The following is a 230,686-nucleotide window of genomic DNA, read 5'->3' as shown; positions in this document are numbered from 1 at the left end:
TCACGCGGGCCATCGAGGACCTCCAGAAAGCTGCGCCGAACCCATGACGACCCGGCGCCGATCTCGGGTCGGTGCGCTGACGACGGGCGTCCGTGTGCGCGCCGAGACTTGGCACTGTCCTTTGTGTGGACTACGCAGCACTGGTTGGTACTAACCGGCGCCTATTAGCACGGGCGATATATCGCGTCAACCTCTGATATCTGGTCGTGACCTAATTTTCTCTTGACTGGGACGGTCGGCTACCGCTTACTGGAGGCAAGTTCCCCGCGCGGCAGGTTAACTCTCGCCGGGCCCATAGTGAGGCTGGGGCGCTCGAAGGAGCGCCTCGTTTCGGTTCGCGGCCCGGTTCAAGGCCCGCCGACCGGGTTGGCCCACATGGACAGGAGGACGCTGATGAAGGACCCCTCCCCGGCGAGCTGAGCCCGGGCCGAGCGTGCGCCACACGCGCGCTGCGGCGACTTTCTCGCGTCGGGCGGACGGCACCTGCCAGTGCCGGACGCCTTAACCGATAACGCTCCGGCTCCTCCGCCGCGCATCCAAACCACCTCGTCGATGACCGTGCTCGTTGCGGTCGCGTCTATGGACCCTGCCCGCCCTACCCAGCTCCAGCGCCCCGGACTGCAATGTTCCTTGAGAACTCCACAGTGGACCACCTGACCGCCCACCTGCGGTCCGCCCTGCCGGGCGTCACCCGGCAGGGCGGACCCTGCCCACTCACGGGCGTCGACTCCAACCCCACACCTCGGCAGATCCAGATCTACTCAACTGATTCAGGAGTTCCTTTGTCTACCGCTTGTTCACGATGGTGGCCGTCAACGACGGCTACCACCCGAGCGTCAGCGCCGGCCGGCGCTGACAGATCCCATGTCCGTCTCCATGCGGGCGTCCTGCTTGCCGCCCGCGTTGACCTCCTGCTTGAACCGGACCCCCACCCGGAGGGCTCCTTCCTCTGTCACTGCAGGCCAACGCCGACATCGGCGGTGAATCGGCTGGTGCCACAGACCCTTCGTCTTCGGGGTCTCCCCGGGGGAGGTGCGCATGGGGCTGCCGATGAGTGATCCCGTCCTGCGGGTGCAGTCCCAGCTCACCGACCGAGACCACATCCTGCTCGGCTGGTTGGCCGACCACGGTGTGCTGACCTCGTTCCAGATCGCCCACGCCCTGTTCCCGTCGACCGACTACGCGCAGGACCGACTGCGCAAGCTCATCACCCTCGGGGTGCTAGACCGGTTCCGGCCCCAGAAACCCGACGGCGGCTCCTACCCATACCACTACGTGCTGGCGCAACTCGGCGTCGAGGTCGTCGCCGCGCAGCGCGGCGAGGAACTGCCGCGCAAGGACGCGGCCCGGCGCCGTCGCTGGCATCTGACCAACCGCGCGAACCTGCCTCACAAGTTGGGCACCAACCAGTTCTTCATCGACCTGGCTGGCTACGCCCGCACCCACACCGACGCCGAGCTGCGCCTTTGGTGGCCGGAGTCGGCGTGCCGGACCGTCGGCCCTTTCATGCGAGCCGACGCCTCCAAGTTGACCCACTTCTTCCAGCCCCGCATCCGCCCCGACGGGTACGCCATCTGGGTCGAACACGGCGTCACCGTCTCGATCTTCGTCGAGTACGACACCGGCACCGAACAACTCGGCGTGCTGGTCGACAAGCTCCACAGCTACCACGACCTGTTCAACGCCATCGGCCAGGTGTGGCCGGTCCTGTTCTGGCTGCACAGCGCCGACCGTGAACGCAACCTGCGAGCCTGGCTGGCCGACACTCGCCTCGGCGCGATCGCCGTGACCGGCGCCCGCGACCACGCCGCCCTTACTGGCCGGTCCCCTGCCGAGGCGGTATGGACCGCCGTCCACAGTGACGGAGAGCGGCTACGGCTGGCCGACCTGGCCCGCCTAGTCGTGGACCGAGCCCCAGGCGGCGCGACATGACCCGACCACCACCGCGCCACACGCCCGCACGTGCGCCGACGTCCCGGCCGAACACCCGGCCAGCCACCACGCTGCCGGCACGGGGACCGCGCGGCGCACAGCGGCGGACGGCGGCGGACAGCGCCGCTACGGGCCGCCACCAAAGACCAGGCGGCGGACGATACCTCGCCGACTGGCGACGAGCCAAGCACGTCGATCTGTCAGGGGTCTGTCACCGAAGCCGGCCACTGCCGTGACAGATCCGAACGGGCACTGACAGAGCGACAGGCCCTCCCCTGACAGATCACCGGAGGTATCGTCCCCCGCCTCAAGAAAGGAGACCGCTATCAACCGCCTTATTCGACCTCTCAGCCACGACAGCACGAGAAAGGAAACCGCATGGACCGACGACTCCGAACCCAGACGGCATCACGCATGCATTTCGGAGGACCGTGGCTCACAAGCCGGACCACGAAACCCCGGTCGGGAGCTATCCTGACCATCCGCGACCCGGTACCACCAAACGAAAGAAACCCGGTGGTGCGAAAAACACCTGCGGCAGCCGCAGCACAAAGTCGTTATCCGCCGCTCCGATCAAAGTCGTACGCATCGACACCATCCCCATGACCGCCGAACAATTCGACAACGCGATCGAAGCCTGGGCCGTGCTCCTCAACCGCTACTGGCAAGACCACCCCGAGGACGCCACATGACCCCCGAGCCTCGCAGCATCTGGTGGCGGGCCGACCGCGCCCGCCACCACCCGGCCACCCCTCACCCTCACGGAGGAACCGCCTGATGGCAGGCACCCCAACCACACCACCGAAGCGGCGCGGCCGACCCGCCCGCACGCCACAGCCTGACCCCGACCAGGGACACCGGCGAGTGGCGATCTACGTCCGCCGCTCCACCGACGACGAACACCAACCCTTCTCCCTCGACGCCCAACGCGCCGCCCTCACCAAGTACGTGAACGCCCAACCCAACTGGGTCATCGTCGCCGACTTCGAAGACGACGCCTCCGGCGCCACCGCCGACCGGCCCGGCCTTCAGAAAGCGCTCCGCGCCGCCAAGGCCGGACGATTCGACCTACTCATCGTCTATCGAACCGACCGATTCACCCGCCGCCTGTTCGACCTACTCGACCTCGTCGCCCAACTCGACAACGCCGGCGTCGCATTCGCCTCATCCACCGAACAATTCGACACCGGCACCCCAATCGGCCGACTCTTCCTCCACCTCCTCGGCATGTTCGCCGAATTCGAACGCAGCGTCATCATCGACAGGGTGAAACACGGCATGACCACAAAAGCCAGCAAAGGCAAATGGGCCGGCGGCACCCGCCCCTACGGCTACCTCGTCAACCCCGAAACCCAGAGACTCGTCCCCAACCCCACCGAGGTACCCATCCTGCGCGACATCTTCCGCCTCTACACCCACGACCGGCTCGGCACCCGCGCCATCGCCGACGAACTCAACCGCCGAGGCATCCCCAACCGCACCGGCAGCCCCTGGGCGGGCTACACCATCAACCGCATCCTCGACAACCCCGCCTACGTCGGCGACATCGCCTACCGCGACGTCTACGTCCCCGACGCCCACGAGCCCCTGATCGACCGGGACACCTTCGCCCGGGCACAACAGATCGCCACCGCCCGCGGCGACGCCCAGACCCAACGGGCGATGAGCGACTCCGACTACTACCTCACCGGACTACTCACCTGCCCACACTGCGGCCACAAGTACATCGGCACCTCCGCCAACGGCCGCACCCGCCGATACCGCTACTACACCTGCTTCTCCCGCACCCGCTACGGCAAAGCCGGCTGCCCAGCCCCGCGCATCCCCGCCGACGAGATCGACCAAGCCGTACTCCAAGCCCTCCACGCCTTCTACACCACCGCCGAACCCGTCCTCGCCGCCATCATCGAACGCGCCCGCGCCCAACACAGCGACACCCACACCGACCGGCACGCCGAACTCGACGCCATCACCGCCCAGATCAAGACCGCCGAGACGTCGATCGACCGGTACCACGCCGCGTTCGAGAACGGCACCATGGACGACGCCACCGCCGGCCCGCGCATCAAGGAACTCCGCGCCCGCATCGAGCAACTCCGCGCCCGCCAAGCCGAGGTCACCGACCAGCTCGACACCCAGCCGGCGCCGCCGCCACCCGGCACCATCGAACGGCTACGCGCCTACCTGGATCGAGTCACGACCGTCGGCACCCACGGCGAACGCAAGGCAGCCATCGAGAGCCTCATCGCCGACATCAAGATCACCGACCAAGGAGTCATACCCGTGTTCAGAATCCCCACGCAGGAGCACCCGCTGCCCCCAGACGAGGGCAACGAAGGAGAGTCCCCGGTTCGCACAATGGTGCGGTTGGTGGGGCGGGCGGGACTCGAACCCGCGACCGAGGGATTATGAGACCATTTAAGATCATCAATCTTAAGTCGGCCTGATCCCGGAAAAGGGCCGTGACGTGCGGTTTCATTGATCGCCGTCCGGCCCCATCCGGGGTCGTCCGGACGGCAACGGCGCCGTTCCCTAGCAAGATCCCTAGCATTTGCTCGGGCCTCCAGAACGACGGAGGTCCATATTATGAAGGCACACGAGTACCTCGCGATCGGCGGACACGTCGGCCCGCGACTCCGGGAGATGGCTCTACGCGACGCGCTCCGCGGTGTTGAGTTGGGTGGCCAAGATGTACGGATTGTCGCCTGGATGGTCCGGTTTCTCGACGACTCCACCCTGCGTACGGTCGTCAGTCTCATCGAGCGAGCCCGGCTCGCGGAGGTGTCGCGGTGACCGCTCTCGGCTCGCGACCTGCGTACGGTGAGCGCCTCGAAGGCGTGGTGCAGGTCGCCATCATGCTCGTCATCGGGACCGCGGCGGGAGCGGCGAGCTTCACCCACGTTCACGACGTGGCGGCGGGGCACGGCCAGCCGGGGTGGCTGGCCTGGGCCGACGCGGTGACCTTGGAGTTGATGTCCATCGCGTCGGGCCTGGAGATCCGCCGCCGTCATCGGATGGGGCGGCCGGTGTGGTTCGCCTCGACGGTGCTGGTCTGCGCGGTCGCCCTGTCACTGGCTGCTCAGGTCGTCGAGGCGGAGCCCTCGGTGATCGGCTGGCTCGCCGCAGCATTGCCGGCGCTCGGGTTCCTGGCGATGGTGAAGCTGGCGCTCGCCCGGACCGTCGCGGTGGCCGAGTCCGCCGAGTCCATAGCCGTCCAGGACGAGCCGGAGACCAAGGTCGAGGCTATGCGGCGGGCATTTGCCGCCGCCGTCGAAGAAGGCCGGACGCCCGATCATCGCGAGCTGGCCCTGGCCGCCGGGGCCGACATCTCGCATGCCCGACGCGTGCACCGGCGGTTGGCGGCCGCGCAGTCCGGCTGAGTCCGGACCGGTCCAGCTCCCCGAGACCACGTCTTGGGGAACTGGACCGGCTCCCGGATCACTGGGCCGCCACTGACGGGTCCGCGCCTGGGCCCGCACCATCGGCCTGGACATCAGCTCAGATGGACGCATCCCCGCCGAAATCCGCGAGGCGTACCGTCACGCACACAGCGGACCGCCTGCGAGGGCTTCGCAGGCTGACTACTGGCCAGGAGGAGGCTGCGACGAGGTCAGGTCCTCACGCCAGGCATCCACGCGGGCACGCAGCAATGCCACCTCGGCTGGCGTGAGGCCGTACTCAGCGAATTCTTCATCGTCGAAGCGCTCGATGTAGCGCAGCATGCCGGCGAACATCGCGCGGTCGAAGCCGGCATCGACGGTCTCCGCGAGCACGCACAACCGATCGAGGGTGAAGCGGCCGGACGTGATCGCCGCGTCGATGTCGAGGAAGTCGCGCGCGGCGGCGCGGTTGTACAGGGCGTCCATCTTGCCGGCCAAGACGTCGTCGGCGTGCAGCACCGGGCCGATATCCATCTGTACCGGCGGCTGCATCCGCCAGTTCGCCACCAACTCCACCCGGTACTGGGTGCTCGGCTCGGCCGGGTCGGCGAGGTACAAGCGGACGAAGGTGTCCGTCCGGTGGTCGACCTCAACCTGGTAGCCCGCGCCACGGTACGCGGCGATCACCTCGTCGACGGCGGCCGGGAAGTCCGCTCGGCGTTGCCAGTCGGCGAACAGGTCAACGTCCTCGCTCGGGCGTTGCAAGATGCCATGCGCGGCGACGGCGTGGCCACCGGCCAACGCGAACCCGTACGGCCCACCCGCGCTGAGCCCGATCTCCGCCAGCCGCCGATGGACCGCCGCGTCTTCCGCTCCCACTACGCGGCTGGCCGACGCGCAGCAGCCAGCTCAGGAAACCGCGCTTCCCACAGCCGCCGAACCTCGGGCGGGACTACCAGGCCCGGCCACAGGCGCACCAACGTCGGCCCGTCCAGCCACGCGGCCAACTCCTCCGGATGGGCAGCCTCGCGAAGGACCGTCTCGTACATGCTGGCCAGCCGGCGCGGGTTAGCCAAGTCGTAGCTGGCCTGCCCGGACCAGTTCAGCCGCCGCTCCAGCCGCACCACTCCGCCCGTGGGGCCATGCAGGTCGGCCAGGCGTGAAGCCACGGCGTAGGGGCGCTGGTCGGCGTAGCGCGAACCGACCGGCGCCCTGGCTGCTTCCGCACCCACTGCCAACCCCCTTCGCCCGACGTCATCGTCTCATCCACGGTAAACGACCACGCGCCGACGGTGCCGCACCAAACCCGGGCCGACCTCCAAGAGCGGAGCCACGATACTTGAATTCGGTAGGTGGGCCGTGGGTTAGGCATACAAACCGGCACGTAACGGCACTGAGCAGCACCTTCCTGCTCCCGCTGGTCCGCGAGCGGTCCCGGCGGAAGCAGCATAGGCGGGAGTCGCTGGGCTACGCCGGTCGCCTTCGCATCTTCCAGGTGCCTCATGACGCTGTTCGATAATAGCGGTCCGACTTGATGAGTCCGCACTTCGGCGACGCTCCAGCCAGTTCACGATCATGGCCGAGAGGGCGCTCACGGCTTGGTCATGCTGCTTCGTCATGGATGCGGTCTCGGATGGCAAGAGCTTGATCTTGGTGGCGCCTCTCCTTCGCGGCGCGGCGCGGTCCGACGGTTGCATTTGCAACGGCGTGTCGACAATCGCGGGCCGGATCGTTCATAGGTTGACGATTCAGCCGACCGCGTGAGTCGAGCAGCAGATCCGCTCCGGGCCTGTTAGACCGGGCCTACACGGTTGAGGTGTGGGCGGATACACCCGTCGTCGAATCGGGGCTCTTTCTGGCCGTACCGAGGAGATGACGTCTTCGCGCCTAATGTCGGCAGCGACCTCGCCGCAGGTTTGCGGCGACTCCTGCGCTTGTAGGTTGAACATGAGCGTAGGCGCGACGCTAATCAAGACTCCGTTTGGTCGCCCGAGTCGAGGTGAACTTGAGCCGAAACAAGACCACGCGCACGCAGAGGTACGAGCATGAGCGCCAGCATCGTTACCATCCCCGACACTAAAGAAATCCCATGCAGATCACCGACGGCAGCCATGCCCGCCGCGCACGTCACCACAGCTACACAACCGAGTCGCGCCACATCGAGACCGGTTAGACGCCACAACGTGGCTTCCAAGACGTATGCGCTCAAGCACGCGGCCGCGGCAGTGATGGCGCCGCCGACACCCCAGCCGGCGAGTGCGGCAACGTAGTACCCGACTACACGGGCGGCAGCCCCTGGCACAGGAGAGGGAGTCGCCAGCAAAGCGACGGTCACGCCGCCGGTGAGCTTCCCCCCGTAGGCCGGACACCCGAGGTGTGGGGTCAACGGTCGTGATCAGACGGGGTGTGGAGTTTCTCGAACTCGATGGGACTGCGCATTCCGAGGCTGGAATGGCGTCTTACCGGGTTGTACCAGCATTCTATCCATTCGAAGATAGCGTTGGCAAGCTCGTCGCGGGTCTTCCATTTCTTGCGGTCGAGTACCTCTAGTTGTAGAGTTCCCCAGAAGGATTCCATCATGGCGTTGTCGTAGCAGTCGCCGACGGTACCCATCGAGCCGAGCAGACCGGTTTTCCGCAGACGCTGACCGAAGTCCCATGATGTGTATTGGGTGCCGTGATCGGAATGCAGAATCGTTTCCTGCCGGGCTGGTGGGCGGCGGACGATCGCCATCGACAACGCGTCCAGGACCAGCTCGGTACGAAGATGATCGGCCATGGAGTAGCCGATGATCCGCCGACTGTAGGCGTCCATGACCGCGGCGCAGTACAGCTTGCCCTCCTCGGTAGGGTGTTCGGTGATGTCGGTCAGCCACAACCGGTTCGGCGCGTCCACATCGAACTGTCGGTTGACCAGGTCCGCCGACGGCGTGGCCTGCGGGTCACGGACGGTGCACCAGGACCGGCGCCGGTAGTACAGGCCCTGGATGCCCGCCGACCGCATCAGCCGGGCCACCCGTTTCTCATTCACGTGCAGGCCCACGCCGAGGGTCAACTCAGCGTGTACCCGGGGCGACCCGTACGTTTTCTTCCGCGGATCAGCGTGGATTTTCTCGATGTACCGCAGCAGCATCTCGTTCTCCTGCTCCCGCGCCGATACCGGCCGATCCTTCCATTCGTAAAATCCGGAGCGGGACACACCCAGCACTCGGCAGGCCACCGCGACGTCGATGCCGTCATCGGCGAGTTCTCGGACCAACCCGAACGCTACTTTGGGAGCACATTCTCCCGGGCGAAGTAAGCAGCCGCCCGCTTGAGAATCTCATTCTCCACCTCAAGCTGCCGGTTACGGCGGCGCAGCTCGGCCAACTCCTTCTTCTCCGCACTGCTCAACCGACCCGCACCGCCGCCGCCGGCGTCGTCGACGTCGGCCTGGGCCATCCAGTTACGCAGACACGACTCGCTGATACCCAAATCCTTCGCCAACATCGCGACCGGTTTGTCGCCGGTCCGGGCCAACTGCACGGCTCGCTGGCGGAACTCTGCAGGGTGTGGGGCAGGCATGAGACGACATCCTTCCTGGAAGCCGCCGTCCACCTCACCTCAGGTGTCCGGAGAACCGGGGGAAGCTCACGGCCAGTCCGCAGATCGCGATGGAGTCGCCACCGCCCGGCTCGCCCGACGCGTAGGCCGCTACCTGTCCGCTAGCCGTGCCTGCGGCGAACAGCACCCCCCACCGCCAGCGACCAAGCAGCCGCTCTGCCGCCACACCCACGGTGGCTAGGGTGACGAGATTCGCGACAACCTGGTACCAGCCGAGCGTCTGCACCAACAGGGGCGTCAGCAGCCGCCATACCTGCCCGTCCGCCAGCCCTTCGGGATCTCGTTGCAGAAGTGGGACGACGGCCGGCGCGGCGTACTGAACCACAGCCGCCAGGATCGCTGCCGACGAGGCGACGACGGTTACGTAAGGCAACCGCACCGTGGGGGCGAGTTTCCCGGCGCTCACTGCGCCCTTCCGGTCAGCCCACAAAACTGCCCGGCATGCGAGCTTTGCTCGTCGCAAGGGCCGATTCATGGCAAGCGAGACGCCGCACTAACGCATAACCGTGTTCGTATCTGTTCCAATCTGGCAGCTCAAATACTAAAGGATTCCAGCCCGCAAGTAGAGTTCAACCTCGGCATCCGCCAGGTCTAGCGCAATGTCGACTGCGACAAGCGAGGAGCTGTCAGGAGGATCTAGGGTGTGATGGAGAGCCGTGTACTGCTTGGCCCCAGCCTGCGGCCAGCCTTCGATGCCTGCATCAAAAGGAAGCCCAGTGGTTTGGAACGTTTCCTCGTCCGCCATACTATTGACGTCCAGAAACTCGTCGACACACTGTCTTTCGCCCTGAAAATACAGGTAGAATGAATCTGTTGTTCCCTGCACGTACTGCAGATATCTCACCGTGTCGGTTGCACACCTCGGTAAGATCAACTGATACGTCTGCAACATTTCGTCAAGAGATTGGCTCTGGCTGCCGGTGTATGCGCGTGGATCGTGAGGGCGGTCCCTAACCGCGTTCCACGCTACAAGCGACAGAATGCCGGCTAGCAACACGCCAGCGATCAGTATTATCACGCCGCGACGACGACCATGCCTCGGGTCGGCGACAGGCGGCAACAAATTAGCACTCATGAGGCTCAGGACGTCCTGGCGTCGCTCGCGCAACAACGCATGAAGTCCTGACTTCACCCGTATCGAGGGAGCTCGGCGAACCGGTGCCTGATCTCACTCCCGCGCGGTGTTGGGTACTCGCCTGGGCCACAGTTCCAGTCCTCATAGATGGAGATGTAGTACGAGCCGGACGCGCTTACAGTACCATCCCTTCCGCTCGCGATACATGTCGACCCTCGGCTAAGTTCACCTAGACCTGCCCGCCAGTCTTTCTTTTGCCGGTTCGTCAGGCTTGTCCAGGCTGTTGACTTCCACCCGTTGTCGCCTCACATACGACCAGGTAGACGGGTCGCACCTTTCAGAAGTCATCGCCTTTTACTTCTCGATGACCTATGGAACGTCATGGAACATTCTTTTCAAACCCGTCACCGGAAGGGCCATTCGATGCTTTTGGCACAAGCATTTCCTCGGTAGCCCGAGGCGAGCTACGGCTCGACGGGCTCAGAATCTCCTGACGCCGCTCGTGCCACGGAGCACGAAGTCTTTTGCGTATCCGTACTGATGAAGTTCGCTGAAGCGGTGCCTGACCTTAGTATCGCCCCTGGAGGGGTACTCGCCTGGGTCAAAATTCCAGTCCTTACGGATTGAGATGCCATACGATCCGGAGACGCTAACCGCACCATCCTTTCCTCTGGAGACGTTTACCGACCCGGTCACGTTGACTTGAACCTGCCCCATTCCGGCATAGTCCTCTTTTACCGGGTTTGCCGGGCTTGTCCCCAGTGTAGGTTTCCATCCGCTGTCAAAGGTATACGAACAGCTTGAGGCGGCACACTGGGCGGATGCCATCGCCTTGTACTGCTCGATGGCCCCGAGGACATCCACGGAGAAGTTGTCTTCGTCCATGAATATTGATGGATCGACGATCATGTCTTCGCCGCTGCCGCCAAGCCAGTGACCCCACTGAGCGCAGGCATTCGGACCTTTCGTGCAGAAGAAAGCCTGGAACACGCGCGCTGCAGCATATTCTTCCATCATGATCGTGTCATGCCAGAAGCGGTCCCAGTAGCCGGCGGAGTTCCATTCAGGATGCTCTCCTTGATCCGATCTCGGAGTAGGGTCCCAGTCGGGGAGATTTGGAAGCTTAGATGCCTTCGGTAGCTTTTGAGGGCTTCTTTGCTTGGTGGACCTCTTCTTATGCTTCTTGCCCCATTTAACGTTCTTGGTTGAACCGCAACCGTATGGGCAGCCTCCGTTCCAGGTGGGAACGTAGCCGTAGCAGTCGTGGTCCATGCAATCTGATTCGATAAGGCCGTCTGGGTCGGACCACGTGAGGGGGTTGTTACTGGCGTAGGTGAAGCCATGCATCTGCTGCGGGTCAGTGAGGTCCATGATGGGGTCGAGGGAGATGAAGCGTCCGGTGGTGGGGTCGTATTCGCGGGCGCCGAGGTGGGTCAGGTCTGTGCTGGCGTCTTGGGTGCCGCCGACGAATCGTTTGTCACCGACCCAGCCAGCGGGTTGTGTGCCGCGGGGCTCGCCGAAGGGGAGGCTGCGGCGGCGGGTGACGCCTGCATCGGTGATGGCGAGCTCGGCGGTGCCGTGATGATCGGCGACCAGCCGGGTCAGCCCAGTGACGGTGCGAACCCCGACGGTGGCGCCGTTGTGGTCGTAGTAGCGGGTGCCGTCCGGCTGGTTGGTGCCGGTGGCGAGGCGTAGTTCGGTGCCGTCGGGCAGGTAGAGGGTGGTGGCGGCGGGCTCTTTACGAAGGACGCGGTTACCGGCGGCATCGTAGATGTAGGTGGTGTTCTGCCCGGCCTTGGTGGCCTGGGCGAGTTTGCCTTCGGGGTCCCAGGTGAGGGTTTGGCCAACTCCGGTGATGGTGCGGGTGGCGGTATTCCCGGCCTGGTCGTAGGTGTAGCTGTCAGTGGTGCTACCGGCGGGTCCGCTGTGAGCGACACTGGTGAGGGTGTGCGGTTGCGCGGTGCCGGCGGTGGGGTAGGTGTAAGTGGAGGTGGTGTCGCCGCTGGCGCCGTGGACGACTTGGGTTTTCCGGTTGCCGACGACGTCGTAGGTCCAGGCCCGCCAGTAGGGGTCGGCGCCGGTGCGTTGCGGTGTTAGGCAGGACGGGGTGGCTTCGGTCCATGCCTCGGTGAGCCTGCGGAGGTGGTCGTATCGGAAGCATTCGGCCTGGTCCTGGACTCCGTCGGTCTTGCCTGCGACGACGGTGATGTTGCCGGCGGGGTCGTACGTGTAGCCGGTTGTGGAGCGGTCGTCCCAGTTGTTTGCGGTGATGGCGTTCTCGGTGTCGACCTGGACGGTCTTGAGCCGCCGGGTGGCGTCGTCGAGCGTGTTGGTGATGCGGATGCGTTTGTTGGCGGTGATGCCGAGGATGCGCTGGTTGATAGCGCCGTCCCAGTGGTAGCTGGTGGAGGCGACGTAGGTGCCCGAGCCGGAGGCCATCGTGGTGGGCAGTCCGGCGTCGCTGTAGGAGTAGGTGAGCGTCTCCGCAGGCAGCCCACCGACCCCGGGCAGGACTGTGGTGGCGAGTGAGCCGTCGACCTTGTACGTATCGGCAGTGGTGTAGTCGCCGGCCAGGGCACCCTCCACAGCAGGGATGGTGACGGTGGCGCCGGTCGGCTTGTACAGGTCGGTGTAGCCGGTGACGGCGCTGGTGTAGGCGTCCGACCCGATCCATCGTGTAGACGAGGCGAGGTGCCCCTTGGCGATCGTGTCGAACAGCCAAGAGGCGCGTTTGGTTCCGGTGGCGTTATCGTCGCGTAGCTCGGTCTGCCGGCCCAGGTTGTCGTAGACGTGGTAAATGACCTCGCCGCGGCCATCGGTGCTGGTGAGCAGTTGGCCGGCGTCGTCGTAGCTGAAGCTGCTCGTACCGGCGTCGGGGTCGGTCTTAGACGTGAGTTGGCCGCGGCGGTCGTAGGAGTTGGTCCATGTGTTGCCGGCCGAATCGATAACGGATGTGAGCCGGTCGAGACGGTCGTGACCGTAGCTGGTCTCGTCGTAGGTGCCAGTTGGTGCGGCGCCGTGGTATTGGCGCAGGGCAGTGGTGCGACCGGTGCCGTCTGTGATCGTGGTGGTGGCGGTCGCGCCTGAGGGCGGGTCGATGCTGGTGCGGTCGCCGTCGTAGGTCGTGGTCGTGCGCTGCAGTTCCACGTTCAGCGACCATAGTGCTTCCTCGGTTTTCCGTCCGAGTGTGTCGTGGGTGTAGCGCCTCTGGGTGGCCACGTCGACATCGGCGAAGGTGACCAGCATGCCGGTGGGTGCGGAGGCATTGTTGTAGACCGCCGACGTCTTCACGGTCAGGCCCCGTGAGTCGTAGTGGGTATCCGCGATGGCGCGCTTGCCGTCCGGCGCCGTGGTCTGGACCTGCCGCGACCGCATCCGTCCGTCATAGATTTGGAATGAGCTGATCTGGTTACCGTTCGGTCCGAGCACCTTGGTTTGCACGTGGTTTGCCGTCGTGTTGCTCAGCGTGTAGACGTACTCGGTGTTCGGCGTCTGCGCTGTGGTCCGACCGGGTAGCCACACTTTGATCAGCCGACCAAGTGGGTCATATGCGGTGTTGGTCGTCCTGCCATTCGCGTCGACAGTGGACAGCGATTGCCCTCGCACGCCAAGGGTCGTGGTGGCCTCGTGGTCGGCTGGGTTTGTGGCCGTCACCGATGTAACAGGGCCCCCAGTGGCCGGCGTGTAAGCCGTCTCAGTCGTGCGGTTGAGCGCGTCTGTGGCCGTCAGGGGCCGGCCGTGTTGGTCGTAGGTGTTGGTGGTTGCGGTGATCCAGTTGGCGGTGGCGCCGGTGTAGGAGGCCAGTTTGCTGGTTTGGGTGGCCAGGCCGCGGGTGGGTGCAGTGCCGAGGGTGGTGGAGTCGTCGTAGTACGTGCGGGTGCCACCCAGCGTGTTGGCGGGGCCGGGGCTGGCGGTGCAGTCCGTGACCGTTACCTGCGACGGGAAGTTGATCATCCATGTGGTGGTATTGCGGGCGTAGTCGGTGTGGGTGCAGGTGTTGTCGGCGCCTGTGGTTGTGTTGCCGGCGTCGGTGACGTCAACGGGCAGGCCGTAGCTGTCGTAGATGTACCCGGCCTCGGTCCACCGCCAGGTGCTGTTATGCGCCAGCCAGGTTCGGGTCCGGGTCACGCTTTCGCGCACCCGGCGGGCGATCAGGTTCTGCCCACCGACGGCAGGCGTGGAACGCACCGCTGTCTGGGTGATCCCGTATTGGTGGAAGGTCGAGCCGAGCAAGGTGGTCCCGTCGAGGGTGTACTCCTCGCGGGCAATGCCCTCCAAGCCTCCGAAGTCGGGGATACGGTGGGCCCATTGTTGGTGCAGGTCGCCGTTGCAGTCCCAGATCCGTAGCTGGGTGCCGACCGGGACCCAGATCGGGGTTTCCAGGCAGCGCCCAGATTGCGGGTTGCGTAGGGTGCCGTTGGCTTGCGGTACCCAGATCTGACCGGCGCTGCCGTTGCAGGTGTACAGCTGGATCAGGGTGCCGTTGGCGGTGCCGCCGCCGGTGATGTCGGCGCACTTGTTCGACTGCGGGTTCCGCAGTGCTCCGCTGCCCTCGAGCCGCCAGACCTGGTTCTCGGTGCCGTTACAGGTGTAGGACTGGATCGCGGTGCCGTCCGCAGTGCCACCGCCGGTGACGTCCATGCACCGATCGGCGAACGGCAGCGCGAGGGTACCGTCGGCGGCTGGCTGCCAGTTCTGGTTCCAGTGCCCGCCGCAGTCGTAGATCTGGATGTTCGTGTCGTTGCCGGTGCCCCAGGAGGCCGGCTGCAGACACCGGCCCGAGTTCGGATTACGCAGGCTGCCGTTCGGTTGCCGCTGCCACCACTGCTGGACCTGCCCGTTGCAGGCGTACAACTGGGTGTCCGCGCCGTTGGCAGTGGCGGCGCCGGTGATATCCAGGCAGCGGCCGGAGGTCGGGTTCCGCAGCGCGAACCGGCCATCGCTCTGCGGATCGTGCACCCGCCAGACCTGCCCGGCCGTCCCGTTGCAGTCATACAGGCGCACGTTCGACCCGTCGGCGGTACCGGCTGCGTCCAGGCACCGCCGGCTCTGCCCGGTGACCGGCGCGTTCAAGCCGACCATGCCCATCGGGATGGTGATCGTCGCCCGCCGCGACCCCCAGGAGATCCCGGAGTTGTCAGTGGTGGCCATACCATCACCGTCCATCCCCCGGTGATAGAGCGTTTTCGAGACCGTTTGGGTGTCGCCAGCGGCGCCTTTGGTCGTGGTGACGGTGGTGTAGCCACGCCACAGCGACCACGACCGATACTGCAGCTGACTGGTTTCGGCGAAGTCGTGATGCCACAACGATCGATCGGTCGAGTTGTCCACGGAATAGGCGTACGAGGTCACCTCGTCCGGCGACCCACCTGTCAAGTCCTTGTCCACAACTTGGGTAACTACGTATTTGTGGAACCACCCCCACCCGGGCGCGGCCTGCTGCGGGGTGAAGTACTGCGGAAAACACCGGTACGGATTCGCCTGCGGGTTCGGCTTGAAATCTCGCACACATTCAGTCCCCGAGTAGGAGACCACGGTCTGGGCACCGGAGCCGGTCAGGATCGACGTCAGCCGGTAGTGCGTGTACGGGGCGACACCGATGTCGTCGCCCCAATCCACCCGGTTGGTGAGTCTGGCCCCGCCAAACGACATGGTGGGCTCGGCCAGGCTCGTCGTGCCGTCCGCCGCGTAGCCGGTGTGCGTGATGCTCTGCAGCCACAGGTTCGGCGACGTGTCGTCACCCGACGGGGCGATGAAGTCGCCGGTCGCCGGAAACACGTGAGTCAGATCCCACTTATCCACCTGCCGGTACGCCGAGCCGTCCCACACCTTTGCGGTCACCGTCGACAACTTCCACGGTGTCCAAAACGCGGGGCTCAGCAGCGACGGGCAAGAGGTGGAAGAGGTGCACCGCAGGTCCCATGGCGAGTCCGGATACTCCGCTGTCGTACACCCACCCACACACCGCTCCGTCTTGGCGAACGTCACCGTCATCGGCGCCGTCGACGCCCCTTCCGTACCGGCCAGGGTGCCGTAATCGATGTGGTCCAACCTGCCGGTCAGCTCGTAGAGTGCAACTCCGTTGTTGTTGTTATGCCCGTAGTAGCCCGACCAGCGGCTATAAAAGTAGGTCATCGAGTTGCCGTGCGGATCCACCACATAATCCAGCTGCCACCGGTACGCCTGATCACACGACGACGCCGCAAACCCCGACGCCGAATAACACGGCTCACCCGAGTTGTTGCCATACACCGGCACCCGCAACACCGAGTTTGTGACCACCGGATCAGTCGCGTACCTCTTGTGCTTGCCGAAGAAATACTGGACGCCGTCCTGAGCGGTCACCTTCCAGTACTCGCCGTCGTTATCCCCGTTCCCTAACGAGGTGTCGTTCAGCTTCTCGATCCGCAACGCGTCATCGTCTGCGGCCTTCCACTGCCCGGTGGTGTTGTCCCGCACCAGATGCGTCGACAGGCCGTTGAACACCATCGTCGCGTTATACGTCGAGAACCAGCACAAATCCCCGGTCGTCCCACCATCCTGGGTACAAGAACGGTAGTCCCGCTCGATATAACCGGTCTGCAGATCCCAACCCTCACCAATCCACGACGTCTGCCCATTCCGCGCCAGCGTCTGCCCATCCACCGCACCAGACGAGTACCCCAACGCCAACTCCGGCACCAGACCCCCGGCGCCGGCGGCACCGACAGCGGATACGAGAAGCCGAACTCGCCGCCCTGCCCACCCGCCGACCACGCATACGCCGGCGACAACGACGTCGCCGTGAACGTGCCCGCCTCCGACGTCGACGTCGCGTCCAACGCCACCACGGTGTCCGCCGACACCGTCACATCCGCAGTCACCGCGCCGGCCTTGTTCACCGACCCCAGTGGGGTTCGCACCTGGCACCGCGGGTCGGCGGGCGTGGTCAACACACACGATGGCAACCTCACCAACCGCAACCGCTGCCCGAAGTTCGCGCCATACGTATCTGTGAACGACGTGTAGTCCAACCGAATCTGTACCCATGCCGCGTCGGTCGTACCGTCCGAACGCGACAATGCCAGGACCGTGCCGGCAACACCCGCCGCCCGCGCAACCGCCGGCCCCACCACCCGCACAAGCACCGACCCTGGAGGTGCCGCCGCCCGGCCACCGGCGCGCCGCCGTTCATCCAAGGCAGACACAGGAACCGGCGACAGCCGCACCGGCAACCCACCCACCGATGCGGCCTTACCCACGGCCACGTCAGCCGTAGCCGCCCTGGGCAACGCTTTGCGACTCACCGACCGGATCCCCGGCCCGTCCGTCTGCGACCCCGATGCCTTCCGGGCTTTGGCCGGCTTGACACCCACCGACCGGTCCGTCACCAAGCCCGAGCCCTTGCCCGCAGGCCCTGCCCATGCCGGCACGAACGGCAACGTCGCCGTCGCCGTCGCCAAGACAAATGCCAGCACCAGACAGGCGCGGCGCGTAAAACCCGAGTGAACAGAAGAAAGACGCGAAGAACCGGACCTGTCAGCCACGCTGTTTCCCTCCCCAGAGAAAACGCGTCGACAAAGCAGAGGAAACCTACAAGACGGCACTGACAGCCGGCAATATCAACCACAACCCGCAAGGACGCACCACATCACAACCGGACACAACCGCCCGCCGACCATCACGCAAAGTCGCAACACCGAAACTGGCCAACCGGCCGACCAGCCACCGATCACGTCGGAATACCTCGAAATATCTAGAAACACTGGCGAACCCACGACTCACCGCCACAAACAACGTAACCGGCAAAACGCACGATCTCGTGCGGGTACGTTCGACCAAATGAGCTAAGGGTCACCAATGGCGATGCAGCCCGCCAGCGGCGGCGTGCCAGCAGTGGTGCCCTTGGTCGGCGAGGGTCCGGGGCGGGAGGCGCTCGCCGAGCCGGCTGCCGCAGGGCGTTGGGGTTGCCGTAGGAGCGGATGGGGTTGACGACGGTAGCCGCTACTCTCACAGCCGCGACGAAAGCGTGGCGCAACCCCCGGGGTGGCTCGCCTGGGCCGACGCGGTCACCCTGGAGTTGATGTCCATCGCGTCCGGCCTGGAGATCCGCCGCCGTCATCGGATGGGGCGGCCGGTGTGGTTCGCCTCCACGGTGCTGATCTGCGCGGTCGCCCTGTCACTGGCCGCCCAGGTCGTCGAGGCGGAGCCGTCGGTGATCGGCTGGCTCGCGGCCGCGTTGCCGGCGCTCGGGTTCCTGGCGATGGTGAAGCTGGCCCTCGCCCGGACCGCGGCGCAGGCAGAGTCCGCCGAGTTTCACATCCGTCCAGGACGAGCCGGAGACCAAGGTCCGTCGGCGCCGGCCGTGCCGCTGGCCGTGCCATGGACCCCCAGGAAGACCAGGACGAGCCGGAAGACCAAGGTCCGTCGGCGCCGGGCTTCGTGAGCTGCCGAAAGGCGTAGCGACGCTGTCGGCACAGGTACTCACGTCGAATATTTGTCCGATTCGACAGCGTTTCTGCCTGGGAACCTCAGGCTCGTCGACGTCGCGCTTGAGGTTCCTTGATCGCTGATGCTAGGCCGTTGGCTGGAGACCGTCGAGCAGGCCGCCGGCCCTGCCGCCGCGCCAAGAACGACGAGGGACCGGCTCCGCTGCTCCGCCGAATCAGTCGGTTGGCGCGACGTACTCCGCTCCGTGCTGTTGACCAGCGAAGAACGCCTGATAGACGTGCACCAGACTTTCGGCCATATCCTCGCACTGAACGGGCTCGATTGGGATGGCGTGCTTGTCCGCGTACGCGGCGATCCGCTGCGCCGCCACTGTGACCACCGCGCGCGCCGCGTCTGAGTTCAGGTGCATCATGCCGCCGCCCCCTGCCCAGCCGGCGCAGGCGCAGACTCGCCGGGTCGGGCGGCGCCCGACCCGGCGGCCTTACCAATCAGATCGGCCGACCGCATCGGATCCAGCGCCAGCTCGGTGAGCTTGTCGAACGCGGCCGCGTACCGGTCCGCGGCGGCAGCCTCCAGGATCAACCGACCGCCGAGGTGCTCTGCCACCGCGACCGGCGGGTAGGGCCGGGCCATCCGGCACAGCGTGAACGTCCCGTGGATGCCGGGGTGCCAGCCCACCTGTGTGGGCAGCACCCGGATGTTCACGTGCGGCCGCTCGACCAGCCGGGCCAGGTGCTCCAGTTGCTGCTGCAACACCGCCCGCCCACCCACCGGTCGGGCCAATACCGGTTCCTCCATCACGATGGTCAGCCGGGTCGAGGGCTTCTTGTCTTCCAACACCTGCTGCCGGGCGATCACCTGCCGCACCACGTTGTCCGCCCGTAACACCGCCTTCTCCACGTGGCGCACCACCGCGTCGGCGTACTCGCGGGTCTGCACCAGATCCGGCACCAAGGTGGCGGCGTAGATGCACAACTCCTCGGCCCGGCATTGCAACCACCACGGGTCGATCACGGTCCCGTCGGCCGAGTCATACGCGCTGTACGCCTGGTGCCACTGGTCAATCCGCCAGGCATCCTGCGCCAGCTCTACCAGCTCTACCAGCTGGGCCCGCTTGGCCTCGTCGTGGACGCCGTAGACATCCAGGAGTGCGGAGACGTGGTCGCGGCGGAATGGCCACTCGGCCCGTTCGTACCGCGCCAGCGTGGAGAACTCGACCCCTAGATACTCGGCTACGTACTTGAGGGTCAGCCCGCGTTCCTCCCGCAGCGCTCGCATGCGTTCGCCCAGAAACTGGGCGCGCATAGTCTGCACAAACTGTTCTCGCTTCGTCGGCACTTCAGTGCCCTCCCTCACTCAACTCGTTGACTGGTAGAAGATCAGCGGCATCCGCGATCAGCGTCGCGGCGTCCTGCGGCGGCAGGGCAACGCGCCAGAGCCGGTCGAACACGTCCGCGTACCACTTGGTGGCCCGCTCCTGATGGATCGCCACTCCACCGAGGTGGGGAGTGCAGGCCACGGCATTCGGGTACGGCTTGGGCAGCTCGAACACAGTGAATGAGCCGTCCATGCCGGGTAGATAGGTGGCCGTCGCCGGCAACACCCTTGCCTGGACCGACCCGCCGTCGGCAGTCTTGGCAAGCTGGACCTGCAAGGTGTTAGCCGCGCCACCGACTGGGCGGCGCAACGCAGCCTCGGCGATCACCGCCTGCACCTCGGTTGACGTCGCTGCATTCAAGATCTGCTGCCGGTCGCAGAACGCACGGACCCACCAGCGCACCTGTTCATCCGCGATCATCGGCGGAGACTCACGCCGCACAACCGCCTCCACATAGCTCGGTGTGCGCAGCAGGTCGGGTACCAGCGTCGTGCTGTAACAGCGGATCCGGTCCGCAACCGACTCCAGCCAGAGAAAGTCCAACCTAGACACATCAAGCGCCGGAGCATGGAAGTCGTCCTCCCACCGCGGCAGCCGAAATGCATCCCGCGCCAACCTCAGCAAATGGTCGCGCTCGACATCGTCATACACGCGATAGAGGTCCAGCAGCGCGGCCACCTTGCCGTGGTGGAACATGTGTCTGCCGTGCTCGTGAGCCGCAACCTCCGCGTACTCGACGCCGAGTCCGTCGGCGACAAACCGCAGGGTCAAGCCGCGGTCTTCACGCAGCTGCCGCAGTTGCTGGCCAAGCCACCGAGACCGCAGCGACACGGATGGACTGTTACCTTCGATCCGCAGCGGCATCGCCTGGCTCACCCTCCTCGCGGTCCTAGGTGGACGCCCAGCCGGACGGCGGCACAGCTACGTCCGGCCAGGGCCTTCTCCAAGGGCATCAAGGCGGAGCGGGACACGGCGAGAGGTACGGCCGACTGCCGTATTACCGTCGTGGATCTGCTCTTGTCGCCCCGGTGCCATCGCAAACGCTATGGCGGGCCAAGAAAAGGCGAGTTCACGCCAAGTGGGGGACACACCTGGTGTACCCAGGCGGGTGTCGAACCTCGTTATCCTGGCAAGCCCGCGGCTTCAAGGAGTGGCCGAAGATCCGCTTCGATGGCGGGCTTGGCCCGGCCCTTGAGCTGGGTAAGCGTCCCGCGGACCAAGGAGCTGTAGCTCAACTCCTCGGGCGATTCGCGATAGATCCGCTGGATCATGTGGACGGCGGCAACATCGTTCCGCCTATGGAGATAGCAGCGGGCAGCATCAAGATGAAAGGTAAGCCGCCGTTCTACAGCCGGCGCTTCGTGGACAGCGACCCGCTCCACCAGGTCGAGCGCCTCGCCGGTTCGCCCCAGCTCGGCGGCCGTGGAAACCCGGTGCAGGGAAACGTTCATTGGCCCGAAGACCATACGAAAGTAATTGGTCTCGCCGGTTCTCGCTGCCACCTTGTCCGCCACGCCCAGAAGCTTCTCCGCGTCCCCCGTCTTGTCCTCGCGGGCTGCCTCTGTGGCTCCAAGCAGGTGCAGCCCTCCGAAAACAGCCAACCGCTTCGGGGAAGGAGTGTCCAGTCGCGGCTGCAGCTCCGCGATGGCCTGGCGCACCACGGATCGGGCATGTTCGGTCTTGCCCTGAGCCGAAAGGATCATCGCGAGATTCCAGGCTGCTGCGCCAGCGAGGTCCGGATCGTCGGCCTCGATCGCACACCAGACGGCACGATCGGCCGAGACCATGGACAGCTCGTACTCACCCACTCGCTTGGTCCAGGTCCGGGCGAGTTGGTACAGCTTGGTGGCCAACCGCAGGGCTTGGCGCCGTTCCTGTCCCTCAAGCCGGCTGATCGCGTTCTGAACACGCGCGAGCAATTCAGGAAGCTGCTGCCCAAGGGCGTCATACCGAAATGCCGACGGCGCCTGCCACGTCTGCCAAGCCTGTTCAATCTGACGCGCCAGGTCCGTAAGATCGGGCGCCTCGTCCGTCTCCCGGCCCGCGCCACGACGCATGAGGGCGGCGCACACGGTGTCGGCTGACGGATGGCCGCGGCGCCCGTCTGGCATGAGCGGCAGTGGGACGCCGGTCAGCTCACGTAGGTCCTTGATGCGCAACGCCTGGGCGAAGAGCACAAGCTGCGAGAAGCGGGTGACGAGTCGATCTCCAGACTCGATCTTCTTCATCATGGATAGGGATATACCTACCAAGCCGGCGAGCTCCTCTTGCGTCAGCCCACGACGATTCCGGTAGCTCGCGATCCGCTGCCCGATGGCCCACTCTTGGAACTCCACCGCTTACCACCTAGCGTCGTCGACACTGGACAGGCGTCAAGCCCCACTCTCTTGGTCAGAGGCTACGCCCGCCGTGGAAGACTCAGGCAATGGCTATTCACCCTGCCGAGCGTCGCCTAGTCCTGTGGGACATCGACCACACCTTGATCGAGACGCGCGGAATGGGCACCCAACTGTACCGGGAAGCGTTCGAGACGGTCACGGGACGATCGATCGAGCACGTGGTAGAGCCAACCGGACGGACTGAGCTAGCGATCTTCAGCGAAACCTTGGAGCGACACGGCATCACATCAAGCACCGACCTGGAGAAGCAGTACTCAGCCGAACTTGTCAGGCAGTACGAGACGCACGGCCAGCAGCTGCGCAGCCACGGCCGGAGGCTGCCCGGCGCAGCCGCTGCCCTGGCCGCTGCGGCGGAGCTGCCCGCCCTGGTCTCGACGGTGCTAACCGGCAACCTCCGCGGCGTGGCCGTCGTAAAGCTGCGATCGTTCGGACTGGACGGGCATGTTGACTTCGAGGCGGGAGCCTACGGCGACGACGACCCAGAGCGAGCCAGGCTGGTACCCATCGCTCAAGAACGGGCCGGCACGCGATACGGCACTACCTTCACACGCAGCAACACGATCATCGTGGGCGACACTGCCAACGACGTGCGAGCAGCACATGCGGGCGGGGGGACAATCGTGGCCGTCGCAACGGGCCGCGACACCGAGGAACAGCTTCGTAGTGCCGGAGCAGAAGTTGTGTTGCCGGACCTCACCGATACGGACCGGCTGATGGCTGTGCTAACCGGCAGGCTTGGCCGCCGATCATGATCCGCATCGCGGGCCGATGGTTCGCCGGATCCCACCTGGGGGTACCACGCCGACGAGGGTCAGATCCTCGGCGACGCCGGGCACGTGATGTTCGACCTGGCTATGGCGACGGGTGACGAGACACAGGCCGCCGCTACGATCGGCCGGCTTGAGACGACGTACGCGACGCATCCGCCAGAGGCCGTCCGGTCGAAGGCCATCACCATGATCCGCATCGCCTGCCTCAAAAGCCCTTCATCACGACCTACGACGTGCGATGGATGATGCCGAGAACACCATTATGGACGCTCGGAAGGTGGCTCACATCGCGCTATCGATGACATCCGCCTCCTCGGCACCACACTCGGGCGCCATGTCTGTACCCCAAGCCTCGGGGACCGGGTTCAGTCAGTGCGAACGGAGATCGCTGCTGCGATCGGTGTCGGCGGTTAGAAGCCGGTCCAGCCCTCGGGAGCTGTGCCGTCGCGAAGCGTGGCAATCCGATGTCGTAGCTGGACCTCCCGCTCCGGATGGTCGGCAGCCGACTGCGCCAACCAAGTCGTCATCCGCAGCATCCGGATGCCCCTCAGGACGGACCAAGCGCCACTGGTCCGCACGTCGTAGCCGTAGGCGTCCACGAAGCCGCCGTACTCATCCGCGGAGAACCACCCGCACTCGTGGTACAGCGCCGTGAGGGTCAGATCCCACTCTGGCGGCCCGATCGCCACCGTCTCTAGGTCGACGAAGACCAACCGGCCATCCGCGGTCCGTAGCAGATTGTCCATGTGCGCGTCGCCATGCAGCACAGCCTCACCCAACTCGAACCTGGCCCGGTCCCATTGGGTCGCCAAGTGCTCCCGGTAGGCGGTCAGGAAGGTCCGATCCGTTGCTGACAACGTCACGCCGCCTGCAAGCCGTGCATCGAATCGGGTCATGGCGCACGAGTTCGAGTTGCCCCTGGTCATGGACCACGCGGGCGAGCGCTCCTGCTGCCGGCAGGACAACCACGCCGTTCTCACCAACGCGGAGCACCCACGCTCGATCGGCTGCAAGGCCGCCGTCGCGTGCGGCGTCGATGGCAGCAGTGATCGCCTCGCCCGACCTCACACGATCATCTTGCCGCACGATTGAGAACGACTGCCGGGCGAGCGGATCTGGAATGCGCGGTAGTTGGGGCGGGGCTGTTCGGTTGGGGTCTTGTGTGTGCCGCCGTGGGGATAGAGCGCGCCGGGTACGTGGCGCGGTGATCAGGAAGGCGACCGGGGTCGATGGTGTCGTTACGCCTTGAGTTGATCGTTGTCGCGGTGATGTTGGTCGGAGGGCTGGGTCGGCAGGCAGCTAGCGCTGACACCGCGCGTCCCACACCATCGCGTACGTGGGCGGGGGTGAGTGTACGGACCGCAGCCGATTCGATCTTGGCCGGGTGGCGCGGCCTTTCATATGCAGAATATAGCCACGCCGCCATCACCAACGCCAAAACATGCCGATGAGCGGATACCGCCATGGCCGTTCAGGCATGCCACTCCGACACCGTTGCTGTTTTGATAGACGCCACCGTAGCGTAAGGGCGCACGATTGGAGTCCTGAAGTTCGATGTCTAGGTTCAGGCGGCTCTTCGGCTCCGGAAGTGAGCGCGAGGACAAATCGGTGGTTCCGACAGGCACCGAACACGACTATCGGCCGCACCACTGTAGTCGCAGCCATGATTGGGCAGTGCAAGGCACCGGGGTCGCCAGCGGCACGCGAGTCACGATGCGGATTGAGGCGTGGGGCGCCCGGTTTCGCGTGGGCGACAGGATCGTCATCGGCTCTCCCGCTGAGACATGGTGGATCGTCGGGGTCACCAAGGATGGGAATACATGGTTCCCCGACCGAGCACTCCTCGAGCTGGCCGACACCCTCGAACAAAGCTAAGCTACGAAAGCTCCGCGTAGTTCGTGCTGATGTTGGCATACGACCGACCGGATCTGCCGAAGACAGCGTATCTAGGGCGCCCTGTTATCGCAGGTCAAGAAGGTTTGAGAGTTCCGTGGGAGAGGTGGTGTAGGCGACATTCGGAATGTTCGCAAGGTGACCGTCCACCGTGGTGAGGCTTCGTTGAGAGCTGTAGAAGACTACCCGCGTCTGGTCGCCGTCGTCTCTGAGCTGTCTCACTAGGTCAAGTCCCGCTTTAGGGTTGTAGGCGCCGTTCTCGATTCGCCCCATGTCCGAGACGATCACAGCAACCGGTCCCTCGAGGCCGAGCATCTGCCGGGCCTTTGCCGTGGATTCAGCCTGTATGACGGCGTAGCCGGTTTCGCTAACACGAGCTCTTTCGAAAAGGTTGGCATCTGGTCGATCATCCACCCATAGGACCTTTCTCGGGGCCCGGGTCTGCGGTGTTTGCGTTCTTTCTTGGGCGCTTGGGGTATCCGCCGCGCTTTCGAGTTGGTTGACCCGGTCCTGGAGGTCCTCTATAAGCTTCCGAACCTCATCCGAAACCCGCTGCACACTGATCCTACTGCCAGATACCTCGATTTCTACCGTATGACTGTCCTTGATCATCCGGCGTGCCACCGGCAGAAGGGCAAATACAACGACGGCGACGACGATCGGCCACAGCAGCGTTGCAACGGCCTTGATCACCTCAACGGCTTGCACGAGTACCCCTGAGCGATTGGGAGTCGGCCTGAATAGAGACGGGAGCGTAACCCACGCGCGCGACGTTGTCGACGATCGGGTTTTCGTCTATAGCCGCCACTCGGCGGTGGTCCCGTCGTAGCCTGTTGGAGCCGGTGGTGGCTGATCGGGTGGGGTAAAGGGTCCATCGACCCGGGGGCTTGACCCTGATCTTGGACACGGGGTTATGCGGCTGATGCCAGGGTAGTTGATGTTGGTCGGAGTGTCTTCTCGTAGGCGATCGGGGATCGTTGTCCGAGCCGGGAGTGGCGGCGGACGGTGTTGTAGCGGTGCAGCCAGCGGAATGCGGTCAGGCGTCCCTCTCGTTCGTCGGTGAAGGCGCGGCGGCCTTGCAGGGTCTCGCGTTTGAAGGTGGCGTTGAAGGATTCGGCGGCGGCGTTGTCCGCGGAGCTGCCGACCGCGCTCATCGACTGGCGAACGCCGGCGGCACGGCAGGCGGCGGCGAACGCTCGGGAGGTGTACTGGGCGCCGTGGTCGGTGTGCAGGATCGCCCCGGCCAGGCTGCCCCGGGTGCGCTGTGCGGCGGCCAGGGCGTCCAGGACGAGGTCGGTGCGCATGTGGTCGGCGATCGCCCAGCCGGCCAGCCGGCGCGAGTGCAGGTCCAGCACGGTGGCCAGGTAAAGAAATCCGCGCTCGCCGACGGGCAGGTACGTGATGTCACCGACATAGCGCAGGTTCGGCGCTGGTGCGGTGAAGTCCCGGCCGATCAGGTCCGGCGCCTTCGCCGCGGCCGGGTCCGGGATCGTGGTGCGCTGCCGGCGACGCAGTCGCAGTCCTTGCAGGCCGATCCCGCGCATCACCCGGGCGATGCGCTTGTGGTTGACCCGCTCGCCGCGGTCGCGTAGCTCGGCGGTGATCCGCGGCACGCCGTAGGTGCCGTCGAAGTCGGCGTGCACGGTCCGGATCCGGGCCGCCAGGGCGGCGTCGTCGGCCTTACGGGCCGCCCGAGCCGCCGCGGTGGCCTTCCAGTGGTAGAAGCTGGACCGGGCCACGCCCAGGACCCGGCACAACCGCTTCACGCCGAAGCGCTGCTGGTGGTCCTCGACGAACTGGAAGCGGTTCACCAGCGCGTCTCCCCGGCGAAATACCGGGCCGCCTTACGCAGGATGTCGCGTTCCTCCTCCAGTTCCCGCACACGGCGACGCAACTGCGCGTTCTCCGCCTCCACCGACCCAGCCGGCGCCGGCGCGGCTTCCGGCCGGATCACCGCCGGGCCGCTGCGCCGCCCATCCGCTAGCCGAATCCAGTTACGGAGCGTCTCCGGGTTCACGCCCAGGTCGTCGGCGACCGACTTGATCGTCGCGTCCGGCCGGGACCGGTACAACGCCACCGCGTCGGCCTTGAACTCGGGCGGGTAGTGCTTCATCACCATCTGTCAGGGACTCCTGTCCACCTGGACCATCAAGATCCAAGTCTCAGGTGTCCAAGATCAGGGGGCAACTCCCCTGAGCTTCCCCGGTTCTCCGGACACCTGAGGTGAGGTGGACGGCGGCTTCCAGGAAGGATGTCGTCTCATGCCTGCCCCACACCCTGCAGAGTTCCGCCAGCGAGCCGTGCAGTTGGCCCGGACCGGCGACAAACCGGTCGCGATGTTGGCGAAGGATTTGGGTATCAGCGAGTCGTGTCTGCGTAACTGGATGGCCCAGGCCGACGTCGACGACGCCGGCGGCGGCGGTGCGGGTCGGTTGAGCAGTGCGGAGAAGAAGGAGTTGGCCGAGCTGCGCCGCCGTAACCGGCAGCTTGAGGTGGAGAATGAGATTCTCAAGCGGGCGGCTGCTTACTTCGCCCGGGAGAATGTGCTCCCAAAGTAGCGTTCGGGTTGGTCCGAGAACTCGCCGATGACGGCATCGACGTCGCGGTGGCCTGCCGAGTGCTGGGTGTGTCCCGCTCCGGATTTTACGAATGGAAGGATCGGCCGGTATCGGCGCGGGAGCAGGAGAACGAGATGCTGCTGCGGTACATCGAGAAAATCCACGCTGATCCGCGGAAGAAAACGTACGGGTCGCCCCGGGTACACGCTGAGTTGACCCTCGGCGTGGGCCTGCACGTGAATGAGAAACGGGTGGCCCGGCTGATGCGGTCGGCGGGCATCCAGGGCCTGTACTACCGGCGCCGGTCCTGGTGCACCGTCCGTGACCCGCAGGCCACGCCGTCGGCGGACCTGGTCAACCGACAGTTCGATGTGGACGCGCCGAACCGGTTGTGGCTGACCGACATCACCGAACACCCTACCGAGGAGGGCAAGCTGTACTGCGCCGCGGTCATGGACGCCTACAGTCGGCGGATCATCGGCTACTCCATGGCCGATCATCTTCGTACCGAGCTGGTCCTGGACGCGTTGTCGATGGCGATCGTCCGCCGCCCACCAGCCCGGCAGGAAACGATTCTGCATTCCGATCACGGCACCCAATACACATCATGGGACTTCGGTCAGCGTCTGCGGAAAACCGGTCTGCTCGGCTCGATGGGTACCGTCGGCGACTGCTACGACAACGCCATGATGGAATCCTTCTGGGGAACTCTACAACTAGAGGTACTCGACCGCAAGAAATGGAAGACCCGCGACGAGCTTGCCAACGCTATCTTCGAATGGATAGAATGCTGGTACAACCCGGTAAGACGCCATTCCAGCCTCGGAATGCGCAGTCCCATCGAGTTCGAGAAACTCCACACCCCGTCTGATCACGACCGTTGACCCCACACCTCGGGTGTCCGGCCTACGGGGGGAAGCTCACCCGGTCCTTTGTGGCGCATAGGCCCTGTCGGATGGCCGAACGAGGTGGTTGCCTCATTTGACGTTTGGTGGATAGGCCTGGACAGGGAGCGGTGATGGTGGCGGCCGGGCCGGGGCGGTCAGGGTGGCGGCAGCGTTGGGCTGACCGGCAGAACGAGCAGCGTCGGCGGGCTTTCGAGGCCGCCTTCGGGGCATGGCAGCGAGACGGCGACGAGGCCCGACGGATGCTGACCGCGGCGCAGACGTTCGCGGGTCTGCCCGCAGATGCGGTGCCACCGTATGTCGATCTTGGCCGTGCTGAGGTCGCGTTCCTTGTCCTGCCCGGTGCGGCCATTGTGGAGTTGCCGGACCAGCCAGCGTTGCCGGCGCCGGGGTATACAGGCTTCTCGGCGTACCCGCAGCCGGCCGGCCCACCATTCGCCGGCCCGCGCATCGACGCGGGGACGGCGGTGGTGACCAATCGGCGAGTCGTGCTGTACGGCAACCGGCGGCGGGAGTGGCTGTACGCCAAGCTCGTCGGGTTCGCCCACCTGCCCGACAACCGGACCACGTTGATGCGAGTATCCAACCGCGTACGGGCCTCGGGCCTGTGCGTAGAGCCTGCGACGGCGGCCAGCTTCCGGTTCAACCTCTCGCTCGCCCTGGCCGAGTCCACCAACGACCGGGCGGGTTTCGTTGCCCATCTTGAGCAGCAGATCAGCGAACATCAGCGGTACCGCCCGCAACCGCCGCCGGTCGCCATGGAGCAGCAGGCCCCGATGACTGCCCGTTTGGGCCCCGGCGTCCTCGTCGCCGCCGCGGTCACCGCGATCTTGCTGCTGTGCGGCATCGCAGTAGCCCTCGCACCGCCGTCGCCGCAGACATCCGACACGCCCCAAGCCGATAGCACCACCACAACTGGACGGGTGAGTTCCGCGCTGCCCACCTCCACGCCGGCTGCCCCACCGACGAGTCCGCCGCCGGTCACTGCGCCAACCACGCCGCCCCGACAGCCACCCCGCCTGTGCCGTCCCGCACGCCCACAGCCAAGCCGGCCCGAAGCGCACCCGTTCCTCCCCTACGCCCAAGGCTGTCAGCCTGTGCGGGCTCCCAGCAACCCGTACGGCTACAACTACTGCAGCCGAGGATCACGGATCACCGACCCCAAGCCAGACATCTGTTCCTACTTCGACTGCATCGACAACTTCTGGAACGGCAAGGGATACATGATCGAATGCGACGACGGCATGGTCAGCATGTCCGGGGGCCGGCAGGGATCATGCTCCTACCACGGCGGCAACAACCGCACCGTCTACGACGGATAACGCAGTCAACCCGGACATGTTCGTGACACCAGAAACAACCTCCGCCGGACCGCAGACTCGCCGCCCCAACGGCCCCGGACCCGGATGGCCAACGTGACTGAGATCCCCGTTCCCCACGACGCGGCGGCCGGTATCCGGGACCGAACTTGCCTCATCCACCAGAAGATCACGATCGAGCCCAGCTGGTGGGCCGCGAAACTGGCCCAGTACAACGCGCCAGGTGGCCCACTGCAGCACACCGACAGGCACCTCACACGCGCAAACGTCTGGACCCACACGCGCGGCGCGGCAAACGACGAGCTCGTCGCGGCGCGGCTCTTGTGGCACGCCCTGGCCTGGGGCACCGGGACCAGACCGCGGCACTGCAGGCGGCGAATCCGCTCGGTAGCCGCGGACCCCGCAGCGACCCTCGCCACCCTGCAAAGAGCAGCCGCGCTGGCAGCAACCGACCCCGAAGCCGCCTACGCCCAACTCCACCCACACCGCCACCGCTCAAGAATCCGCGGCCTAGGACCGGCGTTCGGCACCAAGTTCCTCTACTTCGCCGGCGGCGGCAACCCCGACCACCCCTGCCTCATCCTGGACGCGCGGGTCGCCACCGCACTGCGCCGCCGCGGCTGGAAGACCATCCCGAACGGCGGCTGGGGCCCAGACACGTACGCCCGCTATTGCAACCTCGCCGCGAACTGGGCCACCGAGCTAACCACGACAGCACAAACGACGACCCCGACCAGGTCGAGTACTGGCTATTCAACACGGACCGAGGTTCGGCGCAGTTACCACAGACCCCTGGACAGGTCCGATAGAAAACGCGAACACGTACGTAAGTCCACCAGGCCGCCGCCTGGCGGGTTCGCGGATCTGCCGAGATGAGTACGTCCAATCCTGCTGTGTAAGTATCGCGGCATCAGATGGGTGGCGGTTCCTGGACCGGGTTATCGGTGACCGCAGCCGCGGTCCGAATGCCGCGGGAACTGGCGGTGGCGTCGAGCACGGTCATAAAGAACAATGCTGCACTCATGTGCGGGAGCATTCTAATTATCTGCAGTCCCGCGTTTGCAGCCAAGCGCTTAGTGAACGGCCTGGTATGCCCGGGTCAACCGGCACCTCCACAGCGAGCGGCGCACGTCTGCGCTACGACGGACCTGGTAGGAAAGCTCGACCGTCATCCAGACTAGTCTCGCCGCCTATGCGGCATCGCGGTCTAGCAGCGAATCACGACTCCGTCGATAACACTCCGGTGCCAGGCTGGCGAACTGCCATGATCAGAGGCGGGGCGTTGAGACCAAATCGTGGCGAACCCGGTTGGATCAGGCCAACGGTCGTGAATGAGGTCTCACAGAGAGCTAGAGGTCCGATCCCCTGAGTTAGCTCAAGTATCTGGGTCAGTAACGCCGTCAAGAGGCCACCAACGAGGTCGTGACGTCTTTTCCGTCTGGAATTGGATCAACGCGGCATGGGCTAGGCGGGCCTTGGCATCTCCGCCTACGCTGCATGTCGGCTGTCGAACTCCCGGGATGGCCATGTAGTGCAAGATCATGAGTGTATCGGGATGAAGACGTCTGAGGGATGCCGCTTTGGAGAAGTTGACCAACCTACTTAAAGGCACGAACCTTGACCTGGCAGAACTACTGGTGGCCTTGGCGAGCTTGGTCGTCGCCGTGGGGGTTGCGGTTAAGATCAGTGCTCGGCTGCGACGGCTACTCAGCCACCTCTGGCGGTCTCTGCTTTACACGACGGGAAGCTTCGATCGTCGATACCAAAAGTGGTTTGTTCGCGAATATGCAAAAACAGAGAATATCTACCTAAATCAGGTCGAGACGCTCGATCTTGCCTCGACCTACGTTCCGCTAACGGTAACTTCCGACGAAGGCCAGAGTAACGCTGAATTATTGGGCACGGACGTCCTAGGAAGCGGCCGCAACAGGCTCATCATCCTGGGTGATCCGGGATCCGGAAAATCGACTCTACTCCGGGCATATGCTGTTGGCATTACGAAGAGGACATGGAGGACCCTGTTGCTCGGAGCCGATCGGCGGCCTAGAGGAAAAGAAGTTCCCTTTTTGATCCCGCTTCGTAGGCTGCGACCAGAAACTGGTTCAAACGCAATTGAACGACAAATGCGTCGGATTCTCGTGAATGCAGGAATAACCCGGGCGTCGGAGTGGTACCTACGGCGTCTCCTTAAAGATCGTCGGTGTCTCATTCTGCTCGATGGTTTAGATGAGATTGCGAGAGATCGATACCGATGGGTTGTTGAGAGTGTAGGGTCCTTTATCAACGGCGACGACACTGCGCTTCCGACGGCGAACGGGAGAATGGCCCTTACATGCCGGCATCAGAACTTTCTCAAGTTGCGCGACGACTGGATGCCGTGGTTTAGTGAGGAAGCCTTCACCTTGGCGCCATTTCGCGACGAGGATATGCAGCGATACGTCACCAAGCGAAGGAGTGCATTCCGAAAGCCGAAGTCTTCTGCAAAGTTTATTGCCGACCTTCGAGCCTCCGGAAACTTCGACTTGTATCGGAGCCCTCTGATTCTCGCGATGTCAGTCGGACTATATGCCCGCGAGCCCGATTTTGTGATCCCTTCATCTGTCCCGGTACTGTATGATTCGATGATATCGGAGATGCTTAGGCGTCGAGCGTCCGATAGTTCCCCTGTAAGCCAGTCGCTTAAGTTCCAGGCGAAAGATAAACGTCGCGTCCTTCGCGAGGTCGCATTCGCCTCCACCGTCAGTTCGGATCAGTTTGAATCCTTTACTCGAAGGGCCCTCGTAGATCACACGGACTTCTTAGCCCCGGAGCTAACCTCAGTTGCCAGAAATCAAGTAGATGATTTCGTTGACGAGATAGTATCCAAGGCGGGCTTGGTATTTGAAGCGTCTGAGGATGGTCTGCTGGCATTCAGCCACCGGTCAATACACGAATTCTTCGTTGCGGAGCAGCTTCTTCGCATGGAGGAGGAGTCGCTTCCTCTGATCGGAGAAAAGGCGGCACACGACGCTTGGCGTCAGTCGCTGATGTTTGTCGCCGCAGGAGCGCAGAACACAGACAAAGTACTACTCCAGATCTTCGGATCAAGCCCAGAACTTGCCGGCTACGCTCTCGCTGGAGCGCGAGCCAGCAAGCGGGTAGCGGATGAGATACTTGAGACCCTTGCCGACCAGGTTGCTTCGGCGGGGCAAGCGACCGTCCTCGTGCCCGCTCTTCTTGCGGCCACTCGATCGCCCGAGGTCGAGACCAGAGACACGGCAATACAGCTTATTAAGGGTCTCCTCGAAGTAAGTTCACAAAAGGATCTTGTCGCAATGTTCGGCGGAGACATATATGGCGTTTTGCAGGTACTAGGGGATGTTGCCAACAGCAATTCGCCCCGTGTCGTCGCGCTAGCTTCCACGCTCATGACTGCCGTACCTAACAATCGCAGGCTAGTCGGACCTCTTTGGCGTTGTCTTAATACGTACGGCATAGAGGACGAGCCTGAATGCAAATTGTTTGTCTCCAGACTGCTGAATCTAGCGATGGATTCGAGGTACTTTACCGAACTCCAGAACCAGCCGTCATTGGGAACCCTGGAGTTCGGCCGCGGAGTTCGCGAAGAAGCATATCCGTTCAAGCGTGGCGTTCCCATCACCTCAAACTTGGTTACATTACTATGCCTGGCCGACGCCCTCTCGGTAGAACCTCTCGGTTCGAATGGGTCTCCGTTCCTTATTGCCAAGAGAGCGAATCTGAAGGCATTTAAGAAGCTTGAGCGAGACAAGCGATTCTCGCTTCGGATTCCGATTACGATCCCTCAGTGGTTTCTAGTAGCTCTTGGGACCATCGCTTCGCTAGGCGCGGTCACGTGGCTTGCACTTACCTTGTATGCCAGTCCACGAACATTGTCTAAGTCGTACGAGACTTACGACTTTGGCCTTCTTGTGCTTGCCATCATCATCGGCTCCATTCCATACCAAATAGTAAAGGTCGAACAGGCTCCCCCGGAGCAAGGTACGCGACGGTACGAATTGGGCTGCTTTACTGTGATCTTTTATCCCGTGCCCCGGTGGCCATCACCATTGCTATCCAGGTCATGGTCGGATCGGTGGTGCTGGGGATTATTCTCGCAGCCGCCGCCAATTTCGTGTTCTTTTTCCTTCCGCTGGCCCGAGTTGCACCTCTGAGTCGAACGTTCTACATTCCGAGGCTTAACCCATTTCTCAATGTCTATTCGGCGTCGACGTCACGTCATTGGGTTACTAGATCGAACTGATTCTGTGATGACACTGCTTGGCGTAGGTATCTGCGGTCCAGGAATCGTCTCGACGCACTGTCATGCCGCCGATAATGCGCGACCCGGCCGCTGCCGGTCCCCTACCCGCGCCCTGGAGATAAACGTCGATGCCTCCGCAGGCTGGCGGACTACAGGCTGCTGCGGGCTGCTGGGGTCGCCTGCGGGCAGGCTCGGCAGTCCACTTAGACGTGTCACATTCGGGACTTCGGCTTACCGGTGCCGGCCGCGCTGTGCCGGCCACGGCGCGAGGGCCGGCGCGGCCTGCTGCGTCGGCTGGTGGCTCGGCGGGCGGGCGTCCAGTGGCCCGGCAGGCAACTGGTAGGCGCGTAGCCGGCCGATCGCGTGCCGGGCGGCCTGGGCCTGGTGCAGCTGTTCCTGTGCCTCGCGCAGGTCGGCCAGGGTCTCCGCGAACGCGGCGACGGCGTGGAGGAACTGGAGGGCGGCGATGGTGTCCTGGTCCCGGGACAGCGTGCCCCAGATGGCGATGAGCCGGGCCATCGCTCGCAGGTGTCCTGCCTGTGAGACCCGGCGGGCCGGAACCCGGCCGCGCAGGTCGTGGGCGGCCCGGTCGAACCACTGCGCAGCGTCGGTCAGCGGGCCACCGGTCCGGCCCTCCCACGCCCGCGCCGTCGCGTTGAGCAGGTCGGCAGCGGCGTAGCCGATAGCGGAGGCGACCCCGGGACTCGGCGCGACGCGCATCGCAGCAATCGCCTCCCGCACCATCTCGGCCGCCCGTCGGGACATCTCCGGCGGGATCATCCCGATGCCGGCCAACCGGGCCGCGTTCGTCCGGCCTGGCGGTGGTGTCCCGGTCCACCGGGACCGCAGCTGCGGCAACGTCAGATCGGGAGCGAGGCGGCCCCCGCCGTACCACACGATGTTCCCGGCCGTGGTGGTGTGCCCGTCCAAGCCGACCGCGTACCCGGTCACCTCGCCCGGGTTCCGGGCGGAGTACCGGGGCTTTACCCGCACGCCCGCATGGTTGAGTCGGGCGAAGAAGTCCGCCTCATCGGTGGCGATGGCGGCCACCTCACGGACCCGGCGGCGCAGGTCGTCACGCGGCGCCACCGTCCGCCTGCCAGCCTTCGCGCTGCCCGTCTTGGCGTGCAGGCGGGCGGCCTTGTTCAGCTCGGCCGGGGTCGGCCACCGGCGCGACCCGTGCCCGGCCGGTGCAACCCGGTACAGCCCATACCGCTCCTCCAGGTCCCGACAGGCCGCCTGGGCCTTGCGGTAGTCGTACGAGGTCCACGCGGTACGCCGGTCCTGCCGGACCCTGGTCGCCACCAGGTGGATGTGATCGGCGGCATGACGCACGGCGACCCAGCGGACCGCGCGAGCATCGCCATGCGGCGCCAACCCGACGGCGGCCATCACCTCGGCGGCGATGTGCGCCCACTGCTCGTCGCTCAGTAACCGATCGGTGGGGTGGGTGCGGATCGAACAGTGCCACACCGGCTTGGCCGGTGGCTTGCGCCCGACACTGACCGGCTGCTCCAACAGCTCCGCCAGCCGGCGCACATCCCGGCGGCCGTTGGCATCGGTGGGTGGCTCCAGTTCGGTGAGGTTGCCCGCGTCCGCCCATGCGGCGACCAGGCGGGCGTGACTGTGTTCCTCCCGCTTGCCCGGCCCGAACAAGTAGCGCAGTAGCCCGCCCACGTTGGTGCCGCGCGGGTGGACCGCGGGAATCATCGCACCCGCCGGTGCACCCGCGAGATCACCTCGTCCAACACGGCGACCGTCCGGGCGCACATCGCGACCACCGTGGATAGCCACACCGGAACCTCGCCCGTTCTGTGCAGCGCCGTGACGGCCTGGTTCAGGTTACCGCCGACCCGATTCACGGCGGAGCGGGCGTCGAACAGCTCGGATTGCAACACCGACAGCGCCTCCAACTCCAGGCTGGCCGGTGCGGTCGGGCTCGTTTCGCCGCGCGCGGCTGCGAGGGCCGCCTGGGCGCAGAAACCGGTCGGGGTAAACCCGGCCCGCTCGGCGGCTGCCACCACCTCCGCGTACTCGGCGGGAGTGAAACTCGGGTTGATCCGCCGGTTCCGGCCCGGGAACACATGCCGTCGCACACGCCCAGCGCGCGGGCGCGGGCCGCTGGCCCGCTGCTCGTGCCCCTGGCCGTCCACGACCGACCATCCCTCCCCACGACGTGCCTCGCCGTTCGGGGAAAGCGTGGCGCGGGACCGTTGCCAGGAGCGCTACGGGTCTTGGCCCCGGCCGCGTCAGCGGCCTGGTAACGCATGTGCTGACCGCGCTCGGTCAGCACATGTGTTACACACCTAGGCAGCTTGCTCACCCAAGATGATCTTCATGCGAGGCGCTACGGGCGCCACCTCTACGCGGACGGGACAACCACCGCAGATGGCCTGGCGGCGCCCAGAAGTGGTGGCGGGATGGTGAGCGTCGGAGTGGCGTGGCGGGGTGAGCGCCTTCACCCGCTCAGCCTCGCTCATCGACCCCGCCGTACCGCTCACTGAGCGCTCATCGCTCAGCGATGAGCGCCGGATGTGAGCGCGTCAGTCTGGCCCGCGCGAGCGGGGTCTGGGTTTCGGGCTACCGGCTGCGGATTCCCCTACCCGTGCGGCGTTTCCGCCGGCGGCCGGGGCGCCAGTGCGCGCGCAGGCGCCCGCAAAAGAGCGGCCATGCCAGCTTCCTCGTTCCGCTTCCGCTTCCGCCGCGCCGGCGTAGCGGAGGCGGAAGCAGCCAGATGCGAGCGGAGGTGGAAGCGGAAGGAAGCGATGCGACACAACGCTGAGTCCTGGCAGCGGCTGGCAGCGCCGTCTGGAACGGCGCGCTGCCAGCTGCGAGATTCGCAGCGGTCTTGGCAACCCCGTAACGCACTCGCCAACCCGTACGTCAACGGTCGCGCTAACGCTGGCGCTACCCGTAGCGCTGGCGCTAACCCCGTAGCGCTTGACAAAGGCCGACAGGACAGAGCCGCACGGACGTGCCAACTTTCCCGATGCCACCTGACGGCCCGTTGCTACCCATGGGAGCTGGTGCTGGCGGATCCACCGCCGGCAGCGGCTGGCAGCGGTGCCGCTAACCCCCGCGCGTCATCATCGGTCCCAAAAGCCTGTCCGGACTGCGCCTTGACCCGAGCGCAGGACCGGGGGAACGGCGACGAGCAGGAGGCAGCCGTGAGCAAGCGCGTACCGACTCCCGACGAGATCCGGGCCTGGCCAGCAACGGTGGACGTCCCAACCGCCGGTCGCGCCTTCGGCGTCGGCCGCGACGAGTCCTACCGCCTTGCTCGCGAGGGGCATTTCCCGGTACCGGTCCTGCGCCTCGGGCGATACCTGCGCGTCACGCGCGCCGCTGTGCTGGAAGCGCTCGGCATCGCCGACCCGGCGACGACGCATCATCGTCTTTCTTGAGCAACTAGTGAGTCCACAGTGGACGTCGGGAACATACGATAGGGTCATAGTGGCGAATCTATTGCGCTCCTATTCTGTCACTGCTTACGCTATATTCAGCCGTAACGATGATAGAGGACTACACATGCCCAACCCGGCCCGCCGCCTCGGCGCGATCTCCTCGACCCACACTGACCCGGACGGGCACCGATGGCACCTGACCGTGCACTGGGCGGACGTGGGCGGCACGGCAACCCCGGTTGGCCTGGACCTGCACGCGTTCACCGACGACGGGCGAGCGCGTGTACGGCCGACCGGCGGCGTGGTGACCGCTGCCGTCCTCCGCTCCCTGCGGGTCGCGGAGGTTGTCGAGGCGACCCGGCGCCAGGGCGCATGGACTGTGCCGGCCGCCAAGAGAACGACAAGGGCACCCAGAAGCACGAGCGGATACCCACCGAAGCGGCCCGGCCGCCCGGCAGAGCGGGGTGACGACTTCATCGCGACTGTCGCCACTCTCTACAAAGAAGCGAAGGCACAAGGAGGTGAGCCGGCACGTAAACCGTGGCTGTACGTCACCACGCAACTCAAGGCCCGAGGCTTCGGCGATGTCACCGACGGCCAGTTGAGGAACTGGTCGCGACGGGCCAGGAATCTCGGCCTGATACCCCTGAGGGAGAGGAAGTGAACCGGAAATCACCGAAGTACGGCAAGGGCGTCTTCCAGCGTTGTGACGCCGATTGCCCACCCCAAGGCAAGGTTTGCAAGACGCACACATGGGCGTACCTTGTGGAGCTGCCAACGGGCCCCAGCGGCAAGCGTCGGCAGTGGACCAAGGGCGGCTTCCGTAGCGCCAAGGCCGCAGCCGAGGCCCGTGCCGAAATCCTCGCCGCCGAGCAGGCAGGAACACTGCCCACCGACGGCAAGCAAACCGTCGGCGCATGGCTCACCGAGTGGCTGGACGGCAAGGTCGGCGCCGAGTCCATCCGTGCCACGACGGAGGTCGGCTACCGGGGTCATGTCGAGAACTACTTGGTGCCATACCTCGGCCACCTGCGCCTGATCGACCTCCGCCCGCACCACGTCACCAAGATGCTCATCGACATCCGGCGCGAGCACGACGAGCGCATAGCCGAAGCGAAGGAGACCAACGAGCGTCTACAGAAGGAGGCGGACGAAGTCAATGCCGAGCGCCAAGCGGCCGGCAAACGACCGATCAAGCCCAGGCGCGTCGCTGTCCCGCGCCCCTTCAGTCCCGCTACGGCACAACGGGTCAGGGCCACGCTCCGGAGTGCCATCAACGCAGCCCTCCGGTCCGGTGAGGTCTCGCGCAATGTGGCTGCTCTGGCCGAGGTCGCCTCGGCGAGCAGGCCGCGGGTGAAGGTCTGGGAGCCCGAGCAGCTCGGAGAGTTCCTCGATGCCATCGCCGGCGACGGTGAGCGGCTGTACCCGATGCTGCACCTGGCCGCGTTCGCCGGGCTGCGGCGGGGCGAGCTCTGCGGGCTGCGCTGGTGCGACGTCGATCTGGACGCCCGCACCGTCGACGTGGCCTGGCAACGCACCTCCGCCCGGCACAAGGTGGTGGAGTCCAGGCCGAAGACCGACGGGTCGGAGTCGATGGTCGACATCGACGAGGGCACGGCCGAGGTCCTCCGGGCCTGGCGCAAACAGCAGATCCAGGAACGGCTCGCCTGGGGGCCGGCATGGCAGGACACCGGACTGGTCTTCACCCGTGAGGACGGGTCCGGCGTGCATCCGGACTTCGTGACGTACCGGTTCGAGAAGCTCGTCGCCCGCCACGGGCTGCCGCGGATCTCCCTGCACAAGCTGCGTCACCTCGCGGCCAGCCTCCAGCTCGCCGCCGGCGTAGATATCGCGATCGTCAGCAAGCGCCTCCGGCACAGCTCGATCAAGATCACAAACGACACCTATGGCCACCTGATCGGGACGGTCGGGCGGGACGCTGCCGAGGCAGCCGCTGCCCTCGTGCCGCTCCGGCACAGAGCCAAGACGGCATAGCGAAGCAAGATCCCTAGCAATTCCCTAGCAAGCCAGGTCCCGAGCAGATCAACTGGATCGCCAGGCCGGACATAATCCCAGCTCAGTACGCGTGGGGCGGGCGGGACTCGAACCCGCGACCGAGGGATTATGAGTCCCCTGCTCTAACCGGCTGAGCTACCGCCCCGGCGCGGGGATCGTATCCCGCAGCCTCGCGCTCCGGCCACCAACCCGCCCGGGGCTCATGAGAAGGAGCTCCCCCATTTGGACTCGAACCAAAAACCTGCCGGTTAACAGCCGGCTGCTCTGCCAATTGAGCTATGGGGGATCGCTGGCTGGCCCCGGATCGCTCCGGTGCCGTGCGACTGCACAAGAGTACAGGACACCCCCCACGTCGGGGCCACAGGGTTACTCCAGACACGCCCTCGTGTCGATCAGGGGATTCGCCGCCGATCAAGGGCAAATGGTCGTGGTTCAGAGATCCAACCACGGCCGTTTGCCCTTGATCGACGCGGAGGTCCTTGATCGACGCGCCACCAGACGGGAGGCGGCGAGCGCGGCGGGAGGCGGCGAGCGCGGCCGGCGGGAGGCGGAGGCCGAGCGGCAGGCGCGGTGGTCAGGTGGAAAAGCGGACATTCCGCCGGTCCGGGCCCAAGCGTGCATGAGTGCGAGGCAGGATGGGTAGGTAGGCAGGCTATAGAGCACACAGGCGCGACACCGCGTCAGGTAGGAGGGAGCCGCTATGCGCGGAAAGCTGTGGTTCATCGGCGGGCTCGCTGCGGGCTTCGTCCTGGGTGCCCGCGCCGGCCGGGAGAAGTACGAAGAGCTGGTGAAGGGGGCCCGCAAGGCGTGGGACCACCCCACCGTTCAGGAGGCGGCCGGCGTCGCCCAGGCGCAGGCCAACCGCCTCTACACGGAGGGCAAGGAACGGCTGTCCCACACCAAGGTCGGTGAGAAGATCGCCGGCACGCCGTCGGACAAGGCGGTCGCGGCCTCGACCTCCTCGCCGTCCAGCAGCGCCAACAACGCCAACCTCTAGATCGACGGCAAAGGGCGTCCCCCGAGCATCGGGGGACGCCCTTTCGCGAGGTCAGGACAGACTGGAGAACGAGGTCAGGACTGGCTGGAGAACGCGGCGTCGAACGCGGCCGTCGGGGCGTCGAACGCCAGCCGGCGCACGAATTGCAACGCCTCGGGCGCGCCGACGAGCCGGTCCATGCCGGCGTCCTCCCACTCGATGGAGATCGGTCCCTCGTACCCGATGGCGTTGAGCGCCCTGAAGCAGTCCTCCCACGGCACGTCGCCGTGCCCGGTGGAGACGAAGTCCCAGCCCCGCCGCAGGTCGGCCCACGGCAGGTGGGACGAGAGCCGGCCGCGCCGGCCGTCCCCGGTGCGCACCTTGGCGTCCTTGCAGTCCACGTGGTAGATCCGGTCGGCGAAGTCGAGGATGAAGTTGACCGGGTCCAGCTCCTGCCAGACGAAGTGCGACGGGTCCCAGTTCAGCCCGAACGCCGGCCGCCGCCCGATCGCGTCCAGCGCGCGAACGGTGGTCCAGTAGTCGTACGCGATCTCGCTGGGATGGACCTCGTGCGCGAAGCGGACGCCGACCTCGTCGAAGACGTCCAGGATCGGGTTCCACCGGGCGGCGAAGTCCGCGTACCCCTTTTCGATCATGGATGGCGGCACCGGCGGGAACATGGCCAGCGTGTGCCAGATCGACGACCCGGTGAACCCCACGACGGTGCGGACGCCGAGCTTGGCCGCCGCGCGGGCGGTGTCGGCCATCTCGGCGGCGGCCCGCTGCCGTACGCCCTCCGGCGAGCCGTCCCCCCAGATCCGGGCCGGCAGGATGTCCTGGTGCCGCTCGTCGATCGGATGGTCGCAGACGGCCTGCCCGACGAGGTGGTTGGAGATCGCCCAGACGCCCAGGTTGTACTTGGCGAGGGTCTCCCGCTTGCGCTCGACGTACCCGTCGTCGGCCAGGGCCTTGTCGACCTCGAAGTGGTCGCCCCAGCAGGCGATCTCCAAACCGTCGTAGCCCCACTCGGAGGCCAGCCGGCACATCTCCTCGAACGGCAGGTCGGCCCACTGGCCGGTGAACAGCGTGATCGGTCGGGCCATGTCCCTAACTCTCCTTGGGGAGCGCGGTGGACGGCGCGAGGGAGACCGGTCCGGTACGGGTGCACGGCGCCGCCTGGACGGCGGGGCGACTGCGAACCCGGGCGGGTTGCGCCTCCCGCCCGGGCGTCCACCGCGCCCGGCCAACGCCAGGTCCAACTCTAAACCCAAAACTCACGCGTCGCGGTGCCGCAGGGCATACGCGGCGGCTCCGAGCAGTACGACCAGGTAGCCGGCGAACACGGCCAGCCCGGCCCACGGCGACAGCACGTCCGACCCGGGGGCCACGGTCATGAACGACTCACCCGCGGTCGACGGCATGTACGGCAGGATGTACTTCTCCCAGCTGTCCGGCAGGAGCAGGTTGACGATGCCCTGGGACACGAACATCACGCCCACCACGGTGGTGATCGCGGCCGCCGTGTTGCGCATGAGCGCGCCCACCGCCATGCCGAAGAGCCCGACCCCGGTCAGGTAGACGGCCGCCCCGATCACCGCGCGCAACACGCCCGGGTCGGACAGCGACACGCCCGCGTCGCCGAGCAGCGCCTGCCCGGCGAGGAAGACCACGAAGGACGCCGGCAGCATCACGGCCAGCGTCACCGCGGCGAACACGACCGCCTTGCCCCACAGCACCGGCAGCCGCGCCGGCACCGCGGCCAGCGACGACCTGATCATGCCGGTGGCGTACTCGCCGGAGATCACCAGCACGCCCAGCGACCCCACGAGCAGTTGGCCGAGCTGGACGCCGGCGAGGCTGGCGCCGGTCGAGTCCGGGCCGCCGTCCGGGCCGCCGAGGTCGGCGCCGTCGCCGATGACCGCGGACACCACCAGCCCGATCCCGATGACCGCGACGACGGCGCTGGCCAGCGTGAGCACCGTCGACCGCAGCGATCGAAACTTGATCCACTCCGAGCGGAACACCCGCGCCTGGGTCACCTGCAACGCGCTCATGGGGCCACCGCCTGGTACTCCACGGCGTCCTTGGTCAGCTCCATGAACGCCTCCTCCAGTGACGCCTCCTCGGCGGCCAACTCGTGCAGGGTCAGGCCGGCCTCGGCCGCGGCATCGCCGATCTGCTCGGCCCGCAGCCCGGCGACGTGCAGGACGCCGGGCGAGGCACTGGTGATCTCCACGTCCGGGCCCGCGAGCAGGTCGCGCAGCGCCGGCGCCTGCGGCGACCGCACGCGTACGCGGCCGCGCGCGGCCCCCCGGGTGAAGTCGGCCATCGGCACGTCGGCGATCAGCCGGCCCCGGCCGATGACCACCAGGTGCTCGGCCGTCAGCGCCATCTCGCTCATCAGGTGCGAGGAGACGAAGACGGTACGGCCCCGCGCCGCCAGCCCCTTGAGCAGGTTGCGGATCCACAGGATGCCCTCCGGGTCCAGCCCGTTGACCGGCTCGTCGAGCATCACCACCTTCGGATCGCCGAGCAGCGCCGAGGCGATGCCGAGCCGCTGTCCCATGCCCAGCGAGAAGCCGCCCGCCCGCTTGCCGGCCACGTCGCGCAGCCCGACCAGGTCGATGACCTCGTCGACCCGGCTCGCCGGGATGCCTGTGGTGGCGGCCATCGCCAGCAGGTGGTGATACGCCGACCGTCCGGTGTGGACCGCCCGCGCCTCCAGCAGCGCTCCCAGCTCGCACAGCGGCGCGGCGTGCCCGGCGTACGGGCGGCCGTTGACCGTGACCGTCCCGGACGACGGGCGGTCCAGGCCGAGGATCATCCGCATCGTGGTGGACTTGCCGGCCCCGTTTGGCCCGAGGAAGCCGGTCACCACGCCGGGCCGCACCGTGAAGGTGAGCCCGTCGACGGCGACCTTGTCGCCGTACCGCTTGGTCAGATCGATCACTTCAATCATGCTGGCCAGCCTGGCGCGACCGGAAGCAAAGGGCATCGGCCAGGCGCGGACACCTTGGCCTACCACATCCGCGGTAGGCCGGCCGCCGCGCTACTGCGGCCCCCGAGCCAGACCCGTCTGGTACGCGATGACGACGAGCTGCGCCCGGTCGCGCGCGCCGAGCTTCATCATCGCCCGGTTCACGTGGGTCTTGGCGGTGAGCGGAGACAGGACGAGCCGCTCGGCGATGTCGTCATTGGACAGTCCGGCGGCCACGAGGCCGAGCACCTCGCGCTCGCGGTCGGTCAGCGCCCGCAGCGCCTCGGGTGTCGCCTGTGGGGAGTCGTCCGGCTGGGCGAGGAAGCGCTCGATGAGGCTGCGGGTCGCCTTGGCCGACAGCAGCGCCTCGCCGCCGGCCACGACCCGGATCGCGTCCAGCAGCTCCGCCGGGTCGACGCCCTTACCGAGGAACCCGCTCGCCCCGGCGCGCAGGGCCTGGAAGACGTACTCGTCGACCTCGAATGTGGTCAGGATCAGCACGCGCACACCGGCCAGCTCCTCGTCGGCGGTGATCTCTCGGGTGGCGGCCAGCCCGTCCAGCTCCGGCATCCGGATGTCCATCAGGACGACGTCGGCACGCGTGGTGCGCAGCAGGTCGACCGCCTCCCGCCCGGTAGCGGCCTCCCCGACCACCTCCAGGTCCGGCGCGGAGTCGATGAGCACCCGAAAGCCGGCGCGGATGAGCTTCTGGTCGTCGGCCAGCAGGACCCGGATCATCGATCCTCCTGAGTAGACGGTAACGGCAGCCTGGCGTACACCCGGAATCCGCCCTCGGGCCGGGGGCCGGCGCGCAGCTCGCCCCCGGCGGCGGCCGCCCGCTCCCGCATCCCGAGGATGCCGTGTCCGGTGCCGTTGGGGACGACGGCGCCCGAACGGCCGTCGTCCCGGACGTCGATGACGAGCCCGTCCGCCGCGTAGCCGACGGTGACCCGCGCCGCCGCTCCCCCGCTGTGTTTGTGCACATTGGTCAGTGACTCCTGCACGATGCGGTACGCGGCAAGGTCGACGGCGGCGGGCAGCGGGCGGGGACGGCCGGAGAGCGTCCAGTCCACGGTGAGCCCGGCCGCGGTGAACGAGCCGACGAGCGCGTCCAGGCGGTCGAGGCTGGGCGCGGGCTCGGTCGGCGAGTCGGACTCGCCGGACTGCCGCAGCACGCTGAGCATCGCGCCCAGCTCGTCGAGGACGGCCCCGCTCGCCCGCCGTACGTGGGTGAGCGCCTCCTCGGCCTGGTCCGGCCGGTCGCGCAGCACGTGGCTGGCGACGCCCGCCTGCACGTTCACCAGCGCGATGTGGTGGGCGACGACGTCGTGCAATTCGCGGGCGATGCGCAGGCGTTCCTCGGCGACCCGGCGGCGTGCCTCCCCCTCGCGGCTCTGCTCGGCGCGGCGGGCGCGTTCTTCGAGCACGGCGACGTACGCGCGGCGGCTGCGCACCGCGTCTCCCGCCGCGACCGCCATGCCGACCCACACCACGAATATGAGGTTTCCCGGGTCGTACCAGGGTTCGTCGGAGCCGACCGCGGCCGCGACGCCGAACGCGAGCGCGCAGGCCGTGCCGGCGATCCACGCCGTGGCCCGGTCGGTCCGAGTGGCCACTGTGTACGCCGCGATGATGACGCCAGCCACGAAGGCGGCCCGCGCCTGAATGGTCATCATCATGACGACCACGGTGGTCGTGGTTACCGCGAGCACGAGCAGCGGCCAGCGCCGCCGGAAGACCAGCGCGGCGCACACCACGGTCGCCGCGACGACTAAGCCGAGACTCAGCGAGACCCGCTCGGGCCGCTCGTCGCCGCGCATCGGTGCGAGCAGGCTCAAGGCGTAGAGGACGGCCGCCAACGCACCGTCGACCGCCAGCGGGTGTGCCCGCGCGGCCTGGCGCAACCTGGCAACACCGCCCATGCGCTCACCGTACGTCGGCCACGGCCGCCGGGGCGTCATCCAGCCGCGGTACCTATTCGTACGCCCAATGCCGTAGCGGCTTGTCCAGCACCCGCTCGATGGCGGCGACCTGGGTGGCGGTCAGCTCGTAGCGGTACGCCCCGCCGCGCTCGGTGTGGAAGCGGTGCCGCGCGAAGCCCTTCTCGAACTGCGGCGTCCACTCCAGGCCGAGGAACTTGAGCATCCGCGCGACCTGCTCGTTGGGCGCGCGGACCAGTTCCTCGTAGCGGACGTCGAGCCACTGGCCGCCCGGATGCACCATCCGCGCCTGCGCGTAGGCGTCCATCAGCATCTTCCAGCACAGCGCGGCGAGCACGGCGAAGGACCGGCCGCTCTCCTCCCACTCGTGCCGCAGCGGCGGCGGCAGCGGGCCGTACCGCCAGGCGTCCGGGCCGCGCCAGCCGTCCCACCACGGCGTCTGGAGCCACGAGTTGGCCACCGCGCGCCCGTCGCGCACCACGTGGATCACCCGCAGCTCCGGGTACGCCGCGTGCAGGAACCCGGTGCGCGGCCAGCCGGTCAGGTGCTGGAACAGGACCTTGCAGTCCTGCCGGCGGGCGCGGGTGTCGAAGAACGACCGGACCCGCCGTTCCATGATCGGCGAGAGGTCGTCGGCCACGAGGTCGCGACAGGGGGCGGAGAAGCCCGCGAACACGTGCCGGTCAAGCAGCCGGTACGCCTCGGTGGGCGCGATCCACCGCTGGCCGCGCGCCCTCGATTCGCCCTGGCGAGGCGCCAGGTGCCGGTAGATCGGGCCGTTGAACCGGCCGATGCGATTGAACCGGGGCAGCCGGTCGTCCAGCCCGGAGACGAAGCCGGCCGACGGGTGGCGGGCCAGCACCTCCTGCACCAGCGTCGACCCGCACCGCCCGGTCCCCACGACGAGCGTCAGCACGCAGAGAGGCTACCGCTTCGCGAGGATAGTTCACAGTGGACGCCAGTCGGCGTTTGCGCCGCAGACCACGACGCAGGCGTGGTCACCGGAAACCCGCCCGGCCAGCCAGGCCGCGAAGGCCACGGCGCCGGCCGGCTCGACGGCCAGCCGGAACTCGTCCCACAGCCGGTCCCGGGCCGCCAGGATCTCGACGTCGTCGACGAGCGCGAGTCGCAGGGCCGGCGTCGCCCCGAGCACGTCGAACGGGATGCGCCCGACCCGGGTCGCGCCCAGCGCCGACGAGGCGACCGAGTGGACCGGGCTGTCGGTGGGCGCCCCGGCGGCGATCGCGGCGTGCAGGCTCGCGCAGCCGGTCGGCTCGACACCGACGACGGTGCGCTCCCCGACGCCGACGCTCACCCCGGCGATCAGCCCGCCGCCGCCGACCGCGACCGCGACGGCGTCACACTCCGGCACCTGCTCGGCGATCTCGATCCCCACCGTGCCCTGCCCGGCCACCACATCGGCGTCGTCGTACGCGGGCAGGTAACGCAGCGCCGCCTCTTCGGCGTACCCGCGTGCGGCGCGCTCGGCCTCGGCGTACCGGCTGCCGTGCCGGACCACGTCCGCGCCGGTCGCGGCGATCCGCCGCTCCTTGTCCGGCGGCACATTCTCGGGTACGTAGATCGTGGCGCGGACGCCGAGCAGGCGCGCGGCGGTGGCCACGCCGAGCCCGTGGTTTCCGCCGGAGGCCGTCACCACGCGGTCGGTCGGTGCCCCACTCAGCAGCGCGTTGAGCGCGCCCCGGACCTTGAAGGAGCCGGTGAGCTGCAAGTGTTCGAGCTTCAGCGTCACCGGGCGCCCATCCACCGTCGCCTCCAGCACGGGAGTCCGGCGCACGTACGGCGCGATGCGCTTGGCGGCCAGGGTGAGGTCGTCGTGTCCGATCATGAGGCTTACTCTGCTCCCTCCCGAGCCATAAGCTGAAACGGGAATTGCTAAATGGCGTTAAGGAGAGCTTATGGCTCTGGACATCGAACGGCTGCGGGTACTGGTCGAGGTCGCCCACGCCGGCTCGATCGCCGCGGCCGCCAAGAGCATGGGCTTCACCGCGTCGGCGCTGTCCCAGCAGCTCGCCAAGCTGGAGCGGGAGGTCGGCGACCGGCTCGTCGACCGCGGCCCGACCGGCGTACGGCCGACGGCCACCGGGGAGGTGCTGATCCGGCACGGCGAACGGGTGCTCGGCGCGCTGCGGGACGCCGAGGACGCCGTACGCGACGCCCGCGGGCTGCCGCGCGAGCACCTCTCGCTGGGCACGTTCGCGAGCGCCGGGGAGGCGCTGGTGCCGACCGCGCTGGCCGCCTTCCGCGGCGCTCATCCGCACGTGCGGCTGTCCCTGCTGGATATCGAACCACCGGACGGGTACGACCTGGTGACCTCCGGCGACCTCGACCTGCTCATCACGCACCGTTACCCCGACGTACCGCTGCCGCCCGTCGCCGGGCTGGTGCGCGCCCACCTGATGACCGACCCGCTACGCGTCGTCCTGCCCGCCGGCCACCGGCACGCGGGCACCCGCCGGCTGACGATCACCGCGCTCGCCGACGAAGAATGGATTTCCGGCGGACCGGGCGTACATAACCGGATTACGCTGGACTGGGCCGCCCGCGAAGCGGGATTGTCGGTGCGGGTGGCTTACGAAACCCGCGACTATGCGGTTACCCTCGCCCTCATCGGTGCCGGAATCGGCGTCGCGCTCATCCCGGACACGAGCCTGGGTGCGGTCGACCCCGCCAGCCACGCCGTACGCGACCTGACCGAGCCGATCGCGCGCGAGATCCTCCTCGTGCACCGCCCGCGGCCCCGGCCGCCGATCTCCGACATGGTCGCGCTGCTAGAGCGCACATCACAAAAAAACGTTGAACCGCCGACATCAGCCGATCGGATGAGTACACGGCGATGAATGCGCTGGCATAAATCTCTTTTAAGGAAAAGCGGGAAAGCTTAAATTATCATTTGCAGCTTGACGCCAGATCAAAGTTTGCTCTTAGGTGAGATCACTCAAACTAGAGCCGCCTTCGGCTTCGAGAAAAGGGCAAGCACCATGTACAGGTCGGCGCAGAGACGCAGGTGGAACTTGACAGGGCGGCATAAGCGCATTCTCGCGGTCGTCGGCACCCTGGTCGTGTTCGGCGGAATCATCACGGTGACCCAGGTGTCCTCGGCCGAGGGCGAGCGACGGGCATCGTCGCGGGGTTGCCAGCCCGCACCCGGGGGCCAGGCTCCCAACGGGCAGAACGTGACGACCACCCAGCAGAATGGGCGCACTGTCCGTAACTACTGGGGCGACGGGCAGGCGTGCACGACGAGCGCCCAGACCACCGCCCAGAACTCCAACTCCCAGGCGTCGCAGACGATCGTCTGCCCGAGCGTCGAGGACCGGTTGCAGAACGTCCCCGCGGCCGCACAGGCCGAGGTGGACCGCAACCTCGCTCTGCTCGAGACGCAGATCGCCGAGGCCAACCAGCGGCTGGCGACAAGCGCCGGCCAGGGCGGCCCGAACTTCGTCCAGAACGCGATCCTCGGCCCGCTGGCGAGCAAGCGCACCGCGGCCATCGACCGCATCGCCATCGCGATCGGGCGGGTCGGGCAGCGGCCGAACAACCTCAACGGGCTCGCCACGTGCACGCTCGCCGCGGGCAACAACAACGGCGGCAACAACGGTGGGGGCAACAACCAGCCCGCGACGACCGCGCCGACGACCGCACCGCCGCCCCTGGACTTCGGCCCGGACGAGTGCTCCGAAGGCAACGGCCTGCAAATCCACGACGGCTTCCAAAACGGCAACCGCTGCGTCGACACCGAAATGGGCGAAGTCGGCAACGCCGACACCAACCCCTCCCTGCTGATCACCAGCGCACCCCGCAACGTCGGCGTCAACGAACCATTCGTCATCCGGGTCAGCACCCGCAACCTGGTCCGCGACCGGTTCCTACCCGCCGGACAAGGCGGCTACTACGTCGACATGTCCATCCTCAACGCCCAGGGTCTGGTCCGCGGCCACTTCCACACCAGCTGCCGACTGCTCAACAACACCAACAACGCCCCCGACCCCGCACCCGCCCCCGCGTTCTTCGTCGCCACCGAAGACGGCGGCGGCAACGCCCAACCCGACACCATCGAAATCCGGGTACCCGGCCTCGCCCAACGCGGCACCTTCCAATGCGCCTCCTGGGCCGGCGACGCCTCACACCGCATCCCCATGATGCAACGAGCCAACCAACAACCCGCCTTCGACGCGGTCCGCGTCCAGGTGCGCTGACCCGCTAAGTCGCGAGGGCACCCCGCTGCCACGGGGTGCCCTCGCTTCATGTTCGGTAGGTAGGTTTTTACCGGGACACCTTGCACTGCCGGGTGACCGTCTTGGTCGGGTCGCTCTCCGAGGTGGCCGTGAGGGTCACGGTCGCCGTACGGGCGGCGCCGCGGGCGGACTTGACCGCCACCTTGACCCTTGTGGACTGTCCGAACTCGGCGGTCGCCAGCTGGTTCGGCAGCCACGCCTCCCAGCCCTGGCCGGACACGGTCGCCGACAGCCGGTACACGTCCGAGTCCAGGTAGGCGCTGACGTCCTCGGGGTGCGCCGCGCCACCCGGCGCCGCCGTACCGGTGTTGGCCAGCTCGAAGGCGCACGAGGCCCCGTCGGCCCGGCCCTTCGAGAGCCCGACGCCGCGCGCCTGCGGGCCGCCGTCGCCGGTCACCGCCCGCACCGCCACCGTGTACGACAGCACGCCCTTGCGGTCGCGCTTGACGTTCACGACGTAGAAGTGCAGCCCGTTCGCCGCGTCGACGTACTCGTACTCGCTGCCGGAGTCGGCGCCGGCGTGGAAGAGCGCGTCGGACAGCTGCCGGTAGTCGCCCATCGTGATCATCTGCTCGGTGCCGTCCGGCCGCTCGAAGTCGACCAGGTTGATGTCCTGCGGGTTGGCGTCGACGACCCAGACGAACGGCGCGGCGTCGGCGTTCTTGGTCTTGCTGAGCAGGACGCCGCTGTCCGGGGTGAACGAGTCCGCACCCATCCGGTCGACCACCTCGACGGTGTAGTTGTTGAAGTTGCCGCCGTCGCAGAGCGGATCGGCGCTGGTGCTGCACGCCGGCGACAGGTCCGCGTTCATCGCGATGTTCACGCCGGTCAGCTCGCTGGCGCCGGGCTTGACCGCGCGGGCGGTCACGTCGGCGACCACGATGCCGGACGAGGCGAGCGCTTCCCGGGACAGGCGCAGCACGTTGGCCTCGTCGACCATGCCGAGCTTCACCTTGTCGCGCAGCATGTGCTGGGAGCCCATCGAGCCGCCGTTGACCGGCGGGATCAGCCAGCGGGTGTGCGGCCCGCCGGGACCGTTGAACGAGCCGCGCGACATCATGCTCCAGATCCCGGTGTACGCCCGGCGCAGCGGCGTGCCGTACGGGTTGTTGTAGTTGTCGCCGATGCCCAGCAGGTGGGTCAGCTCGTGGGCGTACGTGCCCAGGCCGGAGCTCTCCGCCTGGGTGGAGGAGCCACCGCCGGCGGTCGGCCAGATGGTTGCCGCCGACTTCCACGACGTCCACTCGACGTACCGGGTACGGGCGTAGTTGTTCATCGCCGGGTCGGGCGGGCCCCACTCGTCGGGCACGTCCTCCTTGGTGTTGAAGCGCATCTGGCCGAACTCCTGCCAGGTCGACGACTCGTCCTGGCCGGCGCTGAGGATGAAGGCAAGCTCGAACGAGCCGGCCACGTCGGTGCCGACCGCGGCGCGCCACAGGCCCAGCCCATCGGTACGGATGTTGCGGTTGCAGGTCTCGCCGGTCGGGCACATGCCCGGGTTCATGTCGTTGGTGATGCCGTACTGGTACGACTTGTTCGGCAGCTGGTACGGGCCGAACGCGGTCAGCTCCACGCCGTACCGCCCGCCGGAGTCCTCCATCCAGTACTGGTGCAGCGTGTGCCCGTTGTTGAGGGTGCCGGGCTGGTTGAGAAAGTCGCGGTAGAAGGCGGGCACCTGCTCGCGGGGGATGTTCGCGGCGCTCGGCTGGGGGTTGCCGAAGATGGTCGAGTGGGCCGGCTGGGTAACGGCGAACGGCTGGTCCGGGTAGTCGAGCGTGACCAGCGCGACCTTGAAGTTGCGCACCGATCCGGTCGCGGTCGGATCGGACCAGTTGGTGCCCGGTGGGCGGCGGTAGTCGGCGGGGGTCATGTCGTCCGGGTTTTCCCAGCGCTGCCGGTCGATCGGCCGGAAGGCGTCGCCGGTCGCCGACGCCGGGACGGTGGAGACGGGAACGGCCGCGAGGCCCGCGATGAGCGCGAAGGCGGCCACGGCGGCCAGTCGTCTGGCATGGACGGTCATGCGCTTTCCCCTTTTCTATAGGAGGAACCCCTCGGGAAAGGGGTCTTCCGGGTCGAGCAGGTACTGCGCGGTGCCGGTGATCCAGGCCCGCCCGGTCACCGTCGGCACGACGGCGGGCAGGCCGGCCACGCTGGTGGTGTCGACGAGCCGCCCGGTGAAGCGGGTGCCCAACACCGACTCGTTGACGAACGGGGTGTCCAGCGCCAGCAGGCCACGCGCGTGTAGTTGGGCCATCCGGGCGGACGTACCGGTGCCACACGGGGAGCGGTCCACCCAGCCGGGGTGGATGACGACCGCGTTGCGGGCGTCCGCGCCGTCCCGGCCGGCCTCGACCACCTGCACGTGCCGGCAGTCGTCGATCGCCGCGTTGGCCGGGTGCACCGGTCGGGCGCGCTCGTTGATGGTGTCCATCACCGCCAGGCCCCGCCGGATCAGTTCCCGCACAGCGTGCGGGCGCACCGGCAGGCCCAACATGGCGGCGTCCACAATGGCGTAGAAGTTGCCGCCGAACGCCATGTCGTACCGCACCGGCCCAATGCCGGCCACCTCGACGCACTGGTCGGCGGCGAGCAGAAACGACGGCACGTTGCGGATGGTCACCGAGCGGGCCCGCCCGTCCGCGACCTCGACCTCGGCGGTGACCAGCCCGGCCGGGGTGTCCAGGCGGATCGTGGTGACCGGCTCCTCGACGGCGACCATGCCGGTCTCGACGAGCACGGTGGCCACCCCGATCGTGCCGTGCCCGCACATCGGCAGGCAGCCGGACACCTCGATGAAGAGCACGCCGAAGTCCGCGTCCGGCCGGGTCGGCGGCTGCAGGATCGCGCCGGACATCGCCGAGTGCCCGCGCGGCTCGTACATCAGAAACCGAAGCAGGCCCTCCCGGTCGCGCTCGAAGAGCTGCTTGCGCTCGAACATCGTCGCCCCCGGCAGCACGCCCACGCCGCCGGTGACCACCCGGGTCGGCATGCCCTCGGTGTGCGAGTCGACGGCGTGCAGGACCAGGCGGCTACGCATCGGCTACCACCGCGCGGGCGACGTCCTTGCGTACCTGCGCGGTCAGGTCGGGCGGCAGCGGCAAGCGGGGTAGCCGGCAGGGCCCGCCGTACCGGCCGACGATCTCCATCGCCAGCTTGATGGCCTGGATGAACTCGGACCGGGAGTCCCAGCCGAACATCGGATGCAGCTCGGCGTAGAGCGGCAGCGCGCGGGCCAGGTCGCCGGCCGCGCACAGCTCGTACAGCCGCAGCGACACCCGGGGCAGCGCGTTGGGAAAGCCGGCGATCCACCCGGTGGCGCCGCACGCCATCAGTTCCAGCAGCACGTCGTCCGCGCCGGCGAGCACGTCCACGTGCGGGCACAGGTCACGGATGCGGTGCAGGCGCCGCACGTCGCCGCTGAACTCCTTCACCGCCACGATGCCGTCGATCTCGGCGAGGGTGGCGACCAGCTCCGGGGTGAGATCCACCCGGGTGTCGTACGGGTTGTTGTACGCCACCACGGGTAGGCCGGCGCCGGCGACCGCGCGGAAGTGTTCCACCACTTCGGACGGACGGGCCCGGTAGGCGTTGGGCGGCAGGCAGAGCACCGCGTGGGCGCCCGCCTCGGCGGCCTGCTCGGCCCAGCGGCGGGACTGGTGGCCGCCGTACGCGCTGACGCCCGGCACCACCGCGAGGCCCGGCGGCGCGGCCTCGACCGCGGCCCGGACGATGTCCGCGCGCTCGCCGTCGCTGAGCGTCTGGTACTCGCCGAGCGAGCCGTTCGGCGTGACGCCGTGGCAGCCCTCGGCCGCGAGCCAGCGCACGTGCTCCTGGAGGCGGTCGATGTCGACGGACAGGTCGTCGCGGAACGGCGTGGCGATGGCCACCACGACGCCGCGCCAGGGCTTGTTCACGGTGTTTGATTCCTTTCTTCGGCCACAATGCCCAACGGCACGGGCATGGCGATGGTGCGGTTGGCGAAGCCGGCCGGATCCTGGGCCCGCCCGGTCTCCGCTTCGAGCAGGTCGAGCGCGGCGCGTCCGCACATCCGGCCCTGGCACCGGCCCATCCCGACCCGGGTCAGCAGCTTGAGGGCGCGCGCGTCGTCGATGCCGTACCGGTGGATGTCGGCGCGGGCCCGGCCAGCCGTCACCCGTTCGCAGCGGCACAGCGTGGTGGCGTCGTCCAGCGCCGCCGCCGGTGCCGGATACACCGCGTGCAGGGCGTCCGCGAAACGCCGCCGGGCCGCGCGCCTGCGCTGGTACGGCGACACCGCGCGGGCCAGGGTTGAGTCGTCGATCAGTCCGATGTGGTGTGCCGCGGCGTACCCGGCGATGGTGCCCTCGGCCACGGCGAGGGCGGCGCCACCGATCCCGGTCGCCTCCCCGGCGGCCAGCACCCCGGGACGGTGGTCCGCTGGTCGTCGTCGACGGCTACCACGAGGCTGCCGTCGCGCGGGTCGGTACGCGTCGCGCACCCGAACGCCAGGGCCAGCTCCACCGACGGGGTGAAGCCGTGCCCCACGCAGACGGCGTCCACGTCGACGGTGCCGTGACCGTCCACAGTGGCTCTGAGCGCGGCGCCGTACGGCTCGACCGCGGTGACCGCGCTGCCCTGCCAGAGCGGGATCCGCCGGCTCAGGTACCGGCCGGCCTCCAGCACGCGGCCGGGCGAGCGCAGCACCGCGCCGGGATGGCGCAGCCACCGGGACAGCCGCGCCGCCTCGACCACGGCCACCACGTCGGCACCGACCCCGGCGAGGGTGGCGGCGACCGCGAGCAGGAACGGGCCGGTGCCGGCGACGAGCACCCGCTGGCCGACCGGTACACCGCTGTTCTTGGCGTGTGCCTGGGCGCCCCCGGCCGTGACGACGCCCGGCAGGTCCCAGCCCGGAAACGGCACCACCCGGTCGTACGCGCCGGGCGCCAGCACCACCGCACCGGGGCGGAGCGTGTGCCGGCCCGCCCTGATCTCCCGCTCAGGCGTGACCCGCCACACCTCGTGCCCGGACAGGAACCGGACCCGAGCGTGGCCGGTCGCCCGGCGTACCAGTGGGGCGTCCGCCTGGCCGCGCAGGTACTGCCCGCCGGGGTGCGCCCCATGTCGACGACCGTGACGTCCGCCCCGGCGTCCGCGGCCGCCACCGCCGCGCTCAACCCCGCCGGCCCCGCCCCGACCACGGCGACGTCCGGCTCTCCTGGCGCGGCGCCGGGTTCGGCGGCCTCCGGCAGGCAGGTGCGGTCCCCCGTCTCGGAGACGCAGGCGAAGCAGACACCGATGCCGCAGAAAAGGCTCATTGCGGCACCCCGAAGCGTTCCGGCGCGAAGGGAGTCAGGTCCAGTTCGGGCGGCTCCCCCGCGACCGCCTGGGCGACCAGCCGGCCGGTGGCCGGGGCGAGCCCGATGCCGGCGCCCTCGTGGCCATGCGCGTGCACCAGGCCGGGCACCCGCGGGTCCGGCCCGATGACCGGCAGGTGGTCCGGCGAGAACGGCCGGAACCCGTGGTACAGGCGCATGGCCCGGACCCGGGCGAGGGCCGGGAAGAGATCGATGGCGCCGCGGGCGAGCGCCCGGACGGCGGCGCCGTTGACGCCGCGGTCGAACCCGACGAGCTCCCGGGTGGCGCCGATCAGGATCGTGCCGCTCGGCGTGCCCTCCACCACCGTCGACGCCTGCAGGGTCGCCTCCCCGGACGCCACGTTGTCCAGGTAGTCGGCCGCGTACACCTTGTGCCGGACCAGCGGCCCGACCGGCTCGGTGACCAGGACGAACCCGCGCCGCGGCAGGACCGGTACGAGGGCCCCGGCCGGCCCGGCGACCTCGGCCGCCCAGGCGCCGGCGGCGTTGACGACGTGCGCCGCGGCGACCGGGCCTTCCGCGGTGTCCACCCCCGCCACCCGCCCCCGCCGGTCCAGCCGCATCGCGGTCACCGGCGTGCGCAGCCGTACCCGGGCGCCATGGTCCCGGGCGGCGGCCAGCATGACCGCGGTGGCCCGGGCCGGCTGCACCTGCATGTCCTGCGGGTAGAACACGCCGCCCGCGAGGCCATCCGCGATGGCCGGCTCGCGCACGCGCACGCCGGCCGCGTCCAGCGGCTCGGCGAGCACCCCGGCGGCGGCCTGCCGCTCGGCGGTGTCCCGCAGGGCGGCCAGCCCCGGCTCCGAACGGGTGACGATCAGGCCGCCCTTGGGGTCCAACTCGATGTCGCCGTACCGTTCGGGCAGCTCGGCGCCGATCCGCCGCCACAGCCGCAGGCTGAGCAGAGCGAGGTCCAGCTCCGGGCCGGGCGGCTTGTCGGAGACCAGCAGGTTGCCCTCGCCGGACCCGGTGGTACCGGCAACCAGCCCGCCCCGCTCCAGCACCTCCACGGACAGGCCGCGCCTCGCGCACTCCAGTGCGCACGCGGCGCCCACTATCCCCGCGCCGATCACTACTACGTCGGCCACGGTCCACACGTTAAGGACTGTCTATGTGGTGGTCTTCGGACATGTGCTGGAACTTGATGGCTCGGTGGCTGGACCTTCTGTCGGGGCTGGGGTGGGGGGTTTGGGGGCCAGGGTGCCTCGCGAAGCCCGTCAGGCTTGATGTCTTCGCGAGTCACCCTGGCCCCCAAACCCTGACCTGGTCGGGCAAACACAGACGGTCACGCTTTTTAAAACACTCTGGAGTCCCCGCCGACCTTCGAGTCCCCGGGGACTCAGACCCCGGCGGGGACTCCCGAGTGGTTTAAAGCCTGCCTGCCCTCTTGTGACTGGGTGCCCCCGTCAGGTTTTGGGGGCCGGGGTGACCTGCGAAGACATCAAGCCTGACGGGCTTCGCAGGGCACCCCGGCCCCCAAAACCCCTACAGTGAGTCAGTGCGAGGTGAGCTACAGCGGATCGTAGACACGGTCGCCGCCCGCGTAGGAAAGCCGGCGCTGATCGAAGACAGGCGGCAGCGGGTCGTCGTCTACAGCGAGCACGCCGAGCCGATCGATGGCGTGCGCCGCGCCTCGATCCTGCGCCGGCACACCACGCCCGAGGTCATCGCCTGGTTCCGGGAGGCGGGCATCATGCGGGCCCGCAAGCCGGTACGGACGCCGGCCTGCCCGGATCTCGACCTGTTGCCCCGGCTGTGCCTGCCGGTCTGGCACGACGACCTGCTGCTGGGGTTCGTCTGGTTCATCGACGCCGACGGCTCGATGAGCGACGCCGACGTGGAGGCCGCGACGGGTGCGATGGAGGACCTGGAGCTCGCCCTCTACCGGGAGAACCTGCTCGGCGAGCTCAGCTCGCAGCGGGAGACCGAGGCCGCCCGCACGCTCCTCGTGGACGCCCCGGACAGCCGCGCGCACGCCGTACGGGCGCTGCTGGAGGACGGCGTCATCGGTGGTGACGGGCCCACCACCGCGCTGGTGGCGCAGCTCGTCACGCCGCCCGGCCAGGGCCCCGACGAGGTGGCCCGCATCGCGCTGGAGCAGTCCCTGGTGCTGACCCGCCGCTGGCTCGGCCCCCGGGACGCGCTGCAGCTGATGCGGCACGACCACGGCGTGGTGCTGCTGTGCGGGCCGGGGGGTGCCGGCCGGCCCACGCCCGAGACCGCCGCGGCACAGCTGGACGAGGCGCTGCGGGCGGCCACCCGCGGGCTCCCCTCGGTCAGCCGTACGGTCGTGGGCGTCGGGCAGACGTACCCGAGCCTGGCCGAGGGCGCCCGGTCGTACGACGAGGCGCTGCAGTCGGCGCGGGTCGCCGTGCAGCTGCCCGCGCTCGGCCGGGTGGTCGCCTGGTCGGGTCTCGGCATCTACCGCGTGCTGTCCCGTTTGGACGGTCGGCACCTGGACGTGGGCGGCGTGCATCCCGGGCTGGAGCGGCTGCTCCGCGACGAGGCCAACAAGCTGCTGCTGGAGACGCTGGAGACCTACCTGGATCTGGCCGGCAACGCGCACGCCACGGCCGAGCGGCTGCGCCTGCACCGCACCACGCTCTACTACCGGCTGCAGCGCGTCGAGCAACTCGCCGAGACCGACCTCAAGGACGGCAACGAGCGGCTCTGCCTGCACCTGGCGCTCAAGCTGGGCCGGCTGACCGGCGACTGGGCCTAAACCAGTCTCGGGATGGGGGCCGTATCGGCGTTCCAGGCCGGCAGCGGGCGCGGCACGGGGACCGGCCGGCGCACCGGACGGCGCACGTCCCGTGCGCGCAGCCCGGCGGCCAACGCCTCCTCGTCCAGGCTGCGCTTCGCCGCCACCGCCACCTCGGCGGCACGCCACGCGGCACGCTCCACGTCGGACAGTGTTTCGCAGGCGCGGCGCAGCCGGTCTCGCCGGGCCACGCACAGTTTGGTCTCCTGCTCGAACGGGTGCCGGCGTGGGTCCCAACCGTCGCGATTGGACAGCACGTCGCCGAACTGCTCCACCGTCAGGTCACCCCGCCGGTACGCGGCCGTGGCCGCCCGCTCAAGATAACGACGCCGGCCCGCCAGGTCGTCCACTGTGCCTGGTGTATCCGGCAGTCCGAACGCCTCCGCTCGAATAGCACGTCGCGCGGTGACTTCGGCCTCGTCGTACGCCCGCCAGGCGGCCTCCTGCGTGCGCAACACGGCCGCCCACTCGGCACGCCGCCGCTCCGCCGTCACCGCAGCCCGTCCCGCCGCAACGGCGACCTCTTCGGCGTACCGGAGAAGCTCCTCCTGCCGCACGATGGACGACTCGCGCCGCGGCCTTTCCCGGCGCGGCGGCCGCGACCGCTTTTCGCGGCGTCGTGGCGCCGCCACGACGATGAACGGTGTGACGCCGACGGCGATCAGCAGGAGCCAGATCAGGGCCGCGCCCCGCATGTCCAGCAACAGTTCGTGAACGGCGAATTCCACCAGATACACCTCACCCACGGATGGAGGGGTTGGGAAGGAAACTGACTGAGCGGTCAGCGCGACAGCGGCGGCGCGCGGCCGGCGGTCGCCGACCGCTCGGCGCTGCGCGCGGCGGCCGGTGCGGCCGGCAGTGGCACGGTGGCTCGGCTCGGCACCACGTCGACCGGCACCGGGACGGCCGGCGTATCGACCACGATCGCCGCGTCGACCTCGGCGGACACTCGGGACTCGGCGGCGGCCATCGTGGACACCGGCGCGGCGAACTCCGCCGGCGCCGACCAGCTCAAGCCGAGCAGCACAGCGAGGACGGCGACACCGATCCCCAGCCGTGCCCGCAACATTCGTTCACGTTACCCCAGCGGAACCGGATCGGCCCGGCCACCGTCAGATGGAGATGACGATCGCACGTGGTGCTCGCGCGGCCGCCGCCGCATCGATGTTTTTCCTGGTCGCGGCGTGCGCCCAGGAAACCCCCAGCACCTCCGCACCGGGTGGCGGCTCGGCAGCCGACCCCTCCACGGTGGCGTTCCGGGTGGAGTACACCGGTGGCTTTGTGACCCCCGCCATGCTCGCCGGCCGGTTCCCGGTCGTCAGCGTGTACGGCGACGGGCGGGTCATCACCGAGGGCCCGGTGGTCGCGATATACCCCGGCCCGGCCCTGCCCAACATCCAGGTCCGGCGCATCTCCTCCGCCGAGGTCGACAGCCTCGTCGAGCGCGCCACGGCCGCCGGGGTGGGCGCCGCCACCGACTTCGGCCAACCGCCGGTATCCGACGCCCCCTCGACCCGCATCACGGTGCTCACCGACGGCGGCACCAAGACCACCGAGGTGTACGCGCTCAACGAGGCCAACGCCGCCGCGTCCGGCCTGACCGAGCAGCAGAACGCCGCCCGCGCCAAGCTGCGTGACCTGATCGACTCGCTGACCGTGCCGGCGACCAACGCGGAGACGTACCCGGTGACCGCGCTGGCCGCCATCGCCTCCCCGTGGGTGGCCGCCGACGGCGCACCCGGCAAGCAGCCCGAGATCGCCTGGCCCGGCCCGCAACTGCCGGGCACCGCGGTCGGCAGCGGCCTCGACACCGGCTGCGTCACGGTGACCGGTGCGGACACCGCGAAGGTGCTGACCGCGGCCGCCAAGGCCAACGCGATCACCCCGTGGTCGTCGGGCGGGAAGCGCTGGACGGTCATGCTGCGCCCCCTCCTGCCCGACGAGTCCAGCTGCGCCGACCTCCAGGCCAGCTAGCCGACCAAGGACCTTCTCGCCGATCAAGGACAAAAGGTCGCGGTTTGGAGATCAAACCACGGCCATTCGGCCTTGATCGGCGGGGATCTCCTTGATCGGGTACGCGCCGCGGGGTCAGGCGGGCCAGGGGTTGTGCCAACCCAGGAGCTCGGCCAAGCGGGCGTTGTGGGGTACGAAGTAATCGCGGAGCGACTCGCGTACGTCTGGCGGTGGGCCGCCCTGCTCCAGTCGCCTTGTGTGCTGGGCGAACCTCGGCGGCAGGAACGGTTCTAGGTCGAGGAACGCGAGCAGGTCGGCGTACGTCGAGGCGGGGTCGGCGTAGAAGTCCTCGCTGCGCACCACGTGGATCCGCTCCCGGGGCACGTGCCGGAACCAACGCTCCAACTGCTCCGCGTACCGGCCGCGGGCGGCGTACGAGTGCCGGCGCAGGACGGTGTGCGCCGCCCGGCTGTCCGGACCGGCCCGCAGCGCCCACGCCAGCCGGTCGTGCTCGGCGGCGATCGCCTCGGCGAAGGTCAGCGGCTCCACGCCGGCCGACCGGCTCTGCAGGTAGTGCGAGTAGGCCCGCTCCACAGGGTTCCGCAGCAGCGCGATGAACCGCCCGTACGGCAGGGTGGCCGCGGCCCGCTCCGCCGCCCGCGGGTGGAAGAGGTAGTACGGGCTCGCCTCGAAGCTGAGCCGCCCGGCCATCGGCGCCGGGAAGTGGCCGCGGTACCAGCGCTCACCGCGTCCATAGTGGATGCTGAAGAACTGGACCTCCTTGCCCGTGGCGGCGCGCACCTGCGGGTGGGCCGCCAGGTAGCGGTGCATGGATGTGGTGCCGCAGCGCTGCGCACCGATGATCAGAAAGTCGGGCAAGGCGCCGGGTGCGACCGCCCGGGCCCACGCCCGGGTGCTGCGCACCACTCGGCGCACCGTGTCAACCGCGGGCCGACGGGTCACGGCTCAGAGTGTGCCACACCACACTCCGTTATCGCTGCCGGTTGACCGCTGATCCGGCGAGGGCCACCAGCGCGTCCCGGGCGGGGCCGGGGAGCGGGGCGTCGGCGAGGGCCGCGACGGCGGCGCCGGCGCGTACCCGGATCATCTGCTCGATCCGCTCCAGCGCGCCGGTGTCCACAATGATCCGGCGCAGCTCCTCGGCGCCGCCGGCGTCCAGATCGGGATTGCCGAAGAGGTCACGCAGCCGGCCCGTCTGCGCCCGGTCGGCGCCGCTGCGGGCCAGCGCCATCATCACGGTCGGCTTGCCCTCGCGCAGATCGTCCAGGATGGACTTTCCGGTGAGCGCCGGGTCGCCGAAGACGCCCAGCACGTCGTCACGCAGCTGGAACGCGTCGCCGAGCGGGTCGCCGAACGCGGCGTACGCGGCGTGCAGCTCGTCGCCGCCCCCGGCCAGCCCGGCACCGATCTGCAGCGGGCGGGTGACGGTGTAGCGGGCGGCCTTCATCCGGATCACCGTGAGGGCGCTGGCCACCGAGCCGTCGCCGACGCCGGAGACGAGGTCCAGGTACTGCCCGGCGATCACCTCGGTACGCATGTGCGCGAAGACGCCGTACCCCTGGTGGATCTGTGCGGCGGGCAGCCCGCACTCGTGAAACATCTGGTCGGCCCAGGCCGCACACAGGTCGCCGCAGAGCAGCGCGGTGTTGCGGCCGAACGAGGCGGGGTCGCCGCGCCACGCGGACCGGGCGTGCAACTCGGCGAAGACCCGGTGGACGGACGGCTCGCCCCGGCGCCGGTCGCTGCCGTCCATGATGTCGTCGTGGATGAGCGCGAACGCGTGAAAGAGCTCCAGCGCAGCCCCAGCGACGACCACCTCGGCGCAGTCCGCACCGCCGGCGCCGCGCCAGCCCCAGTAGCAGAACATGGGGCGCAGCCGCTTGCCGCCCATGAGCACGAACCGGCGGAGCGTCGCCAGGACGCCGCGGGGTGCGCCGTCCGGCCACTCCGGGTCCTGCCGGTCGATGAACGCCGCCAGCGCCGAGTCGAACCGCCTGCGCAGTTCGTCCAGTTCGGACTCTCTGGCGACCTCGATCGTCATGGTCTCAGCCCGGCCAGGCCGAGCAGGAAGCGCTTGACCTCTGTCGCGGCGATGTGCGGGCGGGCCGCCGCGCGGTCCGAGCAGAGCAGGACCGGAGCGTCGTTGGGGTGCCCCGGCAGGCGCCCGTGCGAGCCGCGTACCGCCTGCGCCCCGGCGTCCAGCCCGACGACGTTCATCAGGTAGCGCATGCCCAGCTTCTTGCGGGCCAGCGCGGTGGCCGCCCGCCGCTTGGCCGCACCCGGGCCGGCCGGGTCGAAGAACAGCTCGGCCGGGTCGTACCCCGGCTTGCGATGGATCTCGACGAGGCGGGCGAAGTCGGGGGCCCGCGCGTCGTCGAGCCAGTAGTAGTACGTGAACCAGGCGTCCGGCTCGGCCACGAGCACCAGCTCGCCGGCGCGTTCGTGGCTCAGGCCGTGGGCCGCCTTGCCACCCTCGTCGAGCACCTCCGCCACGCCGGGCAGCGCGGCGCACAGCTTGGCGACGGCGGCGACGTCGGCCGGATCCTTGACGTACACGTGGGCGATCTGGTGGTCGGCGACGGCGAACGCCCGGGACGTCCACGGGTCCAGATACTCCATACCGTCCTGTGTGTACACCCGCAGCAGCCCTTCGATGCGCAGCATGCGGTTGACGTCGACCGGGCGGCGGGCCTCGGTGATGCCGTACTCGGACAGCACGACCGTGGTCGCCCCGCGGGCGTTGGCGGCGTCCAGCAACGGGCCGAGCACGCCGTCCAGCGCCTGCGCCGCGGCCGCCGCCTCGGGCGCGGACGGCCCGAAGCGCTGCAGGTCGTAGTCGAGGTGCGGGACGTACACCAGGGTCAGGTCGGGGTCGTGGGTGGCCATGATCTGCTGGGCGGCCTGGCAGATCCAGCGCGAGGACGGCAGCCCCGCGCCCGGCCCCCAGTACGTGAAGAGCGGGAAGCCGCCCAACGTCCCGGTGAGCTCGTCGTGCAGCGACGGTGGATCCGTGTAGCAGTCGGGCTCCTTGCGGCCGTCGGCGTAGTAGATCGGGCGGGGCGTGACGGTCCAGTCCACGTCGGCGCCCATGGCGTACCACCAGCAGACGTTGGCGACCGTGTAGCCGGGACGCGCCTTGCGCGCGGCCTGCCACAGCTTTTCGCCGCCGACGAGCGCGTTGTGCTGCCGCCACAACAGCACCTCGCCGACGTCGCGGAAGTACCAGCCGTTGCCCACGATGCCGTGCTCCGCGGGCAGCGCCCCGGTCAGGAACGTGGACTGCACGGTGCACGTGACCGCCGGCAGCACGGTGCCCAGCGAGGCGTGGAAGCCGGCGTCGGCGACCGCGCGCAGCCGCGGCATGTGCGCCAGCAGCCGGGGGGTCAGCCCCACCACGTCGATGACGACCAGCTTCGTGGTCATGGCGTGACCTCCGTCAACAGCTCTGCGCGGGCGAACGCCAGCTCGGCCGCGATGCCCGCGGCCACATCGGCGTCCGTCCGCGGGCGGATCTCCTCGGGCAGCACACCCCAGGTGTACGTCTCGACGTCGAAGTGGTCGCACGCGTCCTGCCGGATCAGCTCGCGCAGCGCGGCCCGCAGCACAGGCACCGTCGACGTCAGCGGGGCGACCGGCTCGGCGTGCAGCGGCACGTGGTAGTGCACCCGCCACGGGCCGGGGATGCGCCGGTCCAGCGCCTCGTCCAGGTCGTCGGCCGCCGGCCCGGCCGCCGAGCGGGTCTGGTGCAGGAAGCGGGGCTCCACATAAGTGCGCAGCACCGAATCGGCGCCAACCGGGTCCGCGGTCTCGAGCGCGGCGGACACCTGGACCTTCACCACCGGCAGGCCGGCCGCCCGCAGCCGGGCCAGCGCCTCGGCGGGGTCCTCCCAGGCGCACGCGAGGTGGGCGAGGTCGAGGCACACGCCGAGCCGCGAGGTATCCACATCGGACAGCAGCGCGGCGGCCTGCGTGGTGTTCTCGACGACGCAGCCGGGCTCCGGCTCGAACCCGACCCTGATCGGCCGCTCAAGAAGGGCGAGCCCACGCGCGAGCTCATCGAGCAGGCGTCCGGCGGCGGACGAGCGGTCGGCGTCCCACGGCTCCCGCCACGCCAGCGGCAGCGTCGAGACCGAGCCCCGGGCGGCGGTCTCGGGCAGCAGGTCGACGAGCACCCGGGCGAGGTCCAATGTGTAGTCCAGGCGCCGCCGGTCGGTCCAGTCCGGGTGGTAGACGGCGTGCTTCACGACCGGCGCCTGGAACGCCTCGTACGGGAACCCGTTCAGCGTCACCACTTCCAGGCCCCGGGCGTCCAGCTCCCGGCGCAGTCGCCGGCGTGCCGCCGGGTCCGCGGCCAGCTCGGCGGCCACCGGCGCGGCCAGCCACAGCCCGAGGCCCAGCACGTCGGCGTCCAGGTGCCGGCGGATCGCGGTGGCGTACGTGTCGAACTGCCCGATGATGCCGTCGAGGTCTTCGGCCGGATGCACGTTGGTGCAGTAGCTCAGGTGCATCAGCTACCACCTCGCAGGATCGAGTTGCCCTCGAATGTGCCCCCGAAGAAGCGGAGGACAAGTCGAGCCGCCCGGACTGGCTGTAGAACTCGACGGGGTTGCGCCACAGCACGAGGTCGACGTCGTCCTCGGTGAACCCGGCGGCCAGCATCGCGTCGGCTGTCTCGCGGGTCAGCAGCGGGTCGGAGCGGCCCCAGTCGGCGGCGGAGTTGACCAGCATCCGCTCCAGGCCGTACTCCTGCAATATCCTCACCATCCGCGGCGGCGACATCTTCGTGTCTGGGTAGATGGAGAAGCCCAGCCAACACCCGGTGTCCCGGACCAGCTTGACGGTCACCTCGTTGAGGTGGTCGATGGCGACCCGGCCCGGTTCGAGGCCGGACTCGGCCACCACGGCGAGGCTCCGCTCGGTGCCCCGGGCCTTGTCCCGGTGCGGTGTGTGCACCAGCGCGGGCAGCTCGTGGTCGACCGCGAGGGCGAGTTGGGCGGCGAATACCTCGTCCTCCTCGGGCGTCATCGAGTCGTACCCGACCTCGCCGACCGCGACCACACCGTCCTTCTCCAGGTACCGGGGCAGCAGGCCGAGCACCTCCCGGCAGCGGGGATCGTTGGCCTCCTTCGGGTTGAGCGCGATCGTGGCGTGGTGCCGTACGCCGAACTGGCTGGCCCGGAACGGCTCCCACCCGACCAGCGAGTCGAAGTAATCGGTGAACGCGCCGGCGTTGGTGCGCGGCTGGCCCAGCCAGAACGCCGGCTCCACCACGGCCCGTACGCCGGCCGCCGCCATCCGCTCGTAGTCGTCGGTGGTGCGCGAGGTCATGTGGATGTGCGGGTCGAAGATGCGCATCACGCCCCCTGTTCTCGGCGGCTCAGTAGACGATCCAGCAGAGCCACCGCATCGGGCGGCATGTCCCGGCCGGCGGCGTACCGCTCGTCGGCGAGCCCGGCCAGCATCGTGGCGAGCTCGGCGTCGGCACGCTCGTCGAGGCGGTCCACAGTGGCCAACGGCACGCCCATGAAGACGCACTTGAGCACGGCCTGCCGCCAGGCGGCGGCGTCGAGGTGCCGGGCGTACGGGCCGAGCGCGGCGCTCACCAGCCGGGTGTCGTTGGTGCGGATGGCGTCGTGCAGCAGCAGGACGGCCGCGTCGCCGATGGGCAGGAGCGGCAACGCCTTGAGCACGGCCCGCTTCTCGGCCGCGTCGCCGTACCGGTAGGCGGCCTCGGCCTGCGCGACGGCATGGTCGGCGGGCAGCGCGGCGAGCAGCAGCGCCCGCGCCGCCTCGTCCGCCGTCCAGCCGGGCGCTTCCGGCAGCGGCGCCCGCCCGCACCGGCGCCCGGCCGCGGGAAAGAGCCGCGCGATCGCGTCCGGGTCGGCCGCGACGCGCTCCAGCGCCTCCCCCAGCCACCCATCCCGGGGTGCGGCCACTCGCAACGCCTCAACGGTCATGGTTGAGCCTTCCGCAGAAACTCAATCGACTCGGCGGCCACCGACGGGGCGGCGTGGGAGTGCCGGGGCAACTCCACGGCGACGAGCCCGCGGTAGCCGGCTTCGGTCAGCGCGCGGAGCACCGGCGGGAAGTCGATCTCGCCGGTACCGAACTCCAGGTGCTCGTGCACGCCCCGGCGCATGTCGTCGATCTGCACGTTGACCAGATGCTCGGCGACGGCCGTCACGCAGTCCGGCACCGGCAACGGCTCCAGGCACCGGCAGTGTCCGATGTCGAGGGTGATGCCGAAGCCGGGCGGGTCGCCGAGGTCGGCGCGCAGCCGCCGCCAGTCGGCGATGTCGGACACGAGCATGCCCGGTTCGGGCTCGAAGCCTAGCGTCACGCCGGCGCCGGCCGCGACGTCGACAATGGCCGCACAGCCCCGGACGAGCCGGTCCCAGGGGTCAGGGGTTCCGGCCAGCGCCACGCCGGACCAGAACGAGACCGCCTCGGCGCCCAGGTCCGCTCCTATCTGGACGGCCAGCCGCAGGAACTCCAGCCGCTTGGCCGGGTCGTCGTCGAGCAGCGTAGGTGCGTGCTTGCGCCACGGGTCGAGCAGGTAGCGGGCGCCGGTCTCGATGACGACCGCCAGCCCGAGCCGGTCCACCATGGACGCCACCTCGGCCGTACGCCGGGCCAGGTCGGGCGCGAACGGGTCGAGGTGGTCGTGGTCGAGGGTGAGCGCCACGCCCTCGTACCCGAGGTCGGCGATGACGGACAGCGCGTCGGCCAGCCGGTGGTTGGCGAAGCCGTTCGTGCCGTATCCGAAGCGCATGCTGTGGGGTGATCTCATGTCGGGGACACCTTCCGGGCGAGGACGCGCGCGAGGGGCGCGATGGCGGCGACTGCCAAGCCGGCGAGCGGCTGGCCGGCGCGGGCGGTGAGCGCGCCCTGCAACGACGGGAGCCCGGTGATGCCGGCACCGACGGCGGCACGCACCATGGCCGCGGACGGATCAGCGGCCACCCGCACCTGCGCGCCGCCGTACGCCGCGGCGTACCAGACCGCGAGCGCACCGGAGGTGACGCGCCGGCCCCCGGCGGCCACCGCCACCCCCGCCGTCCCGGCGAGCGTCGCCGCGGGCAGCGTCCGGCCGGCGCCGGACACCTCGCGGCGGGACAGCTCGGTCACGGTGTACGTGTGCGCGGCCACCGTGAGCGCCGCCGGCAGCGCCCGGGCCACCCGCCCGCCGGACGCGCCCAGCAGCACGTCGAGCCCCCGGCAGGCGGCCATCACCGCCGGGCCGGCCGGGGTGTTCTTCGCCTTCAGGTCGTACGCCCACACCGCGCCGGCCAGCGGCAGCGCGACGGCGAGGGCACGCCGGCCACCGGCGAGGGCGGCCAGCGCCACGCCCGCCGCGGTGAGCCCGGCGGCGATGCCCACCGCCTGCCCCGGCGACACCCGGCCGGACGGGATCGGCCGCTCCGGCCGCTCGACGGCGTCCAGTTCGCGGTCGGCCCAGTCGTTGGCGGCCATGCCGGACCAGTACAGGCACACCGACGCGGCGGCCAGGCCCGCCGTGCGCGGGCCCAGATCGCCGGCCGCGGCCGCACCCGCCACGACATCCCCTGGTACGGAGAGCGCGGCGGGCGCCCGGACGAGGCGTACCAGATCGGCGAGTCTCACGAGGACAGTCCACGCACGAACGCGCTCAGCGCGGCCCACTGCTCGGGCAGCGAATGCGGCACGGTCCCGAGTGGATCCTTGAAGAAAAACGCCAGCTCGGGCAGCGGGCCGGTGCGCCCGGCCCGGTGGGCGGCGGCGGTCAGCCGGGCCAGGTCCAGTACGAGCGGCGCGGCGAGGGCCGAGTCGCAGCCGTGCCAGGTGAACTCCATTCGCATCGCGGTGCCGAGGAAGCCGGAGAACGTGATCAGGTCCCAGGCGGTCTTGAAGTCGCCGATGTCGTCGACGTACTCGATCCGGGTGGTGCCCTGCGGCTCGTACCCGAGCGTCTCGCCCAGGACACGCTGCTTGCTGCTCGACTTGGCCGCGTTGGCGCCCGGCTCGGCGAGGTTGGCGCCGTCGCCGCCGCCCAGCAGGTTGGTGCCCGACCAGGTCCGCACCCGCAGGTTCCGCATCGCGAACATCGGGGCGAGCACCGACTTCACCAGCGTCTCCCCGGTCTTGCCGTCGTGCCCGGCGTACGGCACGGCGTGCCGGTGCGCGAGCGCGTCCAACGCCGGCAGGCGGGCGCCGGTCGACGGGGTGAAGTCCACGTAGGAGCAGCCGGTGGTGAAGGCGGCGTACGCGTACAGGGAACTGGACGGTAGCACCGGGTCGGGCCCCGCGAGGGCGCGCTCGAGCGCGTCGGGGTCGGCGTGGGCCGGATGCGGGGGCGCGGCCGGCTCGGTCGAGGACACGTTCACTACAACGACGCGCTCCAGCCCATGGCGCTGCCGGAAGGCCGCGATGTCGCTGGCGATGATGGCCGCGGTCTCCCGCTGGCTCGGGGCGGCCGGCACCGGGCGTACCTCCGGCTCCATGGCCGCCAGCTCGTCGGACAGCGCGGCGACCAGCCGCGCCGGGACCACGCCGGCGGCGGCGAGCGCGTCGGCCTTCTTGGCCAGCGGCGTGGCGACCGGGTCGTGGCCGCCGAAGACCAGGTCGCCGAGGGCGGGCAGCGCGGGGCTGCGCAGTTGGGACAGCTCCGTCACGCAGCCGGTCGGCTCGGCGAGCCCCGCCCGCAGTGCCGTCGCGCCCACCATGCTCGTCACGGCGACCGAGCCGCGCGCGCCCACGAGCCAAATGCCAGTCGCCATGTTGACCTCCCCCTTGATTGATACCAGCGTCTGGTGCGAATCGGGCACACCGCGCCAATTTCACAACCATTGGGCCCCGTCCACCCGCCGAGCGAGATGGCACCACCGCGACAGCGCCGAAGTTCGGCGGCAACGACGCCGTCCCGGGCTCGACCGGCGAGGCGGACGGGGCTGTGGCGGGTAGGGCCGGTCGGCGTCCGCCCCTACCCGCCACGTCTGTGCGTTACGGCGCGGCCGCGCCGAACTCAACCCAGTTCAGGTTGACCAGGTTGGTGGTCGGGCCGCCCGACACCGCGGTGAACACCAGGTAGAGCTGCTGCGTGCCGGCCGGGTAGCTGACCGGGATGCTCTGGCTGGCCCAGGAGTTCGTGCCGCTGGTGGCGTTGAGCGTCGCCGTGGCCACCACCGGGCCGGTCGGCGAGCCGGACCGCAGCTCGACCGTGGCCCGCGGGGTGCCCGCGGTGGCGGTCGCGCCGCTGGCGTACCGGAGCGTGACCGCGCCGATCCCGCCGAGGTTGACCGGGTCGAACGCGACGTACTCCCCGGTGTCCACGCCGGTCACGTGCTGCCCGCCGCCGGTGTCGCCGGTGTTGGCCACCGTGACGCCCTGCCTCACCTGGGCGAACTCGGCCTGCTGCCGGCGGACCTGGATGGTGGCCTGGCCGACCGTGGTCAGCACCGGCTGCCCGTTGCCGCCCAGGTCGGTGTACGACGCGCTGATCCCGCCGTACAGGTAGCCGCCGGCGTGGTCGGCGCCGTCGGCCGGCGACGGCAGCACGCCGGTGCACCCGGTGGTGGAGGTGTCGCCGTGGCCGTGGGTGTCGTGGCCGAGCACGAACGTCACGGTCACCCGGCTGCAGTCGATGGCGCCGTCCTCCGGGTCGGTCACCGTCACCGTGAACGGGATCTGGTCGCCCCACTCGAAGAACGTGCCGGACAGCGGCGACGAGACCGCCACGGTCGGCGCGGTGTTGCCCACCACGATCTCCCGGGTCAGCACCGCCGTCTTGCCGGTCGAGTCGGTCACCGTCAGCTTGGCGGTGAAGACCCCGTTGGCCGTGTACGTGTGCGACGGGTTCGGGTCGGCGGAGTCGACGGTGCCGTCGCTGGTGAAGTCCCAGGCGTACGAGATGGACTCGCCCGGGTCCGGGTCGAACGTGCCGGCGCTGGAGAACTGCACCGTCAGCGGCGCCTGGCCGGACGTCGGGGTCGCCGCCAGCTTCGCCACCGGCGCCCGGGTCCCCTTGACGTACCGGATGACCGCGAGCTGGGCGTCCGGGTTGGCCCGGAAGAAGCCGTCGCCGTACTCCAGGAAGTAGATGTTGCCTTCCGGCCCGATCTCCATCTCCATCAGGTTGTCGAAGACGAACCCGGGCAGGAACTGCTCGACGCCGACGAGGTTGCCCTTGCCGTCCGTGCGCATCACGAACATCTTGTCCCGGGTGAACTCACCGAAGAACACCGCGTTGTTGTAGTACTCCGGCAGCTTCGTCTCGGAGGCCAGGTCCTTGTCGTACTTGTAGATGGGGCCGCCGTGCGGGCCGACGCCGCCCGTGCCGATCACCGGCCACTTGAAGTCGCACGTGGTCGGCGGGGTCGACAGGTACGCCCCGGGGCACGGGGTGAGGGCGTTGTACGTGTACCAGAACTGCGGCTGCTGCACCGCCGGCAGCGTCGTCAGGCCGGTGTTGCGCGGCGAGTTGTTGACCGGTGCGCCGCAGTTGAACGGCTGGCCGGACGTCCGGGTGACGAAGTCGAAGTCGATGTACGGCAGGGACGGCGAGTAGCAGTACGGCCAGCCGTAGTTGCCGGCCTTGTTGGTGGCGAACCACCGGCCGGTGCCCTCCGGCCCGCGGGCGGCGTTGGGCACCCGGGAGTCCGGCGAGTAGTCGCCGATGTAGAGCATGCCCTTGGCGTCCACGTCGAAGCGGAACGGGTTCCGCAGGCCCATCAGGAAGATCTCCGGACGGGTCTTGTTGTCGCGGTCCTTCCACTCCGGGAAGAGGTTGCCGTCCGGGACGGTGTACGTCCCGTTCGCCTTCACCTTGATCCGGAGCACCTTGCCGCGCAGGTCGTTGGTGTTGGCCGCGGAGCGCTGCGCGTCGTAGCCGGGGCCCTGGGTGGGCGACTCGTTGATCGGCACGAACCCGTCCGAGCCGCCGGCGTTGGTGTCGTCACCGGTGATCAGGTAGGTGTTGCCCTTGCCGTCGAACTTCACCTTGCCGGCGACGTGGCAGCAGATGCCGCGGTCCACGTCGACCCGGATGATCTGCTGCTCGCTGGCCAGATCCAGGTGCGGGGTGGGCGTCTCCACGAACTTGAACCGGGAAAGCTGGTTGTAGCCCTTGAACTTGTCCCACACGGTGGGGTCGGTGCTGGTCGCCGGCGCGTCGCCCTCGTTGACGCCGGGCGTGGCCGGGTCGTCGACCGGGGTGGTGAGCTTCGGCGAGTAGTAGACGTACACCCACTTGTTGGTGGCGAAGTTCGGGTCGATCGCCAGGGTCTGCAGGCCGTCCTCGTCGTGGGTGTAGACCGGGACCGTGGTGATGACCGGGCTGGCGCCGGTCGCCGGGTCGTACATCCGGATCTCGCCGCCGCGGGTGTTGTGCAGCACCCGGCCGTCGGGCAGGACGGACAGCGACATCGGCTCGCCCGGCTCGTCGTTGAGGGTCACCTTCTCGTAGTTGGCGAGCACGGTGGCGCCGCAGTCGCCCTCGACCACGCCGGCCGACCACTGGATGCCGCCCAGCAGGTGCTTCTTGAAGTTCCCGCTGCGGTACGACTCGATGGAGTGGCCGAGCCCGGTGTACCACGAGCGGCCGCCCTGGTAGTCCTTGCACCAGGCCACCGGGTGGTCGAAGCCCATGGTGCCGCCGGTATAGCCGGACTCCTCCACGGTGGCGAGCACGTGCGAGGTGCCCCGGACGTTGGTGGCGTAGTTGTACCACTCCTCGGTCAGCGTCACCTCCCGCGGCACCGTCTCGGTGGACGGGTGCGCCCGGTCGGCGACCTTCACGGCGGACTGGGCCACCGGGGACGCCGAGGCCACGCCGGTGCCGACCACGTTGCGGTAGAAGGTCCAGTCGGCCTCCGTCTCGGCGGCCGCGTGTACGCCGACGTAGCCGCCGCCGGCCCGGAAGTACGCCTCGAACGCGCCCTCCTGGGCGGCGTTGAGCACGTCGCCGGTGGTGTTGAGGAAGACCACCGCGCGGTAGCGGGCGAGGTTGGCGGCGGTGAACGCGCCGGCGTCCTGCGTCACGGTCACGGTGAAGCCGTTGGCCTTGCCGAGGTCCTTGATGGTGTTCACGCCGTCCTGGATGGACGGACGGCGGGCGCCGGCGGTCTTGGTGAACACGAGCACCTTGTACGAGTGCGGCTTGCGGGCGTCGGAGTGCAGGGCCGCCGGCCCGTTCTCCTGAGCCGCCAGGGACTCATCGGTAGCGGGCGAGGGGGCGGGTGCGGCGCTTGCCGGCACGGTGGCGGCCAGCGGGATGGACAACGCTGATGCGGCGATGAGCGCGAGCCAGCGTCTAGCGGATCGAGCCATGAAGGTCCTCCGGGGTCTGGAGCGTGGGTCCCTACCCCTGGCGCGGTGCCATGCCCGCCAAGGTCGTGCGAGCGCGCCTGTGCTGGTGCTGGTGCTGGTGCTGGTGCTGGTGCTGGTGCTGGTGCTGGTCGTCCGGCGCGGCCTGAAGACTTGTTCGAGACCGCACCGGACGGCCGCCCCGGGACCGTCCATTCCGGACGCGGGGCGCAACCGCGTCCGGACCCTCGCGGGCGGGCCCGAGGAGTGAGAAGTGGGCGCGCGCCACCGCGCCCACCGGGGGTTGGGTTAGACGGCGACCTCGGCGAGCACCGGAGCCACCTCGGTCCAGGCCGAGTCGCGCTCCGCCGAGCGGGTCACGGCGTCCATGACGAGCTGCACCTGGAGCGCGTCGACGAACGACGGCGTGGGGTCCGCGCCGGTGCCGACCGCCTCCAGGAAGTCACGCATCTCGTGGGTGAACGTGTGCTCGTACCCGATGATGTGGCCGGGGGGCCACCACGCCGACAGGTACGGGTGGTCCGCCTCGGTGACCAGGATCCGGGTGAAGCCCTGCTCCGATCCCGGCGCCGTGGCGTCGTAGAACTCCAGTTCGTTCATCCGCTCGAAGTCGAACGCCACCGAGCCGAGCGAGCCGTTGAGCTCGACCCGTACGCCGTTCTTGCGCCCGGTGGCGAAGCGGGTGGCCTCGTACGTGGCCACCGCCCCGCCGTCGAGCCGGGCCAGGAAGAGCGCGGCGTCGTCCACTGTGACCGGTCCGGTAGCGGTGCCGTCCGCCGAGGCGGCCAACCCGGAGGCCGCCGACGGCAGCGGGCGTTGCTTGATGAACGTCTCGGTCAGCCCGCTGACGCCGGTGATGCGCTGCCCGGTGACCCACTGGGTCAGGTCGATGATGTGCGCGCCGATGTCGCCGAGCGCACCGGAGCCCGCCTTGTCCTTCTGTAGCCGCCAGACCAGCGGAAACTGCGGATCCACTATCCAGTCCTGCAGGTACGCCGCCCGGACGTGCCGGAGCACGCCGAGGCGTCCACTGTCGACCAGGTGGCGCATCAGGGCAACGGCGGGCACCCGGCGGTAGTTGAACCCGCACATGGACCGCACGCCGGCCGCCTGGGCCTTGGTCGCCGCGGCGACCATGGCACGCGCTTCGTCGACCGTGTTGGCGAGTGGCTTCTCGCACAGGACGTGCTTGCCCGCCGCCAGTGCCGCGATCGCGATCTCGGCGTGGCTGTCGCCCGGCGTACAGACGTCGATGACGTCGATGTCGTCCCGGTCGATCAGCGTGCGCCAGTCGGTCGTGTACGCGTCCCAGCCGAGCCGGGTGGCGGCCTCGGCCACCTTCGCTTCGTCCCGACCGCAGATGACGGACATGCGGGCGCGTGCCGGCAGATCGTACACGCGGTTCACGGTGCGCCACGCCTGCGAGTGCGCGGCCCCCATGAACGCGTAGCCGATCATGCCGACCCGCAGCTCATTTTCCACAGTGGACAAGGTGGGTCTCCCCCCGTACGTCAGAACCCGAGCTTGAGGTAGTTGCTCGCGTTCTCCTTGGTGATGGTCTCCGAGGCGAGGGTGATCTCCTTGGGGACCTGCAGCTCGACCAGATCGGACATGCCCTTGTTCTGGCCGATCAGCCGGGCCAGCGAGATCGCCGACGAGGCCATCGAGGGGCTGTACGTGACCGTAGCCTTCAGCACGCCGCTGTCGGCCTGGATGGCCTCGATCGCGGCCTTCGAGCCGGCGCCGCCGACCATGAAGAACTCTTTCCGGTTGGCCTGGGTGATCGCGGCGAGCACGCCGATGCCCTGGTCATCGTCGTGGTTCCACAGCGCGTCCATCTTCGGCAGCGCCTGCAACAGGCTGGCGGCCTCCTGCTGGCCGGTGTCCGCGGTGAACCGGGCGGCACGCCGGTTGGCCACCCGGAAGCCAGCTTGGGCGAGGGTGTCGGAGAAGCCCTTCGACCGCTCCTGGGTCAGCTCCAACTCGTCCATCCCGGCGATTTCACCGATCACCGGAGCACTGACACCCTTGGCCTTCATCTGGGCGATGACGTAGTTCGCCGCGGACACCCCCATGCCGTAATTGTCCCCCTTGATCTGCAGGCGGTACGCCTTGGCGTCGGGGAACGCCCGGTCCAGGTTGACCACCGGGATGCCGGCCTGCATCGCCGACAGGCCGAACGAGTTCAGCTCCTTGCCGTCGTGCGGCAGCAGCACGATCACATTGGGCTTCTCGGCGATGAGGGTCTGCAGCGCGGCGCGCTGGGCGGCGGCGTCGGCGCCGGCCTCGACCGTCTTGAACTCCACGTCGGAGTACGAGGCGGCCTGCGCCTTGGCGTTGTTGGTGATCGCCGCGATCCAGCCGTGGTCGGCGGCCGGCGCGGAGAAGCCGATGGTGACCTTCGTGCCCGGCGCCGCGTTGGCGTTGCCGCCCGCCGCGACGGTCTGGGCGCCGGTCGGCTCGTCCTCCTCGTTGCTGGTGCAGGCGGTGAGCAGGGCTCCCGCGCCGAGGGCAGCCCCGCCGAGCAGCAGCCGGCGGCGGGACAGGTCGGACGCATTCTTCATGACGACCTCCGGTCATTGGGGGGTGCAAGGGATCCGGCGGCCGTCCCGTATGGACGGTCACCAATGTGTGTATGGAGCGCTAGTTGCTCGTGGTGAGCTTGTTGCGGGAGATGAACAGGCTCAGCGACTTGAACTGCACCTGCTGTACCAGGACGGCGGCGACGATGATGCCGCCCTTGACCATGTTCTGGACCTCGGTGGAGAGGTTGTTGATGGCGAACAGGTTGGTGATGGTGGAGAACACGATCACGCCCAGGAGCGAGCCGATGATCGTGCCGCGGCCGCCACTGAGCAGCGTGCCACCGATGATCGCCGCGGCGATCGCGTCGAGTTCGTAGAGGTTGGCCATGGCCGCCTGGGCGGAGTTCGCCTGCGAGGTGAGCATGATGGCGGCGATGCCGCAGCACAGGCCGGACAGCGCGTAGAGCAGCAGGGTGTGCCGCTTGACGTTGATGCCGGCCAGCCGGGCCGCCTCGACGTTGCCGCCGACCGCGACCGTGCGCCGACCGAACGTGGTGCGGTTGAGCAGCACCCAGCCGCCCGCGACGACCGCGGCGAGGATGTAGACCAGCAGCGGCACACCGAGGAAGTCGTTCGCCGCGATGTCGTTGATGAACGTGTTGCCGGAGACCTGGGTCTGCTTGCCGGAGATCTGTGCCGCCAGGCCGCGGGCCGCCACGAGCATGGCGAGCGTCGCGATGAAGGCGACCAGCCGGCCGTACGAGATGAGGATGCCGTTGACGACGCCTACCCCGATGCCGACCGCGAGCGCGCAGAAGATCATGCCGCCGGCACCGTAGTCCTGGGTGGCGAGCGTGGTGCTCCACACGCCGGCGAGCGCGATGATCGCGCCGACCGAGAGGTCGATGCCGCCACCGATGATCACAAAGGTCATGCCGACCGTGACCACGCCGATGACGGACGCCAGCTCCAGGATCGTGAAGATGTTGTTGCGCACCCAGGTGCCGTCGCTGTAGAGGTCCGGCCTGGTGATGATCCCGATGATGATCAACGCGATCAGCACCGCGACGAGACCCAGATTCCGCCGCAGGGGCTCGGTCGCGTCGTCGCGCCACCAGCTCCGCTTCTCCGCCGGCTTCTCCGGTTCCTTCACGGGTGCGGGCGCCGCTTGGGCCGTCATAGGGTTACCTCCTCAGCCTGCAACGAACCCGCCATCACGAGGTCGAGCACGGTGTCTTCGTCGAGTTCTCCGGCCGGCGCCTCGCGGACGACCCGCCCCTCCCGCATGACCAGGACCCGGTCGGCGAGGCCCAGCACCTCGGGCACCTCGCTGGAGACCAGCAGCACACCGACCCCGCGCGCGGCCAGGTCGTGGATCACCTGGTAGAGCTCCGCCCGGGCGCCGACGTCGACGCCGCGGGTGGGCTCGTCCAGCAGCAGCAGCTTGGTGCCGCCGAGCAGCCACCGCCCGACCACGACCTTCTGCTGGTTGCCGCCGGAGAGCGTGCGCACCGGCCGCCGTACGTCCCGGGGGCGCAGGTCGAGCGTGTCCGCGATCCGGTTCGCCTCGGCCACCTCCCGGCCGGCGTTGGTGAACCCGCCGCGGGCGTACCCGGTGAAGGTGGCCAGGGTGATGTTGCGGTAGATCGGCTCGCCCAGCAGCAGCGCCTGGCTCTTGCGCTCTTCCGGCGCCATGCCGAGCCCGGCCCGTACGGCGGCGCGCACGCTGCCCGGACGCAGCGCCCGGCCACCCATCCGCACCGTGCCGGATTCCGCCTGGCGCGCCCCGAAGATGGTCTCCAGCAGCTCGGACCGGCCCGAGCCGACCAAGCCGGCGATGCCCACGATCTCACCACTGTGGACGGTGAGTGACACGTCGGCGAACTCGTTGGCACGCGTCAGTCCCTCGACACGCAGGAGCTGCTCGCCCCGGTCCTTCGTGCTCGGCTCGGGGAAGACGTACTCGATGGTCCGCCCGGTCATGCGGCTGACCAGGTCGCGGGTCGGCGTGGTACGCGCCGGCAGGTTCGCCGCGGTGGTCCGGCCGTCCTTGAGCACGGTGACCCGGTCGCCGATCTCGCGGATCTCCTCCAGCCGGTGGGAGATGTAGATGACCGCGATGCCCTTGCCGGTCAGCTCCCGGATGATCCGGAAGAGGTTGCCGACCTCGTCGTGGGCGAGGACGGCGCTCGGCTCGTCCATGATGATGAGGCGGGCGTCGTGCGAGAGCGCCCGCGCCATGCTGACGACCTGCTTGCCCGCCGCCGGCAGCGAGCGCACCAGGCGGCGCGGCGGGATCTCGCCGTGCCCGAGCCCGCCGAGGATCTCCCGGGTACGCCGGGCCATGTGGCCACGCCGGATGAAGCCGAACCGGCGCGGCTCGTGGCCGAGGAAGGCGTTCTCCGCGACCGACAGGTCGTCGACGAGGTCCAGCTCCTGGTAGATGGTGGCGATGCCGGCCTTCATCGCGGCCTGCGGGTTGGCCGGCGCGAAGTCCTCGCCGAGCCACTGGATGCGGCCCTCGTCCGGGCGGTGCGCCCCGGAAAGCACCTTGATGAGGGTGGACTTGCCCGCGCCGTTCTGCCCAAGCAGGCAGTGCACCTCGCCGGCACGTACCTCGAGCTGCACGCCGTCTAGCGCCCGGACACCCGGGAACGTCTTGACGACGTCCGTCAGCTCGAGGACGACCTCCCCCATCTCGGTCATGACGCCTGCTCGAACGCCACGTCGCTGGCCAGCACAGCGGCGCCGGTGACGCCGGCACGCGGGCCCAGTTCGGAGAGCACCACCGGGAGATTGCCGGTGGCCAGCGGGAGCGAGCGCCGGTAGACCACGCTGCGGATCTCGGCGAGGAGGATGTGGCCGAGGTGGGCCAGCCCGCCGCCGATCACGATCATCGAGGGATTGGCGAAGCTGACCAGGCCGGCCAGCACGCCACCCACCCGCCTCCCCCGTCCCGGATGAGACGGATGCAGGTGACGTCCCCCTCGCTGGCCGCCTCGGCGACGTCGCGGGCCGTGACGACCCCGTTCGCCGCGAGGCGGTCGGCCAGCGCTGGCGACGTGCCGTTGCGCGCCGCGAGCGTGGCGTCCTTGGCCAGGGCTGCGCCGCTGAAGAGCGCCTCCAGGCAGCCTACGTTGCCGCACGAGCACATCGGGCCGTGCGAGTCGACCTGGATGTGGCCGATGTCCCCGGCGCACCCGTCGGTGCCCCGGTAGACGTCGCCGGTCAGGTAGATCCCGCAGCCGATGCCCGTACCGATCTTGACGAAGAGGAAGTCGTCGACCGAGTGCGCGACGCCCCCGTGCCGCTCCCCCACCGCCATGATGTTGACGTCGTTGTCGACGACCGCCGGGCAACCGTGCTCGCGGGTGAGCAGCTCGCGCACCGGAAAGCGGTCCCAGCCGGGCATGATGGGCGGCGAGACGGGCACGCCGTCGCGGAAGCTCACCGGCCCCGGCACCCCGATGCCGACCGCGTCCAGCTTCTCGTACGCACCGTCCACTTTGGCCTTGGCGAGCAGCTCGTTGACCCGGTGCAGGATCACCTTGGGGCCGGAGCGGATGTCGGCCGCCTCGGCGTACGCGGCGACCGGCTCCAGCCGCCCGTTGGTCACCTCGACGTCGACCGAGCTGGCGCCCAGGTCGACGGCCGCGAACCGGAGGTTGGGGTTGAGCTCGACCAGCGTCGAGCGGCGGCCGCCCCGCGAGGCGGCCATGCCGGCCTCGGCCACGTAGCCGAGCCCGACCAGTCGCTCCAGCTCGGCCAGCAGGCGGGGCCGCGGGATCTCCAGGCGGTCCGCCAGCTCGGCGCGGGAAACCGTGCCGTGATCGCGCAAAAGGCGGAGAAGCCGCAGATGCAGAGGTTCGGCCGTACGCACTGAACCCTCCCTCAGAAGCGGTTCACATCGACGCAACGTCGGCGTGTCGTGTCCGACACACTAGGAGCCTTCCGCTCCCGATGTCCAGACCTTTACGCGATCCGATGCACAACTTTTTTCTAACTGAGCAGAAGTGGCCTTGCGGACCACCCTGCGCGGCCCATCCGCCGCCCCGCCGATCAAGGACAACTGCGTCGATCAAGGGCAAACGGTCGTGGATCGGAGATCAAAGCACGACCATTCGCCCTTGATCGACGGGCAGGTCCTTGATCGGCGCGGCGCCGCGCGGGCGGCGGGGCCACGGGGGCGCGAACGACCGCTAGTGGCGGTAGATGACGAGGTCGCTCATGTTCTGGTAGCTGATGGCGGCGAAGTTCAACGACTGGCCGGGGTTGGCCGCGCCACCGGGGGCGGTGTCCTGCTCCCAGTTGGCGTGGTGGTAGTTCTGCTCCCCGATCTCCTCGAAGAACTGCTGGAAGTTGATGTCGCCTTCGCCCAGCGGCACCATCACGTGGCCGTTCGCCTGCTCGGGCGCCCGGTCGCCGTCCTTGGCGTGGAAGAGCGGGAACCGGTCGGTCCGCGGCGCCACGGTCAGGATCGGGTCGAAGAGGTCGGTGCGCGTCTGGCCCCACTTGTCGGTGTACGTCTTGTGCTTGAACCGCGCGACGTACGCCCAGTAGATGTCCATCTCGAAGAAGACGTACCGCGCGTCGGCCTTGGTGAAGAAGTACTCCAGCTTGCGGGTGCCGGACGAGCGGGTGGGCCGGCCCAGGTCGTCCAGCGGCCCGGTGTCCAGTAGGAACCCGTACGCGGCGTCGTGGTTGTGCGTGTAGAGCTTCATGCCCCGCTTGCGCGCCTGCCGGCCGAGCTCGTTCCACAGGTCGGCGGCCACGTCCCAGTCCGCCTTGTACGCGCTGCCGGTCGGGTCGCTGCCCGTGCCGATGTGCTTCATGCCCAGCTCCTCGGCGATGTCGAGCTGCTGGGTGAAGGTGTCCGCCCGGATCTGGGTGTGGGTGCCGTTGGCCACCAGCCCGTTGTCGTCCAGGATCTTGCGGATCTCCTTGGCCGTGATCTGCCGGCCCAGGATCGACGTGTGCTGGTTGTACCCGGCGAACTCGATCTCCTTGTAGCCGATCTCGGCCAGCCGGGCGAGCACCCGCTCGAAGCCGTACGGGATGCCGGACTCGTCGGGCGCCGCGCCGATCCGGTCGCGCACGGCGTACAGGATGATCCCGCGGTTCTTGTGCGGGATGAGCGGCTCGGCGCGGAGCTTGCCGTGGCTGATCGCGGGGGTCGCGGTCTGTAGGACCGGGAGGCCGGCGGCGGCAAGTGCGGCGGCCGCGCCGGCAGAGGCAGCGAGCACCTTGCGACGGTTGAGCGACATTTGTTCCCACCTTTCAGCAGCGGCCGGGGAGCCGCCGTCGACGAGACAGAGGGAGAAGTGAGGTGAACAAACGGTCCAGCGCCGCCGAAGCGCTGGATGTGTCGAGCGTGTTACGCCTGAAAGCAGACGCTAGACCGAGATCTCGCCGAAAGAAAGGCCCTGAAGCTACAAACTTTTGACTGTGCCGACGAAAGCTGGTCTCACTTGCACAAGAGCTTTGTCATCCGGCGAGCCGCGACGGCCAGCCCGAGGCCCATGACCACGAGCAGGTACGCGATGTCGAGCCACTGCACCGCGCCGAACGCGCCGGTGCTGATGCCGCGGATCAGGTCGACCGCGCGGTAGAGCGGGGTCACCTCGACCACCCACCGCAGCGCCGCCGGGTACGACTCGGCGGGCACGAACGTGCCGGAGAAGAGGAAGAGCGCGAACTGGACGGAGCCGACCAGGTCGAAGTCTTGCCAGCCGCGCATGAAGGTGGACAGCGCCATGCCGATCCCACCGAACGCGAAGCCGACCAGCACGGCGGCGGGGAACGCGGCCAGCGCCCGCGGCCCGGTGGTCAGGTCCAGCGCCACCATGACGACCAGGAAGGCCGCGGAGTAGAGCGAGCCGCGCACCATCGCCCACATCAGCTCGCCCAGCGCGATCTCGAAGGGCTTGACGGGCGTCGCGAGGATCCCGTCGTAGAGCTTCATGTACTTCATCTTCCCGAAGAAGTTGAAGGTCGTTTCCGACAAGGCGCCGGACATGGCGGCCGAGGCGAGCATGGCCGGGGCGACGAACGCGGCATACTCCACGACCCGGCCGCCGGGCAGGGTGAGGTCGCCGACCAGGTCGCCCACGCCGACGCCGATCGACAGCAGGTAGAGCAGCGGCTCGAAGAAGCCCGAGATCAGCACGATCCAGTACGCCGACTTGAGCGCGGCGACGTTGCGCTCGGCCACCGACGCCGACCGCCGACCCGCGCCCTCGAAGCTGATCAGCCGGGGCAGGACGAGAGCCACCATGTCTAGACCACCAACCGCTTGCGGAACCGGACGCGGGCCAGCGCGTAGCCGGCACCCGCCCAGAGGGCCAGGTAGAGCACGTGCCCGGCGGCCGACCAGTCCGGTGCGACGCCGAGCGTGGCCGCCCGGGACAGGTCGACGCCGTGCCACAGCGGCGACGCGTACGCCAGCCAGCGCAGCCCCACCGGCAGCGACTCGACCGGGAAGAACACCCCCGCGAACAGCGACATCGGGATCACCGCGAACCGGAAGAGCAGCGCCAGGTAGCTGTCGCTGCGGACCGACGAGCTGTACGCGAACGTCGGCGCCGCCACGGCGAGCGCGAGCAGGAGCGAGATCGGCAGCACGGCCAGCGCCCACGGCGAGTGCAGCGCGCCGAAGGCCAGCGCGACGATCAGGAACGCCACCGCGCCGGTCAGCGCCCGGAAGAGCACGTACAGCAGGTTGCCGCCGAGGATGTCGTCGAGGCGCACCGGCGTGGCCGCCTGCCCCTCGAACGTCCGGACCCAGTTGAAGCCGCTCAGCACCGGCCAGGTGGACTCGAAGATGGCCACCTGCATCACCGTCGAGGCGATCAGTCCGGGCACGATCCAGTCGAGGTAGGGCACGCCGCCCACGCCGTTGTCGACGTACGCCCCGACGCCCACGCCGAAGCCGAGCATGGTCAGCAGCGGCAGGATGAACGTCGACAGCGCGCTGCCGCGCCACACCCGCCGGTAGGTGACCAGGTGGTACTCGAAGACGGCGGTCATCGTCAGTCCACCAGGGTCCGGCCGGTCAGGTGCAGGAAGACGTCCTCGAGCGAGCTGCGCCGCACCAGCACGCTGGCCGGGGTCAGCGCGCGGCCGTGCACCTCGGCCACGGCCGCGTCGCCGTCGGAGACGTAGAGCAGGATGCGGTCGGGCAGCACCTCGACGCGCTCACCGAGGCCGGTCAGCTTGCCCGCGAACTCCTCCTGCGACTCGGCGGCGAAGCGCAGCTCGACCACCTCGCGGGTGGAGTGCTGCTCGATCAGCGCACGCGGGGAGCCCTCCGCCACGATCCGGCCGCCGTCCATCACCACGAGGCGGTCGCACAGCTGCTCCGCCTCGTCCATGTAGTGCGTGGTCAGCACCAGCGTCACGCCCTGCTGTTTGAGCCGGAACAGCCGCTCCCACACCAGGTGGCGGGCCTGCGGGTCGAGCCCGGTGGTGGGCTCGTCGAGCAGCACGATCTCGGGCTCGTTGACCAGCGCGCGGGCGATCGTGAGCCGCCGCTTCATGCCGCCGGACAGCGGCTCGACCTTGCTGTTGGCACGCTCGGTCAGCTGCACGAACTCGAGCAGCTCGGCGGCCCGCTCCCGGGCCACCCGGCGCGGGATGCCGAAATATCGCGCGTACGTCGTCAGGTTTTCCTTGACGGTCAGCTCGGGGTCGAGGTTGTCGAGCTGGGGGCACACGCCGAGGCGAGCGCGGATCGCCGGCCCGTCGCGCAGCGGGTCCTTCCCCAGGATGCGGAGGGTGCCGCCGGTGGGCGGGGACACGCAGCCGATCATCCGCATGGTCGAACTCTTGCCCGCGCCGTTGGGGCCCAGGAAGCCGAACGCCTCCCCCTGCTGCACGTCGACGTCGATGCCGTCGACCGCAGTGAAGTCGCCGAACCTCTTCACCAGCCCCCGTGCCTGGATGAGTGCCACCCGCGAACCGTAGCGCCGGGGTACGACAACCCCAACCGGGTTTCTCGACTTTTGCATGTCCGGGAGAAAGTTGTCTCCAACACGAGCAAACTTTGCGCTATCTTGGCCGAATGGTTGGAGTGTGGCCCGACAATCGGCACCAGGCGGCGGTGCTTCGCCTCCTGCGCGACGGCGGGCCTCGCTCGCGCGCCGAACTGGTCGACGCGGTGGGACTGTCCCGATCCAAGCTCTCGGTCGACATCGACCGCCTCATCGAACGAGGACTCGTCGACACCGTCGGACCGGCCGCCTCCCGAGGCGGCCGGCGTTCGTCGCTGGTCCAGATCGCCGAGGCCACCCGCTTCCTCGGCATCGACATCGGCGCCACCACGCTCGACCTCGCCGTCACCGACGGCGAGATGCGCGTGCTGGCCCGGGTCACCGAGCACACCGACCTGCGGCGCGGGCCGGCCGCCGTGATCAGCCAGGCCCTCGAACTGGTCAACAAGCTGCGCGCCGACACCGGCACCACCCGCTTCACCGGGGCCGGCGTGGGCGTGCCCGGCCCGGTGAGCTTTCGCGAGGGGGTGCCCGTCTCGCCGCCGTTCATGCCCGGCTGGCACCGCTTTCCGCTGCGCGAGACGCTCGCCACCGAACTGGGCTGCCCGGTGCTCGTCGACAACGACGTCAACATCATGGCGCTCGGCGAGATGCACGCCGGCATCGCGCGCACCTTCGACGACTTCCTGTTCGTCAAGATCGGCGCGGGCATCGGCTGCGGCATCGTCGCCGGCGGCCAGGTCTACCGCGGCGCCACCGGCAGCGCCGGCGACATCGGCCACACCTCCGTCGACCCGCACGGCCCGATCTGCGTCTGCGGCAACACCGGCTGCCTGGAGGCGTTCTTCGGCGGGGCCGCGCTGACCCGGGACGCCCTCGTCGCGGCCCGCTCCGGGCGGTCGCCGCACCTCGCCGACCGGCTGCGCGAGGCCGGCGCGGTCACCCCGGTCGACGTGTCCACGGCGGCGACGGACGGCGACCCGTACGCGATGGGACTGGTCCGCGACGGCGCGCGCCGCGTCGGTCAGGTCCTCGCCGGCCTGGTGAGCTTCTTCAACCCCGGCCTGGTCGTCATCGGCGGCGGCGTCGCCGGCATGGGGCACGCGCTGCTCGCCGAGATCCGCGCCGTCGTCTACCGCAAGTCGCTGCCGCTAGCCACCGGCGACATGCCGATCGCGCTGTCCGAGATGGGCGATCAGGCCGGGCTCGTCGGAGCGGCCCGCCTGATCAGCGACCACGTCTTCACGGGCTGACAACACCCGCGGTCGCCCTGGCGGCCGCGACCAACTCGTCGACCGTCTCCTCCGCCGGCGCGGCGCCCGCGTCGTACCGGGCCGTCCAGGTCAGGCCGTCCACGCCGCTCACCCGCCGCGCCACCACCCGCACTCCGCCGCCGTCGGGCAGCGGGTGGTGTTCGGTGTACGCCACCGAACGGGTCACCCTCGCGCGCACCTGGTGCGGCACGTCGCCGGGCTCCAGCAGGAGGTACGTCAGGAGCGGCTCGTCGGCGACCACGGCGTACTCGGGGCGCTCCCGCACCACGCCGGCCGGCGTGACGGTCAGCTCCCGCCCCGACCAGACCGCCTTGTGGATCTCGTGCCAGCCCAGCCGCGCCCGGCCGGGCAGCCACAGCCCGAGGTTGGTCGCGACCACGTCGCCGTCGGACGACTCCGCCCAGGAGAGGATCCGCTCGTCCGCCTCCAGAGCGGGACGCCGGTCGGCCGGCAGCTTCGCCTTGCGCCGAAACAGCTTCATAGGCCACCCACCGCCTGCTCGCGCAGCGCCCGCGCCTTCTGCTCCAAGGGCAGCAGCTCGCTAAAGAGACGCAAGTGATCATCGGCGTTCGACACGGGATTGATGCGTTGAACCTTCGACTTGATCTCGCCGATTCGCTGCATCACGCCGGGAAGTTGCAACTGGGCGAGCTGCATCGACAGATACCGCATGTCCGGCTCCATCTCGAGCTGAAGGGGCTCGACGGCCAGCTCCCCGGCGAGCGCCTTCGCGGCCAGGTCGGCGCAGGCGTCGCGTACCCCCTCGATCCAGACGGCCCCGGCCGCCGCGGACGCCGCGCCGCCCGCCGCGGCGATGGCCTCCCGGACCACCGCGTGTACGGGGTGCCGGTAGACCTCCGGGCCCAGCGCGTCGAACATCGGGCCCGCCAGGGCCGGCATCTGCAACGCCAGCTTCAGGCACTCCCGCTCGACCATCGACTGTGGACTGTCCACAGACGCCTGAACCGCGGCGGGGCCATTCGCGGCCTCGGTCCTACCGAGCGCCGCCGCCACCGCCCGCTGCACCGGCTCGATCTCCATGCCGAGGTCGCCGGCGAGCTTCCGGACGTACTCGGGGCGCTTTTCCCGGTCTTTGATCTTCGCGACCAGCGGCGCGGCCCGGCGCATCGCGTCCACCCGGCCCTCGACGGTGTCCAGGTCGTGCCGCGAAAGCACCTGGCGCAGCGCGAAGTCGACGAGTGGCTCGCGCCGCGCGACCAGGTCCCGGACCGCCATGTCCCCCTTGGCGAGCCGCAGTTCGCAGGGGTCCATGTTGTCCGGTGAGATCGCGATGAACGTGCGGCCGACGAACTTCTGGTCCTCCTCGAACGCCCGCAGCGCGGCCTTCTGGCCGGCCGCGTCCCCGTCGAAGGTGAAGATGATCTCGCCGGCGAAGCCGTCCGTGTCCATCAGCAGCCGGCGCAGCACTCCGATGTGGTCGGTGCCGAACGACGTGCCGCACGTCGCCACCGCGGTCGGCACGTCCGCGAGGTGGCAGGCCATCACGTCGGTGTAGCCCTCGACGATGACCACCCGACCCTGCTTGGCGATCTCCCGCTTGGCCTGGTCGACCCCATAGAGCACATGGGATTTCTTGTACAGAGGGGTCTCGGGGGTGTTGAGGTACTTCGGCCCGTCATCGTCGTCGAAGAGCTTGCGCGCGCCGAATCCGATCACATCACCGGTCAGGTCCTTGATGGGCCACAGCAGCCGGCGCCGGAAGCGGTCGATCAGCGAGCCGGACCGCGCCTCCCGGGCCAGTCCTGCGGTGATCATCTCCTGCGGGGTGAACCCCTTCTGCCGCAGATGCTTGGCCAGGTGGTCCCACGCGTCCGGGGCGAAGCCGCAGGCATACTGCTGAGCCGTCGCTCGGTCGAAGCCGCGCTCGGCGAGAAACTCGCGCGCCTTGTGGGCCGGCGCGGTACGAAGCTGGTCGGCGTAGAACTCGAGGGCGGCGGCGTGGGCAGCCACGAGGCGCTGCCGCTGGCCTTGATTCTGGCGCACCGGGGCGGGGCCAGCTTCGGCGTACCGCAGCTGGATGCCGGCGCGGGCGGCCAGCCGCTCGACCGACTCCACGAACGAGAGGTGGTCGATGTCCATGAGGAACTTGATGGCGTCCCCACCCTGCCCACACCCATGACAAAAGTACACATTTCGGGCCGGAGCGACCGTGAACGACGCCGTCTTCTCGTCGTGGAACGGGCACAGGCCCTTGAGGTTGCCACCGCCCGCCGACTTGAGCGTGACGTGCTCGGAGATCACGTCAGCGATCGCCGTGCGCTCCCGCACGAGCGCAATATCCTCGTCCCGGATCCGCCCAGCCATGGGTACATCCTGCCGCAAGGTCAGGCCGCGACCACCCCCGGGCGGCCGGCTTCGACCGCGAACGAGGCCGCCGTGCGCACCGGCGCCTCGCGTACGTCGATGGTGTCGACCACGCGGACGTCGGTACGCCAGGAGCCGCGCTCGACGTCGCACCGCAGGTATCCCCGCTTGAGCCCGTCGAAGTAGCGCACGTGCGGGTTCAGCAGCGGGTTGGCCTGCTTGATCGGCGCGTCGAACGCGAGCGGGAAGTCGGAGCTGATCGACGTACCCACGAATTCGGCCGCGACCACCGGCGAGGCCGGGTCGTCGAAGTTGAGCTTGAGGTCGCTGATCCAGGTGGAGTGGATGTCGCCGGCGAGGACCACCGGGTTGGCCACCTGCGCCTCGTGCAGCAGCCCGAGCAGCCGGTCGCGTTGCGGCATGTAGCCGTCCCACTGGTCCAGGTTGACGATCGTGGGCGGCACGGGTCCACCGGGATTGGGGAATCGGGTCCTGCTCATCATCACCTGCTGGGCGATCACGTTCCAGCGGGCGGGCGAGTGGGTCAGGCCGTGCGCCAGCCACTGCTCCTGGGCGTCGCCGGTGAGGGTGCCGGTGGTGTTGTTCCGCCCGAACGGTTCGGGGCCGAGGTCGACCGGGCCGGGCTGGTCGGTCCGGTACTGCCGGGTGTCGAGGACGTTCACCCGGGCCAGTAGGCCGAAGTCGAAGCGGCGGTAGATCCGCATCCCGTCGCTGCCGGGGCGCAGGTGGGCGCGGATCGGCATGTGCTCGTAGTACGCCTGGTAGGCGGCCGCCCGCTGCCGGGCGAACTCCTCGGCCGTCTGGTGCGCCGCTCCGGAGTCGAGCTCGTCGACGAAGCCGGCGTAGTTGTTTTCGGTCTCGTGGTCGTCCCACGTGACCACCCAGGCGCCGGCGGCGTGCGCGGCGCGCAGGGCCGGATCGCTCTTGTACTGCGCGTGCCGATTGCGGTAATCGTCCAATGTGCGCAGTTGGTCCAGGCCAAGCGTCGCCGGCGTGGTGTGTGACCGGTCCGGAAATCGACTGTCCGGGTCGTACTCGTAGATGTAGTCGCCGAGGTGGAAGACGACGTCGAAATCTTCATCGGCGAGCCCCCAGTACGCGGGCCAATAGCCATTTTGCATGTCCTGACAGCTCGCGACGCCGAAGCGGAGCCGGTGCGGCCGGGCGAAACGGTGCGGGGCCGTCCGGGTACGCCCCACCGGGCTGACGTGTCCGTGCGCCCGGAACCGGTAGAAGTATTCGTGTCCGGGCTCGAGCCCGCGCGCGTCCACGTGTACGGAATGCGCCAGTTCGGGCCGCGCCCAGGCGGTGCCGGAACGCACCACCCGCCGGAACCGCTCATCCCGCGCCACCTGCCAGCCCACCTGCACCGGGCGGGTGTTGCCCATCAGTCGGGTCCAGAGGACCACCGCGTCGGGAAGCGGATCACCGCTGGCCACCCCGAGGAGGAACGGCGCCGCCGTGTCGGCCGCCCGCGCCGGTCCCCCAATCGCCAGCGTCGACGCGCCCGCCACCGCGGCGGCGCCGGTCAGTATTTGACGCCTATTGATCGTGAGCCCGTTCCGGTTTGGGATCTCCATCGGGCAACTATTTCGGCAACGGCACGACCAGCACAACAGCTCTTGTCGAAATATCCGTTCACCCACTATTCACCTTCCGTGCACTGTAAGCGACCTGGACCGCACCCACCATCGGGCCGTGAGACGCCGCCCCTGGACCATCCTGGTAACCGCCGTCGTCCTGGCCGCGATCGGCGCCGGGCTCGGCTGGTACCTCGGCGCCGACCATCTGGACCCGGTCCGCGGCGTGGTCGGTTCGGAGAAGGCGCCGTTCTTCGCCGACCGCCGGGTCCAGGAGGCGTTCGCCCGGCACGGGCTCCGGGTGGAGACCGACCCGCGCGGTTCGCGGGAGATGGCCACGACCGTCCCGTTGGGACGGTACGACTTCGCGTTCCCCGGCAGCGAGCAGGCGGCCGATCGGGTACGGCAGGCGCGCCCGGCCACCGGTTCCTACGCGCCGTTCCGATCGCCGCTGGCGGTCGCGACGTTCACCCCGGTCGCCGACCTGCTGGCCGCGCAGGGGGTGGCGCGGCGGGCGCCGGAGGGCCACTGGGTGCTCGACCTGACCAAGCTCCTCGAACTGGCGCACCAGGACAAGCGCTGGGACCAACTGCCGGGCAACGTGGCCTACCCGGCCCGCCGGGACATCCTGCTGACCACCACGCATCCGGGCGACTCCAACTCCGCCGCCGTCTACGCATGGCTCGCCCTCATGCGCCTGGGCGGTGGTGCGGGCGCGGTCGAACAGGTGGTCAAGCTCTTCGCCGACCAGGGCGGCCTGGAGAGGTCCACAGAGGATCCCTTCGAGAAGTACCTCGCACAGGGCCTCAACTACGCCCCGCTGGTGCTCGCCTACGAGGCCCAGTACGTCGATGCGGCGCTGTCCGGCACGCTGCCGCTGGGCGCCACCCTGGTCTACCTCTCCCCCACCACGAGCAGCACGCACACGGTGGTCGCCTTCGACGGCCGCGGCGGCGAGGTCGGCCGGCTGCTGACCACCGACCCGGAGCTCGTCCGGCTCGCCGCCGAGCACGGCTTCCGCACAGCCGACGAGTCGGTCTTCGCACCGGTGCTGGCGCGGGTGCCGGCCGGCGGCGCGGCGCTGCCCACCCACCTGACCGACCTCGTCGATTCCCCCGACCCGGGGGTCGTCGAGTCCCTCCTCACCACCCTCAATCAACGATTGCGATCATGAAGAAGACTCTTGCTCTCGCGGTGGTGCTGGCGCTGGCGGCCGGCTGCACCGGCAAGCCCGAGCCGAACGCCTCCGAAGGCCCGTTCAAGCGGGGTTCAGGCACGCTGCGGGTGCTGGCCGGCAGCGAGCTGACCGACCTCCAGCCGATCCTGGAGGAGGCGAAGGCCGCCACCGGCGTCACCGTCAAGCTCACCGAGATCGGCACGCTGGACGGCATCGAGCGGGTGGCCGCCGGCACCGCCGGGCGCGACCAGGACGCGATCTGGTTCTCCAGCAACCGCTACCTGGAGCTGCACCCGGACGCCGCCGGGCGGATCGACGTGAGCACCAAGGTGGCGAACTCCCCCGTCGTACTCGGGCTGCGCGCCTCGGTCGCCAAGCAGCTCGGCTGGGACAAGCACCGTCCTACGTGGAGCGAGATCGCGACGGCCGCCGGCGAGGGCCGGTTCACGTACGGCATGACGAATCCCGCCGCCTCCAACTCCGGCTACTCCGCGCTGGTCAGCGTCGCCGCCGCGCTGGCCGGCACCGGCCGGGCGCTGACCACCAACGAGATCACCGCGCTGACCCCACGGCTCCAGTCCTTCTTCGCCGGGCAGTCGCTGACGGCGGGCTCGTCCGGCTGGCTCGCCGACGCGTACGTCAAGCGGCAGGCCGGCGACGCCCCGGTGGACGGCCTCATCAACTACGAGTCCGTCCTGCTGTCGGTCAACGCGGGCAAGCGCCTGCCGGAGCCGCTGACCGTGGTCTATCCGGCGGACGGCGTCGTGACCGCCGACTACCCGCTGACGCTGCTGGCCGGCGCCTCCGAACAGGCGCGCACCAACTACGCTGCGGTCGCCGACTTCCTGCGCCGGCCGTCCACCCAGCGAAAGCTCATGGAGTCGACGTTCCGCCGGCCGGCCGTACCCGGAATCACGCTCGCGAAGGCGTTCGGCCCGGCGGATGGCGGTTTGGTCGAGCTGCCGTTCCCGTCGCGGTACGAGGCGGCGACGGCGCTCGTGACCGGATTCGGCGACACGCTGCGCAAGCCGGCCCGCACCATCTACCTGCTCGACGTGTCCGGCTCGATGAAGGGCGCCCGCATCAAGGGCTTGCAGACCGCCCTACTTGGACTGTCCGGTGCGGACACGTCACTGTCCGGTTCGCTGACCCGCTTCAACGGACGGGAGCAGGTGATCATGCTGCCGTTCAGCACGACGCCGAAGGCGCCACGCCGCTTCGACCTGCCGGAGACCGGCAGGCAGGCGGTGACGGGCCAGATCCGCGGGTACGTCCGCGGGCTGGCCGCGAGCGGCGACACCGCCATCTACGAGGCGCTCGTCCGCGGCCTGGATCTGGCCCGCCAACTGGACGCCGCCGACCCGGGCCGCTTCACGTCGGTGGTGTTGCTGACCGACGGTGAGCGGACGGTCGGCCGTACCCTGGCGGGTTTCCGCTCCTGGCACGCCAAGCTGCCTGCGAAGATCAAGGCGATCCCGGTCTTCACGGTGCTCTTCGGCGAGAGCCACGTGGGCGAGATGACCCAGATCGCGACGCTGTCCGGCGGCCGGACGTTCGACGCGCGCAGCGGTTCCCTGACCGGCGTCTTCAAGGAGATTCGCGGGTACCAGTGATGTTCACGCGGCGTTCGGGCAGGCATGTTTGCATCGGGCCGTGAACCTCACGAAAGCGATGAGAGCCGCCACGGTCGCGGCCGTCACGATCTCGATCCTTCCGGCGATTCCAGCGTCCGCAGCATCGACGCCAGGGGCGTTTTGCTCCCCGGACGCGTCACTGCTCGGCTTCTCCGACGCCCTCGACAAGACCACCTTCGCGGGTACGCCGGTGGCCGGACTGTCCGCGCTGGCGCTCACCGGCCCGTCACGGGCCCTCGCGCTCGTCGACAACATCGGCACGACTCCCGCCCGGATCTACGACGTGGACCTGCGCAAGACCCAGGTCCGCGGCGTCACGCTCCTCACCCGGCCGGACGGCACCCCGTACACCGGTGCCGACTTCGACGGCGAGGGCCTGATCGCGGAGCGCGGCGGCACCGTGCTGGCCAGCTCGGAACGCGAGCCGTCGATCCGGCGCTTCCGCCTCTCCGACGGCCGCGAGATCGCCAGCCTCCCGGTGCCCGCGCGCTTCGCGGTCACCCCCGCCGGCGAGGCCGCCGTCAACCAGACCTTCGAGGCGCTCACCGCCACCCCGGACCACCGCCGGCTCTACGCCGGGATGGAGGGGCCGCTGTCCGCGGACGGCCGCGACGCCGAGGGCCGTGGCCTGCAACGCATCATCCGGTACGACGGCCGCGAGGGCTCCGGGTACGCGCCGATCGCCCAGTACGCCTACCGGACCGATCCCGCCCTGGGTCTGGTGGAGTTGGTGGCGCTCGGGGACGACCAGTTCCTCTCCGTGGAGCGCGGCTTCACCGCCGGCGTCGGCAACACGGTCCGCGTCTACCGCGTCTCGGCGACCGGCGCCCCCGACGTCTCCGGCATCGCCTCGCTGTCCACTGTGACCGATCCGCGTTCGTGGCTCGGCAAGGAACTGCTCGTCGACATCGCCAACTGCCCGCCCTCCGGGGCCACCGCCAAGCAGCCGCAGCCGAACCCGTTGCTGGACAACATCGAGGGCGCGGCGCTCGGCGGTCCGCTGCCCGGTGGGCGCCGCCTGCTCTACCTGCTGTCCGACGACAACGGCAGCGCCACCCAGATCACCCGCGTGTACCGGCTGTCCGTCAAGCTGCGCCCTGAGCCGACGCTCAAGAGCCGGGCGCTGCTGTCGGCCACCGCGTACCAGCCGGGGCCGGTGTCCGGCACGCAGCTCGCGCCAACCACCGTCAACGGGATCACGCCGCCATTCCCGGGCCAGCCGATCCCGGGCTTCTCGGCCATCATCCGGGACAAGGCCGGACGCCTGCTCGCCATGCCCGACAACGGCTTCGGCGCGAAGACCAACTCGGCCGACTTCCTGCTCCGGGCATACACCGTGGAGCCTCGGTACGACAGCCACGAGGTGGCGGTGCGCGGGTTCATCAGCTTCCGCGACCCGGACCACAAGGTGCCTTTCCCGATCGTCAACGAAAACACCACCGACCGGCTGCTGACCGGGGCCGACCTCGACATCGAGTCGCTGGCCCGGGACGCGCGCGGTGACCTGTGGATCGGCGACGAGTTCGGGCCGTACCTGATCCGCACCGACAAGACAGGCAAGGTGCTGCAGGCCCCGATCCCGTTGCCCGACGGTGGAAAGTCGCCGCAGTCGCCGGACCTCGCCCCCGGCGAGACCCCGACCGTGCCGGCCAGCCGCGGCTTCGAGGCGATGGCCACCAGCCCGGACGGGAAGACGCTCTACCCCATCCTGGAGGGCGCCCGGACCGACGACGCCGATCAGCGGCGCCGCATCGTGTACGAGTTCAGCGTGCCCGCCAACCGCTACACCGGCCGCACCTGGTCGTTCCGCGTCGACGACCCGTCCCTCGTGGTCGGTGACGCCGCGGTGCTCGACGGCCGGCGGCTGCTGCTGATCGAGCGGGACAACGCGATGGGCCCGCAGACGCGGGTGAAGAAGCTCGTGGTCACCGACCTCGACGCGGTGGGCGCGGACGGCTACCTGCCCCGGCGTACGGCCGCGGACCTGATGCGCATCGCCGACCCGGACGGCGTCTCCACCCCGGCCCGCCCCGGCGAGTACGGCGTGGGCCCGCTGTTCTCGTTCCCGCTGCAGTCGGTGGAGACGGTCCTGCCGCTCGGTGGCGACAAGGTCCTGGTGGCCAACGACAACAACTTCCCCGGCAACGACGGCCGCATCCCCGGCAAGCCCGACGACACCGAACTAATCGTCCTCCAAATCCCCACCCTGCGCTAACCCACCCCATCACCAGGCCCCGCGGGCCTCCGCGGGGCCTCCTCGGGGCCTCCTCGGGGCTTCTTCGTCGATCAAGGGCATATGGTCGTGGTTCGATCTCCAATCCACGACCAAATGCCCTTGATCGACGCGAAAGTCCTTGATCGACGGTGCCCGGGCCCGACGGCCCGCGGCCCGCGAGGGCCCGCTCCCGGTACGGCGACGAGCAGCGTGGCGCCCGCGTCGCGGTGACCCGTGAGTAGGGGACCCCTCCTGGGTCGCCGGAGCACCCAGCAGGGCCCCCTGTTGGAGCTCGCCCACCCCGCGCCCGCAGCCCTCCTGCGCCGATCAAGGGAAAGCCCGTCGATCAAGGGCAAACGGCCGTGGATCGGAGATCAAAGCACGACCATTTGCCCTTGATCGACGGGAAGAAGGGGGCGCAAGGAGCGACGGGGAAGAAGGGGGGCAAAAGGGCGACGGGTTAGGAGACGATGCGGAGGCGTTGTAGGCCCAGGTCTAGGACGTCGCCGGGGCGTAGCGGGGTCTGGACCTGGAGCCGCCAGCCGTTGACCCGGGTGCCGTTGGTCGAGCCGAGGTCGACCACCATCCATTGGCCGTCCACCGAGGTCAGCATGGCGTGCCGGCGGGACACGGAATCATCGGTCAGCCGCAGGTCACAATGGGTGTCCCGACCGATCACGTAAAAGCCCGGGGCCGGCGGCAGCCGTAGGTCGATCGGTGCCGCCGCCCGCGGGCCGACGATGCTCTCCCACCAGCGCTGGATCGCCACGTCCGCGCGTGCCCAGAACCCGCGCGGCGGCAGGTCGCCGACCACCGCGTCGAGCTCACCGCGGCGGCGGGCGTCGAGCGCCATGCGCACCCGGCTGACGAAGGTGATCTCCGACAGCCGCCCCTCGCGGGCACTGCTACGCAGGGCCCGGATGGCCCGGAGCCGGTCGCGGTGCGATGCCCGCAACTGCTCCGGGTCCGGTGTCATGTCGAACATTATCGACGCTGACGCCCGCCGCGCCTACCCCACTAACGCGCCGTGCAGGTCGGGGTGGGGTTGGTGTTGGCGCTGGTGTACGACGCGATGAAGCCGAACGTCGTCGTCGCGTTGGCCCCGAGCGAGCCGTTGTACGCGGCGTTCTGCGCGCTGACGCTGGCGCCGCTGCTGGTCAGGGTCGTCCCCCAGGACTGGGAGATGGTCTGGCCGTTGGCGTACGTCCAGGTCACCGTCCAGCCGGTGATGGCCGCGGTGCCGGCCCGCACCGTCACCTCACCCTGGAAGCCGCCCTGCCACGAGCCGACCACGGCGTACGTGGCGGTGCAGGTCCGGCCGCCGGTGCCACCGGTTGGCGACGCGGTGGGCGACACCGAGGGAGACGGTGACGTGCCCGGGGTGGGCGAGGCCGAGGGGGTCGGCGACACCGTGGGCGTCGGCGTCGGAACCACCCCGTCCAGCGCGAGTTCGGTGCTGCTGAACGTGCCGTGCGCGGGGTTCACGTCCGCCTCGGCCCCACCACCGTCACAGCCCCGGCTGGGGTTGAACAGCAGGTACGTCCCGGCGGAGCAGTTGGCGCCGGTCGGTCCGGCCGGCGGTTCGGCGTCGCCGCCGACGATGGCGCTGCCGCCGATGGTGGCTCCACCTTGGACGATCGCGTTGCCGCGGACGATCGCGTTGCCGGTGACGGTGCCGCCGTTGACCCAGGCGAGGTCCTCGATGCGGGCGTTTCCGGTGACGCTGCCGCTGTAGACGGCGGCACGCGGGCCGACGTACGCGGTGGAGGCCACGTTGGCGTTGCCGGCGACCCAGCCACCACCGTTGGCGTGCCAGCGCCCGCCGTTGGTGGCCGCCGGCTTCTGGTACCCGGCCTGGTGCCCGTCCGGGATCGCCCCGGAGACGCGGAACTCGTACGGGTAGCGGCGGTTCTTCGGCCAGCCGTCGAGGAACGCGTACTTCGGCACCGTGTTCGGCGTGCCCGTCACGACGAGGTACACCTCGTTCTCGCCGGGCTGGAGCTGGAAGCTGATCTGCCCGTCGGTGCCTTGGGACAGCGGGCTGTACCGCGGGGTGCTGCCGTTGCGCACCGCCACGAGCCCGTACGTCCAGCCGGTGGCCCCGGTCTCGGCGTGGCCCTTGAGGTGCAGCCGGACCAGCGCCCCGTCGCTGTCGGGCACCATCTTGACCTTGTTGTACCCGTAGTCCGAGGGCGCCATCGCGTCCGAGATGCGGTAGTGGCGCAGCGACGCGTTGACCGCCTCGACCGGCACCCCCTTGTACGCGTTGAGGAAGCCCGCGCCGTACACGTTGTTGATGAACGGCATGAAGTCGGCCCGGTTGCTGTAGTCCCAGGTGACGTTGTGCTGGGCGTACTCACCGATCCGCCGGTTGAGCTCGGCCTGGGTGATGCCGGTGATCCGCCGGTACACCTCGAGCGGGTGCTCGGTGTTGCGGGCCTCGTTCCAGATCCGGTTGAACATCTCGATGCCGTCGCGGTCCTTGATGTATTGCAGGAGCATCCAGGCGCCATAGTGGTGCCGCGACGAGGAGTAGTAGAGGTTCTCGGTACGCAGCCAGCGGGTCAGGTCGCCGGCGGCCGTCCGCGGGTACACCTGCATCGCCATGAACTCGGCGCTGGCCTCCCAGAACGTGCCCGCCGAGGCGTGCGTGAAACCCATCCCGGAGCGGCCGAGGAACGTGTAGTTCTGGAACACGTGGCCCAGTTCGTGTGCCAGCCCCCACGAGCCGGGCTGCGCGGCGCCGGGCGCCACGTTGATGACCCCGACCGTGCCGTCCACCGAGCCGCCGGTCGCCCAGGCGTCCAGCGCGGTCCGGTTCCACGTCCGCGTGATGATCACAACGATCTTGTACTGGGACAGCAGGCCGGTCTCCGGCGTGAACCGCATCGTGTTCACGTAGTACGAGTACAGGGTCTCCAGCTGGCTGAGGATGTTGTCCGGGTCGAAGCGGAACTCGGTCGGCGCGGTCAGCGGGTTGGTGCCGGACTTCTCCCCCCATAGCAGGATGAAGTTGGCCGACTCCTTGGTCCGGTCCTGCGCCCAGGGCACCTCGCCGGTGCTCTGCCAGCGGCTGGGGATGTAGAGGGTCTTGGCGGCGGCCTGGGCCGGCGGTACCAGCTCCGGGACCACGACGGGTGCGGCGCCCAGCCCGAGAAGGGCGAGCGCGACGACCACGCGGCGACGCCACCCTGTCCGGTGACTCATGGCACTCCTCAGATGTCGACAACAGGAGCCCCGGATCCAGGCCCGGACAGGAAGGGGCAGTGAACATGCTCGATGGGAGCGCTCCCGATGTCAAGTGAGAGCAAGGGGCCACCACACCCGGGGCCTACGTGGAGGACCAGGGCGGGGATCAGGAGGCTGCGGATCAGGAAGGTGTCCAGCAGGATGCCGGCCGCCACGATCACGCCGGTCTGCACGGACGGCACCAGCGGCAGCACGCCCAGCGCCGCGAACGTGGCCGCCAGCACCAGCCCGGCGCTGGTGATCACGCCGCCGGTGACCGTCAGCGCGCGCAGCATGCCCGGCTCGTGGCCCACCTGGCGGACCTCCTCCCGCGCCCGGGTCATCAGGAAGATCGTGTAGTCCACGCCGAGCGCGACCAGGAAGAGGAACGTCTGCAGCGGCAGGCCGTAGAAGAGCTTGGTGTAGCCCATCGCGTCCAGCACGAACCCGGCCGCTCCCATGGCCGCCGCGTACGACAGCACCACGCTCCCGATCAGCAGCAGCGGCGCGACCAGGGCCCGCAGCAGCACCACCAGGATCAGGAAGACCACGCCCAGGATCAGCGGGATCACCACCAGGTTGTCGCGATTGGCGGCGCGCTGGGTGTCCAGCTCGGTCGCCGTGTCGCCGCCGACCACGGCCTGGGCGCCGGGCACCGCGTGCACCGCGGCGCGCAGCCGGTCCACCGTGTCCTTCGCCGCGTCGCTGTCTGGCGCGTCAGTCAGGACCGCGTCGATCCGCACCCACGCTCCGTCCGCCGACAGCCGCGGCGCCGGTACGTCGGCGATGCCCGCGGCGCCCCGTGCCGCCGCGACCACCTGATCCGACGTACCGGCCGTCGCGAGGATCAGCGCCGGCGAAGCCGCGCCATCCGGGAAGTGCCGCTCGATCAGTCGCTGCCCGGTGACCGAGCCGACCTCCTTGGTGAACGTCTCCGACGCCGGCAGGCCCAGGCTCAGGTTGCCGATGCCGAGGGTCAGCGCGACCAAGGCGACCGCCGTTCCGATCCAGACCAGGCGGGGGCGCCGGCCAACGCCGCCGGCCACCTTCGCCCACACACCGTGGTCCTCCGCGACGTCGTGCCCGACCGCCGACTCCGTGTAGCGCGGCACGAACGGCCAGAAGAGCCACCGTCCACACAGGACGAGAATGGCGGGCAGCAGCGTGGTCATGGCCAGGAACGCGGCCGCGATGCCCACGGCGCCTACCGGGCCGAGGCTGCGGGTGGAGTTGAGGTCGGCGGCGAGCAGGCAGAGCAGGCCGATCGCCACGGTGGCCGCCGAGGCGAGGATCGCCGGGAACGAGCGGCGCAGCGCGACCGCCATCGCCCGGTGCCGGTCGCGGTGCCGGCGCAGTTCCTCGCGGTACCGGGCGATGAGCAGCAGCGCGTAGTCCACGCCGACCCCGAAGACGAGCACGGTGAGCACGCTCTGGCCCTGGAAGTCCACGGTGAGGCCGGCGTGCCTGGCGAGCAGGTAAACCACGGCGCTCGCCACCTGGCTGGCCACGCCCACGCAGATCAGCGGGATCAGCCACAGCACCGGGCTGCGGTAGGTGAACAGCAGCAACAGCGCCACCACCCCGGCGGTGACCAGCACCAGCGTGAGGTCCATGCCACCGAACGCGTCGAAGAGGTCGTGCTCGGCGCCCGCGGACCCGGTCAGGGCGGTGCGCAGGCCGGCGGGTGGCGCGTTCGCCAGCCGATCCTTGATATCACCGGCCGCGTCCGACTGCTGATCCTTGTCACCGGCCAGCGGGAAGGACACCAACAGGGCCTGACCGTCCGCGCTGGCAACCGGGGTTGGCACGGAACCGCCCTCGGCGTACTCGGAAAAGACCGTGCGGTCCGCCTCCACCTTGACCCGGTCGGCGGGCGTGAGCCCGCCCTCGCGGGCGTAGACCGCGACCGCGACGAGCCGGTCGGAGCCCGGGAAGGCCGCCTTGGCGCGCTCGTACGCCGCGGTGGCCTCGGCGCTCTGCGGCAGCCAGGCCACGGCGTCGTCGGTGACCACGTCGGCGAGCTTGACGGCCATCGGGCCGACGACGGACGCGAGCCCGATCCACAGTGCTAACACCAGAAACTTCAAAGCCCTCATGCCCTGGAATCCTTCGGCCGGCCGGACCGAAGAACACGGGTCGCAGACCCCCGACCGGGGTGGGCCTAGCCCTACCGGCAACGGCCACCGACCCCGACACAATGGGGAGCATGAACATCCGCCACAGACTCGTCGCCGCCGGCCAGGGGCTGCTGGTGGGCGTGCTGTTCCACGCCGGTGGCGTCGTGCTGCTGGTCCTGTCGATCGTTTCGCTCTCGCTCATCAGCGTCTTCGGCGTCGGCATCCTGCTGTTTCCGCTGGTGGTGGTCGCGGTGCGCGCGCTGGCCAACGAGCGGCGGCGGCTGGCCAAACAGTGGACGGGCGTGGAGATTCCCGTGCCGTACCGGCCGCGCCCGCCGATGGAGCCGATCGGGGTCGTGGGTGGGTGGCAGCGCTTCCGCTGGATGGTCACCGACCCGGCGACCTGGCGGGACGCGCTGTGGCTGCTCGCCGCGCCGGTCACGCTCGTGCTGGGCATCCTGCCCGCAGCCCTGGTGGCGTACGGCCTGGAGGGCATCTTCCTGATGCCGGTGCTGCTGCCGTTCGTCGACGGCTACCACTACGGCCCGGGCTGGCTGATCCGCTACCCGCTGGAGGGTCTTTTCGCGATCCCGCAAGGCGTCCTGATCCTGGTGCTCGGGCTGGCGGTCGCCCCGGCCCTGCTCCGGGCGCACAGCCTCTTCAGCCGCGCGCTGCTCGGCCCCACCCGCCAGGCGGAGCTGGACCGGCGGGTCCAGGCCCTGACCCGGAGCCGGGCCGAGACGGTCGACGCCCAGGCGGCCGAGCTGCGCCGGATCGAGCGCGACCTGCACGACGGCGCGCAGGCCCGGCTGGTCGCCCTCGGCATGAGCCTCGGGATGGCCGAGGACCTGGTCGTCCGCGACCCCGCCGCGGCGCAGAAGCTGCTCGCCGAGGCCCGGGACGCCAGCGACGTGGCGCTGTCCGAGCTGCGCGACCTGGTCCGCGGCATCCATCCGCCGGTGCTGGCCGAGCGCGGCCTCGACGGTGCCGTGCGGGCGCTCGCGCTGAGCCTGCCGATCCCGGTCGAGGTGGACATCGACCTGGCCAGGCGGCCGCAGGCGCCGGTCGAGTCGGCCGGCTACTTCGCCATCGCCGAGGCGCTGACCAACGTGGTCAAGCACAGCCACGCGACCCGGGCGTGGGTGCTGGTCCGGCACGACGGCACCGGCCTCGGCATGACGGTCAGCGACGACGGCGTCGGCGGCGCCAACCCGGGCCGCGGCACCGGGTTGCGCGGAATCGAGCGGCGCCTGGCAGCATTCGACGGGACCGTCGCCGTGAGCAGTCCGCACGGCGGACCGACCGTCGTGACCATGGAGCTGCCGTGCGAGTTGTCATCGCCGAAGACCTCGCCCTCCTCAGGGACGGGCTGATCCGGCTGCTGACGGCGTACGAATTCGAGGTCGTCGAGGCCGTCGACAATGGACCGTCGCTGCTGCCCGCGCTGCTCAAGCACCGGCCGGACGTCGCCGTCGTGGACGTCCGGCTGCCGCCGACGTTCACCGACGAAGGGCTGCAGGCGGCCATCGCCGCCCGCGCCCAGATCCCCGGCCTGCCGGTGCTCGTCCTTTCCCAGCACGTCGAGCAGTTGTACGCCCGCGAGCTGCTCTCCGACCGCACCGGCGGCGTCGGCTACCTGCTCAAGGACCGCGTCTCGCACGTGAGCCAGTTCGTCGACGCGGTGCGCCGGGTCGCGACCGGCGGCACGGCCCTCGACCCTGAGGTGGTCGCCCAGCTGCTGGCCCGGCGCTCGGCCGAGGAGCCGCTGAAGGCGCTCACGCCGCGCGAGCGCGAGGTGCTCGGCCTGATGGCCGAGGGCCGCTCCAACAACGCCATCGCGGGCCGCCTCTTCGTCACCGAAAAGGCGGTCGGAAAGCACATCAACAACATCTTCAGCAAGCTGGGTCTGTCGCAGTCCGACGACGACAACCGCCGGGTGCTCGCGGTGATCGCTTATCTCAATGCTTAACCCTTAAAAAGATCAGCGAGTACGGCTGCCGTCTGCGCCGCGTTCGTGACGACGAAGTAGTGCCCGCCGTCGACCACGTGCGTGCTGACCACCCGGTCGGTGCGCAGCCGGGCCGCGACCGACTGGAGGGTGCACAGCGAATCGTCGGCGCCCACCAGCACGTGCACGGGCGTCTCCAGCGCGCCGGCCCACTCCTCCGGCACCAGCGCCAGGTCCCGCCGGAACCGCGGCAGCAGCAGCCGGCCCACCTCGTCCGCGGTCAGCGTCGTCGGGGCATGAGGCCGCTGCGCTTCAGCTCGGCGACCAGCTCGGCGTCGTCGATCGCTCGCAGCGCACGCGCCGGCCCGGCCGACATCGGCGGCGCGGAGAGCACCACGTGCGCCGGCTCCAGCCCCGCGCCGGCCCGGTTGGCGACCTCGGCGGCCAGCACGGCGCCCAGGCTGTGTCCGAACAGGACTGTGCCGTCGGTCAGGTACGGGGTGATGGCCTTCCACCACGCGTCGGCCACGTCGGCCACGGAGACCGCGCCGCGCATGCTGGCCTCGCCGGCCACCACCCGCCAGGACGCGGGCAGCTGCCGCGCCAGCCGGGTGAACGAGCCGGCCGAGCCGCCCGCGTACGGGATGCAGACGAGGGTGCGTCCGCGCCCCTCGCGCAGCACCCGCAGTGCCACGGTGACCTCGGGCGCGCGCAGCTTGAACCGGGCCAGCTTGCCCGTCGAGGTGACCGGCAACTGGTCGACGATCTCGATGACGGAGGGCCGCTTGAAGGCCGGCAGCCGCTCCTTGAACGCCCGCCGGGTCAGCGCCCGCAGCGCGAGCGGGTCCACCCCGTTCGCGGGTACGACGTACGCGACGGCCTGCTCCAGTCCACTGTGGTCACGGGCGCCAACGACGGCACACTGCGCCAGCCCGTCGACATCGCGTGCGGCGGCCTCCACCTCGAAAGGGGAGACCTTGAAGCCGCCCACGTTGATGACGTCGTCGCGCCGGCAGACGTACTCCAGGTCACCGTCGGCGGCCCTGCGCACGATGTCCCCGGTGTACGCGCCGCCGTCCGCGAAGGTGCGCGCGGTCGCGTCGGGGCGATCGAGGTAGCCGGCCGCGACCGAGCCTCCCGCCACGTGCAGCCGGCCCTCGACCCCGTCGGGCACCGCGTCACCCGCGTCGTCCCGGACGGTGATGCGTACGCCCGGCACCGGGATGCCGGTCGACCCCGGCCGGCTGCCGTTGGTGGCCACCACGATGTGCAGCACCTCGGTCGCGCCCAGGCCGTTGACCAGCGGGGCGCTGCACACCTTGGCGAACTCCCCGCACATCGGAGCGGGCAGGTGCTCACCGGCGGACACGGCCAGCCGCAGCGAGCCGAGGCCGGGCGCCTCGCCGTCGCGGATCCGTTCGAGCAGGGCGGCGTACACGCGGGGCACCGAGAAGAGCACGGTCGGCTGGTGCGCGGAGAGTGCGGCGCCGACCCGGAAGACGTCCGGCGGGCCGGCGCTGAGCACCGTACGCGCGCCGGCGGTCAGCGGGAAGAGCAGGGAGTTGCCGAAGCCGTACCCGAAGGAGAGCTTCGCCGTGGACAGCACGGTGTCGGCCGGCGTCAGCGCGAGCACCCGGCCGAATCCCTGCAGGACGCTGTCGATCCCGGCGCGGGTGTGCAGGACGCCCTTGGGGGTACCGGTGCTGCCGGACGTGTACTGGATAAGCACCACGTCGGACGGTTCCTGGACAGCGACCTCCGGCGGCTCGCCGCCCTTGATTTCCTGCCCTTCGACGTGGCGGTACGCCGCCGAGCAGTCCTCGGCGATGAACTCGATCTCGGCCGGGGTCAGCATCGGGCTCACCGGGACGGGCACGCCGCCCACCCACCAGACGCCCAGGATGGCCACCACGGTCGCGATCGAGTCGTCCGCCACGATCAGCGCGTTCGAGCCCGGCTTGAACCCGGCGTCCACGAGGTGCCCCGCGTACGCCTGGGCCGCCTGCTTCAGGCCGGCGTACGTGATCTGCCCGTCGGCGTCCACATAGGCCGTCGACTCCGGGTCGCCGGCAGCGAGCAGGTGCTCGGCGATGTTCGTGTTCACAATGACGAAACCTCCATGGTGGCGGTGCTTCCGCACGGCTCTACCGCGACGGCGAGGATGGTGGTGGGCTCGGTGGCCCGGGCGCACAGCGCGGCGGCGCACACCACCGCGAGAAAGCCGCCCGCCGCGCCGAAGTCGCCGATCGCCTTCTCCACGTGCCACACCGGAAACGGCTGGTTGGCCGACAGGGCATCGACGACTCCGCTGTCGAGCGCGGAGACGACCAGCCCGTCCGGGCGGGTCTCCGGCCGGGCGGCGGACTGGATGATGTGGACGGTCGCGCGCACCAGGTCGGTGCGGCGGCACTCCCCGAGCGTGACGCCGTCCTGGCCGTCGGCCCGGGGGTGGAGCGTGAGGCAGGCGGCACCTTCCGCCGGCACGAGGTGGTACGGGGCCACCGTCAGGCTCCAGCGGGTCAGGCTGGACGAGGCCCCGACGAGCGCGGCACTCGCGTCCCCGCCCGCGATGAGTCGCATCGCCTCGGCGATCGCGGACATGCCGGCCGTGGCGCCTCCGGTGAGGCTCAGGTTCGGCCCGGTCAGGCCGAGCCGGATGGAAACCGTCGACGCCGGGCCGTTGTACGCCGAGGCGGGACCGAGCGCCGGACTGACCAGGCCGGGCTCCAATGTGGACGCCTCGGTGCAGACCGTGGCGTACTCGTGCAGGCCGGCGGTCGAGCTGGCCCAGACGACGGCGGTTCGGTCCGCCGCCGGCCCGTCCACGGACGGCAGCACCGGCGTGTCCGCGGCCGCCGCCAGGGCCAGCAGCGACTCGTACGGCAGGCTGCGCAGTCCCCGCTTGCCGACGCTGTCCGGCATGTCCGGCTCGACCGGGCCGTGCACCGGCCGCTCGACCGGCACCAGTGCGCTGTCGGGTGCCGCGAACCGCCGCATGGTCACCGGCGGCGGCTCGGCGCCGAGCTGCCGGGCCAGGTCGTCCAGGCCGGTCGCCCCGGACAGGCGCAGGCCCACGCCGCGTACGGCGACGCTAGGCATGGGCGCCGCTTTTGGCGAGGAGCACCGTGCACACTCCGCCGCCGAAGCCGTACGCCTGGCTCAGCACCTTGCGCACCGGCGCCGGGCGGCCGGCCGCCTCGACCAGGTCCACGCCGGCACACTCCGGATCCGGGTCCAGCAGGGTCAGGTTGCCGGGGATGAAATCGTGCGCCAACGCCCGTACCCCGATCACGGCCTCCAGCACGGCGGCCGCGCCCTCCGCGTGGCCGAGCTGACCCTTCACGGAGGAAAGGACCGGCCGGCGGCGGCCGGCGAGCGCCTTGGCGACGGCGCGCGCCTCGACGGCGTCGTTCGCCGGCGTGCCGGTGCCGTGCGCGCAGACCCAGTCGATGTCGTCGGGCTCGATGCCGGCCCGGTCGAGGCAGGTCTGGATGGTCGCGATGAGACCGGCGCCGTCCGGGTGCGGCTGGGTGAGGCTGTACGCGTCGGCCGCGGAGGCGCACGCGAGCACGTCCGCGAGCGGGCGCCGGCCCCGGGCGGCGACGCGGTCGGCGCGTTCCAGGACGAGGACGGCGGCGCCCTCGCCGGGCATCGTGCCGCGCCGGCCCACGTCGAACGGGCGGATCACGTCGGTGGCGAGCGCCCGCAGCGAGGTGAAGAACGCGAACACCTCCAGGGAGAGCTCGTCCGCCCCGCCGCAGATGGCCACGTCCACCTCGCCGGACACGACCGCCGCGCGGCCGGCGGCGATCGCCTCGTTGCCGGCCGAGCAGCCGGGCGACAGCACAATGGCCGGCCCGTCCACGTCGATAACCTGGCGGACCACCGACAGCAGCTCGTCCGGCCGGGCCCAGGCCCGATCCGGTACGCCGAGCGGCCCGTCGCCGATCACGCGGTCGAGGATCGGCCGGGTGCCCATCACGGTGCCGACGAACACGCCGATCCGCCCGCGCCGGCGGTGGGCGGGCAGCCCGGCGTCGCCGAGCGCCTCCAGCACGGCCGTGGCCAGGTAGCGCGCGGCGAGGGACTCGTGCGCCGGCACCAGCGATTCGAGCGCGGCGATCGCACCCGGGGGGACCTCGCCGGCCCGCCCCGTCGGGTACCCGGACACGTCGAACCGGGTCACCGGACCGGTGACCACCCGACGGTCCACAATGGCGCGCCAGAGGGCGTCCGCGCCGAGTCCGGCCGGCGATACCGCCCCGACGCCGGAGACCACGACGCCGTCACGGTCCAACGCTGAGCCCCCGGCTTCTGAGTACGGCGAACGCGTCGCCGATGTCCCGCATGCCGGCCGCCTCGTCGTCGGTCAGCTTCACACCGAGCTGCCGCTCGATCCGCACCACGAGTTCGACCTTCTGCAGCGAGTCGACGCCGAGGTCCTCGTAGAACGAGGCCCGGTCGGTGACCTCCTCCGGCTGTACCTCGAACACCTCGGCCGCGAGCGCACGCAGTCGGGCGGCGGACGTCTCCTGTGGCATGGGGTCATCTCCTTCGTTCCGGCCTAGATCACCGGGGGGAATGACACCGTGGGCACGCCCGTTCCAGTCGCACACCGCGTGCGTCGTTTCGCTCCTGCGCTGGTGAGCCGCGCCTATCCGGGGATGATGGACGGGAGCGGGAGGAGGGGAAGGTCGGGCAGGAGGCCGCCCTGGGACGGGGAGGGCGAGGGGAAGGCGTCGGAGCCGGGGCGGACGGCGGTTGCCCGGGAGCCGGCGTGGTCGGGGCGGTCGACGGCCGGGGAGACGATGCCTGCGGCGACGCGGGTGGTGGCGACGCCAGCGAGCTCAGGAGAGCCTGAATCTCCTTGCGTAGCCGGTCGACTACCGTGCGGTCATCGACGCGGGCGACGTGGGTCGAGGCGACGCCGAGCAGCCGGCGCGCGTCGGCGTCCCGGCCGGCGGCCACCGCGGCGCGGGCGTCCGCGATGGCCTTCTCGGCGGCCACCACCTCGGACCGCTCCGGGTAGACCACCTTCGATACCGGCCACAGTGGACTGCCCGGCTCGGCCTGGTGCGCGGAGACGCCCAGCCCGGCCACGAGGATGGCGGCCGCGGCGGCGGCGCCGAGCACCATGCGGGTGAGCCGCTTTTGCCGCCGCTTTTCGGGCGCGGGCCGGGCGGCCTCCGGGACACCTTCGGAGAGGTCCGCCCGCCAGGCGGCAAGCATCGACACCACGGAATCCCCACTTGGGGAGTCACCGCGTCCCAGGGCGTCGAGCAGCAGGTCGTCCGCCGCGATCTGGTCCAACCCGATGGGCTGCTCTGGCCCGGTCATGCCGCCGTCACCTCGTCCAGTGCGCTGCCGGCCAGGGTCCGCAGGCGGGCCAGCCCGCGGGACTGTGCGACCCGTACGGCGGCCGCCGTCATGCCCATCGCCGCGCCGACCTCCTCGGCCGACATGCCCACCGCCACCCGCAGCAGGACAATCTCCCGCTGGGCCGGCGGTAGGCGGTCGAGCAGCGCGGACAGCCGGCGGGCCAGGTCGGTGGCGACCGCCTGTTGCTCGGGACCGGGCCCGTCGTCCGGCCGGTCGACCACGGCGTCGGTGGGCGTCGCCGCGTCGCGGATCGCCGCCCGCTGCGCGTCGGCCACCTTGTTCGCGGCGATCGCGTACACGAACGCGGAGAACGGCCGGCCCTCGTCCCGGTATCGCGGTAGCGCGCGGAGCACGCCGAGGCAGACCTCCTGCGCGACGTCGTCGGCCGTCGTGTACGCCCCGCCGATGCGTCCCAGGCGAGCCCGGCAGTACCGCACCAAACCGGGTCGAAGCTGGGCGAGCAGGGCAGCCGTCGCCCGGGAGTCGCGCTGGGCGGCTCGGGCGACGAGTTCCGGCTCGATCGTTGCGGTCATCCCGGTCTTTCGTTACCGACGAGTTAACTCCAGCACCGTACCGGCGACCAGCCCAAATGGCTACCGGAGGAAAATCGGCTGTAACGCCAGCCGGCCGTCGCCCGATGTCAACGGGCGTGGGAGTCGAGGTACGGGTCGACGGGCTGACGAAGTCCTTCGGCGGGCAGCCGGTCTGGTCGGACGTCACGTTGACGCTGCCCGCGGGCGAGATCTCGGTGCTCCTCGGCCCGTCCGGGACCGGCAAGTCGGTCTTCCTCAAGACGCTCGTCGGCCTGCTGAAACCGGACCGCGGCGACATCTGGATCGCGGGCCAGAACCTGCCACGGCTGTCCGAGCGCGCGCTGTACGAGGTGCGCAAGCTCTTCGGCGTGCTCTTCCAGGACGGCGCGCTCTTCGGCTCGATGAACATCTTCGACAACGTGGCCTTCCCGCTGCGCGAGCACACCCGCCGTACTGAGTCGCAGATCAGGTCGGTGGTCTACCAGAAGCTGGAGATGGTCGGCCTGGTCGGCGCCGAGGAGAAGCTACCGGGCCAGATCTCCGGCGGCATGCGCAAGCGTGCCGGGCTGGCGCGGGCCCTCGTGCTCGACCCGGAAATCATCCTCTTCGACGAGCCGGACTCGGGTCTCGACCCGGTGCGCACGGCGTACCTGAACCAGCTCATCATCGACCTCAACCAGCAGACCGGCGCGACGTTCCTCATCGTCACGCACGACATCAACACAGCGCGCACGGTGCCGGACAACATCGGGCTCATCTACCACGGGCACCTGGCCATGTTCGGGCCGCGCGAGATGCTGCTGTCCAGTGTGGAGCCGGTGGTCCGGCAGTTCCTGAACGCCCAGCGGGTCGGCCCGATCGGCATGGCCGAGGAGAAGGACGCCGACGAGCTGCGCGCCGAGGCGGAGTCCGGTGTGGAGCTTCCGCCGCTGCCGCCGATCCCGCACCAGCTCCGGCCCTCCAACGGCCTCCGCCGCCCGGCCGAGCATCCGCCGGGTGCGTGGTGTCGCCAAAACGGCGTCATCCCGCCCGCCGGATCGTTTGCGGGAGGGTTGGTGACTCGATGATCACGCAGGCCGGCCACTTCTTCACGTTCAGCCTGGACGCCATGCGCGGCCTGGTCCGCCGGCCGTTCCAGGTGCGCGAATTCGTCCAGCAGGCGTGGTTCATCAGCTCGGTGTCGATCCTGCCGGCCGCCCTGGTCGCCATCCCGTTCGGCGCGGTCATCGCGCTGCAGCTGGGTTCGTTGGTACGCCAGCTCGGCGCCCAGTCGTTCACCGGTGCCGCCTCGGTGCTGGCCGTCGTGCGGGAGGCCGGCCCGATCGTGACCGCCCTCATCATCGCCGGTGCGGGCGGCTCGGCGATCTGCGCCGACCTGGGCGCCCGGAAGATCCGTGAAGAGCTGGACGCGATGCAGGTGCTCGGCATCGACCCGATCCAGCGCCTCGTCGTTCCTCGGGTGGTGGCCGCGATGCTCGTCGCCGTCCTGCTCAACGGACTGGTGAACGTCGTCGGCGTCGCGGGCGGCTACTTCTTCAACGTGGTGCTCCAGGGCGGCACGCCGGGCGCGTACCTGGCCAGCTTTCAGGCCCTCGGGCAGCTCCCCGACCTCGTCGTCGGCGAGATCAAGGCGCTGGTCTTCGGCGCCGTCGCCGCGCTCGTGGCCTCGTACAAGGGAATGACGGCGCGCGGTGGCCCCAAGGGCGTCGGCGACGCGGTCAACCAGAGCGTGGTCATCACGTTCATGCTCCTGTTCGCGCTGAACTTCGTGATCACCGCGATCTACTTCCAGGTCGTACCGCAGAAGGGGACGTGAGGTGCTGGACACGCTCGGCGCGCAGCTCGCCTTCTATCTCCGCGCGTTCGCTTGGACGCCGCGCGCGGCGCGGCGCTACAAGCGCGAGGTGGTACGGCTGCTGGCCGAAGTCAGCTTCGGCAAGGGCGCGGTCGCCGTCGCGGGCGGCACCGTCGGCGTCATCTGCTTCCTGACCTTCTTCACGGGTACGGAGGTAGGGCTCCAGGGCTATCAGGCGCTGAACCAGATCGGCAGTAGCGCGTTCACCGGCTTCGTGTCGGCGTACTTCAACACCCGCGAGATCGCCCCACTGGTGGCCGCGCTGGCGCTGTCCGCCACGGTCGGGTGTGGCTTCACCGCCCAGCTCGGCGCGATGCGCATCGCCGAAGAGGTGGACGCCCTGGAGGTCATGGCGGTGCCGTCGCTGCCGTTCCTGGTGACCACCCGGATGATCGCCGCGTTCGTCGCGGTCGTCCCGCTGTACGTCATCGGCCTGCTCTCCAGCTACTTCGCCACCCGTACCATCGCGGTCTTCTACTTCGGACAGTCCGCGGGCACGTACGACTACTACTTCGACCTCTTCCTGCCACCCGTCGACGTGCTGTGGTCGTTCGTGAAGGTGCTCGTCTTCAGCGTGATCGTGGTGCTCGTGCACTGCTACTACGGGTACACCGCGAGCGGCGGCCCGGCCGGCGTGGGCATCGCGGTCGGCCGCGCGGTACGCCTCTCGATCGTCTCGGTCAACATCGTGGACTTCTTCCTGTCGCTGGCCATCTGGGGTGCCACGACGACGGTACGGATCGCCGGATGAGAAACCGCTTCCTCGGCATCGCCTTCGTGGTCGTGCTCGCCGCGGCCCTGACCGCGTCGGTCCTGCAGTACCGCAAGGCGTTCACGCCGGCCACCTGGGTGACGCTGGAGACCGACCGGGCCGGCATGCAGTTGACGGCCGGCGCCGACGTCAAGCTGCGCGGGGTCATCGTCGGCGACGTCCGTTCCATCGGCAGCGACGGCTCCGGCGCCCGGCTGCGGCTGGCCCTGGACCCGAAGCTCGCCCGCCAGGTGCCGGCGGGCGTCACCGCGCGGCTGCTGCCCAAGACGCTCTTCGGCGAGCGGTACGTGGCGCTGGTGAGCCCGGACGGCGAGACCGGCGCGCCGATCCGCGACGGCGCCGTCATCACCCAGGACCGCAGCCTGGGCGGTGTCGAGCTGGAGAAGGTGCTGGACGAGGCGCTGCCGCTGCTACAGGCGATCCGGCCGGACCGGCTCGCCACCGTGCTCGGCGCGCTGGCCGCCGCGCTCGACGGTCGCGGCGAGCAGCTCGGCCGCGACCTGGTGCTGCTGGACGGCTACCTGGGCGAGCTGAACAAGCAGATGCCGACCATCGCCGAGGACGTGCGCAAGCTGTCCACCGTGGTCGACGCGTACGACGCGGCACTGCCGGACCTGCTGTCGATCCTGCGCGACGTCACCGTCACCGCCACCACGGTCGCCGACCAGCGCACAGAGCTCGCCGCGTTCCTCATGAGCGCCACCGGTGCGGCCGACTCCACCCGGCTCTTCCTGGAGGAGCACGGCGACCAGCTCATCCGGGTCGGCGACGTGAGCCGCCCGGTGCTGGAGCTGCTCGCCACGTACGCGCCGGAGTACCCGTGCCTGATGCGCGGGCTCGTGGCGTTGCAGCCGCGGGTCGAGGACTCCTTCAGCGGCGGCAAGTTCCACATCACGCTGGAAATCACCAAGGACGGCGGCAAGTACGAGCAGGGCCGTGACGATCCCGTGTACGGCGCCGGCAACGGTCCACAGTGCTACGGCCTGCCGAACCCCGCCGTTCCCGCTCCTGAGCACCCGATCAACGACGGGTACGACTACGGGGCCGACCGATCTGGTGTGACACTGCCCGTCGGGCTGCCCTCCCCCGCCGCCCCGGTGGACATGGGCACCGCGGGTACCACCGAGGAACGCGAGCTGGTCAAGCCGATCGTCGGCGCCGTCACCGGGCTGCTCCCGGTCGAAGTGCCCGACATCGCGGTCCTGCTGTGGGGCCCCCTTCTACGCGGAGCGGTGGTGAACGCGCCGTGATGCAAGGAAGGGCACCCTATTATCGCTTTTTGCATAGGAGGGGTCCCCTCCTAACACATGGGCCGCTGCTCAAGCTGATTGCTTTCGCCACGGTGACGGTGCTGTTGACCGCCATGCTCGCGCAGACGCTTGGCTCGTTCTCGGACGGCGGCACCGCGTACCGGGCCCGGTTCACCGACGTCACCGGCCTGCTGCCGGGCGACGACGTGCGCATCGCCGGCGTACGGGTCGGGCGGGTCGGTGACATCAAGGTCGTCGACAACTCGGTCGCCGAGGTGGAGTTCACGGTGGACGAGAAGGTGCCGCTGGCCACCAGCGTCCGGGCGAAGATCCGGTACCGCAACCTGGTGGGCCAGCGCTACGTCGCGCTCACCGAGGGGCCGGGCGACGGCCGCCCGCTGCGCGCCGGCGGCCTGATCCCGCTCGCCCAGACCACCCCGGCGCTGGACCTGACCACGCTGTTCAACGGGTTCCGCCCGCTCTTCACCGCGCTCACGCCGGACGACGTCAACAAGCTCGCGTACGAGATCATCCAGGTGCTGCAGGGCGAGGGCGGCACGGTGGCCAGCCTGCTGCGACGTACCGCGTCGCTGACCAATACGCTCGCCGACCGGGACGAGGTGATCGGCCGGGTCGTCACCAACCTCAACGCCGTGCTGGGCACGCTCGCCAGCCGGGACCAGAGCCTGGATGCCACCATCGGCCAACTCCAGCAGTTCGTCAGCGGGCTCGCCGCGGACCGTACGGCCATCGGGGACGCGGTGGTCAACCTCGGCGAGTTGACGGGGGCGACCGCCGACCTGCTGCACGACGCCCGCCCGGCGCTCAAGGACGACGTCGCCTCGCTCGACACGCTCGCCGGAACGCTGAACCGCAACTCCGCCGTCATCGACCGCACGCTGGGCACCCTCCCGGAGCGGTACGAGGCACTGACCCGGGTCGCCTCCTACGGCTCGTGGTTCAACTTCTTCCTCTGCGACTTCGACGGTCGGGTCGCGGTGCCCGGGGCGGGCTCGATCACCCCGGCCGGGATCAGCTCGACGGCGGCCCGCTGCGACACCTCGGGAGGCGGCCGGTGAGGATGAGACTGCGCGGCGCGATCGGTCTCGCCGTGATCGGCGTCCTCGTGCTCGGCGCGTTCCAGCTCGACACGATCGCCTCGATCGGCGACCCGGCCTACCGGGCGGCGTTCCGGGACGCGAGCGGCCTCGCACCCGGCAACGAGGTGCGCGTCGCGGGCGTACGGGTGGGCAAGGTGACCGCAGTGGGCCTCGCCCGCGGCTCCGCCGGCCCGTACGTCCGGGTGACGTTCCGCGTCGACGGGGACAGCGGCGTACGCCTGGGCGAGCGGACCGGGGCCACCATCCGCATCAAGACCGTCCTCGGCCAGAAGTACCTGGCGCTGGCGCCCGCCGGCTCCGGGCGGCTGCGCGAGGACGCCGAGATCCCGCTCGACCGCACCGCGTCCCCGTTCGACGTGATGCAGGCGGTCGCCGGGCTGGCCGACACGGTCGACCAGATCGACAGCGAGCAGCTCGCGACGGCGTTCAGCACGCTGGCGCAGGCGTTCGCCGACACCCCGGCCAGCGTGCAGTCGTCGCTGTCCGGCCTGTCCCGGCTCTCCCAGACCGTCGCCAGCCGCGACGTCGAACTGCGTGAACTCCTGGCGCACGCGCGAAGTGTCACCGCCGTGCTGGCCGAACGCGACGAGGAGTTTCGCAAGCTGGTCGCCGACGGCGACGCGCTGCTGCGTGAGGTGAGCCGGCGCCGGGACGCCATCCACGAGCTGCTCATCGGCACCAACGAGCTGGCCAAGCAGCTGTCCGGGCTGATCGCCGACAACCGCCACCAACTGGAGCCGGCGCTGCGCCAGCTCCGCGACGTGGTGGCGATCCTGCAGCGCAACCGGGACAACCTCACGAAGACCATCGAGGGGATGGGGCCGTTCGTGTCCGCGTTCGCGAACGTCGTGGGCAACGGCCGGTGGTTCGACTCGTACGTCCGCGGCCTGCTCCAGCCGTACCAGCCGACGGTGGGAGGCAAGTGATGCGGCGCCGGATTCTGCTCGCCGCTGGCGTGTCCATTGTGGTCGCCGCCGCGGTCGGTGCGGTCGTCCAGCGGGAGCCGCAGCGGCGCCTCGTCGCGCACTTCGCCCGCGTCGTCGGCGTCTACGAGGGCTCCGACGTCCGGGTGCTCGGCGTGCGGATCGGCCGCGTCGTCGCCGTCCGGCCCGAGGGCCGCACTGTACGCGTGGAGATGCGCTACGACCGGGACTGGGACGTGCCCGCGGACGCGCAGGCGGTCATCGTCCCGCCCAGCGTGGTCAGCGACCGGTACGTCCAGCTCACCCCGGCGTACGACGGCGGGCCGGCGCTGGCCGACGGCGCTGAGCTGCCGGTCAGCAGGACGGCGGCGCCCATGGAGATCGACGAGATCTACCAGGCGCTCGACGACTTCAACAAGGCGCTCGGCCCGGAGGGCGCCAACGCCGACGGGGCGCTGTCGGACCTGCTCGCCGCCGGACGGGCCAACCTGGAGGGCAACGGCACCGAGCTGCACGACACGCTCGACGGCCTGTCCCGGGCGCTGGACGCGCTCTCCGACGGCCGGCAGGACCTCTTCGGCACGGTCGGCAACCTGCAGGTCTTCACCACCGCGCTGGCGCGCAGCGACCAGCAGGTGCGCTCGTTCAACCAGCAGCTCGCCGGGGTCGCCGAGCAGCTCGCCGGCGAGCGGAACGAGCTGACCGCCGCGCTGCGCAGCCTCGCCACCGCGTTGGCGGACGTCACGACGTTCATCAAGGAGAACCGCACCGCGCTCAAGTCCAACGTGGACGCGCTGGCCGACGTCACCGGCATCCTGGTCCGCCAGCAGCAGGCGGTCATAAACATCCTCGACGTCGCGCCGCTCGCCCTGTCCAACCTGAACCTGGCGTACAACCCGCGGTCCGGCACCCTGGACACCCGGGACAACGCGATGGGCCCGTACGACCCGGCCAGCTTCGTCTGCTCCCTCATGGTCGACCTGCTGCCGGCGGCGAAGGTGCCCGACAAGTGCGCGCTCCTGAAGCTACCGCCCGGCGCCGCGCCGGCCGCGCAGGTCCCTACGCAGCCGGCGCCCTCCCCGGCGCCGGGCGGCCCCACCACCCCCAGCGACCTCACCCTCGGCGGCATCCTGCGGGGTACGTCGTGAGGCGGCTGGCGCCGGCGCTCGCCCTGCTGCTGGGCGGGTGCAGCCTGCCCAGCCTCGCGGACGTGCCGCTGCCGGGCGGCGCCCCGTCCGGGCCGAGCTACCGGATCACGGTCGAGTTCGCGGACGTGCTCGACCTCGTACCGCAGGCCGCCGTGAAGGTCGACGACGTGACCGTGGGCAGCGTCGAGGACATCTCGCTGTCCGGCTGGACCGCCCGGGTCCGGCTGCGGGTGGACAAGAAGGTCGAGCTCCCCGCGAACGCCACCGCGGCCGTACGGCAGACCAGCCTGCTCGGCGAGAAGTTCGTCGCGGTGTCGCCGCCCACCACCGAGGCCGCGCGCGGGCGACTGTCCGATGGGGACACGATCCCGCTGGCGCGTACCCGGCGCGGTGCCGAGGTCGAGGAGGTGCTGGCCGCCCTCGGGCTGCTGTTGAACGGCGGCGGGCTGGCCCAGCTCAAGACCATCAACCAGGAGCTGGGCACGGCGCTGCTCGGCCGGGAGGCCGAGGCGAAGGACGCGCTGCACCAGCTCGACACGTTCGTCGGCGGGCTGGACCGGCAGAAGGCCGACATCGTCCGGGCCATCGAGGCGCTCGACCGGCTCACCGGCCGCCTCGCCCAGCAGCGCGCGGTCATCGGCGGCGCGCTGGACGCGCTCGCGCCCGGCATCACCGTGCTGGCCCAACAGCGCGAGCAGCTCACCGCCGCGCTGACCGCGCTCGGCGAGCTGGGCCGGGTCGGCACCCGGGTGGTCAACCAGAGCAAGGACGACACCGTCGCCAGCCTGCGTGCCCTGCAGCCGATCCTCGACCAACTGGTACGCGCCGGCGACGACCTGCCCAAGTCGCTGGACTTCATGCTGTCGTACCCGTTCCCGCCGAACGTCACCGGCGCGATCGTCGGCGACTTCGTCAACCTGTCCATCACCGCGGACCTGGACGCCGCCTCGATCCTGGCGAATTTGGTGGCGGCGGCGCCTTCTGCCACGTCCCGGAGTACCCCCGGCCGTGCTGCCACGAAGCCGAAACAGGGCGGCACAACCCTCCCCTCGCTCCCCGGCCAGCTGCCCGACGTCTGCCTCCCGCTGAATGGGATCCTCCCTCCGGAGTGGACCCCGCCGGACGGCTGCGACCTGCCCGAGGGCTGCAAGCTGCTGGCCGCCGGCTCCTCGCTCCCGCTCGGCGCGCTCGTCGTGCCCGACACCGGCATCCTTCCGCAGGGCACCGTCTTCCCGGCCGGGACGAAGCTGCCGGCCGGCACGATCCTGACCGCCCCATGCCTGCTCGCGCCGGTCACCGGGGCGGTCGAGGGGATCGTCGGCGGCCTGACGGACGTGCTGACCGGAGGGCTGTCACCATGATCAAGACTGGCACGAAGCTCCAGGTGCTGGCGTTCCTCATCGTCAGCGTCGTCGGGATCGGCTACGTCGGCGTGCGGTACGTCGGCCTCGGCGACCGCCTCCTCGGCCGCGGGTACGTCGTACACGCCGACTTCCGGGACGCGGGCGGCATCTTCCCGAACGCCCCGGTCACGTACCGCGGCGCGCCGGTCGGCCGGGTCACCGCGGTCCGGCTGTACGGCGACGGCGTACGCGTGGACCTGCGGCTGGGCCGCGACGTGCGGGTGCCGGACTCCTTGCGGGCCGTGGTGTCCCAGCGTTCCGCGGTCGGCGAGCAGTACGTCGACCTCCGCCCGGAGCGCGACGCCGGCCCGTACCTGACTAACGGGTCAGTCATCCCGCGGGACCGCACGGGCACGCCCGTCGCCGCCGAGACGCTGCTGGCGAACCTCGACGCGCTCGTCCGCTCGGTGAACCCGGACGACCTGGCCGTGGTCATCGATGAGCTGGGCACGGCGTTCGAGGGCAACGAGACCGCCCTGCGCACGATCCTCGCGGCCAGCGACGCGCTGCTGTCGGACGCCACGGCCAGCCTGCCGGAGACCGTCGCCCTGATCCGCGACGGGCGCACCGTGCTGTCCACACAGGAGGCGTCGGCGACCGCCATCCGCCGCTGGGCCGCCGGGCTCGCGCAGCTGTCGGCCAGCCTGCGCGCGTCCGACGCCGACGTGCGCAAGCTGCTGGCCGTGACCCCGCCCGCCGCCACCGAACTGGTGGCGCTGCTGCGCGACCTGGACCCGACGATCGGCACGCTGCTCGGCAACCTGGTCACGGTGAACGGCATCGCGGCCCGCCGCCTGCCCGGCATCGAGCAGATCCTCGTCGTGTACCCGCTCGCGGTGACCGGTGGGTTCACCGTGACGCCCGGCGATGGCACCGCCCATCTCGGCCTCGTCGTCAACATCGACGACCCGCCGTCGTGCAAGTACGGCGCCTCGAAGGGATGCACCGCGAGCGATGAGGCGCGCGGATCGGCCGTACGCGGCACCAACAACGCCCCGCGCGCCAGCGGCGACCCGGCGACCGGCCTGGTGGTCGCGCCGGACGGCACGCCGCTCCAGTTCGGAACCACCGGCGGCCAGAGCCGGCTGGCCGGCGACCAGTCCTGGAAGCAACTGCTCCTGGCGGGCCTGGCCCCGTGACACACCCCGAGGAGGCCGACATGCCGACGCGAGAACGCCGTCTCAAGCTCGTGAAGGGTACGGGCGGCCCGGTGACCCGGCGCGCGGTGGTACGCCGCCTGCCCCGCCACGACGACGACCCGGTGGCGCTCCTGGAGCACCTCGACGAGGAGCCGGTGTCGTCGAAGCCATCCCGAAGCACCGTCCTCGTTGGACGGTGATTGCCCTCGCGGCCCTGCTCGCCCTCGCGCTCGCCGCCGCCGGCGTCGCCAGCTACCACTGGTACGGCGACCGCGCGCTGGACCAGGCGCGCCAGCAGGCCCTCGCGGCGGCCAAGCAGACGTCCGTCAACTTCGTCTCGGTCAGCGCGTCCAGTGTGGACCGCGATCTGCAGCGGATCGTCGCGGGCGCGACCGGCGAGTTCAAGGACGAGTTCGTGCGCGGGCAGGCCCAGGTACGCGCCGCCGTGGTGGAGAACAAGGTGGAGTCGACGGGGACGGTGCTGCGCGCCGGCCTGATCTCCGGGGACCGGAAGTCCGCGGTGGTGCTCGTCGCGGTCGACGCCACGGTCAAGAATGTGAAGGCGCCGGACGGGCGGGCCTCGCACTACCGCATCCAGGTCGACGTCACCCGGGACGGCGGCACGTGGCTCGTGTCCCGCCTCCAGTTCGTGGGTTAGGAGTGCCTTCGATGAAGCTCAGGCTGATCCCCGTACTCGCGGTCGCGGCCGCGCTCGCCGCGGGCGCCGCCGGCGCCGGCTGGTACGCCCACCACCGCGCCGACCAGCGCGAAACCGCCGTGCGGCAGTCCCTCGCCGCCGCCAACCCGGCCGCGAAGGCGATCTTCTCGTACGACTACCGCACCTTCGACACCAGCGTCGCGAACGGGCGGCTCTTCGTCACCGGCTCCTTCGCCGACGAGTACGCCCAGACGACCGCGGCCCTGAAGGCCACCGCCACGAAGGAGCAGGCGGTGGTGCTGGCCGAGGTCTCCGCCACCGGCGTGGTGAGCGCCAGCGGCGACCGGGTCGAACTCCTGCTCTACCTCAACCAGTACCGCCGGAACATCAACACGGCCGGCGAGAAGGTCGACCAGAACCGGGTCGTGCTCACGATGGTCCCTGTCAACGGCGAGTGGAGAGTGTCCGACGCCGCCGCCATCTGAGTGCAAGGAAGGGCACCTTGTTATGCAAAAAGCGATAACAAGGTGCCCTTCCTTGCAGCCCTACTCGGCTGGGATGTCGATCAGAGGGCGGATCTCTACGGCCCAGTAGCGGGCGTCCGGCCACCGCTTGCCGATCTCGACGGCCCGCTCGACGCTGTCGCACTCGAAGACGCACAGGCCGGCCAGTTGCTCCTTGGCCTCGATGAACGGGCCGTCGGTGACCGCTGGCACGCCACCGCGTACCCGGATTGTCTTGGCGGTCTCTGGCGCGTGTAGCGCCTGCCCGTCGACCCATTCGCCCGACTTGGTCAGCTCTGTCATGATCTCGCCGACCTCGTTCATCACGTCGTTCTTCTCGTCCTCGGACAGGGCCTGGAAGTCGGCCTGGTTCTGGTAGATCAGCAACATGTACTTCACGACTACACCCCTCATGGGTCCGGCGCCCCCGATCGGGCACCTCGCACGGGTAGGTCGGAGCGCGCTGGGCGATCTCTACATCGTCGGGGAGAGTTTATCCGTGAAGATTCGCAGCGGACGGCTCGACGACGCGGACGCGCTCCTCCGGTTCTGGGCGGCGGCCGCCCACGGCACCAGCGTCAGCGACGACATCGACGGGGTGACCCGCCTCCTGAAGCACGACCCGGAGTCCGTGCTGATCGCCGAGCGGGACGGCATCATGATCGGCACGGTGATCGCGGGCTGGGACGGCTGGCGCTGCCACATCTACCGGCTCGCCGTCGCCCCCGACCACCGCCGCCAGGGCATCGGCCGGGCCCTGCTGGACGCCGCCGCCGGCCGCTTCGCCGCGCTGGGCGGCCGGCGCGCCGACGCGATGGTCGACGACGCCAATCCGGACGCCCACCAGCTGTACCGGACGGCCGGCTACGCGCCGGACCCGACCTGGACCCGCTGGGTCCGCCCTCTCCCCCAGGAGAGGCCGACCGGGTGACGGATCGGCTGTGCTGAGGGACACTGAGAGAAACCAGAGGGGTGCTGCATGTCGATCATAGAGGCCCACCTACCCGAGCTGGTGCCGGTGCTGTCCCGGGGCAAGCATCGCAACCCGCGCAAGGGCGCCTGTTTCATGGAGATGGCGTCGTTCCTCGCCGGTGAGCGGTGGAGTGACCATCCCGCCTGCACCCACCCGCTGCTGGCCTCCCTCGCGCGGCTCGTCAACGACCACACCAGCGACGCCGGCCGCCAGCGGCTGGCTCCCATGATCCCGTCCGTCATCGGGCTGACCAGCGACGACGTGCGCGTCGACGCCCGGATCGCGCTGCGGGCGGCGGCCACCGCCCTGCCGGTGGTCTCGGCCGAGCTGCAAAACGCGATGGCGGTCTCGCTGCTGAGCTGCAACCGGGTGCTCGCCCAGCTCGACGGGCGGCCGCCGGGCAGCCTCGACGAGACCAGCCGCGAGGCGTTGCTGCGGGCACCGCTGGCGGCGCGCTGGGCATACCGGTTCACCCACGACGTGTCGGTGTCCCGCCGCATGTTCCAGCGGCACGGCGCGCCGCGGACCGTCGAGTTCGCGGTGCCGGGGATCGCCCGCGCGTGCGTCGTGGACCCGGACGAGGCGCTCCGCCAGCTGCTCGCCGGCGCCATCGCCGACGTCGAGGCGACGATCAATGCGTCCGCGGCGGAGAGCCAGCCGTCGGTAGGCGCCCGCTAGTTACTCGGTCTCGCCGACCCGGACGATGGCATCGGGGTTGGACACCACCGTCACCCGGTACGACAGGCCGACGTTGGACCAGATCTCGCCGCGCAGGCCCAGGCACACGCCGACCCCGCCGGCGTTGTCCGGGTGCTCGAAGAAGTTGACCTCGGGCTCGGCGATCGCACCCACCAGGCCCTGTGTGCCCCGCCCGGTGCCGGGCACCTGCACCAAGCCCACGGTCACCTGCACCTCGGCGTCGTCCAGCGCGTCCCCGTTGTACCAGTGGGTGTCGGGCAGGAAGAGCTGCGAGTCCACGGTGCGGTGCTGGTAGTCCTGCCCCATCATGCCGCTCTCGGCGTCGGGCTCGTCGCCGATCCAGGCAAACCCGGCGTAGTCGCTCCGCAGCCGGCGGGCCTCGGACTGGAACTCCGTCACGACGGTGTCGATACGCGGCTGGGCGACAAGGTGCACGTCTGCGTCGGTCACCTGCGGCACCCTAGCACCGTGCGATCTCGCTGTGCGCTATGGCGCTTCGCCGTCCCGCCAGTGGTCGCCGTCCCAGTACGCGCGTGTTCCGTCAGCCAAGACGACATGCTGCCCGAGCGTCCACGCCGTCGTTGGGTCGGCCGACAGGTCCGCCGACTGGAGCGCCGCCACGCCGATCCCGGGGTCGACTTCAATTAGACGATTACTGGGCGTTGGCGAGACAGACGGGTCAGGTTCGACATAGAGAGGAAGCATGGACTCCCCTGTGGCCGTAGGTAAACCCTTTCCAAGACGACGTCAATTGACATCCTACGACCAAAAGGGAGCCCGCACAGGCGTACGACAATTGCTGCTAGCGGGATAGTTCGACGGCTAATGGGGTGGCGACGAAGACGGACGAGTACGTGCCGACACCCACGCCGATGAGCAACGCGAGAGCGAAGTCGACCAGGGAGTCGGCGCCCAGCGACGCCAGCGCCACCAGGACGAAGACCGCCCCCAGGCCGGTGTTGACCGTGCGCGGAATGGTTTGCAGGCATGCCTGGTTGGCCACCGCCGCGAATGGCGTCCGTTTGCGCGCGCGGACCAGTTCGCGGATCCGGTCGAAGACCACCACGGAGTCGTTGACCGAATACCCGATGACGGTCAGCAGCGCCGCCAGAAACACGCCGTCGACCGGCCGGCCCAGCCACGCGAACGCGCCGACCAGCAGCACCACGTCGTGCCCCATCGCCACCACGGCCGACACGCCCCACCGCCAGCGAAAGCGCACCGCCAGGTACACCAGCTGCACCCCGAGCGCCACCAGCAACGCGAGCACCGCCTTGCGCCGCAGTTCCGCGCCCAGGCTCGGCCCGATCGACTCGTCGCGCTGCCGCTGCACGTCGCCGCCGCCGGCCTGCGCCAGCTCCTGGCGTACCCGGGTCTCGGTCTGGTCGTCGAAGCGGCCCGCGCGGACGCTGATGCCGTCCGACAGCGAGGTCACGACGGCGCGGGGCAGTCCGGCGTCCGCCACCGCGGCGCGCGCGGCGTCCGCCGAGAGCGGGCTGCTCGTCGAGTACGTCACGAGCCGGCCCCCGCTGAACTCCACTCCCACGTTGAGCCCGCGCACGGCGATGCCGGTCACCGCGAGCGCCACGGCGACCGCGGAGACGACCAGCCACCGGCGGCGCCGGCCCATGAGGTCCGGATTCCGGCGCGCGATGGCCCGGCGGACCCAGCCGCTGTGGGCGATGCCGCTCCACCGTGGCCTGGCCCGGCGCAGCGCGCCCTCGGCGAGCGCCCGGGTCAGCACGAGCGCGGTGAAGAGCGACACGAGCACGCCCACGGTGAGCGTGACGCCGAAGCCGCGTACGGGTCCGGAGGCGAGGAAGAACAGCAGCGCGGCCGCCAGCAGGGTGGTGACGTTGGAGTCGACGATCGCCGAGCGGGCGCGGGCGAACCCGACCCGCATGGCCGTACCCAGCGAGCGCCGCCCGGTGGCGAACTCCTCGCGGGCCCGCTCGAACGCCAGCACGTTGGCGTCCATCGCCATGCCGATCGCCAGCACGAACCCGGCGAGTCCGGGCAGTGTCAGCGTGGCACCGAGGGCGAGCAGCGTGGCGTACGAGATGAGCCCGTACGCGCCGAGCGCCGCCGCGGCCAGGGCGCCCACCAGCCGGTACACGGCGATGACGAACACCGCCGTGGCCAGCACGCCGAGGATCGCGGCCCGCGCGGACGCGTCGATCGCCGCCTGGCCCAGCGTCGGGCCGACCGTGCGCTGCTCGATGATCTCCACGGGTACGGGCAGCGCGCCGGCCTGGATCAGCAGGGCCAGCTCCTTGGCCTCCTCGCCCGTGAACTGTCCGGTGATCCGGGCGGTGCCGGCGGTGTTGCCCACCTCGCACGGCGTATCGGCGGAGACCTCCGCGGACACCAGCACCTGCTGGTCCAGCACGACGGCGACGCGTCGGGTCGGGTCGCCCTGCGGCGCGCAGGCGGCGGTGCCGGTGAGCTTCGCCCAGGCGCCGACCCCGGCGTCCCGGAACGCGAGCCGGATCTCCCAGCCGCCGACCTGGCCGGGCGCCGCCTCCGCGCCCTCCACCTGCTGGCCGGCGAGCGCGGCCGGGCCGAGCCGGAGCCGCTCCCCCCGCTCGTCCGGCAGCACCAACTCGCCAGCGTCCTGAGTGGACGCGAGGCCGAGCACCGGCCGGAACGTCAGCTGCGCGGTACGGCCGATCACCTCGGCGGCTTCCCGCGGCTCGCCGACGCCGGGCAGTTCGACGATGATCCGGCGGTCGCCGGCGCGGGTCAGGGTGGGCTCGGACAGGCCGAGCGCGTCCACCCGGCGGCGGAGCACCTCCACCGCCTGGTCCGTGGTCTGGGCGTTGGCCTTGGCCAGTTCGCCGTCCTTGGTCTGAAGCACTATCTGGGTACCGCCGCGCAGGTCCAACCCGAGCCGCACCGGCCGGACGGCGATGAGCCATCCGGACACGACAAGCACGACCAGGGCGAGAATTGCGCGCGCGGCATTGGCGCGCGACACGATGGGTTCCTCGCTTCTGTGGAAAGGGATCGGGACTTAGACGGGTACGCCGTACGACGGCGGGGCCCGACCCCGGTAAGCGAGGAGATACGTGACGGCAATCGTGTCCACTGTGGAGCGGACCGCGGTGGACCAGCCGGCCGGCGGCGGCGGCAGCGTGGCGGTGGCCGCCGCCAGGCCGAAGGTGCTCAGCTCCGGCGCGGCCACCGCGGTCGGCACGCCGGTGGCGACCGCCGCCTTGATCGCGCTGGTCGACGGGGCGACCGGCGGGAGCGCCGCCGGCTGCGGCACGCCGAAGAGCGTGACGAGCAGCGCCACCAACAGTGGCAGGCCGGCTACCCGTCGACTCATGCCGATGAAGATAGCCGGCCAACGCTCAAGAGCGCATCCCAAACAGGTACCGGGTTACCCGGGTACGGCGGACCAATAGCTCGTACGCGGCCAGCGTCAGGGTGAGCGAGACCGCGACGAGGACGGCGTACTTGGCCGGGATCGGGGCGTCCCAGCGGACCACGCCGTACGCGACCGCGACCACGATCGGCTGGTGCAGCAGGTACAGCGGGAGGGCCGCGGTGGCCACGTAGCCCGGCCGGGGCGTACCGCCGGTGCCCTCCGCACGAGGACGGTCGAGGAGGCCGAGGATCGCGACCACCACGCACCAGCCGGCCACGCCGTACAGCGCGCGGGCGCCGATCGCGAGCCCGCTCATGCCGGTGAACGGATCGTCCGCCGCCAGGAACGCGGGCATGCCCACCAGGAGCGCGGCGACGCCGACCACGGCCGCCGGGACCGCCTCGCGCCGCACCGCCGCCCGGAACCGCTCGTCGGTGGCCAGCACGAAGCCGTACAGGAAGAACAGCAGGTACGCCCAGCGGCTCCAGCCCGCGAACGCCTCCTCCAGGCCCACCACCGCACAGATCGCGGCGACCGGGACCGCCGGGAGCAGCACCGCGCCGCGCCGCCGCGCCGCCGCCCCGAGCCGGGCCCGGATCCGCTCGCCCCGGTCGCGCGGGAGCCAGGCCACGACCGGCACCAGCATCATCGAGTACGCCAGGAGCAGCACCACGAACCACAGGTGACCGGTCTCGAAGTGCTCGCCCTGCAGCACGAACGGGAAGTCGGCCAGCTCCAGCCGTACGTCGAAGAAGCGCGGCAGGAAGGCGAGGTACGAGCCCTCGGCGCCCTGCCGTATCCACTGTGGAAACGGCACGAGCGCCACCGTCACGAAGACGAGCGGCACGCCCAGCCGGCCCAGCCGTTCCCGGGCGAACCCGCCCGGGCCGCGCCGGCGCAGCGAGTGCCACGAGCCGAGGCCGGCGATCAGGAAGAGCATCGGCATCGCCCACACCACGCCGAGGCCCGCGAAGATCATCGTGACGCCGGTGGTCTCGTCGTTCTTGACGTAGAAGTCGTCGCGGGCGTCGAAGACCAGCGCCGAGTGGAAGAGCACCAGCCCAATCACCACGAACGCGCGGATCGCTTCCAGCTCCGGGCGGCGCGCCGACCTGGTCGCGACCGGCTCCTGCAGCATCGTCATCGCACTCACTCCCAACGGACCAGTTCGGACGCGGGCGTACCGGCCAGGCGCCGGGTCACCAGGGCCCCGGCGAGCGCGCCCGCCAGGACGGCCGCCGGGATGATCCCGGCCAGCACCACGACGGAGGGCAGCTCGCTCAGCCCCGGCCCGATGCCGACCGCGACGGTGGCCTGGTCGGACAGGGCCCCAGGGCGAGCAGCCCGGCGGGCAGCCCCACCACGCCGGCCACCAGGCCGAGCGCGGCCCCGCCGGTCGCGGACTGCGCGACGGTCTGCCGGACGGTGAAGCCGACCGTGCGCAGCACGCCGAGCACGCGCGAACGCTCCCGGGCGCCGCTCAGCAGCGCGGCGGCGAGGTTCGCGAGGCTGACCACGAGGATGAGCACGGCCATGGCCAGGAGCGAGTTCGTGAACGCGCCGAGCTCGTCGGGGTCGGACTCGCGGGCGCGCACGGTCACGGCCGGTCCGAGGCGGTCGCGCAGGGCCACGGCGAGCGCCTCCGGCGTGCTGCCCGGCTGGGCGACGACCAGGTACGCGTCCGGGGTCGCGCCGGGCAGCATCTCGGCCCGGTACATCAGCACCTCGCCGGTGTCCTCGGTCTCGGTGTACCAGCCGACGATCCTCAGGGTGAGCGGGGTCTCGCCAGCTCTGATGTGGACGGTGTCGCCGACGTCGAGCCCGAACCGGCGCAGGAACCCGTACCCGGCGAGCGCCTCCCCGGCCGCCCGCAGCGGCTGGCCCTCGCGGACCACGAAACCGGCGTCGTCCGGGTCACCGCCGATCGCCCGGGACAGGAACGTCTCCTCGCCCAGCGTCGTACGGCGGTCCACCTGCGAGTACCAGCCGGCCGCCGCCGGCATCGCGGACAGGATGGCGGGCAGGTCGGCCGGCGCTCCCTCGGGGGCGACGACCGCGTCGTACGGGTCGCCGGCGCGGGCCGAATCGTCGACCACCTTGCCCATAGTGGACACGAACCCGGCGGCGACCACGATCGCGGCGACGGCGACGGCGAGCGCGGCGGCGGTCAGCGCCGACCGGCCCGGCCTGGCGAGCACCGACCCGAGCCCGTAGCGGTACGCCGGACCGAGCCGGAGCCGCTCCAGGAGCCGGGCGACGCGGGCCGGCGCCGCCGCCCGCGGGGCGTGTCGCGCAGCACGTCCGAGACCGGCTGGCGGGCGGCGCGCCGGGCCGGCAGCACGGTCGCGGCGATGAGGATCAGGCCGACGAAGCCGACCGCGATCACCAGCGACACCGGGCTGAGGCTGAGCCCGGGACGGTCCAGCGCGCCGCCGATGCCGACCTGCAGGAACGGCGCGAGCAGGCTGCCGGCCAGCCAGCCGACGACCGCGCCCGCCGTGCCCAGCAGCAGCGTCTCGGCCACGAGCCCGCCGATGACCTGCCGGTTGGTGTATCCGACGGACTGCAACAGGGCGATCTCGCGGCGCCGGGACAGCAGCCGGGCGGCGGCCGTGCCGGCCACGACGAAGGCGGCCGCGAGCAGGACGAAGAGGCCGAATCCGGCGAGCGCGGCACCGAAGATGCGCTCTGCGGTGAGGATGTCGTCGCGGGTGTCCGGCCAGGGCTGGACGCCGTCGACGCCCTCGCGTGTGCCCATCCGGGCCGCCACCGCGTCGGCCGAGTCCGGGTCGGCCAGCCGGGCGATCAGCAGCGTGCCACGCTCGGCGGGGTCGGGGGCCAGCGCCGCCAATCCGGCCGGGTCGACGAAGAGCCGGATCGGGTCGCAGTCGGGGTAGAAGCAGTCGGTGAGGTCGACGGCGGTGCCGACGACGGTCAGGGTCACGACGCGGCCAGCGGTCGTCAGTCGTACCAGATCGCCGACGCGAAGCCCGGCCTCGACGGCGGCGGCCCGGTCGAACACGACCTCGGTGGTGGATCCGGCGGCCGGCCACCGGCCGGCGCGCAGCAGCGGACGCCCCACAGTGGACGGTGCGGGACCGACGCGGGCCTCGACGGAGCCGGCGCCGAGCGCGACCTCGGCCATCACGAACGGCGTCGCCGGCGTGGTCGCGGCGAACGCGGCGTCGCCGCGCAGCGCCTCCAGCGCGCCCGGCTCGCCGTAGACGACCAGGTCGGGGTGGCCGGCCTCGCGGTAGACCTCGTCGACCAGCGGGCCACCCTGGCGTTGCACGGACAGGCCGGCCACGACGGCCGCGGCGGCGAGGGCCGCCACCAGCGCGGTGGCGACCGCGGCGATCCGGCCGCGCCCGCGCAGCCCGGACAGCGCGAGGCGAAGGGTGGCGGACATGCCTCAGCCCTCCAGGTTGATCAGATTGGCGTACGTCTGCTTGGCGGTCTTGCCGGTCAGGTCACGCTCGTCGACGATCTCCCCGTCGAGCATGGTCACGACGCGGTCGGCGGCCGCCGCCACCCGGTGATCATGGGTGACCAGCACGATGCTCTGCCCGCCCTCGTGGCGGCGGCGCAGCAGGTCGAGCACGATGTCGGCGGACGCCGAGTCCAGCGCGCCCGTGGGCTCGTCGGCCAGCAGCACGTCCGGCCCGTGTACGACCGCGCGGGCCAGCGCGACCCGCTGCTGCTGGCCGCCGGACAGCTCGGCCGGCGCCGAGTCGACGGCGTCGGCGACGCCCAGCTCGTCGAGGATGGCGAGGGCCCGGGTGCGCGCATCGCGGCGCCCGACCCCCTGCAGCACCATGGGCAGCTCCACGTTGCCGAGGACGGTCATCGTGGGCACCAGGTTGAGGAACTGGAACACGAAGCCGACGTGCCGGCGCCGCAACAGCGCCCGGCCGCTCTCCGACTGGTCGTCCAGCCGGGTGCCGGCCAGCCACACCTCGCCCGCGTCGGGCCGGTCGAGCCCGCCCAACATGTGCAGCAGGGTGGACTTGCCGCAGCCGCTCGGGCCGGTGATGGCCACCCAGTCGCCGGGGGCGACGGCCAGGGAAACGCCTTTCAGGGCGGCGAACTCGCGGGTCCCGCCGCGGTAGGTGCGCTCAAGCGCGGTCGCGCGCAACAACGAGTCAGTCATGGTCCGTCTCCGTCTTCGTCGCCGGAAGGATCTGGGCGAGCTGCTGCTCACACGCCTCCAGCCAGCGCAGCTCAGCCTGGAGGTGCAGCGCGGTGGCCTGCACGAGGAGGCCGCTGACGCTGCCGGGGGTGGTCCGCCCGGCCTGGCGGTCGAGGTCGCGCAACGCCTCCAGGCAGCGCTGGCGGTGGTCGGTGATGATCGCCCGAGCGTTGATCCCGGGCAGCACCTGGGCGGCCAGCCGGGCGGTGACCAGGCGCAGCAGGACGTCGGGCTTGACGAGCGGGGTGTCGGGGGGCTCGGCGAACCACTCGCGCAGCGCCTTGACCCCCGTGTCGGTCAGCCGGTAGATCTTCCGATCCCGCCGGTCGCCTCCGCCCTCGGCGGTCTGCGTAACCAACCCGTCCCGCTCCAGCCGGCCGAGGGTCACGTAGATCTGCCCGACGTTGACCTCCACGCCCGCGCCCGCGAACAGCTCGTCGTACCGGCGCCGCACCTCGTATCCGTGGGCGGGACCGGCCGCGAGCAGGCCAAGCACGACGTGTTTCATAGCCACTCCTCTAATACCTAACCGCTAGGGTCTAACAGTTAGCTATTGGCTGTCAACCAGTAACATTCCTGCTGTGCTCCTGGCCATCAGTGACTTACACGTGGCATATGCGGAAAATCGGCAGTTTGTCCAGGATCTCTGGCCCGACTCCGCGGACGACTGGCTGCTCGTGGCCGGCGACGTCGGCGAGAAGGTGGCCGACATCGAGTGGGCGCTGCGGACGCTCGCGGACCGGTTCCGGACCGTGGTCTGGGCGCCCGGCAACCACGAGCTGTGGACGCCGAAGGAGGACCCGGTCCAGCTGCGCGGCGAGGAGCGCTACCGGTACCTGGTCGAGATATGCCGCGAGCTCGGCGTGGTGACCCCCGAGGACCCGTACCCGGTGTGGGACGGCGAGGGCGGTCCGGTCACCGTCGTGCCGCTGTTCCTGCTGTACGACTACACGTTCCGGATGCCGGGGCTGGAGACCAAGGAGGCGTCGCTGGCCAACGCGTACGACGCCGGCGTCGTGTGCACGGACGAGTTCCTGCTGCACCCCGACCCGTACCCGAGCCGGGACGCCTGGTGCGCGGCGCGGCTCGAGCTGACCCGGCGGCGCCTGGACGCCCTCGGCGACCGCCCGACGGTACTGATCAACCACTTCCCGCTCGTCCGCGAGGTGACCGACATCTTGCTCCACCCGGAGTTCGCCCAGTGGTGCGGGACCGTCCACACCGCCGACTGGCACACCCGCTACCACGCGGCGGCCGTCGTCTACGGGCACCTGCACATCCCCCGCGTGAACCGGTTCGACGGCGTCCGCTTCGAGGAGGTGTCGGTGGGCTACCCGCGCGAGTGGAAGCGCCGCGGCGCGCAGCCGAAGGGCCCCCGGCAGATCCTCCCGGTACCGGACGGCGCCCGTGCTGCGTGAGCTGCTGCCGCCGGTGGTGTCGGCGGTCGAGGCGTACGACGACGAGGCGCCCGTCGAGCTCTTCCCGGAGGAGTTGGCCGTCATCGCGCGCTCGGTCGACAAGCGCCGCCGCGAGTTCACCACCGTACGCAGGTGCGCGCGCGAGGCCCTGGCCCGGCTCGGGTACGCGCCGGCGCCGATCGTGCCCGGCGAACGCGGCGCGCCGGGGTGGCCGGCGGGCGTGGTCGGCAGCATGACGCACTGCGAGGGCTACCGCGCCTGCGCCGTGGCGCACCGGGACGACGTGCTGACCCTCGGCCTGGACGCCGAGCCGGACGCCCCGCTGCCGGAGGGGGTGCTCGGGGTCATCTCGCTGCCGGCCGAACGGGAGATGATCCAGCGGCTCGGTGGCTCCGTGCACTGGGACCGCCTGCTGTTCTGCGCCAAGGAGGCGGTCTACAAGGCGTGGTTCCCGCTCACCCGGAGCTGGCTCGACTTCAGCGAGGCCCGGGTATCCCTCGACCCAGCCGGCACCTTCCACGCCGAGTTGCTGGTCCCGGCGCCACTGCCGTCCTTCGACGGCCGCTGGCTGGCCCGGGACGGCCTGCTGCTCTCCGCGATAGCCGTCCCATCGTCGTGATCAAGGCGTCCTTCAAGTCGTTAGAACGACTTGAAGGACGCCTTGATCACGGGTTAGTTGACGGTGATGGTGAAGGTGCTGGTGGTGTTCCTGATGTTCTCGAAGTTGTTCGTCAGGCGCAGGTTGTTGAAGGTGACCGAGCCGCGGACCGGGCCCTCGCCGGGTTCGGGGAGTTCGTTGGCCCAGATGCCGAAGCCGGACTTGGCGTCGAACGCGTCACCGCTCTTCTGCGCCCCCGAGATGGAGACGTTGGTGAAGACCGTGTCGGCCACCGGGAAAAGCGGCTGACCGCCGACGTAGTCGGTCTGGAACATGATGCCGTGGTACGTCGGATCGATGATGTCCACATTGCTCACCCGGATCCCCTGGAAGATCTCGGTGGCCGAGTAGACCCACAGTCCGGGGAACGTCTGGGCGCCCCAGAAGTGGCCGCCACACCGGACGATCGACACGCCGTCGAACACCGTCGGCGGGCTGGCACCGAAGCCGTCCATCGGGATGCCGAAGTCCAGCGAGCTGATCGTGACACCGGAGTACGTCAGCGTGTCCGCGATGTACAGGTTGCGGAACGTGTTGTTGAACCCGCCGTACACCGCCACGCCGGCCGCGCGCCAGGTGAGGATCGAGGTCAGGTTCTCGAACACGTTGTCCCGCTGGTCCCCGCCGCCCTGGTCGACGGCGGCGAAGAGGGCGAAGCTGTCGTCACCAGAGGCCCGGGACTCGTTGTTGCTGACCAGGTTGCCCGTACTGCCGTTGGTCATGTTGATGGCGTCGGCGAACAGGTTGCGGGACCGGGTGTTCCGGATGGTCACATTGTCGGAGTTGGTGCCCCAGTAGAGACACATCTGGTGCTCGACCCAGACGTTCTCGATCACCATGCCGGACACGTTGTGGAAGTCGAACACCTTGCCCGGCCCGTCGTCCCGCCAGGTGTAGTTGCCGAAGTAGCTGAACCCGGAGAACGTCGAGCCGTTGGCCGACGCCTCGGCACTGAAGCCGACGTTCGTGTTCTCCTGTGTGGACGGTGAGTAGAACCGGGTGTACCAGGGACCGGCGCCGGCCACCTTGACCGCCTTGCCGTACACCTGGAACTTGCCGGCGGTCTGGTAGTCGCCCGGCGGCAGGTACACGCCGACGAGCGTGCCGGTGGTGTCCATCCGCACCCGGTCCAGGGCGTCCTGCACGCTCTGGTGGGTGAGGCCGGTCGGCGTGGTGTAGCGCGCCGGGTCCGGGTTGGACAGTGGCGAGACCTGCTCCAGGCTGATGAAGTCGATCGCGAACGTGCCCGCGTTGGCGCCGTCCTTCTGCAGCTTGATGCGGTGGCCGGCAGGCACGGTCGCGTCGAGGAAGATGTTCGCCTCGTCGTAGATGTGCCGCTGCGGGCCCGCCCCCGGCGAGTTGCTGGGGCTCGCCTCGTTGCCGTACAGCCAGGCGTACTTGGACGTCAGCGGGATCGCCTTGTGGAAGGCGCCGTCGACGTACACGTTGAGCGTCGACGTGGTCCCGTCCGGGATGGAGAAGCGGGTGACGAGCGTGTTGGTGCTCGCCCGCGTGGTGAACTCGACGTATGAGCCGGTCGAGTTCAGCGTGACGGCGCGACGGCCGGACGCCTCGCCGGCGAGGTCACCGATCGTCCGGTTTGGACCGACCACGGCCGCGCCGCCGCCGACCGTGCCGTCCTCCGCCTCGTACAGGTCGAACGGCATGTTCGCCCCGCGGCCGACGAAGAGCGGGCGCTCGCTGGTGTTGTTCGGCTGCTTGACGGCCAACTCGTTGCCGTCGGCCGCGAGCACCACGCGGACCGTGTAGCGGCCGTTGGCCGCGGCCCAGGTGCCGAGGCTCACCGGGGCCGCGGTGGCACCGGCGGCGATCGCGCCGCTGTGCGATCCGGTGAGGGTACGCACGACCGCGCCCGTCGCGTCGAGCACGGTGAGCGTGACGCCGTGCGCCCCGGCGGCCGAGGCGATGGTGCCCTGGTTCCGGATGGCCACGGAGAACGAGACCGTCGCCCCGCCGGACGGGTTGCTCGGTGTCCAGGTCACCGCGGCGGCGACCAGGTCGGAGCTGGCGACCGGCGTGACCACGAGCGCCGACGGGTGGGTGTACGCGTTGTTCGCGTCGTTCTGCTCGATGACGTCGTTGTCCTCGTCCACCTTGGCGCTCAACGGGTACGTGCCGGCGTCGCGCTGCCCGACGCCGGCGGAGACCGTGGTGGACGCCCCGGCCGCGAGCCCGCCTACCGGCGCGGTGCCGGCGAGCGCCGTACCCAGGTAGAAATTGACCTCGGTCGGGCCGGACGCCGCGGTGCCGGCGTTGCGGACCGTCGCGGACAGCGTGATCGCGTCGGTCTCCACCGGCGAAGCCGGGCTGGCCGACGTGCCGGTGACGGTCAGGTCCGGGTTCGGTGCCGGCGTGCCGAAGACCTGGAACTCGGCGACCTGGCCGCCGGGCGCCCCGGAGTTCGAGGTGATCCTGAGTTGCACGTCAGCCACGGTCGCGGTCAGCGGGATCGTGACGGTGTTGCTGGACGCCGGGTTGAAGGTGTACGTCGCGGCCGAAACCAGGCTGGCGAACGAGGATGCGCTCTGCTCCCGCCCGAGCACCTGGATGGTCTGGGTCCGGGTGCCCCAGGCCGCGTCCGGGTTGAGCCGCAGGACCACCGAGCCGACGACGGCGTTCGCTCCCAACTGGACGGTCAGCGTGTTGGGGTAGGCGTTGGAGTTCGCCTCCCAGTACGTGGTGACGTTGTCGTCGTTCGCGTTGGTCGCGACAAACGTGTGGATGGTGCCGGAGGCGGTGATGGGCTTGCCCACGGCCAGGTTGGTGCCGCCGGTCGGCGTGCCGGGCCGGGTGACGGTGTTGCTGTTGGCCGACTGGTTGCCCGCCGCGTCCCGGGCCCGCACGTGGTACGCGACGGTCGCGCCGTCCGGCTGGGTGTCCGTGTACGCCAGCACCGTGCCGGCGACGCTGGTGCGCAGCTCGTTGTTGGCGTAGACGTCGTACGCGGTCACGCCGACGTTGTCGGTGGACGCGGTCCAGGTGAGCCGGATCTGCCCGGTCGCCGGCTGGGTGTACGCCAGGCTGCCCGGCGCGGTCGGCGCCTCGGTGTCGCCGGTGGCCGGCCCGTAGACCTCCAGTTCGGACAGTTGCCCCGCCGGCCAGCCGGTGTTGGCGGTGATGTTCAGCCGCACGTACCGGGTGGTGACGGCGGTGAACGCGATGGTGACGCTGGCTGAGCCGAAGACGTACGCGGTCGAGACCACGACGGTGGTGAAGCTCCCGCCGTCCAGACTGCCCTGGACGGCAAGGGTCTGGGTCCGCGCCTCCCAGGTCGACGGCAGCTTGAGCACCAGGCGGTTGACGCTCAGCGAGGCGCCGAGGTCGACCTGGAGCCACTGCGGGAACGCGCCGTTGGTGCTCTCCCAGTAGCTGGCCTGGTTGCCGTCGTTGGCGTTGCCCGCGACGTACGGGCCGTTCGCTGAGCTGGCGGTCAGCGTCTTGCCCGCCGCCAGGTTGCCGGACGACGGGGTGGTGGCGCCGTACACCTCCAGTTCGGACAGTTGCCCCGCCGGCCAGCCGGTGTTGGCCGTGATGTGCACCCGGACGAAGCGGACCGTGGTCGCCGCGAAGTCGACGGTGACGGTGTTGGCGTTGGCCGGGCCGAAGGCATACCCGGTCGAGGCCACGATCGTGGCGAAGGCGGCGCCGTCGGCGCTGCCCTGCACGGTGAGGGTCTGGGTGCGCGCCTCCCAACTCGCCGGCAGCTTCAGCTTGACCTGGTCGACGCTCTGGGCGCTGCCGAGATCGACCTGTGCCCACTGCGGGAACGACCCGTTGGTGCTCTCCCAGTAGGTGGCCTGGTTGCCGTCGGTGAGGTTGGCGGTCGGGTACGGGCCGTTCGTGCTGCTGGCCGAGGCGGCGCGCCCGGCGGCGAGGTTGGGGCCACCGGCGGCCGCGGCGGGCGCCTGCCCGAACGCGACGACGAGACCGGCGGTGAGCAGGGCGGCGAGGAGGCGTCTGGGCATGGCATACCGGCCTTTCGTGGGAGGGCCGTGCAGCGTTCGTGCAGCTTCCGTGGCGACGACCATACAAATTCAGACCGATCAACGCAAGAAGCGAATCAGGATGCGAAAGAACTCGACTCCGCCACAGACCCCGCGTCGCCCCGCGCCACGTCGATCAAGGGCGTCCACGGCGATCAAGGGCATACGGTCGTGGATCGGAGATCAAACCACGACCGTATGCCCTTGATCGACGCGAAAGTCCTTGATCGGCGCAGGCGCGACCGTTCCGGCTAGTCCACCAGGTCGGCGAGCGGCACGTCCACATCGGACAGCTTGGTCAGGTCCACGGCCCGGCCCGCGTATCCGGCGCGTACCAGGGCCTGGATCTGCTCCTGCACGTCCCACACGTTGACGTTCATCCCGGCGAGCACCCGCCCGCCGCTGACCCAGAACGCCACGAACTCGCGCCCGGCGCGGTCGCCCCGGAACACCACCTGGTCGTACGAGCCGGGCGCCGCCCAGCCGGCGTACTCCATGCCGAGGTCGTACTGGTCGGAGAAGAAGTACGGGACGCGGTCGTACACGACCGGCTGGCCGAGCATCGATCGCGCCGCCGCGGGACCGCCGTTCAGCGCGTTCGACCAGTGCTCCACGCGCAGCCGCGCGCCGACCAGCGGGCTGTGGAAGTGTGCGACGTCGCCGCAGGCGTACACGTCGGGATCGCTGGTGCGCAACGCCGCGTCGGTGACCACACCGTCCTCGACCGCCAGCCCGGCCGCCTCGGCCAGCTCGACGGCCGGCCGGATGCCCACGCCCACCACGACGAGGTCGGCCGCCAGCTCGGTGTCGTCGTCGAGCACGACGCTGGCGACCCGGCCACCCACGTCGCCGAACTCCCGTACGCCCACCTCGAACCGGAACTCCACGCCGTGCTCCACGTGCAGGTCGCGGAAGACGGCGGCCACCTCGTCGCCGAGGACGCGATGCAACGGCAGCGACGCGGCCTCGACCACGGTGACCGCGCACCCGTGCTCGCGGGCGGCGGCCGCCACCTCCAGGCCGATCCAGCCGGCACCGACGACCACCACGGTGCCGCCCGTACGCAGCGCGCCGAGCAGGGCGTCCGCCTCGTCCATCGTGCGCAGGTAGCGGACGCCGGGCAGGTCGGCGCCCGGCACGCCAAGGGTGCGCACCCGGGAGCCGGTCGCCAGCAGCAGCTTGTCGTACGGCAGTTCCTCGGCCCCGTCCAGGGTGAGGACGTGCCGGGCGGCGTCGAGGTTGGTGGCCCGCCGGCCCAGGATCAGCTCCACGTCGTGCTCGGCGTACCAGCCCTCGTCGTGCACGAACGCCTTGTCGCGCGGGTCCTTGCCCTGCAGGTACGCCTTGGACAGCGGCGGTCGCTCGTACGGCCGCTCGATCTCCTCCCCGACCAGCACGACCCGGCCGGTGTATCCCTCCGCCCGGAGCGTCTCCGCCGCCTTCGCGCCGGCCAGCGACGCGCCCACAATCACGAACATCGCTATCACCCTCCGTTCAGTCGCTCATGCAAGGCTACGGCGGCCGGATCGGTCAGGGAGGCCACCTGGTCGATTACCACCCGCAACCGGGCCGCGTCGTCGGGCGCGGCCTTCCACAGCGGGCCGAACACCGGGTCGAGCCCGTCCGGGGCGCGCGCGGCGAGCGTGCGCACCAGGTCGGTGAGGATCTCCCGCTGCCGCACGTACCACCCCTCGGCCCCGGCGCGGCGCATGACGTACCGCAGCGCCATGCCCTTGAGCAGGGCGCACTGGGCCCGGATCTCGCGCGGCACGACCAGGTCGGCGGCGTACCGGCGCAGCGGCCCGTCGCCGTACCGCTCCTTGGTGGCCTCGACCGCGGCCGCCACGAACCGGCCGATCTGCACGCTGGTCGCGCCCTTGAGCGCGGCCTGCGCCCGGTAGCTGCCGTCGTAGTCGGCCAGCGGCGCGAGCGCCGGGTCGCCGAGCAGGTCCGCGAGCACCTCGGCCAGGTAGGGGGCGGACTCGGAGGAGTACGCGGCGGCCACGTCCGCACACAGCGCGGCCCGCTCGTCCGCGCCGGCCCGCAGCGGGGCCAGCGCGATGTAGCCGCCGTGCACGCCGTCCTCGACGTCGTGCACCGAATACGCGACGTCGTCGGCCCAGTCCATCACCTGCGCCTCCAGGCACTGCGCCGCGTCCGGCGCGCCGGCGCGTACCCAATCGAAGATCTCCGCGTCGTCGGGGTAGACGCCGAACTTGCGCCGCCCGGGGCGGCGCGGCCAGGGATATTTACAGGTCGCGTCCAGCGAGGCCCGCGTCAGATTGAGGCCAGCACCGTCGATCTTCGCTTCCAGACGCGTGAGTACGCGCAGCGTCTGCGCGTTTCCCTCGAACCCGCCACACGCCTGCGCGACGGCGTCCAACGCGTCTTCGCCGTTGTGGCCGAACGGCGGGTGGCCCAGGTCGTGGGCGAGCCCGGCGACGTCGACCAGGTCCGGGTCGCACCCCAGCCGGGCGCCCATCTCCCGGGCGATCTGCGCGACCTCCAGCGAGTGCGTGAGTCGGGTACGGAGGAAGTCGTCGGACCCGGCGGTGTGCACCTGGGTCTTCGCGGCGAGCCGCCGGAACGCCGCGGAGTGCAGCACCCGGGCCCGGTCCCGCTCGAACGGACTGCGCCCGTAGCCCGTGTCCTTCGCCGGCTCGGGCACGAACCGCTCGGCCTCGATCACGCCCTGAGCCTAGTCTTGGTCACATCCGTTGGCGCAGTACGCAGAACTCGTTGCCCTCCGGGTCGGCCAGCACCACCCAGCTCGCGTCGTTGGCCTGGCCGACGTCGACGTGCCGGGCGCCCATGTTGACCAGGCGCTCGACCTCGGCCTCCTGCTCGGCCGGGCGCAGGTCGATGTGCAGGCGGTTCTGTCCGGCCTTGGCGTCGGGCACCGGCACGAAGATCAGGCCGGGCAACTGGTCCGGCGTGCGGCGGATCTCCACCTCGTCGGGCCGCTCGTAGGTGATCTGGTAACCGAGCGCCTCGGCCCACCAGCGCGCCAGCCGCGCGGGGTCAAGGGCACTGACGACCAGGTTCTCCCACCGGCTGCCCATCGGCCACACCTCCGTTGTCACCGGACTACGTCAAAGTGACGACCAGGTTACGCCCAGGATCATTGTCGCGCGTACCGCCGCGATTCGGGCCTGCTGTCGAAGGTCCACAGCAACCACCGATCAGATGAGAGTTGGTGACCGATCGCCGGCCGTTATGATCTGGCCGCGCGGAGTAACGTGCTCGGACGTAAGTCCTGGCCGGTGGCGTGGCCGGCCCACCATCACTATGCCCGGAGTTCGACGTCTCCCTGGCCGGACAGGACGTCGATGCTTCCTCCGGGTGGAGGAGCCTACGTGTCCGGCATAGACGACTGCCTTGCGCAGGCCATGGCCATCCGCGGCGCCATGGGAGCCAGCCTCGTCGACCACACCACCGGGTTCGCGATCGGCAGCGCGGGGCGCGCGCCGACCGACGACCCGGACGCAACCTGGACCGGGACGGCGGAGATCGTCAACGCCGCCGCCACCCGAGCCCCGTTCGTATCCGCCCATCCGGGTGACCGGATCGAAGACATCATCATCACCACCCTCGGCGGCTATCACCTCATCCAGCAGGTGCACACGCGGTTCGACAGCCGTCTCGTGCTGTACCTCTGGCTCGATCGCGACCAGGGCAATCTGGCCATGGCCCGGAGACGGTTGCGGATGCTCGCCGACGACCTCGCCGGAGTGGCCGCCGCAGCCGCGCGCGCGTCATGAAGGCCAGCCGTCCAGCGAAGGCGGTCCAACCCCGGCGTACCCTCACCCAGCTCGCCGGGGCCCGAGAGACCGGCGCGCTGCATGTGGAGGGTGAGCCCGGCGGCACGGTGTACCTGACCGCTGGGTGGGTCAGCTACGTCGACTCCCCGGCGGCGCCCGGGGTCGGCGACCTGCTCACCGCCTCCGGCCGGGTGCCGGCGCCGGTCTGGCAGGCCGCGACGGCCAACGGCCGGGACGTCGGCGCCCAGCTCGTCGCGGCGGGGCACCTCACCCAGGGCGAGCTGGAGCTGTGCGTGCTCGGCGCCATCTACGACGCCGCGTTCTTCGTACTCAACCCGGCGCCGGCCAAGGTGCGCTTCGAGCCGGGCGAGACGCACTGGCTCGGCCCGGTGTGCCAGGTCGACGCCGCCGTGCTGGGCCGGGAGCTCACCCGGCGGCGCCGGCTGCTCGACGAGGCGCATCCGCAGTCCGATGTGGACGCCGATCCGGTGCGGACCATATCGCGCGCCCCGGCGCCGCGGCTGGTGCTCACCGCCCCGCAGTGGGAGCTGATCGTCCACTGTGACGGCCAGCGGACGGCCGCCGACCTGGCTCGGCTGCTCGGCCGCGCGGCCTACACCACCGTGCTGGAGCTGCGCCGCCTCGCGGCCGCCGGTTTGGTGTCCGCGAACGGGCACGCGGAGCCGCCCGCCAGCCCACCGGAACGCAAGCCGGCCGCGGCGTCGCGACGCACCGTGCCGGCCACCTCCAGCCGGCCGATGCAGGCGGAGGCGCGCCTGCCCCGCCGTACGCCAGCCGTGCCGGCCGGTCCACCACCGGTCGAGGCGGGGCTGGACGGTCCGGACGAGTCGACGCTCACCCGGATCCGATCGGGACTCGAAGCGCTGTAATCCAAAACCAATATGAGGGGGGCGATCCTTGGACGGATCCGTTGAGCTACGGGAGCTGCGGCAGCGGCTGCCCGACATCGCCGGTGCCGTACTGGCCAGCACCGACGGCATGCTCATCGCCAGCGAGATGGGCGGCGACAAGGACGGTGTCGACGCGGAGACCGTGGCCGCGCTGTCCGCCGCCAGTCTCGGCCTGGGGCAACGGTTCGCGGCGACGGTGCACCACGGGCAGATGCGCGAGGCGGTGATCCAGGCGGACGGCGGCTGCATCGTCACCTACGCGGCCGGAAGGGGCGGCCTGCTGACCGTGCTGGGCTGCCCGCACGCGAACCTGGCCCGGCTGCACATGGAAGCCCGGCGGGTGGCCGCCCGGCTCGGTCATCTCGTCGACGGTCCGCCGCCGACGCCCACGCTACGGCCGTCCGCACCCGCCTACGGCCGCCAACCGCTCACCACGCGCAAACCCATGGCAACGATCGTGTCCGACCAAACCATCTAGTAGGAGGGACCACCCATGGCAGACATGGACACCGCACTCAAGGAGATCATGCAGATCGACGGTGCCATCGGCGCGGCGCTGGCCGACTACACCAGCGGCATGGCGCTCGGCACGATCGGCGGCACCAAAGAGCTCGACCTGTCGGTCGCGGCCGCCGGCAACACCGACGTTGTCCGCGCCAAGCTCCGGGCGATGGAGATGCTCGGCATCAAGGAGACCATCGAGGACATCCTGATCACATTGGACACTCAGTACCACATGATCCGGCCGCTGACCGGGCGGGCCGGAAAGGGACTGTTCCTCTACGTCGCGCTGCTGAAGTCCCGCGCGAACCTCGCGATGGCCAGGCACCACCTCCGCACCATCGAGGAGAAACTCGACGTCTAGGGCTGCAAGGAAGGGCCCCCTGTTATCACTTTTTGCATAGCAGGGGGCCCTTCCTAACCTCTCAGCGGGTGTCGGAGGCCGCCGTGGTGGTGAAGACGGCGGCGCGGCCGGCTTCTAGGCGGGCGATCGGCACGCGGAACGGCGAGCAGGACACGTAGTCCAGGCCGACCTCGTGGAAGAAGTGCACCGACTCGGGGTCGCCGCCGTGCTCGCCGCACACGCCCAACTTCAGCTCGGGACGCGCGGCCCGACCCTCGTCCACCGCGATGCGCACCAGCCGGCCCACGCCGTCCCGGTCGATCGCCTCGAACGGCGAGATGCCGAAGATGCCGAGTTCGAGGTAGCGCCAGAAAAACGCGCCCTCCACGTCGTCGCGCGAGAAGCCCCAAGCCATCTGGGTCAGATCGTTGGTGCCGAACGAGAAGAACTCGGCCGCCTCGGCGATCTGCCCGGCGGTCAGCGCGGCCCGCGGCACCTCGATCATCGTGCCGATCGGGATGTCCACCTCGCCGACCTCCGCGACGATGCGCTCGGCCTCGACGCGTACCGTCTCCAGCTCCTGCACGGCGCCGACCAGCGGCACCATGATCTCCGGCCGGGGCGTCCCGCCCGGTGCAGGCACTCCACGGCGGCCTCGGCGATCGCGCGCACCTGCATCGCGAACAGGCCCGGGATGACCAGGCCGAGCCGCACGCCGCGCAGCCCCAGCATGGGGTTTTGCTCGTGCATCCGGCGCACGGCCACGAGCAGCGCCTCGTCCTTGCCGGCGTCCTCGCCGCGCTCGTGCGCGACCGCCACGTGCACCGCCAGCTCCTCCAGCGACGGCAGAAACTCGTGCAGCGGCGGGTCGATCAGCCGCACCGTCACCGGCAGGTCGTCCATCGCCTCGAAGATCTCGACGAAGTCGGCCTTCTGCAAGGGCAGCAGCGCGTCGAGCGCGTCCTGGCGTTCGGCGTCGGTGCGGGCGAGGATCAGCCGCTCGACCAGCTCCCGCCGGTCGCCGAGGAACATGTGCTCGGTCCGGCACAGGCCGATCCCTTCGGCGCCGAAGCGCCGGGCCCGGGCCGAGTCCTCCCCGGTGTCGGCGTTCGTCCGCACGAGCAGCCGCCGCTTGGCGTCAGCGTGCGTCAGGATCCGGTGTACGGCGGAGACGAGCGCATCCTCTGTGGACTCCAGTGTCCCCTCGAAGTACTGCACGACGGCGGACGGCCGTACCGGCACCTCGCCGAGGTAGATGCGCCCGGTGGTGCCGTCGATCGAGATGACGTCGCCCTCGCGTACCGTCTGATTGTCCACAATGAACTTGCCGCCGTGCGTGTCGACCTCAAGCGCGTCGGCGCCGCACACGCACGTCTTGCCCATCCCCCGGGCGACCACGGCGGCGTGGCTGGTCTTGCCGCCGCGCGAGGTGAGGATGCCCTGGGCCGCGATCATGCCGGGCAGGTCGTCCGGGTTGGTCTCCCGGCGGACCAGGATGACCGCCTCGCCCTCCTTCGCCAGCTCCGCCGCGCGTTCGGAGTCGAACACCGCCTTGCCCACGGCCGCGCCCGGCGACGCGCCGATGCCCCGGGCCAGCGACGCCGGCTCGTCCGACAGGTCGAAGCGGGGGAACATGAGCTGGCCGAGCTGCGCGCCGGTGACCCGGCTCAGCGCCTCGTCGAGGTCGATGATGCCCTCGTCGACGAGCTGGCCCGCGATGATGAACGCCGCCGCGGCGGTGCGCTTGCCCACCCGGGTCTGCAGCATCCACAGCTTGCCGCGCTCGATGGTGAACTCGATGTCGCAGAGGTCGCGGTAGTGCCCCTCCAGCGTGGCCATGATGCCGAGCAGTTCGTCGTACGACCGCTTGTCCAGCCGTTCCAGCTCCTGCAGCGGCACGGTGTTGCGGATGCCGGCGACGACGTCCTCGCCCTGGGCGTTCGTCAGGTAGTCGCCGTAGATGCCCTGCGCGCCGGAGGCCGGGTCGCGGGTGAAGGCGACACCGGTGCCCGAGTCGGAGCCGAGGTTGCCGAAGACCATCGCCACGACGTTGACCGCCGTGCCCAGGTCGGCCGGGATCCGCTCCTGCCGGCGGTAGAGCACCGCCCGATCGGCGTTCCACGACTCGAAGACCGCCCGGATGGCGAGGTCGAGCTGCTCGCGGGCGTCCTGCGGGAAGTCGCGGCCGGTGTGCTTGAGGAAGATCTTCTTGTACTCGCCGACCAGCATGCGCAGGTCGCCGGCGTCCAGGTCGAGGTCGTTCGTCGTACCCCTGGCGTGTTTGGCGTCGTCGAGCGCCTGCTCGAACTCCTCGCCCGGCACGTCGCAGACGGTCTTGCCGTACATCTGGATGAGCCGGCGGTAGGAGTCCCAGGCGAAGCGGTCGTTGCCGCCCGCCTGGGCGGCGAGGCCGGCGACGCTGTCGTCGTTGAGGCCGACATTGAGGACGGTCTCCATCATGCCCGGCATGGAGAACCGGGCGCCGGAGCGCACCGAGACGAGCAACGGGTCCGCCGGGTCGCCGAGGCGCTTGCCCCGGGTGTTCTCCAGCGCGGAGAGGTACTCGGCGATCTGCTCGGCCAGCCCGTCGGGCTCCCGGCCGGTCGCCAGGTAGGCGCGGCACGCCTCGGTAGTGATGGTGAAGCCGGGTGGGACCGGCAACCCGAGGTTGGTCATCTCGGCGAGGTTCGCACCCTTGCCGCCGAGCAGGTCCGCTAGATCCTTGTTTCCTTCGGCGAAGTCGTAAACGTACTTGTCCACAGCCACTAGACCCTCCCGACCAACGATCACCATTGAACGAAGGCTCAGTCACCCCAATGGTGCGCGAAGGTTAAGCGACATTCGAGGGCCCCAGGGAGAGTTCGGTGACAATAGGCACAGTCACCGGCACTATTCGTGTTCGTACCCGTTTCTGGGAACGCTTCCATGCGCACAACCGCGCAATGCAACCTGCGCGGCGGTCGCGTGCGCCTTAGTCGTGAGGAGGCGCGATGCGACACCTGAACCCAGCGGCGGAGGACGAGTTCGCCGCCTTCTTCGCCGCCCGGTTTCCCCAGGTACGCCGGCTCGCGTACCTGCTGAGCGGGGACTGGCACGGCGCGGACGACCTGGCCCAGACGGCGTTCGTCCGGGTCGCGTCGTCGTGGCACCGGATACGCCAGGGCGAGGCGCTCGACGCGTACGTCCGGACCTGCCTGATGCGCTCGTTCCTGAGCGAGCAGCGGCGGGCCTGGCGCAAGCGGGAGGCGTCCAGGGCCGACCCGCCAGACCACGCGGACGGTCTGGACAGCGCGGACGCGATCACCGACCGGGTGGTGCTGATGCGGGCGCTGGCCCAGGTGCCGGCCCGCCAGCGCGCCGTGCTGGTCTGCCGCTTCTACGACGGGCTGGACGTGGCGGGCACCGCCGACGCCCTCGGCTGCAGTCAAGGCACCGTGAAAAGTCAATCTGCCCGGGGCCTGGCCGCACTGCGGGCGGCGCTCGGCGACGCCCTACCCGAGATCACCACCGCCGTGAGCGGACCGACCAGGCGGGGACCTGACATGACCATCGACCAACTCCACCGTCACCTCAGTACGGCCGCCGAGGACGACCTCGCACCCCCGACCCGGGTGACCGCGTCCGCCGTCTACCTCGCCGGCCGACGGCGACGTACCCGGATCTGCTGGTCCGCCGGCGCGGCGGCGGTGACGACGCTTGCCCTGGCCTCGGCGGGCGTGGCCACGCTCGTCACCGGCCAGTCCGGCGGTCATCTGGCCGGCGGGTCGGAGGACTTCACGCCCGCCGACCCCAGCTGCCGGACCGTCGCCGAGACGGTACGGGACGCCGCCGCGTCCGTGCTGCCGGACGGCATCCAATGGGAGGCGCCCCGGCTGAACGAGGGCACCGCGGATCAGCCGTGCGACACCGGCGGGCTCTTCTGGCTGCCGTTCGAGTACCAGGGCCGGGACGGCGAGCTGGGCTTCGAGGGCGGCACCGGCATGACGGAGCGCGGCTGCGACCCGGAGCGCAAGCCGGCGAAGTGCCAGGAGATCGAGGGCGGCGAGATCGGCCACCTGAACAACTCCGAGGAGTACGGCGTGCTCTACAGCCGTGACGGCGTGTTCTTCTTCCTCGGCCTGTCCCGCGGGCAGGGCGAGCCGACGCTGACCACCGATCAGCTGGCGGACGCGGCCCGGGTGGTGGCGACCGTCTTCTCAACCCCCTGAGTCGGGCAGCTCGGCACCCTCGGGCACCGCGTCGTCGTCGCGGCTGGCCAGCCACCCTTCCGGCAGGAACACCTTGCCCGGCGAGTTGGTGCGGCCGCGCGGCTGACCGAGCGTGTGCGCCGGGAAGGGCTCATCCGGGTCGAGCTGGGCAAGCAGGTCGTCCAGCTCGATCTGGCTGCTGATCATGGCGAGCCGGCGGCGCAGGTCGGCACCGACCGGAAAGCCCTTCAGGTACCAGGCCACGTGCTTGCGGAAGTCGGTGCAGGCGTCCCGCTCGCTCTGGAACGCCTGGATCAGCAGCTCGGCGTGGCGGCGCATGGTCGCGGCCACCTGGCCGAGGGAGGGCATGACCCGCGTGGGGTCGTTGCGGAAGGCCGCCGCCAGGTCGGCGAACAGCCACGGTCGGCCCAGGCAGCCCCGGCCGACCACGACTCCGTCGGCGCCGGTGTGGTCGAGCATCCGGAGCGCGTCGTCGGCCTCCCAGATGTCGCCGTTGCCGAGCACCGGCACGTCGAGCCGCTGCTTCAGGTCGGCGATCGCGTCCCAGTCGGCGGTGCCGGAGTAGCGCTGCGCCGCCGTACGCCCGTGCAGAGCGACCGCCGCCACGCCGGCGTCCTGCGCGATCAGGCCGGCATCGACGTACGTCAGATGGTCGTCGTCAATGCCCTTGCGCATCTTCACGGTGACCGGCACGCCCGCCGGCGCCGCCGCCTCGACCGCGCCGCGCACGATCTTGGCGAACAGCCGGCGCCGCCAGGGCAGGGCCGAGCCGCCGCCCTTGCGGGTCACCTTGGGCACCGGGCAGCCGAAGTTGAGGTCGACGTGATCGGCCAGGTCCTCGCTGACGATGATCTCGACGGCCTTGCGGGTGATCGCCGGGTCGACGCCGTACAGCTGAAGGCTCCGCGGCCGCTCCCCCGCGGCAAAGGCGATCATGCGCCTGGTCTTCGGGTTACGCTCGACCAACGCGACGGTGGTGATCATCTCGCACACGTAGAGGCCGGCGCCGTACTCCCGGCAAAGCTGGCGAAACGCCACATTGGTGATGCCGGCCATCGGGGCCAGCACCACCGGCGGGTCGATCGGATAGCGACCCAACATCAGCGTTCCACTCACGGTCACCAGGGTAGTTTGTAGAGGTGACCAGTTCTGACCCGGCGTGCGCCACGGCACACGGCGAACTGCCCCCGACCACGGTCCGCGCACGCTCGTCGCCATCTTCGAGTCGCCGGTCGCCGACCATCTGCTGCGCTTCGCCGCCGACCTCGGCTTTCGCGCGGTGCTCGTCGAACCCAACCCGCAACTGCTCGCCGGCACACCCCGCCCGCACGGCGACCAGACGGTGTCCAGTGTGGACGCCGCCGGCCTGACCGCGCAGACCGACGTCGTCGTCACCGACCACGACCGGCCCGAGTTGGGCACCGTGCTGCGCGACGTACTGAAGGCGAAGACCCGCTGGGTCGGCGTGATGGGCAGCCCACGCCACGCCCCGCAGCACGTACCGGCCCTGCAGGCGCTGGGCGTGGATGACGGCGAGATCGCCCGCGTACACCGCCCGATCGGCCTCAACATCGGCTCGAAAACACCCGCCGAGATCGCACTGTCCACACTGGCCGGCCTAATAGCCGACCGCAACGCCCGCCCAGGCGGCTTCACCTTCTAAAGCGTGCAAGGAAGGGCACCTTGTTAACGCTTTCTGCATAGGAAGGGCCCCCTTCTAACTCCCGAGTTATCCACAGCCCACTCGGTTATCCACAGATCAACAAGGCGCACCTTTTCAAGGCTCGCGTTTGGCGCCATCCTGCCCCACGTGATTTCACCAACGGAGCAGCAGACGGCCGACAAGGATCTGGCAGCGACGGCGGAGCGGCAGCACCAGATCGTCACCAGAGCCCAACTCATCCGTGCCGGGGTTGATGACATGGCTATGTGTCGGCGCGCCAAGAAAGGGCAGTACCAGCGGGTGCTGCCAGCCGTATATTCCCTGGTCACTGGCACGCTTACTGTCGAGCAACGCCGGATCGCCGCAGCGCTCTACGCCGGTCCGGATGCACAGATCACCGGGTTGGCAGCGCTCGAGTGGTACGGCTTCAGGTACGCCCCAAGGACCGAGAAGGTACAGCTGATCGTCCCGCATCATGCTCGTCGGCGGTCAGTAGGCCACGCGGTCATCCAACGAGCGCTCACGCTCGACGAGCGGCCACGACACACCGAGGTTTACACGGTCTGCTCCCCCGCCCGTGCTGTGGTCGACGCCTGCCGTGAGCTGCGCGACCTGCGAACCGTCCGCGCGATCGTGGCGGAGTCGATCCAGCGCAACTATACGAGCTTGAAGGCTCTCGACGAGGAGGTACGGCGTGCCCGACGCAGTCGTACCGCGCTGGTTCGGCGGGCGCTGAAGGAGGTTATCGAAGGTATCCGCTCGGCTGCTGAAGCAGATCTTCGAGACTGCCTCTCGACAAGCCGGATACTGCCTGAGATCCTCTGGAACCCCTCACTCCGGACGGCCGACGGCACGGCTTTGCCAACTCCGGACGCGTGGATCGCCGAGGCGTCACTTGCGGTCGAAGTGGACTCCCGGGAGTTCCACTTCGCACCCGAGGACTGGCGGCGGTCGCTGGATCGCCACAACGTGCTAGGAAGGTACGGAATCCTCGTACTTCACTTCACACCCGCCGAAATCCGCCAAGATCCAGCACGAGTTCGACGGATTGTAGAGGACGCCTACAGAGCCCGCCGGGGAACAGCCGCCTCCTGCGAGGTGTTAGTAGGGGTCCCTTCCTAGGCAGAATGCGATAACAAGGTGCCCTTCCTTGCGGCCTGGCTAGCAGAGGGGGAGGCGGTCTAGGAGGTAGCGCTCTACCTGGTCCAGGGGGATGCGCTCCTGCTGCATGGTGTCGCGATCCCGTACCGTCACGGCGTCGTCCTGGAGCGTGTCGAAGTCGACCGTCACGCAGTACGGGGTGCCGATCTCGTCCTGCCGCCGGTAGCGCCGACCGATCGCCTGCGAGTCGTCGAACTCCACGATCCACCGCTTGCGCAGCGTCGCGGCCAGTGCGCGGGCCTTCGGCGACAGGTCCGGGTTACGCGACAGGGGCAGCACCGCCACCTTGATCGGCGCCAGCCGCGGGTCGAAACGCATCACGGTGCGCTTGTCGACACCGCCCTTGGTGTTGGGCGCCTCGTCCTCGTCGTACGCCTCGAGCAGGAACGCCAGCACCGCGCGGGTGAGGCCGGCTGCCGGCTCGATGACGTACGGCACCCAGCGCTCCTGCTTTTCCTGGTCGAAGTAGGACAGGTCGACGCCGGAGTGCTTGCTGTGCGTGGAGAGGTCGAAGTCGGTGCGGTTGGCGATGCCCTCCAACTCGGAGAAGTCGGTGCCGCCGAACTGGAAGCGGTACTCGATGTCCACCGTCCGCTTCGAGTAGTGCGACAGCTTCTCCTTCGGGTGCTCGTAGAAGCGCAGGTTTTCCGGGGACAGGCCCAGGTCGGTGTACCAGTTCCAGCGCTCCTGCAACCAGTACTCGTGCCACTGCTCGTCGGAGCCGGGCTCGACGAAGTACTCCATCTCCATCTGCTCGAACTCGCGCGTACGGAAGATGAAGTTGCCCGGCGTGATCTCGTTGCGGAAGGACTTGCCGACCTGCGCGATGCCGAACGGCGGCCGGCGGCGCGACGACGTCATCACGTTGGCGAAGTTGACGAAGATGCCCTGAGCGGTCTCCGGGCGCAGGTAGTGCAGGCCCTCGTCGCTCTCGACCGGGCCGAGGTACGTCTTCATCAGGCCGTTGAACATGCGCGGCTCGGTGAAGGTGCCCTTGTTGCCGCAGTTCGGGCAGTTGATCTCGGAGAGGCCGGCCGGCGGGCGGCCGTGCTTGTGCTCGAACGCCTCTTCCAGGTGGTCGGCACGGAAGCGCTTGTGGCACGACTGGCACTCGGTCAGCGGGTCGACGAAGGCGTCGAGGTGGCCCGAGGCGGCCCACACGTCCTTCGCGAGGATCACGGCCGAGTCCAGGCCGACGATATCGTCGCGCTGCTGGACCATCGAGCGCCACCACTGGCGGCGGACGTTCTCCTTCAGTTCCACGCCGAGTGGGCCGTAGTCCCAGGCCGACCGGGTGCCTCCGTAGATCTCGCTGGAGGGGAAGACGAAGCCTCGGCGCTTGGCGAGGCTGACAACGGCGTCGATACGGTCGGCTGGCATGTGATTTCCTCCTGCGCCGGCTGGCGGCCGGCGGGGATCAAGGGACAACTAAAGGACAACGACATAACGGCTGCCACCACCGTACGGTTACCGGTGGTGCAAACCCCAGCAGATTACTCCGCGATGCCGCAGACCTCGAACCGGCCGGTGCCGCGGTCCTGCGCGAGCGACACCTCCAGCGTCTGGCGCGAACCGCTCGCGTACGTGACGTCGGTCGGCACGGTGAGTGTGGTCAGCTTCACGTCGCCCACCTCGTACGACGTGATCTTCGGCTCGCGCGCGACCCGGGCCGCGAACTGCTGCGGCGACTCGTCCTCCTGGGCGTCTTCGCACAGCAGGTCGTAGGCGGCGTCGTACTTCTCCTCCGAGAGCGCGTCGAAGTAGTCGCCGACGATGGTCTGCGCCTGCTCGTTCAGCGACTCGGCCTGGGTCAGCACCAGCCCGACCAGGGCGGTCCCGCCGGCGCCGCAGCAAAGCACCGTGGCGAGCGCGGCGACACCGAGCCCCAGCCACATCCGCGCCGTACGCCCCTCGACCGGCGGGGCCGCGAACGGCGGCGTCACCCCCGGCCCCGGCGGCGGCGCAGGCACGTCGGGCGGCAACGTCATAGCCGCAAGAGTAGTCACCGACCTGGATCGGCGGCCCGGTCGCTGGCCGCGGTCGCCACCGGCCCGCCGGGGCCGGCCTCCGCGAGCATCTCGTACGCGGACGGCTCGTCCAGCGACTCGGCGAGCAGCGGGGTGGCGTACACCTTCACGTCGAAGTCCCCCAGCGCCCGCCGGTAGGTGCCCACCGACTCCCACTCGGTCGCCAGGCACCAGTGTCGCGGCTCGTCCAGCGATCGGGTGAGCTGCCCGCGCACGTAGCCGGGGCGGGTGGCGAGGGCGGCGAGCGCCGCGTGGGCCCGTTCGGTGAAGGTCGCCGCCGCGTCCTCCTCGACGACGAACCGGTTCATCACCAGCACAGGGCCCCCTCCTACAGTGATCCGGTGAATTCTACGCGGATCAACCCCACGACCGTGTTCCTGGTGGCGCTCGCCGCCGTTCTCGTGGGGCTCTTCGCGCCCGGCGTGATCGGCGGGATCGTGCTGCTCGCGATCGCGGCCGCCCTGATCTACCTGATGTCGCTGACCTGGTCGACGCAGCCGCCGGGCCGCCGCATCGTCCGGATAGTCATCCTCACGGTCCTCATCGCCACCGCCCTCCTCAAGATCATGAGTTAGGAGGGGACCCCTCCTATGCAAAATTCGTTAATAGGGTGCCCTTCCTTGCAGCTCCGATGCATGCGCTTTTGACAATCATTGTCATGAAGGCGGAGAGTTGGGGCATGCGTAACCGCCCCACCCCTCGGGCGCTCGTTATCGGAGCCGCCACGGCCCTCGCCATCGGCACGCTCGCCGCGTGCGGCAACGATTCGAGCGCCGGCAACGCGTCCGGCAAGGTCGACGTCGTCGCCGCCTTCTACCCGCTGCAGTTCGTCGCCGAGAAGGTCGGCGGTGACGCGGTGGACGTGACAAACCTGGCCAAACCCGGCGCCGAGCCGCACGATCTCGAGCTCAACCCCGACCAGGTGGCGCAGATCACCGACGCGAAGGTGATCGTCTACCTCAAGGGCTTCCAGCCAGCCGTCGACGAGGCCATCGAGCAGCAGGGCGGCGACCGGGCGTTCGACGTGTCCAGCGCCGTGCCGCTGCTGGACGCCACCGCCGGCCACGAGCACGAGGGCGAAGCGGCGACCGAGGAGCCGGAGTCGACCGGCGGCAAGGACCCGCACATATGGCTCGACCCCACCCGGCTGGCCACCATCGGCGACAAGGTCGCCGAGCGCCTCGGCCAGGCGGATCCGGACCGGGCCGCCGACTACACGGCCCGCGCGGCCACCTTGCGGTCCGAGTTGGAGACGCTCGACAAGGAGTACGCCGAGGGCCTGAAAACCTGTCAACGCCGGGAGATCGTGACGAGCCACTCGGCGTTCGGCTACCTCGCGGAACGGTACAACCTGGAGCAGATCGGCATCACCGGCCTCACCCCGGAGGCGGAACCGTCCCCGCAGCGGCTGGCCGAGGTCGCCGAGGAGGCCAAGGAGCACAAGGCCACCACGATCTTCTTCGAGACGCTGGTCAGCCCCAAGGTGGCCGACACCATCGCGCAGGAGGTCGGGGCCAAGACCGCGGTACTCGATCCGATCGAAGGGCTGCAGGCGGGCAGCACCGACGACTACTTTTCGGTCATGCGGAAGAACCTCGCCACGCTCCAGACGGCGCTGGGGTGCACATGACCGGCACCGTCGTTGACGTGTCGCACGGGGTGGTCGGCTACGGCGACCGCCCCGTCCTGCGTGACGTCTGCCTCACCGTCGCGCAAGGCGAGGTCGTCGCGATCCTGGGCGCGAACGGCTCGGGCAAGTCGACCCTGATCCGCGCCATCCTCGGCCTCGTCCCGCTGCGCGGGGGCGCGATCACGCTGTTCGGCACGCCGCAGCGGCGGTTCCGGCAGTGGCGCCGCATCGGGTACGTCCCGCAGCGTGTCGGGGCGGCCGGTGGGGTGCCCGCCACCGTCCGCGAGGTCGTCGCCTCCGGCCGGCTGGCCCGCCGGGGCGTACTGCGGCCACCGGGCGGCGCCGACCGGGCCGCGGTCACCGCCGCGCTCACCGCCGTCGGGCTGCTGGACCGGGCCGGCGACCCGGTCGCCACCCTGTCCGGCGGGCAGCAGCAGCGCACGCTCATCGCCCGCGCCCTCGCCGGCGAGCCGGAGCTGCTGGTCCTCGACGAGCCGACCGCCGGCGTCGACGCGACCAGCCAGGAGGCGTTCGCGGAGGCGCTGGGCGGGTTCGTCGCCGAGGGCGGGACGGTGCTCCTCGTCGCCCACGAACTCGGTCCCCTCCAGCCGCTCGTGGGGCGGGCTGTCGTCGTACACGATGGGGAGATCGCACACGACGGCGCGTGCCCGCCGCCGGCGGGCTATCACGCCGCGCCGGACCACGACCATGTCCACCCACATGCGCACGAGGAGCCGCGCGGGGTCGTCCTGTCATGAGCATGTTCCAGTACGACTTCATGATCCGTGCGCTGGTCGGCGCGCTCGTGGTGGGCCTGGCCGCGCCGGCCCTGGGCATCTACCTGGTGCAGCGGCGGATGTCGCTGATCGGCGACGGCATCGGCCACGTCGCGCTGACCGGCGTGGGTGTGGGGCTGCTGCTCGACCGCTCCCCCGTGATCACCGCGGTGATCGTGGCAGCCGCCGGCGCGGTCGCCATCGAACTGCTGCGCGAGCGCGGCCGCACCTCCGGCGACCTCGCGCTGGCGATGCTCTTCTACGGGGGCATCGCGGGCGGCGTGATGCTCGTCGGGCTCTCCAAGAACAGCAGCAACGCCAACCTCATGTCGTACCTCTTCGGATCCCTGATCACGACGTCGAGCACCGATCTCGTGGTGATCGTCGTGCTGGGGGCCGGCGTTCTCGCCGCCATGCTCCTGCTCCGCCCGGCGCTCTTCGCGATCTGCCATGACGAGGAGTACGCGAAGGTGTCCGGCCTGCCGGTGCGGACCTTGAACGTGCTGCTCGCCGTCACCACCGCGGTCACCGTGACGATCGCCATGCGCACTGTCGGCCTGCTCCTGGTGAGCGCGCTGATGGTGGTGCCGGTCGCGGCCGCCCAGCAGGTCACGCGCGGCTTCCGCGGCACGATGGCGGCCGCGATGGGCCTGGGCGTGCTGTCCGCCGGCACCGGCGTCTGGCTCGCCGGGGAGGCCAACACGGCGGCCGGGGCGACGATTGTCGTGCTGGCGATCGCCGCGTTCCTGGCCCTGTCCGTCGGCGCCGCGACCTGGCGGGTCTTGCGCCGGCAGCTGCCGGCACTGCCCCGCACGGCTGATGTGGAACCGCCAGACGTGGTACTGGAGCGCTGACGTTCGGCCAATTTGGTTTACGGTTGCGGGGTGACCACGACGACCGGCTATGAGGCGTACGAGCGCGCGGGCGAACTGCTGCGTGCCCTGTCCGCCCCGATCCGGGTGGCGATCGTCACCGAGCTCGCCGAGGGCGAGCGCTGCGTCCATGAGCTGGTCGACAAGCTCGGTGCCGCGCAGCCGCTCGTCTCCCAGCACCTGCGGGTCCTGCGCGGAGCCGGCGTGGTGCGTGGTGCCCGGCGCGGTCGCGAAATCGCCTACACGCTGGTCGATGAGCACATCGCGCATATCGTGGCCGACGCCGTCAGCCACGCCCGGGAGGCCAGATAATGACCGAGGAAGTGACCGGCACGGTCCGCAACACCCGCCAGCGCACCGCGGTCAGCGTGTTGCTGCGTGAGGTCGAGGGCTTCCACAGCGCCCAGGAACTGCACGCCATGCTGCGCGAACGCGGCGAGCGGGTGGGCCTGACCACGGTCTACCGGACGCTGCAGGGCCTCGCCGACTCCGGTGAGATCGACGTCATGCGCCCGCCCGGCGGGGAGCACCTGTACCGGCGCTGCAGCGAGGGTCACCATCACCACCTGGTGTGCCGCAGCTGTGGCCGTACCGTCGAGGTCGAGGGGCCCGCGGTGGAGAGCTGGGCCGATCGGGTCGCCGCCAAGCACGGTTACGTGGCGGTGAGCCACACCCTGGAGATCTTCGGCACCTGCCCCAACTGCACCTGCTAACCCCGCGCTGCGCCGCCCCTCTTTTTCCGCGTCGATCAAGGGCATATGGTCGTGCTTTGATCTCTAAACCACGACCGTATGCCCTTGATCGACGCACAAATCCTTGATCGTCGCGGCGCGAGCGCGGGCACGGCGTGGTCATGTACGCGCGCGCAGGCCGAGGGCGCGTAGCTCCAGTCCGGCCAGGGCGTCGACGGTGGAGTCGTCGCCGCGGCGCCATGCCTCGGCCACGTCCGGGTCGATCCGGGTCAGCTTGCGCAGCGGCTGGTTGGCGAGCGCCCGCAAGGCGAGCAGGTCCCGGCCGGCGGGCGCGGACCGCAGCGCCGCCGCGGCGCCGGCCCGCCTCATCCAGCGCACCCGCAGCGGCAGCCAGACCAGCAGCACGATGCCGAGCGGAAACACCAGCAGCCCGAGGGACAGCGCGAGTGCCAGGTTGTCCACCAGGTCCTGCTGTTGCTGCCCGGCGTCGGCGAGCGACCGGGCGGCGTCCGCGGCCTTCTCGAAGGGCGACGTGAGATCGTCGCCGACGACGGGCACACGGTCGATCGTTCCGCTGATGCTGTCCAGGTTGTCGGCCATCCCGGTGCCGGCACCTTCGAGCTTCTGCCCGGGAATAGCGAGCTTCTGGACCAGGTCATGCACCCACAAGGCCATCCGGATCGCCGCGTACACCCATGCGACGACGAGTAGGTCGGTGAGGATCTGGCGGGCGATGGTCGGCGCGCGGTCGGCGTAAATCTTCACACCGATAGCTTCCCGTAGCAGACGGGATTCCGCCGCGATCAAGGACTTCCACGCCGATCAAGGGCAAACGGTCGTGGATTGGAGATCAAACCACGACCATATGCCCTTGATCGACGCGCACAGACCGCGCGGGCCCGGGCCGCACGACGCGCACGGGCCGCGCGCGGCGCGAGGCCTGCGCGAGGCGCGCGGGGCGGTTACGAAGGGGGCGGGGGATGCGGCGGCGGACGTCTTCGGCCGTGGACTCGCCGGGCTCCCAGGTTGCTACCCAGGCGGCGTCGGTCGGTGCGGTGACCACGCCCTCCTCCAGGAACGCGTAGTGCCCCTCCAGCACCCGCTTGGCCACCTTTACGTCGAGCGTGTCGGTGTTGTCCCACAGCGCGTCGAAGAGCGCCTCGGCCCGCAGTCGCGCCTGCCGGCAGAAGAGGTCGGCCAGTTCCACGCCTTCCGGGTGCTCGCCGCGCTCAGAACGGGCCCGTACGCAGACCGCCGACATCGCGAAGAGCTCCGCGCCGATGTCCACGATCCGGCCGAGGAAGCCCTGCTTGCGCTCCAGCTTGCCCTGCCAGCGGGACATCGCGTAGAAGGTGGACCGGGCGAGCTTGCGGGAGGCGCGCTCGACGTACCGCAGATGGGTCGCGAGGGGGCCGAACTCGCCGTACCCCATGGGGACCTGGCCACGACCGACCGCGAGCGTCGGGAGCCACTTCGCGTAGAACGCGCCGGCCCGCGCCCCGGCGCGGGCCTTGCGCCCGAGCCCGGCGTCCGGGTCGATGATGTCGCCGGCGACCGACAGGTGGGCGTCGACGGCCTCGCGGGCGATGAGCAGGTGCATGATCTCGGTGGAGCCCTCGAAGATCCGGTTGATCCGCAGGTCGCGCAGGATCTGCTCGACCTCGACCGCGCGCTCGCCGCGGGCGGCCAGCGAGGCGGCGGTCTCGTAGCCGCGGCCGCCCCGGATCTGGATCAGCTCGTCGGCGACCTGCCAGGCCATCTCGCTGGCGAAGAGCTTGACGAGCGCGGCCTCGATGCGGATGTCGTTGCGGTCGTCGTCCGCGATCAGGCAGCAGAGGTCCAACATGGACTCCATCGCGTACGTCGTCGCGGCGATGAACGCGATCTTCTTGGCCACCGCCTCGTGCTGCCCGACCGGGCGGCCCCACTGCACCCGCTCCGCGGCCCACTCGCGGGCGACGTTGAGCGACCACTTGCCGGCGCCGACGCACATCGCGGGCAGCGACAGGCGCCCGGTGTTGAGCGTGGTCAGCGCGATCTTCAGGCCCTTGCCGAGGCCGCCGATGACGTTTTCGGCGGGCACGAACACGTCGTGGAACCGGGTCACGCTGTTTTCCAGCCCGCGCAGCCCGAGGAACTCGTTGCGGCGCTCGACCGTGATGCCCGGCGCGTCGCCCTCGACCACGAACGCGGTGATGCCCTTGTCCGGCACCCGAGCCATCACGACCAGGAGGGTGGCCACGGAGCCGTTGGTGGCCCACAGCTTCACGCCGTTGAGCTTGTAGCCGCCCTCGACCGGCTCGGCGATGGTGCCGAGGCGCGCCGGGTCGGAGCCGACGTCCGGCTCGGTGAGCAGGAACGCGGAGACCTCCCCGCCCGCCAGCCGGGGCAGGAACGCCTTTTTCTGCTCGGGGGTGCCGAAGATCTTCAGCGGCTGCGGCACGCCGATCGACTGGTGCGCGGACAGCAGCGCGCCGAGCGACGGGTTCACCGAGCCGATGAGCGTCAACGCCTTGGTGTAGTACAGGTTGGAGAGCCCGAGCCCGCCGTAGTCCTTGTCGATCTTCATGCCGAAGGCGCCGAGCTCCGCCAGACCTTGGAAGACCTCGTCGGGGATGCGGGCCTCGCGCTCGATCCGCGCACCGTCCACTTCGGAACGCGCGTACGCGTCGAGCTTGGCGAGGAAGTCCTCCGCGTCAGGACTGGGCGCGCCGGCGGGCCAGGGATCGATCAGATCCAGCCGAAGCTTTCCGAGGAACAGCTCCTTGCCGAAGCTCGGCTTGCGCCATTCCGACTCACGGGCGGCCTCGGCCACCTGGCGGGCTTGCTTCTCCGATACGGTCGCGGTCACGGCAACCCCCTTGACCCGGGTACGGCTACCGCCACGCTACCCCTGAGTATTACCGGGCGGTAGGTCTTCTCCCCAGTTCCGGCGCAGGAACGGCAGAAACGCCCAGAAGGTGAGGAACCACAGCGCGGTCAGCCCGCTGAGGACGAACGCGGCCGCCCGGGAGAGCAGGAAGTCCGTGATCAAGAGGACCGACGCGACCATCGCGACCAGCAGGAACGCCAGCCCGCCCGTGGCCACCCGATGGGCGAACGCGACCAGTTCCGGCTTGCGCCCCTGGCGGAAGATCGCCCGGTGAAACGCGACCGGCGAGATGATCAGAGCGGCCGCGCCGGCCGCGCTGAGCAGGGCGACGATGTACGCGTCCCGCTGGAACGGCGTCACATTCGGAAACTCGGCGCTGAACGGCAGGATCAGCAGGAACGCGAAAAGGATCTGTACGCCGGTCTGGGCCACCCGCAACTCCTGCAACAGGTCGCCAAAGTTGCGGTCCCAGCGCTGTTTTTCGGTCTCCACGTCCACAGTTGGAGGAACTTCCCGCCCAGCCGCGAGATCAAACTTAGCGGCGGATCCGGCCGGCGTACCGGGCCTCCAGCGCGTTGTTGTGCTCGTCGCCGCCCTGGACGTTGGCCGACAGGTACACCGGCGGCGCCTGCCCGGCCTCGACCATCCGGCGTACCACCTCGATCGAGATCTGCTGGGCGAGCAGCGCGGCGGTGATCGACGAGATCGCGCCGACCGTGCCGCCGCCGGGCACCGGCAGGGTCGCGTCGCCGTACGGTGCGCCGTTGTCGAGCACGACGTCGGCCAGGTCGGCGAGCTTGCGGCCGGACGGGTGGCGGGAGTCGACCCGGCCGGAGTGCTCCCGCGAGGTGACCGCGATCAGCCGGTGCCCGCGCTCCTTGACCAGCACGGCGAACTCCACGATGCACCCGTTGACGCCCGAGTTGGAGGCGACCAGGAACACGTCCGCCGGCCGCACCGGCGCCAGCGCGTAGAGCCGGTGCGCCACGGCCGGATCGCGTTCGAGCAGCGGCCCGAGCACGCCGGACGGCTCGCCGCCGTAGACCACGAGGTCGCGCATCGAGATCTTGTTGGTCGGCACCAGCCCGCCGGCCCGTCCGGCCATCTCCATCGCGAACGCCTCGGAGTGCCCGCTGCCGAACGCGTGCACCACCCCGCCGGCGCGCAGCGCGTCCACGATCAGGCCGGCGGCCCGCTCCACCCCGTCCCGCTCGGTCGTGGCGACTCGCTCGATGGTCGACCGCACCACGTCCAGGTACGCCGTCAGCATCTACTCGTACTGCTGCTTCGGCGGGTCGATCTCGGTCCAGGTCTCGACCTCGATGTACGGGATGGTCTCGTCGTTCACCGGGTCGGCGGCGACCTTGTCGGTGTACCTCCCGACGACCTCCACCCAGGTGTCGGCGGCCAGGTCGGTGGGCGCGTTGCCGGACATGCCCAGCTTGATCGGGCGCCCGTCGGCGGCGCAGCAGGACAGGATGATCCGGGCCAGGATCGGCTCGCCGTTCGGGCCCTTCGCGATGAAGCCGGTCAACTGCACGGTGCGGTCGCCCAGCGAGACGCCCTTGTCGAAGACCGCCCGCGACGCGTAGTCCAGCACGGAGATCTTGGCGGGATCGCCGGCCGGCAACGGCGGGTAGTCGGACGACGCCTGCTGGCCGGACAGCGCCGTCCCGGCCTGCCCCGCGGCGTACGAGCCGAGCGCGGGCGGGGCGACCAGCAGCAGGCCGAGCACCGGCAGGATCAGCAGCCAGCCGACCCGGGGCTCGCGGTGCGGCTTGCCATCACCGTGATCATGATCGTGATCGTCTTTGGCAGAAGGTCGCAAGACCTCGTAGAAGAGCGTCATCACCGCGGCCGCGATCAGCACGATGCCGGCCGCGATCAGGAACGGCTGGAGTGACTCCTTCACGTACCGCAGGTACATGTCGGTCACGCTCGCCCGTACCACCGCCCCGCCGAGGAGCAGCATCACGACCGCCTGCGCCTGCCTGTTCATAGCAGCACCGCCCCCACGCCCACGCCCACCAGGATGGCCACCGCGAACGTCGTGGGCGCGAACCGCAGCGCGAACCGGCGGCCGAACACCCCGGCCTGCATCGAGATCAGCTTCAGGTCGACCATCGGCCCCACGACCAGGAAGACCAGCCGGGACGTCAGCGAGAACTGCGACAGCGAGGCCGCGACGAACGCGTCGGCCTCGGAGCAGATCGACAGGAGTACGGCCAGGGCCGCGAGCGCGAGCACGGATAGTACGGCGTTGTCGGCGACCGTCTGGAGCCACCGCTCCGGTACGACCACGTTGATCGTGGCGGCCGCCATCGCGCCGAGCACCAGGAACCCGCCGGCGTGTACGACGTCGTGGCGCACCGCCGCCCAGAACGCCCGCCCCTTGGACATGCCGTCCAGGTCGGGCCGGTGCGGCAGCTTGATCCACTCGGCGCGGCCGAGCCGGAGCCACAGCCAACCCATGATCATGGCGACGATGAGGCTGGCCACACCTCGGCCGACCACCATCTCCGGGTTGTTCGGGAAGGCGACCGCGGTGGCCGTCAGCACGATCGGGTTGATCGCGGGCGCGGCCAGCAGGAACGCCAGCGCGGCCGACGGCGTGACCCCGCGCCGGATCAGCGACCCGGCGATCGGCACCGCGCCGCACTCGCAGCCGGGCAGCACGACGCCGGCGCAGCTCGCCACCGGTACGGCGAGCGCCGGGTGCTTCGGCAGCGCCTTGGCCCAGAACGAGCGGGGCACGTACACCGCGATCACGGCGGACAGCGCCACGCCGAAGACCAGGAACGGGACCGCCTGCACCATGACCGAGACGAAGACGGTGGTCCAGGTCTGCAGCCGGGGGTCGGAGATCGCGTCGCCCAGCGGCCCGCGGAAGAGCACCAGCAGGATCAGCAGGACGGCGAGCACCTCGACTGAGCCGATGCGGTCACCGAAGAGCTTGCGGCGCGGCGGTGGCGGGGGTGTGGGAGTCCAGTCGATGTCCGCGGGACGTGTGGTCGTCACGGCAGAGGGCATCCCTTCGCTGGCGCGGGCCGACCCAGGGTAACCCACGTGGCCTGCGGTGTTAACGTGGTCGAAGAAACCGACAGGGGAGCGCACAGCGCTGAGAGTGCGGCCGCCGCGAGACGGCACGCAGACCCTCGAACCTGATCTGGGTAATGCCAGCGCAGGGAGTCCGGAGGTAGCACATGAACCCCAACCGTTGGCGCACCGTCGACGTCGTCGTCGCGGCCGTGCTCGGCGCCGCGTTCGGCGTCATCTTCTGGGCCTGGGGCCTGCTCTGGGAGGGCCCGGCCAACGCCATCCCGCTGCCCGGGCGGGCACTCATCTACGGCATCTGGCTGGTGCCGGCCGTGCTCGGGCCGCTCGTCATCCGCAAGCCGGGCGCCGGCATCTTCACCGAGTTCGTCGCCGCGACGGTGTCTACGTTCTTCGGCTCGCCGTGGGGGCTGATCACCCTGGTGTACGGCCTCTTCCAGGGCGCGGCCGGCGAGTTCGCGTTCGCGGCGACGGGCTACCGCCAGTGGCGGCTGCCCACCGCGATCGTCGGCGGCGTGCTGGCCGGCGGGGCCGCCACCCTGCTCGACCTGGTCAACTACTACCCCGAGACCTCCCCGGCCTGGAAGTGGGGGTACGCCGTCCTGGTCGTCCTCAGCTCCGGGCTGATCGCGGGGGTGGGCGGCTGGGTGCTGACCCGTGCCCTGGCGCAGACCGGCGTGCTGGACCGCTTCCCGGCGGGCCGGGACCGCGTGGCCGTTTGATCCACGCGGTCGGATTCGGCTGGCGGCACGCCGGGCGGAAACGGTGGGCGGTCCGCGGGGTTGACCTGCGCGTCGAGCGCGGGGAACGGGTGCTGTTGCTCGGCGCCTCGGGGGCGGGCAAAAGCACCTTGCTGGCCGCGCTGGCCGGCCTGCTGCCCGCCGACTCCGGGGAGCGCGAGGGCAGCGTCGACGTCGACGGGCGCGCTGGCATCGTCTTCCAGGACCCGGAGACGCAGCTCGTCATGGCGCGCGCCGGCGACGACGTGGCCTTCGGGCTGGAAAACCACGGCGTGCCGCCGGCGCAGATCTGGCCCCGCGTCGACGAGGCGCTGGGCCGGGTCGGCTTCCCGTACGGCCGGGACCGCTCCACCGGTGCCCTCTCCGGCGGCGAGCAGCAACGCCTCGCCCTGGCCGGCGCGCTGGCGCTCCGCCCCGACCTGCTGCTGCTCGACGAGCCGACCGCCAACCTCGACCCTGCCGGCGCCGAGCTGGTCCGGGCCGCGCTGCGCCGCGCCGTCGACCCGGACACCACGCTCGTCCTCGTCGAGCACCGGGTCGCCGAGGCGCTCCCGCTGGTCGACCGGGTGGTCGTCCTCGAACCCGGCGGCGGCATCCGCGCCGACGGCACGCCCGACGCGGTGTTCAAGGAGCACGGCGACCAGCTCGCCGCCGAAGGCGTCTGGGTGCCGGGCCATCCCGTGCCGCCGCGGCACACGAGCGCGCCGCCAGGAGCAGCGCTGCTGCGCGCGGACAAGGTCACCGTCCGCGACCGGCTGGCCGCCGCCGATCTGGAGGTACGGGGTGCCGAGGCGCTCGCGATCCTCGGTCCGAACGGCGCCGGCAAGTCCACCCTGGCGCTCCTGCTCGGCGGTCTGCTCCGGCCCGACGGGGGGCGGATCGTGGCGACCGAGGCGCTCGCCGGCCCCGACGCCGCCACTGCCCCGCACCGCTGGCGGGCCCGCGCGCTCGCCCGCCGGATCGGCTCGGTCTTCCAGGATCCCGAGCACCAGTTCGTCACCTCCAACGTGCGCGACGAGCTGGCGCTCGGCACCGACGGCTCCACCGTGGACGAGTTGCTGGCCCGGCTGCGGTTGGACCGGCTGGCGGGCGCCAACCCGTACACCTTGTCAGGCGGCGAGGCGCGGCGGCTGAGCGTGGCGACGGCGCTCGCGTCCGCTCCCAGCCTGCTGGTTTTGGACGAGCCGACGTTCGGCCAGGACCGGCGCACCTGGATCGAGCTGGTCGACCTGCTCGCCGGGCTGCGCGATGCCGGCCGCGGAGTGGTCGCGGTGACCCACGACGCCGACTTCGTCGCGGCCCTGGCTGACCGGACAGTCAATCTATGAACGCCGTGCTGGGCCGGCGGAACCCGGTCGCCAAGGTGGCCGCGGCGCTGGTCTTCTCGGTCGCGCTCATCACGACGCTGGACCCGGTCCCGCCCGCCGTGGCCATCGCGATCGAGCTGGCGGTCGTGCCGCTGTTCGGCGTGCGGTACGGCACGCTCGTCCGGCGGGCGTGGCCGCTGCTGTTCAGCGCGCTGGGCGTCGCTCTCACGCTGGTGCTCTTCGCCGCCGAGCGGGACGGCACCACGCTGGCCACCGTCGGGCCGATCGTGGTCACCACCGGGGTGCTCGCCACCGCCCTCGGGCTGGCCTTGCGCGTGGTGGCGATCGCGCTGCCCGGGGTGCTCGTCTTCGCGTCCACCGACCCCACCGACCTGGCGGACGCGCTCATGCAGAACGCCCGCGCCCCGCACCGGTTCGCGATCGGCACGCTGGCGGCGTTCCGGCTCGTGCCGCTGCTCGGCCAGGAGTGGCAACTGCTCCGGCTGGCCCGGCGCGCGCGGGGCGTGGACGCCGGCCGCAACCCGCTGGCCGCCCTGCGCCTGTTCGCCTCCACCGCGTTCGCCCTCCTGGTCGGCGCCATCCGCCGCGGCACGCGACTTGCCGTAGCCATGGACGCCCGCGGCTTCGACGCCCGCACGCCGCGCACGTACGCCCGCACCCAGCACTTCCGGACGGCGGACGCGGTGCTCATCCTGGCCGCCGCCGGGCTGGCCCTGCTCGCTTTGGCGGCCGGCCGCCTCCTCTAGTCCCTGTGATTTCGCCGGTTGGCCACCCGCCGTTACCCAGCGTGCGCGAGATTGACCCCATGGGACATGGGCATCACCACCACGAGCACCTCACCGATACGGCCGCTGACGTACCCGAGGCGTTGGACCTGTCTATCCCGGACAGTGAGCTCTCGCCCGCGGACGTCTCGCGGCGGGGCTTCCTGCGCGGCGCCGGGCTGCTCGGCGCCGGCGCGGCAGCGAGCGTCATCGCCACTCCCGGCGCGGCACACGCGCACGGTCCGGGCGGCGACCACGGGCGCACCGGCGGGTTCCAGTGGCTCTCCGGCGACCACCACATCCACACGCAGTACAGCTCCGACGCCATGTATCGGGTCCTCGACCAGGCCCGGCACGGGCGGGCGAACGGGCTGGACTGGATGGTCATCACCGACCACGGCAGCGTGGCCCACGCCAAGATCGGCGTGGAGAAGGTGAACCCCGACATCGTGGCCACCCGCGAGGAACTGAAGGACCTGCTGGTCTTCCAGGGCCTGGAGTGGAACATCCCGGCCGCCGAGCACGCCACCGTCTTCGTCCACCCTGGACGGAACGAAGTGGCGGTGCTGAAGGAGTTCGAGAACGCGTACGACGGGACCGTGAAGAACGCCGGCGCCTCCACGCCGGAGAACGAGGCGCTCGCCGTCGCCGGCATCAAGTTCCTCGGCGACGCGGTACGCCAGCGGCGCATCGACGGCGCGCTCTTCCTCGCCAACCACCCGGCCCGGCGCGGGATCGACTCCCCGCACGAGATCCGGGCCTGGCGGGACGCCGACCCGAGCGTGGCGGTCGGCTTCGAGGGCGCCCCGGGCCACCAGGCCGCCGGCATCCCCGGCCCGATCGGCAACGGCGGCGGCCGCGGCTTCTACGAGGGCAGCCCGTCGTCGGCGTCGTTCCCGGGGTACCCGCTGGAGAGCTACCGCACGTGGGGCGGCTTCGACTGGATGACGTCCACTGTGGGCGGTCTGTGGGACAGCCTGCTCGCCGAGGGCAAGGCGTGGTGGATCAGCGCCAACTCCGACTCCCACGTCAACTTCCTCGACGTCGCCACGCGCGGTCCGAACAGCGACTTCGCCGCCAACGGCAAATACAACGACCCGGTGTACGGCGGCCAGGTGCTCACCGAGGCCGGCGACTTCTGGCCCGGCCAGTACAGCCGGACGAACGTGGGCGCCGCGTCGTTCTCGTACCGGGCGGTGATGGACGGGCTCCGCGCCGGCCGGGTCTGGGTCGACCACGGTGGACTGATCAACGGGCTGGACGTACGCGCCCGGGTGGCCGGCGACCGCCGCGCCACCTCCGGCACCCCGCTCGGCGGCGTCATGCGCGTGCGCCGCGGGACCACGGTCGAACTGACCATCGACATCGACCTGGCGACCGGACCGAACTGGGCGCAGTTCGTGCCGACCCTGGCCCGGGTCGACGTCATCGCGGGCACGGTCACCGGCCCGGTCACCGACCGCGACACGTTCACCGCCCCGAACACGAAGGTCGTCAAGTCGTACGAGGTGAGCGGCGGCACCGGGCGGGTCTCGTTCACGTACTCGTTCGGCCACGTCGACCAGCCGTTCTACGTCCGCGTACGCGGCACCGACGGCAAGCGCAGCGCACCCGGCCTGATGGGGGCGGCGGTGGACCCGGCCGGTCCGGCCATGGACGTGCTCGGCGACGCCGACCCGTGGCAGGACCTGTGGTTCTACGGCAACCCGATCTGGGTGCTGCCGAGTTGAGGTACACCGGCATCTGCCTCGGACACGAGACGGACCGGGAGGCCGAGCACTGGCTCCACGCGCTCGGCCTCCCGCCCGGCGTCGAAGCGTGCACGCACCTGGTGCGCACGCCGTACCCACAGGTGGCGATCAGTCTGGCGCTGCCGGACGGCTACGAGCCCGACCTGCCGGCCGCCGGTTCGGAGGCCGCCGACCAGGTCGCCGCCGCGCACCGCGAGCGGCGGTCCGGCCGGGCCGTGCTCTTCGCCGGCGTCGAGGCCCTGACGGGTACGGTGACCGTCGCCGACATGCTCGCCAACAGCGCGATCGACCGGGTGATCGTGCTGGGCGGCGCGCCCGCCGACCCGGCCCGGGAGGTCGTCACCCGCGACTTCGTCCGCCCACAATGGATGGACGGCGCGCTGACGCTCATCACCGCCCCCGCCCCGGCCGGCCGCCTAGCCCCCTTCGAATACCCCAACCCCACCCCCTGTTGCGCTCCCACCCCCTGACCCCGCCTCTCCCCCTCTCCCTCTCCCCGTCGATCAAGGGCGAATGGTCGTGGTTGGATCTCTAATCCACGGCCATTCGCCCTTGAGCGACGTCGAAGTCCTTGATCGACGGATACGGGCGGCTGTGGCGACGCCCACTGACGGGCCCGCGCCGGCCTGGCACGATCGAGCAATGCGCCTGGTCATGTGGGACATCGACCACACCCTGCTCTACGCAGGGGGCATCGCCTCGCTCGCGTACGCCCCCGCGTTCACCGCCGTCACCGGCATGCCGTGGCGGGCCATGGCGTTCACCGCCGGCCGGACGGACCGGGACATCGCGGTCGAGACGTTCGCGATGCACGGGATCGACGATTACGAGCCGCACCTGGACGAGTTCTTCGCGCTCTTCGCGGAGGAGTTCGCCGCCCGTCGCGAGCTGCTGCTGGAACGCGGGTACCTCATGCCCGGCGTACGGGAGGTACTGGGCGCGCTGGACACCCGGCCAGACGTCGTACAGACCCTGGTGACCGGCAACATCCGCCCGATCGCCGTGGACAAGCTCACCGCGTTCGACCTCGCCGAACTGGTGGACTTCGAGATCGGCGGCTACGGCACCGAGGACACCGTACGGGCGACCCTGGTCCGGCGCAGCCTGGAACGGGCCGCCGCGAAGCACGACCGCCCGTTCGACCCCGCCGATGTGATCGTGGTCGGCGACACCGCGTACGACGTGGCCGCCGCCCTGGCGAACGGCGTCACCGCCATCGGGGTGGCCACCGGCCACACGAGCGCGGACGCCCTGGCAGCGGCCGGCGCCCACGTGGTTCTGCGAGACCTGAGCGACGTGCCCGCCGTCCTCACCCTCCTTTCCGCGTAGCAACCGCCCCTCCCGCCCCGCTGCCCCGCCCTCTCCCGCGCCGCCCCTCCCGCGCCGCCCCTCCCGCGGCGTCGATCAAGGGCTCTTGCGTCGATCAAGGGCAAACGGTCGTGCTTTGATCTCCGATCCACGACCGTTTGCCCTTGATCGACGGAGGAACCCTTGATCGACGCAAGAGTCCTTGATCGACGCGGAGAGCTCTGATTGGGGGCGGGCCTGCGGGCCCAACCACGTGCCCCGTCGCGGCCGAGGAGCAGACCCGGCTACGGTCAAGGTGCTTCGTAATGACCGAGCAGGTACGGGCCGTCGACCGGACGTTGCTGCTGGGGCGCGTGCCGTCCATCCTGCGCGATCGGTTACTCACCGTAGCCGAAAGGTAAGACCCACAGCGGAGCGCCGGCTGTCGATCATGTTTGGATGGACGTATGCCCAGCTCTGACAGCCGCCGTGATGTTCCCGCTCGCCGCCGCGGGAGCCGTACGCAGTGGGTGCCGGTAGCGGACCTGTCCCCGATGGCGCAGGCGTTGCTCAGCGAGGACCTTGGTGGCCGGGACGTGGTGCCCGGGCACGTCGCCGACCGGGTCACCGAGCGGGCGGAGCAGTGGGTGGCACACGGGTTCACCGTGGAGACGGTCCGGCCATGGCAGGATCTGGCGCCGGCCGCGGCGGCGTTCCTGGCCGAGCGTGGCGTCGATCCGCGGGTGCTGGACCTGCCGGTCGAGGCGTTCCCGGGCGCGAAGCCGGTACCGTTGCGGGTCGCCATCGGAGCCGAGCGCATCCCGGTGGAGCGGGCGTACGAGCTGCTGGTGCTGACCGGCGAGCACCAGCCAAAGCTGCCCACGCCGCCGGCGAAGTCGGCCGCATCTGTACGGCCGATCGCGCCCGTCCTTTTCTCGCACGCCAAGCCCGACGAGGGCAAGCCGTAACGGACCGCGATCAAGGACTTTCGCGTCGATCAAGGGCATATGGTCGCGGTTTGGAGATCAAACCACGACCGTATGCCCTTGATCGACGCAGAGAGGGGCGGCGCGGACGGGCGGCGCGGACCGCGCGGAGAGGGCGAGCGCGGGCGAAAGGGCTAGGGCTAGGGCGGGGGTGGGACTGGGTTGGGGAGGGCGGCGCCAAAGCGGCGGTCGCGCTGGGCGTACAGCTCGCAGGCGTGCCACAGGTGCCGGCGGTCGAAGTCGGGCCACAGCGTGTCCAGGAAGATCAGCTCGGCGTACGCGGACTGCCAGAGCAGGAAGTTCGACGTCCGCTGCTCGCCGGACGGGCGGAGGAACAGGTCGACCTCGGGCACCTCGGGGTGGTAGAGGTACCGGGCGATCATCTTCTCGTTCACCTTGTCGGGGTGGACCTTGCCGGCCGCCACGTCGCGGGCGATCGCGGCGGCCGCGTCGGCGATCTCCGCCTGCCCGCCGTAGTTGACGCAGAACTGGAGCGTCATCGTCGAGTTGCCGCGGGACATCTCCTCGGCGGTGACCAGCTCGGAGATGACGCTCTTCCACAGCCGGCCGGGCCGCCCCGACCACACGACCCGCACGCCCAGGTCGACGAGCTGGTCGCGGCGGCGGCGGATGACGTCCCGGTTGAAGCCCATCAGGAAGCGGACCTCGTCGGGCGAGCGCCGCCAGTTCTCGGTGGAGAAGGCGTACGCGGACAGGTAGGGGATGCCCAGCTCGATCGCGCCCTCGATGGCGTCGAAAAGCGAGTATTCGCCCTGCTCGTGCCCCTTTGTCCGGGGCAGCCCGCGCTCCTTGGCCCACCGCCCGTTGCCGTCCATGACCACCGCCACGTGCTTCGGCAGCGCCTCCCGCGGCAGTGCGGGCGGGCGAGCCCCAGACGGGTGTGGCGTCGGCGGCTTCGGTTCCCGGCGACGTTGCGTACGGATCACGGTTTTATCCCCTATCGACCAGCGGCAGCGAGCGTAGCGCGCGCTCCAGATGCCACTGCAAATGCGCCGCCACCAGCCCGCTGCACTCGCGGCGGTTGCCCGCCTCCGCCCCGTCCGCCACCCGCCAGTCACCCGACGTCAGGGCGGACATCAGGTCGAGGGTGGCCGGCGCCGGATGCGCCGCTCCGGGTGGTCGGCAGTCAGGGCACACACAACCCCCAGCGGGTACGGAGAAAGCACCGTGCCGCCCCGGCGAACCGCACACCGCGCATTCGGCCAGGGCCGGCGCCCACCCGGCGACCCCCATGCTCCGCAGCAGGTAGGCGTCGAGCACGAGAGTGCTGGCGTGCGCCCCCTCGGCGAGGGCGCGCAGGGCACCGAGGGTGAGCTGGAAGAGCCGCAGCATGGGCTCCTGCTCGATCGGGGTGAGCCGCTCCGCCGTCTCCGCGACCGCGCTCGCCGCCGTGTAGCGCGGGTAGTCGCTGAGGAACCGCTTGCCGTACAGCTCGATGGCCTCGACCTGGCTGACCGTGTGCAGCGACGGGCCCTCGGCGAGCTGCAGGTCGATGTGCCCGAACGGTTCCAGCCGGGCACCGAACCGCGAGGTGGTACGCCGTACGCCCCGGGCGACCGCGCGGATCCGGCCGTGCCGGCGGGTCAGCAGCGTGATGATCCGGTCGGACTCGCCCAGCTTCTGGACGCGCAGCACCACCGCGTCGTCGCGGTAGAGCGGGCGGCGGTATCCGGGCACCCGCACATTGTCCCTTACCCGCTCTCAGGGTCGTCTCGGTGACCAACCCGGATGTGTCGCCGGGGTCCGCGCCCGTAGCGTGCAAGTCATGGTTCCCCGGAAGTTGCTGGTCGTGATCGGCGCGGTCGGCGCCCTGGCATTGGTCGGCTGCGAGGAGGTCGGCCAGAGCCGGCTCGACTACTCCGACACCGAAAACGTCGCCATCAAGGAGATCCTCATCGATCCAGGCTCCGGCAACGTCACGGTGCGCACCAGCGACACCGACAAGGTCGACATCAAGCGGGTCGTCCGCTACCGGGGCGAGGAGGGCGAGCCGAACGCGCAGTACCACCTCAACGGGACCGTGCTGCAGATCGGCACCGAGTGCGGCCGCGGCTGCTCGATCGACTACGAGATCGTGGCGCCCAAGGGGGTGGCCGTCCGCGGCGAAAACGGCTCCGGCGACATCTCGCTCAACGGGGTGTCCACGGTGGACCTCCAGCTGGGTTCGGGACACATCGGCGTCGTCGGTGCGTCCGGATCCGTGAAGGTGCACACCGGCTCGGGCGACGTGACGGTCGCGGACGTCGCCGGCGACCTGGACGCGCGGACCGGCTCGGGCGGCATCGAGGCGCGCGGGGTGGGCGGCACGTCCAGCACCCTGCGCACCGGATCCGGCGACGTGACGCTCGAACTGACGAAGGCGGGCGGCGTCCGTACGCACACCGGCAGCGGCAACGTGGACATCACGGTGCCGGCCGGCTCGTACCGGGTGGACGCGCGCACCGGCTCGGGCGAGAAGATGCTCGGCGTGCCCAACTCGCCGACCGGCACCTACCTGCTCGACCTGGAAACGGGCAGCGGCGACATCACCCTCCGCGAAGTCTGAGTGTTAGGAAGGGCCCCTTCCTATGCAAAAAACGTTAGTAGGGGGCCCTTCCTTGCATCTCAGTAGGGCTCGCCGAGCGGGAGGAAGCAGAAGTAGCCGCCGAGTCGGTCGCCGCCCGACGATTGCCTCTCCGGCGCCGGGCCCAGGCGCTGGGCGTACTCCTCGCTGTCAAGCTGCGGGTGATAGCCGATCTCTTCGCCCTCGGACAGCGACCACCAGCGGCGAGTGTTGCGGCTTATCCCCCACAGCAGGCGGAAGCCTGCGGTGTCGGCGGCGAGGCACGCCTCGACGAGGCGGACGCAGTCGTCGGGGGCAAGCCAGCAGTGCAGCAGGTCGGTGTAGAGCGGGGTGGGGAAGCAGGCACCGATCCGGACCGCGAAGACCGTCATGCCGAATCGGTCGGCGTAGAGGGTGCCCAGCGCCTCCGCCGCCGCCTTGCTCCAGCCGTAGTAGGTGTCCGGGCGGGCCGGCACCGCGGCCGGCAGCGGGCCATCGGTGCGCGGGTGGAAGCCCGCGGCGTGCATCGACGAGGCCAGGATGACGCGCGGCACGCCGGCGCCGCGGGCGGCTTCGAGGAGGGTACGCGTACCGTCCACATTGACCCGTTGCAGTTCCGCCCAGGTCTGCTCGCCCGGATAGGCGGCGAGGTGGAGCACCGCGTCGGCGCCGTCACACGCCCGGGCCATCGCGCCCGGGTCGGTGATGTCGGCCTGGATCACGATCTCGCCGGGCCCGGCCGGTCGCTGCGGCGCCAGGTCGAGCAGGCGCAGCTCCCGGTCGGGGCGGACGAGCTGGGGTCGCAGCAGTGCGCCGATCCGGCCGGCCGCTCCGGTGACCAGCAGCCGCGACATGTCAGAAGCCGAGCTTGCGCAGCTGCTTGGGGTCGCGCTGCCAGTCCTTCGCGACCCGTACGTGCAGGTCGAGGTAGATCCGGGAGCCGAGCAGGGCCTCGATCTCGGCGCGGGCGCGGGTGCCGACGTCCTTGAGCCGGCTCGCCTTGTGGCCGATCACGATGGCCTTCTGGCTGGACCGCTCCACGTAGATGTCGGCGTAGATCTTGGTGAGCGAGCCCTCGCGGATCATCTCCTCGACCACCACCGCGATGGAGTGCGGCAGCTCGTCGCGGACGCCTTCGAGGGCCGCCTCCCGGACCAGCTCGGCGACCAGCACGTGCTCGGGCTCGTCGGTGAGCATGTCGTCCGGGTAGAGCTGCGGCGACTCCGGCAGGTACTTGGTCATCACGTCGACGAGCGTGTCCAGCTGGTACCCGGACACCGCGCTGACCGGTACGACCTCGGCGAACTCGGCGAGCTGGCTGACCGCGAGGAGCTGCTCGGCGAGCCGCTTCTTGTCGACCAGGTCGGCCTTGGTCACCACGGCGATGACGCTGGCCTTGAGCTCGGCCAGTTCGCCGGTGATGAACCGGTCGCCGCGGCCGATCTCCTCGTCGGCGGGGACGCAGAGGCCGATCGCGTCGACCTCGCTCCAGGTCTGCCGGACCAGGTCGTTGAGGCGCTCGCCGAGCAGGGTACGCGGGCGGTGCAGCCCCGGCGTGTCGACGAGCACGAGCTGGGCGTCGGGCTTGTGCAACACGGCCCGGATCACGTGCCGGGTCGTCTGCGGCTTGCTCGACGTGATCGCGATCTTCTGCCCCACGATCGCGTTGGTCAGCGTGGACTTGCCGGCGTTCGGCCTACCCACAAAACACGCGAACCCCGCCTTCACTGGGTCACCGTGCCGAGCACGGAGCCATCCGGAGCCGCTACGTGGACGGGGGCGTCGGTCGAGAGGTCGCGGACGGCGGCGTGGCCGGCACCGTCCAGGGTGGACGCCTCGGTCACCACGACGGCGGCCTCCAGGCGGGTCGCGCCGGCGGCCACGGCCGAGGCCACGGCGAGCTGCAACGCGGTGACCGTCAACGAGGGCAGCGCCACGCTCGCGGCGGCGTACGTGCGGCCGTCCTGGTCGCGCACTGCCGCGCCCTCGACCGCGCCGATCCGGGCGCGGGCGCCGCGCGCCAGCACGACCAGCTTGGAGTCTTCGGCGTCCAGCTCGGCAGCCGCCCCCACGGGCGCTCTGCTGGCTGCTGCGGACGGCTCAAGCATCGGCGGGTTGCCTTTCTTGCTCGGGTGCTTCGGCGGGCGCCTTGCTGACGACGACGCGGCGTACCAGGACCGAGTCGATCCGGTTGCGCCGGCCGGTCGTGCCCTCCGCGACGAGGCGCAGCCCGCCTACCGTAGCCTCCGCGCCCGGGATGGGCACGCGCCCCAGCGCCTGAGCGAGCAAGCCGCCCACGGTCTCCACCTCGTCGTCGGGCAGTTCCACGCCGAACACCTCGCCCAGGTCTTCGACGGGCAGCCTGGCGGTGACGCGTACCGAGCCGTCGCCCAGCCGCTCGATCGGCGGGCGCTCCACGTCGTACTCGTCGGTGATCTCCCCGACGATCTCCTCCAGGATGTCCTCGATCGTCACCAGGCCGCCGGTGCCGCCGTACTCGTCGACCACGATCACCAGGTGGGTGCGGGCCGCCTGCATCTCGGACAGCAGGTCGTCGACCGGCTTCGACTCCGGTACGAAGGTGGCGTCCCGCATCAGCTCGGCGACCGGGGTGGCGTCGGCGGCCGGGTCGCCGCTCTGCGTACGGCGGACGACGTCCTTGAGGTAGAGCACGCCGAGCACGTCGTCGACGCTCTCCCCGACCACCGGGATGCGGGAGAACCCGGAGCGCATGAAGAGCGCGAGTCCTTGCCGCAGCGACTTGTCCGCCTCGATCCACACCATCTCGGTGCGCGGCACCATCACCTCGCGGGCGATCGTCTCGCCGAGCGCGAACACCGAGTGGATCATCTGGCGCTCGCCGTGCTCCACGACGCCGCGCTGCTCGGCGAGGTCGACCAGCTCGCGCAGCTCGATCTGGGTGGCGAACGGGCCCTCCCGGAAACCGCGCCCCGGCGTGACCGCGTTGCCGATCAGGATCAGCAGCGAGGCGAGCGGGCCGAGGGCCCGGCCCAGCCAGCGGACCATCGGGGCGGTGACCCGGCCGACGGCGTACGCGTGCTGCCGCCCGATCGTGCGCGGGCCGACGCCGACCACCACGAAGCTGACCACCGTCATGGCGCCGGCGGTGACCAGCGCCGCCGTCCAGCCGGCCGAGAACGTGTCGACGGCCACCAGGGCGACCAGCGTGGTGGCGGTCAGCTCGCAGAGCAGCCGGAGCAGCAGGAGCAGATTGAGGTGGCGTACGACGTCGGCCGCGACGATCTGGAGCGCACGCGCACCGCGTACCCCCTCACGGGCAAGCTCGGCGGCGCGGGCCGGCGAGACGGCCGTGAGCGCCGCGTCGGTCATCGCGAAGATGCCCGCCAGGACGACGAGCCCGGCGGCGGAGAACAGCAGTTGCAGGTCCGGCAACCCGCCGGAGGCTGCGGCCGCCAGCGGCATCGACATCACTGTCCTCGGTTGGCCCGCCAGCTGGACAGCAGCCGGGCCTGCAGCGCGAACATCTCCTGCTCCTCCTCCGGCTCGGCGTGGTCGTAGCCGAGCAGGTGCAGGGCGCCGTGAACGGTCAGCAGGTGCAGCTCGTCGGCCGCCGAGTGGCCGGCGGTGGCCGCCTGCTTGGCCGCTACCTCCGGGCACAGCACGATGTCGCCGAGCAGCGCGGGCTCACCGGCGCCGACCTCGCCCGGACCGTGGTCGACGCTGCCCTCGTCCATCGGGAACGCGAGCACGTCGGTCGGCCCGTCGCTACCCATCCAGCGGTGGTTGAGCTCGGTCATGTAGTCGACGTCGACGAGCAGGACGGACAGCTCGGCGAGCGGGTTGACACCCATCTCGTCGAGCGCGTGCCGGGCCACCGCCAGCACGGCGTCAGTGTCGACGGCGACGCCGGACTCGTTGGCGATCTCGATGGACAAGGTGTCTCTTCTCCCGATTCAGCGGCGCCGGCCGGCCCGCGCGGTGCGGCCCTGGACGGCGTGCACGCCCTGGCCGCTTTGGCTCTCCCGCTCCTCGTCCCACTTCGCGTACGCGTCGACGATGTCGCCGACCAGCTTGTGCCGTACGACGTCGGCGCTGCCGAGCTGAGCGAAGTGCACGTCCTCGACGCCGTCCAGGATCTCCCGCACGATCTTGAGACCGCTGGTCGTGCCGCCCGGCAGGTCGATCTGCGTCACGTCACCGGTGACCACGATCTTGGAGCCGAAGCCGAGCCGGGTCAGGAACATCTTCATCTGCTCGGGCGTCGTGTTCTGCGCCTCGTCGAGGATGATGAACGCGTCGTTGAGCGTGCGCCCCCGCATGTACGCCAGCGGGGCTACCTCGATCGTGCCGGCCTGCATCAGGCGCGGGATCGACTCGGGGTCGAGCATGTCGTGCAGCGCGTCGTACAGCGGCCGCAGGTAGGGGTCGATCTTCTCGTAGAGCGTGCCGGGCAGGAAGCCGAGCCGCTCCCCGCCTCGACGGCCGGCCGGGTCAGGATGATCCGGTTGACCTGCTTGGCCTGCAACGCCTGGACGGCCTTGGCCATGGCCAGGTACGTCTTGCCGGTACCGGCGGGGCCGATGCCGAAGACGATGGTGTGCCCGTCGATCGAGTCGACGTAGCGCTTCTGGCCCAGCGTCTTGGGCCGGATGGTCCGGCCGCGCCGGGACAGGATGTTGAGCGTGAGGACCTCGGCGGGCCGCTCGGCCGTGCCCTGCTCGAGCATGCCGACGGTACGCCGTACCGCGTCGGTGGTCAGTGTTTCGCCCTTCTCGATCAGCTCGAGCAGTTCGGTGAAGAGGCGCTCGGCCAGCGCGTTGTCGGCCGGCGCACCGGTGATGGTGATTTCGTTGCCGCGCACGTGCACGTCACTCGCCAGCGAACGCTCGATCAGCCGGAGAATCTCATCCCCGGCACCGAGCAGGTTCACCATGATCTGCGAGTCAGGAACCGTGATCTTGGTCTGCACGTGGGTATGCCCGGTTGGGGATGTAGTGGTCATAGATCGGCCCGCGGGCCAACGCCACCTGCTCTCGGTCTCAGGGTCACGCCCTGCGGCGCGACGTGCGTAACTGCTCCCATCGTATCGGCTTAACGCCCTCCCCATCGCGCCCATTTCCACCCCACTGTCGGATCTCTCAGTGAAGGGTTACGGAAAGCTTTCGTACGTTTAGATGATCTCCGATGGGTCGAACGGGGGATCCGTGGCAACTCGAAGCGCATCGAGGATGGCCGCCGTGACCTTGGTCACTTACGACATTCCACCCGTTCGGAGGCACGCATGTACGGTCAACGCCGCCCGGACGGGGAATGGCAGCCCACTGTTACGACAGTTTACGGAAAACCTGCCACCGGTCGAGCCCGCCCGCGCCGCCGGGCCGACACCAGCCGCTGGCACTGGCTTCTCCTCGTCCCGATCGTCCTGCCGCTGTTGCCGCCGATCTACAACCGGATGGAGCCACGCCTGCTCGGGCTGCCGTTCTTCTACTGGTGCCAGCTCGGTTTCGCGTTCCTCGCGGCGATAACGATCGCCATCGTGCACGTGGCCACCAAGAACCGGCGGTAACCACATGCCGACCTTCGCCGACCACCAGGTCGAGTTCTGGATCTTCGCGGCCATGTTCGGCCTGGTCACGATCATGGGCTTCGCGGCGGCCCGATGGCGCCGGCCGGACAACATCCACACCCTGGAGGAGTGGGGTCTCGGCGGTCGCGCGTTCGGCAACTGGGTGACGTTCTTCCTGCTCAGCGGCGATGTCTACACGGCGTACACGTTTGTCGCGGTGCCCACGCTCGTGTTCGGCGTGGGGGCGTCCGGGTTCTTCCCCATGCCGTTCCTGGTGATCGTCTACCCGCTGCTCTTCGTGGTGCTGGCGCGCTTCTGGTCGGTGTGCCACGTGCACGGGTTCGTCACCCCCGCCGAGTTCGTGCGGGCCCGGTTCGGCTCGAAGACGCTCGCGCTCTTCATCGCGGTCACCGGCATCCTGGCCACGATGCCGTACATCGCGCTGCAGCTCATCGGCATCGAGGCGGTCTTCAAGGTGATGGGGCTGCCGGAGGGCTGGCCGCTCACCGCCGCGTTCATCGTGCTGGCGCTCTACACCTTCAACTCCGGGCTGCGGGCGCCCGCACTGATCTCCATCGTCAAGGACGCGCTGGTGCTGTGGACGGTGCTGGCCGCGTTCCTGATCGTTGCCTCGCACTCGGGCGGCTGGACGACCGTCTTCCGGGTCGCCGAGTCGAAGTACGCCGCGTCGCCCAGCACGACCGACGGGCTGCTGCTGGCGCCCGGCTCCGAGCTGAACTACGTCACGCTGGCGCTCGGCTCCGCGGTCGCGCTGTTCCTCTACCCGCACACGCTCACCGGCGTGCTCGCCTCGCGCAACCGGGCCACGCTGCGGCGCAACCTGGCCGTCATGCCGCTCTACACGCTGACGCTGGGCGTGCTGATGCTGGTCGGCTTCGCGGCGATCCTCAGCGACATCCAGCCGATCGGCGGCGACCGCAACACCGTCGTTCCGCTGTGGTTCGACGCCAACTTCCCGGACTGGAGCGCGGGCCTGGCGTTCGCGGCGATCGGGGTGGGCGCGATGGTCCCCGCCGCGATCATGTCGATCGCGGCGGCCAACCTCTTCACCCGTGACGTCTACAAGGAGTTCATCCGGCCGCAGGCGTCACCCGCCGAGGAGACCCTGGTCAGCAAGATCGCCTCGCTCGCCATGAAGTTCGGCGCGGTGATCTGCATCCTGATGCTCAACACCCAGTTCGCGATCGACCTGCAACTGATCGGCGGCGTGTTCGTCATGCAGACGCTGCCGGCCATCGCGATCGGCCTCTTCACCGCGTGGCTGCACCGCTGGGCGCTGATCGCCGGCATCTTCGCCGGCATCGCCACCGGCGCGGCGATGCTCTACCAGATCCCCCAGCGCAACGGCGAGGGTGCGATCATCCGGGAGCACTTCGGCGGCTCGGCCTGGCCGCTGAGCAACATCGGCATCGACACCCGGAGCACGATCTATGTCGGCGTCGTCGCCCTCGCCATCAACCTGCTCGTCGCCGCGCTGCTCACGCCGCTCTTCCGGCTCGGCGGGATCACGGACGGCACCGACCGCACCCGCGAGCCCGACTACGTGGCGGACGAGGGCGACCCGACGATCCGCCGGATGACCGAGCTGATCGACGGCGAGACGGTGCCCGACGCGCCGCCCACCCTGGCGCCTGCGGGCGCCCGGCACTCCATCCCTACGTACCCTCGAAGGTCTGCTGGTCGCGGGTGAACCGGTAGGTCGCCCAGTGCATGCGCACGACGGTGCCCTGGGCGTCGCGGGTCAGCCGCAGCAACTCGCCGGCCTCCCGGCCGGACGCGGTGCGCAGGATGTCCGCCTCTTCCGCCTGGAAGATCGCCGGTGGTCGGCCGGGTTGATCCAGCGCCGACCGGGCCTGCAACGCGCCGTCCCGCCACGAGAAGACGTGCTCGAAGCCCTCGCTCCACCAGCGGCCGAGCACCGACCGGTACGCCTCGGGCGCCGGCTCGCCGGGCGTCCACCGGGCGATGTCGGCCGGGTCCTCCTCGACCGCCGCCGCCAGGAGCTTGTGCGGCAGGTCCAGGACCTCGACCGCGGTGCCGGACGAACCGAGCACCGCGCAGCCCATCGCCGCCGGCGTGCCGTCGCCGCCCCGCCGGCCGTACACGCCCGCGAGGAAGCCCGGCATCGCGCCGTCGTGCCCGACGTGCATCACCCGCTCGCCCTGCGGCACCAGGATCAGGGCCAGCCCGAACCCGGCCGTCCACAGTGTCTCGTCGGTGGTCGTGAGCGGCCAGCGCATCTCGTCGAGGGAGGCCGGCGCGAGGACCGCGCCGGCCGGGTCGAGCGCCGCCGGGTCGCTGAGGAACGCCGCCCACCGCGCCATGTCCGCGGCGGTGCTCCAGAGCTGACCGGCCGGGGCGATCGCGCCGGTGTCGGTCCACGGCTCCGGCCTCGCATGATCCGAGTACGCCTCGACGAGGTAACCGGTCACCGCCCGCTCGGTACGCTCCACCGTCGTACCGGACAGGCCGAGCGGGCGCAGGATGCGGTCCTCGACCACCTCCGCCCACGTACCGCCGCGCAGCCGGCCCACCGCGTGCCCGAGCAGGGACAGGCCGAGGTTGGAGTAGTGGTAGCGCCGGGCCGGCGGCAGCACCCGTTCGGCCCGTACCAGCTCGGCGATGAGGCGCTCGGTGTCCGGGGCCTGCAGCGTGTCCCACACGTCGCCGTACGGCTCGCGCTGGATGCCGGACGTGTGCGAGAGCAGCCGCCGTACGGTCAGCTCACCGTGGGCCGGCACGTCCAGGTGCCGCCCGAGCGGGTCGTCGAGGTCGAGCAGGCCGTCGTCCCGGGCCTGCATCACGAGTACGGCGGTGAACGTCTTCGTCACCGACCCGATCCGGAACTGGCTGTCGCTGTCGGCCCCGACGTGGAGCTGCCAGAGCGGCCGGTCGGCCCGGTGCAGAGCCACCGACAGGGCCGGCACCCGAGCGTCGACCTGGACCTTCTGCGCCATCCGCGCCAGCTTCGTGCTCACAGCTAGCTGATCTTACAGATGCAAGGAAGGGCACCCTGTTAACGCTTTTTGCATAGCAAGGTGCCCTTGCTAACACCTCTACTAGGCGAGGGCGATCATGGGGCCCAGGGGCTCGCCGCCGAGGAGGTGCGCGTGCACGTGGAGGACCTCCTGGCCGCCGTACTCGCCGGTGTTGAAGATGACGCGGAAGCCGCCGTCGAGCAGGCCCTCGGCCTCGGCCACGACGGCGGCGGTCTCCAGCACCTCACCGGCGAGCTTGGCGTCGGACTGGGCCAGCGTGGCGACGTCGACGTAGTGCTCCTTGGGGATGACGAGGATGTGCACCGCGGCCTTGGGCCCGATGTCGCGGAAGGCGAGCGTGGTCGGGGTTTCCCGGACCACCGTCGCGGGGATCTCCCCGGTCACGATCTTGCAGAAGAGACAGTCGAACGTCGTCACGGCTACCCATCGTAGTGATGTCAGAGGGCGCCGGCGGCGTGGGCGGCGTGGAGCGTCGGAAATAGCGGCCGGTAGCCCAGCTCGGTGCGGATCCGGCTGGTGTCGACGATGCCGGCCCACGGGTCGTCGAGGGCCCGCTCGGCGGCGCCCTCGTCCGGCTCCTCCCGGTTGGCGCGCAACAGCTCCAGGGCGGTGACCGGCACGTCGTCGGCGACGTTGAAGATCTGGCCGTCGGCGCCCGTGGCGGTGCCGATCCGGTCCAGCGCCTGGGCCACGTCGGCGTGGTGCACCAGGTGCAGCCGCCGGTGCGGCGCCCACCGGCGGGCCCACCGCAGCGACTCGGCCAGGCGCGGGTCGGCGTCGCCGTACACGAAGGCCAGCCGGGCTATCCGGACCGGCAGGCCGTGCTCGCGGTGCAGCCGCAGCAGTTCGGCCTCGGCGGCGGCCTTGCTTTCCGGGTACGCCCCGGCGGGCCGCGGCTCGTCCCCCTCCTGCGCGGGCCGGCCGCACCCGGCGCCGTACACGAGGTTGGTGCTGGCGAAGACCAGGCGGGAGATCCCGGCGTCGAGCCCGGCGTGGGCCAGCGCGACCGCGGCGTCGCGGTTGACCGCGTACGCCTCGTCGTCCGGCACGCCGCGGAACGCGGCCGCGAGGTGGACCACCGCGTCGACGCCGTTCACCGCCTGCTTCGCCACGCCCGGGTCGCGCAGGTCGCCGACGACCACCTCGGCGCCGCCGTTCCACCACGGGTCGACCTGCTCCTCGTCGCGGACCAGCACCCGCACCTGCTGGTGCAGGTCGAGCTGGTGGCGCGCGTAACGGCTGCCCACCCGTCCGGTGGCCCCAGTGATGAGGGTGCGCACGATCGTCTCCTCCGAGTATCGTTAGCCGTGCAATGAAATACGTTAGTCGGCTAACGAGTTTGGGGCAAGGTTGGGTGGCGAGTTCCAGGCCGCGTTCTGGGCGGCCAAGCGGGCGATGACGACCGCCGCCGAGGCCGCCTACAACCGCCACGGGGTACGCGCCGGCCAGCAGTTCGTCCTCCACCAGCTCTGGGAGGAGGACGGGCTCACGCCGGGCGAGCTGGCGCGCCGGCTGGAGCTGGCCGTGCCCACCGTGACCCGCACCGCGACCCGCATGGAGGCCGCCGGGATCCTGCGCCGCGAGCCGCACCCCTCGGACGCCCGGCTGGTCCGGCTCTGCCTCACCGACCGCGGGCGCGAGCTGAAGGACATCATGACCGCCGAGATCACTCAGCTGACCGAGCGCGCACTGCGCACACTGGACCCGGCCGACCGCGAACGGTTCACCCACTACCTCAACGAGGTCCGCGCCAACTTGGTATGACGTAGCTGGGATGGCATCGACTCATTGCCATGGCTGAATGCGACTCCATACGCTCCCCGCATCGCGCCCATAAGGCGCGCACAACGTGGGGAGGATCTCATGGTTCGCTGGCGCAAAATCGTCGGCGCGGTCGCCACCGCGCTGGCCGTCGGCAGCTTCACCGCGGTCGTACCGGCCGCACCCGCCGCGGCCGACCCGACGCCGTACATCGTGGGTGGCACTCGGGCCGCGCTGGGCGAGTTCCCGTTCATGGTCCGGTTGTCGATGGGCTGCGGCGGCGCGCTCTACAGCCCGCGGCTGGTGCTCACCGCCGCGCACTGCGTGGGCAGCACCGGCACGAACACCAGCATCACGGCGACGCTCGGCGCGGTCGACCTCCAGTCGTCGAGCCGCATCCAGGTGCGCTCCAACTACGTCTACCGGGCACCCGGCTACAACGGCAACGGGCGCGACTGGGCGCTGATCCGGCTGTCCAGCGCGGTCACCACCCTGGCGACGCTGAAGACCGCGACGACGACGGCGTACAACAGCGGCACGTTCACGATCGCCGGCTGGGGCGCCGCGGTCGAGGGCGGCGGGCAGCAGCGGTTCCTGCTGAAGGCGCAGGTGCCCTTCGTGAGCGACTCGAGCTGCGACACGTCGTACGGCGGCGACGTCATCGTGGCCGAGGAGATCTGCGCCGGGTACGCGTCCGGCGGCACCGACACCTGCCAGGGCGACTCCGGCGGCCCGATGTTCCGCCGCGACGCCAGCAACGCGTGGGTCCAGGTCGGCATCACCAGTTGGGGGTACGGCTGCGCGCGCGCCGGCTACCCCGGCGTCTACACCGAGGTGAGCACGTTCGCCTCCGCGATCGCCTCGGCTGCGGCCAGCCTGGGCGGCTGACGGGTCAAGGGGCGGCTCCGGTCCCCGCCGGGAGCCGCCCCTTGATCGTTGTCGGGCATGATGGCCGGATGACGAGACGAGCGGTGTTGGTGACCGGGGCGTCCCGGGGGATCGGCCGGGCGATCGCGACCGCGTTCGCCGAGGGTGGCGACCGGGTGGCGATCCACCATCGGGACTCCGCCCAGCTGGCCGAGGAACTGCGCGACTCGCTGCCCGGCGACGGGCACACCGTCGTACGGGCCGACCTGGCCGACCCCGACGACGTACGGGCGATGGTGGACGGGGCGGCCGAGCGGCTCGGCGGGCTCGACGTGCTGGTCAACAACGCGGGCGTCTACACGCCGCACCCGATCACCGACACGTCGTACGAGCAGTGGCAGCACGAGTGGCGCCGGACGCTGGACACCAACCTGCTCGGGCCGGCCAACGCCTGCTGGTGCGCCGTACGGCACATGCGCGAACGCGGCGGCGGGCGGATCATCAACGTCTCCTCCCGGGGCGCGTTCCGCGGCGAGCCCGGCCAGCCCGCGTACGGCGCCAGCAAGGCCGGCCTCAACGCCATGGGCCAGTCGCTGGCCGTGGCGCTCGGCCCGTACGGCATCGCGGTCGCCACGGTGGCGCCCGGGTACGTCGCGACCGACATGACCAACGACCATCTCAAGTCCGCGCGCGGCGACGAGATCCGGGCGCAGAGCCCGTTCAACCGGGTGGCGCGGCCGGAGGAGATCGCCGCCGCGGTGCACTGGCTGGCCTCGCCCGCCGCCGAGTGGGCCTCCGGCACGGTCATTGATCTCAATGGAGCGTCCTACCTGCGGACCTGACGATACGATCGGGCGATGGCCGACATCGAAGCAGCGCTGCGCTCGCTCGACCTCGAGACCAAGGTCAGGCTGCTCTCCGGCCAGGACTTCTGGACCCTCCCGGCGATCCCCGAGATCGGTCTGCGCTCGCTGGTCATGTCGGACGGGCCGGTCGGCATACGCGGCATCGGCTGGCGGCCCCACGACCCGTCCGTCGCGCTGCCCTGCCCGACCGCGCTGGCGGCCACCTGGGATCCTGACCTGGCCCGCACCGCCGGCCGGCTGCTCGGCCAGGAGGCGCGCCGCAAGGGCGTACACGTGCTGCTGGCGCCGACGGTCAACCTGCACCGCAGCCCGCTGGGCGGCCGGCACTTCGAGTGCTATTCGGAAGACCCGCTGCTGACCGGCGAGATCGGCGCGGCGTACGTCACCGGCGTGCAGGAGCAGGGCGTCGGCACCACCGTGAAGCACTTCGTGGCCAACGACTCGGAGACCGACCGGTTCACTGTGGACGTACGGGTGGGCGAGCGGGCGCTGCGCGAGCTGTACCTCGCGCCGTTCGAGCGGATCGTCCGCGCGGGCGTGTGGGCCGCGATGTCCGCCTACAACGGGGTCAACGGCGCCACGATGACCGAGCACGGCGAGCTGCAGGACGGCGTACTCAAGCGGGAGTGGGGGTTCGACGGGCCGATCGTGTCGGACTGGACCGCCGCGCGCTCCACAGAGGAGACCGCGAACGGCGGCCTCGACGTGGTCATGCCGGCGTTCGGCGCTCCGTGGGGCGACGCGCTGGTCGAGGCCGTCCGGTCCGGCACCGTCCCGGAAGAGCTGATCGACGACAAGGTACGGCGGGTGCTGCGGCTCGCCGAGCGGGTGGGCGCCTTCGGCGGCGAGCCCGCCCCGCTGAAGTTCACTATGGACGGTGCGGCGGTGGCCCGCGAGGTCGCCACCCGCTCGTTCGTGCTGGCCCGCAACGCCGGTGGGGTGCTGCCCCTCGACGCCGGCGCGCTGCGCAGCGTGGCGGTGTCGGGGGTGCTGGCCACCGACGCGCGCGTACAGGGCGGCGGCAGCGCGCTGGTCCACCCGCCGTACGTCATCTCGCCGCTGGACGGCCTGACCGCCGCGCTGCCGGACGCCACCGTGACGTACGCGATCGGGGCCGACCCGCGGCGCCGGATCCCGGCCGCGGCTGCTCCACAGTGGAGCGGCATCACCGCCACCCTCCGGGCAGCCGACGGGCGGGAGCTGTACCGGACTGCCCTGCCCGAGGCCACCGTCCGCTGGATGGGCGAGCCGCCGGCCGGCGTCGACCCGTACGAGCTGGCCACGATCGAGCTGTCCGCCCGGTGCACGCCCACCGCCGGTGGTACGCACGAGCTGGCCATCGCGGGCTTCGGCGAGTTCACGCTGGCGGCCGGCGGGCGGACCCTCTTCGACGGCTCGATCTACCGGGAAGACGAAGCCTCCGCCGTGTTCCTCTCCGCCGAGGAGCGCCGTTTCCCGGTCGAGCTGGCCGCCGGGGAGCCGGTCGACGTGCTGCTCACCCAGCGGGTCGGGCTCCCCGGGTTCGTGGCGTTCACGCTGGGCCACGCCCCGCCCACGGCCGGGCCGGACGAGTTGCTCGACGAGGCCGCCCGGTCCGCCGCCGCGGCCGACGTCGCCGTGGTGGTCGTCGGCACCACCGAGGAGGTCGAGTCGGAGGGCTTCGACCGTACGACGCTGGCCCTGCCCGGACACCAGGACGCGCTCGTGACCCGGGTCGCGGCCGCCAACCCGCGTACGGTGGTGGTCGTCAACGCCGGCTCCCCCGTGCTGATGCCGTGGGCGGACCAGGTGGCCGCGATCCTGCTCACCTGGTTTCCGGGCCAGGAGGCGGGTGCCGCGCTCGCCGACGTACTGCTCGGCGTGGCGGAGCCCGGCGGGCGGCTGCCCACCACGTGGCCCCGCCGTGACGAGGACGCGCTGCCCGTCACGCCGCTGGACGGCGCCCTGCCGTACGACGAGGGCGTGTTCCTCGGCTACCGGGGCAAGGATTCCGACCCGCTCTTCCCGTTCGGGCACGGGTTGGGCTACACGACGTGGGCGTACGAGGAACTGTCCATCGAGGACATGTGCGCGGTCGTGGAGCTGCGCAACACCGGCAAGCGCCACGGCCGCGAGGTGGTGCAGCTCTACGTAGGACCGTCCACCGAGGACCCCGAACGCCCGGCCCGCTGGCTAGCCGGCTTCGCCGTAGCCGAGGCCGCCCCCGGCGACCCGGCCACCGTGCGCATCCCGCTCCCCCAGCGCACCTTCGAGACCTGGCACGCTTCCGCCTGGCAGGTCGTCCCCGGCGACTACGTGGTGTCCGCCGCCCACAGCGCGGCCGACATCCGCCTCACCACCACCCTGTTGATCAGGGAGTAACTCGGGCGTGTTGCGGCGCGCCGAGAGAGCTGGTCCCTGATCAACGCGGCCCTACCACCGTCCCAGCCGCGCGGATAGCACCGAAAGGGCCGCCACGCCGGCCGTGGAGGTGCGGAGGACCTGCTCGCCCAGGCGGACCAAGCTTGCGCCGGCCGACTCGAAGGCGGCCAACTCCTCCGGGGCGATGCCGCCCTCGGGGCCGACCACGAGCGCGATCTCGCCAGCGGCCGGGAGGTCCACAGTCGACAGCCGGGTCTCCGCCTCCTCGTGCAGGACCAGGGTGGCCCGCACGGTCGCTTCGCGGGTCGACACCGGCGGCGCCACGGTCGGCAGCCAGGGGCGGCGGGCCTGCTTGGCCGCCTCGCGGGCGGTCGCCACCCACTTGTCGTGGGCGCGGGTGCCCCGCTCGCCTTTCCACTGCACCACCGAGCGGACCGCCGCCCAGGGCACGATCTCGTCGACACCCACCTCGGTCATCGCCTGTACGGCCAGCTCGCCCCGATCACCCTTGGCGATGCCCTGGATCACGACCAGTCGCGGGTCGGGCGCCTCGGCGTACCCCCGGGAGATGATGCGCAGGTCGAGGCTGCCGCGGCCGGCGGCGGTGACCACGGCGGTGGCCGTGCCCCCGCGCCCGTCGGCGAGGACCAGATCCTCCCCGACCCGCAGCCGCTGGACGGTGGCCGCGTGATGCCCCTCCGCCCCGCCCAGCGTGGCGGTGTCCCCGCTGGGCAGCGCGTCAACGAGGAAGAGCGGCGCGCTCACAGCGCCTTCTTGTGAGCGCGCGCGGCGGCGCCCGTAGGCACCGTTTTCCCAGCGGCGACCGGGTCCGCGGTGGGCTCTGGTTCGCGGCGCCGCTGACAAAACGGCGCCACGCCGCCGCGCGCGCTCACAAGATCCCGGTGATCAGGGAGCCGCTCCCCTGCCACGCCGCAACACGCCAGAGCCGTTCCCTGATCAACGGGGAGAGACAGGGGGAGAGCGGCGCGCTCACGCGTGGCCGTTGAAGGCGTCGCGCATGCGACTGAAGAAGCCGCCTTGTTTGGTTAACTCGGCTACTTCCTCGCCTCTTGTTTTGGCGAAGTCTCTCAGGATGCGCTCTTGGTCGGGGTCTAGTTTGGTGGGGGTTCTTACGTCCAGGTGGACGAAGAGGTCGCCGCGGCCGGTGCCACGCAGGTGCGGTACGCCCCGGGCGCGCAGCCGCAACGTCGCGCCGGGCTGGGTGCCGGCCTTGACGTCGAGCTGCTCCTCGCTGTCGAGCGTCTTGATGGTCAGCCGGGTGCCGAGCGCGGCGGCCGTCATCGGGACGGTGACCCGGCAGTGCAGGTCGTCGCCCTTGCGCGAGTAGACGTCGTGCGGCCGTTCGTGGATCTCGACGTACAGGTCGCCGGCGGTGCCGCCGCCCGGCCCGACCTCGCCCTGCTGGGCCAGCCGGATGCGCATGCCGTCTTCGACGCCCGCCGGGATCTTGACGGTCAGTGACCGGCGGGTGCGGACCCGGCCGTCGCCGCCGCAGGTCGCGCACGCGTGCGGGATGACCGTGCCGTACCCCTGGCAGACCGTGCACGGGCGGGACGAGACCACCTGGCCCAGGAACGTGCGCTGCACCGACTGCACCTCGCCGCGCCCGCCGCACGCCTCGCAGGTGGCCAGGTGGGTGCCGGCCGCGGTGCCCGCGCCGGAGCACGTGGTGCACAGGACGGCGGTGTCGACGGTGATCGGGGCCTCGACGCCGAACGCGGTCTCGACCAGGTCGAGCTCCAGCCGCAAGATCGCGTCGGCGCCCGGCCGGGTGCGCGACCGCGGCCCGCGCGTGCCCGCCGCGGTGCCGAAGAACGCGTCCATAATGTCCTGGAATCCGACGAACGGACCCGCGCCGGGACCACCGCCCGGACCGCCGCCGCCGGGCGCGAGTGGGTCGCCGCCGAGGTCGACGATCTGCCGCTTCTGGTCGTCGGACAGCACCTCGTACGCGGCGTTGATGTCCTTGAACTTCTCGTGCGCATCCGGATCCGGGTTGACGTCCGGGTGATACTGGCGAGCCAGTTTCCGGTATGCGCGTTTGATCTCGTCGTCGGATGCGTCCCGGTTCACACCGAGAATCCCGTAGTAGTCCTTGGCCACTGCGTTCCGTGTCCTCATGTTCTCGCGCTGTCCCGGGCTAGGTATTTCCCAACAGGTCGCCTACGTAGCGTGCCACGGCGCGCACCGTGGCGATGGTGCCGGGGTAGTCCATCCTCGTCGGCCCGAGGACGCCGAGGCCACCCATGATTGTCATACCCGGCCCATAACCGGTACTGACCACCGAGGTGGACCGCAGGTTGTCGATCTCGTTTTCGTCTCCGATGCGCACGCGCAGCGTGGTCGCGTCGACCTCGCCGAGCAGCTTGAGCAGGATGACCTCCTCCTCAAGCGCCTCCAGGATGGGCTGCAACGAGCCCTGAAAGTCAAGTAACCCGCCACGCGTCAGATTGGCACGGCCAGCGAGCGCGATCCGCTCCTCGTGCCGCTCGACGAGCGTCTCCAGCAACACCGTGGCGAGGGTGACCATGGTGTTGCGGTCGTCCGGGGAAACCTCGTCGACCAGCGCCTGCACCAGCGGCGGGGTGTCCGACAGGCGCTTGCCGACCAGCTTTTCGTTGACCCGCCGGCGCAGGTCGGTGACCGAGTCGACGTGCACCGGACCGGGCAGCTCGACCAGCCGCTGCTCGACCCGCCCGCTGTCGGCGATCATCACGAGCATGAGCCGGGTCGTGGAGATCGGCACCAGCTCCAGGTGGCGCACGGACGAGCGGGCCAGGCTCGGGTACTGCACCACCGCGACCTGCCGGGTCAGCTGCGCGAGCAGCCGGACCGTGCGGTGCACCACGTCGTCCAGGTCGAGGGCGCCGGCCAGGAAGCGCTCGATCGCGCGGCGCTCGGCCGGGCTCAGCGGCTTGACCCGGGACAGCCGGTCGACGAAGAGCCGGTAGCCGCGGTCGGTCGGTACCCGGCCGGCGCTGGTGTGCGGCTGCCGGATGTAGCCCTCCTCCTCCAGCACCGCCATGTCGTTGCGCACGGTGGCCGGGGAGACGCCCAATTGATGCCGCTCGACCAGCGCCTTGCTGCCGACCGGCTCCTGGGTGGCCACGTAGTCCTCGACGATCGCGCGTAGGACGTCGAGCTTGCGGTCGTCCAGACTCATGACTCACCCCCTTTTGGCACTCGACTGTAGCGAGTGCCAGTCTACGTCGCATCCCCGTACGCTCGCGATGATCACTTTAGGCAACTCAATGAGTGTGTTGTGTAGCGCGGATTGATCGGTAGTCCTACCGTGGCCTGCATGACAGAACCACCTCGCCCTCCCGGAGAGAGCGACCCCGGGGCGACGCCCCCGGATCCGACCTCTCCGCCACCACCTCCAGCGTCCTACTCGATGCCGGGCGAGGCACCCTCTCCCGGCTACGCTCCGCCACCGGCGGATACACCGCCGCCCCCGCCACCCGGCACGGGTTACCCACCGCCGGCTGGCGGCGGCTACCCACCACCGCCCGGCGGGGATATCCGCCGCCCGGCTACCCGCCACAGGGTCCGCCCGGCGGGTACTACGGCGGCCCCGCCCCGGCGGGCTACGCCAACAATGAGGAGAAGACCTGGGCCCTGGTCGCCCACTTCGGCGGCGCGGCCGGCGCGTTCGTCGGCGGTGGCACGCTGGGCTGGGTCGGACCGCTCGTCGCACTCCTGGCCAAGGGCAACCAGTCGCCGACCGTCCGCGCGCACGCCATCGCCGCGCTCAACTTCCAGCTGCTGTGGTCGATCATCACGGTGGTGTGCTGGATCCTGGTCTGCGCGCTGATCGGCTTCATCCTCGCGCCCGCCGCGATGATCATCGCGATCGTCTTCGGCATCATCGGCGGCGTGAAGGCCAACGACGGCCAGCTGTACAACTACCCGATGAGCGTCTCCATCATCAAGTAAGGTCGCGCACCACCGCGTCGGCCAGCAAGCGGCCGCGGAGCGTCAACACGACGCTCCCGGCCCGCTCCACCAGCAGCCCGTCGCCCACCGCGCGGGCCGCGGCCGCACGCCCCGCGCCGTCGAGCGCCGACAGCGGCAGCCCCGACGCCAGCCGCAGCCGCAGCATCACGTCCTCCATCCGCCGGTCGGCCGCCGACAGGACCTCCCGCCCGTGGCCGGGCGAGGCCCCCTCGGCCAGCCGGCCCGCGTACGCCGACGGGTGCTTGACGTTCCACCACCGCACGCCGCCGACGTGGCTGTGCGCCCCCGGACCGAGGCCCCACCAGTCGCCGCCGGCCCAGTAGAGCAGGTTGTGCCGGCACCGGGCGCCCTCGCTCGTGGCCCAGTTGGACACCTCGTACCAGGAGAAGCCGGCCGCGTCGAGCGCCGCCTCCGCGGCCAGGTACCGGTCCGCGGCGACGTCGTCCGAGGGGTACGGCAGCTCGCCGCGCCGCATCCGCGCGGCGAGCCGGGTGCCCTCCTCCACGATCAAGGCGTAGGCGCTGACGTGGTCCACGCCCGCCCGCACGGCCGCGTCCAGCGACGCGGCGAAGTCGTCCGCCGACTCCCCCGGCGTGCCATAGATCAGGTCGAGGTTGACATGGTCGAAACCGGCCTCGCGGGCCTCCAGCGCCGCGGCCGGCGCCCGGCCCGCGGTGTGCCGCCTATCCAGAATCTGGAGTACGCCAGGGGCGGTCGACTGCATACCCAGGGAGACCCGGGTGAACCCCGCCTTGCGCAGCCGCTGCAGCGACGCCGGCGTCACCGACTCGGGGTTGGCCTCGGTGGTGACCTCGGCGCCGGCGGCCAGCCCCCAGGTGCGGTCGATCGCGTCCAGGATGCGGGCCAGGTCATCGGGGTCGAGCAGGGTCGGCGTGCCGCCGCCGACGAAGACCGTGTCGACCCGGGGCGGCGCCACCACGGTGGCCGCCAGGGCCAGCTCAGCGAGCACCGTGCCGGCGTACGCGTCCCGGCTCGCGCCGCCACCCAGTTCCGCCGCCGTGTACGTGTTGAAGTCGCAGTACCCGCACCGGCTGGCGCAGAACGGCACGTGGACGTACACGCCGAAGCCGTGCCCGCCCAACTGGGTCCCAGGCGGCAGCGCGCCGTCGCGGGGCACGGCGTCGCCATCGGGAAGCGCACTGGGCATGTGACTAGTCTGCCCGCATGACTTCTGAGGGCGATGCGCTGGTACGCGTCGAGACCGGGCAGGGCGTGGCGACGCTCACGCTGGACAGCCCGCACAACCGCAACGCGCTGTCCACGCCGCTGATGACGCAGCTCCTGGCCGCCCTCGCCGCGGCCGAGTCGGACGACGAGGTGCGGGTGGTGGTGCTCTCGCACACCGGGCCGGTGTTCTGCTCGGGCGCCGACCTGAAGGAGACCGCCGCGGCGTACGCCTCCGGGCAAAGCGAGCGGAGCGAGCCATCCGGCACAGTTCCGGCCGCGATGCTCGGCGACGTGTTCGCGAGGCTCTGGGAGTTTCCCAAGCCGGTGGTGGCGCGTGTCGGCGGGCCGGCGCGGGCGGGCGGCCTGGGCCTGATCGCGGCCGCGGACATCGCCATCTGCACGGAGGACGCCACGTTCGCGTTCACCGAGGTGCGGCTCGGCGTGGTGCCCGCGGTCATCTCCGCTACCGTGCTGCCGCGGCTGCAACCGCGGGCCGCGGCGGAGCTCTTCCTGACCGGGGACGTCTTCGACGGGCGGCGGGCCGCGCAGATCGGCCTGGTGACGGCGGCGTCACCGGCCGCCTCTCTGGACGCCACGGTGGCCGCCTACTGCGCCGCGCTGGTCCGGGGCGCACCACGGGCGCTGGCCGGCACGAAGGGCATCCTGCACCGCCGGTCGGCCGCTACCGTACGTGAAGATCTCTCGGAACTATCTGCCCTTTCGGTGGACTATTTCCTGTCCGAAGAGGGGCGGGAGGGTGTCCAAGCGTTCCGCGAAAAGCGTGACCCGTGGTGGGTCCCGCAGGGGTCTGGAGGCGCTTAAATCCCCCTTCCGCGCCAAACCGGCCACGGGTACGGTCGGCTTCTGATCCGGGTCGTACCCTGGACGCACGACTCATGTGGGGGTGACGGTGCGTATTCGGGCAGGGGCGGTGGCCGCCATCGGGCTAGTCCTGGTGGCGGCAATTGGGCTGTACGTCGGCAACCGCGACTTCGCCCCCGACCTGAAGCTGCCCCGGCCCAGCAGCCGGGCCTGCGTCGTGCAGGCCGACGGTGAGGTGAGCCTCAACGCCGAGCAGATGGCGCACGCGGCCACCATCGCCGCGATCGGCGTGCAGCGCGGCATGCCCGAGCGCGCGGTCGTGGTGGCGCTCGCGACCGCGCTGCAAGAGTCCAAGTTGGAAAACCTCTCCGGCGGTGACCGCGACTCGGTCGGCCTCTTCCAGCAGCGGCCCAGCCAGGGGTGGGGCACGGCGAAGCAGATCGGCGACCCGCGGTACGCGGCGACCAAGTTCTACGCCGCGCTGAAGAAGGTGCGCGGCTGGGAGCGCCTGCGGGTCACCGAGGCCGCGCAGCGCGTGCAGCGGTCGGCCTACCCCGAGGCGTACCAGAAGTGGGCGGACGAGTCGGCGGTGCTGACCAACGCGCTGCTCGGCAACGCGACCGGCGCGGTGGCGTGCACGGTGGACGGCGAGCCGGCGATGCGCGGTCCGGCCGCCGCCGAGGCCCTGGTGACCGGCATGCGGCTGGACTGGGGCCGGCTGGAGACCACGTCGCCGACCGAGCTGACCGGCCTGGCCGTGCCGGCGGCCAGCGCCAAGGCGGGCTGGCGGTACGCGCACTGGCTGGTCTCGCACGCCACCGACCACGGCGTCAAGCGGGTGCGGTTTGGTGAGCTCGAATGGACGGCGAGTGCCGGTTCGTGGGCCAAGATAGGCGGCACCGTCAACGGCGGGCAGGTCGTCGCCGAGGTCTTTTCCGCGCCCTGACGGGAATGGCGACCCAAAAGGTTGCGTCATCTAAAACACAGCGGCCGCGAAATCGGACTTGTCACCCTGAATGCGCCGCTACCGGCAGGCATTTGTCACGGTCAGCAGCATGTTGATCTCTCCTCGTAGGTCCTTGCCAGGTCTTTCATAAGTCCTTCAAAATGACGGCCGGAGCCCTTTCCAACGAGAGCTACGCTCACCCCACTAAAGCTTTGCTAAAGGAAGGTGGGGCGGTGTTCGACTACGGGGACCGGACCGGCTACGAGCCGATCGGCGACGTCGACCGCAAGGAATTCCACGACCAGGGCTTCCTGCTCCTGCGGAACGTGCTGACCGAGGAACACCGTGCCGCGCTGGAGGCGGCCGTCGACCGCGTGTACGCGGAGGAGGGCACCCCGGGCGAGACGCTGCACCTGCTCGGGTTCCTGGAGCGCGACGAACTCTTCGGCGAGTTGCTCACCCACCCGACCGTCTTCCCGTACATGTGGGGGCTGGCCGGCTGGAACATCTACTCGCACCACAACCACCTCGACGTGACCCCGCCGGCGAAGGAGCCGGAGAAGCCGTACTGGGGGTGGCACCAGGACGGCTACCGGCAGAACTCGGACCCGGAGACCCTGGACCCCGACCTGCCGCGGCCGATGTTCTCGCTCAAGGTGGCGTACGTGCTCTCCGACATGTCGGAGACCGGCCGGGGCGCCACGAAGGTGATCCCGGGCAGCCACCTGCAGAACTCGCTGGCCCGCCCGTCGGACCTGACCGTGCACAACCCGGACCCCGAGGGCACGCTGGAGATCACGGCGAACCCGGGCGACGCGTTCATCTTCGACCGCCGCCAGTGGCACTCCCGCTCCACCAACCTGTCGACGGTCACCCGGAAGATCCTGTTCATCGGATACACGTACCGGTGGATCCGGCCGCTGGACGAGCTGCACATCGACAAGGACGGCCCGTGGTGGGCGGGCCGGACGCCGGTGCAGCGCCAGTTGTGCGGCGAGGGTACGCACACGGCCAACTACTGGGGCGTCAACTGGGACGGCTACGTGGACGACGAGATTCCCCTGCGGCGCGAGCTGAAGGTTCGCGGCCTGCTCGACCGCCGCATTCCCTGGCTGAGGTGAGCCCCCCTCACTCGGCCAAATGATCATGGGGTGTGCGGCGGCCACAACGACGTGGCATGCCGCACACCCCATGATCGATGGGAGGGGGGTTAGTAGCGGGAGACACCGCGGCGGCCGATGACACCGACCGTCAGGGCGACGCCGATTGCCGCGAGGACGACCTGGACGAAGATTTCGGTCCAGTCCAGGCCGGACGTGTCCGCCACGCCCGCGGCCCGTGCGATCACGGTGCCGAGCAGCGCCGCGCCCACGCCGATGAGCATGGTCAGCCAGATCGGGATGCTCTGGCGGCCGGGCACGACCAGCCGCCCCAGGGCACCGATGATCAACCCGATGATGAGTGCCGAGATGATGCCGGTAGCGGTCATGGCACCGTGAGTACCCGAGCGGTCAAACGCCCAAACGCCGCGCGGCGTCGCGGACCGCCGCATCCATCGTTTCGAAGGCCAAAGACGGCGGCTTGTCCAGGTCGAACCAGGCCATGTCGGACGACTCGCTGGGGTCGAGCGTCACGTCCGCGCCGTCCAGCGTCGCCAGGAAAAAGCAATCGAGTACGGGCAACCGCTCGCCCTGGTAGTCGTAGCTCCCGACATACATGCCGACGAAGTCACCGAGGGTGACCTCGACGCCGAGCTCCTCGCGGCCCTCGCGCACGGCGGCGGCCGCGGGATCTTCCCACCCGTCGCAGAAGCCGCCCGGCGTCTCCCACAGCCCCGCCTGCGGCTCCGCGGCCCGCTTGAGCGCCAGGAAGCGGCCGCTCTCGTGCACGATCAGGCTCCCGGTGGGGCGCGGGTTGACGAAGAGGGCGTAGCCGCACGCGCCGCACACGGTCGGTGGCGCGGCCTCCAGCTTCTGGCCGCAACGGGGGCAGAACATTACTTCTTGCCCGCCTTGCCCTCTCCACCGTCCGAGGTGGACAGGGCCGCGATGAACGCCTCCTGGGGCACCTCGACGCGGCCCACCATCTTCATCCGCTTCTTGCCTTCCTTCTGCTTTTCCAGCAGCTTGCGCTTTCGGGTGATGTCGCCGCCGTAGCACTTGGCCAGCACGTCCTTGCGGATCGCCCGGATCGTCTCGCGGGCGATCACCCGGTTGCCGATCGCGGCCTGGATCGGCACCTCGAACTGCTGGCGCGGGATCAGGCTGCGCAGCTTGGCCGCGATCGTGACGCCGTAGTTGTACGCCTTGTCCTTGTGCACGATCGCGCTGAACGCGTCGACCGCCTCGCCGTGCAACAGGATGTCGACCTTGACCAGCTCGGCCATCTGCTCGCCGCTGGGCTCGTAGTCCAGGCTCGCGTACCCCTTGGTACGGCTCTTGAGCTGGTCGAAGAAGTCGTAAATGATCTCGGCGAGGGGCAGCGTGTAGCGCAGCTCGACCCGGTCGGCGGACAGGTAGTCCATGCCGCGCAGGGTGCCGCGGCGGCCCTGGCACAGCTCCATCACCGCACCCACGTAGTCGTTGGGGGTCAGCACGGTGGCCCGGACGACCGGCTCGTAGACCTCGGCGATCTTGCCGGTCGGGTATTCGCTGGGGTTGGTGACGACGACCTCGGTGCCGTCCTCCATGAGCACGCGGTACACCACGTTGGGCGCGGTGGAGATCAGGTCGAGGTTGAACTCGCGCTCCAGGCGCTCCCGGATGATCTCCAGGTGGAGCAGGCCGAGGAAGCCGCAGCGGAACCCGAAGCCGAGCGCCGCGCTGGACTCCGGCTCGTAGTGGAGCGCGGCGTCGTTGAGCTTCAAGCGGTCCAGGGCGTCGCGAAAGTCGGGGTAGTCCGAGCCGTCGATCGGGTAGAGCCCCGAGTAGACCATCGGCTTCGGGTCCTTGTAGCCGCCGAGCGCCTCCTTGGCCGGGCGGGAGTTGATCGTGACGGTGTCGCCGACCCGGGACTGGCGGACGTCCTTCACGCCGGTGATCAGATAGCCCACCTCGCCGACCCCGAGCGCCTGCGCCTTCTCCATCTCCGGCGCGATGACACCCAGCTCCAGCAGCTCGTGCACCGCCCCGGTGGACATCATCTTGATCCGCTCGCGGGCCTCGATCCGGCCGTCGATCACCCGGACGTAGGTCACCACGCCGCGGTACACGTCGTACACCGAGTCGAAGATCATCGCGCGGGCCGGCGCGGCGGCGTCGCCCGTCGGCGGCGTGAACTGCCGCACGATCTCGTCCAGCAGGTGCGGCACCCCGTCGCCGGTCTTGCCGGACACCCGCAGGCAGTCCTCCGGCCGGCAGCCGATGAGGTGTGCCAGCTCCTCGGCGTACTTGTCGGGCTGGGCGGCCGGCAGGTCGATCTTGTTGAGCACCGGGATGACGTGCAGGTCGTTCTCCAGCGCCAGGTAGAGGTTGGCCAGCGTCTGCGCCTCGATCCCCTGGGCGGCGTCGACGAGCAGGACCGCCCCCTCACAGGCAGCCAGGCTCCGGGACACCTCGTACGTGAAGTCGACGTGCCCCGGGGTGTCGATCATGTTGAGCACGGCGTGCTCGCCCTGCTGGTCGCCCTCCCGGACGGTCCACGGCATGCGCACGGCCTGACTCTTGATCGTGATGCCGCGCTCGCGCTCGATGTCCATGCGGTCGAGGTACTGGTCGCGCATCTGTCGGGCGTCAACCACGCCGGTGAGCTGCAGCATCCGGTCGGCCAGCGTCGACTTGCCGTGGTCGATGTGGGCGATGATGCAGAAATTACGGATGCGGCCGGGGTCGGTCGAACCCGGGCTGTTCGCGCTCATCGGTGGCACAGGGGTCCGTTCTGAGTTCGGGCGTCTGCTGGCCTTCTATGCTCGCACGCCTCGCCCCTACCTCAGTCCGGTGCCTGGTTGAAGAGCGCGGCCAGGCGCGGCAGCCGCTGCGCCACCTGCTCCTCGTCGTCGAAGTCCCAGAAGTCGTCGGTGTTGGCCCAGGTGACGGCGGAGTCCGAGGCTTGGCGCGGAGCGTCAAGCCCGGAGTCTGCCGTCAGCCTGGGCCGAAGCGAGCCCAGCGAGCCATCTGGCAGGGCCCTTGGTGTGGCCTCCGGACCGGCTGGCAGGTCGGTGCCGGTGACCTTGAGGTGGGCCTCCGCCGCGGCCCGCAGCATGGCCGGGCTTTCCAGCTCCTCGCCGGTGACCGCCGCCCGCCGCACCGCCGGGAGGTCGGCCAGCGAGTCAGGGTCGCCGACCGCCCGGGCGAACGCCTCCCGCCCCTGGGCCATCAGCCAGCCCCGGAAGGCGTCGAAACCCTCGTGGGAGCAGCCGCCGTTGACGAGGTAGGCGGCGCCGAACAGGTCGACGCTCTGCGAGGCGGCCAGGACCCGCCGCAGGTGCCGGTCGAAGGCCACGATGTCGGCGGGCTCACGGCTGGCGAGATCGGCGACCACGCCGGCCGGTCGGTTGCCAGCCTCTGCGATGAGGCTCCAGAACTCGACGGTGTTCATGGGACCCGACTGTGCCAGAGGGGTATGACATCAAGGCACTATGGGTGCATGCCCAGGATCCCCATGCCGGCGGTCCCGTACGCCTCCACCGCCGTACGCCCGGACTGGGCCGATCTGCCTGCCGACCTGCGCACGGCGATCACCGCGCGGCTCGGCGCGCCGGTCACCTGGGCGACGACCGCCGGCGGCGGCTTCACCCGAGGCTTCGCCGCCGTGCTGGACACCGCCGACGGGCAGCGGGCCTTCGTCAAGGCGGCCTCGCTGAGCGGGCAGCGCCACCTGACCGACTGGTACGCCCGCGAGATGGCCGTCACCGCCGCCCTGCCCACCGCCGTGCCCGCCGCCCGGCCACAGTGGACGCTGACCGCCGCCGGGTACTACGTGATCTGCCTCGACGCGATCGAGGGCCGCATGCCCGGCCTGCCCTGGGAGCCGGCCGACCTGGACGCCGCCCTCGCCGCCTGGGCGGTCGCCGCCCAAGCGCTGCGCCAACCACCCGACGAACTCGTCGCCGTCGGGCTGCCCCGCTCTCCGAGATGATCCGCGCCGACCTGTCCTGGTGGCGGGAGATCGCCACCGGGCGGGAGACCATGCCGGCGGCGCCACCGTGGGTCGAGAAGCAGCTCGACGACCTGGTCGCGCTGGAGGCCGCCCTGCCCGAGTACACCCGGACCACCGCCGCCACCCACTGCGACCTGCGGCTGGACAACGTGCTCATCGACCCGGGCGGCGCCGCGTGGCTGTGCGACTGGAACTGGATCTGCGCCGGCCCGGCCTGGTTCGACACCGCGTCGCTGCTGGTCAGCGCGTACGCCAGCGGCCTGGACGCCGACGCCCTCTTCGCCGCCCACCCCACCACCCAGGACGCCCCCGCCGACGCGCTGGACGCCACCCTGGCCGCCCTGAGCGGCTACCTCCTCACCCGGCCCACCCACACGGGGGCCTCCCCCACCTGGCCGCCCACAACCGCTGGACCGCCGAAGCCACCCTGTCCTGGCTGGCCTCCCGCCACGGCTGGTGACCCCCTCTCTCCCCGCCTCTCCCGCCTCTCCCGCCTCTCCCCGGTGACCTCTCCCCGCCTCTCCCCGGTGATCAGGGAATGGCTCTGGCGTGTCGCGGCGCGTCAGGGGAGGAAGTCCCTGATCACCGGGATCTTGTGGGCGTTTTGGCCGCCTGCTGGCGGGCTGGTAGGCTGGCCCTTCGTGCGTGGTGACGCACCTACTCCGCAACCCTGAACTACAAGGACGAGGCTGTCGCGTGGCGAACATCAAGTCCCAGATCAAGCGCAACCGGCAGAACGAGAAGCGCCGGCTGCGTAACAAATCGGTCAAGTCGTCGCTGAAGACCGCCATCCGCAAGTTCAACGAGGCAAGCGAGGCGGGCGACGCCGCGGTCGCGACCACGCTCATGCGTGACGCCTCCCGCAAGCTGGACCAGGCCGTCAGCAAGGGCGTGATCCACAAGAACCAGGCCGCCAACCGCAAGTCGGCGATCGCCAAGCGGCTCCAGTCGCTGGCCGCCTGAGCGTTCCTGGTTGACTTCCGAGCACCGCCCTCACCCGGGGCGGTGCTCGATGCTTTCCCGAATCTCGATGCTTTCCCGAATCAGGTATACCTGCGGCTGGCCGACTGACGCGCCCGCTGGGTCGCGGCCTCGGCGTGGTCGGCCTCGGCCGGTCCGCTCGCCACGACGGCCCGCCCCACCACCGGCATGAACGCGCTCACCTCCTGGCGCAGCTTCGCCCGTTCGCGTTCGGGCGTCCGGGCCGCGGACCGGCTCACCGCGCCGGCCACCATGTCGTTGACCTTCACCATCAGGGCGACCGAGCCGGGCAGGATGAGCACCACCCACCAGCTCACCAGCTCGGCCAGCGCCAGCAGGAGGCCGAGCGCGAGCGCGCCCTCGAAGAAGACGAAGCAGAGCACGCCGCCCGGACTGAGGTGACGCAGCCTCAGCACCCGGGCGTACAGCGGGCGGTAGCGGGACAGCTCCGTGCTCATCGCCGCGCGCCCGCCCGCGCGGCCGCCACCGCGAAGATGGCGCGCTCCAGCGCGTACCCGCGGTCGTCGGAGCCGCCCTTGACCTCCGCGTTGCACACCGCCGCGGCACGCATCGCGTCGACCAGGCCCTCCGGGCTCCAGCCCCGGCCCTGGCGCTGCGCGCGCTCGATCTTCCAGGCCGGCATGCCCAGGCTGCTCGCGAGCTGATACGCGCTGCCCCGGCCCGCCGAAGCCACCCGCGCCACCGTACGCACGCCGTCCGCGATGGCGTCGGCGATCGGCACCGGGTCGACGCCGACGTGCAGCGCCCACCGCAACGCCTCCAGCGCCCCCGGCACGTCGCCCACCATCGCCGCGTCGGCGACCGTGAACCCGCTCACCTCGGCGCGCCCCCGGTAGTACCGGGCCACGGTTTCGGCGTCGATCCGCCCGCCGGTGTCGGCCACCAACTGCGAGCAGGCGGCCGCCAACTCCCGCAGGTCGTTGCCCACCGCGGCCAGCAGGGCCTCGGCGGCGTCGTCGGCACACCGGCCACCCAGGCGGCGTATCTCGTCGCGCACGAAGCTCACCCGCTCCCGGTGCCCCTTCAGCTTGGCGGCCGGGACCACGGTGGCGCCGGCGGCCCGCAAGCCGTCCGCGAACGCCTTGCCCTTCGCCGCGCCGGGGTGCGTCACCACGAGCGTGACGTCCGGGTCCGGGTGCTTCGCGTACGCCAGCAGCGCCGCGACGAGCTCCTTCTTCGCGTCCTGGCCGCTCCAGACGACGAGCAGCCGGCGCCCGCCGAACAGCGACGGGCTGACCATCTCGGCGACCTCGCCCGGACTGAGGGAGCCCGCCTCGTACTCCCGGACGTCGGCACCGGGATCGCTGGCGCGGGCGGCCTCGACAGCCTGGGCCACGGCTCTGGTGACCAGCAGCTCCTCGTCGCCGGAGACGAGCACGATAGAGGCGGGGGCCGCGGTCATCACTGAGCCATACTTGCACGGCCGCTCGTCGTCGTATCACGTTCGCTCACTCGTACGGGTTGCCGACAGATCACAGAACGCGAAAGCGGACATTTCCCCACGCCTTCTCGGGGCGGCCCTCGTGCTGCCACGGCCAGTCCCCGGTCGGTGCGCACCGCGGCCAGGTCACCGTCCACATCGGTACGCAGCACCCGGGCGCCACCGCGCGCCAGCCGCCCGAGGACGGCGGCGCTCGGGTGGCCGTACCCGTTGTCGACGCCGACCGAGACCAGCGCGACCGCCGGATCGACCGCGTCGAGAAACCCCGGATCCTGGTACGCCGATCCGTGGTGGGCCACCTTCAGCACGTCCACCCGCAGGCCGGCCGCGCCCACCCGCTCCAGCAGCGCCTGCTGCTCCTCGCCCTCCGCGTCGCCGGCCAGCAGCAGGCTGAAGCCGGCGGTGTGCACCCGCATGACGAGCGAGTTGTTGTTGGGGTCCGAACGGGTGCCGCGCAACGGATGCGGCGGGCCGACCACCTCGACGCGTACCGCGCCGAGCACGCGGGACCAGCCGGCGGTGGCCGCGGTGACCGGCACCCGGCGCGCCCCGGTGGACCTGGCGACCGCCGCCCGCCCGTACGCCGGCTCCGGCCAGTCGGGTGTCACCACCGCGTCCACGGACCGTCCACGCAGGACACCGTCGAGCCCGCCGACGTGATCGGCGTGGAAGTGGGTGAGCACAAGAAGGGACACCGCCCGTACGCCGAGGCGGCGCAGGCACCGATCCGCCGCGGCCGGCTCCGGACCGGCGTCGACGACCACCGCCCGGCCCGAACCGATCGGGATGACGACGGTGTCACCCTGCCCGACCGAGCACACCGCGACGAACCAGCCCGGCGGTGGCCAGCCGGCCGCGACCAGCCGCACCGGCAGCGCCCCGACCGTGACCGCCACGGCGACCACCGCCGCCAGCCGGCGCACCACCCGGCGGCGCGCCGCGACCAGGAACGCCACGGACACCGCGCCGAGCAGCAGCGCACCGACCACCCCGTCGGGCCACGGCAGGCTGCCGGAGGGGACGCGCGCGCCGTACCGGGCGACGGTCACCAGCCACCAGGCCGGCCATCCGCCCAGCCAGGCGGCGAACTCGGCACCCGCCGGCCAGAACGGGGACACCACCGCCGCGCCGACGCCGAGCAGCGTGGCGGGCGCGATCGCCGGCACGGCCAGCAGGTTCGCCGGAACGGCCACCAGGCTGACGGTCCCGGACAGCCCGGCCACGACCGGCGCGCAGGCGAACTGGGCGGCCGCCGGGATGGCCAGCGCCTCGGCGGCACCGGCCGGGACGCCGCGCTGGCGGAGGGCGTCTCGCCAGCGCGGCGCCAGCAACAGGAGCCCGCCCGTCGCCAGCACGGACAGGGCGAACCCGGCGTGGCCCGCCAACTCGGGGTCGAGCAGGACCAGCACGGTCACCGCCGCGCCCAGCGCCGGCACCGCAGCCCGCGGTCGCCCGGTGGCCAGCGCCACCAGCCCGATCGCGCCCATCGTCGCGGCGCGTACGACGCTGGGCGACGGGCGGGCCAGGATCACGAACCCGGCGAGTGCCACCGCGCACAGGCCGGCGCAGAGCCACGGGCCGGCGCGGGCCCAGCGCGCCGCCAGCAGGACCGCCCCGAGCACGATCGCGACGTTGGCACCGCTCACCGCGACCAGGTGAGTCATGCCGGTGGCCCGGAAGTCGTCGTCCACCGCCGGATCGAGCCGGCTGGTGTCGCCCACGACGAGCCCCGGCAGCAGGCCGCCGGGCTCATCGGGCAGCGGTGCGCAGGCCCGTTGCAGCCCCGCCCGGAGCACCCCGGCGGCCCGCTGCGGCCAGGACGGCTCGCCGTGCGGGACCGGTGCTCCGGTGGCCGAGAGCACGCCGGCGCGCAGGTCGCCGCCCCGGGCAGGTGCGAGCCGGCCGGACGCGGTCAGCCGCTGCCCGGGCAGGAGCGCGCGCCACCCCGGATCTGCGGCGAGCACCAGGATCCGCGTGTCCACCCTCAGCCGTACGCCGTCGGCGGCTCGCACCTCGCGCAGCGCCGCCGCCACCAGGTACGTCGGCGGGCGCCCCGCGGTGGAGCCGACCGCCCGCGGATCGTCGCGTACGACCAGGTCGGCGTCGACGCGGGCCCGCTCCCGGACGAGCGACGCGAGCGGCTCGGCGTCCCGGGCCACCAACCGCGCGGCCGTGGCGGCACTACCGCACACCACGCCGAGGAGCACCCCGGCCGCGACCCACCCGTACGGCACGGTGCGCCGCGCCATGACCCTGGCCACCACCACGGTCCCCAATGCGGCGACGGCGGCCACCACGATCGCCGTACGCGCCGAGGTGTGCAGGGCGGCGAGGGCGGACAGCCAGGTCGCCAAGGCGAGCCCGGCGAGACGCAGGTCGGGCGGCTTCACACCGTCACCAGCTCTTTGAGCTGCTCGTACCGGGCGTCACCGATCCCGTCGACCTGGCGCAGGTCACTCACCGACCGGAAGCCGCCGTGCCGCTCCCGATGGTCGAGGATGCGCTGGGCGAGCACCGGGCCGACGCCCGGCAGCGCGTCGAGCTGCGCCAGCGTGGCCGTATTGAGGTTGACCTTGCCGCCGCTGGCCACGCCGCCGTCCTGGCCACCGCCGCCAGCGTCGGGTGCGGCGGTCACCCCGACCAGGATCAGCTCGCCGTCGACCACCTTGCGGGCCAGGTTGAGCAGGGACACGTCGGTGCCCGGCAAGGCGCCCCCGGCCGCGGCCAGCGCATCGGCGACCCGGGCGCCGGCCGGAAGCCGTACGAGCCCGGGACGGCGCACCTTGCCGGCCACGGCGACCACGACCTCGCCGCCGCTCGGCGGTGCGGTCATGGTGTCTCCGGTGCCGCCGTCGACGGTGCTGGCCGCCTGGGCCGGCTCCGCGGTGACCGGCTCGGCATGCGGTCGGGAACGCCACGCGAAGAACCCGGCGACGAGCACCACCACCGCGGCGAGCCCAGCCAACGCCTTGACCCCGCGCCGACCCGGGTCGAACGCCGACGCGCCTCCAGCTCGGCTCGGCCGCTGGGCCGCGTCGCCACCGTCAACCCGCGCGGCCGGCTCAGCGACGCGGACCCGTCGATGCTGCGGGCCCGCTCTCGTCTCACCCCGCGGTAGGGCCGTCCGATGGACGGTCCCCTGCGGCGCACCCGACCGCGTCGGGTGCGGAACCACCGGCGGTGGCGTGCCGGGCTGCGCGGCGGGCATCGCCGGCCGTGCAGCCGTCTGCCGGCCGTGCAGCCGCAGCAACCGCTGCCGCACCACCATCTCCTCGTCGCTGGACGCTTCGCGCACGCCGCGACGCTAGGCCGGCGACACCGTCCGCCGCAGTGCCAACCTCGGCGCCTGTGGATAACCGAGGCCCCTGTGGAAAAAGCCCTGATCAAGCTCCACTGTGCTATGCAGATCCACTCCGCCACGCCCTGTCGCGGCGCCGGCTGGTCGCTTGCTCGCAGCGGACTCGCTGGGGCGACCGAATCGACGCCAGTCCGCAGGTACCTGTTGTGCGTCGCGCCGTGAGTGGGGCGCCCCTGTTGGGCGCTCAGCCGTGAGCAGGGCGCCCCTACTCCCGCCACGGCGTGCATGGGGGCGCCCCACTCACGGCGCAACACCCAATGGCGGCGCCCCACTGGGGCCCCGCCCAACCCAACCCAGCCCGACACCGCCCAGCCCAGCCCCACGCCCGCCGATCAAGGAAAAGCCCGTCGATCAAGGGCAAACGGTCGTGGATCGGAGATCAAAGCACGACCATTTGCCCTTGATCGACGCAACGAGAGAGCGCGCGCAACGAGAGAGCGCGCGCAACGAGAGGGGCGCGCGAGAGGGGACGGGGAGAGGGCGCGACGAAGGGGCTAGGGGTGGCGGTGGATGACTATGCCTAGGAGGCCGGGGCCTACGTGGGCGGCTACGACGGCGCCTACCTCGGTGACGTAGCGGGCCTTCAGGCGGTCGCCCAGCCGTGCGGCCAGCGTGTCGGCCAGCACCGCGGCCCGCTCACCCGCCCCCAGGTGGTGCACCGCCGCGTCCACATCGGACTCCCCGGCCGCCTCGACGGCCAGGTCGACCAGGCGGGCGAGACCTCGGCTGGCGGTGCGCACCTTGTCGCGTACCACGATCGCGCCGTCGGCGACGTGCAGGATGGGCTTGACGGACAGGGCGGTGCCGAGCAGGGCGGAGGCGGCCCCGATCCGGCCGCCCCGGCGGAGGAACTCGAGCGTGTCGACGTACAGCAGCGTGGTGGTGCGGGCGATCGCGGCGCGGGCGGCGGCGCGTACTCCGGCCAGGTCGGCACCGGCCGCGGCGGCCGCGGCGGCCGCGAGCGCCGGGAAGCCGAGGCCCATGCCCGCCGATCGGGCGTCGACGACCGCGACCCGCTCGCCCACCTCGGCCGCGGCGAGCGCCGCGGACTCGACGGTGCCGGACAGGTCGGCGGACAGGTGGATCGACACGACGCCGGGCGCGCCGGCGTCGAGCAGCCGGCGGTACGCGGACACGAACTGCTCCGGCGCGGGCCGGGACGTGGTCACGCTGACCCGGCGCGCGCTCAGCGCCCGAGCGACCTCGGTGGGCGTGACGTCCACCCCGTCCAGGCCCTCGACGCCGTTGATCACGACGGTGAGCGGGACGACGGTGACGTCGTGCCCGGTGGGGAGGTACGCGGTGGAATCGGTGACGACCGCGACAGGCATGCCGGCACCGTAGCCGATCAACCCGGGAACGGTCCTCAGCCGGACAGCACCTCGCTGACCACGAACGGCGTGCCCTGCTGGCAGGTCGTCATCATGCCCTGCTCCACCCGCCCTCGAACGGTGACCGTGGCCCCCACCGCGAACGAGTCGCGGTTGATCCCGGGCCCGGGCAGCAGGAGGTAGTTGTTGAGCAGCCGGCAGCCGGACTCGACGCCCTCGGCGACCTGGCCGGTGAGCGTCATCTCGGCGCCCGGGCTGGGCTTGCCGGTCGCGCGGCCGAACGGCTTGCCTGAGGAGGTCGGTGAAGGCACTGGCAGATCCTCCGGGGGCGACGAAGGCGACGACGACGCGGAGGGCAGGGAGGAAGGTGACTGTCCATCGGTGCCCGCACAACCACTGAGCAAGGTGGCCGCCAAGGCGACGGCGAGGACGGTGGCGCGACGCGTACCCATATGTGATCCGACGCTACCGCACGCGCGGCGGTTCCGCTCAGACGGGAGATGGCGTGGGGCGCTGGGGCGACGCGCCCGAGTTGTGCGCGCGCAGCCACCAGCCGCGGACCTGGTCGTGGCCGAGGTCGGTCCAGTGGCAGTTCTGCAGCGGCCCCAGGGTGCGCATCACCGAGGCCGGCCAGCCCAGCAGGAAGCCGCAGCCCTGCCGCGCCGCGCCGCCGTGGGTGGCGACGACGACGGTGCCGCCGGGCACCGAGTCGGCCGCCTCTCCGAGCGCCTGACCGACGCGTTTGCCGAGGTCGTCGAGGGTCTCCACGTCGCAGCCGAGGGGCTGCTCGCCGGCCCGCCAGCGGGTGTACTGCTCCGGGAAGTGCGCCGCAACCTCGGTGATCGTGAGCCCCTGCCACTGCCCGTACGACCGTTCGCGCAGGCGCGGGTCGGTGCGCACCGGCAGGCCGGTGAGCCCGGCGAGCGCGGCGGCGGTGTCGGCCGCGCGCCGCAGGTCGCTGGCGACGATGGCGTCGGGGTGCAGCGCGGCGATCAGCGGTGCCGCGGCGGCCGCCTGCTCCCGCCCGAGGTCGTTGAGGGCGGTGTCGGTCTGTCCCTGGACCCGATCGGAGGCGTTCCAATCGGTGTTGCCGTGGCGCCAGACGATCAGACGGGTCATTCCGCTTCGACCAGGGCGCGATCCACGAACGGGATCGTCGGGCAGTCCTTCCACAGCCGGTCGAGGGCGTAGAACTCCCGCTCCTCCGTGTGCTGCACGTGCACGACCACGTCGATGTAGTCCAGCAGGACCCACCGGCCGGCCCGCTCACCCTCGCGGCGCGCTGGCTTGGCCTTTTCCGGCAGGCCGACCAGCGCCTCCTCGATCGCGTCGACGATCGCCTGCACCTGGCGCTCGTTGGGCGCCGAGGCGAGCACGAAGGCGTCGGTGATGACCATCTGGTCAGCCACGTCGATGATGAGGATGTCGTGCGCCTTCTTGTCGGCGGCGGCCTGGGCGGCGCTGAGCGCCAGCTCGCGGGCGCGCTCGGATGCAGTCACCCGACAAGCCTCTCACATGGCCCGCGTTGGCGCGTGCGAGTAAACCGGACAAACTACCGATAAAGCCGACGCTTGGCGATGTACTGCACCACACCGTCGGGCACGAGGTACCAGACCGGCTTGCCGGCGGCGACCCGTTCGCGGCACTCGGTCGACGAGATCGCCATGGCCGGCACCTGCACGAGACTCACCGCGTCGGCCGGCAAATGCGCGTTGGACAGCGCGAACCCGGGCCGGGTCACCCCGATGAAGTGCGCCATCTCGAACATCTGGTCGGTGTCCTTCCAGGACAGCATCTTCTGCAGCGCGTCCGCGCCGGTGATGAAGAAGAGCTGCGCCTTCGGGCCGTACTCGGCGCGCAGGTCGCGCAGCGTGTCCACGGTGTAGGTGGGCCCGTCCCGGTCGATGTCGACGCGGCTGACGTGAAACTGCGGGTTCGAGGCGGTCGCGATGACCGTCATCAGGTACCGGTCTTCGGGCGGGCTGACCGTGACGCCGCCCTTCTGCCACGGCTCGCCGGTCGGGACGAAGACCACCTCGTCCAGCGCGAACCGGTCGGCCACCTCGCTGGCCGCCACCAGGTGGCCGTGGTGGATCGGGTCGAAAGTGCCACCCATGATGCCGATCCGGCGCGAATCATCCGCCATTGCCGAATCCTAGATCGTTTGCTGCCGGGTCCGGGCGGCAAGGGCCCGGCGCAGGTCGTCGTCCGAGTCCACCACCACCCGGCGCAGTCCGGGCCCGAGGTCGTCGCGGGCCAGCAGCGCCGCGGCCATTTCCCGGGTGGAGGCCGCCACGGCGTAGCGGGGATAGGCCACCGCCGCGATCCGGTCGGCAACCCAAGGGGTACGCAGCCGCGCGGCAGCCGGCATTTCGGCGAAGTAGCGCTCCACATAGGACTCGGTCAGGACCGCCTGATCCGGTTGCCAGAAGCCCTCGGCGCACGCCTCGACGAGCCGGCCCGCCAGCGTGGTGTCGGCGGTGAGGACGCGCCAGGCCCGCTCCTTGGCCACCGGATCCGGCCGCGCGGCGCGGCACCTGGCCGCCCACTGCTCGCCGGTCGCGCTGCGGTCCGCCGCCAGTTCCGCCTCGATCTCGTCCGCGCCGGCCGCGCCGAGCACGGCCAGCCGGTGGTAAAGCTCCCAGCGCAGGTCGGCGTCGACCTTCAGCCCATCGGGTACGTCGACGCCGGTCAGCCAGCCGCGAAAGCGCGCCGCGTCGGTGCCGGCGGCGACCAGCCCGCGTACGGCGGCGAGCTGGTGCGACCCGCCCGGCAGCGCACCGGCCAGGAGCCGTTCGCACGCCTGGGCGACCCGCCGAAGCGCCAACTCCCGCTGGGCGCCGGTGAGGTAGCGGCGCACCAGGTCGGTGCTCATCCGCAGCACATCTTCGATCACGACCAGCTCGGTCTCGGCGGGCAGGGCGGCGTCGACGAGTGCGACGAGGTCGGCCACCGGCCGGTCGCCGTCGCGTACGGCGTCCACAGTGGATGCCCACACCAGCGCGCGGGCCAGTGGGTCGCCGATCCGCGCCACGGCATCGGCCGACCCGTAGTCCAGGCGCACCTTGGCGTACGTCAGGTCGCCGTCGTTGACCAGCAACAGGTCCCCGGCCAGGTCCGGCACCCTCGTCCGTCCACCCTGGATGTCCACCTCCACGCGGCGGGTGAGCACGCCACCGTCGTACACGCCGATGCCGATCCGGTGTGGGCGCGGCGGCTCCCCCGTCTGGACGATGTGGACGGTGTCGCCGACCTCGGCGCGCAACGTGTTGGCCCCCGACCGGCGCAGCCACGCGTCGGCCCAGCCGGCCAGGTCCCGCCCGCTCGCCTCGGACAGCGCGCCCAGCAGGTCCGCCAGCGTGGCGTTGCCGAAGCGGTGCGCCGCGAAGTGCGCCCGCAACCCGGCCAGGAACGGCTCGTCCCCCAACCACGCGACGAGCTGGCGCAGCACCGACGCGCCCTTGGCGTACGAGATGCCGTCGAAGTTGAGCAACGCCAGCGCGGCGTCGGCGACCTCGTCCGGGGCGACCGGGTGCGTGGACGGCCGCTGGTCGGCGATGTAGCCCCACGCCTTGCGGCGCATCGCGAACGTGGTCCACGCCTGCCGGAAACGGGTGGCCTCGGCGGTCACCCGTACGCCCAGATACTCGGCGAACGACTCGTTCAGCCACAGGTCGTCCCACCAGCGCATGGTGACCAGGTCGCCGAACCACATGTGGGCCATCTCATGCGCGATCGTGGTCGCCCGCAGCTGCCGCTGGCTGTCGGTGACGACCGACCGGAAGAGATACTCGTCGCGAAACGTCACCAGGCCGGGATTCTCCATCGCGCCGGCGTTGAACTCCGGCACGAACGCCTGGTCGTACTTGCCGAACGCGTACCGCACGCCGAAGAGCTCATGGAAGCGGTCCAGGCACTGCCGGGTCACCGTGAAGATCTCGTCGGCGTCCTTGTCCAGCTCGACGGCCAGCGAACGCCGGGCGTAGAGCCCCAGCGGGACGTCGTCGTGCACCTCGTGGCGGGCGTGGTACGGCCCCGCGATCAGCGAGACGAAGTACGTGGCGAGCGGCTCGGTGGTGGCGAACGTGTGCCGCCCGCCCGCGCTCGCCGCGTGCGCACCGTTGGCGGCGACCAGCCAACCGGCCGGCGCCGTCACCGTCAGAGTGACGGGCGCCTTCAGGTCCGGCTGGTCGAAGCAGGCGAACACGCGCGGCGCGGCGTCCAGAAACGACACCGCGTACAGGTAGACCTCGCCGTCGGCGGGATCCACGAAGCGGTGCAGCCCTTCCCCCGTGTTGGAATACGCCATCTCCGCCTCGACGACGAGCTCGTTGCGCTCCCGCAGCGCCGGCAGCGGCAGCCGGTCGCCGTCCAGCGTGGCCACGTCGAGCGGTACGCCGTTGAGCCGGGCCGCCACCAACCGTGCCGGCTTGACGTCGACGAACGTGCTCGCGCCCGCCCGGCCCGCGTGAAACCGAACCACGGACGTCGACCGGAACCACCCACCGTCGCCCGTCACGTCCAGTTCCACGTCATACGAGTCGACGGTGAGCAGGCCGGCCCGCTCGACCGCCTCGACACGGGTCAGGCTATGCATCCGCCCATGGTGCCCGATCGGCGGCGGTATACCCTCTCGGTGTCTGATTCATCCTGTGAAGGAGCGGCGTGATGGCCCAGCACCCCAAGGGCGACTTTGACCTGTCCCGGGCGGTGTGGCAGCGGGCCAAGGAGGACGACTCGGGGAGCGCCGTCGAGGTCGCCTTCGTCGACGAGCTGATCGGACTGCGCAACTCCGGCGAGCCCGACGGCCCGGTGCTCGTGTTCACCAAGGACGAGTGGGACGCCTTCGTCGGCGGCGCCCAAGACGGCGAATTCGACGTCGAATAACCGCTCTCTGGGGCAGTTAGCCGTCCAGGAGGGCGTGGATGGCGTCGGGGTGGGACAGGCGGGGCATCAGCCGGCGTAGTTGGAGCGCCAGGTTGATCGCGACCAGCACCGGCTCGTCGTCGGGCAGCTCGTAGCCCATCCGGCGGCGCAGCCACAGGCCCACCTCGGCCCAGCTGTAGAACGACGTGTCGCAGCCCGGGTTGAGCGGCGGCGGAAACCCGCCCGGCCCCTGCCGCCCGACGGACCACAGCCGTACGATCTCGCGGGATCGCCCGATCCGGCTCGCGATGTCGGCCAGCGTCACCCAGTCACCCGTGACGATCCGGAGCGGCCGCAGCCCGGCGGCCTCCAGGTCGTGCACCGCCGACATGGCCGCGTCGGCAAGGTGTGGCGCGGGCCGGCGCACGGCCACGGATCCGATGCCCTCGCGCAGACCGTCGTCGACCGCCAGGTCTTCGTACGCCCGGAGGGCCGCCGCGGACGGCACGTCGGCCAGGACCACCACAAGCTGCTGAATCCACACGCCACCAGCGAAGCCCACCCGCGCCCCGCCAGGAGGAGCCAGCACCAGGGGCCAGCCCTGGCCCCCGCCATCATCGACGGCCGACCGTCAGAGGGCGTCGTCCAGGAGGATCTCGCGCTGGTCGGTGGGGGTCATCAGGTAGATGCCGAGCAGCCGGACGCCCATCTTGGCGCACACCTCGTACGCGCTGTGGAACCAGACCCGGTCGACGTCTTGGACGGCGCTCGACCCGGGCCTGGTCAGCGCGACAAGGAGCGCGCCGTGCGGCTCGCTGGCGATGAGGGCACCGGCGAACACGGAGATCGTGTGCGCGCAGTCCGCCGGATCGGACCGGGGCGGCAGGTCGTCGACCGGGCAGTGCAGGCGGACGCGGTTGTCCGCGTCGCACAGCACGAACCGCACGCCGCGACGACCGCGGTCGGCTCGGGCGATGGACTCGGACAGATGGGCCTCGATGGCCTCCGGGCTGTCCAGGACGGGCGGCTCGCTCATGGATGTCCATCGTTTCACCGCCAGCGCCTGCGCGCCGCCCCTCCGCGGTGAAAACTAAGACAGATGAAGACCGACCGACAGCACAGTCCTTGGCTCGTACTCGCCACCCTCTGCCTCGGCTTCTTCATGATCCTGCTGGACACCACGATCGTGAACATCGCGATCCCGGACATGAGTGCCGACCTCAACGCGTCCCTCGACCAGATCCTGTGGATCGTCAACGCGTACGTCCTGGTGTACGCCGTACTCCTGATCACGGCCGGACGCCTCGGCGACCTGTACGGCCCCAAGCAGCTGTTCATCGTCGGCCTGGTGGTGTTCACGCTGGCCTCGGCGGCGTGCGGCTTCGCCACCAGCCCGAGCCAGCTCATCGCGGGCCGGATCGTGCAGGGCGTCGGCGGGGCGCTGCTGACCCCGCAGACGCTCTCGATGATCACCGTGATCTTCCCGGCGGAAAAACGCGGGGCCGCGTTCGGCGTCTGGGGCGCGGTGGCCGGAGTGGCCACGGTCACCGGCCCGACGCTGGGCGGCTACCTGGTCACCGACTGGGGCTGGGAGTGGATCTTCTTCGTCAACGTGCCGGTCGGTGCCGTCACGATCGCGCTCGCCGTGGCCGTGATGCCCAACCTGAGGCTCAACCGAGAGCACCGCCTGGACTGGCCCGGCACGTTCCTCGCGAGCACCGGCCTCTTCCTCGTCACGTACGGCCTGATCGAGGGCGAGTCGCACCACTGGGGCAAGGTGTGGGGGCCGGTCACGATCCCGATGGTCATCGGCGCCGGCGTGCTCATCCTGGCCGCGTTCTTCGCGCAGCAGTACGCCGCCCGCGCCCGGGAGCCGCTCGTCCCGTTCTCGATCTTCTCGGACCGCAACTTCTCGCTGATGAACTGGGTGGTCGGCGCGATCGCGTTCGGCATGTTCGGGCTCTTCCTGCCGCTGGTGCTCTTCCTCCAGTCGGTGATCGGGCTGAGCGCGCTGCAGGCCGGCCTGGCGCTCGCCCCGATGTCGCTGGTCACGATGTGTATCGCGCCGTTCGCCGGGCGGGCCGCGGACCGGATCGGCGGCAAGTGGATCCTGTTCACCGGGCTGAGCCTGTGGTCGGTCGGCATGGGGCTGGTGGTCTGGCTCGCCCGGGGCGACGCGGGCCAGTGGACGCTGCTGCCCGGCCTTCTGGTCGCCGGCACCGGGCTGGGCATGACGTTCGCGCCGTTGCAGACGATCGCGATGCGCAACATCGCGCCGCGCATGGCCGGCGCCGCGTCCGGCCTGATCAACACCAGCCGGCAGCTCGGCGGGGTGATCGGGCTGGCCGCGGTGGGCGCATTGCTACAGGCACAACTCGCCAGCCAGCTCCGCGAGTCGGCGCAGGCCAACGCGCAGTCGGTGCCGCCGGAGTTCCGCAGCCAGTTCGTGGCCGGGTTCAGCGATGCCAGCACGGGCAGCCTGCACGTCGGCGCCGGTCAGTCCGGGGTGCCCCTGCCACCCGGCGTCCCCGAGCAGGCCCGGCAGGCGATCACGGCGGCCGCCGAGCGGACGTTCCACGACGGGTTCACCGACGCCATGCGCGCGACGCTGATCCTGCCGCTGGTGCTGCTGGCCGCCGCCGCGCTCTCGTGCCTGTTCATCCGCCAGGACGCCCACGACCGGGCACCGGCCGCGGAGGAAACGGCGGCTCCGGTGGCTTAGGCCGCCACCAGGATGTGCTTCTCGTAGCGGACCCGGCCCGGCCCGTCGGGACGCTCGACGTACCCCGCCGAACGGGACAGCGCCACCGCGGCGGACTGGTCCGCGCCCATCTCCATCCGCAGCACCGTGTGCCCCGCGCCGAGCGCCATCTCCTCCAGGGCGGCCAGCAACTGCCGGGCGATCCCCCGGCCGCGGAACGCCGGACGCACGTACACCCGCGTGATCTCGCCCGTCTGCGCGTCGAGCGCCCGCAGTCCCCCGCAGGCGATCGCCCGACCGTCCACCACCCCCACGAGGTACTGGACGTCCTCCGGCTCCGGCTGCTGCGCGGCGATCAGGGTGGCCAGTTCGGGATCGGTGGTGGGTCGGGCTTGGATCAACACAGCCCAAAGTTAACCAGACGCGATTTACGGTTGGTTTCGCCCACGTGGACCGGATACGGACACTACTCGTCGTCGGCGTCGTCCGAGGACTCGATCTGGGGCCGGCGGGCATTGCGCGCCGCCAGCCGCTCCGCCGCCGTGGTCCGGTCCGACTGCTCCTCCAGCCGCGTGTCAGAGCCGCGCGGGCCGCTGACGTACTCGCCAACCGTCGGGTGCCAGTCGAACTCGCGGGCGCCGATCCGGACCGGGTCGCCGGGCGCGGCGCCGGCCTTGGCGAGCGCCTCCTCCACCCCGAGCCGCTCCAGCCGGTCGGCCAGGAAGCCGATCGCCTCGTCGTTGTCGAAGTTGGTCTGGCGAACCCAGCGCTCCGGCCGCAGCCCGCGGACGACGTACACGCCGTCCTCCTCGGTCACCGTGAAGCCGGCGTCGTCGACCGCCGTCGGGCGGATGACGATGCGGGTCGGCTCCTGGATCGGGGCGAGGTCGCGGGCCTGCTGGACCATTTCCGCCAGCGCGAACGTGAGCTCCCGCAGGCCCTCGCGGGTCGCCGTGCTGACCTCGAAGACGCGCAGCCCGCGGGCCTCGATGTCGGAGCGGGTGATCTCGGCGAGGTCGCGCGCGTCCGGCACGTCGACCTTGTTGAGCACCACCATGCGCGGCCGGTCGGCCAGGCCGCCGTACTCGGCCAGCTCCGCCTCGATGGCGTCGATGTCGCTGATCGGGTCGCGGCCCGGGTCGAGCGTCGCGGCGTCGACGACGTGGACGAGGACCGCGCAGCGCTCGATGTGCCGCAGGAACTCCAGCCCCAGGCCCTTGCCCGAGGCGGCGCCGGGGATGAGCCCCGGCACGTCGGCGATCGTGAACGTGTGGTCGTCGACCCGGACGACGCCCAGGTTGGGCACCAGCGTGGTGAACGGGTAGTCGGCGATCTTCGGCTTGGCCGCGGACAGCACCGAGATCAGCGACGACTTGCCCGCCGACGGAAAGCCGACCAGCCCGACGTCGGCGACGCTCTTCAGCTCCAGGACCACCTCGAGCCGGTCACCGGGCTCGCCCAGCTCGGCGAAGCCGGGCGCCTTGCGCTTCGAGCTGGCGAGGGCGGCGTTTCCGCGCCCACCGCGCCCACCGCGGGCGATCTCCAGCAGGGTGCCGGCGCCCACCAGGTCGGCGATCGGCTCGCCGGCCAGCGTCTGCACCACGGTCCCGTCGGGGACCTTGAGCACCAGGTCGGCACCCTTGGCTCCGTCCCGGTTGGAGCCCTGGCCGCCCTTGCCGTTCTCGGCCTTGATGTGCGGCCGGAAGTGGAAGTCCAGCAGCGTGGTTACCTGCGCGTCGACGACCAGCGAGACGCTGCCGCCGTGCCCGCCGTCGCCGCCGTCCGGCCCGCCGAACGGTTTGAACTTCTCCCGGTGGATGGAGACGCAGCCGTGCCCACCGTCACCCGCCTGGAGGTGCAGTGTGACCCGGTCGACAAAGGTCGCCACGTCGCTATCCTTCCCACACAAAGAAACCCACACAAAGAGAAACGGGCCGGGACCCCCAGGTCCTCGGCCCGCTTCAGTACGTCTTACTGCGCCGCCGGCACGATGTTGACGACCTTGCGGCCGCGCTTGGTGCCGAACTGGACCGAACCCGCGGCCAGGGCGAAGAGCGTGTCGTCGCCGCCGCGGCCAACCAGGTCGCCGGGGTGGAACTTGGTGCCCCGCTGGCGGATGAGGATCTCGCCGGCGCTGACGACCTGCCCGCCGAACCGCTTCACGCCGAGGCGCTTAGCCTCGGAGTCGCGGCCGTTCCGCGAGCTGGATGCACCCTTTTTGTGAGCCATTCTCGGTCGCCTACTTCCCGGTGGAGATGCCGGTCACCTTCACCTGCGTCAGCGGCTGGCGGTGCCCCTGGCGCTTGTGGTAACCGGTCTTGTTCTTGAACTTGTGGATCCGGATCTTGGGGCCCTTGGTGTGCGCGGCGATCTCGCCGGACACCGCGACCTTGGCCAGCTTGGCCGTATCGGTGATCAGGTCATCACCGTCGACGAGGAGCACCGCGGGGAGGGTCACCGCATCGCCGGGCTCGCCGACGAGCTTCTCGACCTCGATCACGTCGCCCTCGGCGACCTTGTACTGCTTGCCGCCGGTCTTGACGATCGCGTACATCGGACGCGGACTCCCTGTCGTTGAGTGACTGTCGTTGAGTGGGCACACTAACCGAACGCATCGAAAATGCGCCGCAGGCAAGAGTACGTGAACGCACCCCGAAACACCAATTCGAGCGCTAGGCCGTGCACAGGGCGTCCAAGCGCTGCTGGAGCTGGTCGAGCTTGGCGTCGTCGACGCTGTCGATGTCGGCCCGCATGGTGTCCACCTCGGCCCCGATCTCGGCCAGCACCTGCTTGAGCCGAGGGTCGGTGGCCTTGGCGGACTGCTCCTTCACCGCGGCCGCCCAGGACCTCAGGGCCGCCTCGGCCTTGCCCTTGGCCTCCTCGGCGGCAGCGGTGTCGCCCTTGCCGGACGCCGTGAGCATGGCGCCCAGCTCCGTGATGAACGTGGTCACCGCCTGCCCACCCGCGTTCTGCGCGGCCGCACAGACCTCCTGGGCGTTCCCCGTCGCCGGCGCGGTGGCTCCCGCCGAAGCGGGCGCGGAAGCCGAGGCCGCCCCCGACGCGGCAGACGCCGTCGTAGCACCCGGCGCCGGCGTGGCCGCCGGGGCGTCCGACGAGCCGGTGCACCCCGCACCCAGCGCCAGCACGGCCACCCCCAGGCAGAGCAGTCGTCGCACGAAGACCCCGCTAGGGGCGGGTGCGGCGGCGGGTGCCGCCACGGCGGGTGCGGCGGCGGGCGGCGGGTTCGTCCTCGTCTGCGGCGTCCGGGTCGTCGGGGCCGGCCAGGCGCACGGGCTCGGCGGGGTCTTCCACCTCGTCGGGCTCGTCCAGCGCCGGGGTTTCGTAGCGGGACAGGTCGTACCCCATCGTGTCGTCAGGGTCGTCCTCGCCGGCAGCGGGCTCGATGACCGGCGACACGGCCGCGTCACCGCCCCGGCGCCCCCGGCGGCGGGGCGAGACCACACCCGACGGCGCCTCGGGCTTCGAGGCGGCCGCCACGGCCTTCACGCCCGCGGAGCCGCCCGAGCCGGCGGCGGTGGAGGCGCCCGAGCCCGGCGCGGTCCCCCGGACCGGCACCGGCTCGGTGTGGATGATCAGACCCCGGCCCTTGCAGTGCTCGCACGTCTCGCTGAACGCCTCCAGCAGGCCGGCGCCGATCCGCTTCCGGGTCATCTGCACGAGGCCCAGCGAGGTGATCTCGGTGACCTGGTGCTTGGTGCGGTCCCGGCCGAGGCACTCGGTCAGCCGGCGCAGCACCAGCTCCCGGTTCGACTCCAGCACCATGTCGATGAAGTCGATCACCACGATGCCGCCGAGGTCGCGCAGCCGCAGCTGGCGCACGATCTCCTCGGCCGCTTCGAGGTTGTTGCGGGTCACGGTCTCTTCGAGGTTGCCGCCCGCGCCGGTGTACTTGCCGGTGTTGACGTCGATCACGGTCATCGCCTCGGTGCGGTCGATGACCAGGTGGCCGCCGGAGGGCAGGAAGACCTTCCGGTCCAGGCCCTTGAGGATCTGCTCGTCGATCCGCTTCTCGGCGAAGACGTCCACCGCGCCGGCGTGCCGCCGCAGCCGGGCGACCAGGTCCGGCGAGACGTGCTGCAGGTACGACTCGACCATGTCGTACGCGCCGTCGCCCTGCACCACCAGCTCGCGGAAGTCCTCGTTGAACAGGTCGCGCACGACCCGGATCACCAGGTCGGGCTCCTCGTACAGCAGCGCGGGCGCGCCGCCCTCCGCGGCCCGGGCCTGGATGTCCTCCCACTGCGCCTGCAGCCGCTTGACGTCGCGGGCCAGCTCGTCCTCGCTGGCGCCCTCGGCCGCCGTACGCACGATCACGCCCGCGCCGTCCGGCACCATCTTCTTGAGCACGTCACGCAGCCGCTTGCGCTCGTTGTCCGGCAGCTTGCGGCTGATCCCGGACGCGTTGCCGTGCGGGACGTACACCAGGTGCCGGCCGGACAGCGCGATGTGGCTGGTCAGCCGGGCGCCCTTGTGGCCGATCGGGTCCTTGGTCACCTGGACGAGCACCGAGTCGCCGGACTTGAGCGCCTGCTCGATCGAGCGCGCCCGCCCTTCCAGGCCGGTGGCGTCCCAGTTCACCTCGCCGGCGTACAGCACGGCGTTGCGCCCGCGCCCCACGTCGACGAACGCCGCCTCCATGCTGGGCAGCACGTTCTGCACCTTGCCGAGGTAGACGTTGCCGGCCATGGTGCCCGCCGAGGCGCGCGTGACGTAGTGCTCGACCAGCACCCCGTCCTCGAGCACCGCGATCTGGGTGCGGTCGCCGCGCTGGCGTACCACCATGACCCGGTCGACGGCCTCGCGCCGCGCCAGGAACTCCGACTCGCTCAGGATCGGCGGCCGCGTGCGGCGCTGCTCGCGCCCGTCGCGCCGGCGCTGCCGCTTGGCCTCCAGGCGGGTCGAGCCGGACACGCCCTGCACCTCGTCCGCGCCGCGGCGCGGCTCGCGGATCTTGACGACCGTGGGCACGCCGTCGTCGGCCCCGGACTCGACGTCGCTCGCGCCCCTGCGCCGGCGGCGCCTGCGGCGCCGGGTCAGCGCCTCGCCGTCCTCGTCCTCTTCCTCCTCGTCGGCCGCCTCGGCGACCTCTTCCTCTTCGGCCTCGTCGTCCGCGGGCCCACGACCCCGACCGCGGCCGCGACGGCCGCGACGGCGCCGCCGGCGGCCGGCCGGCGAGTCGTCGTCCTCGTCGTCTTCGTCGTCCTCGACGTCCGCCGCGCTGCTCTCCTCGGCGACCTCCGGCTCGACTTCCGCCACTTCCGGGGTACGCCGTGCGCGTCGCCGCCGGCGAGAGGGCTCGGCCGGTTCGGGGCTTTCGTCCGGGGTGACCGCCTCGGGGGCGGCGGCCGTCGCCGCCACCGGTGCCTCGGCCTCTTCCGTGCGCCCCCGGCGGGCGGTACGGACGGGCGGCTTCTCTTCCGCCTCGGGCGCCATGAAGAGCACGGACGGGGCAACGGCTGCCGGCGGTCGCTCCGCTCGCGCGGGCTGCGCGGCCTCGGCGGTGCCGTCTTCGCTCACCGGTCCGGACGGCGCCGGCCCGGTAGCCAGGGTGGCCCGGCGCCGGCGGGTGGCCGGAGCGGGCTCCTCGGCGACCCCGACGGGCTCCTGGACCGGTGGCTCCTCGGCGGGAGCGGCGGCCTTCTTGCGCCTGGTTCGGGTGGTTTTCGCCGGGGCGGCCGCCTCGACCTCCGCACCCGACTCGTCCGCCACTACGGCCTTGCGCCGTCGGCGGGTCGGGGTGGTGACCTCCGCGCCGGGCTCTGCCGACTCGACCGGTTCGACCGCTTTGCGCCTGGTACGGGCGCGCTTGACAGGGGTGGTGCTTTCGGCGGTATCGCCGGCCGGTTCGGAACCGGTCCGGTCACCGCCCTCTGGCTCGTTGTCGAGCATGGGCGTTCTCCAGTTCTGGCGGCCCCGGGCGCGGGTGAGCGCTGCCACGCAGGGTCGCCGCAAGGTGTTTCCGGAGGCGCACCCGGGAGGGCGGGCCACCGAAGTCTGCCTGCTGAGCGCTGGCCGGAAACCGGCTAGCGTTCACCGATGGGTATCCCGTCGCGATCCGCCTCCAACGGATCGACGATCTCCCCCTGCGCGGTCAGCGTGCCCTGTGCCAGCCGGGTCGCTCGCGGCGGTACCGGCGGCTCCAGGTCGGCCACCACGCGGAGGCCGGAAAGGACGTCATCGGGTCGGACGGAGGGGGTGACCTGCCGTACGACTAGGTCGAGTATCGCACACGGTACGCCCGTGACCTCGGTTGGTGCCGCGACCGGAAGAATCACAGCGATCCGGACCACCGCCCCGCGGGCATCGAACGAGCGCCGCCCCTGCTTGGTCAGGCGCTCCACGGGCACCGTCTCGGCCTGCGCGAACGCGTTCGCGGCGTGCCTCAGCGTGTCGGGCTCGACGCCCGGCAGCTCGATCCGCCAGTGCGAGGCGTCGATCCGCTCGGCGAGGCTGGTGCCGGGCTTCGCCTCGACCGCGTCGAGCACGTCCAACCCGGGCGACAGGGCGGCGTCGAGCGCGTCCCGCACCCGGACGGGGTCCGTCACCGCCTGCAGGCCGATCTCCAGGTACTCGGCCTCGCTGGCCACCCCGGTCGGCGCCGCGCTCGCGTACGAGATCTTGGGGTGCGGGGTGAAGCCCTGCGAGAAGGCGATGGGCACACCGGCTCGGCGCACGGCGCGCTCGAAGGCGCGGGCGAAGTCACGGTGCGAGGTGAACCGGAGCGGGCCGCGCTTGGCGTACCGGATCCGGATCCGCTGGACCACCGGCGCCTGCCCGCCCTCCGGCTGCGGTTTCTTGCTGATCGCGCTGCTCCTTATGAGACGAGGTTCACCCCCCATCCTCGCGCACGAGCCCCGCCCCCCGCGCCGTACCCCCGCGCCCCCGCGCGGACCTCGCGCCCGTCCGCGCGGACCTCACGCCCTCCGCGCCCGTCCGCGCGCAGCGCGCCACGCGGTCCGCGCGCCCGGTCCGCGCGGCGATCAAGGACTTTCCCGTCGATCAAGGGCGAACGGTCGTGCTTTGATCTCCAATCCACGGCCGTTTGCCCTTGATCGACGCACAAGTCCTTGATCGGCGCGCGGACCGGCGGCGCTAGCGCGCCACAGGGGTCAGACCGGGGTCAGCGGGAGCAGCTTGCGGCCGGTGGGGCCGATCTGGATCTCGGTGTCCATCGAGGGGCACACACCGCAGTCGAAGCAGGGGGTCCAGCGGCAGTCGTCCTGCTCGTACTCGGACATGGAGTCCTGCCAGTCCTGCCAGAGCCAGTCCTTGTCGAGCCCGGAGTCGAGGTGGTCCCAGGGCAGCACCTCGGCCTCGTCCCGCTCCCGGGTGGTGTACCAGTCGAGGTCGACGCCGAAGCCGGGCAGCACCGCCGCGGCCGCGTCGACCCAGCGCTGGTACGAGAAGTGCTCGCTCCACCCGTCGAAACGCTGACCCTGCTCCCAGACCTGGCGAATCACCGCGCCCACCCGGCGGTCGCCGCGGGACAGCAGCCCTTCGATCAGCGAGGGCTCGCCGTCGTGGTACCGGAACCCGATGGCCCGGCCGAGCGACCGGTCGGAGTTGATCTCGGCCTTGAGCTTGCGCAGCCGGTCGTCGATCACCTCGGGTGAGCACATCGACGCCCACTGGAACGGCGTGTGCGGCTTCGGCACGAACCCGCCGATCGACACCGTGCACCGGATGTCCTTGGAGCCCGTGGCGGCCCGCCCCGCCTTGATCACCTCGTGTGCGAGGCGGGCGATCTGCAGCACGTCTTCGTCGGTCTCGGTGGGCAGCCCGCACATGAAGTAGAGCTTCACCTGCCGCCAGCCGTTGCTGTACGCGGTAACCACGGTGCGGATGAGGTCTTCCTCCGACACCATCTTGTTGATCACCTTGCGGATCCGCTCCGAGCCGCCCTCGGGCGCGAACGTCAGCCCGGTGCGCCGGCCGTTGCGGCTCAGCTCCTGGGCCAGCGTGATGTTGAACGCGTCGACCCGGGTGGACGGCAGCGAGAGCGAGACGTTGGTGCCCTGGTACTGCTCGGCGAGGCCGGAACAGATGTCACCGATCTCGGAGTGGTCGGCGGACGACAGCGACAGCAGGCCGACCTCGGAGAAGCCGGAGAACTCCAGCCCCTCCTTCACCATCTGCCCGACGGTGGTGATCGACCGCTCGCGCACCGGCCGGGTGATCATGCCGGCCTGGCAGAAGCGGCAGCCCCGCGTGCAGCCCCGGAAGATCTCCACCGCGTACCGCTCGTGGACCGTCTCGGCGAGCGGCACCAGGGGCTTCTTCGGGTACGGCCACTCGTCCAGGTTCATCGTCGTGCGCTTGTGCACCCGAAACGGCACATCCGCCCGGTTCGGCACGACCCGCTGGATCCGGCCGTCGGGCAGGTAGTCGACGTCGTAGAAGCGCGGCACATACACGCTCTCCGTACGCGCCAGCCGCAGCAGCACCTCGTCGCGCCCGCCCGGGGAGCCCTCGGCCTTCCACCGCCGGACGATCTCGGTGATCTCCAGGACGGCTTCCTCGCCGTCGCCCAGCACCGCCGCGTCGACGAAGTCGGCGATCGGCTCCGGGTTGAACGCCGCGTGCCCGCCCGCGACCACCACCGGGTGCTCCTCGGTGCGGTCGCGCGCCTCCAGCGGGATGCCGGCCAGGTCGAGCGCGGTGAGCAGGTTGGTGTAGCCCAGCTCGGTCGAGAACGAGACGCCGAACAGGTCGAACGCCCCGACCGGCCGGTGCGCGTCGACGGTGAACTGCGGCACCCCGCGCTCCCGCATCAGCCGCTCCAGGTCCGGCCAGACCGCGTACGTCCGCTCGGCCAGCACGTCGGGCTGCTCGTTGAGCACCTCGTACAGGATCTGGACGCCCTGGTTGGGCAGGCCCACCTCGTACGCGTCCGGGTACATCAGGGCCCAGCGCACCGTGGCGGAGTCCCAGTCCTTGACGACCGCGCCCAGCTCGCCGCCCACGTACTGGATGGGCTTGCTGACCTGGGGCAACAGCTGCTCCAGTTGCGGGAAGACGGACGCGACGCTCACGAAGCCTCCATAGCTTTACAAAACGGCCAGGGTGTTGCGACCCAATCGCCCAGAATACGCGCTGGTGTGGGAGTACTAGCCTCGGGTTAGTCGGAGAGGAGAGCATCGCGATGCCGGGATCGGAGCCGGACCCCACCCGGCCGGTCACACCGGACGGCGAGCCCACCGCGGTGGCGCCGGACCAGGACGACGGGCTCGACTGGAAACCCACCCTGCGGGAGCCGCCCAAGTGGACCGGGCAGGCCGCCGTCCCGCCGCCCACGGAGAAGAAGCGCCGCCGCTGGCTGCCGGACAGGGAGCCGCCGCCGCGCGACCCGACGCTGCACCTGCCCACCGAGGTTGGCGTACCCGTGGATCCCTGGGCGGACGCTGACCCGCTCGACACGCCGTACCCCCGACGATGCTGGACGTCCCGGCCCTGCCAGCGCCGCCGCCACCCCCGCTGCCCCCGCCCCCGATCATGCCCCCGCCCCAGCTGCCCCGCCGCAGCCGGTGCGGCAGGCGCTGCCCGCGGTCCGGAAGCCACCGAAGGCGCCCAAGCGCCGGCCGCCGGCTCCCCCTCCACCGCAGCCGCCGCCGGGCTGGCACCCGCCCGCGGGCTACGGGCCTGCTCCGGTACGCCGCCGGCGCCGGCGCCGCTGGCCGTGGGTGCTGCTGCTGATGACGATGGCCTGCTGCTGCGGCTGCCCCGCGTACTTCGGCAAGCCGATGTGGGACCAGTACCCGGCCTCGGCCGCGCTGCCGGCCCAGGTGTCCGATTTGCGGCTGCGCGACGACGCGGCGAGCCAGCGCGCGGCCGACACGATCAAGGCCGACCTGCGGGGCGCGCACCTGCTGGCCGAGGACACGTTCGCCGCCGTCTACGCGGACGGCGCGGGCAAGCGGGTCACGCTATTCGGCACCACCGGCTTCCGGTTCTCGCCCGAATCCGACCTGGAGAAGGAGCTGAACCGCCTCACGGAGCGCTACTCGATCACCCAGATCGAGACCGTCGACACCGGCACCCGCGGTGAATATGTGCGTTGTGGCGTGGGCCGGTACAGCGGCGCGACGGTCTCGGTGTGCGCGTGGGCGGACCACGGCAGCCTGGCCACCGCCCTGTTCACCCGGCGGTCGGTGGACGACAGCGCGGAGCTCCTTGAGCGCCTCCGGGCGACGATTGTCAATCGGGAATAGGCGCCATTTGGGGGTCGGGATGGCACCAACCGGGTACGGCAAGGCAGAATCTGGACATGCGGCGATGGCTCTTCGCTGACCAGCTGGGGCCGCACTTCCTCGACGAGCCGGACCAACCGGTGTTGCTGATCGAGTCAAAGGCGGTCTTCCGTCGTCGCGCCTTCCACCGGCAAAAAGCACATCTGGTACTTTCCGCCCTCCGTCACCGCGCCGCCGAGCTCGGCGGCCGGGCCGTCCACATCAAGGCGGAGACGTACGGCGAAGGGCTGCGGCGGCTCGGCGAGGTCGTCGAGGTGTCCGCCCCGACCTCGCGCCGGGCCCGCGACTTCGTCCGCGTCCAGCCGAAAGTGACCATGCTGCCGGCGCGGGGCTTCCTCACCGACCAGGACGACTTCGCCGCCTGGGCCGACCGGCGGCGCGGCGGCATGCGGCTGGACGACTTCTACCGCCAAGCCCGGCGCCAGCACGGCGTGCTGATGGACGGCGACGAGCCGGCGAGCGGCCGGTGGTTGATCCGGCGTCCGCCGGTGCGCCGCCCACCCACCGGGCTGTCCCCGCCACCGGCTCCTGTGGAAGACGACATCGACGCCGAGGTGCGGGACGACCTGGACCGGTGGGCGGCCGAGGGCATCGAGTTCGCCGGCCGGGACGGCCCGCGCGCGTTCCCAGCGACCCGGCGCGAGGCCCTCGACCGGGAGGATCACTTCGTGGCCGAACGGCTGCCGCGCTACGAGGGGATGCCGTCGGCCGACCCGTGGGTCACGCACAGCGGACTGTCGTCGGCGCTGACCCTCGGCCTGCTCGACCCGCTCCCGGTCGTACGCCGCGCCGAGCGGTCCTACCGGGACGGCCAGGTGCCGCTGTCGAGTGTGGAGCTCTTCGCCCGGCAGGTCCTGGGCTGGCGCGACTACCTCTGGCACCTCTACTGGTACTTCAACACCGGCGACCCCGGCCGCACGCGAGCCTCCGGCCGGTCGATCCCCACGTGGTTCACCGAGCTGGATCCGGCGGCGGTGCCCGCCCTGGCCGGCGTACGGGACCATGCCTGGCTCCCGTACGCCGACCGCGACACCGTCCTGGCCCAACCCTGGCGCCGCAGAGACCTGGTCGACTGGCTGACCCGCCACCTGGTCGACGCCCAGGAGTGGTCCATCCCCGTCGGCATCCCCCGTTAGGCGCGCGTCACCGCCACGGTGACCTGCCCGCCGTCGCCGACCTCACCGGCGAAGCCGACCTCGACCGGGCCGAACGCCAGCGACGTCGCCAGCACCTCGCGGGAGACGAAGTCCCGGTGCGCCTCGACGGCCGCCACCACCTCCGGGGACGCGGCGAGCGTGACAGCCACCCGGTCCGACACGTCGAACTGGGCGTCGCGCCGGGCCTGCTGCACCACCCGGATCACGTCGCGCGCCAGGCCCTCCGCCGCCAGCTCGGGGGTCACCGACGTGTCGAGCACGACGACACCCTCGCTCAGCGGCGCCGAGTGCTCGACGTCCGCAGCCACCATCTTCAGCTCGTACTCCCCCTGCTGGAGGGTGACCCCCGCCGCGACCGGCTGGCCGTCCACGAGCTGCCAGTCGCCCGCCTTGACCGCCTTGATCACCTGCTGGACGGCGCCGCCGACCCGCGGCCCGAGCGCGCGCGGCACCACGGTCAGCACCTGCTCGCAGTACGTCGACACCTCCTCGGTGAAGACCACCGACTTGACGTTCACCTCGTCGGCGACCAGGTCGGCGAACGGCCGCAGCGCCTCCGCCCGCGGGCTCGCCACGGTCAGCGCCGGCAGCGGCAGCCGTACCCGCAGCCCACGCGCCTTGCGCAGGGACAGCGCCGCCGAGCACACGTCGCGTACGGCGTCCATCGCGGCGACGAGGTCGTGGTCGGCGGGGAACTCGCCGGCCGACGGCCAGTCGGTCAGGTGCACCGACCGCTCGCCGGTCAGCCCGCGCCAGATCTCCTCCGCGGTGAGCGGAGCGAGCGGAGCGACCACCCGCGACAGCGTCTCCAGCACCGTGTAGAGCGTGTCGAACGCGTCCGCGTCGCCGGTCCAGAACCGGTCCCGCGACCGCCGGACGTACCAGTTGGTCAGCGCGTCCAGATAGGACCGCACGGAGGCGCAGGCCCCGCTGATGTCGTACGCGTCCATCTGGGACTGCACGGTGGACACCAGCTCGCCGGTCTTGGCCAGGACGTACCGGTCCAGCAGATGCTCGCTGCTCGTCCGCCGCCGTGCCTCGTAGCCCGACGCGTTGGCGTACAGCGTGAAGAAGTACCACACATTCCACAGTGGAAGCAGCACCTGCCGTACGGCGTCCCGGATCAGGCCCTCGGTGACCGGCATGTCACCGCCGCGCAGCACCGGAGACGACATCAGCATCCACCGCATGGCGTCCGAGCCGTGCGAGTTGAAGACGTGGTAGACGTCCGGGTAGTTGCGCAGGCTCTTGGACATCTTCCGGCCGTCCTCGCCGAGCAGGATGCCGTGGCTGAGGCAGTTGCGGAACGCCGGCCGGTCGAAGAGCGCCGTGGCCAGCACGTGCATGGTGTAGAACCAGCCCCGCGTCTGTCCGATGTACTCCACGATGAAATCGCCCGGGTAGTGGTGCTCGAACCAGTCGCGGTTCTCAAATGGATAGTGCACCTGGGCGAACGGCATCGACCCCGACTCGAACCAGCAGTCCAGCACCTCCGGCACCCGGCGCATCGTCGACCTGCCGGTCGGGTCGTCCGGGTTGGGGCGTACCAGATCGTCGATGCCGGGCCGGTGCAGGTCGGTCACCTTGACACTGAAGTCACGCTCCAACTCGGCAAGGGACCCGTACACGTCCAGCCGCGGGTACGCCGGGTCGTCCGACTTCCACACCGGGATCGGCGAGCCCCAGAAGCGGTTTCGGCTGATCGACCAGTCCCGGGCGTTCGCCAGCCACTTGCCGAAGGACCCGTCCTTCACGTGCGCCGGCGTCCAGTTGATCTGCTGGTTCAGCTCGACCATCCGGTCGCGGAACTGGGTCACCGCCACGAACCACGACGACACCGCCTTGTAGACCAGCGGCGTGTCGCAGCGCCAGCAGTGCGGGTACGAGTGGGTGTACGTCTCCTGCCGCAGCACCACGCCCCGGTCGCGCAGCTCGCGGATGACCGGCTTGTTGACGTCGAAGACCTGCTCCCCCTGGTACGGCGGCACGAGCGAGGTGAACCGGGTGTGCTCGTCGACGGTCACCACGGTCGGGATGCCGGCCGCGTTGCAGGCGTTCTGGTCGTCTTCGCCGAAGGCGGGCGCCAGATGCACGACTCCAGTGCCGTCCTCAGTGGACACGAAGTCGGCGCCGAGCACCTGGAACGCGTTGGGCGTGTCGGCCAGGAAGTCGAACAGCGGCGTGTAGCTGCGTCCGACCAGGTCGGCCCCGCGCACCACGCCCACCTGCTTGAGGTCCGCCAACTCCTTCTGGTACGCCGAAAGCCGCGCCGCGCCGACCAGGTAACGCTGCCCGGCCGGGTCGGCGAGCACCGCGTACTCGATGTCGGGGCCGACGGCGAGCGCGAGATTGGACGGCAGTGTCCACGGCGTGGTCGTCCAGACGGCGAGCTTCTCGCCGGTGTCCAAAGTGAACCAGACGGTGAGCGACGGATCCTGCCGGTCGCGGTAGACGTCGTCCATTCGGGTTTCCGTATTGGACAGTGGCGTCTCGCACCGCCAGCAGTACGCCAGCACCTTGAAGCCCTCGTAGACCAGGCCCTTGTCGTGCAGGGTCTTGAAGGCCCACATGACGCTTTCCATGTAGTCCAGGTCGAGCGTCTTGTAGTCGTTGGCGAAGTCGACCCACCGCGCCTGCCGGGTGACGTAGCGCTCCCAGTCCTGGGTGTACGTCAGCACCGACGTGCGGCACACGTCGTTGAACCGGGCGATGCCGAGGTCGAGGATCTCGGCCTTGGTGGAGATGCCGAGCTGCTTCTCCGCCTCCACCTCGGCGGGCAGGCCGTGACAGTCCCAGCCGAAGCGCCGATCCACCCGGCGACCGCGCATCGTCTGGTAGCGCGGCACGACGTCCTTGACGTACCCGGTGAAGAGGTGACCGTAGTGCGGCAGCCCGTTGGCGAAGGGTGGCCCGTCGTAGAAGACGTATTCGTTCGAGGCGGAGCGGGCGTCCACCGATGCCTGGAACGTCTTGTCGGCCGCCCAGTGCTCCAGCACCCCGCGCTCGACCGCGGGCAGGTCGGGGCTCGCCGGTACGCCGGCCGTGGGGTCGGTCTTCGGATACACCGTGTACTCCTCGCAGCTCACTGTTCGTGTGTCTGCGAGGACGAGCCGATCGGCCCGCGGTACCACCCCGCTTGGCGTCCCCGGTGAGGGGCCGCCCGCTCGTTGGCCGGCTGTGACGGGCCGGACCCGTCCGGTTCTACTGAGGTCTATCCGACCCGTTCTTCCGGAGGCTCGCCGGTGATAGCCGGGTCAACGCCTTACGACCGTCAAGCCTACCCGACCGGTCCTGAACCGGCCCGTCAATAAACGCCCGGCCTTACCCCAGGTCGGGGAACCAGAGGGTGATCTCGCGCTTGACGCTGTCGGGCGAGTCGGACGCGTGTACGAGGTTTTCCCGGTTCGACAGGGAGAGATCGCCGCGGATCGTCCCGGCGGCGGCCTTGCGACCGTCGGTCGCACCCACCAGCGCGCGCACCACGTCGATGGCCTGGTCGCCGGAGAGCACCGCCGCGACCAGCGGGCCGCCCGTCATGAACTCCTTCAGCGGCGGGTAGAACGCCTTGTCCACGTGCTCGGCGTAGTGCTCGTCGGCCAGGGCGGCGTCCATGCCGCGCAGCACGAGCGCGTCGATGGCCAGGCCCTTGCGCTCGAACCGGCCGATGATCTCGCCGACCAGGCCGCGCCGGACGGCGTCCGGCTTGATCAGGACGAGCGTGCGCTCCGTGGACACGGTGTTCCTCCTGTACGGGGTGCGGGCGTACGGCACCAGCCTATCGGTCTTCCCATGGGTGGCCGGGCCGGCCTAGCCTGGCGGGTAACCCTGGGAGGTCCATAGTGGCTGACGGTCGTCGCCGCCCTATAGCGCCAGTCCGCAAGCTCGTCGCCGCGGTGCTGGCCACGTTCGCCGCGTTCGTCATGCTGTTCGGGGCCGGCATGCAGAGTTGGGCGATCGTGGCGGTCGGCGTGGCGGTGCTGGTCCTGGCCATCAGCCTGGTCCTGGTCAACACGATCCGCGGGGGCGCCCGCGCCTGGGTGGCCGGCACGGCGCACGTGATGAGCGCGACCGAGCCGCCCGCCTCCTCCACGTACGGCCGGTGCGAGCTCCAGATCGTCATCGACGCGCCCGGGCTGCCGGCCGCCTCGATCAAGGTGCGCGACTCCCGGGTACCGGTCGCGAAGTGGCCCCTGCCCGGCGTGACCCTGCCGATCATGGTGGCGGTCGACGACCTGCGGCACGTCCGGATCCTCTGGGACGACGCGCTCACGCACGCCGAGGCCGCCGCCGGGATGGGCGGGCCGCGCGACTACCCGGACGACGACATCCTCTTCGAGGAGGATGAGCCGCCATGGGCGCGCCGCGCGCCGGACCCGCCGTTCCCGGGGCCGGACAGCGGCGAGCCGATCACCGCCGACCTCACCGACGACCTGGGCGGCGGCATCCGTGACGAGCCCGTCGTGGTGCACCAGACTCCCGGCGGGCCGATCGTGCTGGAGGGGACGGTGGTCGAGCCGTCCGGCGACCCGCGCGGCGTGCCGCTGCCCCGGCGCGCCCGATCCGGCCAAAACGGCGGCAACGGGGCCACCACCGCGGTGGCCGAGCCGCCGTCGAAGGAAGAGGAGGAGCCCGAGGCACCCGCCCCGGAGGACACCGACGACGGCCTCGACGACCTGATCACGGCGTACCCCAGCGCCCGCCCGGGGCCGGGCGGCTCGATCCACGGGGTCGGCGTCACCGTCCTCGTCACCGACCTCGCCCGGTCGGTCGCGTTCTACCGCGACATGCTCGGCTTCTACGAGATCGACGGGGGCGACGGCAACGCGGTGCTCGCGTCCGGCGACACCAGGCTGGTGCTGCGGCAGATCTCCGACGTCTCCCCGGCCGGCCCGCGCACCGTGCACCTCAACCTCGAGGTCGGCGACGTCACCGCCATGCACGACGAGCTCAAGGCCAAGGGCGTGCGCTTCACGTACGCGCCGCGCCCGGTCAACAAGGGCGCGAAGCTGGAGCTGTGGGCGGCCGCGTTCAAGGACCCGGACGGCCACGGCATCGCCCTAACTCAGTGGCGCACCCGAGCTGCCGAGGATGGTCCGGCGGACGTGTAGGACGTACAGCCACACCAGGCCGAAGATCAGGCCCAACACGGCCAGCGCCCAGTGCAGGAAGCCGGACAGCAACAACAGCCCCTGGAGTACGCCGACGGCGTACCAGGCCCAGTTGTGGCGCAGCAGCCCGGCCAGCACCACGCACGCGACAATCGCGGCGACGATCACGCCGATGGCCGCGCTGTTCAGGTCGCCGTCGAGCATCCGCAGCGGCTGGATGCCCAGCAGCAGCACGATCGTCTCCAGGATCAGCGCGCCCGCGCCCAGCCCGCGTACGGCGGCCGGCGGATTGCGGAGGCCCGAGTTCATCGAACCAGCAACCGCCGCGCGTCGGCGACCGTCGCCACCGAACCGGTGATCAAGACGCCCACCCGGACAGCTCGCCGTTGACGTCCGTCTCGGCGAGCGCCACCGCCTGCTCGATCGCGTCGGGCATGTTGGCGGCCACCTCGACCCGCGCCTCGCCGAAGATCTCCTCGGCGACCGCGGCGAGCCGCTCCACCGACATCGCCCGGGGGGACGTGTTGCGGGTGACGACCACCGCGTCGACGACGGGTTCGAGCAGCTCCAGCAGCCCGGCCGCGTCCTTGTCGGCGAGCACCGCCAGGACGGCCACCAGCCGGCTGAACGCGAACTCCTCCTGCAACGCGGTGACCGTGGCGGCCATGCCGTGCGGGTTGTGCGCGCCGTCGAGCAGGATCGTCGGCGCCGTGCGCACCCGCTCCAGCCGGCCCGGCGAGCTGGTGCCCGTGAACCCCTCGCGGACCACCTCGGGGTCGAGCTGGCGGGCCGTGCCGGCGCCCAGGAACGCTTCGACCGCCGCCAGCGCCAGGGCCGCGTTCTGCGCCTGGTGCGCGCCGTGCAGCGGGAGGAACACCTCCTCGTACACCCCGCCGAGGCCCTGGATGCTCAGCACCTGGCCGCCGACCGCGACCGCCCGGCTCAACACGCCGAACTCGCTGCCCTCCCGCGCGATCGTCGCCCCGACCTCGGCGACCCGCTCCAGGATCGGCCGGGCCGCCTCGTCATCCTGGGCGGCGGTGATCACCGTGGCGCCCTTGTGGATGATGCCGGCCTTCGCCAGCGCGATGTCCTCGATCGTGTCGCCGAGCCACTCGGTGTGGTCCAGCCCGATCGGCGTGATCACCGCGACGCCGGCGTTGATCACGTTGGTGGAGTCTTCGGCGCCGCCCAGGCCCACCTCGACGATCGCCACGTCCACCGGCGCGTCCGCGAACGTCGCGAACGCCAGCGCCGTCGTCATGTCGAAGTACGTCAGCGGCTCGTCCGACCGCTCGTCGACGAACGCGGCGAGCGGCGCCACCTCCCGATACGTCGCCACGAAGCGCCGCTCGCTCACCGGCTCGCCGTCGAGGGTGATCCGCTCCCGCACCGTCTCCAGGTGCGGGCTGGTGTATCGGCCCGTGTGCAGCCCATGCGCCCGCAGCAGCGAGTCGATCATCCGGGCCGTGGACGTCTTGCCGTTCGTCCCGGTCAGGTGGATCGACGGGTACGCCCGCTGCGGGCTGCCCAGCAGGTCCAGCAGCTGCGCGATCCGGTCCAGGTCGAAGACCATCCGGGTGTACCCGCGGCTCATCAGCTCCGCGTCGACGGCGGCGAATTCCGTACTCATGCTGCCGGCAACGCCTCAAGCGCCGTCGCGATCCGCGCGAGATCGGCCTCGGCGGCGGACAGCCGTTCTTTGATCTTGCTGACCACCGGCTCGGGCGCCTTGCCGACGAAGGCCGGATTGTCCAGCTTCGCCCGGCACTGCTCGGCTTCCTTGAGCGCCGCGGCCCGGTCCTTCTCCAGGCGCGCGCGCTCGGCGGCCACGTCGATCGCGCCGCGCGTGTCGAGCGCGACCGTGACGGCCGCGGTCACCGCGAGCTGCGCGGTCGCCGCGAAGCCCGCCCCCGCGTCGTCGAGCCGGACCAGCGACCGGATCAGCGGCTCGTGCGCCGCGACGCCCGCCGCGGCCAGCCCGTCCAGCCGCGCCTCGACCCGCTGCGCGGGACGCAGGCCCTGGTCGGACCGGAACCGGCGGATCTCCGTGACCACTCGCCGCAGCGTCGCCAGCTCGGCCTCCGCGGCATCATCCACCAGCTCGGGTACGCCCACGGGCCAACTCGCGGTCACGACGGTCTCGCCCGCGGTCAGTGCCGTCCACAGCTCCTCGGTGACGAACGGGATGACCGGGTGCAGCAGCCGCAGCAGCTGGTCGAGCACGTGGCCGAGCACCCGCTGGGTGTTGGCGGCCGCCGGGCCACCCGCCGCGAGCACCGGCTTGGCCAGCTCGACGTACCAGTCGCAGACGTCGTCCCACGCGAAGTGATAGAGCACATCGCACACCTTGGCCAGCTCGAACGACTCGAACAGCCCGTCCACCTCGCCGATCACGTGCTGCAGGCGGGACAGGATCCACCGGTCGACCGGGGTGAGCTCGGCGGGCAGCTCGCCGCGCACGTGGGCGCCGTTGAGCAGGGCGAAGCGGGTCGCGTTCCACAGCTTGTTGCAGAAGTTGCGCGAGCCCTGGCACCAGTCCTCGCTGACCGGGACGTCGCCGCCCGGGTTGGCGCCGCGGGTCAGCGTGAAGCGGGTGGCGTCGGCGCCGTAGCGCTCGATCCAGTCCAGCGGGTCGACCACGTTGCCGAACGACTTCGACATCTTCTTACCGTGCTCGTCGCGGACCATCCCGTGCAGCGCGATCACGTCAAACGGCTGGACGCCGTCCATCGCGTACAACCCGAACATCATCATCCGGGCGACCCAGAAGAAGAGGATGTCGTAGCCGGTGACCAGCACGCTCGTCGGGTAGAACTTCGCCAGCTCGGGCGTCTGCGCCGGCCAGCCCAGCGTGGAGAACGGCCACAGCGCGCTGGAGAACCAGGTGTCCAGCACGTCTTCGTCCTGGCGCCAGCCCTCGCCGGCCGGCGGCTCCTCATCCGGGCCGACGCAGACGACCTCGCCGTCCGGGCCGTACCAGACCGGGATGCGGTGGCCCCACCACAGCTGGCGGGAGATGCACCAGTCGTGCATGTTGTCGACCCAGGCGAAGTAGCGCTTGGCCAGGTCGGCCGGCTCGATCCGCACCCGGCCGTCGCGCACCGCGTCGCCGGCCGCCTTCGCCAGCGGCCCGGTGTTGACGAACCACTGCAGCGACAGCCGCGGCTCCACCGTCGTCTTGCAGCGCGAGCAGTGCCCGACCGCGTGCACGTACGGCCGCTTTTCGGCGACGATGCGGCCCTGCTCGCGCAACGCGGCGACGATCGCCGGCCGCGCCTCGAAGCGGTCCAGCCCCTGGAACGGCCCGTGCGCGGTGATCACGCCGCGCTCGTCCATGATGGTCAGGCTCGGCAGGTTGTGCCGCTGGCCGATCTCGAAGTCGTTGGGGTCGTGGGCCGGCGTCACCTTCACCGCGCCGGTGCCGAACGCCGGATCGACGTGCTCGTCCGCCACGATCGGGATGCGCCGGCCGGTCAGCGGCAGCTCCACCTCGGTGCCGATCAGGTGCTTGTAGCGCTCGTCGTCCGGGTGCACGGCCACCGCGGTGTCACCGAGCATCGTCTCCGCCCGCGTGGTGGCCACGACCACCTCGTCGCTGTAGCGGATCGACACCAGCTCGCCATCGTCGTCGGTGTGCTCGACCTCGATGTCGGACAGCGCGGTCAGGCACCGCGGGCACCAGTTGATGATGCGCTCGGCCCGGTAGATCAGGCCGTCCTCGTACAGCCGCTTGAAGATCGTGAGCACGGCCCTGGACAGGCCCTCGTCCATCGTGAAGCGCTCACGGTCCCAGTCGACCGAGTCGCCCAGGCGGCGCATCTGCCCGAGGATCGCCCCGCCGGACTCGGCCTTCCACTGCCAGACCCGCTCGACGAACTTCTCCCGGCCCAGGTCGTGCCGGGACAGCCCCTCCTGCGCCAGGCGCCGCTCGACGACGTTCTGCGTGGCGATGCCGGCGTGGTCCATGCCCGGCAGCCACAGCACCTCGTATCCCTGCATGCGCCGGCGCCGGATCAGCGAGTCCTGGATCGTGTGGTCGAGCGCGTGGCCCATGTGCAGCGAGCCGGTCACGTTGGGCGGGGGGATGACGATCGTGAACGGCGGCTTGTCGCTGTCGGCGCGCGCCGTGAAGTAGCCCGCCTTTACCCACCGCTCGTACCGCCGCTGCTCTACCTCGCCCGGCTGGTACTGGGCGGCCAACGTCGGTGCTGCGGAAGCGTGGGTCTGCGGTGTTTCGGTCACCCTGAGAGTCTACGGAGGCGTATTGGCAAGTGGCATTCGCCACCCGTCCTCTGCGTTACGGTGGCGCCTATGCAAGCTGAGCCGATCGACGTCACCCCTGAGCCATCGCCGTCACCGGCGCCGCCGAAGCGCCGGCGTAACAGGCTGATCGTGCTCGGCTCGCTGGCCGCCGTGGGCCTGATCGGTGTCGCGTTCCTGGGTACGGCCAGCTGGCGCATCCTGCAGCAGAAGGACGCCAAGCTCGACACCCCGGCCGAGGTCGCCGGATTGCGCCTCGACGAGAGCGAGCGGGCCAAGACGACGGCCGACTACCTCCGTACGGCCATCGGCGCCCGCATCGACCTGGACCAGAGCATCGGCGTGGTGTACGCCGACCCGGCCAGCACCGACCGCAGCGTCCTCCTCTTCGGCGGTACGACCTTGCTCTGGTCGCCCGAGAAGGACCTGGACTCGCTGTTCGAGGTGCTCGCCGACGACACCGGCACGGTCACCGGCCTACACGAGGTGCCCGCCGGCGAATTGGACGGCGTGATGAAGTGCGGCGAGAGCGCGGCTCCCGAAGGCAACCTCACCGTGTGCGGCTGGGCCGACCACGGAAGCGTCGTCATCGCCATGTTCCCCGGCCGCGGCCAGGACGACTCCGCCGACCTCCTCCGCAAGATCCGTACCACCATCCAGTCCCGCCCCTAGCCCTTTCCCCGGCGCCGATCAAGGGCCTTGCCGTCGATCAAGGGCATATGGCCGTGCTTTGATCTCCAATCCACGGCCGTTTGCCCTTGATCGGCGGGGAAAGCCTTGATCGGCGCGCTACCGCTCCAGAGACGCAAAAATACGCTGAGAGCCGTTCCTGTTGAGGAACGGCTCTCAGCGTTAAGAAGTCCGGCGGTGTCCTACTCTCCCACACCCTCCCGGGTGCAGTACCATCGGCGCTGGAGGGCTTAGCTTCCGGGTTCGGAATGTTACCGGGCGTTTCCCCTCCGCCATGACCGCCGAAACACTATCGAACTATCAACCAACAATGGTGGTTGCTTGTTCAGAATCGCATAGTGGACGCGTAGCTTATTTGTGGTCAAGTCCTCGGCCTATTAGTACCAGTCAACTCAACCTGTTACCAGGCTTACATATCTGGCCTATCAACCCAATCGTCTATTGGGGGCCTTAACCCACAAAGGGGTGGGATACCTCATCTTGAAGCAGGCTTCCCGCTTAGATGCTTTCAGCGGTTATCCCTTCCGAACGTAGCCAACCAGCCATGCCCCTGGCGGGACAACTGGCACACCAGAGGTTCGTCCGTCCCGGTCCTCTCGTACTAGGGACAGCCCTTCTCAAGTATCCTACGCGCACGGCGGATAGGGACCGAACTGTCTCACGACGTTCTAAACCCAGCTCGCGTACCGCTTTAATGGGCGAACAGCCCAACCCTTGGGACCTGCTACAGCCCCAGGATGCGACGAGCCGACATCGAGGTGCCAAACCATCCCGTCGATATGGACTCTTGGGGAAGATCAGCCTGTTATCCCCGGGGTACCTTTTATCCGTTGAGCGACACCGCTTCCACTCGCAAGTGCCGGATCACTAGTCCCGACTTTCGTCCCTGCTCGACCCGTCAGTCTCACAGTCAAGCTCCCTTGTGCACTTACACTCAACACCTGATTGCCAACCAGGCTGAGGGAACCTTTGGGCGCCTCCGTTACCTTTTGGGAGGCAACCGCCCCAGTTAAACTACCCACCAGACACTGTCCCTAAACCCGATCAGGGCCCAAGGTTAGATACCCAAACTCAACAGAGTGGTATTTCAACAATGACTCCACCGACACTGGCGTGCCAGCTTCACAGTCTCCCACCTATCCTACACAATCCAGTTCGGATACCAATGTCAAGCTATAGTAAAGGTCCCGGGGTCTTTCCGTCCTGCCGCGCGTAACGAGCATCTTTACTCGTAATGCAATTTCGCCGGGCCTGTGGTTGAGACAGTGGGGAAGTCGTTACGCCATTCGTGCAGGTCGGAACTTACCCGACAAGGAATTTCGCTACCTTAGGATGGTTATAGTTACCACCGCCGTTTACTGGCGCTTAAGTTCTCAGCTTCGCCCCGAAAGACTAACCGGTCCCCTTAACGTTCCAGCACCGGGCAGGCGTCAGTCCATATACAGCGTCTTACGACTTCGCATGGACCTGTGTTTTTAGTAAACAGTCGCTTCCCCCTGCTCTCTGCGGCCATACCACGCTCCACCCGCAAGGGGCTTCACGCGTCCGGCCCCCTTCTCCCTAAGTTACGGGGCAATTTGCCGAGTTCCTTAACCACAGTTCACCCGAACGCCTCGGTATTCTCTACCTGACCACCTGTGTCGGTTTAGGGTACGGGCCGCTCGGAACTCGCTAGAGGCTTTTCTCGGCAGCATAGGATCACTGACTTCACCTGAATCGGCTCGGCATCACGTCTCAGCCTCAATGCGCCACGGATTTACCTATGGCACGGCCTACACGCTTACCCCGGCACAACCACCGGCCGGGATCAGCTACCTTCCTGCGTCACCCCATCGCTTGACTACTACCACCCAGGTTCCTGTGCACTTTCCGGTTCACCCGAAGGATCCCCTGAGCGGACAGTTAGCACAGATAGGTTCATCATGGGCGTTCCTTCGCGGGTACGGGAATATCAACCCGTTGTCCATCGACTACGCCTCTCGGCCTCGCCTTAGGCCCCGACTCACCCAGGGCGGAATAGCCTGGCCCTGGAACCCTTGGTCATCCGGCGGAAGGGTTTCTCACCCTTCTCTCGCTACTCATGCCTGCATTCTCACTCGCACAGCGTCCACAACTGGGTCACCCCGCTGCTTCACCCGCTGCACGACGCTCCCCTACCCATCCACACACCTAGATGCCTCTCTCAAGGAGAAACACCGGGTTAATATGTGAATGCCACAGCTTCGGCGGTGTACTTGAGCCCCGCTACATTGTCGGCGCGGAACCAC

207 protein-coding genes, 2 tRNA genes, 2 rRNA genes, 8 pseudogenes and 1 riboswitch (2 of these 220 cut by a window edge) are annotated in these 230,686 nt (G+C 70.4%); of the genes and pseudogenes, 84 read left to right on the top strand and 135 right to left on the bottom strand.

The genetic code is table 11. The annotated features are described in order from the left end of the window. The 5 genes from Prum_RS27685 to Prum_RS55890 form a co-directional block, all read left to right on the top strand. Window positions 1-47 carry the end of a helix-turn-helix domain-containing protein gene (locus Prum_RS27685; protein ID WP_173079160.1) on the top strand. The gene continues 817 nt to the left of window position 1, outside the view, so only the last 47 of its 864 coding nucleotides appear in the window; its start codon lies beyond the left edge, outside the window; the stop codon is at window positions 45-47. A 1,003-nt stretch (window positions 48-1,050) separates the two neighbouring features. After that, window positions 1,051-1,932 carry a replication-relaxation family protein gene (locus Prum_RS27680; protein ID WP_173079159.1) on the top strand — a complete coding sequence of 294 codons (882 nt, stop codon included), beginning with the start codon at window positions 1,051-1,053 and terminating at the stop codon, window positions 1,930-1,932. Between the two features lie 864 nt (window positions 1,933-2,796). Continuing rightward, complete coding sequence (locus Prum_RS27670) at window positions 2,797-4,344, top strand: recombinase family protein (protein ID WP_246278128.1); 1,548 nt, start codon at window positions 2,797-2,799, stop codon at window positions 4,342-4,344. A gap of 174 nt (window positions 4,345-4,518) precedes the next feature. Next, a complete protein-coding gene (locus Prum_RS27665; RefSeq protein ID WP_173079156.1) occupies window positions 4,519-4,725 on the top strand; it encodes a hypothetical protein in 207 nt (68 codons plus the stop codon). After that, window positions 4,722-5,312 (top strand): DUF2637 domain-containing protein, encoded by a 591-nt coding sequence (locus Prum_RS55890; protein ID WP_246278127.1) that lies wholly within the window; start codon window positions 4,722-4,724, stop codon window positions 5,310-5,312. The genes Prum_RS27665 and Prum_RS55890 overlap by 4 nt, the downstream gene beginning before the upstream one ends. 201 nt (window positions 5,313-5,513) lie before the next feature. Here Prum_RS55890 and Prum_RS27655 read toward each other — a convergent pair whose 3' ends face one another. The 6 genes from Prum_RS27655 to Prum_RS53910 all read right to left on the bottom strand — a co-directional run bounded on the left by Prum_RS27655 (window position 5,514) and on the right by Prum_RS53910 (window position 16,670). After that, window positions 5,514-6,191 carry a nucleotidyl transferase AbiEii/AbiGii toxin family protein gene (locus Prum_RS27655; protein WP_173079155.1) on the bottom strand — a complete coding sequence of 226 codons (678 nt, stop codon included), beginning with the start codon at window positions 6,189-6,191 and terminating at the stop codon, window positions 5,514-5,516. Next, the gene (locus Prum_RS27650; RefSeq protein ID WP_218577360.1) at window positions 6,191-6,481 is read right to left on the bottom strand and encodes a hypothetical protein; all 291 of its coding nucleotides are present in this window, start codon (window positions 6,479-6,481) and stop codon (window positions 6,191-6,193) included. Before Prum_RS27650 ends, Prum_RS27655 begins: the two co-directional genes overlap by 1 nt. A gap of 1,213 nt (window positions 6,482-7,694) precedes the next feature. Continuing rightward, window positions 7,695-8,875, bottom strand: a protein-coding gene (locus Prum_RS27645) for an IS3 family transposase (RefSeq protein WP_371871390.1) whose coding sequence is annotated in 2 segments (ribosomal slippage) — window positions 7,695-8,581 and window positions 8,581-8,875 — 1,182 coding nt in all. Because the reading frame shifts where the segments join, the coding sequence is not laid out codon by codon here. Between the two features lie 34 nt (window positions 8,876-8,909). Beyond that, complete coding sequence (locus tag Prum_RS27640; RefSeq protein WP_173079153.1) at window positions 8,910-9,320, bottom strand: rhomboid family intramembrane serine protease; 411 nt, start codon at window positions 9,318-9,320, stop codon at window positions 8,910-8,912. 135 nt (window positions 9,321-9,455) lie between these two features. Continuing rightward, window positions 9,456-10,046: a hypothetical protein gene (locus Prum_RS27635; RefSeq protein ID WP_173079152.1), complete on the bottom strand. Its 591-nt coding sequence runs from the start codon at window positions 10,044-10,046 to the stop codon at window positions 9,456-9,458. 423 nt (window positions 10,047-10,469) lie between these two features. Beyond that, window positions 10,470-16,670 carry a ricin-type beta-trefoil lectin domain protein gene (locus Prum_RS53910; RefSeq protein ID WP_218577359.1) on the bottom strand — a complete coding sequence of 2,067 codons (6,201 nt, stop codon included), beginning with the start codon at window positions 16,668-16,670 and terminating at the stop codon, window positions 10,470-10,472. A gap of 102 nt (window positions 16,671-16,772) precedes the next feature. On the opposite strand from Prum_RS53910, the gene Prum_RS27625 reads away from it, so the two are divergent. Further along, window positions 16,773-16,997, top strand: a complete 225-nt coding sequence (locus tag Prum_RS27625) for a hypothetical protein (RefSeq protein WP_173079150.1) — start codon at window positions 16,773-16,775, stop codon at window positions 16,995-16,997. Window positions 16,998-17,997: 1,000 nt separating this feature from the next. Continuing rightward, window positions 17,998-18,414 carry a hypothetical protein gene (locus Prum_RS55190; RefSeq protein ID WP_371871270.1) on the top strand — a complete coding sequence of 139 codons (417 nt, stop codon included), beginning with the start codon at window positions 17,998-18,000 and terminating at the stop codon, window positions 18,412-18,414. Window positions 18,415-18,633: 219 nt separating this feature from the next. Here the strand turns inward: Prum_RS55190 and Prum_RS27615 are convergent, their stop codons facing one another. The 4 genes from Prum_RS27615 to Prum_RS27600 form a co-directional block, all read right to left on the bottom strand. Further along, on the bottom strand, window positions 18,634-18,831 hold the full coding sequence (locus Prum_RS27615; protein WP_173079149.1) for a hypothetical protein: 198 nt from the start codon (window positions 18,829-18,831) through the stop codon (window positions 18,634-18,636). Then, window positions 18,828-19,724: a helix-turn-helix domain-containing protein gene (locus Prum_RS27610; RefSeq protein WP_173084228.1), complete on the bottom strand. Its 897-nt coding sequence runs from the start codon at window positions 19,722-19,724 to the stop codon at window positions 18,828-18,830. The genes Prum_RS27615 and Prum_RS27610 overlap by 4 nt, the downstream gene beginning before the upstream one ends. A gap of 34 nt (window positions 19,725-19,758) precedes the next feature. Next, the gene (locus Prum_RS27605; RefSeq protein WP_173079148.1) at window positions 19,759-20,661 is read right to left on the bottom strand and encodes a helix-turn-helix domain-containing protein; all 903 of its coding nucleotides are present in this window, start codon (window positions 20,659-20,661) and stop codon (window positions 19,759-19,761) included. Between the two features lie 257 nt (window positions 20,662-20,918). Then, window positions 20,919-22,133 (bottom strand): helix-turn-helix domain-containing protein, encoded by a 1,215-nt coding sequence (locus tag Prum_RS27600; protein ID WP_173079147.1) that lies wholly within the window; start codon window positions 22,131-22,133, stop codon window positions 20,919-20,921. Between the two features lie 89 nt (window positions 22,134-22,222). Here Prum_RS27600 and Prum_RS27595 point away from each other — a divergent pair, with 89 nt between their 5' ends. Further along, window positions 22,223-22,948 carry an HAD family hydrolase gene (locus Prum_RS27595; RefSeq protein WP_173079146.1) on the top strand — a complete coding sequence of 242 codons (726 nt, stop codon included), beginning with the start codon at window positions 22,223-22,225 and terminating at the stop codon, window positions 22,946-22,948. 428 nt (window positions 22,949-23,376) lie between these two features. Here the strand turns inward: Prum_RS27595 and Prum_RS27590 are convergent, their stop codons facing one another. Continuing rightward, window positions 23,377-23,862 (bottom strand): phosphotransferase family protein, encoded by a 486-nt coding sequence (locus tag Prum_RS27590; RefSeq protein WP_173079145.1) that lies wholly within the window; start codon window positions 23,860-23,862, stop codon window positions 23,377-23,379. Here Prum_RS27590 and Prum_RS27585 point away from each other — a divergent pair. Beyond that, window positions 23,861-24,058, top strand: coding sequence for a hypothetical protein (locus Prum_RS27585; RefSeq protein ID WP_173079144.1), 198 nt, complete (start codon window positions 23,861-23,863; stop codon window positions 24,056-24,058). The genes Prum_RS27590 and Prum_RS27585 overlap by 2 nt on opposite strands. A gap of 867 nt (window positions 24,059-24,925) precedes the next feature. Here Prum_RS27585 and Prum_RS27580 read toward each other — a convergent pair. Beyond that, window positions 24,926-25,567: a response regulator gene (locus Prum_RS27580; protein WP_173079143.1), complete on the bottom strand. Its 642-nt coding sequence runs from the start codon at window positions 25,565-25,567 to the stop codon at window positions 24,926-24,928. Between the two features lie 203 nt (window positions 25,568-25,770). Further along, window positions 25,771-26,978, bottom strand: a protein-coding gene (locus Prum_RS27575; protein ID WP_173079142.1) for an IS3 family transposase whose coding sequence is annotated in 2 segments (ribosomal slippage) — window positions 25,771-26,681 and window positions 26,681-26,978 — 1,209 coding nt in all. Because the reading frame shifts where the segments join, the coding sequence is not laid out codon by codon here. 142 nt (window positions 26,979-27,120) lie between these two features. Between Prum_RS27575 and Prum_RS27570 the strand changes: the two genes are divergently transcribed. The 4 genes from Prum_RS27570 to Prum_RS27555 all read left to right on the top strand — a co-directional run bounded on the left by Prum_RS27570 (window position 27,121) and on the right by Prum_RS27555 (window position 33,813). Beyond that, window positions 27,121-28,301 (top strand): IS3 family transposase gene (locus Prum_RS27570; RefSeq protein ID WP_371871390.1). Its coding sequence is split into 2 segments (ribosomal slippage): window positions 27,121-27,415 and window positions 27,415-28,301, totalling 1,182 coding nucleotides; the frame shifts between segments, so codons are not numbered across the junction. A 134-nt stretch (window positions 28,302-28,435) separates the two neighbouring features. Further along, a complete protein-coding gene (locus tag Prum_RS27565; protein WP_173079141.1) occupies window positions 28,436-29,644 on the top strand; it encodes a hypothetical protein in 1,209 nt (402 codons plus the stop codon). 93 nt (window positions 29,645-29,737) lie between these two features. Then, window positions 29,738-30,517 carry an 8-oxoguanine DNA glycosylase OGG fold protein gene (locus tag Prum_RS27560; protein WP_173079140.1) on the top strand — a complete coding sequence of 260 codons (780 nt, stop codon included), beginning with the start codon at window positions 29,738-29,740 and terminating at the stop codon, window positions 30,515-30,517. 704 nt (window positions 30,518-31,221) lie between these two features. Beyond that, window positions 31,222-33,813 carry an NACHT domain-containing protein gene (locus Prum_RS27555; protein ID WP_173079139.1) on the top strand — a complete coding sequence of 864 codons (2,592 nt, stop codon included), beginning with the start codon at window positions 31,222-31,224 and terminating at the stop codon, window positions 33,811-33,813. Between the two features lie 320 nt (window positions 33,814-34,133). On the opposite strand, the gene Prum_RS27550 is transcribed toward Prum_RS27555, so the two are convergent. Both Prum_RS27550 and Prum_RS27545 read right to left on the bottom strand, forming a co-directional pair. Beyond that, window positions 34,134-35,612, bottom strand: coding sequence for a relaxase/mobilization nuclease domain-containing protein (locus tag Prum_RS27550; RefSeq protein WP_173079138.1), 1,479 nt, complete (start codon window positions 35,610-35,612; stop codon window positions 34,134-34,136). Beyond that, window positions 35,609-35,998, bottom strand: coding sequence for a hypothetical protein (locus Prum_RS27545; protein WP_246278126.1), 390 nt, complete (start codon window positions 35,996-35,998; stop codon window positions 35,609-35,611). Before Prum_RS27545 ends, Prum_RS27550 begins: the two co-directional genes overlap by 4 nt. Window positions 35,999-37,069: 1,071 nt before the next feature. Between Prum_RS27545 and Prum_RS27540 the strand changes: the two genes are divergently transcribed. From Prum_RS27540 to Prum_RS27530, 3 genes are all read left to right on the top strand, one after another. Next, on the top strand, window positions 37,070-37,306 hold the full coding sequence (locus Prum_RS27540) for a hypothetical protein (RefSeq protein ID WP_173079136.1): 237 nt from the start codon (window positions 37,070-37,072) through the stop codon (window positions 37,304-37,306). 124 nt (window positions 37,307-37,430) lie between these two features. Further along, entirely contained in the window at window positions 37,431-37,970 is a 540-nt protein-coding gene (locus Prum_RS27535) for a hypothetical protein (protein WP_173079135.1), read from the top strand. Further along, entirely contained in the window at window positions 37,967-39,301 is a 1,335-nt protein-coding gene (locus Prum_RS27530) for a tyrosine-type recombinase/integrase (RefSeq protein ID WP_371871269.1), read from the top strand. The genes Prum_RS27535 and Prum_RS27530 overlap by 4 nt, the downstream gene beginning before the upstream one ends. A 92-nt stretch (window positions 39,302-39,393) precedes the next feature. On the opposite strand, the gene Prum_RS27525 is transcribed toward Prum_RS27530, so the two are convergent. Both Prum_RS27525 and Prum_RS27520 read right to left on the bottom strand, forming a co-directional pair. Next, window positions 39,394-39,467: transfer RNA gene (locus Prum_RS27525), tRNA-Ile, on the bottom strand. Between the two features lie 68 nt (window positions 39,468-39,535). Further along, window positions 39,536-39,608 (bottom strand) — tRNA-Asn (locus tag Prum_RS27520). Between the two features lie 414 nt (window positions 39,609-40,022). Here Prum_RS27520 and Prum_RS27515 point away from each other — a divergent pair. Next, a complete protein-coding gene (locus Prum_RS27515) occupies window positions 40,023-40,319 on the top strand; it encodes a hypothetical protein (RefSeq protein WP_173079133.1) in 297 nt (98 codons plus the stop codon). A 74-nt stretch (window positions 40,320-40,393) separates the two neighbouring features. Here Prum_RS27515 and Prum_RS27510 read toward each other — a convergent pair whose 3' ends face one another. The 7 genes from Prum_RS27510 to Prum_RS27480 all read right to left on the bottom strand — a co-directional run bounded on the left by Prum_RS27510 (window position 40,394) and on the right by Prum_RS27480 (window position 47,061). Continuing rightward, a complete protein-coding gene (locus Prum_RS27510; protein ID WP_173079132.1) occupies window positions 40,394-41,401 on the bottom strand; it encodes a sugar phosphate isomerase/epimerase family protein in 1,008 nt (335 codons plus the stop codon). A 171-nt stretch (window positions 41,402-41,572) separates the two neighbouring features. Further along, window positions 41,573-42,352: an ABC transporter permease gene (locus Prum_RS27505; protein ID WP_173079131.1), complete on the bottom strand. Its 780-nt coding sequence runs from the start codon at window positions 42,350-42,352 to the stop codon at window positions 41,573-41,575. Beyond that, window positions 42,349-43,257, bottom strand: a complete 909-nt coding sequence (locus Prum_RS27500; RefSeq protein WP_173079130.1) for an ABC transporter ATP-binding protein — start codon at window positions 43,255-43,257, stop codon at window positions 42,349-42,351. Before Prum_RS27500 ends, Prum_RS27505 begins: the two co-directional genes overlap by 4 nt. Window positions 43,258-43,347: 90 nt before the next feature. Further along, complete coding sequence (locus Prum_RS27495; RefSeq protein ID WP_173079129.1) at window positions 43,348-44,013, bottom strand: response regulator transcription factor; 666 nt, start codon at window positions 44,011-44,013, stop codon at window positions 43,348-43,350. Then, window positions 44,010-45,197, bottom strand: coding sequence for a sensor histidine kinase (locus Prum_RS27490; protein WP_173079127.1), 1,188 nt, complete (start codon window positions 45,195-45,197; stop codon window positions 44,010-44,012). Before Prum_RS27490 ends, Prum_RS27495 begins: the two co-directional genes overlap by 4 nt. A 52-nt stretch (window positions 45,198-45,249) precedes the next feature. Beyond that, the gene (locus Prum_RS27485; protein ID WP_173079125.1) at window positions 45,250-46,131 is read right to left on the bottom strand and encodes a sulfotransferase family protein; all 882 of its coding nucleotides are present in this window, start codon (window positions 46,129-46,131) and stop codon (window positions 45,250-45,252) included. A gap of 30 nt (window positions 46,132-46,161) precedes the next feature. Next, window positions 46,162-47,061, bottom strand: coding sequence for a threonine/serine dehydratase (locus Prum_RS27480; RefSeq protein ID WP_173079123.1), 900 nt, complete (start codon window positions 47,059-47,061; stop codon window positions 46,162-46,164). Between the two features lie 70 nt (window positions 47,062-47,131). Here Prum_RS27480 and Prum_RS27475 point away from each other — a divergent pair, with 70 nt between their 5' ends. Then, complete coding sequence (locus Prum_RS27475; protein ID WP_173079121.1) at window positions 47,132-48,073, top strand: LysR family transcriptional regulator; 942 nt, start codon at window positions 47,132-47,134, stop codon at window positions 48,071-48,073. Between the two features lie 174 nt (window positions 48,074-48,247). Further along, window positions 48,248-49,432: a hypothetical protein gene (locus Prum_RS27470; protein WP_246278125.1), complete on the top strand. Its 1,185-nt coding sequence runs from the start codon at window positions 48,248-48,250 to the stop codon at window positions 49,430-49,432. Window positions 49,433-49,499: 67 nt separating this feature from the next. Here Prum_RS27470 and Prum_RS27465 read toward each other — a convergent pair whose 3' ends face one another. From Prum_RS27465 to Prum_RS27440, 7 genes and pseudogenes are all read right to left on the bottom strand, one after another. Continuing rightward, on the bottom strand, window positions 49,500-51,491 hold the full coding sequence (locus Prum_RS27465; protein WP_173079117.1) for a M6 family metalloprotease domain-containing protein: 1,992 nt from the start codon (window positions 51,489-51,491) through the stop codon (window positions 49,500-49,502). Window positions 51,492-51,506: 15 nt separating this feature from the next. Next, complete coding sequence (locus tag Prum_RS27460) at window positions 51,507-52,508, bottom strand: proline racemase family protein (protein ID WP_173079115.1); 1,002 nt, start codon at window positions 52,506-52,508, stop codon at window positions 51,507-51,509. Beyond that, window positions 52,501-53,385 (bottom strand): dihydrodipicolinate synthase family protein, encoded by an 885-nt coding sequence (locus Prum_RS27455; protein WP_173079112.1) that lies wholly within the window; start codon window positions 53,383-53,385, stop codon window positions 52,501-52,503. The genes Prum_RS27460 and Prum_RS27455 overlap by 8 nt, the downstream gene beginning before the upstream one ends. Beyond that, a complete protein-coding gene (locus tag Prum_RS27450) occupies window positions 53,382-53,870 on the bottom strand; it encodes a (2Fe-2S)-binding protein (RefSeq protein WP_173079110.1) in 489 nt (162 codons plus the stop codon). Before Prum_RS27450 ends, Prum_RS27455 begins: the two co-directional genes overlap by 4 nt. Further along, window positions 53,771-54,469: an FAD-dependent oxidoreductase gene (locus Prum_RS27445; protein ID WP_218577357.1), complete on the bottom strand. Its 699-nt coding sequence runs from the start codon at window positions 54,467-54,469 to the stop codon at window positions 53,771-53,773. Before Prum_RS27445 ends, Prum_RS27450 begins: the two co-directional genes overlap by 100 nt. Window positions 54,470-54,546: 77 nt before the next feature. Next, window positions 54,547-54,768, bottom strand: a pseudogene (locus tag Prum_RS55185) (FAD-dependent oxidoreductase); the annotation flags it as partial. Then, window positions 54,765-55,916: an NAD(P)/FAD-dependent oxidoreductase gene (locus Prum_RS27440; RefSeq protein WP_218577356.1), complete on the bottom strand. Its 1,152-nt coding sequence runs from the start codon at window positions 55,914-55,916 to the stop codon at window positions 54,765-54,767. The pseudogene Prum_RS55185 and the gene Prum_RS27440, both read right to left, overlap by 4 nt. Before the next feature lie 410 nt (window positions 55,917-56,326). Between Prum_RS27440 and Prum_RS27435 the strand changes: the two genes are divergently transcribed. Next, on the top strand, window positions 56,327-57,550 hold the full coding sequence (locus Prum_RS27435; RefSeq protein ID WP_173079106.1) for a PucR family transcriptional regulator: 1,224 nt from the start codon (window positions 56,327-56,329) through the stop codon (window positions 57,548-57,550). Here the strand turns inward: Prum_RS27435 and Prum_RS27430 are convergent. Together Prum_RS27430 and Prum_RS27425 are read right to left on the bottom strand one after the other, a co-directional pair. After that, entirely contained in the window at window positions 57,547-58,317 is a 771-nt protein-coding gene (locus Prum_RS27430; RefSeq protein WP_173079104.1) for a hypothetical protein, read from the bottom strand. The genes Prum_RS27435 and Prum_RS27430 overlap by 4 nt on opposite strands. Before the next feature lie 53 nt (window positions 58,318-58,370). Beyond that, window positions 58,371-58,658, bottom strand: a complete 288-nt coding sequence (locus Prum_RS27425) for a hypothetical protein (RefSeq protein WP_173079102.1) — start codon at window positions 58,656-58,658, stop codon at window positions 58,371-58,373. Between the two features lie 53 nt (window positions 58,659-58,711). Here Prum_RS27425 and Prum_RS27420 point away from each other — a divergent pair, with 53 nt between their 5' ends. Next, window positions 58,712-59,563, top strand: a complete 852-nt coding sequence (locus Prum_RS27420) for a hypothetical protein (RefSeq protein WP_173079100.1) — start codon at window positions 58,712-58,714, stop codon at window positions 59,561-59,563. A 114-nt stretch (window positions 59,564-59,677) separates the two neighbouring features. On the opposite strand, the gene Prum_RS27415 is transcribed toward Prum_RS27420, so the two are convergent. The 10 genes and pseudogenes from Prum_RS27415 to Prum_RS27370 form a co-directional block, all read right to left on the bottom strand. Continuing rightward, window positions 59,678-60,505, bottom strand: coding sequence for a sulfotransferase family protein (locus Prum_RS27415; protein WP_173079098.1), 828 nt, complete (start codon window positions 60,503-60,505; stop codon window positions 59,678-59,680). Window positions 60,506-60,533: 28 nt separating this feature from the next. Further along, the gene (locus Prum_RS27410; protein WP_173079097.1) at window positions 60,534-61,604 is read right to left on the bottom strand and encodes a polyprenyl synthetase family protein; all 1,071 of its coding nucleotides are present in this window, start codon (window positions 61,602-61,604) and stop codon (window positions 60,534-60,536) included. Continuing rightward, window positions 61,601-62,986, bottom strand: a complete 1,386-nt coding sequence (locus tag Prum_RS27405) for an alkaline phosphatase family protein (protein WP_173079096.1) — start codon at window positions 62,984-62,986, stop codon at window positions 61,601-61,603. The genes Prum_RS27410 and Prum_RS27405 overlap by 4 nt, the downstream gene beginning before the upstream one ends. Then, a complete protein-coding gene (gene eboE / locus Prum_RS27400; RefSeq protein ID WP_173079095.1) occupies window positions 62,983-64,071 on the bottom strand; it encodes a metabolite traffic protein EboE in 1,089 nt (362 codons plus the stop codon). Before eboE ends, Prum_RS27405 begins: the two co-directional genes overlap by 4 nt. Further along, window positions 64,071-64,918: pseudogene (locus Prum_RS27395) on the bottom strand (TatD family hydrolase). Before Prum_RS27395 ends, eboE begins: the two are co-directional and overlap by 1 nt. Then, entirely contained in the window at window positions 64,918-65,520 is a 603-nt protein-coding gene (locus Prum_RS27390) for an EboA domain-containing protein (RefSeq protein WP_173079094.1), read from the bottom strand. Before Prum_RS27390 ends, Prum_RS27395 begins: the two are co-directional and overlap by 1 nt. Then, on the bottom strand, window positions 65,517-66,353 hold the full coding sequence (locus Prum_RS27385) for a sugar phosphate isomerase/epimerase family protein (RefSeq protein ID WP_246278124.1): 837 nt from the start codon (window positions 66,351-66,353) through the stop codon (window positions 65,517-65,519). Before Prum_RS27385 ends, Prum_RS27390 begins: the two co-directional genes overlap by 4 nt. Next, window positions 66,350-67,186 (bottom strand): SCO3242 family prenyltransferase, encoded by an 837-nt coding sequence (locus Prum_RS27380; RefSeq protein ID WP_173079093.1) that lies wholly within the window; start codon window positions 67,184-67,186, stop codon window positions 66,350-66,352. Before Prum_RS27380 ends, Prum_RS27385 begins: the two co-directional genes overlap by 4 nt. Beyond that, complete coding sequence (locus Prum_RS27375; RefSeq protein WP_173079092.1) at window positions 67,183-68,319, bottom strand: inositol-3-phosphate synthase; 1,137 nt, start codon at window positions 68,317-68,319, stop codon at window positions 67,183-67,185. The genes Prum_RS27380 and Prum_RS27375 overlap by 4 nt, the downstream gene beginning before the upstream one ends. A gap of 223 nt (window positions 68,320-68,542) precedes the next feature. Then, complete coding sequence (locus tag Prum_RS27370) at window positions 68,543-71,866, bottom strand: ThuA domain-containing protein (protein WP_173079091.1); 3,324 nt, start codon at window positions 71,864-71,866, stop codon at window positions 68,543-68,545. Window positions 71,867-71,945: 79 nt separating this feature from the next. Here Prum_RS27370 and Prum_RS27365 point away from each other — a divergent pair, with 79 nt between their 5' ends. After that, window positions 71,946-72,113, top strand: a complete 168-nt coding sequence (locus tag Prum_RS27365) for a hypothetical protein (protein WP_173079090.1) — start codon at window positions 71,946-71,948, stop codon at window positions 72,111-72,113. 38 nt (window positions 72,114-72,151) lie between these two features. Here the strand turns inward: Prum_RS27365 and Prum_RS27360 are convergent, their stop codons facing one another. The 9 genes and pseudogenes from Prum_RS27360 to Prum_RS27320 all read right to left on the bottom strand — a co-directional run bounded on the left by Prum_RS27360 (window position 72,152) and on the right by Prum_RS27320 (window position 82,337). After that, complete coding sequence (locus Prum_RS27360) at window positions 72,152-73,321, bottom strand: Gfo/Idh/MocA family protein (protein ID WP_173084224.1); 1,170 nt, start codon at window positions 73,319-73,321, stop codon at window positions 72,152-72,154. A 53-nt stretch (window positions 73,322-73,374) separates the two neighbouring features. Next, window positions 73,375-74,427: a substrate-binding domain-containing protein gene (locus Prum_RS27355; RefSeq protein WP_173079089.1), complete on the bottom strand. Its 1,053-nt coding sequence runs from the start codon at window positions 74,425-74,427 to the stop codon at window positions 73,375-73,377. A 79-nt stretch (window positions 74,428-74,506) separates the two neighbouring features. Continuing rightward, complete coding sequence (locus Prum_RS27350) at window positions 74,507-75,568, bottom strand: ABC transporter permease (RefSeq protein ID WP_173079088.1); 1,062 nt, start codon at window positions 75,566-75,568, stop codon at window positions 74,507-74,509. Further along, complete coding sequence (locus Prum_RS27345; protein ID WP_173079087.1) at window positions 75,565-77,094, bottom strand: sugar ABC transporter ATP-binding protein; 1,530 nt, start codon at window positions 77,092-77,094, stop codon at window positions 75,565-75,567. The genes Prum_RS27350 and Prum_RS27345 overlap by 4 nt, the downstream gene beginning before the upstream one ends. Beyond that, window positions 77,091-78,268: pseudogene (locus Prum_RS27340) on the bottom strand (ROK family protein). The gene Prum_RS27345 and the pseudogene Prum_RS27340 overlap by 4 nt, the downstream one beginning before the upstream one ends. A gap of 319 nt (window positions 78,269-78,587) precedes the next feature. Next, window positions 78,588-79,652 carry a sugar phosphate isomerase/epimerase family protein gene (locus Prum_RS27335; RefSeq protein WP_173079086.1) on the bottom strand — a complete coding sequence of 355 codons (1,065 nt, stop codon included), beginning with the start codon at window positions 79,650-79,652 and terminating at the stop codon, window positions 78,588-78,590. 200 nt (window positions 79,653-79,852) lie between these two features. Further along, window positions 79,853-80,662 carry an ABC transporter permease gene (locus tag Prum_RS27330; RefSeq protein WP_173079085.1) on the bottom strand — a complete coding sequence of 270 codons (810 nt, stop codon included), beginning with the start codon at window positions 80,660-80,662 and terminating at the stop codon, window positions 79,853-79,855. 2 nt (window positions 80,663-80,664) lie between these two features. After that, on the bottom strand, window positions 80,665-81,414 hold the full coding sequence (locus tag Prum_RS27325; protein WP_173079084.1) for an ABC transporter permease: 750 nt from the start codon (window positions 81,412-81,414) through the stop codon (window positions 80,665-80,667). 2 nt (window positions 81,415-81,416) lie between these two features. Continuing rightward, window positions 81,417-82,337, bottom strand: coding sequence for an ABC transporter ATP-binding protein (locus Prum_RS27320; RefSeq protein WP_173079083.1), 921 nt, complete (start codon window positions 82,335-82,337; stop codon window positions 81,417-81,419). A gap of 110 nt (window positions 82,338-82,447) precedes the next feature. Between Prum_RS27320 and Prum_RS27315 the strand changes: the two genes are divergently transcribed. Further along, window positions 82,448-83,629 (top strand): ROK family transcriptional regulator, encoded by a 1,182-nt coding sequence (locus tag Prum_RS27315; RefSeq protein ID WP_173079082.1) that lies wholly within the window; start codon window positions 82,448-82,450, stop codon window positions 83,627-83,629. Here the strand turns inward: Prum_RS27315 and Prum_RS27310 are convergent. The 3 genes from Prum_RS27310 to Prum_RS27300 are packed head-to-tail and all read right to left on the bottom strand — an operon-like array spanning window position 83,619 to window position 87,576. After that, window positions 83,619-84,131: a hypothetical protein gene (locus tag Prum_RS27310; RefSeq protein WP_173079081.1), complete on the bottom strand. Its 513-nt coding sequence runs from the start codon at window positions 84,129-84,131 to the stop codon at window positions 83,619-83,621. The genes Prum_RS27315 and Prum_RS27310 overlap by 11 nt on opposite strands. After that, window positions 84,128-85,975: a DNA primase gene (gene dnaG / locus Prum_RS27305; protein ID WP_173079080.1), complete on the bottom strand. Its 1,848-nt coding sequence runs from the start codon at window positions 85,973-85,975 to the stop codon at window positions 84,128-84,130. The genes Prum_RS27310 and dnaG overlap by 4 nt, the downstream gene beginning before the upstream one ends. A gap of 20 nt (window positions 85,976-85,995) precedes the next feature. Continuing rightward, window positions 85,996-87,576 carry an alkaline phosphatase D family protein gene (locus Prum_RS27300; RefSeq protein WP_173079079.1) on the bottom strand — a complete coding sequence of 527 codons (1,581 nt, stop codon included), beginning with the start codon at window positions 87,574-87,576 and terminating at the stop codon, window positions 85,996-85,998. A gap of 118 nt (window positions 87,577-87,694) precedes the next feature. Here Prum_RS27300 and Prum_RS27295 point away from each other — a divergent pair, with 118 nt between their 5' ends. From Prum_RS27295 to Prum_RS27285, 3 genes are read left to right on the top strand one after another with little or no spacing between them, the layout of a single operon-like run. After that, window positions 87,695-88,750 (top strand): hypothetical protein, encoded by a 1,056-nt coding sequence (locus Prum_RS27295; protein WP_173079078.1) that lies wholly within the window; start codon window positions 87,695-87,697, stop codon window positions 88,748-88,750. After that, window positions 88,747-90,366: a substrate-binding domain-containing protein gene (locus Prum_RS27290; protein ID WP_173079077.1), complete on the top strand. Its 1,620-nt coding sequence runs from the start codon at window positions 88,747-88,749 to the stop codon at window positions 90,364-90,366. Before Prum_RS27295 ends, Prum_RS27290 begins: the two co-directional genes overlap by 4 nt. 40 nt (window positions 90,367-90,406) lie before the next feature. After that, entirely contained in the window at window positions 90,407-92,602 is a 2,196-nt protein-coding gene (locus tag Prum_RS27285; protein WP_246278122.1) for an esterase-like activity of phytase family protein, read from the top strand. Window positions 92,603-93,062: 460 nt separating this feature from the next. On the opposite strand, the gene Prum_RS27280 is transcribed toward Prum_RS27285, so the two are convergent. The 3 genes from Prum_RS27280 to Prum_RS27270 are packed head-to-tail and all read right to left on the bottom strand — an operon-like array spanning window position 93,063 to window position 97,926. Beyond that, window positions 93,063-93,578, bottom strand: coding sequence for an FHA domain-containing protein (locus Prum_RS27280; RefSeq protein WP_173079076.1), 516 nt, complete (start codon window positions 93,576-93,578; stop codon window positions 93,063-93,065). Between the two features lie 41 nt (window positions 93,579-93,619). Next, window positions 93,620-95,809 carry a DUF6055 domain-containing protein gene (locus Prum_RS51940; protein ID WP_246278121.1) on the bottom strand — a complete coding sequence of 730 codons (2,190 nt, stop codon included), beginning with the start codon at window positions 95,807-95,809 and terminating at the stop codon, window positions 93,620-93,622. 8 nt (window positions 95,810-95,817) lie between these two features. Then, window positions 95,818-97,926, bottom strand: a complete 2,109-nt coding sequence (locus Prum_RS27270; protein WP_173079075.1) for an MMPL family transporter — start codon at window positions 97,924-97,926, stop codon at window positions 95,818-95,820. A 110-nt stretch (window positions 97,927-98,036) separates the two neighbouring features. Here Prum_RS27270 and Prum_RS27265 point away from each other — a divergent pair, with 110 nt between their 5' ends. Further along, window positions 98,037-99,320: a sensor histidine kinase gene (locus tag Prum_RS27265; protein ID WP_246278120.1), complete on the top strand. Its 1,284-nt coding sequence runs from the start codon at window positions 98,037-98,039 to the stop codon at window positions 99,318-99,320. Beyond that, window positions 99,272-99,916, top strand: a complete 645-nt coding sequence (locus Prum_RS27260) for a LuxR C-terminal-related transcriptional regulator (RefSeq protein WP_173079073.1) — start codon at window positions 99,272-99,274, stop codon at window positions 99,914-99,916. The genes Prum_RS27265 and Prum_RS27260 overlap by 49 nt, the downstream gene beginning before the upstream one ends. Here the strand turns inward: Prum_RS27260 and Prum_RS27255 are convergent. Genes Prum_RS27255 through shbA form a run of 7 tightly spaced genes read right to left on the bottom strand, consistent with a single transcriptional unit; the run spans window position 99,913 to window position 105,807 of the window. Then, window positions 99,913-100,164: a hypothetical protein gene (locus Prum_RS27255; protein ID WP_173079072.1), complete on the bottom strand. Its 252-nt coding sequence runs from the start codon at window positions 100,162-100,164 to the stop codon at window positions 99,913-99,915. The two genes, Prum_RS27260 and Prum_RS27255, sit on opposite strands and share 4 nt — an antisense overlap. Before the next feature lie 11 nt (window positions 100,165-100,175). Further along, window positions 100,176-101,999, bottom strand: a complete 1,824-nt coding sequence (locus Prum_RS27250) for an AMP-binding protein (RefSeq protein WP_173079071.1) — start codon at window positions 101,997-101,999, stop codon at window positions 100,176-100,178. Then, window positions 101,996-102,994, bottom strand: coding sequence for a beta-ketoacyl synthase N-terminal-like domain-containing protein (locus tag Prum_RS27245; RefSeq protein ID WP_173079070.1), 999 nt, complete (start codon window positions 102,992-102,994; stop codon window positions 101,996-101,998). The genes Prum_RS27250 and Prum_RS27245 overlap by 4 nt, the downstream gene beginning before the upstream one ends. Further along, complete coding sequence (locus Prum_RS27240) at window positions 102,987-104,192, bottom strand: beta-ketoacyl-[acyl-carrier-protein] synthase family protein (RefSeq protein ID WP_173079069.1); 1,206 nt, start codon at window positions 104,190-104,192, stop codon at window positions 102,987-102,989. Before Prum_RS27240 ends, Prum_RS27245 begins: the two co-directional genes overlap by 8 nt. Beyond that, window positions 104,182-104,436 (bottom strand): acyl carrier protein, encoded by a 255-nt coding sequence (locus Prum_RS27235; RefSeq protein WP_173079068.1) that lies wholly within the window; start codon window positions 104,434-104,436, stop codon window positions 104,182-104,184. Before Prum_RS27235 ends, Prum_RS27240 begins: the two co-directional genes overlap by 11 nt. 28 nt (window positions 104,437-104,464) lie before the next feature. Then, complete coding sequence (locus tag Prum_RS27230) at window positions 104,465-105,232, bottom strand: hypothetical protein (RefSeq protein ID WP_173079067.1); 768 nt, start codon at window positions 105,230-105,232, stop codon at window positions 104,465-104,467. Next, on the bottom strand, window positions 105,229-105,807 hold the full coding sequence (gene shbA, locus Prum_RS27225; protein ID WP_173079066.1) for an RNA polymerase sigma factor ShbA: 579 nt from the start codon (window positions 105,805-105,807) through the stop codon (window positions 105,229-105,231). The genes Prum_RS27230 and shbA overlap by 4 nt, the downstream gene beginning before the upstream one ends. A 104-nt stretch (window positions 105,808-105,911) precedes the next feature. On the opposite strand from shbA, the gene Prum_RS27220 reads away from it, so the two are divergent. From Prum_RS27220 to Prum_RS27165, 12 genes are read left to right on the top strand one after another with little or no spacing between them, the layout of a single operon-like run. After that, entirely contained in the window at window positions 105,912-106,874 is a 963-nt protein-coding gene (locus tag Prum_RS27220) for an ABC transporter ATP-binding protein (protein WP_218577354.1), read from the top strand. Further along, on the top strand, window positions 106,871-107,623 hold the full coding sequence (locus tag Prum_RS27215; RefSeq protein ID WP_173079065.1) for an MlaE family ABC transporter permease: 753 nt from the start codon (window positions 106,871-106,873) through the stop codon (window positions 107,621-107,623). The genes Prum_RS27220 and Prum_RS27215 overlap by 4 nt, the downstream gene beginning before the upstream one ends. A 1-nt stretch (window position 107,624) precedes the next feature. Then, window positions 107,625-108,413: an MlaE family ABC transporter permease gene (locus tag Prum_RS27210; protein ID WP_173079064.1), complete on the top strand. Its 789-nt coding sequence runs from the start codon at window positions 107,625-107,627 to the stop codon at window positions 108,411-108,413. Then, window positions 108,410-109,684, top strand: coding sequence for an MCE family protein (locus Prum_RS27205; protein ID WP_173079063.1), 1,275 nt, complete (start codon window positions 108,410-108,412; stop codon window positions 109,682-109,684). Before Prum_RS27210 ends, Prum_RS27205 begins: the two co-directional genes overlap by 4 nt. A 29-nt stretch (window positions 109,685-109,713) precedes the next feature. Further along, entirely contained in the window at window positions 109,714-110,763 is a 1,050-nt protein-coding gene (locus tag Prum_RS27200; RefSeq protein ID WP_281368982.1) for an MCE family protein, read from the top strand. 2 nt (window positions 110,764-110,765) lie between these two features. Next, window positions 110,766-111,731, top strand: coding sequence for an MCE family protein (locus Prum_RS27195; protein ID WP_173084215.1), 966 nt, complete (start codon window positions 110,766-110,768; stop codon window positions 111,729-111,731). Next, complete coding sequence (locus Prum_RS27190; RefSeq protein ID WP_173079061.1) at window positions 111,731-112,876, top strand: MCE family protein; 1,146 nt, start codon at window positions 111,731-111,733, stop codon at window positions 112,874-112,876. Before Prum_RS27195 ends, Prum_RS27190 begins: the two co-directional genes overlap by 1 nt. Continuing rightward, the gene (locus Prum_RS27185) at window positions 112,873-114,237 is read left to right on the top strand and encodes an MCE family protein (protein WP_173079060.1); all 1,365 of its coding nucleotides are present in this window, start codon (window positions 112,873-112,875) and stop codon (window positions 114,235-114,237) included. The genes Prum_RS27190 and Prum_RS27185 overlap by 4 nt, the downstream gene beginning before the upstream one ends. Continuing rightward, entirely contained in the window at window positions 114,234-115,418 is a 1,185-nt protein-coding gene (locus tag Prum_RS27180) for an MCE family protein (protein WP_173079059.1), read from the top strand. The genes Prum_RS27185 and Prum_RS27180 overlap by 4 nt, the downstream gene beginning before the upstream one ends. Before the next feature lie 20 nt (window positions 115,419-115,438). Next, entirely contained in the window at window positions 115,439-115,618 is a 180-nt protein-coding gene (locus Prum_RS27175; protein ID WP_173079058.1) for a hypothetical protein, read from the top strand. Beyond that, complete coding sequence (locus tag Prum_RS27170) at window positions 115,615-116,076, top strand: Rv1363c family protein (protein WP_173079057.1); 462 nt, start codon at window positions 115,615-115,617, stop codon at window positions 116,074-116,076. The genes Prum_RS27175 and Prum_RS27170 overlap by 4 nt, the downstream gene beginning before the upstream one ends. Window positions 116,077-116,087: 11 nt before the next feature. Further along, window positions 116,088-116,561: a hypothetical protein gene (locus tag Prum_RS27165; RefSeq protein WP_173079056.1), complete on the top strand. Its 474-nt coding sequence runs from the start codon at window positions 116,088-116,090 to the stop codon at window positions 116,559-116,561. 60 nt (window positions 116,562-116,621) lie between these two features. On the opposite strand, the gene Prum_RS27160 is transcribed toward Prum_RS27165, so the two are convergent. Beyond that, complete coding sequence (locus Prum_RS27160) at window positions 116,622-116,969, bottom strand: YciI family protein (RefSeq protein ID WP_246278622.1); 348 nt, start codon at window positions 116,967-116,969, stop codon at window positions 116,622-116,624. A 109-nt stretch (window positions 116,970-117,078) separates the two neighbouring features. Between Prum_RS27160 and Prum_RS27155 the strand changes: the two genes are divergently transcribed. Both Prum_RS27155 and Prum_RS27150 read left to right on the top strand, forming a co-directional pair. Beyond that, the gene (locus Prum_RS27155) at window positions 117,079-117,510 is read left to right on the top strand and encodes a GNAT family N-acetyltransferase (protein WP_246278118.1); all 432 of its coding nucleotides are present in this window, start codon (window positions 117,079-117,081) and stop codon (window positions 117,508-117,510) included. A gap of 48 nt (window positions 117,511-117,558) precedes the next feature. After that, window positions 117,559-118,230 (top strand): hypothetical protein, encoded by a 672-nt coding sequence (locus tag Prum_RS27150; protein ID WP_173079054.1) that lies wholly within the window; start codon window positions 117,559-117,561, stop codon window positions 118,228-118,230. Here Prum_RS27150 and Prum_RS27145 read toward each other — a convergent pair whose 3' ends face one another. From Prum_RS27145 to Prum_RS27110, 8 genes are all read right to left on the bottom strand, one after another. Continuing rightward, window positions 118,231-118,701, bottom strand: coding sequence for a hypothetical protein (locus tag Prum_RS27145; RefSeq protein WP_173079053.1), 471 nt, complete (start codon window positions 118,699-118,701; stop codon window positions 118,231-118,233). A 352-nt stretch (window positions 118,702-119,053) separates the two neighbouring features. Next, window positions 119,054-121,228 carry a protein translocase subunit SecD gene (gene secD / locus Prum_RS27140; RefSeq protein ID WP_173079052.1) on the bottom strand — a complete coding sequence of 725 codons (2,175 nt, stop codon included), beginning with the start codon at window positions 121,226-121,228 and terminating at the stop codon, window positions 119,054-119,056. A gap of 36 nt (window positions 121,229-121,264) precedes the next feature. Next, a complete protein-coding gene (locus Prum_RS27135; RefSeq protein WP_173079051.1) occupies window positions 121,265-121,579 on the bottom strand; it encodes a hypothetical protein in 315 nt (104 codons plus the stop codon). Window positions 121,580-121,604: 25 nt separating this feature from the next. Next, on the bottom strand, window positions 121,605-122,765 hold the full coding sequence (locus tag Prum_RS27130) for an acyltransferase family protein (RefSeq protein ID WP_218577353.1): 1,161 nt from the start codon (window positions 122,763-122,765) through the stop codon (window positions 121,605-121,607). 136 nt (window positions 122,766-122,901) lie between these two features. Next, on the bottom strand, window positions 122,902-123,819 hold the full coding sequence (locus Prum_RS27125) for an ABC transporter permease (protein WP_173079050.1): 918 nt from the start codon (window positions 123,817-123,819) through the stop codon (window positions 122,902-122,904). Further along, on the bottom strand, window positions 123,789-125,030 hold the full coding sequence (locus tag Prum_RS27120) for an ABC transporter permease (RefSeq protein ID WP_173079049.1): 1,242 nt from the start codon (window positions 125,028-125,030) through the stop codon (window positions 123,789-123,791). The genes Prum_RS27125 and Prum_RS27120 overlap by 31 nt, the downstream gene beginning before the upstream one ends. A gap of 3 nt (window positions 125,031-125,033) precedes the next feature. Beyond that, a complete protein-coding gene (locus Prum_RS27115; RefSeq protein ID WP_173079048.1) occupies window positions 125,034-125,771 on the bottom strand; it encodes an ABC transporter ATP-binding protein in 738 nt (245 codons plus the stop codon). Further along, window positions 125,764-126,318, bottom strand: a complete 555-nt coding sequence (locus tag Prum_RS27110; RefSeq protein ID WP_218577352.1) for a PadR family transcriptional regulator — start codon at window positions 126,316-126,318, stop codon at window positions 125,764-125,766. The genes Prum_RS27115 and Prum_RS27110 overlap by 8 nt, the downstream gene beginning before the upstream one ends. Before the next feature lie 64 nt (window positions 126,319-126,382). Between Prum_RS27110 and Prum_RS27105 the strand changes: the two genes are divergently transcribed. Next, window positions 126,383-127,228 carry a metallophosphoesterase family protein gene (locus Prum_RS27105; RefSeq protein ID WP_246278621.1) on the top strand — a complete coding sequence of 282 codons (846 nt, stop codon included), beginning with the start codon at window positions 126,383-126,385 and terminating at the stop codon, window positions 127,226-127,228. Beyond that, a complete protein-coding gene (locus Prum_RS27100; RefSeq protein WP_173079047.1) occupies window positions 127,218-127,847 on the top strand; it encodes a 4'-phosphopantetheinyl transferase family protein in 630 nt (209 codons plus the stop codon). Before Prum_RS27105 ends, Prum_RS27100 begins: the two co-directional genes overlap by 11 nt. Before the next feature lie 53 nt (window positions 127,848-127,900). Here Prum_RS27100 and Prum_RS27095 read toward each other — a convergent pair whose 3' ends face one another. From Prum_RS27095 to Prum_RS27080, 4 genes are all read right to left on the bottom strand, one after another. After that, entirely contained in the window at window positions 127,901-131,872 is a 3,972-nt protein-coding gene (locus Prum_RS27095) for a discoidin domain-containing protein (protein ID WP_173079046.1), read from the bottom strand. Window positions 131,873-132,141: 269 nt separating this feature from the next. Next, window positions 132,142-133,368 (bottom strand): NAD(P)/FAD-dependent oxidoreductase, encoded by a 1,227-nt coding sequence (locus tag Prum_RS27090; protein ID WP_173079045.1) that lies wholly within the window; start codon window positions 133,366-133,368, stop codon window positions 132,142-132,144. Between the two features lie 5 nt (window positions 133,369-133,373). Then, window positions 133,374-134,579 (bottom strand): deoxyguanosinetriphosphate triphosphohydrolase, encoded by a 1,206-nt coding sequence (locus Prum_RS27085; RefSeq protein WP_173079044.1) that lies wholly within the window; start codon window positions 134,577-134,579, stop codon window positions 133,374-133,376. 19 nt (window positions 134,580-134,598) lie between these two features. Further along, complete coding sequence (locus Prum_RS27080) at window positions 134,599-134,952, bottom strand: VOC family protein (RefSeq protein ID WP_173079043.1); 354 nt, start codon at window positions 134,950-134,952, stop codon at window positions 134,599-134,601. A gap of 294 nt (window positions 134,953-135,246) precedes the next feature. Here Prum_RS27080 and Prum_RS27075 point away from each other — a divergent pair, with 294 nt between their 5' ends. Genes Prum_RS27075 through Prum_RS27060 form a run of 4 tightly spaced genes read left to right on the top strand, consistent with a single transcriptional unit; the run spans window position 135,247 to window position 137,427 of the window. Then, window positions 135,247-135,651, top strand: a complete 405-nt coding sequence (locus Prum_RS27075; protein ID WP_173079042.1) for a hypothetical protein — start codon at window positions 135,247-135,249, stop codon at window positions 135,649-135,651. Further along, window positions 135,648-136,541, top strand: coding sequence for a DUF4388 domain-containing protein (locus Prum_RS27070; RefSeq protein ID WP_173079041.1), 894 nt, complete (start codon window positions 135,648-135,650; stop codon window positions 136,539-136,541). The genes Prum_RS27075 and Prum_RS27070 overlap by 4 nt, the downstream gene beginning before the upstream one ends. Window positions 136,542-136,569: 28 nt before the next feature. Continuing rightward, entirely contained in the window at window positions 136,570-137,040 is a 471-nt protein-coding gene (locus Prum_RS27065; protein WP_173079040.1) for a roadblock/LC7 domain-containing protein, read from the top strand. A gap of 15 nt (window positions 137,041-137,055) precedes the next feature. Then, on the top strand, window positions 137,056-137,427 hold the full coding sequence (locus tag Prum_RS27060) for a roadblock/LC7 domain-containing protein (RefSeq protein WP_173079039.1): 372 nt from the start codon (window positions 137,056-137,058) through the stop codon (window positions 137,425-137,427). Between the two features lie 61 nt (window positions 137,428-137,488). Here the strand turns inward: Prum_RS27060 and ppdK are convergent. Next, window positions 137,489-140,199, bottom strand: a pseudogene (gene ppdK, locus Prum_RS27055) (pyruvate, phosphate dikinase). A 197-nt stretch (window positions 140,200-140,396) separates the two neighbouring features. On the opposite strand from ppdK, the gene Prum_RS27050 reads away from it, so the two are divergent. Beyond that, the gene (locus Prum_RS27050; RefSeq protein ID WP_218577351.1) at window positions 140,397-141,614 is read left to right on the top strand and encodes a SigE family RNA polymerase sigma factor; all 1,218 of its coding nucleotides are present in this window, start codon (window positions 140,397-140,399) and stop codon (window positions 141,612-141,614) included. Here Prum_RS27050 and dusB read toward each other — a convergent pair. Further along, window positions 141,603-142,715: a tRNA dihydrouridine synthase DusB gene (dusB, locus tag Prum_RS27045; RefSeq protein WP_173084203.1), complete on the bottom strand. Its 1,113-nt coding sequence runs from the start codon at window positions 142,713-142,715 to the stop codon at window positions 141,603-141,605. The genes Prum_RS27050 and dusB overlap by 12 nt on opposite strands. A 58-nt stretch (window positions 142,716-142,773) precedes the next feature. Here dusB and Prum_RS27040 point away from each other — a divergent pair, with 58 nt between their 5' ends. Continuing rightward, a complete protein-coding gene (locus tag Prum_RS27040; RefSeq protein WP_246278117.1) occupies window positions 142,774-143,277 on the top strand; it encodes an XdhC family protein in 504 nt (167 codons plus the stop codon). 147 nt (window positions 143,278-143,424) lie between these two features. Then, complete coding sequence (locus Prum_RS27035) at window positions 143,425-144,399, top strand: type IV toxin-antitoxin system AbiEi family antitoxin domain-containing protein (RefSeq protein ID WP_246278116.1); 975 nt, start codon at window positions 143,425-143,427, stop codon at window positions 144,397-144,399. A gap of 39 nt (window positions 144,400-144,438) precedes the next feature. Here the strand turns inward: Prum_RS27035 and Prum_RS27030 are convergent, their stop codons facing one another. The 3 genes from Prum_RS27030 to Prum_RS27020 all read right to left on the bottom strand — a co-directional run bounded on the left by Prum_RS27030 (window position 144,439) and on the right by Prum_RS27020 (window position 146,782). Next, window positions 144,439-145,818: a glycine--tRNA ligase gene (locus Prum_RS27030; protein WP_173079038.1), complete on the bottom strand. Its 1,380-nt coding sequence runs from the start codon at window positions 145,816-145,818 to the stop codon at window positions 144,439-144,441. Between the two features lie 113 nt (window positions 145,819-145,931). Then, on the bottom strand, window positions 145,932-146,408 hold the full coding sequence (locus Prum_RS27025) for an Rv0361 family membrane protein (RefSeq protein WP_173084195.1): 477 nt from the start codon (window positions 146,406-146,408) through the stop codon (window positions 145,932-145,934). Window positions 146,409-146,440: 32 nt separating this feature from the next. Further along, window positions 146,441-146,782, bottom strand: a complete 342-nt coding sequence (locus tag Prum_RS27020) for an antibiotic biosynthesis monooxygenase family protein (protein ID WP_173079037.1) — start codon at window positions 146,780-146,782, stop codon at window positions 146,441-146,443. 24 nt (window positions 146,783-146,806) lie between these two features. Here Prum_RS27020 and Prum_RS27015 point away from each other — a divergent pair, with 24 nt between their 5' ends. From Prum_RS27015 to Prum_RS26990, 6 genes are all read left to right on the top strand, one after another. Then, the gene (locus Prum_RS27015) at window positions 146,807-147,040 is read left to right on the top strand and encodes a DUF6703 family protein (protein ID WP_173079036.1); all 234 of its coding nucleotides are present in this window, start codon (window positions 146,807-146,809) and stop codon (window positions 147,038-147,040) included. Between the two features lie 104 nt (window positions 147,041-147,144). Further along, complete coding sequence (locus Prum_RS27010; RefSeq protein WP_173084193.1) at window positions 147,145-148,095, top strand: metal ABC transporter substrate-binding protein; 951 nt, start codon at window positions 147,145-147,147, stop codon at window positions 148,093-148,095. Beyond that, window positions 148,092-148,853 (top strand): metal ABC transporter ATP-binding protein, encoded by a 762-nt coding sequence (locus tag Prum_RS27005; RefSeq protein ID WP_173079035.1) that lies wholly within the window; start codon window positions 148,092-148,094, stop codon window positions 148,851-148,853. The genes Prum_RS27010 and Prum_RS27005 overlap by 4 nt, the downstream gene beginning before the upstream one ends. After that, window positions 148,850-149,725, top strand: coding sequence for a metal ABC transporter permease (locus Prum_RS27000; RefSeq protein ID WP_173079034.1), 876 nt, complete (start codon window positions 148,850-148,852; stop codon window positions 149,723-149,725). Before Prum_RS27005 ends, Prum_RS27000 begins: the two co-directional genes overlap by 4 nt. Window positions 149,726-149,755: 30 nt before the next feature. Next, window positions 149,756-150,055: an ArsR/SmtB family transcription factor gene (locus tag Prum_RS26995; protein WP_173079033.1), complete on the top strand. Its 300-nt coding sequence runs from the start codon at window positions 149,756-149,758 to the stop codon at window positions 150,053-150,055. Continuing rightward, window positions 150,055-150,456, top strand: a complete 402-nt coding sequence (locus Prum_RS26990; protein ID WP_173079032.1) for a Fur family transcriptional regulator — start codon at window positions 150,055-150,057, stop codon at window positions 150,454-150,456. The genes Prum_RS26995 and Prum_RS26990 overlap by 1 nt, the downstream gene beginning before the upstream one ends. Window positions 150,457-150,594: 138 nt before the next feature. On the opposite strand, the gene Prum_RS26985 is transcribed toward Prum_RS26990, so the two are convergent. The 6 genes and pseudogenes from Prum_RS26985 to Prum_RS26960 form a co-directional block, all read right to left on the bottom strand. Further along, a complete protein-coding gene (locus Prum_RS26985) occupies window positions 150,595-151,200 on the bottom strand; it encodes a hypothetical protein (RefSeq protein WP_173079031.1) in 606 nt (201 codons plus the stop codon). 202 nt (window positions 151,201-151,402) lie between these two features. Then, a pseudogene (locus Prum_RS26980) lies at window positions 151,403-153,286 on the bottom strand (acyl-CoA dehydrogenase family protein); the annotation flags it as partial. Between the two features lie 36 nt (window positions 153,287-153,322). Further along, window positions 153,323-153,805 carry a DUF6328 family protein gene (locus Prum_RS26975; RefSeq protein WP_173079029.1) on the bottom strand — a complete coding sequence of 161 codons (483 nt, stop codon included), beginning with the start codon at window positions 153,803-153,805 and terminating at the stop codon, window positions 153,323-153,325. A 37-nt stretch (window positions 153,806-153,842) separates the two neighbouring features. Further along, entirely contained in the window at window positions 153,843-154,577 is a 735-nt protein-coding gene (locus Prum_RS26970; RefSeq protein ID WP_173079028.1) for a sugar isomerase domain-containing protein, read from the bottom strand. Continuing rightward, the gene (locus Prum_RS26965; RefSeq protein WP_173079027.1) at window positions 154,578-155,306 is read right to left on the bottom strand and encodes a TIGR03943 family putative permease subunit; all 729 of its coding nucleotides are present in this window, start codon (window positions 155,304-155,306) and stop codon (window positions 154,578-154,580) included. Next, a complete protein-coding gene (locus tag Prum_RS26960; protein ID WP_173079026.1) occupies window positions 155,303-156,337 on the bottom strand; it encodes a permease in 1,035 nt (344 codons plus the stop codon). The genes Prum_RS26965 and Prum_RS26960 overlap by 4 nt, the downstream gene beginning before the upstream one ends. Window positions 156,338-156,399: 62 nt before the next feature. Then, window positions 156,400-156,512: riboswitch (TPP riboswitch) on the top strand. Here Prum_RS26960 and Prum_RS26955 point away from each other — a divergent pair. The 7 genes from Prum_RS26955 (at window position 156,511) to Prum_RS26925 (ending at window position 163,199) form a co-directional block, all read left to right on the top strand. Beyond that, on the top strand, window positions 156,511-157,083 hold the full coding sequence (locus tag Prum_RS26955; protein WP_173079025.1) for an ECF transporter S component: 573 nt from the start codon (window positions 156,511-156,513) through the stop codon (window positions 157,081-157,083). (Overlaps the previous riboswitch by 2 nt.) Continuing rightward, window positions 157,080-158,429, top strand: coding sequence for an ABC transporter ATP-binding protein (locus Prum_RS26950; protein ID WP_173079024.1), 1,350 nt, complete (start codon window positions 157,080-157,082; stop codon window positions 158,427-158,429). The genes Prum_RS26955 and Prum_RS26950 overlap by 4 nt, the downstream gene beginning before the upstream one ends. After that, window positions 158,426-159,175: an energy-coupling factor transporter transmembrane component T family protein gene (locus Prum_RS26945; protein ID WP_173079023.1), complete on the top strand. Its 750-nt coding sequence runs from the start codon at window positions 158,426-158,428 to the stop codon at window positions 159,173-159,175. The genes Prum_RS26950 and Prum_RS26945 overlap by 4 nt, the downstream gene beginning before the upstream one ends. A gap of 59 nt (window positions 159,176-159,234) precedes the next feature. Beyond that, a complete protein-coding gene (locus Prum_RS26940) occupies window positions 159,235-160,923 on the top strand; it encodes a twin-arginine translocation signal domain-containing protein (RefSeq protein ID WP_173079022.1) in 1,689 nt (562 codons plus the stop codon). Next, window positions 160,920-161,414, top strand: a complete 495-nt coding sequence (locus Prum_RS26935; protein WP_173079021.1) for a hypothetical protein — start codon at window positions 160,920-160,922, stop codon at window positions 161,412-161,414. The genes Prum_RS26940 and Prum_RS26935 overlap by 4 nt, the downstream gene beginning before the upstream one ends. A gap of 172 nt (window positions 161,415-161,586) precedes the next feature. After that, a complete protein-coding gene (locus Prum_RS26930) occupies window positions 161,587-162,273 on the top strand; it encodes an HAD family hydrolase (RefSeq protein ID WP_246278114.1) in 687 nt (228 codons plus the stop codon). A gap of 488 nt (window positions 162,274-162,761) precedes the next feature. Then, the gene (locus Prum_RS26925; RefSeq protein WP_173079020.1) at window positions 162,762-163,199 is read left to right on the top strand and encodes a hypothetical protein; all 438 of its coding nucleotides are present in this window, start codon (window positions 162,762-162,764) and stop codon (window positions 163,197-163,199) included. 158 nt (window positions 163,200-163,357) lie between these two features. Here the strand turns inward: Prum_RS26925 and Prum_RS26920 are convergent, their stop codons facing one another. Together Prum_RS26920 and recO are read right to left on the bottom strand one after the other, a co-directional pair. Next, the gene (locus Prum_RS26920; protein WP_173079019.1) at window positions 163,358-164,164 is read right to left on the bottom strand and encodes an isoprenyl transferase; all 807 of its coding nucleotides are present in this window, start codon (window positions 164,162-164,164) and stop codon (window positions 163,358-163,360) included. A gap of 4 nt (window positions 164,165-164,168) precedes the next feature. Then, window positions 164,169-164,915, bottom strand: coding sequence for a DNA repair protein RecO (gene recO / locus Prum_RS26915; RefSeq protein ID WP_173079018.1), 747 nt, complete (start codon window positions 164,913-164,915; stop codon window positions 164,169-164,171). An 88-nt stretch (window positions 164,916-165,003) separates the two neighbouring features. Here recO and Prum_RS26910 point away from each other — a divergent pair, with 88 nt between their 5' ends. Beyond that, window positions 165,004-165,783, top strand: coding sequence for a DUF4097 family beta strand repeat-containing protein (locus Prum_RS26910; RefSeq protein WP_173079017.1), 780 nt, complete (start codon window positions 165,004-165,006; stop codon window positions 165,781-165,783). A gap of 59 nt (window positions 165,784-165,842) precedes the next feature. Here Prum_RS26910 and Prum_RS26905 read toward each other — a convergent pair whose 3' ends face one another. The 6 genes and pseudogenes from Prum_RS26905 to Prum_RS26880 all read right to left on the bottom strand — a co-directional run bounded on the left by Prum_RS26905 (window position 165,843) and on the right by Prum_RS26880 (window position 170,764). Next, entirely contained in the window at window positions 165,843-166,634 is a 792-nt protein-coding gene (locus Prum_RS26905) for an NAD-dependent epimerase/dehydratase family protein (protein ID WP_173079016.1), read from the bottom strand. Window position 166,635: 1 nt separating this feature from the next. Further along, the gene (gene era, locus Prum_RS26900; protein WP_173079015.1) at window positions 166,636-167,508 is read right to left on the bottom strand and encodes a GTPase Era; all 873 of its coding nucleotides are present in this window, start codon (window positions 167,506-167,508) and stop codon (window positions 166,636-166,638) included. After that, window positions 167,505-167,888 (bottom strand): cytidine deaminase-like protein, encoded by a 384-nt coding sequence (locus tag Prum_RS26895; protein ID WP_173079014.1) that lies wholly within the window; start codon window positions 167,886-167,888, stop codon window positions 167,505-167,507. The genes era and Prum_RS26895 overlap by 4 nt, the downstream gene beginning before the upstream one ends. After that, complete coding sequence (locus tag Prum_RS26890) at window positions 167,881-169,254, bottom strand: hemolysin family protein (protein ID WP_173084189.1); 1,374 nt, start codon at window positions 169,252-169,254, stop codon at window positions 167,881-167,883. The genes Prum_RS26895 and Prum_RS26890 overlap by 8 nt, the downstream gene beginning before the upstream one ends. Continuing rightward, window positions 169,230-169,697: an rRNA maturation RNase YbeY gene (gene ybeY, locus Prum_RS26885; RefSeq protein WP_173079013.1), complete on the bottom strand. Its 468-nt coding sequence runs from the start codon at window positions 169,695-169,697 to the stop codon at window positions 169,230-169,232. The genes Prum_RS26890 and ybeY overlap by 25 nt, the downstream gene beginning before the upstream one ends. 18 nt (window positions 169,698-169,715) lie before the next feature. Further along, window positions 169,716-170,764: pseudogene (locus Prum_RS26880) on the bottom strand (PhoH family protein). Window positions 170,765-171,043: 279 nt separating this feature from the next. On the opposite strand from Prum_RS26880, the gene Prum_RS26875 reads away from it, so the two are divergent. Both Prum_RS26875 and mctP read left to right on the top strand, forming a co-directional pair. Next, a complete protein-coding gene (locus Prum_RS26875; RefSeq protein ID WP_173079012.1) occupies window positions 171,044-171,328 on the top strand; it encodes a DUF3311 domain-containing protein in 285 nt (94 codons plus the stop codon). Window positions 171,329-171,332: 4 nt separating this feature from the next. After that, window positions 171,333-173,039, top strand: a complete 1,707-nt coding sequence (gene mctP, locus Prum_RS26870) for a monocarboxylate uptake permease MctP (RefSeq protein ID WP_173079011.1) — start codon at window positions 171,333-171,335, stop codon at window positions 173,037-173,039. Here mctP and Prum_RS26865 read toward each other — a convergent pair. From Prum_RS26865 to Prum_RS26855, 3 genes are all read right to left on the bottom strand, one after another. After that, window positions 173,005-174,306, bottom strand: coding sequence for a serine hydrolase domain-containing protein (locus Prum_RS26865; RefSeq protein WP_173084188.1), 1,302 nt, complete (start codon window positions 174,304-174,306; stop codon window positions 173,005-173,007). The two genes, mctP and Prum_RS26865, sit on opposite strands and share 35 nt — an antisense overlap. 102 nt (window positions 174,307-174,408) lie before the next feature. Then, window positions 174,409-174,765: a histidine triad nucleotide-binding protein gene (locus Prum_RS26860; RefSeq protein ID WP_173079010.1), complete on the bottom strand. Its 357-nt coding sequence runs from the start codon at window positions 174,763-174,765 to the stop codon at window positions 174,409-174,411. 20 nt (window positions 174,766-174,785) lie between these two features. Then, window positions 174,786-175,628, bottom strand: coding sequence for an NAD-dependent epimerase/dehydratase family protein (locus tag Prum_RS26855; RefSeq protein ID WP_173079009.1), 843 nt, complete (start codon window positions 175,626-175,628; stop codon window positions 174,786-174,788). 70 nt (window positions 175,629-175,698) lie between these two features. Between Prum_RS26855 and Prum_RS26850 the strand changes: the two genes are divergently transcribed. The 4 genes from Prum_RS26850 to Prum_RS26835 all read left to right on the top strand — a co-directional run bounded on the left by Prum_RS26850 (window position 175,699) and on the right by Prum_RS26835 (window position 180,203). Further along, entirely contained in the window at window positions 175,699-176,112 is a 414-nt protein-coding gene (locus Prum_RS26850; RefSeq protein WP_218577349.1) for a MarR family winged helix-turn-helix transcriptional regulator, read from the top strand. 99 nt (window positions 176,113-176,211) lie between these two features. Next, the gene (locus Prum_RS26845; RefSeq protein ID WP_173079008.1) at window positions 176,212-176,997 is read left to right on the top strand and encodes a S1 family peptidase; all 786 of its coding nucleotides are present in this window, start codon (window positions 176,212-176,214) and stop codon (window positions 176,995-176,997) included. 68 nt (window positions 176,998-177,065) lie between these two features. Next, on the top strand, window positions 177,066-177,818 hold the full coding sequence (locus Prum_RS26840) for an SDR family NAD(P)-dependent oxidoreductase (RefSeq protein ID WP_173079007.1): 753 nt from the start codon (window positions 177,066-177,068) through the stop codon (window positions 177,816-177,818). A 15-nt stretch (window positions 177,819-177,833) separates the two neighbouring features. Further along, window positions 177,834-180,203, top strand: a complete 2,370-nt coding sequence (locus Prum_RS26835; RefSeq protein ID WP_173079006.1) for a beta-glucosidase family protein — start codon at window positions 177,834-177,836, stop codon at window positions 180,201-180,203. A gap of 51 nt (window positions 180,204-180,254) precedes the next feature. Here Prum_RS26835 and Prum_RS26830 read toward each other — a convergent pair whose 3' ends face one another. The 3 genes from Prum_RS26830 to hrcA all read right to left on the bottom strand — a co-directional run bounded on the left by Prum_RS26830 (window position 180,255) and on the right by hrcA (window position 183,387). After that, on the bottom strand, window positions 180,255-180,968 hold the full coding sequence (locus Prum_RS26830) for a 16S rRNA (uracil(1498)-N(3))-methyltransferase (protein WP_173079005.1): 714 nt from the start codon (window positions 180,966-180,968) through the stop codon (window positions 180,255-180,257). A 225-nt stretch (window positions 180,969-181,193) separates the two neighbouring features. Next, the gene (gene dnaJ / locus Prum_RS26825) at window positions 181,194-182,327 is read right to left on the bottom strand and encodes a molecular chaperone DnaJ (protein WP_173084183.1); all 1,134 of its coding nucleotides are present in this window, start codon (window positions 182,325-182,327) and stop codon (window positions 181,194-181,196) included. A 37-nt stretch (window positions 182,328-182,364) separates the two neighbouring features. Continuing rightward, entirely contained in the window at window positions 182,365-183,387 is a 1,023-nt protein-coding gene (hrcA, locus tag Prum_RS26820; RefSeq protein WP_173079004.1) for a heat-inducible transcriptional repressor HrcA, read from the bottom strand. A gap of 134 nt (window positions 183,388-183,521) precedes the next feature. Here hrcA and Prum_RS54560 point away from each other — a divergent pair, with 134 nt between their 5' ends. Next, window positions 183,522-184,160, top strand: coding sequence for a DUF4870 domain-containing protein (locus tag Prum_RS54560; RefSeq protein WP_308785439.1), 639 nt, complete (start codon window positions 183,522-183,524; stop codon window positions 184,158-184,160). On the opposite strand, the gene hemW is transcribed toward Prum_RS54560, so the two are convergent. Beyond that, on the bottom strand, window positions 184,153-185,349 hold the full coding sequence (gene hemW, locus Prum_RS26810; RefSeq protein WP_173079003.1) for a radical SAM family heme chaperone HemW: 1,197 nt from the start codon (window positions 185,347-185,349) through the stop codon (window positions 184,153-184,155). The two genes, Prum_RS54560 and hemW, sit on opposite strands and share 8 nt — an antisense overlap. 17 nt (window positions 185,350-185,366) lie before the next feature. Here hemW and Prum_RS26805 point away from each other — a divergent pair, with 17 nt between their 5' ends. From Prum_RS26805 to Prum_RS26795, 3 genes are all read left to right on the top strand, one after another. Then, window positions 185,367-186,191 carry an enoyl-CoA hydratase-related protein gene (locus Prum_RS26805; RefSeq protein WP_173079002.1) on the top strand — a complete coding sequence of 275 codons (825 nt, stop codon included), beginning with the start codon at window positions 185,367-185,369 and terminating at the stop codon, window positions 186,189-186,191. Window positions 186,192-186,273: 82 nt separating this feature from the next. After that, complete coding sequence (locus Prum_RS26800; protein ID WP_173079001.1) at window positions 186,274-187,137, top strand: hypothetical protein; 864 nt, start codon at window positions 186,274-186,276, stop codon at window positions 187,135-187,137. A gap of 233 nt (window positions 187,138-187,370) precedes the next feature. Continuing rightward, complete coding sequence (locus Prum_RS26795; protein WP_246278113.1) at window positions 187,371-188,258, top strand: phytanoyl-CoA dioxygenase family protein; 888 nt, start codon at window positions 187,371-187,373, stop codon at window positions 188,256-188,258. A gap of 89 nt (window positions 188,259-188,347) precedes the next feature. On the opposite strand, the gene Prum_RS26790 is transcribed toward Prum_RS26795, so the two are convergent. The 4 genes from Prum_RS26790 to Prum_RS26775 all read right to left on the bottom strand — a co-directional run bounded on the left by Prum_RS26790 (window position 188,348) and on the right by Prum_RS26775 (window position 191,673). Next, on the bottom strand, window positions 188,348-188,626 hold the full coding sequence (locus Prum_RS26790) for a GlsB/YeaQ/YmgE family stress response membrane protein (protein ID WP_173078999.1): 279 nt from the start codon (window positions 188,624-188,626) through the stop codon (window positions 188,348-188,350). A gap of 22 nt (window positions 188,627-188,648) precedes the next feature. Continuing rightward, window positions 188,649-189,134, bottom strand: a complete 486-nt coding sequence (locus Prum_RS26785) for an NUDIX hydrolase (protein WP_173078998.1) — start codon at window positions 189,132-189,134, stop codon at window positions 188,649-188,651. Further along, entirely contained in the window at window positions 189,134-190,993 is a 1,860-nt protein-coding gene (gene lepA, locus Prum_RS26780; protein WP_173078997.1) for a translation elongation factor 4, read from the bottom strand. The genes Prum_RS26785 and lepA overlap by 1 nt, the downstream gene beginning before the upstream one ends. 71 nt (window positions 190,994-191,064) lie before the next feature. Next, window positions 191,065-191,673 carry a DUF4240 domain-containing protein gene (locus tag Prum_RS26775; RefSeq protein ID WP_173078996.1) on the bottom strand — a complete coding sequence of 203 codons (609 nt, stop codon included), beginning with the start codon at window positions 191,671-191,673 and terminating at the stop codon, window positions 191,065-191,067. Window positions 191,674-191,721: 48 nt separating this feature from the next. Here Prum_RS26775 and Prum_RS54555 point away from each other — a divergent pair, with 48 nt between their 5' ends. From Prum_RS54555 to rpsT, 3 genes are read left to right on the top strand one after another with little or no spacing between them, the layout of a single operon-like run. Continuing rightward, on the top strand, window positions 191,722-192,213 hold the full coding sequence (locus Prum_RS54555; RefSeq protein ID WP_308785378.1) for a hypothetical protein: 492 nt from the start codon (window positions 191,722-191,724) through the stop codon (window positions 192,211-192,213). Then, window positions 192,210-192,908 carry a phosphotransferase family protein gene (locus Prum_RS54550; protein WP_308785377.1) on the top strand — a complete coding sequence of 233 codons (699 nt, stop codon included), beginning with the start codon at window positions 192,210-192,212 and terminating at the stop codon, window positions 192,906-192,908. The genes Prum_RS54555 and Prum_RS54550 overlap by 4 nt, the downstream gene beginning before the upstream one ends. A gap of 22 nt (window positions 192,909-192,930) precedes the next feature. After that, entirely contained in the window at window positions 192,931-193,197 is a 267-nt protein-coding gene (gene rpsT, locus Prum_RS26765; RefSeq protein ID WP_173078995.1) for a 30S ribosomal protein S20, read from the top strand. Window positions 193,198-193,277: 80 nt separating this feature from the next. Here rpsT and Prum_RS26760 read toward each other — a convergent pair whose 3' ends face one another. From Prum_RS26760 to pepN, 10 genes and pseudogenes are all read right to left on the bottom strand, one after another. Then, window positions 193,278-193,673 (bottom strand): hypothetical protein, encoded by a 396-nt coding sequence (locus Prum_RS26760; RefSeq protein WP_173078994.1) that lies wholly within the window; start codon window positions 193,671-193,673, stop codon window positions 193,278-193,280. Then, window positions 193,670-194,638 carry a DNA polymerase III subunit delta gene (holA, locus tag Prum_RS26755; RefSeq protein WP_173078993.1) on the bottom strand — a complete coding sequence of 323 codons (969 nt, stop codon included), beginning with the start codon at window positions 194,636-194,638 and terminating at the stop codon, window positions 193,670-193,672. The genes Prum_RS26760 and holA overlap by 4 nt, the downstream gene beginning before the upstream one ends. 116 nt (window positions 194,639-194,754) lie before the next feature. Continuing rightward, window positions 194,755-197,067, bottom strand: a pseudogene (locus tag Prum_RS26750) (ComEC/Rec2 family competence protein); the annotation flags it as partial. After that, on the bottom strand, window positions 197,064-197,945 hold the full coding sequence (locus Prum_RS26745; RefSeq protein ID WP_173084181.1) for a ComEA family DNA-binding protein: 882 nt from the start codon (window positions 197,943-197,945) through the stop codon (window positions 197,064-197,066). The gene Prum_RS26745 and the pseudogene Prum_RS26750, both read right to left, overlap by 4 nt. A gap of 584 nt (window positions 197,946-198,529) precedes the next feature. Continuing rightward, on the bottom strand, window positions 198,530-199,366 hold the full coding sequence (locus Prum_RS26740) for a DegV family protein (protein ID WP_173078991.1): 837 nt from the start codon (window positions 199,364-199,366) through the stop codon (window positions 198,530-198,532). 35 nt (window positions 199,367-199,401) lie between these two features. Continuing rightward, window positions 199,402-199,677 carry a hypothetical protein gene (locus Prum_RS26735; protein WP_246278112.1) on the bottom strand — a complete coding sequence of 92 codons (276 nt, stop codon included), beginning with the start codon at window positions 199,675-199,677 and terminating at the stop codon, window positions 199,402-199,404. A 178-nt stretch (window positions 199,678-199,855) separates the two neighbouring features. Continuing rightward, the gene (locus Prum_RS26730; RefSeq protein ID WP_173078989.1) at window positions 199,856-200,485 is read right to left on the bottom strand and encodes a histidine phosphatase family protein; all 630 of its coding nucleotides are present in this window, start codon (window positions 200,483-200,485) and stop codon (window positions 199,856-199,858) included. Further along, on the bottom strand, window positions 200,482-200,865 hold the full coding sequence (rsfS, locus tag Prum_RS26725; protein WP_173078988.1) for a ribosome silencing factor: 384 nt from the start codon (window positions 200,863-200,865) through the stop codon (window positions 200,482-200,484). The genes Prum_RS26730 and rsfS overlap by 4 nt, the downstream gene beginning before the upstream one ends. A gap of 53 nt (window positions 200,866-200,918) precedes the next feature. After that, window positions 200,919-201,512 carry a nicotinate-nucleotide adenylyltransferase gene (gene nadD / locus Prum_RS26720; protein ID WP_173078987.1) on the bottom strand — a complete coding sequence of 198 codons (594 nt, stop codon included), beginning with the start codon at window positions 201,510-201,512 and terminating at the stop codon, window positions 200,919-200,921. Between the two features lie 9 nt (window positions 201,513-201,521). Further along, the gene (pepN, locus tag Prum_RS26715; protein WP_173078986.1) at window positions 201,522-203,963 is read right to left on the bottom strand and encodes an aminopeptidase N; all 2,442 of its coding nucleotides are present in this window, start codon (window positions 203,961-203,963) and stop codon (window positions 201,522-201,524) included. A 71-nt stretch (window positions 203,964-204,034) separates the two neighbouring features. Between pepN and Prum_RS26710 the strand changes: the two genes are divergently transcribed. Beyond that, a complete protein-coding gene (locus tag Prum_RS26710) occupies window positions 204,035-204,253 on the top strand; it encodes a DUF397 domain-containing protein (RefSeq protein ID WP_173078985.1) in 219 nt (72 codons plus the stop codon). A gap of 16 nt (window positions 204,254-204,269) precedes the next feature. Here Prum_RS26710 and Prum_RS26705 read toward each other — a convergent pair whose 3' ends face one another. Together Prum_RS26705 and Prum_RS26700 are read right to left on the bottom strand one after the other, a co-directional pair. Continuing rightward, window positions 204,270-204,776, bottom strand: coding sequence for a hypothetical protein (locus Prum_RS26705; protein ID WP_173078984.1), 507 nt, complete (start codon window positions 204,774-204,776; stop codon window positions 204,270-204,272). A gap of 87 nt (window positions 204,777-204,863) precedes the next feature. Beyond that, on the bottom strand, window positions 204,864-205,268 hold the full coding sequence (locus tag Prum_RS26700) for a hypothetical protein (protein ID WP_173078983.1): 405 nt from the start codon (window positions 205,266-205,268) through the stop codon (window positions 204,864-204,866). A gap of 63 nt (window positions 205,269-205,331) precedes the next feature. Here Prum_RS26700 and Prum_RS26695 point away from each other — a divergent pair, with 63 nt between their 5' ends. Beyond that, on the top strand, window positions 205,332-206,954 hold the full coding sequence (locus tag Prum_RS26695) for an MFS transporter (RefSeq protein WP_173078982.1): 1,623 nt from the start codon (window positions 205,332-205,334) through the stop codon (window positions 206,952-206,954). On the opposite strand, the gene Prum_RS26690 is transcribed toward Prum_RS26695, so the two are convergent. From Prum_RS26690 to Prum_RS26655, 8 genes are all read right to left on the bottom strand, one after another. Further along, window positions 206,951-207,337, bottom strand: a complete 387-nt coding sequence (locus Prum_RS26690) for a GNAT family N-acetyltransferase (protein ID WP_173078981.1) — start codon at window positions 207,335-207,337, stop codon at window positions 206,951-206,953. The two genes, Prum_RS26695 and Prum_RS26690, sit on opposite strands and share 4 nt — an antisense overlap. 62 nt (window positions 207,338-207,399) lie before the next feature. After that, entirely contained in the window at window positions 207,400-208,821 is a 1,422-nt protein-coding gene (gene obgE / locus Prum_RS26685; protein ID WP_173078980.1) for a GTPase ObgE, read from the bottom strand. A gap of 83 nt (window positions 208,822-208,904) precedes the next feature. Beyond that, window positions 208,905-209,162 (bottom strand): 50S ribosomal protein L27, encoded by a 258-nt coding sequence (gene rpmA, locus Prum_RS26680; protein ID WP_173078979.1) that lies wholly within the window; start codon window positions 209,160-209,162, stop codon window positions 208,905-208,907. Window positions 209,163-209,172: 10 nt separating this feature from the next. After that, complete coding sequence (gene rplU, locus Prum_RS26675) at window positions 209,173-209,487, bottom strand: 50S ribosomal protein L21 (protein ID WP_173078978.1); 315 nt, start codon at window positions 209,485-209,487, stop codon at window positions 209,173-209,175. A gap of 118 nt (window positions 209,488-209,605) precedes the next feature. Next, entirely contained in the window at window positions 209,606-210,109 is a 504-nt protein-coding gene (locus Prum_RS26670) for a hypothetical protein (RefSeq protein WP_173078977.1), read from the bottom strand. Window positions 210,110-210,119: 10 nt separating this feature from the next. Next, a complete protein-coding gene (locus tag Prum_RS26665) occupies window positions 210,120-212,843 on the bottom strand; it encodes an Rne/Rng family ribonuclease (RefSeq protein WP_173084179.1) in 2,724 nt (907 codons plus the stop codon). A gap of 134 nt (window positions 212,844-212,977) precedes the next feature. Further along, a complete protein-coding gene (locus Prum_RS26660; protein ID WP_173078976.1) occupies window positions 212,978-213,793 on the bottom strand; it encodes a TIGR03936 family radical SAM-associated protein in 816 nt (271 codons plus the stop codon). Window positions 213,794-214,063: 270 nt separating this feature from the next. Continuing rightward, window positions 214,064-215,986 carry a TIGR03960 family B12-binding radical SAM protein gene (locus tag Prum_RS26655; protein WP_173078975.1) on the bottom strand — a complete coding sequence of 641 codons (1,923 nt, stop codon included), beginning with the start codon at window positions 215,984-215,986 and terminating at the stop codon, window positions 214,064-214,066. 492 nt (window positions 215,987-216,478) lie between these two features. Here Prum_RS26655 and Prum_RS26650 point away from each other — a divergent pair, with 492 nt between their 5' ends. Together Prum_RS26650 and Prum_RS26645 are read left to right on the top strand one after the other, a co-directional pair. Further along, window positions 216,479-217,162 carry a hypothetical protein gene (locus tag Prum_RS26650; protein WP_246278721.1) on the top strand — a complete coding sequence of 228 codons (684 nt, stop codon included), beginning with the start codon at window positions 216,479-216,481 and terminating at the stop codon, window positions 217,160-217,162. A 56-nt stretch (window positions 217,163-217,218) separates the two neighbouring features. After that, window positions 217,219-218,337, top strand: a complete 1,119-nt coding sequence (locus Prum_RS26645; RefSeq protein ID WP_173078974.1) for a cryptochrome/photolyase family protein — start codon at window positions 217,219-217,221, stop codon at window positions 218,335-218,337. On the opposite strand, the gene ileS is transcribed toward Prum_RS26645, so the two are convergent. Together ileS and ndk are read right to left on the bottom strand one after the other, a co-directional pair. Next, window positions 218,334-221,444, bottom strand: a complete 3,111-nt coding sequence (gene ileS, locus Prum_RS26640; RefSeq protein ID WP_371871267.1) for an isoleucine--tRNA ligase — start codon at window positions 221,442-221,444, stop codon at window positions 218,334-218,336. The genes Prum_RS26645 and ileS overlap by 4 nt on opposite strands. A gap of 235 nt (window positions 221,445-221,679) precedes the next feature. After that, the gene (ndk, locus tag Prum_RS26635) at window positions 221,680-222,093 is read right to left on the bottom strand and encodes a nucleoside-diphosphate kinase (protein WP_173078972.1); all 414 of its coding nucleotides are present in this window, start codon (window positions 222,091-222,093) and stop codon (window positions 221,680-221,682) included. A 104-nt stretch (window positions 222,094-222,197) separates the two neighbouring features. Here ndk and Prum_RS26630 point away from each other — a divergent pair, with 104 nt between their 5' ends. Beyond that, entirely contained in the window at window positions 222,198-223,466 is a 1,269-nt protein-coding gene (locus tag Prum_RS26630) for a VOC family protein (protein ID WP_173078971.1), read from the top strand. Here Prum_RS26630 and Prum_RS26625 read toward each other — a convergent pair. From Prum_RS26625 to Prum_RS26615, 3 genes and pseudogenes are all read right to left on the bottom strand, one after another. Then, complete coding sequence (locus tag Prum_RS26625) at window positions 223,416-223,775, bottom strand: DUF4233 domain-containing protein (RefSeq protein WP_173078970.1); 360 nt, start codon at window positions 223,773-223,775, stop codon at window positions 223,416-223,418. The two genes, Prum_RS26630 and Prum_RS26625, sit on opposite strands and share 51 nt — an antisense overlap. After that, window positions 223,772-225,099 (bottom strand): annotated as a pseudogene (locus Prum_RS26620) (bifunctional folylpolyglutamate synthase/dihydrofolate synthase). Before Prum_RS26620 ends, Prum_RS26625 begins: the two are co-directional and overlap by 4 nt. After that, window positions 225,096-227,711, bottom strand: coding sequence for a valine--tRNA ligase (locus tag Prum_RS26615; RefSeq protein WP_173078969.1), 2,616 nt, complete (start codon window positions 227,709-227,711; stop codon window positions 225,096-225,098). The pseudogene Prum_RS26620 and the gene Prum_RS26615 overlap by 4 nt, the downstream one beginning before the upstream one ends. Before the next feature lie 69 nt (window positions 227,712-227,780). Here Prum_RS26615 and Prum_RS26610 point away from each other — a divergent pair, with 69 nt between their 5' ends. Next, entirely contained in the window at window positions 227,781-228,401 is a 621-nt protein-coding gene (locus tag Prum_RS26610; protein ID WP_173078968.1) for a hypothetical protein, read from the top strand. A gap of 187 nt (window positions 228,402-228,588) precedes the next feature. Here Prum_RS26610 and rrf read toward each other — a convergent pair. Continuing rightward, window positions 228,589-228,705: ribosomal RNA gene (gene rrf, locus Prum_RS26605) — 5S ribosomal RNA — on the bottom strand. A 71-nt stretch (window positions 228,706-228,776) separates the two neighbouring features. Continuing rightward, a 23S ribosomal RNA gene (locus Prum_RS26600) occupies window positions 228,777-230,686 on the bottom strand (it continues 1,204 nt past the right edge of the window).

Source organism: Phytohabitans rumicis, from assembly GCF_011764445.1.
GTDB lineage: Bacteria > Actinomycetota > Actinomycetes > Mycobacteriales > Micromonosporaceae > Phytohabitans > Phytohabitans rumicis.
This window is presented reverse-complemented; position numbering and strand designations above follow the sequence as displayed.

Coding starts and splice junctions, on each gene's coding strand:
- Prum_RS27180 (WP_173079059.1), top strand. CDS start 114,234: ATGATCAAGACTGGCACGAAGCTCCAGGTGCTGGCGTTCCTCATCGTC.
- Prum_RS27315 (WP_173079082.1), top strand. CDS start 82,448: ATGGTTGGAGTGTGGCCCGACAATCGGCACCAGGCGGCGGTGCTTCGC.
- Prum_RS27325 (WP_173079084.1), bottom strand. CDS start 81,414: ATGACCGCCGTCTTCGAGTACCACCTGGTCACCTACCGGCGGGTGTGG.
- nadD (WP_173078987.1), bottom strand. CDS start 201,512: ATGGCGGATGATTCGCGCCGGATCGGCATCATGGGTGGCACTTTCGAC.
- Prum_RS26695 (WP_173078982.1), top strand. CDS start 205,332: ATGAAGACCGACCGACAGCACAGTCCTTGGCTCGTACTCGCCACCCTC.
- Prum_RS27095 (WP_173079046.1), bottom strand. CDS start 131,872: ATGCCCAGACGCCTCCTCGCCGCCCTGCTCACCGCCGGTCTCGTCGTC.
- Prum_RS27420 (WP_173079100.1), top strand. CDS start 58,712: ATGACGATCGCACGTGGTGCTCGCGCGGCCGCCGCCGCATCGATGTTT.
- Prum_RS26875 (WP_173079012.1), top strand. CDS start 171,044: ATGTACGGTCAACGCCGCCCGGACGGGGAATGGCAGCCCACTGTTACG.
- Prum_RS27335 (WP_173079086.1), bottom strand. CDS start 79,652: ATGTCGCTCAACCGTCGCAAGGTGCTCGCTGCCTCTGCCGGCGCGGCC.
- Prum_RS26700 (WP_173078983.1), bottom strand. CDS start 205,268: ATGAGCGAGCCGCCCGTCCTGGACAGCCCGGAGGCCATCGAGGCCCAT.
- Prum_RS27175 (WP_173079058.1), top strand. CDS start 115,439: ATGCCGACGCGAGAACGCCGTCTCAAGCTCGTGAAGGGTACGGGCGGC.
- Prum_RS26940 (WP_173079022.1), top strand. CDS start 159,235: ATGGGACATGGGCATCACCACCACGAGCACCTCACCGATACGGCCGCT.
- Prum_RS26835 (WP_173079006.1), top strand. CDS start 177,834: ATGGCCGACATCGAAGCAGCGCTGCGCTCGCTCGACCTCGAGACCAAG.
- Prum_RS26785 (WP_173078998.1), bottom strand. CDS start 189,134: ATGTTCTGCCCCCGTTGCGGCCAGAAGCTGGAGGCCGCGCCACCGACC.
- Prum_RS27230 (WP_173079067.1), bottom strand. CDS start 105,232: ATGACCGGGCCAGAGCAGCCCATCGGGTTGGACCAGATCGCGGCGGAC.
- Prum_RS27060 (WP_173079039.1), top strand. CDS start 137,056: ATGGCAGACATGGACACCGCACTCAAGGAGATCATGCAGATCGACGGT.
- Prum_RS26665 (WP_173084179.1), bottom strand. CDS start 212,843: ATGCTCGACAACGAGCCAGAGGGCGGTGACCGGACCGGTTCCGAACCG.
- Prum_RS27500 (WP_173079130.1), bottom strand. CDS start 43,257: ATGATTGAAGTGATCGATCTGACCAAGCGGTACGGCGACAAGGTCGCC.
- Prum_RS27205 (WP_173079063.1), top strand. CDS start 108,410: ATGAGAAACCGCTTCCTCGGCATCGCCTTCGTGGTCGTGCTCGCCGCG.
- Prum_RS27265 (WP_246278120.1), top strand. CDS start 98,037: ATGAACATCCGCCACAGACTCGTCGCCGCCGGCCAGGGGCTGCTGGTG.
- Prum_RS26910 (WP_173079017.1), top strand. CDS start 165,004: ATGGTTCCCCGGAAGTTGCTGGTCGTGATCGGCGCGGTCGGCGCCCTG.
- Prum_RS27005 (WP_173079035.1), top strand. CDS start 148,092: ATGACCGGCACCGTCGTTGACGTGTCGCACGGGGTGGTCGGCTACGGC.
- Prum_RS27465 (WP_173079117.1), bottom strand. CDS start 51,491: ATGACCGTCCATGCCAGACGACTGGCCGCCGTGGCCGCCTTCGCGCTC.
- hrcA (WP_173079004.1), bottom strand. CDS start 183,387: ATGAGTCTGGACGACCGCAAGCTCGACGTCCTACGCGCGATCGTCGAG.
- lepA (WP_173078997.1), bottom strand. CDS start 190,993: ATGAGCGCGAACAGCCCGGGTTCGACCGACCCCGGCCGCATCCGTAAT.
- Prum_RS27300 (WP_173079079.1), bottom strand. CDS start 87,576: ATGGAGATCCCAAACCGGAACGGGCTCACGATCAATAGGCGTCAAATA.
- pepN (WP_173078986.1), bottom strand. CDS start 203,963: ATGCATAGCCTGACCCGTGTCGAGGCGGTCGAGCGGGCCGGCCTGCTC.
- dnaG (WP_173079080.1), bottom strand. CDS start 85,975: ATGGCTGGGCGGATCCGGGACGAGGATATTGCGCTCGTGCGGGAGCGC.
- Prum_RS26790 (WP_173078999.1), bottom strand. CDS start 188,626: ATGACCGCTACCGGCATCATCTCGGCACTCATCATCGGGTTGATCATC.
- Prum_RS27595 (WP_173079146.1), top strand. CDS start 22,223: ATGGCTATTCACCCTGCCGAGCGTCGCCTAGTCCTGTGGGACATCGAC.
- Prum_RS26945 (WP_173079023.1), top strand. CDS start 158,426: ATGAACGCCGTGCTGGGCCGGCGGAACCCGGTCGCCAAGGTGGCCGCG.
- Prum_RS26960 (WP_173079026.1), bottom strand. CDS start 156,337: ATGCCCTCTGCCGTGACGACCACACGTCCCGCGGACATCGACTGGACT.
- Prum_RS27480 (WP_173079123.1), bottom strand. CDS start 47,061: ATGATCGGACACGACGACCTCACCCTGGCCGCCAAGCGCATCGCGCCG.
- eboE (WP_173079095.1), bottom strand. CDS start 64,071: ATGCACCTGAGCTACTGCACCAACGTGCATCCGGCCGAAGACCTCGAC.
- Prum_RS27120 (WP_173079049.1), bottom strand. CDS start 125,030: ATGTCCGCCACCCTTCGCCTCGCGCTGTCCGGGCTGCGCGGGCGCGGC.
- Prum_RS27235 (WP_173079068.1), bottom strand. CDS start 104,436: ATGCCACAGGAGACGTCCGCCGCCCGACTGCGTGCGCTCGCGGCCGAG.
- Prum_RS26625 (WP_173078970.1), bottom strand. CDS start 223,775: ATGAACTCGGGCCTCCGCAATCCGCCGGCCGCCGTACGCGGGCTGGGC.
- Prum_RS26990 (WP_173079032.1), top strand. CDS start 150,055: ATGACCGAGGAAGTGACCGGCACGGTCCGCAACACCCGCCAGCGCACC.
- Prum_RS27115 (WP_173079048.1), bottom strand. CDS start 125,771: ATGACTGACTCGTTGTTGCGCGCGACCGCGCTTGAGCGCACCTACCGC.
- Prum_RS27245 (WP_173079070.1), bottom strand. CDS start 102,994: ATGCCTAGCGTCGCCGTACGCGGCGTGGGCCTGCGCCTGTCCGGGGCG.
- Prum_RS27680 (WP_173079159.1), top strand. CDS start 1,051: ATGAGTGATCCCGTCCTGCGGGTGCAGTCCCAGCTCACCGACCGAGAC.
- Prum_RS27490 (WP_173079127.1), bottom strand. CDS start 45,197: ATGGGCGGTGTTGCCAGGTTGCGCCAGGCCGCGCGGGCACACCCGCTG.
- Prum_RS27590 (WP_173079145.1), bottom strand. CDS start 23,862: ATGACCCGATTCGATGCACGGCTTGCAGGCGGCGTGACGTTGTCAGCA.
- Prum_RS27280 (WP_173079076.1), bottom strand. CDS start 93,578: ATGACACCGGACCCGGAGCAGTTGCGGGCATCGCACCGCGACCGGCTC.
- Prum_RS26660 (WP_173078976.1), bottom strand. CDS start 213,793: ATGGGGGGTGAACCTCGTCTCATAAGGAGCAGCGCGATCAGCAAGAAA.
- Prum_RS54550 (WP_308785377.1), top strand. CDS start 192,210: ATGATCCGCGCCGACCTGTCCTGGTGGCGGGAGATCGCCACCGGGCGG.
- Prum_RS27010 (WP_173084193.1), top strand. CDS start 147,145: ATGCGTAACCGCCCCACCCCTCGGGCGCTCGTTATCGGAGCCGCCACG.
- Prum_RS26710 (WP_173078985.1), top strand. CDS start 204,035: ATGGCCCAGCACCCCAAGGGCGACTTTGACCTGTCCCGGGCGGTGTGG.
- Prum_RS27510 (WP_173079132.1), bottom strand. CDS start 41,401: ATGGCCCGACCGATCACGCTGTTCACCGGCCAGTGGGCCGACCTGCCG.
- Prum_RS27270 (WP_173079075.1), bottom strand. CDS start 97,926: ATGAGGGCTTTGAAGTTTCTGGTGTTAGCACTGTGGATCGGGCTCGCG.
- Prum_RS27425 (WP_173079102.1), bottom strand. CDS start 58,658: ATGTTGCGGGCACGGCTGGGGATCGGTGTCGCCGTCCTCGCTGTGCTG.
- Prum_RS27070 (WP_173079041.1), top strand. CDS start 135,648: ATGAAGGCCAGCCGTCCAGCGAAGGCGGTCCAACCCCGGCGTACCCTC.
- Prum_RS27345 (WP_173079087.1), bottom strand. CDS start 77,094: ATGACCGAGATGGGGGAGGTCGTCCTCGAGCTGACGGACGTCGTCAAG.
- hemW (WP_173079003.1), bottom strand. CDS start 185,349: ATGCCCAGTGCGCTTCCCGATGGCGACGCCGTGCCCCGCGACGGCGCG.
- Prum_RS27605 (WP_173079148.1), bottom strand. CDS start 20,661: ATGCCGCTGCGGATCGAAGGTAACAGTCCATCCGTGTCGCTGCGGTCT.
- Prum_RS27080 (WP_173079043.1), bottom strand. CDS start 134,952: ATGGGCAGCCGGTGGGAGAACCTGGTCGTCAGTGCCCTTGACCCCGCG.
- Prum_RS27090 (WP_173079045.1), bottom strand. CDS start 133,368: ATGTTCGTGATTGTGGGCGCGTCGCTGGCCGGCGCGAAGGCGGCGGAG.
- Prum_RS27330 (WP_173079085.1), bottom strand. CDS start 80,662: ATGGTGGCTCTCGTCCTGCCCCGGCTGATCAGCTTCGAGGGCGCGGGT.
- Prum_RS27370 (WP_173079091.1), bottom strand. CDS start 71,866: ATGGCTCGATCCGCTAGACGCTGGCTCGCGCTCATCGCCGCATCAGCG.
- Prum_RS26645 (WP_173078974.1), top strand. CDS start 217,219: ATGCGGCGATGGCTCTTCGCTGACCAGCTGGGGCCGCACTTCCTCGAC.
- Prum_RS27390 (WP_173079094.1), bottom strand. CDS start 65,520: ATGACCGTTGAGGCGTTGCGAGTGGCCGCACCCCGGGATGGGTGGCTG.
- Prum_RS27310 (WP_173079081.1), bottom strand. CDS start 84,131: ATGAAGCTGTTTCGGCGCAAGGCGAAGCTGCCGGCCGACCGGCGTCCC.
- Prum_RS26745 (WP_173084181.1), bottom strand. CDS start 197,945: ATGGTGGTGCGGCAGCGGTTGCTGCGGCTGCACGGCCGGCAGACGGCT.
- Prum_RS27475 (WP_173079121.1), top strand. CDS start 47,132: ATGGCTCTGGACATCGAACGGCTGCGGGTACTGGTCGAGGTCGCCCAC.
- Prum_RS27150 (WP_173079054.1), top strand. CDS start 117,559: ATGTCGATCATAGAGGCCCACCTACCCGAGCTGGTGCCGGTGCTGTCC.
- Prum_RS27515 (WP_173079133.1), top strand. CDS start 40,023: ATGCGCGGAAAGCTGTGGTTCATCGGCGGGCTCGCTGCGGGCTTCGTC.
- Prum_RS26965 (WP_173079027.1), bottom strand. CDS start 155,306: ATGAACAGGCAGGCGCAGGCGGTCGTGATGCTGCTCCTCGGCGGGGCG.
- Prum_RS27615 (WP_173079149.1), bottom strand. CDS start 18,831: ATGATGCACCTGAACTCAGACGCGGCGCGCGCGGTGGTCACAGTGGCG.
- Prum_RS27220 (WP_218577354.1), top strand. CDS start 105,912: ATGTCAACGGGCGTGGGAGTCGAGGTACGGGTCGACGGGCTGACGAAG.
- Prum_RS27130 (WP_218577353.1), bottom strand. CDS start 122,765: ATGACGATGCTGCAGGAGCCGGTCGCGACCAGGTCGGCGCGCCGCCCG.
- Prum_RS26895 (WP_173079014.1), bottom strand. CDS start 167,888: ATGCTTGAGCCGTCCGCAGCAGCCAGCAGAGCGCCCGTGGGGGCGGCT.
- Prum_RS27505 (WP_173079131.1), bottom strand. CDS start 42,352: ATGAGCGCGTTGCAGGTGACCCAGGCGCGGGTGTTCCGCTCGGAGTGG.
- Prum_RS27355 (WP_173079089.1), bottom strand. CDS start 74,427: ATGAAGAATGCGTCCGACCTGTCCCGCCGCCGGCTGCTGCTCGGCGGG.
- Prum_RS27195 (WP_173084215.1), top strand. CDS start 110,766: ATGAGACTGCGCGGCGCGATCGGTCTCGCCGTGATCGGCGTCCTCGTG.
- Prum_RS27410 (WP_173079097.1), bottom strand. CDS start 61,604: ATGACGATCGAGGTCGCCAGAGAGTCCGAACTGGACGAACTGCGCAGG.
- Prum_RS26840 (WP_173079007.1), top strand. CDS start 177,066: ATGACGAGACGAGCGGTGTTGGTGACCGGGGCGTCCCGGGGGATCGGC.
- Prum_RS27110 (WP_218577352.1), bottom strand. CDS start 126,318: ATGAAACACGTCGTGCTTGGCCTGCTCGCGGCCGGTCCCGCCCACGGA.
- Prum_RS27610 (WP_173084228.1), bottom strand. CDS start 19,724: ATGCGCGCCCAGTTTCTGGGCGAACGCATGCGAGCGCTGCGGGAGGAA.
- Prum_RS26760 (WP_173078994.1), bottom strand. CDS start 193,673: ATGAGCACGGAGCTGTCCCGCTACCGCCCGCTGTACGCCCGGGTGCTG.
- dusB (WP_173084203.1), bottom strand. CDS start 142,715: ATGTTGGGTCGCTATCCGATCGACCCGCCGGTGGTGCTGGCCCCGATG.
- Prum_RS26865 (WP_173084188.1), bottom strand. CDS start 174,306: ATGGCGCAGAAGGTCCAGGTCGACGCTCGGGTGCCGGCCCTGTCGGTG.
- Prum_RS27050 (WP_218577351.1), top strand. CDS start 140,397: ATGCGACACCTGAACCCAGCGGCGGAGGACGAGTTCGCCGCCTTCTTC.
- Prum_RS27000 (WP_173079034.1), top strand. CDS start 148,850: ATGAGCATGTTCCAGTACGACTTCATGATCCGTGCGCTGGTCGGCGCG.
- Prum_RS26775 (WP_173078996.1), bottom strand. CDS start 191,673: ATGAACACCGTCGAGTTCTGGAGCCTCATCGCAGAGGCTGGCAACCGA.
- Prum_RS26955 (WP_173079025.1), top strand. CDS start 156,511: ATGAACCCCAACCGTTGGCGCACCGTCGACGTCGTCGTCGCGGCCGTG.
- Prum_RS27030 (WP_173079038.1), bottom strand. CDS start 145,818: ATGCCAGCCGACCGTATCGACGCCGTTGTCAGCCTCGCCAAGCGCCGA.
- Prum_RS26730 (WP_173078989.1), bottom strand. CDS start 200,485: ATGACCCGTCTGATCGTCTGGCGCCACGGCAACACCGATTGGAACGCC.
- Prum_RS27135 (WP_173079051.1), bottom strand. CDS start 121,579: ATGAGTCGACGGGTAGCCGGCCTGCCACTGTTGGTGGCGCTGCTCGTC.
- Prum_RS27585 (WP_173079144.1), top strand. CDS start 23,861: ATGGCGCACGAGTTCGAGTTGCCCCTGGTCATGGACCACGCGGGCGAG.
- Prum_RS27665 (WP_173079156.1), top strand. CDS start 4,519: ATGAAGGCACACGAGTACCTCGCGATCGGCGGACACGTCGGCCCGCGA.
- Prum_RS27360 (WP_173084224.1), bottom strand. CDS start 73,321: ATGATCGGCTACGCGTTCATGGGGGCCGCGCACTCGCAGGCGTGGCGC.
- Prum_RS26845 (WP_173079008.1), top strand. CDS start 176,212: ATGGTTCGCTGGCGCAAAATCGTCGGCGCGGTCGCCACCGCGCTGGCC.
- rpmA (WP_173078979.1), bottom strand. CDS start 209,162: ATGGCTCACAAAAAGGGTGCATCCAGCTCGCGGAACGGCCGCGACTCC.
- Prum_RS26970 (WP_173079028.1), bottom strand. CDS start 154,577: ATGCTGACGGCGTACCTGGACGTGGTGCGGTCGACCATCGAGCGAGTC.
- Prum_RS26930 (WP_246278114.1), top strand. CDS start 161,587: ATGCGCCTGGTCATGTGGGACATCGACCACACCCTGCTCTACGCAGGG.
- Prum_RS27405 (WP_173079096.1), bottom strand. CDS start 62,986: ATGACCACGAAGCTGGTCGTCATCGACGTGGTGGGGCTGACCCCCCGG.
- Prum_RS27190 (WP_173079061.1), top strand. CDS start 111,731: ATGCGGCGCCGGATTCTGCTCGCCGCTGGCGTGTCCATTGTGGTCGCC.
- Prum_RS27160 (WP_246278622.1), bottom strand. CDS start 116,969: ATGTTGCTGATCTACCAGAACCAGGCCGACTTCCAGGCCCTGTCCGAG.
- Prum_RS27385 (WP_246278124.1), bottom strand. CDS start 66,353: ATGAGATCACCCCACAGCATGCGCTTCGGATACGGCACGAACGGCTTC.
- Prum_RS27460 (WP_173079115.1), bottom strand. CDS start 52,508: ATGCGTAGCCGCCTGGTCCTGCACGCCGTCGACTCGCACACCGAGGGC.
- mctP (WP_173079011.1), top strand. CDS start 171,333: ATGCCGACCTTCGCCGACCACCAGGTCGAGTTCTGGATCTTCGCGGCC.
- Prum_RS51940 (WP_246278121.1), bottom strand. CDS start 95,809: ATGAGTCACCGGACAGGGTGGCGTCGCCGCGTGGTCGTCGCGCTCGCC.
- holA (WP_173078993.1), bottom strand. CDS start 194,638: ATGACCGCGGCCCCCGCCTCTATCGTGCTCGTCTCCGGCGACGAGGAG.
- Prum_RS27290 (WP_173079077.1), top strand. CDS start 88,747: ATGAAGAAGACTCTTGCTCTCGCGGTGGTGCTGGCGCTGGCGGCCGGC.
- Prum_RS26905 (WP_173079016.1), bottom strand. CDS start 166,634: ATGTCGCGGCTGCTGGTCACCGGAGCGGCCGGCCGGATCGGCGCACTG.
- rplU (WP_173078978.1), bottom strand. CDS start 209,487: ATGTACGCGATCGTCAAGACCGGCGGCAAGCAGTACAAGGTCGCCGAG.
- Prum_RS27535 (WP_173079135.1), top strand. CDS start 37,431: ATGCCCAACCCGGCCCGCCGCCTCGGCGCGATCTCCTCGACCCACACT.
- Prum_RS27550 (WP_173079138.1), bottom strand. CDS start 35,612: ATGATTCCCGCGGTCCACCCGCGCGGCACCAACGTGGGCGGGCTACTG.
- Prum_RS27165 (WP_173079056.1), top strand. CDS start 116,088: ATGAAGCTCAGGCTGATCCCCGTACTCGCGGTCGCGGCCGCGCTCGCC.
- Prum_RS27565 (WP_173079141.1), top strand. CDS start 28,436: ATGGTGGCGGCCGGGCCGGGGCGGTCAGGGTGGCGGCAGCGTTGGGCT.
- Prum_RS26740 (WP_173078991.1), bottom strand. CDS start 199,366: ATGCCTGTCGCGGTCGTCACCGATTCCACCGCGTACCTCCCCACCGGG.
- Prum_RS27215 (WP_173079065.1), top strand. CDS start 106,871: ATGATCACGCAGGCCGGCCACTTCTTCACGTTCAGCCTGGACGCCATG.
- Prum_RS26610 (WP_173078968.1), top strand. CDS start 227,781: ATGCAAGCTGAGCCGATCGACGTCACCCCTGAGCCATCGCCGTCACCG.
- Prum_RS27495 (WP_173079129.1), bottom strand. CDS start 44,013: ATGATCCGGGTCCTGCTGGCCGACGACCAGAAGCTCATCCGCGCCGGC.
- Prum_RS27350 (WP_173079088.1), bottom strand. CDS start 75,568: ATGACGGCCCAAGCGGCGCCCGCACCCGTGAAGGAACCGGAGAAGCCG.
- Prum_RS26805 (WP_173079002.1), top strand. CDS start 185,367: ATGACTTCTGAGGGCGATGCGCTGGTACGCGTCGAGACCGGGCAGGGC.
- Prum_RS54555 (WP_308785378.1), top strand. CDS start 191,722: ATGCCCAGGATCCCCATGCCGGCGGTCCCGTACGCCTCCACCGCCGTA.
- Prum_RS27375 (WP_173079092.1), bottom strand. CDS start 68,319: ATGGCGACTGGCATTTGGCTCGTGGGCGCGCGCGGCTCGGTCGCCGTG.
- shbA (WP_173079066.1), bottom strand. CDS start 105,807: ATGACCGCAACGATCGAGCCGGAACTCGTCGCCCGAGCCGCCCAGCGC.